The sequence below is a fragment of the Fibrobacter sp. UWB4 genome, from assembly GCF_002210345.1.
Taxonomy (GTDB): domain Bacteria; phylum Fibrobacterota; class Fibrobacteria; order Fibrobacterales; family Fibrobacteraceae; genus Fibrobacter.
Map to the genome: position 1 here is coordinate 575659 of NZ_MWQI01000001.1, position 230686 is coordinate 806344.

At 48.4% G+C, this 230686-nt stretch carries 196 protein-coding genes and 2 tRNA genes (2 of these 198 running past the window's edge); 98 read left to right on the top strand and 100 right to left on the bottom strand.

The genetic code is table 11. The features are described from left to right. The 3 genes from B7990_RS02415 to B7990_RS02425 all read left to right on the top strand — a co-directional run. A protein-coding gene (locus B7990_RS02415; protein WP_254917288.1) for a GGDEF domain-containing protein crosses the window boundary here: on the top strand, positions 1-1012 show its 3' portion. Its footprint begins 674 nt before the window's first position; 1012 of the gene's 1686 nt are visible here — the last part of the coding sequence; the start codon falls outside the window, past its left edge; it ends in the stop codon at positions 1010-1012. Between the two features lie 168 nt (positions 1013-1180). Continuing rightward, positions 1181-2464 (top strand): MgtC/SapB family protein, encoded by a 1284-nt coding sequence (locus tag B7990_RS02420; RefSeq protein ID WP_088639448.1) that lies wholly within the window; start codon positions 1181-1183, stop codon positions 2462-2464. A 92-nt stretch (positions 2465-2556) separates the two neighbouring features. After that, positions 2557-3309, top strand: coding sequence for a hydroxymethylpyrimidine/phosphomethylpyrimidine kinase (locus B7990_RS02425; protein ID WP_088639449.1), 753 nt, complete (start codon positions 2557-2559; stop codon positions 3307-3309). A 54-nt stretch (positions 3310-3363) separates the two neighbouring features. Here the strand turns inward: B7990_RS02425 and B7990_RS02430 are convergent, their stop codons facing one another. Next, positions 3364-3975, bottom strand: coding sequence for an FISUMP domain-containing protein (locus B7990_RS02430; RefSeq protein ID WP_088639450.1), 612 nt, complete (start codon positions 3973-3975; stop codon positions 3364-3366). A gap of 67 nt (positions 3976-4042) precedes the next feature. Between B7990_RS02430 and B7990_RS02435 the strand changes: the two genes are divergently transcribed. Next, on the top strand, positions 4043-5368 hold the full coding sequence (locus B7990_RS02435; protein WP_088639451.1) for a GntR family transcriptional regulator: 1326 nt from the start codon (positions 4043-4045) through the stop codon (positions 5366-5368). A 140-nt stretch (positions 5369-5508) separates the two neighbouring features. Here B7990_RS02435 and B7990_RS02440 read toward each other — a convergent pair whose 3' ends face one another. After that, complete coding sequence (locus B7990_RS02440) at positions 5509-6627, bottom strand: glycosyl hydrolase family 8 (RefSeq protein ID WP_088639452.1); 1119 nt, start codon at positions 6625-6627, stop codon at positions 5509-5511. A 222-nt stretch (positions 6628-6849) separates the two neighbouring features. On the opposite strand from B7990_RS02440, the gene B7990_RS02445 reads away from it, so the two are divergent. After that, complete coding sequence (locus tag B7990_RS02445; RefSeq protein ID WP_088639453.1) at positions 6850-7386, top strand: ORF6N domain-containing protein; 537 nt, start codon at positions 6850-6852, stop codon at positions 7384-7386. Between the two features lie 63 nt (positions 7387-7449). Here the strand turns inward: B7990_RS02445 and rpsD are convergent, their stop codons facing one another. Beyond that, complete coding sequence (gene rpsD / locus B7990_RS02450; protein ID WP_088639454.1) at positions 7450-8055, bottom strand: 30S ribosomal protein S4; 606 nt, start codon at positions 8053-8055, stop codon at positions 7450-7452. Positions 8056-8152: 97 nt separating this feature from the next. Beyond that, complete coding sequence (locus tag B7990_RS02455; RefSeq protein ID WP_088639455.1) at positions 8153-8896, bottom strand: endonuclease; 744 nt, start codon at positions 8894-8896, stop codon at positions 8153-8155. Positions 8897-9242: 346 nt separating this feature from the next. On the opposite strand from B7990_RS02455, the gene B7990_RS02460 reads away from it, so the two are divergent. After that, complete coding sequence (locus tag B7990_RS02460) at positions 9243-10580, top strand: folylpolyglutamate synthase/dihydrofolate synthase family protein (protein ID WP_088639456.1); 1338 nt, start codon at positions 9243-9245, stop codon at positions 10578-10580. A 157-nt stretch (positions 10581-10737) separates the two neighbouring features. On the opposite strand, the gene B7990_RS02465 is transcribed toward B7990_RS02460, so the two are convergent. Continuing rightward, positions 10738-11277: an LPP20 family lipoprotein gene (locus B7990_RS02465; protein WP_088639457.1), complete on the bottom strand. Its 540-nt coding sequence runs from the start codon at positions 11275-11277 to the stop codon at positions 10738-10740. A 188-nt stretch (positions 11278-11465) separates the two neighbouring features. Here B7990_RS02465 and B7990_RS02470 point away from each other — a divergent pair, with 188 nt between their 5' ends. The 6 genes from B7990_RS02470 to B7990_RS02495 all read left to right on the top strand — a co-directional run bounded on the left by B7990_RS02470 (position 11466) and on the right by B7990_RS02495 (position 16368). Next, complete coding sequence (locus tag B7990_RS02470) at positions 11466-12167, top strand: MotA/TolQ/ExbB proton channel family protein (protein ID WP_139260816.1); 702 nt, start codon at positions 11466-11468, stop codon at positions 12165-12167. Continuing rightward, positions 12164-12580: a biopolymer transporter ExbD gene (locus tag B7990_RS02475; protein ID WP_072828243.1), complete on the top strand. Its 417-nt coding sequence runs from the start codon at positions 12164-12166 to the stop codon at positions 12578-12580. The genes B7990_RS02470 and B7990_RS02475 overlap by 4 nt, the downstream gene beginning before the upstream one ends. Then, positions 12567-13499 carry an energy transducer TonB gene (locus B7990_RS02480; protein ID WP_088639458.1) on the top strand — a complete coding sequence of 311 codons (933 nt, stop codon included), beginning with the start codon at positions 12567-12569 and terminating at the stop codon, positions 13497-13499. The genes B7990_RS02475 and B7990_RS02480 overlap by 14 nt, the downstream gene beginning before the upstream one ends. A 125-nt stretch (positions 13500-13624) precedes the next feature. Next, on the top strand, positions 13625-14899 hold the full coding sequence (locus B7990_RS02485) for a PD40 domain-containing protein (protein WP_088639459.1): 1275 nt from the start codon (positions 13625-13627) through the stop codon (positions 14897-14899). 11 nt (positions 14900-14910) lie between these two features. Continuing rightward, on the top strand, positions 14911-15489 hold the full coding sequence (locus tag B7990_RS02490) for an OmpA family protein (protein ID WP_088639460.1): 579 nt from the start codon (positions 14911-14913) through the stop codon (positions 15487-15489). 18 nt (positions 15490-15507) lie between these two features. Next, positions 15508-16368 (top strand): tol-pal system YbgF family protein, encoded by an 861-nt coding sequence (locus B7990_RS02495; RefSeq protein WP_088639461.1) that lies wholly within the window; start codon positions 15508-15510, stop codon positions 16366-16368. Between the two features lie 187 nt (positions 16369-16555). Here B7990_RS02495 and murA read toward each other — a convergent pair whose 3' ends face one another. Beyond that, on the bottom strand, positions 16556-17833 hold the full coding sequence (gene murA / locus B7990_RS02500) for a UDP-N-acetylglucosamine 1-carboxyvinyltransferase (RefSeq protein WP_088639462.1): 1278 nt from the start codon (positions 17831-17833) through the stop codon (positions 16556-16558). Between the two features lie 5 nt (positions 17834-17838). Beyond that, positions 17839-18603 carry an RDD family protein gene (locus B7990_RS02505; protein WP_088639463.1) on the bottom strand — a complete coding sequence of 255 codons (765 nt, stop codon included), beginning with the start codon at positions 18601-18603 and terminating at the stop codon, positions 17839-17841. 66 nt (positions 18604-18669) lie between these two features. Here B7990_RS02505 and rapA point away from each other — a divergent pair, with 66 nt between their 5' ends. The 5 genes from rapA to B7990_RS02530 all read left to right on the top strand — a co-directional run bounded on the left by rapA (position 18670) and on the right by B7990_RS02530 (position 27026). After that, positions 18670-21660, top strand: a complete 2991-nt coding sequence (rapA, locus tag B7990_RS02510; protein WP_088639464.1) for an RNA polymerase-associated protein RapA — start codon at positions 18670-18672, stop codon at positions 21658-21660. A gap of 166 nt (positions 21661-21826) precedes the next feature. Beyond that, the gene (gene proB / locus B7990_RS02515; protein WP_012820033.1) at positions 21827-22966 is read left to right on the top strand and encodes a glutamate 5-kinase; all 1140 of its coding nucleotides are present in this window, start codon (positions 21827-21829) and stop codon (positions 22964-22966) included. 41 nt (positions 22967-23007) lie between these two features. After that, on the top strand, positions 23008-23712 hold the full coding sequence (gene scpB / locus B7990_RS02520; RefSeq protein WP_012820032.1) for an SMC-Scp complex subunit ScpB: 705 nt from the start codon (positions 23008-23010) through the stop codon (positions 23710-23712). Further along, entirely contained in the window at positions 23712-26351 is a 2640-nt protein-coding gene (mutS, locus tag B7990_RS02525) for a DNA mismatch repair protein MutS (protein ID WP_088639465.1), read from the top strand. Before scpB ends, mutS begins: the two co-directional genes overlap by 1 nt. A 192-nt stretch (positions 26352-26543) precedes the next feature. Then, positions 26544-27026 carry a hypothetical protein gene (locus tag B7990_RS02530; protein WP_254917289.1) on the top strand — a complete coding sequence of 161 codons (483 nt, stop codon included), beginning with the start codon at positions 26544-26546 and terminating at the stop codon, positions 27024-27026. A 47-nt stretch (positions 27027-27073) separates the two neighbouring features. On the opposite strand, the gene B7990_RS02535 is transcribed toward B7990_RS02530, so the two are convergent. From B7990_RS02535 to B7990_RS02545, 3 genes are all read right to left on the bottom strand, one after another. Then, the gene (locus tag B7990_RS02535) at positions 27074-27541 is read right to left on the bottom strand and encodes a RidA family protein (protein WP_072828233.1); all 468 of its coding nucleotides are present in this window, start codon (positions 27539-27541) and stop codon (positions 27074-27076) included. 266 nt (positions 27542-27807) lie between these two features. After that, positions 27808-31206, bottom strand: coding sequence for an MFS transporter (locus B7990_RS02540; protein WP_088639467.1), 3399 nt, complete (start codon positions 31204-31206; stop codon positions 27808-27810). A gap of 245 nt (positions 31207-31451) precedes the next feature. Next, positions 31452-33137, bottom strand: coding sequence for a sodium-dependent transporter (locus B7990_RS02545; protein ID WP_088639468.1), 1686 nt, complete (start codon positions 33135-33137; stop codon positions 31452-31454). A 165-nt stretch (positions 33138-33302) separates the two neighbouring features. Here B7990_RS02545 and B7990_RS02550 point away from each other — a divergent pair, with 165 nt between their 5' ends. After that, positions 33303-34049 (top strand): fibrobacter succinogenes major paralogous domain-containing protein, encoded by a 747-nt coding sequence (locus B7990_RS02550; RefSeq protein WP_088639469.1) that lies wholly within the window; start codon positions 33303-33305, stop codon positions 34047-34049. A gap of 140 nt (positions 34050-34189) precedes the next feature. Here B7990_RS02550 and typA read toward each other — a convergent pair whose 3' ends face one another. After that, entirely contained in the window at positions 34190-36025 is a 1836-nt protein-coding gene (typA, locus tag B7990_RS02555) for a translational GTPase TypA (RefSeq protein ID WP_088639470.1), read from the bottom strand. Positions 36026-36117: 92 nt separating this feature from the next. Between typA and ruvX the strand changes: the two genes are divergently transcribed. Together ruvX and B7990_RS02565 are read left to right on the top strand one after the other, a co-directional pair. Further along, positions 36118-36531 (top strand): Holliday junction resolvase RuvX, encoded by a 414-nt coding sequence (ruvX, locus tag B7990_RS02560; protein WP_074208275.1) that lies wholly within the window; start codon positions 36118-36120, stop codon positions 36529-36531. 71 nt (positions 36532-36602) lie between these two features. Beyond that, on the top strand, positions 36603-37061 hold the full coding sequence (locus tag B7990_RS02565) for a hypothetical protein (protein WP_073423950.1): 459 nt from the start codon (positions 36603-36605) through the stop codon (positions 37059-37061). 432 nt (positions 37062-37493) lie between these two features. Here the strand turns inward: B7990_RS02565 and B7990_RS02575 are convergent, their stop codons facing one another. Continuing rightward, a complete protein-coding gene (locus B7990_RS02575; RefSeq protein WP_088639473.1) occupies positions 37494-38741 on the bottom strand; it encodes a hypothetical protein in 1248 nt (415 codons plus the stop codon). A gap of 111 nt (positions 38742-38852) precedes the next feature. Further along, positions 38853-39344, bottom strand: coding sequence for a peptide chain release factor-like protein (locus tag B7990_RS02580; RefSeq protein ID WP_088639474.1), 492 nt, complete (start codon positions 39342-39344; stop codon positions 38853-38855). On the opposite strand from B7990_RS02580, the gene B7990_RS02585 reads away from it, so the two are divergent. From B7990_RS02585 to B7990_RS02600, 4 genes are all read left to right on the top strand, one after another. Beyond that, positions 39339-40058, top strand: a complete 720-nt coding sequence (locus B7990_RS02585) for a hypothetical protein (protein WP_088639475.1) — start codon at positions 39339-39341, stop codon at positions 40056-40058. The genes B7990_RS02580 and B7990_RS02585 overlap by 6 nt on opposite strands. 11 nt (positions 40059-40069) lie before the next feature. Further along, a complete protein-coding gene (locus tag B7990_RS02590; RefSeq protein WP_088639476.1) occupies positions 40070-40954 on the top strand; it encodes a hypothetical protein in 885 nt (294 codons plus the stop codon). Positions 40955-41038: 84 nt separating this feature from the next. Then, positions 41039-45136 carry a C25 family cysteine peptidase gene (locus B7990_RS02595; RefSeq protein ID WP_088639477.1) on the top strand — a complete coding sequence of 1366 codons (4098 nt, stop codon included), beginning with the start codon at positions 41039-41041 and terminating at the stop codon, positions 45134-45136. Positions 45137-45140: 4 nt separating this feature from the next. Then, on the top strand, positions 45141-46010 hold the full coding sequence (locus tag B7990_RS02600; RefSeq protein WP_088639478.1) for a hypothetical protein: 870 nt from the start codon (positions 45141-45143) through the stop codon (positions 46008-46010). Positions 46011-46453: 443 nt separating this feature from the next. On the opposite strand, the gene B7990_RS02605 is transcribed toward B7990_RS02600, so the two are convergent. Next, positions 46454-47335, bottom strand: a complete 882-nt coding sequence (locus tag B7990_RS02605) for a YicC/YloC family endoribonuclease (protein ID WP_088639479.1) — start codon at positions 47333-47335, stop codon at positions 46454-46456. A 1-nt stretch (position 47336) separates the two neighbouring features. Continuing rightward, positions 47337-49163, bottom strand: coding sequence for a homoserine O-acetyltransferase (locus tag B7990_RS02610; RefSeq protein WP_254917290.1), 1827 nt, complete (start codon positions 49161-49163; stop codon positions 47337-47339). A 412-nt stretch (positions 49164-49575) separates the two neighbouring features. Between B7990_RS02610 and B7990_RS02615 the strand changes: the two genes are divergently transcribed. The 3 genes from B7990_RS02615 (at position 49576) to B7990_RS02625 (ending at position 54273) form a co-directional block, all read left to right on the top strand. Continuing rightward, positions 49576-50310, top strand: a complete 735-nt coding sequence (locus tag B7990_RS02615; protein ID WP_088639481.1) for a thioredoxin domain-containing protein — start codon at positions 49576-49578, stop codon at positions 50308-50310. A 98-nt stretch (positions 50311-50408) separates the two neighbouring features. Further along, positions 50409-53570 carry a carbohydrate binding domain-containing protein gene (locus B7990_RS02620; RefSeq protein WP_088639936.1) on the top strand — a complete coding sequence of 1054 codons (3162 nt, stop codon included), beginning with the start codon at positions 50409-50411 and terminating at the stop codon, positions 53568-53570. A gap of 97 nt (positions 53571-53667) precedes the next feature. Then, a complete protein-coding gene (locus tag B7990_RS02625; RefSeq protein WP_088639482.1) occupies positions 53668-54273 on the top strand; it encodes a hypothetical protein in 606 nt (201 codons plus the stop codon). A gap of 85 nt (positions 54274-54358) precedes the next feature. On the opposite strand, the gene glgB is transcribed toward B7990_RS02625, so the two are convergent. Beyond that, positions 54359-56575, bottom strand: a complete 2217-nt coding sequence (glgB, locus tag B7990_RS02630) for a 1,4-alpha-glucan branching protein GlgB (protein WP_088639483.1) — start codon at positions 56573-56575, stop codon at positions 54359-54361. 245 nt (positions 56576-56820) lie between these two features. Here glgB and B7990_RS02635 point away from each other — a divergent pair, with 245 nt between their 5' ends. Next, complete coding sequence (locus tag B7990_RS02635) at positions 56821-57252, top strand: thioesterase family protein (protein ID WP_088639484.1); 432 nt, start codon at positions 56821-56823, stop codon at positions 57250-57252. A 57-nt stretch (positions 57253-57309) separates the two neighbouring features. Here the strand turns inward: B7990_RS02635 and B7990_RS02640 are convergent, their stop codons facing one another. Beyond that, positions 57310-58530, bottom strand: a complete 1221-nt coding sequence (locus B7990_RS02640) for an iron-containing alcohol dehydrogenase (RefSeq protein ID WP_088639485.1) — start codon at positions 58528-58530, stop codon at positions 57310-57312. Positions 58531-58539: 9 nt separating this feature from the next. Continuing rightward, complete coding sequence (locus tag B7990_RS02645) at positions 58540-59991, bottom strand: aldehyde dehydrogenase family protein (protein ID WP_088639486.1); 1452 nt, start codon at positions 59989-59991, stop codon at positions 58540-58542. Between the two features lie 113 nt (positions 59992-60104). On the opposite strand from B7990_RS02645, the gene B7990_RS02650 reads away from it, so the two are divergent. The 9 genes from B7990_RS02650 to B7990_RS02690 all read left to right on the top strand — a co-directional run bounded on the left by B7990_RS02650 (position 60105) and on the right by B7990_RS02690 (position 67295). Beyond that, positions 60105-60620 carry a gamma carbonic anhydrase family protein gene (locus B7990_RS02650; RefSeq protein ID WP_088639487.1) on the top strand — a complete coding sequence of 172 codons (516 nt, stop codon included), beginning with the start codon at positions 60105-60107 and terminating at the stop codon, positions 60618-60620. Beyond that, a complete protein-coding gene (locus B7990_RS02655; protein WP_088639488.1) occupies positions 60613-61578 on the top strand; it encodes a diacylglycerol kinase family protein in 966 nt (321 codons plus the stop codon). The genes B7990_RS02650 and B7990_RS02655 overlap by 8 nt, the downstream gene beginning before the upstream one ends. Next, a complete protein-coding gene (locus tag B7990_RS02660) occupies positions 61578-62597 on the top strand; it encodes a UDP-3-O-(3-hydroxymyristoyl)glucosamine N-acyltransferase (protein ID WP_254917291.1) in 1020 nt (339 codons plus the stop codon). Before B7990_RS02655 ends, B7990_RS02660 begins: the two co-directional genes overlap by 1 nt. Positions 62598-62787: 190 nt before the next feature. Then, the gene (locus tag B7990_RS02665) at positions 62788-63717 is read left to right on the top strand and encodes a UDP-3-O-acyl-N-acetylglucosamine deacetylase (protein WP_088639490.1); all 930 of its coding nucleotides are present in this window, start codon (positions 62788-62790) and stop codon (positions 63715-63717) included. Beyond that, entirely contained in the window at positions 63704-64141 is a 438-nt protein-coding gene (fabZ, locus tag B7990_RS02670; RefSeq protein ID WP_014545193.1) for a 3-hydroxyacyl-ACP dehydratase FabZ, read from the top strand. Before B7990_RS02665 ends, fabZ begins: the two co-directional genes overlap by 14 nt. Positions 64142-64154: 13 nt before the next feature. After that, the gene (locus B7990_RS02675; RefSeq protein WP_088639491.1) at positions 64155-65024 is read left to right on the top strand and encodes a sugar phosphate nucleotidyltransferase; all 870 of its coding nucleotides are present in this window, start codon (positions 64155-64157) and stop codon (positions 65022-65024) included. An 84-nt stretch (positions 65025-65108) separates the two neighbouring features. After that, a complete protein-coding gene (locus tag B7990_RS02680) occupies positions 65109-65393 on the top strand; it encodes a GIY-YIG nuclease family protein (RefSeq protein ID WP_088639492.1) in 285 nt (94 codons plus the stop codon). Between the two features lie 115 nt (positions 65394-65508). Continuing rightward, on the top strand, positions 65509-66318 hold the full coding sequence (locus B7990_RS02685; protein WP_088639493.1) for an RNA methyltransferase: 810 nt from the start codon (positions 65509-65511) through the stop codon (positions 66316-66318). A 20-nt stretch (positions 66319-66338) separates the two neighbouring features. Continuing rightward, a complete protein-coding gene (locus tag B7990_RS02690; protein WP_088639494.1) occupies positions 66339-67295 on the top strand; it encodes a GNAT family N-acetyltransferase in 957 nt (318 codons plus the stop codon). Between the two features lie 97 nt (positions 67296-67392). Here B7990_RS02690 and B7990_RS02695 read toward each other — a convergent pair whose 3' ends face one another. The 3 genes from B7990_RS02695 to B7990_RS02705 all read right to left on the bottom strand — a co-directional run bounded on the left by B7990_RS02695 (position 67393) and on the right by B7990_RS02705 (position 69343). Then, positions 67393-67818 carry an FdtA/QdtA family cupin domain-containing protein gene (locus B7990_RS02695; RefSeq protein WP_088639495.1) on the bottom strand — a complete coding sequence of 142 codons (426 nt, stop codon included), beginning with the start codon at positions 67816-67818 and terminating at the stop codon, positions 67393-67395. A 152-nt stretch (positions 67819-67970) separates the two neighbouring features. Beyond that, complete coding sequence (locus B7990_RS02700; RefSeq protein WP_088639496.1) at positions 67971-68414, bottom strand: zinc ribbon domain-containing protein; 444 nt, start codon at positions 68412-68414, stop codon at positions 67971-67973. Positions 68415-68524: 110 nt separating this feature from the next. Further along, positions 68525-69343 (bottom strand): hypothetical protein, encoded by an 819-nt coding sequence (locus B7990_RS02705; RefSeq protein WP_088639497.1) that lies wholly within the window; start codon positions 69341-69343, stop codon positions 68525-68527. Between the two features lie 38 nt (positions 69344-69381). Between B7990_RS02705 and B7990_RS02710 the strand changes: the two genes are divergently transcribed. From B7990_RS02710 to B7990_RS02720, 3 genes are all read left to right on the top strand, one after another. Beyond that, positions 69382-69816 carry a dUTP diphosphatase gene (locus B7990_RS02710; RefSeq protein ID WP_088639937.1) on the top strand — a complete coding sequence of 145 codons (435 nt, stop codon included), beginning with the start codon at positions 69382-69384 and terminating at the stop codon, positions 69814-69816. 126 nt (positions 69817-69942) lie between these two features. Then, positions 69943-70926 (top strand): diaminopimelate dehydrogenase, encoded by a 984-nt coding sequence (locus tag B7990_RS02715; RefSeq protein ID WP_088639498.1) that lies wholly within the window; start codon positions 69943-69945, stop codon positions 70924-70926. A 281-nt stretch (positions 70927-71207) separates the two neighbouring features. After that, positions 71208-72020 carry a hypothetical protein gene (locus B7990_RS02720; protein WP_088639499.1) on the top strand — a complete coding sequence of 271 codons (813 nt, stop codon included), beginning with the start codon at positions 71208-71210 and terminating at the stop codon, positions 72018-72020. A gap of 108 nt (positions 72021-72128) precedes the next feature. Here B7990_RS02720 and dnaA read toward each other — a convergent pair whose 3' ends face one another. Continuing rightward, positions 72129-73454, bottom strand: a complete 1326-nt coding sequence (gene dnaA / locus B7990_RS02725) for a chromosomal replication initiator protein DnaA (RefSeq protein WP_088639500.1) — start codon at positions 73452-73454, stop codon at positions 72129-72131. Positions 73455-73669: 215 nt separating this feature from the next. On the opposite strand from dnaA, the gene B7990_RS02730 reads away from it, so the two are divergent. The 6 genes from B7990_RS02730 to B7990_RS02755 all read left to right on the top strand — a co-directional run bounded on the left by B7990_RS02730 (position 73670) and on the right by B7990_RS02755 (position 80717). Beyond that, a complete protein-coding gene (locus tag B7990_RS02730) occupies positions 73670-74239 on the top strand; it encodes a hypothetical protein (protein ID WP_254917292.1) in 570 nt (189 codons plus the stop codon). 137 nt (positions 74240-74376) lie between these two features. Next, positions 74377-75465: a squalene/phytoene synthase family protein gene (locus B7990_RS02735; RefSeq protein ID WP_088639502.1), complete on the top strand. Its 1089-nt coding sequence runs from the start codon at positions 74377-74379 to the stop codon at positions 75463-75465. A 106-nt stretch (positions 75466-75571) separates the two neighbouring features. Beyond that, on the top strand, positions 75572-76150 hold the full coding sequence (gene lspA / locus B7990_RS02740) for a signal peptidase II (protein ID WP_088639503.1): 579 nt from the start codon (positions 75572-75574) through the stop codon (positions 76148-76150). 211 nt (positions 76151-76361) lie between these two features. Continuing rightward, complete coding sequence (locus B7990_RS02745) at positions 76362-77642, top strand: RluA family pseudouridine synthase (RefSeq protein WP_088639504.1); 1281 nt, start codon at positions 76362-76364, stop codon at positions 77640-77642. 149 nt (positions 77643-77791) lie between these two features. Beyond that, entirely contained in the window at positions 77792-79219 is a 1428-nt protein-coding gene (gene murC / locus B7990_RS02750) for a UDP-N-acetylmuramate--L-alanine ligase (RefSeq protein ID WP_088639505.1), read from the top strand. Between the two features lie 241 nt (positions 79220-79460). Continuing rightward, positions 79461-80717 (top strand): amidohydrolase, encoded by a 1257-nt coding sequence (locus B7990_RS02755; RefSeq protein WP_088639506.1) that lies wholly within the window; start codon positions 79461-79463, stop codon positions 80715-80717. 115 nt (positions 80718-80832) lie between these two features. Here the strand turns inward: B7990_RS02755 and B7990_RS02760 are convergent, their stop codons facing one another. From B7990_RS02760 to nadB, 3 genes are read right to left on the bottom strand one after another with little or no spacing between them, the layout of a single operon-like run. After that, entirely contained in the window at positions 80833-81567 is a 735-nt protein-coding gene (locus B7990_RS02760; protein WP_088639507.1) for a CvpA family protein, read from the bottom strand. A 12-nt stretch (positions 81568-81579) separates the two neighbouring features. Further along, positions 81580-82629, bottom strand: coding sequence for a serine/threonine-protein kinase (locus B7990_RS02765; RefSeq protein ID WP_088639508.1), 1050 nt, complete (start codon positions 82627-82629; stop codon positions 81580-81582). 22 nt (positions 82630-82651) lie between these two features. Next, positions 82652-84232: an L-aspartate oxidase gene (gene nadB, locus B7990_RS02770; RefSeq protein WP_088639509.1), complete on the bottom strand. Its 1581-nt coding sequence runs from the start codon at positions 84230-84232 to the stop codon at positions 82652-82654. Positions 84233-84707: 475 nt separating this feature from the next. On the opposite strand from nadB, the gene B7990_RS02775 reads away from it, so the two are divergent. Together B7990_RS02775 and B7990_RS02780 are read left to right on the top strand one after the other, a co-directional pair. Then, a complete protein-coding gene (locus B7990_RS02775) occupies positions 84708-86639 on the top strand; it encodes a peptidylprolyl isomerase (protein WP_088639510.1) in 1932 nt (643 codons plus the stop codon). 179 nt (positions 86640-86818) lie between these two features. Next, positions 86819-86891 (top strand) — tRNA-Glu (locus B7990_RS02780). A gap of 321 nt (positions 86892-87212) precedes the next feature. On the opposite strand, the gene B7990_RS02785 is transcribed toward B7990_RS02780, so the two are convergent. Continuing rightward, a complete protein-coding gene (locus B7990_RS02785; RefSeq protein ID WP_088639511.1) occupies positions 87213-88283 on the bottom strand; it encodes a hypothetical protein in 1071 nt (356 codons plus the stop codon). Positions 88284-88414: 131 nt separating this feature from the next. On the opposite strand from B7990_RS02785, the gene B7990_RS02790 reads away from it, so the two are divergent. Next, positions 88415-89113 carry an OmpA family protein gene (locus tag B7990_RS02790; RefSeq protein ID WP_088639512.1) on the top strand — a complete coding sequence of 233 codons (699 nt, stop codon included), beginning with the start codon at positions 88415-88417 and terminating at the stop codon, positions 89111-89113. A 142-nt stretch (positions 89114-89255) separates the two neighbouring features. Here B7990_RS02790 and B7990_RS02795 read toward each other — a convergent pair whose 3' ends face one another. The 3 genes from B7990_RS02795 to B7990_RS02805 form a co-directional block, all read right to left on the bottom strand. Further along, positions 89256-90089, bottom strand: a complete 834-nt coding sequence (locus tag B7990_RS02795) for a S1 RNA-binding domain-containing protein (RefSeq protein WP_088639513.1) — start codon at positions 90087-90089, stop codon at positions 89256-89258. 74 nt (positions 90090-90163) lie between these two features. Further along, a complete protein-coding gene (locus B7990_RS02800; protein ID WP_088639514.1) occupies positions 90164-90700 on the bottom strand; it encodes a DUF5662 family protein in 537 nt (178 codons plus the stop codon). Between the two features lie 5 nt (positions 90701-90705). Continuing rightward, on the bottom strand, positions 90706-92301 hold the full coding sequence (locus B7990_RS02805; RefSeq protein ID WP_088639515.1) for an ABC-F family ATP-binding cassette domain-containing protein: 1596 nt from the start codon (positions 92299-92301) through the stop codon (positions 90706-90708). A gap of 129 nt (positions 92302-92430) precedes the next feature. On the opposite strand from B7990_RS02805, the gene B7990_RS02810 reads away from it, so the two are divergent. The 5 genes from B7990_RS02810 (at position 92431) to B7990_RS02830 (ending at position 98037) form a co-directional block, all read left to right on the top strand. Beyond that, positions 92431-93060, top strand: coding sequence for a CAP domain-containing protein (locus B7990_RS02810; RefSeq protein ID WP_088639516.1), 630 nt, complete (start codon positions 92431-92433; stop codon positions 93058-93060). A gap of 108 nt (positions 93061-93168) precedes the next feature. Next, complete coding sequence (locus B7990_RS02815) at positions 93169-93939, top strand: DUF3575 domain-containing protein (RefSeq protein WP_088639517.1); 771 nt, start codon at positions 93169-93171, stop codon at positions 93937-93939. A 9-nt stretch (positions 93940-93948) separates the two neighbouring features. Then, on the top strand, positions 93949-95742 hold the full coding sequence (locus B7990_RS02820; RefSeq protein WP_088639518.1) for a PCMD domain-containing protein: 1794 nt from the start codon (positions 93949-93951) through the stop codon (positions 95740-95742). A 62-nt stretch (positions 95743-95804) separates the two neighbouring features. Further along, positions 95805-97301, top strand: a complete 1497-nt coding sequence (locus tag B7990_RS02825) for an ABC transporter permease subunit (RefSeq protein WP_088639519.1) — start codon at positions 95805-95807, stop codon at positions 97299-97301. Next, the gene (locus B7990_RS02830; RefSeq protein WP_088639520.1) at positions 97291-98037 is read left to right on the top strand and encodes an amino acid ABC transporter ATP-binding protein; all 747 of its coding nucleotides are present in this window, start codon (positions 97291-97293) and stop codon (positions 98035-98037) included. Before B7990_RS02825 ends, B7990_RS02830 begins: the two co-directional genes overlap by 11 nt. Before the next feature lie 239 nt (positions 98038-98276). Here B7990_RS02830 and B7990_RS02835 read toward each other — a convergent pair whose 3' ends face one another. From B7990_RS02835 to B7990_RS02870, 8 genes are all read right to left on the bottom strand, one after another. Beyond that, on the bottom strand, positions 98277-98654 hold the full coding sequence (locus B7990_RS02835) for a hypothetical protein (protein WP_088639521.1): 378 nt from the start codon (positions 98652-98654) through the stop codon (positions 98277-98279). Between the two features lie 67 nt (positions 98655-98721). Then, on the bottom strand, positions 98722-99948 hold the full coding sequence (locus B7990_RS02840) for an SUMF1/EgtB/PvdO family nonheme iron enzyme (protein ID WP_088639522.1): 1227 nt from the start codon (positions 99946-99948) through the stop codon (positions 98722-98724). A 3-nt stretch (positions 99949-99951) separates the two neighbouring features. Then, entirely contained in the window at positions 99952-100800 is an 849-nt protein-coding gene (gene cdaA / locus B7990_RS02845) for a diadenylate cyclase CdaA (RefSeq protein ID WP_088639523.1), read from the bottom strand. Continuing rightward, positions 100787-101626, bottom strand: coding sequence for a dihydropteroate synthase (folP, locus tag B7990_RS02850; RefSeq protein WP_254917293.1), 840 nt, complete (start codon positions 101624-101626; stop codon positions 100787-100789). The genes cdaA and folP overlap by 14 nt, the downstream gene beginning before the upstream one ends. A gap of 84 nt (positions 101627-101710) precedes the next feature. Then, positions 101711-103801: an ATP-dependent zinc metalloprotease FtsH gene (ftsH, locus tag B7990_RS02855; protein ID WP_088639525.1), complete on the bottom strand. Its 2091-nt coding sequence runs from the start codon at positions 103799-103801 to the stop codon at positions 101711-101713. Further along, positions 103788-105218, bottom strand: a complete 1431-nt coding sequence (locus B7990_RS15060; RefSeq protein ID WP_254917294.1) for an ATP-binding protein — start codon at positions 105216-105218, stop codon at positions 103788-103790. Before B7990_RS15060 ends, ftsH begins: the two co-directional genes overlap by 14 nt. Positions 105219-105254: 36 nt before the next feature. Beyond that, positions 105255-106250, bottom strand: a complete 996-nt coding sequence (locus tag B7990_RS02865) for a hypothetical protein (protein WP_141099203.1) — start codon at positions 106248-106250, stop codon at positions 105255-105257. A gap of 4 nt (positions 106251-106254) precedes the next feature. Further along, positions 106255-107292, bottom strand: a complete 1038-nt coding sequence (locus B7990_RS02870; protein WP_088639527.1) for a hypothetical protein — start codon at positions 107290-107292, stop codon at positions 106255-106257. Positions 107293-107351: 59 nt separating this feature from the next. Between B7990_RS02870 and B7990_RS02875 the strand changes: the two genes are divergently transcribed. Further along, positions 107352-107600: a hypothetical protein gene (locus B7990_RS02875; protein WP_088639528.1), complete on the top strand. Its 249-nt coding sequence runs from the start codon at positions 107352-107354 to the stop codon at positions 107598-107600. An 88-nt stretch (positions 107601-107688) separates the two neighbouring features. Next, the gene (locus B7990_RS02880) at positions 107689-109257 is read left to right on the top strand and encodes a hypothetical protein (RefSeq protein ID WP_176407177.1); all 1569 of its coding nucleotides are present in this window, start codon (positions 107689-107691) and stop codon (positions 109255-109257) included. 3 nt (positions 109258-109260) lie between these two features. Here the strand turns inward: B7990_RS02880 and B7990_RS02885 are convergent, their stop codons facing one another. From B7990_RS02885 to B7990_RS02895, 3 genes are all read right to left on the bottom strand, one after another. Further along, entirely contained in the window at positions 109261-109557 is a 297-nt protein-coding gene (locus B7990_RS02885; RefSeq protein WP_088639530.1) for a type II toxin-antitoxin system YafQ family toxin, read from the bottom strand. Beyond that, positions 109551-109832: a type II toxin-antitoxin system RelB/DinJ family antitoxin gene (locus tag B7990_RS02890; RefSeq protein ID WP_088639531.1), complete on the bottom strand. Its 282-nt coding sequence runs from the start codon at positions 109830-109832 to the stop codon at positions 109551-109553. Before B7990_RS02890 ends, B7990_RS02885 begins: the two co-directional genes overlap by 7 nt. 206 nt (positions 109833-110038) lie before the next feature. Continuing rightward, on the bottom strand, positions 110039-112312 hold the full coding sequence (locus B7990_RS02895) for an aconitate hydratase (protein ID WP_088639532.1): 2274 nt from the start codon (positions 112310-112312) through the stop codon (positions 110039-110041). 112 nt (positions 112313-112424) lie between these two features. Between B7990_RS02895 and B7990_RS02900 the strand changes: the two genes are divergently transcribed. After that, positions 112425-113207, top strand: coding sequence for a fibrobacter succinogenes major paralogous domain-containing protein (locus B7990_RS02900; RefSeq protein WP_088639533.1), 783 nt, complete (start codon positions 112425-112427; stop codon positions 113205-113207). A gap of 31 nt (positions 113208-113238) precedes the next feature. Beyond that, positions 113239-113550, top strand: a complete 312-nt coding sequence (locus B7990_RS02905; protein ID WP_088639534.1) for a YbjQ family protein — start codon at positions 113239-113241, stop codon at positions 113548-113550. 124 nt (positions 113551-113674) lie between these two features. Here B7990_RS02905 and trpA read toward each other — a convergent pair whose 3' ends face one another. The 3 genes from trpA to B7990_RS02920 form a co-directional block, all read right to left on the bottom strand. Beyond that, a complete protein-coding gene (gene trpA, locus B7990_RS02910) occupies positions 113675-114427 on the bottom strand; it encodes a tryptophan synthase subunit alpha (RefSeq protein WP_088639535.1) in 753 nt (250 codons plus the stop codon). A gap of 107 nt (positions 114428-114534) precedes the next feature. After that, positions 114535-115803, bottom strand: a complete 1269-nt coding sequence (gene trpB, locus B7990_RS02915; RefSeq protein ID WP_088639536.1) for a tryptophan synthase subunit beta — start codon at positions 115801-115803, stop codon at positions 114535-114537. A 488-nt stretch (positions 115804-116291) separates the two neighbouring features. Beyond that, positions 116292-117842 carry a bifunctional indole-3-glycerol phosphate synthase/phosphoribosylanthranilate isomerase gene (locus B7990_RS02920; RefSeq protein WP_088639537.1) on the bottom strand — a complete coding sequence of 517 codons (1551 nt, stop codon included), beginning with the start codon at positions 117840-117842 and terminating at the stop codon, positions 116292-116294. A 168-nt stretch (positions 117843-118010) separates the two neighbouring features. Between B7990_RS02920 and B7990_RS02925 the strand changes: the two genes are divergently transcribed. Next, the gene (locus B7990_RS02925; protein ID WP_088639538.1) at positions 118011-119759 is read left to right on the top strand and encodes a polysaccharide lyase family 1 protein; all 1749 of its coding nucleotides are present in this window, start codon (positions 118011-118013) and stop codon (positions 119757-119759) included. 95 nt (positions 119760-119854) lie between these two features. Here the strand turns inward: B7990_RS02925 and epsC are convergent, their stop codons facing one another. The 20 genes from epsC to B7990_RS03025 all read right to left on the bottom strand — a co-directional run bounded on the left by epsC (position 119855) and on the right by B7990_RS03025 (position 140437). Further along, complete coding sequence (epsC, locus tag B7990_RS02930; protein WP_088639539.1) at positions 119855-120817, bottom strand: serine O-acetyltransferase EpsC; 963 nt, start codon at positions 120815-120817, stop codon at positions 119855-119857. A 127-nt stretch (positions 120818-120944) separates the two neighbouring features. Further along, positions 120945-122687, bottom strand: coding sequence for a SufS family cysteine desulfurase (locus B7990_RS02935; protein ID WP_088639540.1), 1743 nt, complete (start codon positions 122685-122687; stop codon positions 120945-120947). Then, positions 122674-123636 (bottom strand): family 2A encapsulin nanocompartment shell protein, encoded by a 963-nt coding sequence (locus tag B7990_RS02940; RefSeq protein WP_012820015.1) that lies wholly within the window; start codon positions 123634-123636, stop codon positions 122674-122676. Before B7990_RS02940 ends, B7990_RS02935 begins: the two co-directional genes overlap by 14 nt. Before the next feature lie 156 nt (positions 123637-123792). Next, positions 123793-125271 carry a thiazole biosynthesis adenylyltransferase ThiF gene (gene thiF, locus B7990_RS02945; RefSeq protein WP_012820014.1) on the bottom strand — a complete coding sequence of 493 codons (1479 nt, stop codon included), beginning with the start codon at positions 125269-125271 and terminating at the stop codon, positions 123793-123795. Positions 125272-125475: 204 nt separating this feature from the next. Next, on the bottom strand, positions 125476-125883 hold the full coding sequence (locus tag B7990_RS02950; RefSeq protein WP_088639541.1) for a Mov34/MPN/PAD-1 family protein: 408 nt from the start codon (positions 125881-125883) through the stop codon (positions 125476-125478). 79 nt (positions 125884-125962) lie between these two features. Beyond that, positions 125963-126373: a M67 family metallopeptidase gene (locus tag B7990_RS02955; RefSeq protein WP_088639542.1), complete on the bottom strand. Its 411-nt coding sequence runs from the start codon at positions 126371-126373 to the stop codon at positions 125963-125965. A gap of 208 nt (positions 126374-126581) precedes the next feature. Further along, positions 126582-127391, bottom strand: coding sequence for a thiazole biosynthesis adenylyltransferase ThiF (gene thiF / locus B7990_RS02960; RefSeq protein ID WP_073424443.1), 810 nt, complete (start codon positions 127389-127391; stop codon positions 126582-126584). Further along, complete coding sequence (thiS, locus tag B7990_RS02965; RefSeq protein ID WP_088639543.1) at positions 127391-127597, bottom strand: sulfur carrier protein ThiS; 207 nt, start codon at positions 127595-127597, stop codon at positions 127391-127393. The genes thiF (B7990_RS02960) and thiS overlap by 1 nt, the downstream gene beginning before the upstream one ends. Before the next feature lie 67 nt (positions 127598-127664). Then, on the bottom strand, positions 127665-127913 hold the full coding sequence (locus B7990_RS02970; RefSeq protein WP_012820007.1) for a sulfurtransferase TusA family protein: 249 nt from the start codon (positions 127911-127913) through the stop codon (positions 127665-127667). A 252-nt stretch (positions 127914-128165) separates the two neighbouring features. Next, positions 128166-129395, bottom strand: coding sequence for an O-acetylhomoserine aminocarboxypropyltransferase/cysteine synthase family protein (locus B7990_RS02975; protein ID WP_088639544.1), 1230 nt, complete (start codon positions 129393-129395; stop codon positions 128166-128168). 118 nt (positions 129396-129513) lie between these two features. Further along, positions 129514-130572 carry a sulfate/molybdate ABC transporter ATP-binding protein gene (locus tag B7990_RS02980; RefSeq protein WP_088639545.1) on the bottom strand — a complete coding sequence of 353 codons (1059 nt, stop codon included), beginning with the start codon at positions 130570-130572 and terminating at the stop codon, positions 129514-129516. 141 nt (positions 130573-130713) lie between these two features. Continuing rightward, entirely contained in the window at positions 130714-131532 is an 819-nt protein-coding gene (cysW, locus tag B7990_RS02985; protein WP_088639546.1) for a sulfate ABC transporter permease subunit CysW, read from the bottom strand. Next, a complete protein-coding gene (gene cysT / locus B7990_RS02990; protein WP_088639547.1) occupies positions 131532-132365 on the bottom strand; it encodes a sulfate ABC transporter permease subunit CysT in 834 nt (277 codons plus the stop codon). Before cysT ends, cysW begins: the two co-directional genes overlap by 1 nt. Before the next feature lie 157 nt (positions 132366-132522). Beyond that, positions 132523-133542, bottom strand: a complete 1020-nt coding sequence (locus tag B7990_RS02995; RefSeq protein ID WP_088639548.1) for a sulfate ABC transporter substrate-binding protein — start codon at positions 133540-133542, stop codon at positions 132523-132525. A 118-nt stretch (positions 133543-133660) separates the two neighbouring features. After that, positions 133661-134680: a hypothetical protein gene (locus B7990_RS03000; RefSeq protein ID WP_088639549.1), complete on the bottom strand. Its 1020-nt coding sequence runs from the start codon at positions 134678-134680 to the stop codon at positions 133661-133663. Positions 134681-134923: 243 nt separating this feature from the next. Beyond that, on the bottom strand, positions 134924-136609 hold the full coding sequence (locus tag B7990_RS03005) for a sulfate adenylyltransferase subunit 1 (protein ID WP_088639550.1): 1686 nt from the start codon (positions 136607-136609) through the stop codon (positions 134924-134926). Next, positions 136609-137508, bottom strand: a complete 900-nt coding sequence (cysD, locus tag B7990_RS03010; protein ID WP_085490195.1) for a sulfate adenylyltransferase subunit CysD — start codon at positions 137506-137508, stop codon at positions 136609-136611. Before cysD ends, B7990_RS03005 begins: the two co-directional genes overlap by 1 nt. A gap of 10 nt (positions 137509-137518) precedes the next feature. Then, positions 137519-137833, bottom strand: coding sequence for a ferredoxin family protein (locus tag B7990_RS03015; RefSeq protein ID WP_073424415.1), 315 nt, complete (start codon positions 137831-137833; stop codon positions 137519-137521). Continuing rightward, complete coding sequence (locus tag B7990_RS03020; RefSeq protein WP_088639551.1) at positions 137817-139577, bottom strand: adenylyl-sulfate reductase subunit alpha; 1761 nt, start codon at positions 139575-139577, stop codon at positions 137817-137819. Before B7990_RS03020 ends, B7990_RS03015 begins: the two co-directional genes overlap by 17 nt. After that, complete coding sequence (locus tag B7990_RS03025) at positions 139577-140437, bottom strand: 4Fe-4S binding protein (protein ID WP_088639552.1); 861 nt, start codon at positions 140435-140437, stop codon at positions 139577-139579. Before B7990_RS03025 ends, B7990_RS03020 begins: the two co-directional genes overlap by 1 nt. 217 nt (positions 140438-140654) lie before the next feature. On the opposite strand from B7990_RS03025, the gene B7990_RS03030 reads away from it, so the two are divergent. Next, entirely contained in the window at positions 140655-141659 is a 1005-nt protein-coding gene (locus B7990_RS03030; protein WP_088639553.1) for a DsrE/DsrF/DrsH-like family protein, read from the top strand. On the opposite strand, the gene B7990_RS03035 is transcribed toward B7990_RS03030, so the two are convergent. After that, positions 141656-142672 (bottom strand): sulfate ABC transporter substrate-binding protein, encoded by a 1017-nt coding sequence (locus B7990_RS03035; protein WP_088639554.1) that lies wholly within the window; start codon positions 142670-142672, stop codon positions 141656-141658. The genes B7990_RS03030 and B7990_RS03035 overlap by 4 nt on opposite strands. 400 nt (positions 142673-143072) lie before the next feature. On the opposite strand from B7990_RS03035, the gene B7990_RS03040 reads away from it, so the two are divergent. Continuing rightward, complete coding sequence (locus tag B7990_RS03040) at positions 143073-144113, top strand: DNA cytosine methyltransferase (protein WP_088639555.1); 1041 nt, start codon at positions 143073-143075, stop codon at positions 144111-144113. Beyond that, positions 144110-145108, top strand: coding sequence for a BsuBI/PstI family type II restriction endonuclease (locus tag B7990_RS03045; protein WP_088639556.1), 999 nt, complete (start codon positions 144110-144112; stop codon positions 145106-145108). The genes B7990_RS03040 and B7990_RS03045 overlap by 4 nt, the downstream gene beginning before the upstream one ends. A 44-nt stretch (positions 145109-145152) precedes the next feature. Here the strand turns inward: B7990_RS03045 and B7990_RS03050 are convergent, their stop codons facing one another. The 6 genes from B7990_RS03050 to B7990_RS03075 all read right to left on the bottom strand — a co-directional run bounded on the left by B7990_RS03050 (position 145153) and on the right by B7990_RS03075 (position 150477). Further along, positions 145153-145749: a LysE family translocator gene (locus B7990_RS03050; RefSeq protein ID WP_088639557.1), complete on the bottom strand. Its 597-nt coding sequence runs from the start codon at positions 145747-145749 to the stop codon at positions 145153-145155. A 19-nt stretch (positions 145750-145768) separates the two neighbouring features. Then, the gene (gene bioB / locus B7990_RS03055) at positions 145769-146758 is read right to left on the bottom strand and encodes a biotin synthase BioB (protein ID WP_088639558.1); all 990 of its coding nucleotides are present in this window, start codon (positions 146756-146758) and stop codon (positions 145769-145771) included. A 119-nt stretch (positions 146759-146877) separates the two neighbouring features. Then, on the bottom strand, positions 146878-147429 hold the full coding sequence (locus B7990_RS03060; protein ID WP_088639559.1) for a DUF6803 family protein: 552 nt from the start codon (positions 147427-147429) through the stop codon (positions 146878-146880). 123 nt (positions 147430-147552) lie between these two features. Next, a complete protein-coding gene (locus B7990_RS03065) occupies positions 147553-148155 on the bottom strand; it encodes a dimethylsulfonioproprionate lyase family protein (RefSeq protein ID WP_088639560.1) in 603 nt (200 codons plus the stop codon). A 7-nt stretch (positions 148156-148162) separates the two neighbouring features. Beyond that, a complete protein-coding gene (locus B7990_RS03070) occupies positions 148163-149122 on the bottom strand; it encodes a 50S ribosomal protein L11 methyltransferase (RefSeq protein WP_088639561.1) in 960 nt (319 codons plus the stop codon). Next, positions 149122-150477 carry an O-acetylhomoserine aminocarboxypropyltransferase/cysteine synthase family protein gene (locus B7990_RS03075; protein WP_088639562.1) on the bottom strand — a complete coding sequence of 452 codons (1356 nt, stop codon included), beginning with the start codon at positions 150475-150477 and terminating at the stop codon, positions 149122-149124. Before B7990_RS03075 ends, B7990_RS03070 begins: the two co-directional genes overlap by 1 nt. A 482-nt stretch (positions 150478-150959) precedes the next feature. Between B7990_RS03075 and B7990_RS03080 the strand changes: the two genes are divergently transcribed. Continuing rightward, positions 150960-151523: a hydrolase gene (locus B7990_RS03080; RefSeq protein WP_085490188.1), complete on the top strand. Its 564-nt coding sequence runs from the start codon at positions 150960-150962 to the stop codon at positions 151521-151523. A 249-nt stretch (positions 151524-151772) separates the two neighbouring features. Here the strand turns inward: B7990_RS03080 and B7990_RS03085 are convergent, their stop codons facing one another. The 4 genes from B7990_RS03085 to B7990_RS03100 all read right to left on the bottom strand — a co-directional run bounded on the left by B7990_RS03085 (position 151773) and on the right by B7990_RS03100 (position 157599). Further along, positions 151773-153368: a bifunctional anthranilate synthase component II/anthranilate phosphoribosyltransferase gene (locus B7990_RS03085; RefSeq protein ID WP_088639563.1), complete on the bottom strand. Its 1596-nt coding sequence runs from the start codon at positions 153366-153368 to the stop codon at positions 151773-151775. 65 nt (positions 153369-153433) lie between these two features. Further along, positions 153434-154879: an anthranilate synthase component I family protein gene (locus tag B7990_RS03090; protein ID WP_088639564.1), complete on the bottom strand. Its 1446-nt coding sequence runs from the start codon at positions 154877-154879 to the stop codon at positions 153434-153436. Between the two features lie 295 nt (positions 154880-155174). Beyond that, positions 155175-156140 (bottom strand): hypothetical protein, encoded by a 966-nt coding sequence (locus B7990_RS03095; protein WP_141099204.1) that lies wholly within the window; start codon positions 156138-156140, stop codon positions 155175-155177. 151 nt (positions 156141-156291) lie between these two features. Beyond that, positions 156292-157599 carry a GTP-binding protein gene (locus tag B7990_RS03100; protein WP_088639566.1) on the bottom strand — a complete coding sequence of 436 codons (1308 nt, stop codon included), beginning with the start codon at positions 157597-157599 and terminating at the stop codon, positions 156292-156294. 346 nt (positions 157600-157945) lie between these two features. On the opposite strand from B7990_RS03100, the gene B7990_RS03105 reads away from it, so the two are divergent. Further along, positions 157946-160078, top strand: coding sequence for an FISUMP domain-containing protein (locus B7990_RS03105; RefSeq protein ID WP_088639567.1), 2133 nt, complete (start codon positions 157946-157948; stop codon positions 160076-160078). Between the two features lie 111 nt (positions 160079-160189). On the opposite strand, the gene ligA is transcribed toward B7990_RS03105, so the two are convergent. Then, positions 160190-162400, bottom strand: coding sequence for an NAD-dependent DNA ligase LigA (ligA, locus tag B7990_RS03110; protein WP_088639568.1), 2211 nt, complete (start codon positions 162398-162400; stop codon positions 160190-160192). A gap of 233 nt (positions 162401-162633) precedes the next feature. Here ligA and B7990_RS03115 point away from each other — a divergent pair, with 233 nt between their 5' ends. From B7990_RS03115 to B7990_RS03205, 17 genes are all read left to right on the top strand, one after another. Further along, complete coding sequence (locus tag B7990_RS03115; RefSeq protein WP_088639569.1) at positions 162634-163812, top strand: GDP-L-fucose synthase; 1179 nt, start codon at positions 162634-162636, stop codon at positions 163810-163812. After that, the gene (gene gmd, locus B7990_RS03120) at positions 163805-164902 is read left to right on the top strand and encodes a GDP-mannose 4,6-dehydratase (RefSeq protein WP_088639570.1); all 1098 of its coding nucleotides are present in this window, start codon (positions 163805-163807) and stop codon (positions 164900-164902) included. The genes B7990_RS03115 and gmd overlap by 8 nt, the downstream gene beginning before the upstream one ends. A 171-nt stretch (positions 164903-165073) precedes the next feature. After that, the gene (locus B7990_RS03125) at positions 165074-165745 is read left to right on the top strand and encodes a hypothetical protein (RefSeq protein ID WP_088639571.1); all 672 of its coding nucleotides are present in this window, start codon (positions 165074-165076) and stop codon (positions 165743-165745) included. 36 nt (positions 165746-165781) lie between these two features. Continuing rightward, positions 165782-167314: a lipopolysaccharide biosynthesis protein gene (locus B7990_RS03130; protein WP_088639572.1), complete on the top strand. Its 1533-nt coding sequence runs from the start codon at positions 165782-165784 to the stop codon at positions 167312-167314. Next, the gene (locus B7990_RS03135) at positions 167311-168489 is read left to right on the top strand and encodes a Coenzyme F420 hydrogenase/dehydrogenase, beta subunit C-terminal domain (RefSeq protein WP_088639573.1); all 1179 of its coding nucleotides are present in this window, start codon (positions 167311-167313) and stop codon (positions 168487-168489) included. The genes B7990_RS03130 and B7990_RS03135 overlap by 4 nt, the downstream gene beginning before the upstream one ends. Further along, positions 168489-169574 carry a polysaccharide pyruvyl transferase family protein gene (locus B7990_RS03140; RefSeq protein WP_088639574.1) on the top strand — a complete coding sequence of 362 codons (1086 nt, stop codon included), beginning with the start codon at positions 168489-168491 and terminating at the stop codon, positions 169572-169574. Before B7990_RS03135 ends, B7990_RS03140 begins: the two co-directional genes overlap by 1 nt. Before the next feature lie 7 nt (positions 169575-169581). Continuing rightward, positions 169582-170559: a hypothetical protein gene (locus B7990_RS03145; protein ID WP_088639575.1), complete on the top strand. Its 978-nt coding sequence runs from the start codon at positions 169582-169584 to the stop codon at positions 170557-170559. 1004 nt (positions 170560-171563) lie between these two features. Continuing rightward, positions 171564-172766: a hypothetical protein gene (locus B7990_RS03155; protein WP_088639577.1), complete on the top strand. Its 1203-nt coding sequence runs from the start codon at positions 171564-171566 to the stop codon at positions 172764-172766. Positions 172767-172773: 7 nt separating this feature from the next. After that, complete coding sequence (locus B7990_RS03160; protein ID WP_088639578.1) at positions 172774-173847, top strand: acyltransferase family protein; 1074 nt, start codon at positions 172774-172776, stop codon at positions 173845-173847. Continuing rightward, positions 173835-174713, top strand: coding sequence for a glycosyltransferase (locus tag B7990_RS03165; protein ID WP_176407179.1), 879 nt, complete (start codon positions 173835-173837; stop codon positions 174711-174713). Before B7990_RS03160 ends, B7990_RS03165 begins: the two co-directional genes overlap by 13 nt. Further along, entirely contained in the window at positions 174710-175852 is a 1143-nt protein-coding gene (locus B7990_RS03170; RefSeq protein ID WP_088639580.1) for a glycosyltransferase, read from the top strand. The genes B7990_RS03165 and B7990_RS03170 overlap by 4 nt, the downstream gene beginning before the upstream one ends. Before the next feature lie 46 nt (positions 175853-175898). Then, complete coding sequence (locus B7990_RS03175; protein WP_141099205.1) at positions 175899-176177, top strand: hypothetical protein; 279 nt, start codon at positions 175899-175901, stop codon at positions 176175-176177. 5 nt (positions 176178-176182) lie between these two features. Then, positions 176183-177298, top strand: coding sequence for a glycosyltransferase family 4 protein (locus B7990_RS03180; RefSeq protein WP_088639582.1), 1116 nt, complete (start codon positions 176183-176185; stop codon positions 177296-177298). Next, a complete protein-coding gene (locus B7990_RS03185; protein ID WP_217897532.1) occupies positions 177295-177927 on the top strand; it encodes a DapH/DapD/GlmU-related protein in 633 nt (210 codons plus the stop codon). Before B7990_RS03180 ends, B7990_RS03185 begins: the two co-directional genes overlap by 4 nt. A 167-nt stretch (positions 177928-178094) precedes the next feature. Beyond that, on the top strand, positions 178095-179351 hold the full coding sequence (locus B7990_RS03190; RefSeq protein WP_217897533.1) for a glycosyltransferase family 4 protein: 1257 nt from the start codon (positions 178095-178097) through the stop codon (positions 179349-179351). Between the two features lie 541 nt (positions 179352-179892). After that, positions 179893-180618, top strand: coding sequence for a WecB/TagA/CpsF family glycosyltransferase (locus B7990_RS03200; RefSeq protein ID WP_088639585.1), 726 nt, complete (start codon positions 179893-179895; stop codon positions 180616-180618). Positions 180619-180687: 69 nt separating this feature from the next. Next, the gene (locus tag B7990_RS03205; protein WP_088639586.1) at positions 180688-182841 is read left to right on the top strand and encodes a polysaccharide biosynthesis tyrosine autokinase; all 2154 of its coding nucleotides are present in this window, start codon (positions 180688-180690) and stop codon (positions 182839-182841) included. Between the two features lies 1 nt (position 182842). Here the strand turns inward: B7990_RS03205 and B7990_RS03210 are convergent, their stop codons facing one another. Then, positions 182843-183391, bottom strand: coding sequence for a manganese efflux pump MntP family protein (locus B7990_RS03210; protein WP_088639587.1), 549 nt, complete (start codon positions 183389-183391; stop codon positions 182843-182845). A gap of 165 nt (positions 183392-183556) precedes the next feature. Here B7990_RS03210 and B7990_RS03215 point away from each other — a divergent pair, with 165 nt between their 5' ends. Both B7990_RS03215 and B7990_RS03220 read left to right on the top strand, forming a co-directional pair. Beyond that, positions 183557-184816: a hypothetical protein gene (locus tag B7990_RS03215; RefSeq protein WP_141099206.1), complete on the top strand. Its 1260-nt coding sequence runs from the start codon at positions 183557-183559 to the stop codon at positions 184814-184816. Further along, positions 184813-185256, top strand: a complete 444-nt coding sequence (locus B7990_RS03220; protein ID WP_088639589.1) for a hypothetical protein — start codon at positions 184813-184815, stop codon at positions 185254-185256. The genes B7990_RS03215 and B7990_RS03220 overlap by 4 nt, the downstream gene beginning before the upstream one ends. Here B7990_RS03220 and B7990_RS03225 read toward each other — a convergent pair. From B7990_RS03225 to B7990_RS03240, 4 genes are all read right to left on the bottom strand, one after another. Continuing rightward, positions 185253-186947: a bifunctional diguanylate cyclase/phosphodiesterase gene (locus B7990_RS03225; RefSeq protein WP_088639590.1), complete on the bottom strand. Its 1695-nt coding sequence runs from the start codon at positions 186945-186947 to the stop codon at positions 185253-185255. The genes B7990_RS03220 and B7990_RS03225 overlap by 4 nt on opposite strands. Positions 186948-187077: 130 nt before the next feature. Continuing rightward, positions 187078-188325 (bottom strand): nucleoside recognition domain-containing protein, encoded by a 1248-nt coding sequence (locus tag B7990_RS03230; RefSeq protein WP_088639591.1) that lies wholly within the window; start codon positions 188323-188325, stop codon positions 187078-187080. A gap of 144 nt (positions 188326-188469) precedes the next feature. After that, complete coding sequence (gene yfcE, locus B7990_RS03235) at positions 188470-189111, bottom strand: phosphodiesterase (RefSeq protein ID WP_088639592.1); 642 nt, start codon at positions 189109-189111, stop codon at positions 188470-188472. Between the two features lie 225 nt (positions 189112-189336). Further along, positions 189337-193080 carry a tetratricopeptide repeat protein gene (locus B7990_RS03240; protein ID WP_254917295.1) on the bottom strand — a complete coding sequence of 1248 codons (3744 nt, stop codon included), beginning with the start codon at positions 193078-193080 and terminating at the stop codon, positions 189337-189339. Positions 193081-193482: 402 nt separating this feature from the next. Here B7990_RS03240 and gap point away from each other — a divergent pair, with 402 nt between their 5' ends. After that, a complete protein-coding gene (gap, locus tag B7990_RS03245; protein ID WP_088639594.1) occupies positions 193483-194511 on the top strand; it encodes a type I glyceraldehyde-3-phosphate dehydrogenase in 1029 nt (342 codons plus the stop codon). A gap of 378 nt (positions 194512-194889) precedes the next feature. On the opposite strand, the gene B7990_RS03250 is transcribed toward gap, so the two are convergent. Both B7990_RS03250 and B7990_RS03255 read right to left on the bottom strand, forming a co-directional pair. Then, on the bottom strand, positions 194890-195672 hold the full coding sequence (locus B7990_RS03250) for a hypothetical protein (RefSeq protein ID WP_088639595.1): 783 nt from the start codon (positions 195670-195672) through the stop codon (positions 194890-194892). 18 nt (positions 195673-195690) lie between these two features. After that, positions 195691-196704 carry a hypothetical protein gene (locus B7990_RS03255; protein WP_088639596.1) on the bottom strand — a complete coding sequence of 338 codons (1014 nt, stop codon included), beginning with the start codon at positions 196702-196704 and terminating at the stop codon, positions 195691-195693. Positions 196705-196831: 127 nt separating this feature from the next. Between B7990_RS03255 and B7990_RS03260 the strand changes: the two genes are divergently transcribed. The 4 genes from B7990_RS03260 (at position 196832) to B7990_RS03275 (ending at position 200312) form a co-directional block, all read left to right on the top strand. Next, positions 196832-196904 (top strand) — tRNA-Lys (locus B7990_RS03260). A 69-nt stretch (positions 196905-196973) separates the two neighbouring features. Further along, positions 196974-198092: a DegT/DnrJ/EryC1/StrS aminotransferase family protein gene (locus B7990_RS03265; protein ID WP_088639597.1), complete on the top strand. Its 1119-nt coding sequence runs from the start codon at positions 196974-196976 to the stop codon at positions 198090-198092. A gap of 52 nt (positions 198093-198144) precedes the next feature. After that, on the top strand, positions 198145-199440 hold the full coding sequence (locus tag B7990_RS03270) for an O-antigen translocase (RefSeq protein WP_254917296.1): 1296 nt from the start codon (positions 198145-198147) through the stop codon (positions 199438-199440). Then, complete coding sequence (locus tag B7990_RS03275) at positions 199437-200312, top strand: glycosyltransferase family 2 protein (protein ID WP_088639598.1); 876 nt, start codon at positions 199437-199439, stop codon at positions 200310-200312. Before B7990_RS03270 ends, B7990_RS03275 begins: the two co-directional genes overlap by 4 nt. On the opposite strand, the gene B7990_RS03280 is transcribed toward B7990_RS03275, so the two are convergent. Genes B7990_RS03280 through B7990_RS03290 form a run of 3 tightly spaced genes read right to left on the bottom strand, consistent with a single transcriptional unit; the run spans position 200309 to position 202805 of the window. Further along, entirely contained in the window at positions 200309-201331 is a 1023-nt protein-coding gene (locus tag B7990_RS03280) for a hypothetical protein (RefSeq protein WP_088639599.1), read from the bottom strand. The two genes, B7990_RS03275 and B7990_RS03280, sit on opposite strands and share 4 nt — an antisense overlap. Further along, a complete protein-coding gene (locus tag B7990_RS03285; RefSeq protein WP_088639600.1) occupies positions 201328-202290 on the bottom strand; it encodes a glycosyltransferase in 963 nt (320 codons plus the stop codon). Before B7990_RS03285 ends, B7990_RS03280 begins: the two co-directional genes overlap by 4 nt. Beyond that, on the bottom strand, positions 202290-202805 hold the full coding sequence (locus B7990_RS03290; RefSeq protein ID WP_088639601.1) for a hypothetical protein: 516 nt from the start codon (positions 202803-202805) through the stop codon (positions 202290-202292). Before B7990_RS03290 ends, B7990_RS03285 begins: the two co-directional genes overlap by 1 nt. Before the next feature lie 117 nt (positions 202806-202922). On the opposite strand from B7990_RS03290, the gene B7990_RS03295 reads away from it, so the two are divergent. From B7990_RS03295 to B7990_RS03305, 3 genes are all read left to right on the top strand, one after another. Next, on the top strand, positions 202923-203483 hold the full coding sequence (locus B7990_RS03295) for a hypothetical protein (RefSeq protein ID WP_088639602.1): 561 nt from the start codon (positions 202923-202925) through the stop codon (positions 203481-203483). Between the two features lie 11 nt (positions 203484-203494). Beyond that, on the top strand, positions 203495-203983 hold the full coding sequence (locus tag B7990_RS03300; RefSeq protein WP_088639603.1) for a hypothetical protein: 489 nt from the start codon (positions 203495-203497) through the stop codon (positions 203981-203983). A 219-nt stretch (positions 203984-204202) separates the two neighbouring features. Further along, a complete protein-coding gene (locus B7990_RS03305; RefSeq protein WP_088639604.1) occupies positions 204203-204802 on the top strand; it encodes a superoxide dismutase in 600 nt (199 codons plus the stop codon). 25 nt (positions 204803-204827) lie between these two features. On the opposite strand, the gene B7990_RS03310 is transcribed toward B7990_RS03305, so the two are convergent. The 6 genes from B7990_RS03310 to B7990_RS15185 all read right to left on the bottom strand — a co-directional run bounded on the left by B7990_RS03310 (position 204828) and on the right by B7990_RS15185 (position 208144). Further along, complete coding sequence (locus B7990_RS03310) at positions 204828-205379, bottom strand: N-acetylmuramoyl-L-alanine amidase (protein ID WP_173467497.1); 552 nt, start codon at positions 205377-205379, stop codon at positions 204828-204830. 129 nt (positions 205380-205508) lie between these two features. Further along, a complete protein-coding gene (locus tag B7990_RS03315; RefSeq protein WP_088639606.1) occupies positions 205509-205946 on the bottom strand; it encodes a GNAT family N-acetyltransferase in 438 nt (145 codons plus the stop codon). An 11-nt stretch (positions 205947-205957) separates the two neighbouring features. After that, positions 205958-206689 (bottom strand): hypothetical protein, encoded by a 732-nt coding sequence (locus B7990_RS15065; RefSeq protein ID WP_254917297.1) that lies wholly within the window; start codon positions 206687-206689, stop codon positions 205958-205960. Positions 206690-206930: 241 nt separating this feature from the next. Further along, positions 206931-207371, bottom strand: coding sequence for a murein L,D-transpeptidase family protein (locus B7990_RS03325; RefSeq protein WP_254917298.1), 441 nt, complete (start codon positions 207369-207371; stop codon positions 206931-206933). A gap of 166 nt (positions 207372-207537) precedes the next feature. Then, positions 207538-207957, bottom strand: coding sequence for a type II toxin-antitoxin system HicB family antitoxin (locus B7990_RS03330; protein WP_088639608.1), 420 nt, complete (start codon positions 207955-207957; stop codon positions 207538-207540). A gap of 13 nt (positions 207958-207970) precedes the next feature. Beyond that, entirely contained in the window at positions 207971-208144 is a 174-nt protein-coding gene (locus tag B7990_RS15185) for a type II toxin-antitoxin system HicA family toxin (protein ID WP_088639609.1), read from the bottom strand. 130 nt (positions 208145-208274) lie between these two features. Here B7990_RS15185 and B7990_RS03340 point away from each other — a divergent pair, with 130 nt between their 5' ends. Both B7990_RS03340 and B7990_RS14915 read left to right on the top strand, forming a co-directional pair. Beyond that, a complete protein-coding gene (locus tag B7990_RS03340) occupies positions 208275-208514 on the top strand; it encodes a hypothetical protein (RefSeq protein ID WP_088639610.1) in 240 nt (79 codons plus the stop codon). Further along, positions 208514-208678: a hypothetical protein gene (locus B7990_RS14915; RefSeq protein WP_159462249.1), complete on the top strand. Its 165-nt coding sequence runs from the start codon at positions 208514-208516 to the stop codon at positions 208676-208678. Before B7990_RS03340 ends, B7990_RS14915 begins: the two co-directional genes overlap by 1 nt. 6 nt (positions 208679-208684) lie before the next feature. Here B7990_RS14915 and B7990_RS03345 read toward each other — a convergent pair whose 3' ends face one another. The 6 genes from B7990_RS03345 to B7990_RS03370 all read right to left on the bottom strand — a co-directional run bounded on the left by B7990_RS03345 (position 208685) and on the right by B7990_RS03370 (position 214267). After that, on the bottom strand, positions 208685-209308 hold the full coding sequence (locus B7990_RS03345; RefSeq protein ID WP_088639611.1) for a hypothetical protein: 624 nt from the start codon (positions 209306-209308) through the stop codon (positions 208685-208687). Positions 209309-209538: 230 nt separating this feature from the next. After that, entirely contained in the window at positions 209539-210141 is a 603-nt protein-coding gene (locus B7990_RS03350; protein WP_088629572.1) for a 3-isopropylmalate dehydratase small subunit 2, read from the bottom strand. A gap of 18 nt (positions 210142-210159) precedes the next feature. Further along, positions 210160-211569 (bottom strand): 3-isopropylmalate dehydratase large subunit, encoded by a 1410-nt coding sequence (leuC, locus tag B7990_RS03355; RefSeq protein WP_088639612.1) that lies wholly within the window; start codon positions 211567-211569, stop codon positions 210160-210162. A gap of 143 nt (positions 211570-211712) precedes the next feature. Then, complete coding sequence (locus B7990_RS03360; protein ID WP_088639613.1) at positions 211713-212165, bottom strand: hypothetical protein; 453 nt, start codon at positions 212163-212165, stop codon at positions 211713-211715. Between the two features lie 167 nt (positions 212166-212332). Then, positions 212333-213856, bottom strand: coding sequence for a M23 family metallopeptidase (locus tag B7990_RS03365; protein WP_088639614.1), 1524 nt, complete (start codon positions 213854-213856; stop codon positions 212333-212335). Positions 213857-213859: 3 nt separating this feature from the next. Continuing rightward, a complete protein-coding gene (locus tag B7990_RS03370) occupies positions 213860-214267 on the bottom strand; it encodes a hypothetical protein (protein ID WP_072828146.1) in 408 nt (135 codons plus the stop codon). A 408-nt stretch (positions 214268-214675) separates the two neighbouring features. Between B7990_RS03370 and B7990_RS03375 the strand changes: the two genes are divergently transcribed. After that, the gene (locus tag B7990_RS03375; RefSeq protein WP_088639615.1) at positions 214676-221089 is read left to right on the top strand and encodes an Ig-like domain-containing protein; all 6414 of its coding nucleotides are present in this window, start codon (positions 214676-214678) and stop codon (positions 221087-221089) included. A gap of 137 nt (positions 221090-221226) precedes the next feature. Here the strand turns inward: B7990_RS03375 and B7990_RS03380 are convergent, their stop codons facing one another. Then, on the bottom strand, positions 221227-221772 hold the full coding sequence (locus B7990_RS03380) for a DNA-deoxyinosine glycosylase (protein WP_088639616.1): 546 nt from the start codon (positions 221770-221772) through the stop codon (positions 221227-221229). Positions 221773-222024: 252 nt separating this feature from the next. On the opposite strand from B7990_RS03380, the gene B7990_RS03385 reads away from it, so the two are divergent. Beyond that, positions 222025-223590 (top strand): peptide chain release factor 3, encoded by a 1566-nt coding sequence (locus B7990_RS03385; RefSeq protein ID WP_088629577.1) that lies wholly within the window; start codon positions 222025-222027, stop codon positions 223588-223590. 178 nt (positions 223591-223768) lie between these two features. On the opposite strand, the gene B7990_RS14810 is transcribed toward B7990_RS03385, so the two are convergent. Together B7990_RS14810 and B7990_RS03400 are read right to left on the bottom strand one after the other, a co-directional pair. Continuing rightward, the gene (locus B7990_RS14810) at positions 223769-224179 is read right to left on the bottom strand and encodes a helix-turn-helix transcriptional regulator (RefSeq protein WP_097019790.1); all 411 of its coding nucleotides are present in this window, start codon (positions 224177-224179) and stop codon (positions 223769-223771) included. A gap of 466 nt (positions 224180-224645) precedes the next feature. Next, positions 224646-227240 (bottom strand): ATP-binding protein, encoded by a 2595-nt coding sequence (locus B7990_RS03400; protein WP_088639618.1) that lies wholly within the window; start codon positions 227238-227240, stop codon positions 224646-224648. Between the two features lie 512 nt (positions 227241-227752). On the opposite strand from B7990_RS03400, the gene lysS reads away from it, so the two are divergent. The 3 genes in view from lysS to B7990_RS03420 are tightly spaced (at most 56 nt apart) and all read left to right on the top strand, a layout consistent with a single transcriptional unit that may run on beyond the window. Next, positions 227753-229258, top strand: coding sequence for a lysine--tRNA ligase (gene lysS / locus B7990_RS03410; protein WP_088639620.1), 1506 nt, complete (start codon positions 227753-227755; stop codon positions 229256-229258). A 56-nt stretch (positions 229259-229314) separates the two neighbouring features. Then, complete coding sequence (locus B7990_RS03415; protein WP_088639621.1) at positions 229315-229686, top strand: four helix bundle protein; 372 nt, start codon at positions 229315-229317, stop codon at positions 229684-229686. 36 nt (positions 229687-229722) lie between these two features. Beyond that, positions 229723-230686: the 5' portion of an FtsX-like permease family protein gene (locus B7990_RS03420; RefSeq protein WP_088639622.1), read on the top strand. It continues 284 nt past the right edge of the window; only the first 964 of its 1248 coding nucleotides appear in the window; it begins with the start codon at positions 229723-229725; its stop codon lies off the right edge, out of view.

The following is a 230686-nucleotide window of genomic DNA, read 5'->3' on the forward strand; positions in this document are numbered from 1 at the left end:
CAACTACGCAAAGGGAATTCAGATATTCTCGATGAATTATGCTCTGGATACGACGCTAGAGTATGTATCGCTTTATCTTGCAGCAATACCGTTTGGGCTTCTCATCATCAATATGCGTTCTGGCAAGATTTCGCCGTGGAAAATGAGAATGCTGAAAGGCATTGTCGGTTTTGGCGGCTTGTTCTTTGTTGTGACGACTATTTTGCATGTGGCTGATATTGCTCATTATCCGTCATTTTTGATTGTCTATCACAGCTATATTTTTGTTTCGTTCTTGTTCATGGTCGTTTTCAAGGTGCTTTACGATCGCGGTGCCGGCCTCCAGGAAAAGATCCTTACGTCTGGTACGGTTGTGTTTGTGCTGTTTGGGATTGCGGATGTATTCCGCTATAATATCCAGAATATGCTGGGCTTGGACAAGCCATTCATGGATTCGACATGCTTGCCTGTGGGGGCACTCCTCTTCATTTTGCTCTTGATGGTGGGTTACCTTGTTTACATGTACGAAGAACTTATGGACAAGACCGAGAAGGAAGTCCTTCGCCAGATTGCCTATAGAGATGCGCTCACTGGCATATATAACCGTGCTAAGTGCGAACACATTTTTGAAGTCCTCAATCGTGATGATAGCGATTATGCTATTGTGAGTATCGATGTGAACGGACTCAAGTACGTCAACGACCATTTTGGACATTCTATGGGCGACAAGCTCCTCTGCGCCTTTGCCGATGTGTTCAAGAATGCTTTTAACGGCATTGGAACGACTATCCGCATGGGTGGCGATGAATTTGTGGCAATTGTCCGTGCGGAACATCTTTCGGATCTGAACACTGCGTTAAAGACGATGGTGCTCCTGGAAAAAGACGCCAAGTTGCCGATCGCCATGAATGTTGCTTACGGTTATTCTATACGCCGTCGAGGTGATGCCGTGACGGCAATGGACGTTTACCGCATGGCCGATGCGAACATGTACGCCATGAAGCTCGCCTCTAAGCAACAGCGAATGGCATAATCAGAGTTTCTAGAATGTCACCCCGGATTTATTCCGGGGTCGACTTTTTATACGAGAAGGCGATGCCGGAACGGAGTCCGGCATGACAAATCCATCATTTATCGAATTGGCTAATGACTAAAAACTAATAACTCATAGCCGTTTTTTTGATTAGATTATTGAACAAGTATGATTGAGTTCAATATCTTTTATAAGCTTGCGGCGGCGCTGGGTATCGGTTTCATTATCGGTATGCAGCGTGAAAACTCGTATTCCCGCAATAATTCTAGGCACCCCGCTGGGCTGTGCTCGTTTTCGATTGTGAGCCTTTGTGGCGCCTTGTCTTGCTACCTGGGCGACCTGATGGGTTCGATTGTCCCCTTTGTCGTTGGCCTTGTGATTGTCGGGCTTTTGCTCGTGGCAAGCCATATTGCGTATGGTCTTTCGAACCGCGATAACGGCGGGCCTGCGGGCGTCACGACGAGTGCTGCTCTTATCATGATTTATTTCTTGGGGGCGCTTTGCTGGTTTAACCGCCTCTTGGAAGCGTGTATCCTCATGATTGTGCTCTTGTGGCTCTTGGCGGTCAAGCGGCAGCTTCACGATTTTGCGAAAAAGATTTCGACTGAGGACATCATTGCGACTGTCAAGTTTGCGGTGATTTCTCTCATGATTTTGCCGTTCTTGCCGAACCGCGCATTTGGCCCGCCGGGCCTCGAAGTTTTGAACCCGCATACGATTTGGCTCTTTGTCGTGTTTATTTGCGGCATCGGCTTTGTGGGCTATGTACTCATTAAGCTTGTCGGCCCTGGCAAGGGTATTTGGCTCACGGGGCTTTTGGGCGGGCTTGCGAGCAGTACGGCACTCACGCTGAACTTGGCGGGGCGTAGCGTTGATAACGAGCAGTATGCGGCGGATTTTACGCTCGGCATTGTGCTGAGCTGGTCGGTGATGTATGCACGACTCTACCTCATTTGCGTGTTCCTGATGCCGTCACTTGCGCTCCCGCTCTTGGCGCCGCTACTTGTGCCTGTGGTGCCTGGGCTTGGTTATGCGGGTTACTTGAAACTTCGTGAATCCAAGGATCATCGACAGAAGACGACTGATTTTAATAATCCGTTCAAGCTGTTGCCGGCGATTAAGTTTGGCCTGGTCTTTACGGTGGTCATGTTCATTGCGAATGCGGCTCATGCTTACTTTGGCTCGGGCGCCTTGATGATTTGTAGCTTCTTGGGCGGTGCTGCCGAAATGGATGCGGTCGCGTTCTCGCTTATCGACATGTGCCGAAAGGCGACTCTTGAACACCACAACTTGATTTTGGCGCTCCTGTTTGCAAGCCTTGCCAATACGCTTACCAAGGGGTGCCTAGTGTATTTCCTTGGAGCAAAGTCCATGCGCCGCCCGATTCTCCCTGCGGTTGTGCTCATTTGTGGTGTTTCGGTCGTGATGATTGGAATTTACTCAGTCGTGTAGTGAAAATGCTGGTATATTTTTTTGTGACAATTTCTCCTCTTGGTTCCCGTTTATATAATTTGGAAATGGGAAAATAAAAAAGTGGGTGTATTATGTCTAATAAGATGAAATTTGCATTGACCATCGCTGGTTTTGATGGTTCTGCGGGGGCCGGAATTTTGGCCGATGTCAAGGCTATGGCTCATTTTGGTGTGTACTGCGAATCTGTATGTACTGCGCTTACTCAGCAAAATGAAGATGAATTTGTGGCGCCTGGCTGGGTCATCTGGGACCGCATCGAAGCTCAGCTAGAAACCTTATTTAAAAAAAGAACTTTCAAGTACGTAAAAATCGGACTTGTCGAAAAAGCCAAAGTTTTGAAGAAAATTGTTGAATATATCCGGACAAAATCTCCAGATGCCTACATTATATGGGATCCGATTGCAAGCGCTTCGGCGGGATTTCATTTTTTGCGAGCTGCCGAACAAGATAAATTCATGCCTGTGATGAATCAGATTGACTTGGTCACGCCGAATCAAGATGAATTTGGATTTCTAGGGCTTGGACTTGCCGCATCTCGCGGGCTGGTTAATCTTGGAAATGATTTTGCGCTTCTCTTGAAAGGGGGGCATTCCAGAGGGAAAGAAGCCGTTGACATTCTCTGGGATCGTGATGGAAAACAGTACAAATTCTCTAGCCCGCGTTTGCCAGGGCATGGAACGCATGGCACAGGCTGCCACCTCTCTTCTGCGATCCTTGCAAATCTTGTGCTGGGGCACACTCTCCCTGAATCGTGCCAGATTGCAAAGAATTACCTCACCGAGCTATTGCAGAGCGGTGAAGGCAGGCTTGCAAAAGATATTTAGTTTAGATAGAATAAGCCTCCCGTTGGGGAGGCTCTTTTAATAAATTATTCTGTTTTACTTTTCAATGCACCTGACGGAAAAGGCGTTGTTTTCTTCGATGGCGCGTTCCGCATAACGTTCATTGTATCCGCCGATGGTCACGAAGTTTGCGATGTAGGTCGTTTCTTCGGTTGCTGTCCAGAAGAAGGCTGATTTTTCCATGTCTTCGTAGGCGAAATGTGTGTTGCTTTTGCCAGACGCGTTAAATGATGCTTTGGTTTCTTCGCAGTACGGACTCCACATTTCGTTGTTGCCGAAGCAGATTCTCTGGCCGGCCTGCTTGACTCTGAAACCGTTCTTCTTGCTTGAACCGAGGTACTTGCTCAAAAAGTTCCAGTCTTTGCGGTCAGGGAGTCTCCAGCCGGTCGGGCATGCCTTCATGGCAGCTTTCCATGTGTAGAGGCGACCGTACTTGTGGCAGTTGGATTTGTCGTCGTTGTAGCAGTAGCTGCCCTTTGTCGTCTTGTAGGTGAGGTTTTCGGCGAGCCAGTTGTGGTTGCCGATTTTCACGATCTTGTAGGTGTGGCCGTCACGCGGGTCCTTGAATTTTTTTGCGGAGGCCTTCTTAGAGGGGGCTGCTGCGGCGATGCAGGCAGCCAGAAGCATAAATACGAAACCAATTCTCATGGACTAAAATTTACAAATTTTCTGTTTTAGAAATTTTGTTATCTTGTAAAATGAAGAGGATTTAAAGTTGTTAATTGAAGATGTAAAAAAATCGATTGCTGATGCCGGTTTTCACGATGGCGAAAAAATGCCTTCCGTGCGTAAGATGGCGGAACGTCTTGGCCTTTCTGTGAATACGGTTCATCGGGCATACAAGATTTTGGCACAAGAAAAACTGGTACAGCTCGTTCATGGCAAGGGTTGCTTTTGGGGTTCGGCTCCGTCGTTTGAGGTGAAGGCCGAGGAAAGTGTCTATTCTGTGGTCGAGCGCCTGTTCCAGAACGATTTGGATAGCGGGTACCTGAATGCTTTTGATGAATTGCCGTCATGCAAGGAGCTTTCGAACCGTTACAATGTTTCGCTTTACATTGTCAAAAAGTTCCTGATGCAAAAATGTGCGCAAGGGATTTTGCGCCATGTGGGACACCGTTTTTTCTTTAGCGAAGAACGCCCTGTCGAAAAGTCGAATTTTATTTTGTTTGTGCACCGCTCGGATGAATTCGGGCGACTGAAAATCGAATCCGAACGTGAATCCGATGTGTTCCGCACATTTGCGCAGATTGCCGCAGAACAGAAAATTGCGGTGAAGTTTATCGGGTATCACGAAGCCTCGAACCAGTTTTATTTATCATCGGGCGAAACTTTTGTTGTAAAGAACGATGCTCATTGCCTGGGCGTATTCCTCTCGACGTGGCTAGTTTATGATGCCGCGAAGTTGTTTGTGCATTTTGCTTCGTTTAAAAATCCGATTTCGGTCTGGTGGGAATACGCTCCGGATGTGATTCCGGTGATTGCCCGCAATAAAAAGAAATGGGCGTTTTACAACGTTGCGTTTGGCAAGGAAGCTGGTGTGATTGTCGGGCGCTATCTCAAGAGCAGGGATATGGGACCTGTTCATTACCTTTCGCCATACCACGCTAGTTTCTGGTCGAAGGCGCGTTTGCAGGGCTTGCTTGAAGCGGGTACGGATGTGATTCCGCTTGTCGATGAGCGCTTTGCATCTCCGTTTGACTTGGCGGATGCTGCAGAACACGAGGGCGTTGAACGTCAGGTGCTTTTGGACAACATTCTTGAATCGCTTTTGAAAAATGCGACTTTGGATAAATTTGTATGTTCAAATGACTGGGTGGCGGCTTCGTTGATTGACTACTTCAAGGCGAAAAAGTTGCCGACGCCGTACGTGGTGGGCTTTGACGATACGATTGAAAGTTACCGCTACGTGTTCGATTCTTTTGCATTCAATGTTGGGACAATGGTGAAAGAGGCAATTTACCACATTGTCGCGCCGACCATATATGCAGAACAGCGGCGCCAAATGCAGACGCCGCTCGGAAGAGTAGTCGAGAAACACTAGTTTTTACAGAATCACCGTCATTCCGAACGAATGCTTCTTCGTCACCCTGAGCGTAGCGAAGGGTCCAGTAAAGTCTTGTAATAAAAAATAACTGGATTCTTCCGCCGTTGGCGTCAGAATGACGCGTTACGCAATAAGAATCAAGCGTTAAACTTGCCAGAGCAGGCGAGGAGCCCGAGCATATACAGGAGTCCGTCGTAGTAGCGCCAGAGCCCAGTCGGAATTTCCATATTCCAGAGGTCTTCTGCAAACGGCTTGATAAGCGGATCGCCTGCGGGGAGCGCGATTGTAGATGCTGCGTTCATGGCGATCAGGCCGCCCGTAGCAGGCCTTGCCTCGCGCGGGAACGCGCTCCCGTCAACACGCATGTCGGCGAGATACGGGCGACGCCCGTGGAGGTAACCGAGAATCTTTCGGACCGCAGAAACTTCCCATTCGCTCACATCGGCGCGTTCGCCCTTGTCTTGCAATTTTGCGGCATCAAGACCGATGTTCCACACGACGCGCCAAGCGTCTCCGCAGAAGCAATCGCTTTCCGGGTGCCACGGCGTTTTCTTTGGCGTTCCGTCAAATTCACTGTAATCGGCGGCAAGTCCCGTGACCGGGTGGCAAGCCTTTTTCAAGTAGGCAACGCTGTTGTCTGCAATCTTGTTCCAAATTTCGTCGCCGCTGGCTTCGCCGTACATTCTGTAGAATGCGACTGTGTTATAGCTCGGGTCGGTGTAATCGTTCCCTTTCATGGGCGAGAATCGCACGAGGCCCGCGTTCACGTCCATCATCGTGTACACATCGCCAGCTTGCGGCTTGTGTGCCATGTCGTTGATGAGTTCGACGGCTTCGCGTTTGTAATTATCGCAATTGAATTTCTTGGCGGCGTAAAGGAGCGCTGCGGCAAAGTATTCTTCGCCATCCGGGGCGGCTCCTGGGTCCATCATTGAAAAATCGGCTGTCGAAACTTGCCAGGAGTAATAACCGGCGAGGTCGCCTTCGGTGTTTTTCATGTGCGTCTTGGCGAATTTCCAAAGTTTGTCGAAAAGGTCTTGCTTGCCGAGGAGTGCGGCAACCGTCATGCCGTAGCTCATGCCTTCGGAGCGGATGTCGTTGTGACCGATATCCACGATGTACGCCATGTCGTTGCCTTTGTCAAAGCAAATGCGTTCGTTTTCGCTGTCGCCTTCGAACAGTTGCGTGAAAGCCTTGTTGAGTTTTGCCTCGATTTCGGCGGGGGTCTTACCAATTTCTTCAAAAATGTTTCTCATGGCATCTAAAATAGAAATGTATTGGGCCGCTGTCCTGTTTTGTAGATGAAATAATTTAAAAGTGTTGTGAGTGTTTCTTGAAACGCTTGGAAAATTGTTGCAATTGTGAAAAAAAACTTGAATAAAATTGGAAATGTCATTATTTGACATTTTACAATTCTATATTCATAAAAAATGATTAATCCCGTTTTTTCAAGCGTGTAGACGGGGAAGGAGAACAAAATGAAGATTATTGAAGAAAAAATATTAACGATCCGAAATGAACGAGTTATTTTGGATTGCGATGTAGCCAGTCTCTATGGAGTGCCTACAAAAGAAATAAATCAGGCTGTTAGGAATAATCCAGAAAAATTTCCCAAGGGGTACATATTCCAAACGACGGATGATGAAAAAAGTGAGGTGGTAAAAAATTTTGACCACCTCGAGAAGCTGAAATATAGTCCTGTTAATCCAACTGCATTTACAGAACGTGGCTTATATATGCTAGCTACGATATTAAAGGGAAAAATTGCTGTTCAGACAACGATAAGTATCATAGATACTTTTGTTGAAATTAGGGAATTGTCTCGTGCTGTAGCTAGTATTCCCCATGTCGTAGATGAATCGGAACGAAAGTCTTTGTTGAAGCGTAGTGGAGAAATAATTTCAAATGTTCTTACGAATGATTTGGAAGAATCCGAAACAGAAACGGAAATAGAATTGAATTTGGCTATGCTTAAGATAAAACATAAAGTTAAAAAGGAACGTCAGCGAAAATAAAAAACGCCCGCATTACTGCGAGCGTCTTTAAAAGCTTGAGTCTTGTTGGCTCTAAGCGGTTTACTACCTGGAGTAGTATTCCACGACGAGCTGTTCTTCGAGCTTGACCGGGATCTGGTCGCGGAGCGGAAGCTTCACGAGAGTACCCTGCATCTTGCCGAGATCGACAGACAAGTATTCCGGAGCGGCAGCTGCAGAAGCGATTGCTTCCTTGATCTGCACGTGTTCCTTAGACTGTTCACGAACGGCAACCACGTCGCCAGCCTTGATGAGGCGGCTCGGAGAGAAGCTACGAACACCGTTCACAGTGAAGTGACCGTGTGCAACGTACTGACGGGCAGCGAAGATCGTACGGGCAAAACCCATGCGGAAGACGACTGCGTCAAGACGAGTTTCGAGCAAGATCATCAGGTTATCACCTGCAGAACCTTCACGACGGTTAGCTTCCTTGTATGCCTTGGCAAGCTGAGCTTCGGAAATGTTGTAGGTGAAACGAAGACGCTGCTTTTCGACCAACTGCTGCTTGTAAACGGAAGCAGACTTCTTGCGGGTCTGACCATGCTGGCCAGGTGCGAAGTTGCGGCGGTCGAGAGCCTTTTGAGTCTTCTGAGAAACGGCAACGCCGAGAGAGCGTGCTACTTTACCTTTAGGTCCGCGGAAGGAGGACATATTTACCTCTTTGAGGAAGCTCTTTGGTTACGCTTGCAAGTTGGCAGAGCTTGGCACGACTTGCAAGATTTGGACTTCAAATTTAGTCAAATGTTCACTACTTGTCAACAGAATCCTGGCATTTCTCGAAGACGAAGGGGTTGTGGTCGCCTTGGACTTTGAAAATGCGGCGGTCGCGCTCGCATTCGCGCTCGGTGACGGGGTACATCTTGTCCCAGGCTTCGAAAAGCTTGCGGTCTTGCTTGGAGAGGCTGATGTTGTAGGTCTTTTCCATGTAGAAATGAACACGGGCAATCAGGCCTCGGACTTCTTTGCGGGGTTGGACCTTCTTTTCCTTGAAATCAACGATGGTTTCGCACTCGCCGTACATGGGGACCGGGTCGTTTGTCCACTGGCTGAACATGAAGTTGCTGCGGTCCCCGTTCACTTCGCCGATGGCGGGGTAGAGGTTGTGGAGGTCGCCTTCCATGATCTTGAACGTGGTGTCGTTGACACTGCAGTTCTTGCGTCCGCCGTCTTGCCAGCAGGGGAGGTGCTTACCCATGTTGTGGGCGGTGACGATGTGTTCCCATTCGATGCGCTTGGTGCGTTCGGTACTTTTGCGGTTCGGATTTTCGCGCGGCTTGTAGTTGCAAGTGCTAAAGTCCACATGCTTTTTGTCGAGGTAGCGGCAACCGCAGTAGATTGTCTCCTGGAGTTCCCCGTAGTAGATGCGTCTCATCTGCTTGCCCGCATCGCGGTAGTTGTAATGGCGGGGGGCGGCCTCGGGATCGACTTTCGCAAACGAAAATGCTGCGAAAACGCAAAGAATCAAAGCGACAGCGCTTGCTGAAACTTTCATATAAACAAAACCTCTTGTTGTGTGTAGTAAAAATGTAATCATTTTTGTTATTGGTCACGCTTCGCTTGGGGCTATGAGTACGCTCGTAAACTCGCTCTGGGGTATGGGCTATTGTAATATGAAAAGCCCAAAGCCTTGCAAAGCAAGGCAACCTCAAAAGCGTACAAAACGAGTGTCGCAAAAATCTGCTTGCATATTTTTATGACCGAGTGCAGCCGCGGACGCCGAAGGCGTCAAAGCGTAGCGACCTCATAGTGCTTTAGCACGACCCCACTTCCTACTGTCTACTTCCTACTTCTAACTTCCTACTGCACCGCAGGTGCCTCAACTTTCTATATTGTTGTCCATGATTCAGAACGGATTGGAATATTTGAATTCCCGCCTCATATTCGGGATGATGCCGGGTCTTGCTTCTACCCGAAAACTTTGCGAAGCTCTCGGAAATCCTCAGAAAAAGTTTAAGACGATTCATGTTGTTGGCACGAACGGCAAGGGTTCGACGAGCTATTACTTGTCGGGTGTTTTGCAGTCGCACGGCCTCAAGACTGGGCTTTATACGAGTCCGCACTTGGTGAGCATGCGTGAACGCATTCGCGTGAACGATTTGCCGATTGACGATGAATCACTTGATCGCCTGATCATGCAGGTCAAGGCGGCAGCCGAAGAAATGCAAGTAGAGCCGACGTTCTTTGAAGTGTTGACGATTGTCGCCTTCCTCTATTACGCCGAACAGAACATCGATGTTGCTGTACTTGAAGCGGGCATGGGCGGTCGTTTGGATAGCACTGCCGTTGCCGATGGCGAACTGATTGTGCTCACGAGCATTGGGCTTGAGCACACGGAAGTTCTCGGTAGTACGGAATCTGCAATCCTCAAGGAAAAAATGGGTGTGGCAGGTTCTGCACAAAGTATTCTTTCGAATGGCCGTAGCAAGACTTTTGTCTTGGGCGGCTTGAATGACTCCTTGATTGCTGAAGCCAAGATTTTTGCAGCTTCGCACAGCTGCTCGTGCGTTGTTCCTGTAATCCGGAATGATATTGAACTTCCGAATTTAGGACAACATTACATCGAGAATGCAAGCCTTTCGCTCAAGGCGGCGGAACTGTTTTTGCAAAGGTCGCGCGACCTTTCTGCTGCGGATGCTGTTGCAAATCAAGAAATGGTGTACGATGATGCGCTTGCACTCAAGACTCTTGCGACGCGCTCCTGGGCGGGCCGTATGCAAAAGCTCATTGATGCAAACGGCGTTACGAAGTTTGTTCTAGATGGCGCTCACAATTCCCATGCGGTTCGTCGTTTGGTCGAGACGCTAGACAAGTATTACCCGAATCAGAAGTTCCACTGTGTGTTTGGAGCGCTCCGAGACAAGGATGTGGGCGAAATGCTCAAGCTTATGGCTCCGCATGTGAGCGCTTGGCATATCACGCGTACACCGTACCCGCGGTTCCGCGAACTTTCGGACTTGCAGGGCGAACTTGAAAAGCTTGGGCTGAATGTCGCGAGTGCGGGCGAGTTTTCCCGCGAATATTTGAACGATGTTTGCGCAAGCGTTACGGACTGTTCGCCGGTTCTTATTACGGGAAGCCTTTATATGATCGGGGCGACCGTGCAGGCGCTCAAGGATGATTTTGATGGACTCGCGTTCTTCCGTGGGATGGAACCATCGACGAACGAACATCGGTAAACATCCCGTCGTCCTGAGCGAAGCGAAGGACCCAGTGAAGTCTTGAGTATGTAGTACAAGAAATGACTGGATCCTTCCGCCTTTGGCGTCAGGATGACGTGTAAAAAAAGACATTGGTTTAACCAATGTCTTTTTGCTTGAAACTTGAGCAGGAAGATTATTCCATTTCGTCGAGTTCGGCGTAAGCTTTTTCAGCAGCGGCGCGAACCTTTTCGGCTTCGTCCTTTCTTTCTTGTTCTTCGAGCATCTTGACATATTCGGAGACAAGGTCGGTGTCGAGCGTCATGACGCCATAGACCTTGAACTTGCCATCGGCTGTCGTTTCAACCTTGACGTCGTTGAGCGTTGCACCGTTGAGGCGCTGGTTCACTGCAGTCTGAGATGTGCTCTGGAAGTGTTCTGCAATTTCGTCGCTCACATCTTCCTTGAAGTTCTTGATGAGTGCCTTTGTCTGAGCGTCGATAGACTTGGCGAGGTCTACACGTGCGTTCTGATCGGCCTTTTCAAGTGCAATCTGTTCATCAGCGGATTCGCCAATACCGATGCCTGCCGGAATATGCTGCTTAATGTAGTTCTTCTTCTGCATCTGCATTTCGATGAGAAGGCCTGCAGACTTTTCTTGCGGGGTCTGCGGAGGATTGCTGGAGCAGCCTACAAAGAGTGCTGCAATAGCGAGGCATGCGAACAGTTTTTTCATTTTTTTTCTCCTTGGATTAGAAATCCTCTTGTTTATGTGCTTTTAATATACAAAAATATTTTCACAAAGATGTAGATTCCTTACATTTGTCGAAAAAGTGATGTTAAATGGTTAGTTGCATTTTTTATAGATGCTTTTTTTGTATTATAATATGTACGTATATTTTTGTAAAATTTTTGGAGGTTGTCTTGAACAATACAGTACCTGTCCTGCAAATGATTACGCAGTCTGATATTGTAACTATGGTTATTCTTGGGATTCTTGCCTTTATGTCGCTTGGCTCCTGGGGAATCATTATCGTGAAGTTCTTTAAGCATAAATCGAATTTGCGCGCCAACGCCAAGTTCTTTAAGGATTTTTGCAAGCTGAAACATTTTTCGGAACTTCAGAAACTTTGCACTGTTTCGAGTGACAGTGCTCTTCGTTTGTTGAGTGTTGAAGTCTTGAATGAAGTATCCAAGTTCAAGGGAAAGGTGACTTACGAATCGATTCAGCATCGTTCCTCCTTGCTTGAAGACGCTATCCAGCGCTCAATTGAAGGCATCCGCATGGGCGAAGACCGCTATTTGACTTTCCTTGCCACTAGTTCAAACCTGGCGCCGTTCTTTGGTTTGCTCGGTACGGTTTGGGGCATCATGATTGCGTTCTTCCAGATAGGTCATCATGGCTCTGCGGACTTGACTGTTGTCGCTCCGGGTATTGCCATGGCTCTTATCACTACGGTGGCGGGCCTTTTGGTGGCTATCCCTGCCTCTGCCGGGTACAATTACTTTACCTCTAAAAATGGAAGTAACGAAACTTCTTATTACAACTTTGGATCGCAAGTTTTGAGCTTGTTCAAGAGAGGTGACATGCTCGCTGTTGAAGGAGTTGCCGAGGAGGAAGCGTGAAACGCAGCCGCCGTAAGGACTTAAAGCAGGAACTCAACCTCACGAACATGATTGACATCGTGTTCGCTATCTTGATTGTGTTTATTTTGTGCGCACCGTTGATGAGTCAAGGCGTGAAGGTCAATCTCCCGCAGGTCAAGGCTCCGACGATGGAACAGCAGAAACTTTTGAAAGTTTCCATCACCAAGAATCTCGAAATTTTCATCGCCGATATGCAGGTGGACATGGAAAGCTTCGAGAGCATTTTCAAGTCGCTGTGGAACGGCGAAATGGCTGTGGTCATCAATTCGGACGAAGCAGTAAGTTACGGCTTTGTGATGAAGGTTGTGACGCAGGTACAAAAGCTCGGTGTAACGAAGCTCGGTTTCTTGACAATGACTCCAAAAGACGAACTGGTAAATGAAAAGAAATAGGGACCATATCCAATATTTCGAGACGGAAAACGATGGATCTTTGTTCAAGATCATCGTGTGTGCTGTCGTGTTTCATTTGGCGGTTGTCGGGACTTTGATCGCTCTCAACAACATTGATTTGAGCAAGCCTGCCGAAGAAATTCCCGTGTTCGAGATGGTGCAAGTCGATGAACCGGTGAAAGCTCCTGCGGCTAAGACCGCTTTGCCGGAGCCTGAACCGCAGCAAGCGCCGAAGGTGGAATCTCCACCTCCGCAACCGCCCGAGCCTGTGCCTGAAACGACTCCGGAACCGGAACCCGCTCCAGAGCCGACTCCTGTGAAAACGCTAGAGCCGGAAGCTCCGCAAGTTCCCGAAGAACCCGCTCCTGAAGTGAAGCCCGATACGCCGGAACCTGTGCCTGTGCCGGAACCCAAGGCTGAAGAAAAGAAGCCGGAAGAGGATGTCGAAAAGCCAAAGCCTGTCGAGAAACCTGTTGAAAAGCCGGTGGAAAAGGTTGCGAAGAAAACGGTTGAAAAAAAGAAGGTCGAGAAGAAGCCTGCGAAAAAGCCGAAGGACGACGACTTTGATATCGATGACTTGAATTTGCAGAAGTCGTTTGAATTGCCGAGTCTTAAGGCGGTAAATCCGATTGATATGGACCCGCTGATGCAGGTGTTCCTGGAACGCGCGAAGGCAAAAATCATGAGCAATTTCAATCCGCCAAACGGACTGACGATTGATCGTGATGCAAAAACGACGGTCCAGTTTACAGTTGAACGCTCGGGTGCGATTACTAGCGTGTTCCTCAAGCGTTCTTCGTCGAACAGTGCATGGGACCACTTGTCGATGCGAGCGGTGAAGATTTCGAAGTTGCCGGAACTCCCGCCGACGTACAAGGGCTCAAGTCTTGTGTTGCAGTTTAACTTTACGCCGAACTAGGAGGTGCCTTCGGCACAGTTATGAGTTCTAAGTTACTAGTTACTAGAGATGTTCTTATAGCAAATTCTAGTAACTAGCCCGAAGGGCGAAGTAACTATTAACTAGTAACTACAATGAGGTTTATGATGAATAAAATAAAATTGCTTTTTGTGTTTGTTGCGATGGCGCTTGCGGCGCCTGCGTTTGCGGCGATTGATACGATTGCTGTGGATGTGGGGATTTCGGTATTCCAGACGATGCCGATAGGTGTTGTGCCTTTTGAAGAAGAAGGTAACATCAAGTGGACAAACGAAGCTCCGCACTTGATTTTGACGCGTGATGCAAACCTCACGGGGCGTTTCGAAGCCGTGAATTCGGACAAGTTTGACTTGGTGCTTTTTAGCAAGAAGCGCGCCCGCCAGTATGTGACCGGCAATGCGACCAAGCTTTCGAACGGGAAAATCAAGCTTGATTGCTATCTGTATGCCGCCGAAACGAAGGACTTACTGCTCGGCGAGAGCTATACCGTGAAGCCCTATGATGTGCGTCAGGCGATACATTCGTTTTTTGACAAGGTTGTTTATCGCTTGTTCGGGGAACGTGGTGTCGCATCTACAAAGCTTGCTTACGTCTCGAAAATCGATGGCGTGAAGCAGGTCGTTATTTCGGATTACGATGGTTTTTCGCGTAGGCAGATTACGCGCGATTCCTCTATCAACATGATGCCAGTTTGGCAGAAGGGCAACAAGGGCCTTGTGTATGTGAACTTCCGCAAGCAGCGCCCGAACCTTTACGCCATCACGTTTGGTGGCAAGGAAACCCCGCTCTTTACGCAGTTCAAGCAGACGTTTAGCCCGGCTGTGAATCCGAAAACTGGCGAACTCCTTTTCTCGGTGACGGATGGCGGCAAGACGGAACTTTATCGCGGTGATATAAAGACGGGTTCTGCGCAGAAGTTCTTGCACTTGAAATCGAATCAGGTGAGCCCTTCCTGGAGTCCGTTTGCAAGCGAAGTGCTCTTTACGAGTGACCGTGGCGGTTCTCCGCAAGTGTATGCGGTAGGGAAGGACGGTACGGACGTGCGCCGCATTACGTACATGGGCCATTATAATGAACGCGCGAGCTGGTCTCCGGAAGGAGATCGCATTGTCTACACGTCGATGGACGATGGTAAGATGAACATTTATACTTGCGCTCTCGATGGTACGGATATTATCCAGCTGACTTCGAACGCGGGGAATAACGAACACCCGACTTGGTCGCCCGATGGCAAGTTGATTGCATTTGCAAGTGACCGCGGTGGCAATTATCAAATTTATATTATGCGTAAAGACGGAAGTGGCGTGACTCGTATTACGAATGGTGTTGAAAATACATCGCCGACTTGGTCCTGGTTCTTTGACGATAAGAAATTTAAATAGAGGAGTGAATTATGGGTAAGGTCATTAAACTTGCATTGATGGGTACGGCTGTTGCACTCTTTGCTTGGGGCTGCAGCAAGGAAAAGCCAGAAACGGATCCGCAACCGCAAACGGCGCCGGAAGCTCCTGCGGATTCTACGCTCAATCTCGATGCGCTTGTGGCAGATACGCTGAGCGCGGATTCTTTGGCCCGCCTGGAAGCGGAACGCCTCGAAGCAGAACGTGCGCGCTTGGAAGAATTGATCAACCGCATCATGCTTGAAGATGTGTACTTTGACTATGACCGCTCCGAATTGACCGAAAATGCAAAGCGTTTGCTCGCGCAAGTGGCTGAGATTTTGGTCAACGAAACTCGCTTTATCGTGACGGTCGAAGGCCATACGGATGCTCGTGGCACTGAAGACTACAACATTTCTCTGGGCGCTCGCCGCTCGACAGTGGTGCGCGAATTCTTGATTGCTTATGGTGTGGATGCCAACAGGCTTGTTTCGGTAAGCTATGGCAAGGAACGCCCGAAGGTTCAGGGTTCTGACGAAATGGCGTATTCCAAGAATCGCAGAGCGCATTTCCGCGTGTCCATTGATCAGTAGTTTGGGGAGAACTTTATCGTGAATTTGAAGACTTTATCTCTTAGCGTTGTTTTGGCGTCTTTTGTGCTTTCGGGATGCAGTAGCATTACGATGTTGCGTACAAAAGAAATGCGCGCGGTCGGTGACGATGTCATTGCTAAAAATGATTCGTCGTATAAGGCCCTTTCTGCTGAAAATGCATCGCTCCGTGCAGAACTCGATAGCGTGAAGGCTCAGCTTGATGCTTCTGCGGTGGCGCAAAAGCGCTTGCAGGCCGAAGTGACTGTGCTTTCGAATCGCATGAGCGAAGAGACGGTCCGCCGCGATACGCGCCAGGAAGAAATCATTTACCGCTTGGATTTGCTCCTCGGCAAGTCTGACAAGATCTTGGCAAAGAAGGTCGTGGTGAACAATGGCGTGGCAAGCGCTGTGATGGAACCGGATGCCAATGCCGAAAAGATGATTGAGGCGGAAACGATGTTTAATGCCGCTCATTCGGATTATCACCGTGGCGAATACAAGCTCGCGTACAATGGCTTTAAGCAGGTTTATGAACTTGTGAAAAAGGGAGAAATGGCTGAAGGTGCTCTCTACTGGATGTCTCTTTGCTTGATTGAAGCGAACCAGGCGGCCAAGGCAAAGACGCTCCTCACGAATCTCGTGGATTCTAATCCGAATGGGATGAAGGCTTGCGCGGGCATGTATAAGCTTGCTTCGATTTACGGCAATGAATGCAATCTGGACCGTAAAAAGCAGTATTTGCAGATGATTCTTTCGAACAATACGTGTGCTTCGACTCCAGAACTGGAGCAGGCGGCGCTTTCGTTGCAGGAAATGCTCGACTTTAAGTCTCCTGACGGGCGCTCGGCAACGGAGATTTGTAGAGAACAAATGCGGTAAAAACATCTCGTCGTTCTGAGGGGCTATGCCCCGAAGGACCCAGTCAAGTCTTGTTTTGCATTGACGAGATATGACTGGACCCTTCACTTCGTTCAGGGTGACGCTGAGGAAAATGTCTTCAGGGTGACGAAGTGCAAAAAAAGCCGGCTGGAAGCCGGCTTTTTTGCGTTTTGGATGACGCAATTTTTTATTCGTCGCGGGCGTCCGGGTTGAAACGCTTAACGGTCGCACCGATCTTAGCCATCTTGGCTTCGAAATCTTCGTAACCGCGATCGAGGTGGTAAATGCGGCTGATGGTCGTTTCACCTTCGGCAATGAGGCCTGCGAGTACGAGGGCTGCACTTGCGCGGAGGTCAGAACCCATGATGTCTGCACCTTCGAGCGGGAGGCCGCCCTTGATGGTGGCCGTGTTGCCGTTCATCTGGATGGACGCGCCCAGGCGTTCGAGTTCGGCGACATGCTTGAAGCGGTCGTTATAGACCGTGTCTTGCACGAGGCTGTTGCCTGGAATGGAAAGAAGCGTTGCCATGAACGGTGCCTGCATATCGGTCGGGAATCCCGGGAACGGGAGCGTCACAAGGCTCATCGGCTTGAGTTCCTGCTGGCGGGCATCGACTTCGGCCCAGTCTGCACCGACGCTTACCTTGCAGCCGATTTCGCGGAAGGCGTCAAGCGTAGAGGCGATATGTTCCGGGATGATGCGCGTGACTTTCACGCGGCCGCGTGTGATGGCGGCGGCGCAGAGGAACGTGCCAGCTTCAATGCGGTCCGGGATGGTGACACCTGTACCCGGGCGGAGGGATTCGACGCCCTGGACGGTGAGGGTGCGCGTACCGCGGCCCTGAATTTTAGCGCCCATGCTGGTGAGGAAGTCGATGAGGTTATCGATTTCGGGTTCGAGGGCGGCATTCTGCAAGACGCTCACGCCCTTGGCAAGAGTTGCTGCCATCAAGACGTTGACCGTTGCGCCGACGCTAGAAATCGGGAAGTTGAAGTTACCGCCGGGGAGGCGGCCTTCGCAAGTGGCTTCGACGTAACCGTGCGTGACGGTAATCTTTGCACCGAGCGCTTCGAGACCCTTGAGGTGAAGGTCCACAGGGCGCGGGCCCCAGGCGCATCCGCCGGGGAGCGAGACGCGGCAGCGGCCGAATCTGGCGACGAGAGGGCCGAGCACGTAGAAGCTTGCGCGCATGGTCTTCACGAGTTCGTACGGAGCTTCGAGATGGTCTACACCGCGAGTGTCGATTTTTAGGACGTGGCTACCGCCATTGATATGGCAACCGATCACGCGGAGCACATCGGACATGGTCTTCATATCTTTCAGGTGCGGAACATTCGTGATTTCAGAAACGCCTTCGGCGAGAAGTGCTGCTGCCATGACGGCAAGAACGGCGTTCTTTGCTCCAGAAATTTCAACTTCACCATTGACAGGTGCTTTAACTTGCGGAACGATAAACTGATCCATATAAATTAAACCTCTTTATTTTCTTTTTGTTCGATGGCATTATGAACGACACGTGTTCTTGCTATAAAGTCGTGTAGCGCTCTCTTTTGCGGATCGATAAGGACGATAAGGTAGCCCAGACCATAAAAAACGAGTGTCGCTTGCGTGACAATGCTTGCGATAAAGCGGAAAATCGAGAACGCCCACGAAAGCTTTTCGCCATTTGCCATTTCAACATGGATGTGCAAAAGCTTTTTGCCCGGTGTGGCGCCCCAGACGGCGTGGAATACGATAAAGTAAACAGCCTGTACAAAGCTCCAAATTGTAAAGAACGCGGACATTCCGGGGAGTTCGAGCGCCTTGGAAACAAGTTCTGTGGAGGTCGGATTTTCGATGTACTGGTTTACGATCTCGGAGACGGCATTCAAGTCCAGCATGCCTGCCAGGCTCATGACGTAAAGGAATAGTGCCCCAAAAATCGAAAGAATTATGTTATCTATAATAAAGGCGTTCGCGCGTACAAAAAAGCCGGCGTAACGCTTGCGATTCATCCTGCTCTGGAGAAGCGTTTCAATCGTCTGCTTGAGGAGCTCTTCTTCGCTTGGCTCTGGGGGTTCGCTTGCTTCGGGAAAATCCTTCCATGCTTTCCAATTAGCTTCGCCGGTGTGCCAGACTAAAGTTTCGTCTTTTATTTTGCCTTCGTTGACAAAATCTCTAATTTCATCGATAGAATAAGGACCTTGACGCCTATCCCCGTCGGTGATTGATGTGTCGATATAAAACCATTTCATGTTGTGGAATAATTTAGTAAAAAGTTCGCAAGCCGAATTTTCGAAAAAATCCTAAATTTACAGGTTATGATGATGTTTAAAATTGGTCAGCGCTACGTTAGCCAAGCCGAACCTACCCTGGGGCTTGGTATTGTATCTGAAGTTCAGGGCCGTACTGTTAAAATTTTGTTCCCGTCTATCGGTCAAGCTCGTATTTACAGGACCGATGAAGCTCCGATTGAACGATTTGTGTTGCAAGTGGGTGAAACCGTCAAGAGTGAAAAGGGTGTCTCCTTCGTGGTGGACTCCGTTCGCGAAGATGCGGGTATTGTGGTTTATGTCGGGCGTAATGGCAAAGAGATGAAGGAATCCGAGCTGAGTTCGAAGATTTCGACCGCTCGACCGGCTGTGCTATTTAAGGCCTTGGCCGATGACGAAGTTTGCTCGTCGCGTGATTTTTTGCGTCATGAAGATGCGATGGAAATGTATTACAAGTGGACGTCTTCGCCGGTTCGCGGCATGATTGGTCCGCGAGTGAACATGATCCCGCACCAGTATTACCTTTGCTACCGCGCATGCTCTAGCTCGACACTCCCAAGGCTCATGCTTTCGGACGAAGTGGGCTTGGGCAAGACGATTGAAGCGGGCATGATTTGGCATGCTCTCAAGTCGAGAGGCCGCATCCAGCGTACGCTCGTGATTGTCCCGGAAACGCTGAAGCACCAGTGGATGATCGAAATGAAGCGACGTTTCAACCAGCTCTTTACGCTGGTGGATGAAGGCTACATCCGCGGGCTTTTCGTGGGCGTCGCTAAAGACGAGACGAAACCCAATCCGTTCTTGCAGAGTAACGACATCATCGTGTCCATTGACTTTTTGATGGCGCAGCCTGCTTTGATTGAAGACCTTTTGAAGACGAACTGGGACATGACCATCATTGATGAAGCTCACCATCTGGTGTGCGAGGATGGTTTCACGAGCCACGAGTACATGCTTGCGAACAGGGTGATTGGACGCTCGAAGGGTGTGCTGCTTTTGACCGGTACTCCCTTGCAGCTCCATCCGGAATCTCAGTTCAACCGTCTCAAGATGCTCGACCCGGTGCGCTTTGCAGACTATAACGATTTTATCAAGGACCAGGAAGCTTACCTCAAGCTTGTGCGAGATTTAAATAAGCTTCCGACCGACCCGAACCACCACATGAGCTGGGACGACTTGTACGAATGCGTCCCGAAGAACTCGCAAATCCGTCCGTGGCTTGAACAGGAAAATTCAAAGTCCATGACCGCAGGCGAATGGATGCGCCGCATTGTCGATGGCATGGGCACGGGTTCTGTGGTGTTCCGCAATACGCGTAAGGGCGTGGGCGGATTCCCGAAGCGTGTGCTCGATGAAATCCCGCTTGAACCGAATCCGGCTTACCGTGAAATGGTGGATGTCGCTGCCGACCGCGACTTGGAAGCTTCGACGGACATTCAGGAAAATGGCCTCCTCTGCACGAGGTTCTCCGACGCATGGGCGATGGATGAACGTTTTGTGTGGCTCAAGGGGTTCCTCAAGGAATACAAGAACGAAAAGGTTTTGCTGATTTGCGAATCTATCCAGGTCGTGCAGGCGCTTGAAACTTTGCTCCTCGAATTCCTGGGCGAAGGTGCGTTTGTGATGTTCCACGAAGACATGAGCATCATGGCTCGTGACAAGGCTGCGGCAAACTTCAGCAAGCCCGATGGTGCAAACTTGCTCATCGCATCAGAAATTGGTTCTGAAGGCCGTAACTTCCAGTTCTCGCATCACTTGGTGCTGTTTGACTTGCCGCTTGATGCGGCGCTTGTGGAACAGCGTATTGGCCGCTTGGACCGCATTGGTCAGGACAAGGACATCATCATCCACGTGCCGTACGTGAAGGGCTCGGGTCAGGAAGTGATGTTCCGCTGGTACAATGAAGGCTTGAACTCGTTTGGCGCTCCGCTCATGAGCGGTGGTGAACTCTTCCTCAAGTACACGGAATCACTGATTGAAGCTTTGGCAACGCCGCGCGCTAGCCTTGAAAACTTTGTGAAGAACGTCATCCCGCAGGTCAAGAAAGACTGCGAGCAGATGCGTAAGCATATTGAAAACGGCCGTGACCGCTTGCTCGAATTCAACTCCCGCAATCCAGAAAAGGCAAAGGAAATCACGGATGAAATTCGTGAACTTGATGCCGAGCCGGAACTCAAGAATCTCGTGTTTGATTCCTTGATGAATCGCGGACTTGATGTGGAAAAGAGTTCTGTGCAGGATTGCTTCCTCATCACGATGGGACCGCAGGTTGAAGCGGGTTCTGTGCCGGGCATGCCTGATTTGGCAATGGCTGCGACGAGTGCTGGCGGTGGCCGCGTGAATAGCCAGACGGATCTCTGTGGCGAAGGTAGTGGAGAAGGTGACGGCGATGGTCGCGTGAGCGGTGGCACTTGCATGACGGTCACGTTCGATCGCGATGTTGCGATGACGCACGACGATATTGAATTTATCAGCTTGGACCATCCGCTGGCTCAAGGCGTGTTCGATTACGAAACGAGCTTTGGCCGTGGAACAGTGTCTTGCGCCATTTGGCCGAACTCCGGTTTGCGTGGGCTCATGATGCAGTACAACTTTGCTGTGGAACTCCCGGTGTCCGAAGAATGGGGCTGTGCCGATATCGCAGGGCCGAAGTATTTCAAGGTGCTCGTGAATGCGAAGGGCGAAAACATGTCCGGGTATTTCGATGCGCTTTCGAATGCGGCGCTTAAGGACGTTGGCGTTCCGCAGGGCAATGCGGCTGTCGATATGACGCTCCGTTACTTTGCTAAGGATGGCCTTGCAAAGGCTCGCTTGATTGTTTCTGAACAGGCTAAGAAGTATGCCGAAGAAGCGGCGAATGCCGTGGAAGCGCGTTCGGAACAGGAATACCAGCGCATGAACCATTTGCTCTCGATGCGTGGCAAGGCGGGTACGAGCGAAGCTTTGAAGCAGCTCCGCAAGAACGTGCAGGAACGCAAGAAGATTGTGGCGAACCCGCAACTCCGCCTCGATGCAATCCGCCTGGTGGTGTGTAAGTAAGGGTTGAAATTGCGTTATAAGATTTTGAGTTCCGAGTTCTGAGTTACTAGTTACTAGATTATCTCATTATGAAATTCTCTAGTAACTAGCCAAAAGGGCAAAGTAATTAGAAACAGTGCCGAAGGGCACCCTAGTAACTAGAAACTATTAACTAGTAACTAAAAATATGAGTGAATTAAGAAAGAACATTTTAGATGAAGCTCGCCGCGTGGTGGTGAAGATTGGATCTCGCATTCTCGTGGATTCCGAGCGAGGTGGCGTTCGTACGCGTTACATCCAGAAGCTCGCGGATTCCGTGGCTCGCTTGATGGATGCCGGCAAGGAAGTCGTCATTGTCACGAGTGGCGCTGTGGGTACTGGCATGGCTGAACTGGGTTACGCTCAAAAGCCGACCGTACTTGCCGAAAAGCAGGCTTGCGCTGCCGTGGGCCAGATTGACCTCATGTATGCTTATCGCGAAATGTTCCGCTGGGTGCAACTCTCCGTCGGTCAGATTCTCTTGTCTGCAGAAGACTTCCGCGACCGTGCACGTTACAAGAATTTACAGAACACCATCAAGGCAATGCTTGCTCGCAAGATTGTTCCGATTATTAACGAGAACGACTCCTTGGCTGTTGCCGAAATCAAGGTGGGCGATAACGACAAGCTTTCGAGCGATGTGGCGCTGTTCTTGGATGCTGACTTGCTCCTCATCTTTACGGATGAAGATGGCTTGTTCGATGACAATCCGAAGAAGAATCCGAACGCCCGCTTGTTGAACTTTGTTCCTGAAATTACGCCTGCCATTTTGGCGCTTGCCGGAAAGCCCGGCGAGGCCGGGTCCGCCGTCAGTACCGGCGGCATGAGGAGCAAGCTCGAAGCCATTCGCAATGTGACGAAGAGTGGCGCGAATGCATTCCTCGCTAGCGGTATGAAGGTCCTCCCGCATCAGGTGTTCTTTGAAAATGCAACAGGTACGTTGTTTGCTGGTTCCAAGAAAAAGCTCAATAGCCGTCAGCGCTGGCTCAGCTTTATCACAACGCCGCGTGGAAGCGTGATTGTCGATGAAGGTGGCGTGAAGGCTTTGCGTGAAAATCATTCGAGTTTGTTGCCGGTTGGCGTGATTGCGGTACAGAAGCATTTCGACAAGGGTGACTTGATTGAAGTCCAGGACGAAAAGAAGAATCCTGTGGCTCGCGGTGTCGCTGGTTTTGATAGCGAAACGCTCAAGCTTGTGCTCCGCAAGAAGACTGCCCAGGTGCATGAAATCTTGGGCAAGAATGTCCCTGATGAACTTATCCACAAGAACGACTTGGTTGTATTCTAACTAGGTGACTTTAGACCGCTTTAGACAAAAGGATCAAACGTATGGCTGAAGATCAGAATGTCGAAGAACTGGCCGAAGAATCGGCGGAACTCCCGAAAGTTGAAAGTAGGGAAGACCTGGCTCGCATTATACAGGCGCTTGTGTTTGCGTCTCCGGATGTCGTGACGCTCAAGAAGCTTCGCGAAATTCTTGGCGATTTTTTGGATGCTCGTTCTGTGGCGGATGCGCTCATCACTGCGAACGATTCTTTGAACAAGATTCAGTCTCCGTTTGAAATTGTGGAACAGGCGGGCGGTTACCGCTTTAGAACACGTGCAAAGTATTATCCGTGGGTGCGCAAGCTCTTCCCGGAAGCAAATGCAAGACGCCTCTCGCAGGCAGCGCTTGAAACGCTTGCCGTGATTGCTTACCAGCAGCCGATTACAAAGGCCGCGATTGAACAGGTTCGTGGCGTTTCTTCTGCGGATGGTCCGATCCGTAACTTGCTTGACAAGGGCTTTATTACTTTGGGCGCAAGAGCAGAAACGGTCGGTAACCCTTACACTTACGTGACCACGCAGGAATTTTTAAAATACTTTGGTATCAATCGCATTCCGGAAGACTTGCCGCGTTTGCGCGAATTCAGTGAACTTTTGGAAGCGGGCGCTTTGGTGCCGCAGTACTCCAAGCCTGATAACGCTCCGGAAGAACCGACTCCGCTCGAAGAATCGACTGACCAGATTGAATTGTCTATGGGAGATGCTTAATGGCCGTTACTCCGTTGATGCAGCAATATTACGAAATCAAGAAAGAAAATCCTGGCTGCATTTTGTTTTTCCGCATGGGCGACTTCTTTGAACTTTTTGAAGATGACGCTGTAATCGCCTCGAAAATTTTAGGTTTAACGCTCACGAGCCGCAATAACGGCGCTTCCGGTGCAACGCCTTTGTGCGGGTTCCCGCACCACGCTGCCGAACGCTATGTGCCCAAGATGGTGGCCGCCGGCTACCGCATCGCCATTTGCGAACAGGTCGAAGACCCGAAACTCGCGAAAGGCATTGTCAAGCGCGACATTGTTGAAATCATCAGCGCCGGCACGGCGATGAACGAAGAAAACCTCAATGCAAAAGAGGCAAATTACCTTTGCGCTTATGTGCCTGCGACAAGCGATGACGGCAAGGGCGGAAACGGCGATGTGGCTGCGTTTGCGATTGCCGATGTGACGACAGGTTACTTGGCCACGTGCCGTAGCAGTGTGCAGGCTTTCGAATGTGAATTCAGCCGCCGCATGCCCAAGGAAATCGTGATTCCCGAAGGAACGACAATCCCTTCGGCGATTATGGACTTGATCAAGGCCGAAAACGTCTTGGTCACTGAACTCCCGGCGATTTTGTTTGCTGAAGACCAGGCGAAGGACGTGCTGTTTACGCACTTCAAGGTTGAAGCGCTTGATGGCCTTGGCTTGGATGGTCGCGTTTTTGAAACGTCCGTGACGGGCGCCTTGCTCCAGTATTTGATCAACCAGAAAAAATCCGAATTGTCGCACTTTACGACGCTCGAGATTTTGAATCTGGACGATTACATGACGCTCGACCCGAGTACGCTCCGCAACTTGGAACTGGTGCGTCCGCTGAATGCTGACGATTATTCCAGTACGCTTTGCTCGGTGCTCGATTTTACGGTGACGGCGATGGGTGGGCGTACGCTCAAGGATTGGGTGAGCCATCCGTTGATTGCTGTGGACCGCATCCGCGAACGTGAAGAAGCGGTGGGCGAGCTTGTCCAGAATCCTGTGGCGCTTGACGAACTCAAGGAATCCTTGACGTCGATTCTCGATATGGAGCGCTTGATGGGCCGTGTCGGTAGCGGTCGTGCAAATGCGCGTGACCTTGCGGGAATGGGTCGTTCCCTTTCGCAGGCATCGAAGGTTGCTGACGTTTTGGAAGGCTTGCATGCGCCACTTTTTGAAGGGCTGCGCGAAACGCTGAATGCGGCAAAGGGCCGTGGCGAAGATTTGCTCAAGTACTTCAATGATGACTTGCCGATGACCGTGCGCGAAGGCGGTATGATCCGCCCGGGTGCAAGTGCTGAACTTGATGCGATGAACGAGGACATCAAGGAACGCCGCGAATGGATTGCTTCGCTGGAAGTTCGCGAACGCGAACGCCTTGGAATCCCGTCATTGAAGGTCGGTTACAACCGCGTGTTCGGTTACTACATCGAAATCACGAAGGCGCAGATGGCAAAGGCCACGCAGCCGATTCCGGACGAGTATATCCGCAAGCAGACAACGGTAAACGGCGAACGCTATATCACGCCGGAAATGAAGGAATGCGAATCCGTCATCAGCAATGCCGAAGTCAACATCCATGCGCTGGAATACAAGATTTTCTGCGAACTTCGCGAACGCGTGAACAGCTGGCGTGCCGAACTCCAAGGCATTGCCGATGCGATTGCTCGCGTGGATAGCTTGTATAGCTTTGCCCGTGCGGCCCGCAAGTACAATTACGTTTGCCCGGAAGTTTTTGAAGGGACGGGTATTGAAATTCGCGGCGGTTTCCATCCGGTGATTGTCGCGGTGAACCCTGATTTGAACTTTGTTCCGAACGATGTGACGCTCTCGCCGGACGGAACGCGACTGATGCTCATTACAGGCCCGAACATGGCCGGTAAATCGACGTACTTGCGCCAGACGGGGCTTATTGTGCTCATGGCGCAGATAGGCTGCTTTGTGCCTGCCGAAAGTGCGCGCATTGGCGTGGTGGACCGCATCTTTACGCGTGTGGGCGCAAGCGACCGCTTGAGCCGTGGTCTCAGTACGTTCATGGTGGAGATGATAGAAACGGCGAACATCTTGCGCAATGCGACGCCGCATAGCCTTGTGCTGCTCGATGAAATCGGTCGTGGTACGAGTACGTTTGACGGACTCTCGATTGCGTGGGCGATTGTCGAGACGCTCCACAGCGAGCCTGCCCGCATGGCGCTCACGCTGTTTGCAACGCACTATCACGAATTGACGGGGCTTGTGGAATCGTTGGAACATGCCGGGAACTTCCAGGTTGCCGTGCAGGAAAAGGGCGACAAGCTCACGTTCTTGCATAAGATTCTCGAAGGCGCTTGCGATTCGAGCTATGGTATTCACGTGGCCGAGATGGCGGGACTCCCACCTAACGTGGTGCGCCGAGCTCGCAAGATTTTGCTCCGTTTGGAAAAGCAGAAGATTGATCCGAGCGACGAGGCGCAAAACAAGAAAATCAAGGCGCAGCCGCAGATGGACTTGTTTGCACCGCCAGACGAAAACACGCTCTTGCTCAAGGATGAAATTCGCAGGCTCAAGCCCGAGGAAATGACCCCGATGCAAGCGCTGCAGCGCCTCATGGACCTGAAGGAAAATTACGGAAAGTAAAGAAGTGGTTAGTAAGCTGTGGTTAGTAAACAGGAATGTAAAAATGCGTGTCATTCCCGACTTGATCGGGTATCACCTTTTCTCCTTTCAAAAGAAGGAGATGCCCGTTCGGTGACGGGCATGACATCACCAAAAACTTCCTACTGCCTACTTCTAACTTCCTACTAACTTATGATCGATTTCGCGGCTTTAATGAACTTTGCTTTTGAGAATCGGCTCTACGAGTCCGAGGTTCATGGCATTGAGCATTGGCATCAGGTGGAGTACAATGGACTCCTCCTGGCGAAAAAGACCGGCGCCGACATTGATGTGGTGCGCTTGTTTGCGATTTTCCATGATTCGCAGCGTTTGGATGATGCTTACGACCGAGAACATGGCGCACGTGGCGCAGAATTTGCACAGCGTTGCCGCGAAGAAAAACGTTTTGAGCTGGACGATGAACGTTTTGGCTGGCTCTATGATGCGTGCCGCCTCCACACGATTCAGCCGCGTACGGGAATTATTACGATTGACACTTGCTTTGATGCGGATCGTCTGGATTTGGGCCGCGTCGGGTTCCCGCTGGATCCCAAGAAAATGGCGACGGAATGGGGTGCAAAAATAGCCCAGAAGTCGCTGACTTCGGGCTATTCCGTATTCCACATGCGCGAGTGGATCCGCAAATTGGTGCTTTAATCCGTCATCCTGGAGCCAAAGGCGATAGGATCCATTATTTCTTGTACTTACTCTGCGATTGCCTGGAACGTGCAGCTGATTTCGACAGCGACGTTCTTCGGAAGCGTCGATACGCCGACTGCCGTACGGGCATGCTTTCCGTTTTCACCGAGAATCTGTACAGCAAGTTCGCTTGCGCCATTCAGCACAATCGGCTGGTCGTGGAAATCGTTTGCGGACTGCACAAAACCCTGGATCTGAACGAGGCGGAGTGTTTCGCCGGCTTTCAACTGCGTGAGGGCGGCGGCAATGTTGTTCAAGAAGCAAATCTGCGCGGCTTCCTTAGCTTTTTCCACAGAAATCTGGTTCGGAACAATACCGGTAAAGGCGGAAAAGTCGCCCTTCACGGACGGCAACTGCCCAGAAACAATAATTGTATCGCCAAAGCGCGTTGCCGGAACATAAGCGGCAACCGGTGCGGGGCAGGCGGGGAGCGTCAGCCCAAGTTCTTGGAATTTAGAGACAATTTGACTCATGTAATCTCCTTGTTTTTGCGCCTTTAATATACAATAATTGAGGTGCGTTTGGGGCGGCGCGATCTTGTTAATTGCTATTCAAAAAATTTTTAGGGAGCCGTTATATTCTAAGGCTATTGGTGGTGCTTATAAAAAAGGTGATGCCCCGTCGGTGCGGGGCATGACACAGATGCGCAGCAGGCATCTCGAATTGTAACTGGATCCTTCGTCCCTTTGGTCCTCAGGATGACATTTAAGATTTGCCTACTGCGGCGCGGCGGTCGCAATTATTTCTTCTCGACGAGTTCCGTGGCGAGCTTCTTCATTCCGTTGAAGTCCCACTTGCCGCTTCCGAGCTTCGGAATGGCTTCGACGCCAAATACAGAACCCGGCTGCATGAGTGGCGGAATGCCCGACTTGCGGAGGCTTCTCGAGATTTCTTCGGTGTCGAGCGTTGCGTCGCCCTTGACGAGGAGCACAATGCGTTCGCCCTTGACTGAATCCGGAACGGCGGTAATGGCGAATTCGTGGTCGCCCAAGATGCCTGTTTCTGCAATGCGGAGTTCCACGGCAGTAAGCGAAATCATTTCGCCGCCGAGCTTTGCGAAGCGGCTGTAGCGACCGAGAATCTTGACGAAGCCGTCTTCGGTGATGGTACACTTGTCTCCGGTCTTGTACCAGCGCCGCCCATCGACTTCAAAAATGACGGCATCAGTTTTAGCTTCATCGCGGAGGTAACCCTTCATCACTTGCGGGCCTGTGATGACGAGCATGCCTTCTTCACCCGGAGCCAAGAATTCGTTTGTCTCGGGGTTAATAATGGCACCTGTAGAACCCGGGACGACCATGCCGATGCTCGATGGGTCACTGCATTTTTCCATCGTCAAGAAGTCATCCAGCAAAACGTTCGGAGCATTGAGCGTGGCAAGCGGCGTGAGTTCCGTGCAACCGTAACCTTCGTAAATGTCCTTGCCGAACTTGAGCTTGAAGGTCTCGCGCATTTCGGGGCGGAGCTTTTCGGCACCGGCAATCACGTAGCGCAAAGAGTCGAGGCACATCGGGTGTACCCAGCGGTTGATGGCGATGGCGCGGAGGAACGTCGGGGTGCCCATGAGGATGGTTGCCTTGTATTCGGCGCATACGCGGGCAAGAGTCTTGATGTCGGTCGGGTCGGGGCAGAGCACCATCGGCACACCGTCCAAAAGCGGCATCATGAATGTCATCGTAAAGCCAAACGAATGGAACAGCGGGAGGAGCGATGTCATCACGTCGGTGCGGCAAAGCCTGATGACGTGATCTCCTTGCTGGGCGTTGGAAATCACGTTCTTGTGCGTGAGTTCTACACCCTTCGGCGTGCCTTCTGAACCGGAGCTGAACAAGATAACAGCATCGTCGCTCAGCTTTGCGGTCGTGAACCAGAGGTCTCTCAAAAGTTTCTTGGGGAACGTTAAGACGATGAACGATTCGAGCAGACGGCAGAATGTGCTGATTTTCTGTTCTTCTTCGTCGATGTAGAACATTTGGCATTTTTCGGCGAGCTGCTTGAAGTCCGGGTTCTTGCCGCAGAGCTTGTCGAAGAAGGCGTGGGACGTGACAATTGTCGAAAGTTCAGCCTTGTCGATGCAACCAATGAGCGTGTCTACAGGCGAGGTGTAGTTCAGGTTGACGGTCGTCTTTCCGCAGCCGAGAATAGACATAATGCCGAGAGCGGCGTCGCGGCTCGTGGGGAGCATGAAGCCTACGTTCTGGTCGTTCTTGGTGAGCGATTTGATCTTTTTGCTGAAGTGGTGGCAGAGGCGGATCATCTCGTAACCATTCACGTGGCGGCCGGCCGGATCAATCAATATTGGGCGGGAACGGCGCTTGCGCATCGCGCGGTACCAGAGCGGGATGATACTTGCGGAATGGTCCATCGCCATGTTCCAGATGTCGGTTCCTAGGTTCTGCAAGTCCTTGCGGATCACGTTTTCGGGCGTGGTGGCGGGGAGAGCCTTGCCGAAACCTACGCTGATGACTCGGTTGAAATACTGCGGGCGGTTCACACATTCGGAGGCGTGGCTGTAGCGGCTGCCCCAAAGACCTTGTATGTAGAACGGGACGATTTGGGCTTCGGTGCCTTCAATAGCCTTTGTGTAATCGAGCGAGAACTTGGATACAAATGGAGTCTTTGATACTTCGCCTTCGGGGAAAATCACGACTGCCTCGCCCTTGAGGAGCGCTTCGTGGATTTTTTCCATCGCTTCACTTGGGTCGCGGCGGTTGATGTCGATGACGGACTTGCCGTGTGCGAACCAGCGCAAATACCAGTCGGCAAAGGTGTTGCGGTTGCTTGCGATGAGAAGCGGGCGCGGGCTTGCCATCTGGAGCACAGCCCAGTCAATAAAGCTGTAGTGCGGACCGACCAAAAGGAGCGGACCAGATTCGGGCATATTCTGGATGCCGTGGACCTTGACCTTATAGCGGAACACGAACGAGAATGCGAAACGCAGTCCAGCGCGCAGGAGCGTCATCGGGGTGCGCTTGAGCGTGAATACGAACGTGAGGGCTAGGATCACGGCGAGGAAGAACAGCTGCTTGTGGAGGCTCAGTTCCGTCATGAGGAAGAGGATGACCTGGAAGCCAAGCAGGATGAACAGGAAGCTCATCTGGATCATGAACGAGACGGCGTGGATGCGGCCCGAGGTGTCGGGGCGCGTGACGTTCTGGATGACCGTGCGGAGGATGACGAATGCGGAACCTGCCCAGAAGGCGATGAACGCATAGAGGAATGCAAGGACGTACTGGTTATTGATGAACGGCGTCACGACCATCGTGATAGAAGATGCAATGGCGGCGAGCGGGATAAGGCCTGTTTCCACGAAGTTCTTGGAGGACTTTGCGGCACTGATCGCGCCAATGATGTAGCCGATTCCCGTAAAGATGAACGTCCACTGGAAAAGAGTCGTGCTCTGTGTACCCGTCATGTTCTGCGAAATCATGATGAGGAACTGCGTCACGCTCCAGAATGCAGCAATGCCGAGCATCGAGAGTTTGAGCATCGGGTTTGACCAGGTCGATGCAAAATTACGTCTGGGCGAGCGGAGTTTGACGAACTTGTTCTGCTTGCAGATGCGGATACAGAACGACGAAATGGCCGCAACGAGGCCCACAGCTGAGAGAATGAAGGGGAGGATCGAGTAGCTGATTGTCGAGCTGTCGTTCGGGCTGTAGTCAAACGTGAGGAAGGATATAATCGTGATGCCGAGCGCCATGAAAATCAGGTGTTTGGCGTTGATTTTCACGAGGTCTTTCCCGTCGGTGATTTCTTTCATGAGGCCGATTTTGGCCGGGTTGAAAATCGAGAGGAAAATGCCGTACAGGAACAAGAGGGCGAATGCGCCAAAGTCAAGTCTTTCGCCGAAGAAGAAGGCGATCAGTAAAACCGAGACCGACATGCCGATGGACGTCCAGCCCATGACTTTGCTTTTGGGGAAGCGGCCGGCAAAGTAACTTGCGACATGCATCATGATGATGCTTGGCGAGAACATGGCGAACTGAAGTAGAAGGCTCAGCCAGAAAAATCTAGTGCCCTCGGAGTTGAAGGTTATCCATCTTTGGAAATGGATGAATAAGCCGAGTTGCATAAATGATGTTAAAAATACAGCAATATAATAGGGAACTTCGCCAGGGCAGGTAGTACGTTTCATATAGGTTGTTTTGTATAAAAATTGTTCAAAATTGCGAGGTAAATATAGTAATGATTGGTTTGGGTATAAAAAGGAGATGCCCGCTCGGAGGCGGGCATGACATTAACGACCAATGGCTAATGACTAACAATTAATGACTACTTCTTAAACACTTTGTAGAAGCAGAATGCGCAGAGACCAATGATGGCGCCCCAAGCGCTCACCATGAAAACGAGTCCGCCCGTAGTGAATTCAGCGTCCATTTTTTAGCCCTCCATGTTTTCGTCAGAGTTACCGATTTCCATCTTCTTGATGCTCTTGCTGCGGCCCTTTTCTGCGGGACCACCCTTGCGCCAGGCATAGGCTATGGCAAGGTTCAAAAGCAAGAACAGCACGAGCAGGAATCCGCGGAATGCCCATGTGAAACCGACTTGCGGGAACGTGTGTCCGAGGAATGTGACCGTTGCGTTCGGGTCTACGTTGCTAAGCGTGATGAACGGGAGGCCGTCCGTGAGTGTGAACGAAACTAAGAGCACAATCAGGTAAATCGGGCAGACGTAAAGGATAATCGGGCGGAGGAAACGCGGGAGCTTGAGAAGCGAGCCATCGTTCATGGTGGCAAAAGCTTCATTTTCGCCCGGTTCCACAACCACTTCGGCTGGGAGGTCGCCATTTTCCTGGGCTTTCTTGGCATTGCGGCGTCCGAGCACGAGGCTAAAGAGAACCGCCTGGATCATGCCTACGAACACGATGAGGTACGTACCGCCCCAGAAGTCGAGTTCATCGACGGTGCCTGCGGCGAGGCCGAAAATAGCGGTGAGGCTACCGATAAAGGTAATCGTGCTGACCGTCGTGACGGACTTTTTACGCGTAAACTTGAGGTCGTCTTCGCAGAAGCTGATGAGCGGCTGGATGATGGAAATGGCGCTTGTGATGCCTGCAAAGAAGAGCATCGTGAACCAAACCGTCTGAAGCACACCGCCGAACGGGAGCGTTCCGAAAACGTAAGGCATCGTCTGGAATCCAAGACCAAACGTGCCGAGCTTCGCGCATTCTTCGATGTTAGCACCTGCGATAAGCACTGCCATCGGGATCACGACCGTACCACCAATAATCACCTCGGCGAAGCCGTTCGTTGCGCTTGCCGTGAGCGAAGAAAGCACGAGGTCTTCTTTCGGTTTGAGGTAGCTTGCGTAGCAGAAAATGATTGCCATACCGAGGCTCATCGTGAAGAACACCTGGCCTGCAGCAGCCATCCAGACTTTCGGGCTTGCAAGTTCCGAGAAATCCGGGTTCCACATGAAGGCAAGACCCTTGCCAATGCCCGGGAGCGTGAGCACGCGGACCACAAGCACAAGGCCCAAAATCAAGAGGATCGGCATGCAAATCTTGTTGGCGCGTTCAATGCCCTTGCGCACACCGAACGAAAGCACAACCATGTTCGCGATGAATGTAATGAGGAAGAAGATGATGGCAACTGGGATGCCTCCGACGCAAGTCTTGAGCATGATGTAGTTGCCGAAGAATTCCGTCATCTTTTCCGGACCCTGCGCGACAACGTCCATCAACGTGCCTGTTGCCGAGTAGAATGCGAATGCCAAAATCCAGGACTGGATAAATCCGTAGTAGAAAATGATGAAAATCGGCGGGAGAAGTCCGAGCGAACCCAGGTACTTTGCCCACTTCTTTTTCTTTTGGAAAATCACGTGGTAGGTACTCGGGGAAGTGCCGTAATTGTGGTAGCCTGCGTAACGGCCGAGCGTCCATTCAATCCAAGCGAGCGGAATCCCGAGGAACACAAACGCAATGAGGTAGGGGATGATGAATGCGCCGCCGCCATTGGTCGCCGCTTGCACAGGGAATCGAAGAAAATTGCCAAGACCGACTGCGGAACCGGCAACTGCGAGGATAACCCCGAGCTTGGAACCCCAGTTTTCACGATTATTTGCCATGTTCTTTTCCTAAAATTTGAGCCGAAACTCAGTGAATATCGTGATAAATTTAGTTATTCCTCGAAAAATGGCAACTTTGAAAAATGTTACGGATGGAGATTTCTTTTTGGGCACAAAAATTCCTATACTTTCAGGTAAAATGAATGAGAGGTCTTATAAAGTATTATGAAAAATGGCGTGTTTTTGCTTGCTTTTTGGTGTGTATTGTTTACTGCTTGTTCCGAAGATTCTCCTACAGAAGTTGTAAATCCTGTGGTTGAATTTACTTTGGGCTCTATGACGGATAGTCGTGATGGTCAAACTTATAAGACTGTGACTATTGGTTCCCAAACGTGGATGGCCGAAAATTTAAATTTTGCCTACACGGGAGTGGCTTTTTATAATGGTGCGTATGCATCTGATTCCACAAGTTGGTGCTATTATAACGCAAAAAGCAATTGCGATATTTATGGCCGCTTATACACTTGGTCTGTAGCAATGGATAGTGCCGGGATTGTTTCTCAGAAAAATGGCGCTGTAGCTTGTGGAGTTGGATCAATGTGTAAGCCAAACAGTCCTCATCGAGGTATTTGCCCCGAAGGGTGGCATGTTCCAACGCAGTCCGAATTTGATGCTTTGTATAAAATGATTGGTGGTAAAAGTACTGCTGGTACAAAGCTAAAATCAATTAGTGGATGGGATGAAGAAAAAAATGGAATAGATGCGTTTGGCTTTGGTCTTTTGCCAGCGGGGTTCCGTTATGATGGTGGACAATATATGGGACTAGGAGAAAATGGTAGTTTATGGTCGGCTTCTGAATATGGAGCTAATGCCGCTATAATCCAGCTTTTTTCTGGTGGAGAATCTTTAGATTCTGGTATGAGTAGTAAATCTGAGGGTTCCAGCCTTCGTTGCGTCAAAGACAACGAATAAGACGAATTTAGCAATGAATCGTTGCTTCAAATGAATTAAAAATCCTGACCTTATGGTCGGGATTTTTTAGTAACTGCGCCGAGGCGAATGCAAAAAAGCACCCCGCAGGGTGCTTCTTTAAGTTTTGCGCGAAACGCGAATTAATCGTCGTCTTCAGCCGGCTTCTTGGACATCTGCTTACGCTTGATCGGGTCGAGCTCGGTCTTGCGGATGCGGAGCACTTCCGGAGTGACTTCGATGCATTCGTCTTCGTTGATGAAGGTCACGCATTCTTCCAAAGTCATGCGGCGGTACGGCGTGAGCTGGATCATGTCGTCAGCGGACTTCGAACGCATGTTGGTGAGGTGCTTGCCCTTCGTGACGTTCACGGTGATATCGACGTCGCGGTTGTGTTCACCCACAATCATGCCCGGATAAACTTCGGCACCCGGACCGATGATGAGGTAGCCACGATCTTCCAAGTTAGAGAGAGCATAGCTTGCAGCTTCGCCCGGTTCCTTGGCGATGAGCACACCGTTGATACGAGACGGAATTTCTCCCTTGTACGGCTGGTATTCCTTGAAGAAGGACTGCGTCACAGCGTAACCCTTGGAAAGGGAGAGGAGCTTCGGACGGATACCGATAAGGCCACGGGAGGGAACGATAAATTCGAGAGAAACGCGGTCGTTTTCGTCGGTGGTCATGTTGACCATTTCGCCCTTGCGCTGCTGGATTTCCTGGATGCAGGCGCCGCTGAATTCGTTCGGAACTTCGACCTTGAAGTCTTCGACCGGTTCCAAAAGCTTGCCGCTTTCGTCTTTCTGGAAAATGACCTGCGGAGAACCGATGGTGAATTCATAAAGTTCACGGCGCATGTTTTCGACGAGAATCGTGAGGTGCAAAATGCCACGGCCAGAAACCTTGAATGTAGATGCGCCTTCTGCCTTTTCGACGAGGAGGGCCGGGTCTGCCATGTGGGCGCGTTCCAAGCGTTCCTGGAGCTGGTTACCCGTCATGAACTTTCCACCGTATTTGCCGGCGAGCGGCGAAGTGTTCACGGTGAAGAGCATGGAGATTGTTGGCGGGTCAATGTGAATACGCGGCAAGTGAACTGGATTGTTCGTAGAAGAAAGCGTATCACCGATATCGAAGTAGTCAAGACCTGCGATGAGGATGATTTCGCCCGGACCAGCTTCTTCGATCGGCTTCGGGGTGAGGCCTTCGTAGCGGAGGAGCTTTTGCGGACGGACGTTCTTGACGGTTCCGTCGGGGAATGCCTGAGCGTAGGTCTGGTTCGGCTTGAATACGCCCTGCTGCACGCGACCCACAGCCAAACGGCCGAGGAAGCTGGAGTATTCGAGGGATGCGATCTGGAGGAGCGGTTCGCCGTTCGGATCGCCCTTCGGAGCCGGGATGCGTTCGATGATCTTGTCCATCAAGATGCTGAAGTCGCCATCCGGGTCTTCAAGTTCGGCGCGGCAAATGCCCTTACGGCCACTGCCAAAAACTCTGTCGAAATCGAGCTGTTCTTCGGTAGCATCGAGTTCGCAGAACAAGTCAAAGACCTTGTCCAAGGCGAGGAGCGGGTTACAACCGTCACGGTCGATCTTGTTCACGACGATGATCGGGGTAAGGCCGAGTTCCAAAGCCTTCTTCGTCACGAAGCGGGTCTGGGCCATGGGGCCTTCGAATGCGTCAACGACCAGAAGAACGCCATCGACTGTACCCAAAACGCGTTCCACCTGGCCACCGAAGTCGGCGTGCCCCGGGGTATCGACGATGTTCACGCGGTATCCCTTGTACATCACGCTCGTGTTTTTGGAGAGGATGGTAATGCCGCGTTCGCGTTCAAGGTTGTCGGAGTCCATCACGCGGTCCACGATTTCTTCACCTTCATGGAAGGTTCCGCACTGTTTGAGGAGCTGGTTCACCAGGGTAGTTTTACCGTGGTCAACGTGGGCGATGATGGCAACGTTTCTGATTTTTGATTGATCCATATTTTACCGTTTGGCTTTAATTTTCGGCGCAAAGATAGAAAAGTAAGTGAATTTTTGCAATATTTGACGTTTCGTATTCTATATTTAGGGGCGTGAATTATTTGGCTTTGGATTACGGAGAGCATCGTGTCGGGGTCGCTTTTGGCGATTCCGAACTCAAGATGGCGTTTTCGCGCGAGACGATTGACCAGAAGACGACGAACCTGTTCGAACGTCTGGACCAACTCGTGCGCCTCAACAAGATTGACGAATTTGTCGTCGGGATGCCTTACCACCCGGATGGCCGCAAGGATGGCAAGAACGTGGTGGTGGAGGCCTTTATCAAGGATTTGGCGTTGCGATTCCCGGGAATGAAAATCCATACGCAGGATGAATCGTACTCCAGCGTTCAGGCGCAGGAGTTCACCTCGTACATGAGCAAAAAGAAAAAGCAGAAGAACAAGGCCATTATCGACCGCACCGCCGCCGCTATAATATTGCAACGATGGTTTGATGAGAACCCCTAACCACTTCGCTTTTTCGTCATTCTGAGCGTAGCGAAGAATCCAGTTAAGTTACTTTTTACTATATTTTAATCATGGCTAAAGAAATCGATAATTTTGATGATGAAGAAATGGACGAAGCCAACGGTGCGATGCTCGATGCATTGAACGCCGAAGAAAACTTTGTTCCGCAAGTCCGTGACTACAGCGACCGCCGCATCCTGATCTGGGAAGAAGACGATGTCCGCCGTGAAGCCTGCCTCGAAGTCCTTTCGGACTTGCTCGTGGGCGCCTACTTCAAGGCTGTGAAGACCGAAGAAGAAGCTCTCCAGCAGCTCGAAGAAGACGACTGGGATACGTTCGTCGTGGACTTCTACACCGAAGGCGTTTCCGTCAGCGATTTCATCAAGCGTGTGAACAACTATCCGGGTTCTATCCTCGTCGCCATCAACATGGGTCCGCTCACGCTCCCGGAAGAACGTGAACCGGCCAAGGCCGAAAACTTGCGCCGCCTGTTCGACATCGAACGCGCCAGCTCCCAGATCCACGCTTAAGCATTGTCATGCCCACCGCTGAGCGGGCACCTCCTTCTTGTCCTGACGCTTCACTCTCGTCATCCTGACGCCGAAGGCGGAAGGACCCGCTAAAGTCTTGTTAATTGCAAAAGGTCGCCCCAAAACGGGACGACCTTGTTATTTGTCATGCCGGACTCTCTCTCGTCATTCTGAGCGTAGCGAAGACAACTCAGAAGGCGAGTATGCCCCAAGGCGAAAATGCCTTAAGGCGAGAGATGCAAGATAGCTTGCTATCTTATATCCGAGCCGATAGCATGATGCGAAGCATCTATGCCGCAGTTGTGCTTGCACAAATATGGCTGAGCCGTTTAGCAAGACGCGAAGCGTCAATGTTGCGACCATGCTTGCATGGTCATAACCGAGCCAAAGAGTTGGGGCTTTGCCCCATCCAGTGACGATCCGTTTTAATCGTTAATTCCCGCAGGCAGAAATCACGCCCGGCGTAGGTGCGTCCGTGCACCAGGAATCCGGCTCATCGCGCTTGTTCCAGAGCCCGATGTTTAACTGCAAACTCTTTGGTGCTGTTGCCGAGGAGCTTCCAACGGGCAAGGGGGCGCTGTGGAGCGTATCGGCCTTGCCGTAGTACAGCGAGTCGAGAATATTCCCGTTGCATTGCAACACAAGTGATCCCGAGGATTTGCCAAATGCCGGCATCTTTTCGGTATGCATGTAGAATCCAGCGATGTCCGCTGATTCATGATCCCCCACGACAAGGACTTCGTTGGGTGGAAGCTCTAGAGTTGCTATTTCTGCGGCGCCGCTTGCGTTTGATGTTTTCCCTAAGGAACATTTGTCCAAAATGAGCGTGTCTGTGCTGCCATTGTAGAGTTCTACAAAATTGTATTGCGAGGAATCCTTTGCGTTTGTCCATACAAAGAATTCACTGACCACGATGTCGTTCTTGCCCGGAACGCGTTTCGTTGCAGGGAGCTTGAGCGATACATGCAAGTTTACTTCTTTTGCAAGTTCGATGGCTAGCGCGATTTTGCTACGCAGCGATTCTATCTGGAAACTTGGAATAGGCGAATTTTCATCGAGCGTGAACTTGTCGTTCAGGCTGAAGATCGGTTTCCCGCTTTCGTCTTGCATCGCTATTGTTATCTGATATTCGCGGTTAAGCTTGAGTTCGTCGCTTGTGAACGAGACGCTATCCGAATCAAATATCATGGGGTAGGTGAAGGTCTCGTCTTTGCTTGTGAGAATCATTTCTCCTTTCTTGATTCCTGCCGGGTTTCCAAAGCCGATCGGAATTTTTACATAGACAAATCCGACGAGCGCATGCATCGGAATCTTTAAATTCACGGTTGCGCCGGCATCAATAGCGGTTGTGATATCGCCTTCCTGCATCAATGCCCCGTTTGCGTAAAGCTTTGCCTTAAAAGTCCAGTTCTCGCTTGGGAAAACATCGAGATTGAACGAATTGGTTTCGGCGGAATTTACGAAATGGAGTGTGTCTGGGCCAAAGCAGTCCAGCACGAGACTGTCGAGCAGCGGCGTTTCGGAGTAATCCAGGTTGAGTGCGACTTTTGCTGTTTCGCCAATCTGGATTGTATCGAGGGGCGATTCTGCACGGGAATCGCCGGAGCAATTCCACAGGGCAAGGGCTGTTAATGCTGTAGCCGCGCAGCGGCAGGCGTGTTTTCTGATCATAGGACTCATATAACCTCCTGATTGTTTGGGTGGTCCTACTTACTTAACACGCACGAGCGGGCGTTTTATTCCCCCTGCTTTTATGTAAAATTAATTTGACAAAAACTTGTGGGAACGCTATTACAAATGCAACTTGCTTTTCCCGTTTTCCACGCGGTTGCCCTGTAATTTCGCGGCGCATGATTTGTCCTGGCGCAGTATTTTCACGAGCGCACTTGGGCTAAGCCCGAATGCAGCCGCTGCGGCTTTCGTGTCGCCGTTCTTTGTAGCCATGATATCAAAAACATGGGCCACAAACAGCGGAAACAGCGGATTGCTCGGTTGAATGTGCCCGTTGCTTCCCGGGAATTTCATCTCGACCTCGGGAGGATCTTCGCGTACGTTCAGCGCAAGCGCCATTTGCATGCGGTGCAGCGCGTGAATCTTGTTCTCTTTTGCGCTCCTGCTTTCGGAAGACTTAATTTCTAAATTATATTGTTGTAACGAAAGATGAACGCCAGTATTGGTCTTGTTCCTGTGCTGACCGCCGGGGCCGCTGCCTTGATAGCCTTTCAGGGAACAGGCGCGTAAAAGTTCATCCAGATTCATTTTGAGGTAGGTATCGCGATGCATGTACTGAAAAATAAAATTGTTCTTGCGCTTTTGGTGGGCGCTTTTGCGTTAATGGCAGGTTGTGCGGGTTCTTCCAGCAACACTTCAAATGAACTGACTGAAACGGCGGCAGTCCGTGATGCCAAGGTGAAGGCGCAAGAGTCCGATAAGCTTACCATGCTTGAAAACACGTTCACGCTTTTCAAGGAGTCGGTCAAGAACCATGCTCCGTCCGATGTCTTGCTTGATTTTTTGACGGATCCTTCGGAATCCTGGCTCGACGAACTTGAAAGCCATGCCAGATCTTACGATGCAGCTTCGATAGACACTTGCCAGTTCTATGAAGCTTATGCCATCGTGCTCTATAGGCTGTTCGAACGCGAACACCTCTGGACGGTACCAGATTACCGTATGCTCTATTTGCTCCTTTACGAAAGCGAATTCCTGGATCTTGTGGACCGTGTAAACATGGGACCGTTTGAAATCAAGAATGATCGAGGAAGCGTCGGGCTTGCGTCTAGTCCGAAGGTCCCGATAATGCTTTTCAACTGGGACGACACCAAGTGGAAGCTGGACCTTATTGAAACTCTTCCATTAATCACTAAGGGTATTGAAGCGACTGCTGCAAAGAAAAACTGGACAGGCGCAAAGCTTGCTCTTTATTGGCTCGACAAGAAATACCACTTGCAGTATTCACGCCTGGATGAATCGTTGTTCGAGCCGATTGGGTTCTAGTGGAGACTGCTATGCGTAAGTTGCTTGCTGTCCTTGTCTTTTTCACGGTATGTGCAACATTCTCCTTTGCGGCCCCGGTGGCTTCCGCGAAAGCGAACGTGAACTCATCAACAAAAATCTACGGTGCTGTAGAAGCTAAGGAGGGCTTTGCTGGAGGGCGCCTTTTTGATGTCCTTGATTCTGTTGGCGGCTCTGGAACGTGGATGGAATGGGACGTGAACGGCGTCCGAGACCCTTCGGTGATGAAGGCTATAGACCCTCTTTTGAACTCTTCGAACAAGCCGAAGATGATCTGGGCCATTACAGAACGCGAAAAGCCTTTGCTTGCTGTGCTTTTGCCGAAGGGCGCAGGCGAGGTTATCGTGTTTTACGAGCTTGGCGCCTTTGATGCGAAACCGGTTCCGCTGAAACTCAACAAGGTCCTTACGCCTGATGTCGTGTTCAGGGATTACAGACAAATTTCTGAAAAAGAATTTGTGCACTTGGATCGTTCGAACTTGAAGATCCTGGTAACGGACAAGTTAATCCGCTTTACCTACGACAATCCGGACAAGACTCCACTTCGTTACGATCCCGATTTTGCAACGAAAACGCTTGTTGACAAGCATGCCGAAGTGAATGATTATTTGGGTTTCTTAAGGTATGAATATTCGATGATGCTCCGCGCTTTTGTCCAGTCCACCCGCGGTATTTTTAACTGGCAACCGTGGCATTGGTATATGGACAAGTGGAACTCGAAATTCATGATTACGCCAAAGGAAATCGAGATGATCCTTTCCAAAGGCGTTCCTCCTGAATATATAACCGTCTTTAAGGCTAAGGCGTCGGGGGGAGAGATGGTCGAAATGCGCACGACGGGCAACGGATTTCTCGAAATGGTCATTACAAGGCCATAATTTTAGCTTTTAACAGTTCTTACCCTTTGCCGTTCTCGCCACCGGCGGGAAATTCTATTTTCTTTTTTTACTATTTTAGAATTTGTGAAATCTATCATTAAAAAATTTCAGATTCTACTGGTTGCCTGTGCAACGGTCTCCAGCATGGCTTCTTCTGTCATAGAAGATTCCAAGAAACATTTTATCTTAGACGACGAGGTCCTTGATACGTCTAAAGAATCTTGTGAAGACGGTTCGGGAATGCGCTTTGCTCCCGAAAATGCTTTTTACATGGATTCTAGCAGGGTGCCGTACCGCTATTACCGAGTGGCACTTCCGTCAGGCGATATGCCTTCGGTCTCGGTAACCAACAATAAGCTTGTTGCGCTTGGAACTTCGTACTGCAAGTCTACTCCCGTAAAGTCCCAGACCGTCTCGGTTTCAAAACCGTACCTTAAGGATAATCTGTGGATGGCCGATGTGCTGGTTCCGCTATATGTAAAGCAGGCCGGCTCCATAGCCCTTCGCAAGGATTTCCGCTTGAATGTCGATTTTGCAAGTGCTTCGGCAAGTGGCCGCAATCCGGGCGCTCGTGCACTTATGCAGGTGGTGAACTCGAAGTCCGCCGCGCAGTTTGGAACGGCCGCACCCCGTACGGCCCTGCGCCGTGAAGCGGCTTCTGAAATCGATGGCGTTGTCAAGCTTGCCAAACTGGTTGTTGGCGACAAGGATATGGCGACATTCCGCGAAGATGGCTTGTATGCTGTTGGTTTCAATTCCCTTCTGAAATTCACAAGCCGTGATGACTTGAGCGGAATTCCCGTAGAAAAAATTTGCGTTTACGGAGCCTCGCCGGATACGCTTCCTGACATGGGGCCAGGAGCCAAGCTCCGTAGCCCGAACCAGCTCTTCGAACTGCCCATAACAGTTGATGACCGCAATTCTAACGGCATCTTTGATGAAGGCGATTCCCTTTATTTCGTGGGATATGGCAATGCGTTTTGGAAAAGGATCGATTCGGAAGAAGAAAATTATCCCAAAACGAACATGAACTATTTCCATTCATATTCTCCGTATTCTTTTTACCAGCATTTTATTCTCGGGTATAAAGAAGTGGGGAAGGGCGAACGCCTTGGAACTCTTGCTCAGCCGAAATCGACGCCGAAAAGTATTGAGTGGCTTAGGTATGTGCGAGCCGAGAAAGATGAACTCTTGATCGATACCTATTACGGCAAATCGCTCGATTGGGAAAAAACAACTGGAAAAGAGTGGTTCTGGAAATGGCATGATAAAAATGAAACTACGGTCGTTACGGACTTGAATGCGGAATCGCAGATCGTGGACCTGCCTGGGCTTGTCAAGGATGGCAAGGGATTTGCGTCTGTTACCTATTTCCCGCTTCGCTCGATAAATTCAAGCAGTGGTGTGGATCAGTCGATTGGCTATATGTCTGATAGTGCTTACTCATCGCGGATGAAGTCGATTCATTTTAAGCTGAGTGTCAATGGCGAACAGCATTCAAAGGATCGTGCAGACACCTTTTACTGGTCCGATGGCGTCTTGTTGCCGGGAGGGAACTTCGCTATGGAGTTCAAATCCCTCAAGGCTTCTGGGAACGAGTATGAATTGACCATGCTTCCGAACGAAAACCAATACGACCGCTTTGATGGCGTTTCCGTAGCCTACCAGTGGGATCCGGCTTCTGTGTCTATCGATTCTGCGGAATGGCTATTGCCTGGGTTTGCGACCGGAATTGTTCGGATCCCTGTCGGTAAAGATTCCGATCTGCGCCTGATGAAGTTTGTGAACTTTAAGCCGGTTGGACTTCTGAAAATTTCGAATGGAACCGCTATCGATAGTATTGGCTTTAATGAAGATGTTCGATACTTGCTTTATAACGAGAAGGACCGCCGTAACTCCACTCTCAGTATTGAAGCTATACCTGCGCCATCCCCAAATGCAGTCCAGAAGCTTGCGCAGATTTCATCTAAGACGGAATACCTGATTATTACGCCAGAAGAATTCCTTGAACCGGCGGAAGATCTTGCTTCGTTCCGTTCCAGTGATTCTGCGATAAGCCCGCTTGTCACAGCCGTTGTTGCTGTAGAAAACATTTACAGGCATTACACCGGTGGATCTCCTTCTCCGATTGCGATTCGAAACTACATCGCCTACGCTCGAAGTGTCTGCCCGGATTTGCGGTTTGTGTTGCTCGCTGGTTCTGGCCATTATGACTATCGAGGCGTTAATCCTAGACTCGGAAAAAATTATATGCCTCCGTTTGAAAAGGAGTCGGCGGTGACCGAAGACTTTTTTGCGGTCCTGGATTCTGGAGAAATGGTTAGAAGTCCCCGCATATATGATGTAGACCTTGCTGTTGGCCGTATTCCTGTATCGTCCGTCGATGAATTTTATACGTACAACGAAAAAGCTCGTGATTACGAAAAAGTGGGCCGTTTTGATCATGGGGAATGGAGGTCTACGATGCTGCTTGGGGCTGATGATGCCCGCAATAGCGGTGCGGTAGATAGGATTGCACATACCGAAGACCAGGAAATGTTGGCCAGGACGATTGATGCGATTTCAGATAAACTTAATTATCGTATGAACATGAAAAAGGTTTATCTCCTGAATTACGAGTATGATGCCGCTGGACAGAAACAGGAAGCAAATAACGATTTCCTGAATATTATGAATCAGGGTGCCTTGATGACCATATATTACGGTCATGGATCCAAGTCCACATTGGCTTCGGAAGGCTTGTTCAGAACATCGGACATTGCAAAGCTTTCTAATGAAAAAAAATACACGATAATAAGTTCGTTTGCATGTACCGTGGGACGCTTTGATGAAGGGGATTCTAGGTCAATGACTGAAGCTATGGTCCTTCAGAAAAGCGCAGGCGCTATTGCTGGAATTGGTGCGGCTCGTGAAACGTATGAATCTTACAATAATCAATTTTCGAAGAACTTGATAAATAACGCTTTGTCCAAAGACGGAAATTATCTTGGTGTCGCCTATATGCTAGCTAAGGATAATGTTGTTCATAACCGTCAGGAATCGGATTCGCATGATAATGTGCATAATACGGAACATTATGTGTTTATGGGCGAACCTGTGATTCAGTTGCCTTTGGCGAAAATGAAGATTACTCTTGATTCGCCGGTGAAGTCCATCAAGGCTCTTGATAAAATGAAACTTTCTGGAAAAGTGTCCGGAATGACTTCGGGAAACATCGCCCTTACGCTTAGGGAAGGCCGTTATACGAAGGCTCTTGACTTGATTTCTATCGAAAAGATTATTGATGTGAATTATGATGGCGCGCTTATTTATTCAGAAGTCGTTCCCGTTGCCGATGGACGTTTTGAAACGGAATTCGTGACTCCGAAGAAGTTGAATATCGGCGATTCGCTTGCGGAATTCCGCGCATGGGCATTCTCGTCGAAAGAACCTGCTGTTGGGCGCTATCTTGAAAAGAATATTAAGATAACTGGTATTTCTAACTATGCAGATTCCTTGAATGATAATACTCCGCCGACGATCAAGATCCAGTCTTGCAATGCCGGGGAATTGACATCGTTTGCCGATAATCAGTATGTGAAATTGAGGACCCCGGCCTGTTTGCAGGTTGTTGTTGAAGATGAAACAGCTTTGGATTACCGTGAACAGGCCGATGAAGGCATTTCTTTTGAAATGGTCGGGCTTGAAAACCCCTATCATCCGGCTCCATTCTTGGAACAGTCCTCGAAACGTGCTGTTGCCCGCAAGTCGTTAACGACGGAAGCGTATCCGGCTGGCGATTACACGTTCAGGGTCCGTGCCCTGGATGTGCTTGGAAACATTGCGATAAAGACCGTCAATGTCCAGATTATAGAAGATTTGCAGACCGGGCTTGCCGATGTATTCAATGTCCCGAATCCGATGGGCAAGAAGGGGACGACGTTCTACTTTAAGAACCTTTCTGTAGACAAGGACCCGGAAGTGACGATTTTCATCTATAACCAGCATGGTAGACTTGTCAAGGTCATTAAGGATGCCAAATCTGGCGTAACGCATTGGAATGGCAAGGACAATTATGGCCGGTTGCTTGCCAATGGGCTGTATCACTATGTTGTCCGAAGCAAGGCGAAAGTTAGCGTTTCGGATTCTAAAACAAAAAATAAAACTTGGACTAAAAAACAAAAACTGTTGATCTCGAGGTAAATAAATGGAATTACGTGAAAAACCGGGCAAAGTGCAAAAGCTTTTGGAACTTTCCCTCCGCTTTCGCCTGATTTTTGTGCTGTTGATGGTTGGCTTTTCGGTGGCGTTTCTCGCTACGGGCTGGCAACAGATGGCATCCCTTCCGCTTGGGGCTTCTGAAGCGCTTGGTATGTGGATTGCTAAGTTCACGAATTTGGCCTCGGCTTGGAATTCTGCGCAGTATTTCTTTGTTGCCGGGCTTTCCCTGATTGTGCTCTACTTTGTCTTTGGCGGTGTGCGTGGCGGCTTTGGCGGCCTGCTTGCGCTTGCGGCTTTTGTGGGGGCGCTGTTTGCGTTGGGCGGCGATGAAGATATGCTTGTGATTTTCTTTGCTGTGTTTGCGGGTGTTGCACTTTTGCTTGTGCTTTTGGCCAAGTGGAGTGTTGCCTGTGCGCTGTTCCCGTTTGCGCTTTCATGGCTTTTGCTTACGGGATTTGTAAGCTGGTTCCCGCTGATGATTGGTAAGGCTTGGCTCATGTGGGCTGTGCTTAGTGCCATTGCGTTCTCGGGCGTTGTTGCCTGTGCGTTGCTTGCAGGGAAGGAACTCGGTGAAGGAACGCCCTCTGCTGGCGCCCTCGTGAAAGCGGGCAAGAAAATGCTTGCTCCGGTCATGATCGCATCGCTCCTTGCTCTTTCGGCACTTGTAATCGACATGAGCGTCGTCGTGGACTGGAGAAGAATCGGCATTGCCGCCATTCTCTGGATTGCTTTTAACGTCTGGTTTTTCGGGTTTACGTTCGGGACGATGTCCTTTGCCCCGTGGGAACGCATCCGCTCCGGCTCCCGCCGCGTCAAGATGAACGACAAGAAAAAGAAATCTTCAAAGAAGAAGTAGACCGTAGGAAGTCGGCGGTAGGAAGTGTCATGCCCGCCGGAGCCTGTGCTGAGCGCAGTCGAAGTAAGCGGGCAACGCCTTCTCGTCACCCATACGTACGCTCGTCACCCTGACGCGAAGCGGAAGGGTCCAGTCAATTCTCGCTATCGCAATACAAGAAATGACTGGATGTTTCAGGGCTTCGCCCCTCAACATGACGAAGACGCAGGTCGCACTCGTCACCCTGAACGAAGTGAAGGGTCCAGTTAAGTCTTGCATTACGAAAAAGCGTCTTGTGCTGTTTGCACGAGACGCTTGTTGTTGGAGTGTGGATGTTTTATTCTTTCTGATTATAAGTTAGATAGTTTTTAAGCAAAAAGCCCTACTTCCGTAGGGCTTTCTATGGATAAAAAATCCATGTTGAGAAATGGTGTTGAGAATTTTCGCGCGTGTTGATTCTCGCCTTAGGCGACGTTCATGGACTGTTCCCTAATGCACTCGATCTCGTTCTTGAGTTCGATGGCGAGTGCTGCGATTTCGGCGTTCTGGCACTTGGTGCCAAGCGTGTTCGCTTCGCGGCCCATTTCCTGGAGGATAAACCCGAGGTTCTTGCCCTGTGCGCCACCCTTGGCGAGCGCGTCGAGGAACAGCTTGTTGTGGCTCCTGAATCTCGTGATTTCTTCGTGGATGTCGAGCTTGTCGGCCATGATGCAGGCTTCTTGCAACAGGCGGACTTCGTCGATTTCGGAATCTTTCATGAGCGTGTTGATGCGTTCGCGGAACTTGACCTTCCACGTTTCAATGCGCTGCGGGTCGAGAACTTCGACCTTGTCGATGACTTCGTTCAGGTGGATCACGCGGCGGGTGAGGTCTACGGCGAGGTTTGCGCCTTCCTTTTCGCGCATGGCGATGACGCCATCCAGAGCCTTGTCGAGTTCGGCCTTCAAATGCTTTTCCCAGACTTCGTTGTCGCCGTTGCCGTCCGTGAACTGCAAAACTTCAGGGATGGCAAGCACGTGTTCGAGCTTGATGTCACCTGCAATGCCGTACTTTTTCTGCATCGCCTTCGTGATTTCCACAAACTTTTCCACGGCGGCTTCGTTGTAGCAAACGGGAATGTTCCCGGCATTGCCTGCGCCAAGCGTAATCGACAAATTCACGGAACCGCGGACGAGCTTGTCCTTGATTTGGGCTTTAAAATCGTTTTCGAGATAAGCGAAGTTCTTCGGAATCTTGCTAGAAATTTCGAGGAAACGGCTGTTCACGCTGCGTACTTCAATAACGCATGTGATTCCTTGCAATGTGGATTCGCTCTTGCCGAACCCGGTCATGGAAATAATAGACATTTTATCCTCTTTCGTCTCTCGTCTCTCGTCTTTCGTCTAATTTACTAATCGTGGCTATCACATGTTCGGCGCCGAAGTTCGCAAGTCCAATGGCCGTCAGGAACTTGCTAATCTTGTGTTCATTCTGGAAGTGCAAGTTTTCGATTTTGAACCCTTCCTTGTTGCACAACGTATAGAAGTCCTTGAGCGTAAGCACACGGATGTTTGGCGTATCGTACCATTCGTAGGGGAGTTCTTTGGAAATTGGCATACGGCCGTGGAGCATCAGGCTTCCGCGGGCTGACCAGTGGCCGAAATTCGGGAACGTCACGATGACCTGCTTTGCTACGCGCAAAAGCTCGTTCAAAAGCGCCACCGGGTCGCGGATTTCCTGAATCGTGCGGTTGATAATGGCGTAGTCGAAACTTCCGTCCTTGATGTCCGTGAGGCCGCTTTCATCCAAGTCACGCTGGATAACTTGTACGTCTTTTTCGAGGCAGTCGAGAATTCCCTTGATGTTCTTTTCGATGCCAAAGCCCGTGACGTTCTTCTTGCGGATAAGGTAATCCAGCAAGTCACCACTGCCGCAACCGAGATCGAGCACATGGCTCCCTTCCTTCACGAGCTTGCTGATGCGCTGGAAGTCGCTCTGGTCATGGAATACAGGCAATGCCTGCGTTCCGTTCTGCGGGATAATTTTGGAATCGAGGAAACGGCCCACGGCTTTTCCGAGTTCGCCAACTTCAATCAAGAATCCGTCATGGCCAAACTGCGTGTCGAGTTCGAGGCTCGTCACGGTCTTGCCTGTGTTGAGGAGTGCGCTTGTAATGCGACGGCTTTCATGTGGCGGGAAAAGCCAGTCGGTCGAAAGGTTCACGTTCAGGACTTCGGCCTTGATGTCCTTGAAGGCGTTTTCGATGCTGCCGTATTCCGTTTCGAGGTCGAATGCGTCAGTTGCATGCGCAATGTGCAAGTAACTGTTCGCGTCGAAGCGGTCAACAAACTTTGTTCCCTGATAACGTAAGTAGCTTTCGATCGGGAGATTCAAGTCGTACGGCGTCGTGTACGATACGGCGTGATTTCTGTTTTCCTGATCCTGGGCGCGCTTGAACTTCTTCTCCATGCCGACGGCGGAGAGGTACGTGATGTGCGCGAGTTTGCGGGCGTTCGCAAGGCCGATGTCCGGTCTTGTCTTACCTTCTTCGTAATAGTCGCCACCGTGGAAGTTTGGGTCCTGCGTGATGACATCGCGGGCCACAACTTCAAAGCCGAGTGCCTGGCTCGAGAATCTGGGCGAGCTTGCGATCACGATGATGCGCTTCACCTGTTCCGGGTAGTAGATGGCCCACTTCATCGCCTGGAATCCACCCATGGAACCACCGATGACGCTGTAGAATTCCTTGATGCCGAGAGCGTTTGCGAGTTCCTTCTGGGCATGCACCATGTCGCCTATCGTGATGGTAGGGAAAGTACTGCCATAAGGTTTGCCCGTGCGCGGGTTGATCGTTGCCGGGCCGGTAGATCCCTTGCATCCGCCGAGGATGTTGCTGCAAACTACAAAGAATCGGTCTGTATCGATAGCCTTGCCAGGTCCGATGAGTTCGTCCCACCAGCCGGGCTTCTTGTCATTTTCGGTGTACCAGCCGGCAGCGTGTGCATCGGCTGTTAACGGCGAGCAAACCCACACGGCGTTGTCGCCGGCGGAGTTCAGTGTGCCATAGGTCTCGTAACGGAGGGTGAGGGCCGGGAGCGTCTTGCCGCTTTCCAACAAAAAGCCTTTTTCACCGTAATCCTTGTTAAAATCCTTTGGGACAACGGGACCAAACGATTTATGCAAATATTCACTCATATGCATAAAAAATAGTAAAGTTTTAGTAGGAAGTAGGCGGTAGACAGTAGGAAGAGATAGTTCTCTCGTTTTTTGTTTTCGACGATAGTTTTTGTTTATTGTTGCTTATAAATTGTACTTCCTACTTCTAACTTCCTACCGTCTACTACATTGTAAATTCTTTTCATGCGATTTTTATCACGTTTTTCACCACTTTTACTTTTGTAACTTATTGAATTGCTTGTAGTTACGGATCCCGATTTGCGGAAAATTGTCAAAAAATCAGATTTTACAATTGTTTTCTATGGATACAGATGAGACGATTGTGTATGCATTTTTGATGTTTTTCTCAAATCAAAGTAAGTTTTCGTTATTATATTTCTCACACATCGTGGGCTGATTGTGCCCTCAAGTTTTAACTCAAAGGACTAAAATGAAACGTCTCTCTCTCTTTGCTATGGCTCTTGTAGTCTCCGGCCTCGTTGCTTGCAACCAAGCTTCCGCTGGCGGTTCGTTCAACCAGCAGGCTCGCCTGGATAACCTTGAAAAGGATTTCAAGCAGGTCAAGGAAGAATTTGAAATCATCAAGTATGCCCTCGACAAGCGTGGCATCTCCCTTGAACAGGCCCGTGCCGAAATGGAAGCCGACAACAAGGTCTGGGACATCCCGGATGATGAAAGCCCGGTCTTTGGCAATACCAAGAACCCGAAGCTCACGATTGTCGAATTCACGGAATTCCAGTGCCCGTACTGCTCTCGTATTGCTCCGACCATGCAGGAACTCAACAAGAAGTACCCGAACGAAATCAAGTTCGTCTACAAGCACTTCCCGCTTAGCTTCCACTCCAATGCCAAGGCTGCAGCCGCTTCTTCTATCGCAGCTCAGAAGCAGGGCAAGTTCTGGGAATACCGCTATGCTCTCGCACCGCACTCCCGTGAACTCTCTGATTCCATCTACATCGCAGTCGCTAAGGAAGTTGGCCTCAACATCGAACAGTTCAAGAAGGACATGGTTCTCGATTCCGCTATGAGCGCTCGCATCGACAAGGACTTCCAGTTGGGCGTCAAGGTCGGCGTTCAGGGTACCCCGAACTTCTACATCAACGGCAAGCGTCAGGACCGCTTCAGCCCGGATCTCGTCGAAAAGATGTTGAAGGAAGCCAAGTAATTACGTTTTCAGGCGTACACGTTAAATCGATTGACGTGTGCGCTTTTTATTTCGCAGGTTTATAATTTTAAATCAAAAACAACAAAAGGATGCACATTATGATTAAGCAATCATTGAAAGTTGCCTCGCTCGCCGTCCTCGGCTTGAGTGTTACAGCTGCAATGGCTCAGCCGAAACGTCCGCATCTGGCTGTGTACAAGTTCTTCGATGAACAGTACCGTCCGGGTGGATACGATTACTCTTACGGCGGCACGAGCAAGGGTGTCACCATCACAAAGTCTGGTGGTTACAAGTCCAAGGCTGCCTTGAACATCAAGTTGGACCCGAAGGAATACTCCGGTGCTTCCATCTGCCTTTACAACGAATTCTTCGACTTGAACAAGTACATGCTTGACTCCAAGGTCGAATTCATGATCAAGGGCAAGAACGGTGGCGAAGCCGTGAAGGTCGGTCTCCTTGATGAAGAAGTTTCTGACGGCAAGAAGACTCAGGTTGTGCTTCCGATGAACAAGTACATCGAAGGCGGCGCCGTGACGACGGACTGGAAGAAGGTTTCCATTCCTCTCGTGGACTTCCCGGACCGTGGTCTCTACTGGGACAACACCCGCAAGTCCGAATTCCCGGCTCGTATCGACTGGGACAAGATTGCTGAAATCCGTTTCTCCATAGACAAGAGCGCTGCAAGCGAATTCGAAGTCTGGATCGACAATATCGAAATCGTGAAGGGCAACAAGAAGGCTGCCCCGAAGAAGCAGATGGTCTACTGGGATGAAAACAACGACGTCATCGACGGTCCGAAGAACCCGGAAAAGCTCGACGGCAAGGCCAAGACGCTCGCTACGTTCTACGACAACCAGGTCAAGGGTTTTGCTTACAGCTACGGTGGCCTCACCGCTCAGCGTGAAGCTCAGTCCAAGACTCCGGGCAACAAGAACGTGCTCGCCATGTACATCGATAACAACGACTGGTCTGGCGTGACCTACTCTCTCGGTGAAGGTAAGTTCATTGACCTCTCCAAGGTTCGCGACAAGGGCGGTCTCTACTTCTGGATCAAGGGTAAGCTCGGCGGCGAAAAGCTCTACGTCGGTATCCTCGACAACCAGGGCAACGACATCAAGAGCCAGACCAAGGTCGGTCTCAACGATTGGATCAAGGTCTCCAAGGATTGGCAGCTCGCCAAGATTCCTCTCAAGCGCTTCACCGACAAGGGCAAGGCTTGGGACGCTAACAAGCAGGCCGAAGTTGCCAAGGACATCAAGTGGGACAAGATTCAGGAAATCCGCTTCTCTGTCGGTAAGGGCGAAAACGCAGGTGAACCGGGCAAGCCGGCTCCTGTGACGGTCTTTGTGGACCAGATCACCTTCACATCTAACATCGACTGGGTGGACCCGGATCTCAAGTGGGATTCCTTCAAGTCCAACGCTCCGGACTACGTGATTTCCGACTTCGAAGGCAAGTTTGCCAAGGACAAGTGGGAACCGTCCACTGGTCCGAAGTCTCAGCTCAAGTTCAAGATTGAAAACTGCGCCGAATTCAAGAGCAACTGCTTGAATATCGAACACTACCTCCTTGCTGACTGGGTTGACGTCGTGCTCGACATGCAGAAGAATGGCCGTCCGGCTGCTGACCGTGACTGGACCAAGCACTGGGGCCTCATGTTCGACGTGTACTCCGACAAGGCTTGGCAGTCCATCACCGTTCAGGTTCAGGATGCTGGCAACGAAATCTTCGTTTCTAACGTCGGTGCTCCGAAGGGCAAGACCACAATCCTCGTTCCGTTCCGTACGTTCGGCAAGTTCCCGTACTATCAACCGCCTAACGCTGTTGAAAACGGTCTCTTCGACCTCAAGGGTGTAACTGCTCTCGACTTCAAGCCGAGTGGTGAAGGTACTGCCGGTGGCTTCAAGGTGGACAACATCCGCCTCACCAACCAGCGCGCTGTCAAGGCTAAGGAACGTCCGGCTGTCATCAAGGTTTTGGTGAAGGGCGAAAAGGAAGTTCTCAACCCGGAAATCTCTGGTGGCCTCTTCGGTATCAACGCAGCCCTTTGGGACGGCGACATGCTCGACAACAAGAACTTCAAGGTTCAGACTCGCGAATTTGCAAAGCGCATCAACCACGGCATTATCCGTTACCCGGGTGGTCTCCGTGCTGATGACGACCACTGGAAGGAAATCCTCGACAACCACGACTGGATGGTCGATACCGACGAATTCCTCGAATGGTTGAAGAAGACTGGCTCTAACGCCATGTTCACTGTGAACTTCGGTTCTGGCACGGAACAGGAAGCCGCTGCTTGGGTCAAGCACACGAACATCGACAAGAAGGCCGGCATCCTCTACTGGGAAATCGGTAACGAAATCTACGGTAACTGGCATCCGTATTACGAAAAGTATGGTAAGGACGGCGGTACCATCTATGGTAAGCGCGCTCGTAAGTTCATCGAAGCCATGAAGAAAGTTGACCCGACCATCAAGGTGGCTGTGCTCGGCGTTCTCGAAGGCGACTGGAACGAAAAGGTCCTTGCTGAAACGGGTGACATTGCTGACGGTCTTATCGTCCACCACTACCCGCAGCACTTCGGTGAAGAAAACGACTTCGCTATGCTCTCTGCTCCGCAGACCCTCACTGCAATCTACGAACGTTTGCACAAGGTCGTGGACAAGTGGACCAAGAAGTACAACAAGGATAAGAAGATTGAACTCTGGCTCACCGAATGGAACTCTGTTGACTTCAACCCGGGTCCGCAGACCTTGTCTGTCGAAAACGGCTTGTTCGTCGCTGACTACCTCGGTATGCTCGCTACTGAAAACGTCGATAACGCTCAGTACTGGGATATCCACAACGACATCACTCCGGAAGGCGGTGACTACGGTTACTTGACCCGTTCTGGTGAAGAATGCATGAACTGCCCGCGCCCGAGCTACTGGGCATTCCAGATGGCTTCTGACGCTCTCCGTGGCAAGCTCATGAAGACCACCATCAAGGGTGACGAAGACGCTCTCCTGACCGCTTACTACACTGTAAACGGCAACAAGAAGCAGCTCCTCCTCGTGAACAAGAGCCCGTACAGCGACTTCGACATCAAGCTCGACATTCCGGGCTTCAAGGGCAAGGCTTCTGTCCAGACTTTGGACAAGACTTCCGAAAAGCTCAAGGAAGGCTGGGCAAACGACCCGTCCAAGAAGGCTAAGACTGTCGATATCTCTAAGGGTATCAAGGTCGGCAAGCGCACCCTTACTCTCATCACTTTGAACTAAGTCGATGAATTAAGGTTCGCAAACTAGATTCTCGAAATCTTGAAAGGACTCCGCCGGAAACGGCGGGGTTCTTTTTTTCTAAATTCAGCCTTAAAGTATGAAACGCCTTCTCATTTTGTTGCAGCTTGTTGCATCGGTTGCCTTTGCCGCACCTTTGTCTGCGCCGTATTCGCATGATGGCTTGTTTGCAAATGCTGCAATGGGGCTTGGTTACGCATCATTTGAAAATACAAATGGCAAGGAATCTATGACTGCTGACGGTCTTGGCGTCATGCTTCACGGAAAGCTGGGCTATTATGCCGTTACGGATTTGGCCCTGCATGCGAACTTGGGATATGTGATGTATTCCAATTTTCGAGAAGCCGTGTATGGAACTTCACAGTATGTAGACCATGATTTTTATGTGCTTAGTTCTGTCTATGTAGGTGCCGGGATCACGTATTATGTGCCCCAATGGAATAATATTTTCTTTAGCGGTTCTCTTGGAGTGACGGGTTATGCAACGAATAACCGAAGGTTTAAAGGAAATACTGGGCTACGTGCTTTTAGCTTTGGACTTGAAGCGGGTAAGGAATGGTGGGTGAGTGAACACGTTGCTTTAGGCGCGTCCGTCGCATTCAATTCCGGCGAATACTGGTCCGATGACGATGGCGTGTTCCGCTCGTCGTCAATTATGCTTTTGTTCTCGATAACATTGAATTAAAAAAATCCCTGAAATGAATTCAGGGACTTTTTAATGAAATTCTAGTAACTAATGACTAGTGACTAAGAACTGCGCGAATGCGCTATTATCTCTCGAGCTTGAAGTAGACTGCGGCAAGAGGCGGAAGCTTGATGTTCAAGCTCCATTCGCGGTTCTGCCACGGAACATCCTGCGTCCAGACTTCACCGAGATTGCCCACGTTAGAGCCGCCGAACATGGCTGCGTCAGTGTTGAAAATTTCTTTCCAAGCACCGCGAGCAGGAGCGCCCAGACGGTAATCGTTACGGACAACCGGCGTGAAGTTGAACACGCAGAGAATCATGTTGCCATGGTCATCCTTGCGGACGAAGCTTACGATGGAGTTGTCGGCGTCATCGCACCAGATCCATTCAAATCCGGTGTAGTAATGGTCGATTTCCCACAGCGGAGAATTTTCTTTGTAGATGTGGTTCAGGACCTTCATCATTTCGAGGAGCTTGCCATGGCTATCCCAGCTGATCAAGTGCCAGTCGAGTGAACGCTTTTCGTTCCATTCGCGGAACTGACCGAATTCGTTGCCCATGAAGTTGAGCTTCTTGCCCGGGTGTGCGTACTGGAATGCGTAGGTGAGGCGGAGGTTTGCAAACTTCTGCCAGTTGTCGCCAGGCATCTTGCCGAGCATGGATCCCTTGCCGTGCACCACTTCGTCATGGCTGAAAACTTGTATGAAGTTTTCAGAATAAGCGTAGACCATGCTGAATGTGAGCTGGTTGTGGTGGTACTTGCGGTGGATCGGTTCGTGCTGGATGTAGGAGAGGAAGTCGTTCATCCAGCCCATGTTCCACTTGTAGTGGAAGCCGAGACCGCCCTGCTCTGGCGGGCGTGTGATGCTCGGGAAGCTTGTCGATTCTTCGGCGATAAGGATGGCATGCGGGGTCAAGCGGCCCATGATGCTGTTCAAGTGCTTCAGGAATTCGAGCGTGTCGTAGTTGATGTTGCCGCCGTCCTTGTTCGGCACCCATTCGCCTGGACCCTTACCGTAGTCGAGGTAAAGCATGGAGGCAACGGCATCGACGCGCAGACCGTCGCAGTGGAATTCCTTGAGCCAGTACATCGCGTTTGCAATGAGGAAGTTCTTGACTTCGTTACGGCCGAGGTTAAAGATGTAGGTGCCCCAGTGCGGGTGTTCGCCCTGACGCGGGTCGGCGTGTTCGTAGCAGGCGGTGCCGTCGAAACGTCCGAGAGCGTGAGCGTCTTTCGGGAAGTGAGCCGGAACCCAGTCCAAAATCACGCCGATTTCGTTCTGGTGGCAGAGGTCCACAAAGTGGCGGAACTGGTCTGGTGTGCCGTAGCGGCTCGTGGGGGAGTAGTAACCGGTGACCTGGTAGCCCCAGGATTCGTCGAGCGGGTGTTCGGCGAGCGGCAAGAATTCCACGTGCGTGTAGCCCATTTCCTTGAGGTACGGGATGAGGCGTTCGGAGAGTTCGTCCCAGTTGAGGAAACGGTCCGGGTTGGCCGGGTCGCGGCGCCAGGAACCGGCGTGGACTTCGTAAATGTTCATCGGAGCGCCAAAGACCTTTGTGGCCCAGTGCGTCTTCATGTAAAGATCGTCGCCCCATTCGTAACCGTCGAGGTGCGTGGTGATGGAGGCTGTTGCCGGGCGGACTTCGGCAAGCTTTGCAAGCGGGTCTACCTTCACATGGAGGTTCCCGTCGGCGCCGTGAATTTCAAAGCGGTAAAGTTCGTTTTCGCCAAGATTCGGAATGAAGATTTCCCAAATGCCCGAGGCTCCGAGCATGCGCATCTGGTGACGGCGGCCGTCCCAGCTGTTGAAATTGCCGACTACAGAAACGGCATGAGCGTTCGGCGCCCAGACGGCGAAGTGAACGCCCTTGAATCCCTGGTGCTCGATGATGTTTGCGCCGAGCTTGCGGTAAAGTTCGTAGTGCGTACCCGTTGCAATCAGGTGGCGGTCAAAGTCGCTGAGGACCGGCAAGAATGCATAAGGATCGACGAGTGTGTATTCGATACCGTCACCTTGCTTGATGATGAGCTTGTAAAAGAACGGCTTGTATTCCAAGTCGAGGATGGCTTCGAAAAATCCAGTGTCGCCAAGCTTCACAAAGTCAAATTCTTCGGTACCGTCGCACGATTCACCGCGGACAAAGCATGCCTGCGGCTGGTAGGTGCGGATGACGGTCTTGATTCCGCGATCGGTCTCGATCGGGTGGATGCCTAAAATTGAAAACGGGTCTTTTGTCTTGAAGTCCCAAATTGCCTGCATGTTTTCTGCGGTCAGGCTCGTGAAATCATTCCATTCCATAGGTTTTCCCACTTAATGTTTTAACGCAAAGAAAAATAACATAAAATGGGAATGTTAAGCGAATAATTGCAATAAAAACTGTAATTTTAGAGCTTGTTGAGGTATGGGGTCGCGCTAAAGCGCTTTGAGCGCGCTTCGCTTTGGGCTATGAACAATTTGTTTTTAGCCCATACCTCAAAGGGCCGAAAGGCCCGACCTCATAGCTAGAATTATTTTGTTACATTTATTTTGAATGGAGGCTTACAATGGCTGTAGTGATGGATGAAAATGAAAACCCGGTGAAGTTTGAAAAGCTTTTTAAGGTGACGCCCGAAATGATTGACGAGAACAAGCACATGAATAATGTGTGGGCGGTGCAGTGGGTTCAGGATATTTCGATTGCTCATTCGGATTCCGTCGGTGCGACCGATGTCATGTACCAGTTCGGTTGCGGCTGGATGATCCATACGCAGTTCGTGGAATACAAGAATCAGGCGTTCTTGGGCGATGAAATCCGTGGAACGACTTGGGTCGCTGGCTACAGCAAGGTCATGAGCGTACGCAAGTGCCGCTTTGAACGCGTTTCTGACGGCAAGGTCGTTTTTGAATCCGAGACGCAGTGGGTCCTTATGGATATGAAAAAGGGACGGCCGTTTGCCATCCCTCAAGAAATTAAAGACCGTTTCCAGGTAAAGTAAGATTGAATGTCATGCCCGTCCCGGAACAAGTCCGGGGTGACAGTTGGGCATCTTCTTTTACAACTTCGTCCCTTTCACAATGCGATAGAGCGTTTCAAGCTCTTTCGCATTTAATATTTTCGGCACGGGGTAAAGCGGGTTTGCTTCCTTGCTTGCAGACTTCGCGAGTCTTGGAATATCTTCGCTTTGGATGAATTCCAGGTGCTCCGGGATTTCCATGGAACGGTTCAGTTCGCGGATCTGCATGATGAAAACCTTGGATGCTTCATGATTATCCAGTTCTGCGGGAACAGCTCCGATTGCCTTTGCAAAGAACCCGAGGCGCTTTTCGCAGGCTTCGCCGTAAAACTCTAGAACGTGCGGTAAAATGACGGCGTTGGCAAGCCCGTGAGGCGTGTGGTACATGCCACCCAGGCTGTGGGCAATGGCATGGACGTAACCGACATAGGCGCGTGTAAAAGCAAATCCTGCAAGGTATGACGCCTTTTGCAGATTTTCTCTTGATTTGATATTGTGCCCGTCGCGGTAAGCGTTCTGGATATTCTCGATGATAAGGCGGCCTGCCAGGATGGCGGCTTCGGCACTTCCGTCAAAGTTGCTATTGCCGATGTAGGCTTCGATGGCGTGTGTGAGTGCATCCATGCCGGTAGTTGCCGTAAGACTTGGGGGCAAGTCGAGCGTAATGTTTGCATCGAGAATCGCAAGGCGCGGAATCAGGACAAAGTCATTGATGGGGTACTTCTCGTGCGTCTGCGGATTCGAAATCACGGCGGCCACAGTCGCTTCGCTTCCTGTCCCCGCCGTTGTCGGGATGGCGACGAGATACGGAATCTTGCGAAGAACGCGGAGCGTCCCTCGCATAAATGAAATCGGAGTCCACGGCCTTGCGATGCGGATTCCAACTCCCTTTGCGCAGTCGATGGCGGATCCTCCGCCAAAAGCAACGAGTCCTTTGCATTTGTTCTTTCGATAAATGCGGGTGGCTTCGTTGATATTGTCGATTGTCGGGTTCGGAATTGTCTTATCGTAAACGGAATACCTGAGTCCCGCTTCTTCCAGGTATTTTTTGATGTTCTGGAAATGCTCTGTCTTGGCGAGGAATTCGTCTGTAACGAGCAGGACATTATCGATGTCGTTTGCCTTGAGGTGCTTGGGGAGTTCTCGTAAGCTCCCAGCTCCGTGAACAATCTGCGGTTCACGCCAGGGCATAAAGTGGATGCCCACGAAGAATGTTTTCTGGAATGCTCGGCAAGCGAATCTGTACAGTAAAGAAGCCATAGAAACCTCCTACATTGATTTTAAAAAGCGCAACGCTTTTTCGGCGAAACTCTGAATTTTGGAATGCAAGTTGCCCGGAACAATTCCGTAAGGCGGATGGAAAAATGTCACCGCGTCAAATCCCTTTTGCTCCATAATATTGCGTTCGTGGCTAAACGTCTTGAATCCGTAAAATCCGTGGTAGTTGCCTGTACCGCTCATGCCCACGCCGCCAAAGGGAACTTCCAGATTCTCGATCTGGATAATGGTATTGTTCACGCAAGTGGATCCTGATGTGGTATGGTTCAAAACATGATTGATGTCGCGTTTGTTTGTACCAAAGATGTACAGGGCGAGTGGCTTTGGCCTACTCTGGATAAATGCAATCGCTTCGTCAAGAGTCTTGTAGGCGATAACCGGCATAATCGGTCCGAAAATTTCGGACTTCATGATTTCCATGTCGGGCGTGACGTTTGTGAGCACGGTGACCGGCGTGTAGCAGTTTTCGATATCGCTTACTCCGCCGACGACTTGGTTCGCCCCTTTGGCAATAGCATCCTTGATAAGGGCCGCGTGACGTTCGGTAGCCCGCTTGTCTACGATGTGTACAAAGTCTTTGCAATCGTGGCGCTTGGCCTCGGTGTCGCCGAATCTGCGTTTGATTTCTTCTGCAAAAGCTTCGGCAAATTCTTGAACTTTGTCTTCTGGGCAAAGAGCGTAATCGGGCGCGATGCAGGTTTGCCCGCCGTTTAGCGTCTTGCCCCAGGCAATTTGCTTGATGTGCTTTTTGACGTTTACGTCGGGGAGTAAAATTGTGGGCGACTTTCCGCCAAGTTCAAGCGTAATGCTGGCGTGGTGCTTGGCTGCCATTTCTGCAATATGGGCGCCGACCTTTGGACTGCCCGTAAAGAACACGTGGTCAAACGGAAGCTCTAGAAGCTTGTCTCCAATTTCGGCCCCTTCGCCTTCGATAAGTGCAATTTCATTTTCTGGGAACAGGTCCTTGAATAGCCGGACTGCAAAAGCACTGACATGAGGTGTCTTGTGCGATGGCTTCGCCATAATGACATTGCCTGCGGCAATTGCCGAAATGATCGGATTTACAAGCAGCAAAAACGGATAGTTCCACGGCACAAAAATGAGGACGCGTCCTTTGGGTTCATAGCGGAGAACGCTTTTGGACGTGGGCAAGAAAAAAACTCGATTTGCTTTTTTATCTCGCATCCATCTTTTTAAATGCTTGATGTTGTAGTCTATTTCTTCAATTGTCGGGAATATTTCGCTAAGCCAAGCTTCGAATCTTGGCTTGTGAAAATCCTGCCAAACAGCTTCGTAAAATTCATTTTGATGCTTTATAACGGCATCGCGGAGCTTTTTCAATTTCTGAATACGCTCTTTTGCTGATGTCTGGGCTATTTCCCAGCGATTTTGCCCTTGCGCTTCGAAAATGCTTTTAAGATTGATCCCATATAATTCATTCATACTCAATAAGATAGAACTTATTGGACAAAATGTTGCATTTTAAGTAATAAAAACAAAGCTTTTTTAATTATATAGGTATATCTTCTTTTGCTTTAATTTTGTAAATTGAAATTATGAGTTCTTTAATCCGTTATAAAGGTAAAACTCCACAGGTTGGTGAAAGAGTATTTTTAGCCGAAGGTGCATGCCTTGTGGGCGATGTTTGCATCGGTGATGATTCGTCGGTGTTCTACAATGCCGTTTTGCGTGGCGATCTGGCTCAAATCAAAGTTGGCAAGAGATCGAATATTCAGGACAATGTGACTGTTCATGTTTCAACGGGTGTTGGCGTGAACATTGGCGACGAAGTGACTGTTGGTCATGGGGCTGTACTCCATGGATGCACGATTGATGACAATGTTCTCGTTGGCATGGGGGCTATTGTCATGGATGGGGCTCATATCAAAAAAAATTGTATTATCGGTGCTGGCGCGCTAGTGACTTCTGCAAAGGAGTTCCCTGAAGGTTCACTTGTGATGGGATCTCCGGCGCATGTCGTTAGGGCGTTGACTACAGATGAAATAAAGAATGTAAAGATTGGCGTAGAACACTACTTGGACGCAAAGGATGAACTTTTAAAAGATGTATAAGTTCTTTTTCCTCATTAATCCGGTGAGTGGAGGTGGACAAGGTAAGGTAATCCATAAGTTTCTTCCTGAAATTATGGAGTCGATGGATTTTAAATCTGACGAGTGGAAGTCGGAATTTACGCGCAAGGATGGCTTGAACGAACAAGTCCTGAAGGCGCTTTCTTCGACGGAAACGCTTGTTGCTGTTGGTGGCGATGGAACGGTTTCTTCGGTGCTTTCCATTATGCTGACCTCGGAAGATGCCGACAGAGTCCAGATTGGGCTTATCCCGCTTGGTACTGGCAACGACCTTGCTCGCGTACTTGGGCTTTACAAGCCTTTTGCGGACAAGGGACTTTTGTATCTGGTGCGCAGGCTCCTGATGGCGAAGGCTAGACCTTTTGATATCTGGACGGTGAATGGCAAGTACGCGCTTGCAAATTATTTCTCGGCGGGTATTGATGCTCGTATTGCTCATGATTTTAACCAAGACCGGGCAATGGGTGTCATTTCTTCGAATTCTGTTATTGCGAACAAGCTGCATTATGTTAAGCGCTTTTTTGCGGATAGGGCATACCATCTGAAAAGTGGATGGCTGTCGATGGTTGAAAATACGCCTGAGCTTGTTGAAAATGTGGATTTGACGGGGCATACGACGGTCATTGTCGGGAACATCCCGAGCTTTGCCAGTGGTGCCAATCCGTTCTTCAAGTCCGACATGGCGGATGGCTATTTGGAAGTCGTCTGTGTGCCGAATATGCTGAATTTCTTGCTTGCAATCGCTGTCGGGAATATTCCTGTTGTTGGCTATATTCTCAAAAAGCACCTGCTCAAGTCGCGCAAGGTTCGTTCGCTGACGCTTGACCTCGCCGATAACGAATACATCCAGCTCGATGGGGAAGATTTGAGTGGCAAGGTGGGGCGTCGCGTTACCATTCAGTTTGCATGTCAAGTTCACATGCTCACGCTAGAGGAATAATGTTTTCAGTTTCTTTATCTGAAGTTTTTGAAACGATGAATCTTAAAATGCCTTCGAATGAGGGCGTTTTAAATTTTAAACTGACTGGATTTTCATCGCTCGATCAGGCGGGGCCGCACGATGTCTCGTTCTGGACGGGCGATGCCAAAACGGAAACAGGACTTGCAGGGAATGCCGGTGGCGTGAGCGCGAGTGCTTTTGCCGGCGTTACGGCGGGCCTCCTTTTTGTGCCGAGTTTATACGAAAAGTATTGCGTGGATGGGCGCTCAGAACTTTTGCCGAATGTGCATTTTGTATGCCCGGTCGAAAATCCATACCATGCAATGGTGACGTTCATGAAGGAATTTGTAGAACGTCGCGAAGTTTTTGAAGAAACGAAAATTGCAGCTTCTGCACAAGTTCATGCTTCGGCGGTTGTTGAAGGCGTGGTGGGCGAGAACGCTATCGTCGGTCCGAATTGCGTGGTGATGAAAGGCGCTACGATTGGCGCTGGCACAATTCTAGAAGCAAATGTGACGGTTTACCCGCGTGTGACGATTGGCGAAGATTGCGTGTTCCAGGCGGGCGTTGTCGTGGGTCCTCGCGGTTTTGGATTTTACGAGTACGAGGGCAAGCGTCGTATGGTGCCGCATTTGGCGGGAGTCCGCATCGGGAACCGCTGTAGCTTTAGCGCAAATGACGTGGTTGCTGCGGGCTTTGTCTCTCCGACGGTGATTGGCGATGATTGCCATTTCGATACGTTCGTACAAGTGGCGCATAATTGCCGCCTTGGAAACAACATCATGATGGCTTCGCAGTCTGGCGTGGCGGGTTCCGTGATTATGGAAGATGACGTGGAATTTGCGGGCGGTGTGCAGTCGGCGGGGCATTTGACGATTGGCAAGGGCGTGAAAGTCGCTGCCAAGGCGGGCGTTACCAAGAGCCTCAAGGCGGGCAAGGTTTACGCTGGCTATCCGGCCGAAGAAATTGACGTCTGGCGCCGTTCCGTCGTGAAACTCCGAATGATGGGAAAGCGGTAGGGTGTGGGGTATGGGGTCGCTAGTAAACTTGCTATGGGGACGCTACGCTTTGGGCTTTAGAAATATTGTTTTATGCCCATAGCCCATAGCTCAAAGGACCGTAAGGTCCGCGCCCATAGCTTAACATGCTCTAAGTTCTAAGTTCTTAACTTTCAAGAGTGCAATATTTTTATAAATTCCCGTTATCTAAATGAAAAAAGATTCTCGTAAAAGCCCGCGTGAGTGGGAATTTAGTTCTGCGTCTTTGTCTTACGGCAAGGCGAACGTTAAAATTGAACTCCAGGAGTACAATCCGCAACTGGAGCCTCGCGTCGAATGGCGCGTGGGCGGTCGTTCTTTTTACAGCACCGATTGCGTGAAGTGCTTCACGGATTTGAAGTTCAGCGTGGCCCGTACTGCAATTTATGAATCGGGCGAAGGCGCTCATGCATTGAAGCTTGCGTCTCCGGAACACCTTGCACCTGTATTCTTGATGTGGCCGTCTCGCCGCTTTGTGGTGGATGTCGCCTGCAACGAAGAAAGTGATAAGGGTTGTGTTGCTGAAGTCCCGCTGATGGATGGCAGTGCGCTCCCGTTCTTTAGCGAATTTCGCAGAAATGTGGGTGCGCCCGAAGAACTCGCTTTTTACGACGTTCCCTTGCACGATGAATGGGACTTGTTCCGCACGGATGTTGATGTTGCACAAGCACAAAAGCCTTACGGTTCCGTGAAAATCACGCCGAGCGAAGCGTTCGAGGTGGAATACATCTTGGAACGAAACGAAAACGGTCGCGTCTTTAAGTCGGCGGCGAATGTTTCCATTTACTCGGCAGAAGACTTGTACAATGTCTTTGTGGCGAGAACTTTTATTTTGAAAAACGAATTTGACGAAGCCCGCAAGGCAGGTTTGCTTGGCGGGGTGGATGAATCCTGTGGGCTCTTGCTCGACAATTCTCCGGAAGCTTCGGCTCCCGCGTTTAGAGTTGCCGATGAACCCGCTCGTCATAAAATCCTCGACCTGTTGGGAGACCTTTGCTTTGCAAAGCCCGCACTCCCGAAAGTTCGTCTGGAAATCATCAACGGTGGTCACTTGAGCCACAGAACAATCTTAGAAAAGGTGTTGCCCTATGCTTTACAATGAAGAACAAGTTCATGCCCTCCTCCCTCAGAAGGCTCCGTTTGCTTTCGTGGACGAAATTCAGGAAATCACCGAAGGTGACCAGCCGTCTATCGTTGCTGTTTGGCACGTGACGGGCAAGGAAAAGTTCTTTGACGGTCACTTCCCGAACAATCCGGTGCTCCCGGGCGTGATCCAGATCGAATCCATGGCTCAGGCCGCAACGCTCTTGACAATGATTGCTAAGAAGGCCGATGTCGAAGGCAAGCGCCCGGCATTCATGGGTGTCGAAAACTGCCGCTTCCGCGCTCCGGTGATTCCGCCGCAGGACTTGACGCTCAAGGCTACGCTCGTGATGGCTCGCCATGGCATCTACAAGTACACTGGCGAAATCTGGCAGGGCGAAACGCTTATCTGCAACGCCTCCTTTAGCGCTGCAATGGTCTAATTAAGGCTGAGTTATGACGCGAGCTGACGATAAATTGAACGTGTTGATTTTAGCGGCTGGGCTTGGCACAAGGCTGAGACCTTTGACGTCGGAAATCCCGAAGCCGTTGGTTCGCATTTATGACAAGAGCATTCTCGAAATCCAAATGGAGCGGGCGAAGTCGCTTGGCGATGTCCGCTTGCACGCGAATGCGCATTACCTGGCTGACCAGATTGTAAGTGAGGGCAAACGCCTTGGCTTTGAAAAAGTTTGGGTCGAAACGCCTGAAATCCTCGGAACTGCTGGCCCCTTGCGCCGGATTTATGCGGCGGGGTATCGCGGTGGTCTCTTGATTATGAATGGCGACGCGTACTGCAATTTTGACTTGGGTGCGTTTGTGCGGAATGCACGAAACCGCTGTGAGGTGGCTCTCCTGGCGGTCGATTTCCCGAAGGTAAACACGTTCCGCGTGGGTGCGGATGGTTGCCTTGCGGGCGTTGCAGGCCGCTTTGGCTCGGAAGAAGGCTTTGCCGCAACGTTCTCTGGAATTTCGTGGTACAGCGATGAAGCTTTGTCTCGGATTCGCGACGGCGAATTCGATATCCGTGAATTCTGGAAGCAAGAGATTGCTGCGGGGTGTGCTCCGTTTGTCGATATGAGTCAACTGCATGCCACGTGGATTGACATGGGTTCGCCCGAAGGTCTTATGGCTGCAGTGGAAGCGCGCTTGGTGGAATGTGGCCGCAACAAGAATGAAGCGGTTGTGGAACCCGGCGTTGTCATTCCTGACGGTGTGAAAATTGCTCATTCTGTGATTTTTAAAGGTGCCGAAATTCAACCTGGCGAGACCATCGAAAACGAAATCCGCGGAAAAGGATTTAAGTGGGTAGTCAGTGGTCAATAGTCATTGGTCAATAGATAGTTTAATTTTAGTGTGTCATCCTGAGCGGAGTGTAACGTAGTCGAAGCATCTAAAGCGAATTGCATTATGCCAAATAGTTATTACACATACATAATGACAAATCAAAGTAATACTACTTTATATATTGGTGTAACGAATAATATTGAACGTCGTGCGTTAGAACATATTGAAGGATTTGGAGCGGCATTTACATCTAAATATAAAATCAATAAACTTGTTTATTTTGAACGATATACAGAAGTTTTGGATGCTATTAAGCGAGAAAAACAATTAAAAGGATGGAAACGAGAAAAAAAGGTAATGCTTATAAATCAGATGAATCCTGAATGGAATAACTTGATGCAGGAATAGAGATCCTTCGACTCCACGCTTAACGCGTTTCGCTCAGGATGACACTGTTGTTTAACCATGCTTTATTGCAATGATGTAGTTCTAACCCCTAAAACCTATAACCTACTACCTAATCATGCGTAAATTTAGAATTGTTTTAGTTGAACCGGAACACCCGCACAATGTGGGGTTTGTCGCACGTGCCATGCATTGCTATGCATTGCCGGAACTTTATATTGTCTATCCGAAGCGCGACAAAGTCTTGGACAAATCTTACCATACGGCGGCCAATAGCCATGACATTCTGGATAACGCAAAGGTTGTCCACAAGTTCGAAGATGCCATTGGCGATTGCTCTTGCGCTGTCGCTTACAGCCGCCGCATTTTTGCAAGTTCCATCAAGCATACGATGGTGCAGAACTTGTCTGACATGCTCCCCGAAGATGGAACGATTGCTCTCGTGTTCGGTCGTGAATCTTGCGGGCTTGCGCTTGAAGAAGTGAACGCTTGCACGTACCAGTGCGAAATTCCGGTGCCGGGACTTATGAGCTTGAATCTTGGACAAGCGGTCTCGATTAGCTTGTACGAACTTTGCCGTTCCGGGGCACTCGCGAACGGCGAGGGCCGCGCGAAGCGCACAACGCGAGGCGTTGCCGAAACGGGTCCTGCAACTATTCAGCAGATTGATGGCTTCAAGAAGTTCCTTGACCGTTATTTGACGGGCCAGTATCACGATCAGGCTTGGCGCGATAGCTTCCTCAACACGCTCTTGCAGCGCTTGCACCCGACGCGTAACGAACTCTCGGCGCTGTTCGGACTTTTGCGCAATTTGGCTGGCAAGCCCGCTCGCTTGGAACATGCCGCCGAAAAGGCTGCAAAGCAGGCATCGCAGAATGCTGAACAGGATGAAACTCAAAAGGCGGACTGCTCGCAGAAATCCGAGTAGCAATACCGCTGGAGATGGACATGTACGAAATATTGCCCTACAGTCACGAACTGGAACAGCGCTGGGATCGCTTTGTCATGGAAAATTCCATGAACGGAACGTTTTTGCAGACGCGCAAGTTCTTGAACTACCATCCAGAAGGTCGGTTCAAGGACGCTTCGTTCTTTGTCGAAAAGAGCGGTATCATCGTGGCTGTCGTTCCTGGCTGTAATGTCGATGGCAAATTCGTATCGCATCAGGGGTCCACTTTCGGTGGCCCCGTTATCTCCAAAGATTTTTATTCGGGCAACAAGATTCTTGAAATCATCAAGACGATTGATGATCACATTGCCCAAAATTTCAAAAGCGTAAAGCTAAAACCGACGTCGCAGATTTTTGCAACGATGCCGACGGATATGCTGGATTACGCTTTGGAACATGCGGGTTACTGCCGCCATACGGAACTCAGCTGCTATACGCCGCTTGCTCAAGATGTTGATCCGCTTGAAGCCTGCAAGCGTGAATGTCGCCATAACTTTAGACAAGCTGAAAAATTGAATTTGACCTACGGCGAGATTCCCGATAGCGAAATGGAAACATTTTACGATTTCCTGGTGCTTTCTAAGGCTCGCCACAACACGACGCCCGTCCATTCCTTAGCTGAACTGCACGACCTTAAACGGAGATTTCCAAAAGAAATTTTATTCCGTGGTGTTTGGCAGAACGGCGAATACCTTTCGGGAATGATGATTTTCTATTTCAAACAGGTAAAGGTTTTCCATTTCCAGTACCTTGCTCCCGATGATTCTAAACGCGAAACGAACGCTACAACGGCGCTGTTTGTGAATGCCATGCGAGAAGCCGCTCAAGCGGGCTGCGAAAAATTCTCTTGGGGAATTTCGACTGAAGATGGCGGCGCGTATTTAAACGAGAATCTCTATCGTTTTAAAGAGTCGTTCGGCGCACTTCCTTGCGTGAACGCGAGATACGAGAAATGAGTTACTAGTTGTTGGTCCTTAGTCAATAGTTTTTAGTTTTGCAAACGTGTAATCGAAAATCTCTAATGACCATTGACCAATAACTATTGACTAAACTCTAATCCCTATTTACTTCTTTAACAAAATCCTCATACTCGTAGATGTAATCGGATTCATCGTAATGCTCGGAGGCGAGCACCATGCAGACGGCGCCCGAAGAGAAGTTTTCGATTTCGCGCCAGTGCATTGTCGGGATGTAAAGCCCGTGGTAGGAACGGTTCAGGGAATATTTGGAACGCGTCTTGCCGTCGTCCAGAATCACGTCAAAGCTACCGCTTGCCGCAATGATCAGCTGACGTAGCTTGCGATGGGCATGGCCACCGCGGGTCGTTCCGCCCGGGACGTCGTACAGGTAGTACACGCGCTTGATATCAAACGGGATGAGTTCGCCGCCTTCGACAACACTCAAGTTGCCTCGCTGGTCGTGAGCGATAGGGATATCAATTAAACGCGGTTCTTTAAGCTGTTCTTCGTTCCATTCCATGCCCTTAATATAACAAAACCTTTTTGAAATGAAATGATTTGCTTGAAAAATATAATGTATGGCGCCCCCGGAACAAATGCGAGTACGAGAAATAATGGATCCCCTCCCTGACGGTCGAGGATGACGGGGCCGGGGTGACAATGTGAGCCAACTTATCTCCAGTGCTTCAGTTGCGAGAGGTGCGAATCAAAGAACTTGCGTCTTTCTGCATCGGGCGTGTTGTCGGGATTTGGCATGTGCGAAAGCAAAAAGTCAAGCAATGTGTCTTTGCTTGTGTAGGCAAACTTGCCACCGTCATAGCACCACTTGCAGTAATCTTCGTTGAAAGAGCCGTCCGTTTCGCGGCTGATCATGGCATCGTCACCGAGCGGCATGCCGCAGCACTGGCAAAAGAGCTGGCGCGGAGCGCCGAGCAGCGTGTTGATGGAAACGTTGAATTCCTTTGAAAGCACTTTGAGCATTTCTGTGTTTGGCTGAGTTTCTCCGGTTTCCCAGCGGCTAATGGCCTGGCGTGTCACGTGAATGCGTTCTGCCATTTGGTCTTGCGTAAGGTTGTGCTTTTCGCGGATGTTCTTCAAAATCTCCTGGGTCTTCATTGAATCTCCTTTGTTCGATTACGGAGTCAAATATACCAACGCTCTAGCGCAAAATCAAGAAACAGGCTGTTGCGTTGTGTAAAATGTAAATGGGTTGTTAGTTGTTTGAATTAGTAATTCGGAATCTGAATCTTGGGCATCTTCAGGTTCAATGGGCGGTACAGTTCGTCGTATAAATCCTGAAGTTCCTTTTTCTTGAAATCGTAAAGGCGGTATGTTCCTATGACGCTTCTCGCTGTGTCTAGGTTGCCGAGATTTCTTCCAACTTGGATGTGCTTGAAACCGGCTGTTTTTATAGCCCGCATAAGGGAACGTAGCTCGTAAAGATAGTCCTTGTTAAAGCCATCTTCCAGTATCAGGACAATCCAGTCCTTGTCTGGAAATTCGAATCGTGTGCGCACTGTGGCGAGGTCCTTGGCGATGACGTTAAAGGCCGATAGAGGCTTTATTCTTGCATTAGGGTAGTCTTTGTCACGGATGGCCTTGATGGAATCAGATGGCTTTGCTCCGCGGCGCCCTTCTCCGGGGAATGCGATGAAGGCCCCGCTGGAATCAGTGATATATTCTTTGTTGGAATCGGAGTAAAGGCCCCAGATTATTTTGCCCGGGTCTTCTTCCGATTCTTTTTGGATGGCGACATAATCTACATTTGGCTTTCTCTTGGGAAAATCATCAGATGATGGATCGACGAGTTCCTTTAGAACGGTGTAGTAGGTGTTCGGCATGAAACCGCCCCTTGCGCCAATGACGAAGAAACTGTCTTTTTTTACGGCGACAGCCAAATGCAGCAGGCTGGAATCGCTTTTTTCAAAGGAAACTTGGACTTTCTCAAATACGGCACCTTTGATGCTGCCTTTTGGCCGTTCTTTCGCGGATGTGTTCGATACGGCAAGTATAGTTATGATTGCAAAAAGAATGAACCTGTTCATACGTTTTACTTAAAGATAAAACTTTGTATATTTACGGCATGACCGCAAAGACTATAAAAATACAATATCTCAATGAATCGATTCCGAAACTCGCTTACATTGGTGGCAAATCGGACTGGATAGACCTTGCCGCCGCAGAAACGGTGACGCTCAAGGCGGGCGAATTCCGCCTGATTCATCTAGGTGTTGCAATGAAGTTGCCTGAAGGCTACGAGGCACATATCGCTCCGCGCAGTTCCACGTTTAAAAACTTTGGAATTTTACAGGTAAATTCTGTAGGCGTGGTCGATTCGAGCTACTGCGGTGCAAACGACTGGTGGAAAATGCCTGTTTACGCCACCCGCGACGTGACCATCGAGAAAGGGAGCCGCATTGCGCAGTTCCGCATCATGGAAATCCAGCCGACGCTCACCTTCGAGGAATGCCCGCTTGACGGCGCCGACCGCGGTGGTTTTGGAAGTACAGGAATTTAGGGACCCCACACATATTCCCCCTTCTCATACCTACAATTTTTACATGAATTTCACTGTCTACTTCCTACTTCCTACATCCTACTTTCCTATATTTTCCACGCAAAAATTTTAAACAAGGACATTGTTATGGCAAAGATTGCTATTCTCGGTTACGGTAACCTCGGTCGCGGTGTGGAATGCGCTGTGAAGCAGGCTCCGGATATGGAACTCGTCGCTGTTTTCACGCGTCGCGATCCGTCGACGGTGAAGATCCAGACGGCTGGTGTTCCGGTGTTGAACGTCTCTGAAATGGAAGCATGGAAGGACAAGGTTGACGTGCTCATCATTTGCGGTGGCTCTGCTACGGATCTGCCGGTGCTCACTCCGAAGTACGCTTCTATGTTCAACGTGATCGACTCCTTCGACACGCACACTAAGATTCCGCAGCACTTCGCTGCTGTTGACGCTGCAGCCAAGGGCGCAAACAAGATTGCTATGATCTCTGTCGGTTGGGACCCGGGTATGTTCAGCTTGAACCGCGTGTATGCTCAGTCCATCCTTCCGGAAGGCAAGGACTACACGTTCTGGGGCAAGGGTGTTTCTCAGGGCCACAGCGATGCTGTTCGCCGCATCAAGGGTGTGAAGAACGCCAAGCAGTACACCTGCCCGGTGGAATCTGCTCTCGAAGCCGTGCGTAGCGGTTCCATGCCGGAACTCACGACTCGCCAGAAGCACACTCGTCTCGTTTACGTTGTTGCAGAAGAAGGTGCAGACAAGGCTTACATCGAAAACGCCATCAAGACGATGCCGAACTACTTCGATGAATACGACACCACGGTCAACTTCATCAGCGAAGAAGAATTCAACAAGAACCACAGCGGCCTCGCTCACGGTGGTTTCGTGATCCGTACCGGCAAGACCGGCATGAACAAGGAACACACGCACGTGATCGAATACAGCCTGAAGCTCGATTCCAACCCGGAATTCACGACGAGCGTTCTCGTGGCTTACGCCCGCGCCGCTCTCCGCATGAAGGCTAACGGCCAGACCGGTTGCAAGACTGTTCTCGACGTTCCGCCTGCATACCTCAGCACCTTGAGCGACGAAGACCTCCGCGCTCATTGCTTGTAATAAGACCGCACGGCTCTATCGTAAGATAGAACCTCCGTCTTCGCCTTGTTCCCACCTTCGACGACTCATTGATACGAGTTGCCTACGGCTCACGGTAAAGAACAAAGATCCCCGCCTGCGCGGGGATGACATTGTGGAAAAAATTGCCTCGGGTTAACCCGAGGCTTTTCTGTATAAAACAAGTCTTTTGTGTGGCTTGTTGGAGAGTCTTTTTGTATAATGGACAGAAGAAATTTTTATTTTGGGGGTGAAAGTTTCTATAGTTGAAACGGGAGAATCCTATGCGTGTGTTTTTGAGAAAGATTTTTTTGCTGACTGCGATTGTTATATGTGGTCTTGTTTTTGATTCTTGTGCTATGATTTTTTCAGTGAGCCGTCCTGATCTTTCGCAAAAAGAATATACTGCCTTGATTATAAATGATAAAAAGGCTGCACAATGCTATGTGGAAGAAACAAGAGTCGGGATGATTATTTTGGATGCTATTTTCTGGCCTGCGCTTCTTGTTGATGGTCTTGGTGGTTATTATACTTATTACTCTTATTCACCTGCCTTTTGCTCCAATAACAGTGTAAATAGTGCTGAACCGGTTTCCGTTGCCGAAAAAAAATGGGATGTCGATAATATTGCCACTAATACACAGAAGAATAAGAAAATCGTTTCTAGTCGTCCTGTTTTTGTTGCTGTCCTTGAATCGGTTTCGGGCGGTATCCTTAAATATCAGGAAAACCAGTTTATAACAAATGTATTGAGAGAAGAAGCTGTTAAGGCTTTGTCTTCGGAAATTAACGCAACTATTATGACTAGGGAGAATATCAGAGAAATGCTCCCTCCTGAAAAATCGCTTGAAGATTGCGAGGGTGCATGTATAGTTGAGACTGGAAAAAATATCAGTGCGGATTATGTCTCTCAGGCAAGAGTTGGAACTTTTGGAAAGAACCTTACGATTTCTGTGGAACTTTACAAGACATCAAACAACAAGCTGGTTTCGAGCTTTAACACCAAGGCGCAGGATATAGATGCTCTTGAAGAAAAAATTCGAGAAAATGCATCGGGGATGTTTGCCGACATTGTTCGCGAGGAATTGAACAGATAAGGAATTGAATCGATAAAGAATGCCTCGGGTTTATCCCGAGGCTTTTTGTATAAAGGAGATGCCCGTTCGGAGACGGGCATGACAATTAAGAACTGCGCCGAAGGCGTATTAGTCGTGAATCGCGTTCTTGAGGCTTTCGATCAAGCGGGCGAAGCTCGGGTCGGTTTCCATCTCTTTCTTGACGCTCTTGATGGCGTGGACAACGGTGGAATGGTCCTTGCCGCCAAAACGGGAACCGATGCTCTGCAAGCTGATGGGGGAGAGTTCACGCATGAGGAACATGGCGACCTGGCGGGCTTTCGAGATTTCCTTGGTGCCGCGGCCCGGTTCGATGAGCTTTGTTTCTGGAACTTCGTAGTGCTGCGATACGGCATGGAGCACGGCGTCAAGGCTTACGCGGCGACGGAGTGTCGGGGCGATTTCGGTGACGACCTTCTGTGCAATGTTCATATCGATGTCGTGGCTCATGAGGCTCGACTGGAGCGTGAGCTTGATAATGGCGCTTTCGAGGCAACGAACGTTGCTTGCAATATTTTCAGCAAGGTAACGGATGACTTCGTCGCTGATTTCGAGATGGCGTTCTTCGGCCTTCTTGTGGAGAATGGCTTCGCGCGTTTCGACGTCAGGCGGCTGGATGTCAACTGTTAAGCCCCAGGAGAAGCGGCTCACGAGGCGGTCGGAGAGGTTCTTCACTTCGGCGGCGGGGGCGTCTGAAGTGAGAACGATCTGCTTGCCTGCCTGGTGCAGCGCATTAAAGATCAAGAAAAATTCGTTTTGCGTTTCGTACTTGCCCGTCCAGTTCTGGATGTCATCGATCAGGAGAATGTCCACTTCGTTGCGGTAGAAGTCGGACATTTCGGTGATGCGCTTTTCTTGCAGGCACTTCATGTACTGCTGCGAGAAGTCTTCGGACGTGAGGTAGATGACGCGCTTGGTCGGATCTTCTTCGAGAATGTAGTTACCGATGGACTGGAGCAAGTGCGTCTTGCCAAGACCTGAAGACCCATAAATAAATAGCGGGTTGTACTGCGTTCCATCCGGGTTTCTCGCGACGGCGAGGGCGGCGTTGAAGGCGAGCTGGGCCTTGTCACCCGGGACGAAGTTTTCAAAACGGAAGCTGCCAGAGAGCGGAACGCTCGGCTTGATAAATTCGCGGAAAGAGTTGTCGGAGGAGCTTGTTTGCGGCTGGTAAACGTCTTGCGGCTGGAATTCGAATTCCACCGGAGCGTCGTCGTGGGAAACGTCTTTCCAGGCGAGGCGGATCAGGTCCTTGTAAGCGGCATAGACTTTGACGTCAAGTCCGGGGGGCACTGCGATGACGGCGTGTCCTGGGGTTTGGCTTACAAGCTTGGTCTGTGCAAAATATGTCTTGAATACCGTATCCGACAGCATTCCATGGAGGTAGTTCAAGCATCTTTCCCATTCAACTTGCATTCTTCAATCCTCATCCGATCTGAGTTCAAAATCTATCAACAACTAGGCGTAATAATTTAGCTAATTCTTTGAAATGTTGATAGATTGGGAGTGAAATAAACCTAAAAATTTTCTTACTTCTTTGTAAATGAAAATTAACGTCCTTGTACGCGCTTTTATCGATTGGCTTTATTCCTCTAAAATTTGCAAATTTTCTAATTTTTTCTACGATGGTAATGAATACGCTTGTGGAATACTGTTTCTGGACGCCCGTCTTGCTTTGGGTCGGTCTCCATTTTTGGTTTAGGAATGTCTCGTACGTCGTTTTTTTGAAAAATCAGCTTGATCGAGGCGAAAAATGGGCTTACGTGCTGAGCGGATTTGTGAAAAATCCGGGTCGAGTGAGCTTTTTGCGCTTTTGCGATTATCTGTTTACGGGGGTGACGTCGGTCGCTACGGCGGCGTTTATAGTGTGGATGCTCCAAAAGATTGGACTTGGTTCCAATGCCTATTATGGATTTGTGTCCGTGTTTGTTTTTGCCTGGGTCGCTCATTTGATGAAGCGCAGGACGGAACTCAAGCTCACGGACTTGTTCCAGTCGGCTTTTTACCTGGAATACCGTTGGGTGAATTATGGGATCCAGCGCAAGGGTATTGCGATGTCGGAAGAAAATGTGCGTGACCGCGCGGGACTCAGCTATGCGCATAAGCTCCGCAATGCCGAAGACCATGGACGTTTTTGGAAGTATGTAAAGTCGATGGCCGCATCTAAAAAAGTCCCGCCGGAAATGTTCGAGGTATACTGATGAGGATTGAGGTTGTCAGGTCGGGCTTCGCCCTTTCGGCACGCTACGCTTTGGGCTGTTGCCCATACCTCAGAGGCGGCGTTAGCTGCCGAACTCAAAACCCCATAGCTGATGACCATTGACCAAGTAGAGCAAGTATGATTGATAAATTGGATTCTTTAGATGTGGGCGAGAAGGTGCTCGAAGGCAAGGCGGCGTGGAAGTACGCCGAGGATATCTTGCAGCTGGTGTCGCGTACGTTTGCGCTGAACATCCAGGTTTTGCGTGGCAAGTTGCACCGCAGTATTTTGCTCGCGTATCTTTATTTGCGCATTGCCGATACGGTTGAAGATGACCCGGACATGAAGGCGACCGAAAAGGACCGCGTACTTGCGCTGTTTGCCGATGTGTTTAAAACGGGCGAACTCGAGACCGAAAAGATTCGCACGTTTGTGGCCGCGCTCCCTGAATCCTGGCATGGCTCCGAAGACCCGAACAAGGATCTTTGCGTAAAGTCCGAAGTCGTGGTGCCGCTTTTGAAGTCGCTCCCCAAGAACTACCAGAAGCCGGTTTGCAATGTCGTGATTGAAATGTGCGGCGGTATGGCGAAGTTTGCGCTCCGTCAGGAAGCGGCGCTTTCGGCGGGTTGGTTCACGCTTGCGAACGTGGGCGAACTGGACGAATACTGCTACTATGTGGCTGGCATTGTCGGGAAGCTCTTGACGAAGCTTTTCTCGGCGGACACGTGCTTTATCAGTGCGGAACGTGAGGCTGAACTTTCGAAGCTGGACGTGAGCTTTGGGCTTGCCTTGCAGGTCGTGAACATCGTGAAGGATTGCGTCGAGGATTCTGGACGCCGCGTGTGCTTTATCCCCGAAGAGATTTGCAAGCGTCATGGCTTTGCGCACCCGAGTGAACTGTTTGCTGTTGGGGCTGACGCTCAAAAATGTGGCGCGGTACTTTCGGAACTTGTCGAAAAGGCTTGGCATCATCTGGACGATGCGATTGCCTACACGAAGCTCATCCCGAACATCAAGATGCGTACGAGGCTATTCTGCCTTTGGCCGCTCTTTATGGCCGCGGAAAACTTGAGCTTGATCGGGGATGGCGTGTCGGTGTTCACTTCGGACAAGAAGGTGAAAATCACGCGCGATACGGTGAAGCGGATCGTGAAGGAAACGTCGATGCACTTCTATTCGGACAAGTGGATTGATCAGGCGTACGCGAGAATTAAGAGGAACATTTAGACGAAAGACGAGAGTCGTGTCATCCTGAGCCCATTCGACAAGCTCAGGGTAAACTCCGGGCGGAGCGCGAAGTCGAAGGATCCAGTGCTTTTTTAAGGAAATCATAATGGAGAATAATACGAAGTTTTATAATAAGTGGCCGTTCCATGTGGCGGTGATTGTTTTTAGCATTGTTGCAGACCAGTTGACGAAGCTGTGGGCGGTATCGCGTTTTACCGACGAAGCTGGGAATTTTACCTACGAGAAAATTCCTGTGATTGGTGAACTTGTGCGTTTCCAGCTTGTGTACAACAAGGGGGCTGCGTTTAGTAGCCGTCCGCAGGACTTGATGCCGTTCTTGCCGCCTTGGCTTTTCTTTTTGCTGATTTCGATTGTCGCCGCTTTTGCGCTCGCATGGTTCTACAAGTCCATCGACAAGCGCGATTACTTGAGCCGCTTGGGCGTCGTGATGATTCTTGGTGGTGCTGTCGGAAACTTCATTGACCGCATGCGCATGCAGATGGTCGTGGACTTTATCGACTGCGATTTCCCGGACTTTATCATGACCCGTTTCCCGACGTTTAACGTGGCGGACTCGTTTGTGACCGTCGGTGTTGCTCTTGTGATTTTGTCTCCCGTGATCTTGCGTAAGTTGCATAAACAGATAAAAGAAGAAAAAGACGCTGCTGAAAAAAATAAGAATTAGCTGTCATTCCCGGCTTAGACCGGGAATCTCCATCGAGCTGAATGTCGCAAAATATACTTGTATATTTTATGACTGAAGCGAGGGGAGATGAGCATTGCTCAATCCCCTTCTTGAAAAAATAGAAGAGGAGATGCCCGCTCGGAGGCGGGCATGACATGAAAAAAGTTAACACAACCCCATACCTCAAAGCGGCGAAGCCGCGACCCGAAAAATGAATTACATCGTAGAAGAAAAGCATAATGGTGAACGTATCGACAAGTTTCTTGTCGGCGTTATGGAAAATGTCTCCCGCACAGACGTGCAGAAGCTGATTGAAGCGGGCGAAGTCAAGGTCGGCGGTGGCAAAGTCTCCAAGAACTTCCGCGTAGAAACGGGGATGGCGGTTGTCGTTGAAAAGATGATCGAGAAGGAATCTTCGACGCTTGAACCCGAAGATATTCCGCTGAACATCGTTTACGAAGATGACGATATCGTGGTCATCAACAAGCCGCGCAATTTGGTGGTGCACCCGGGTAATGGTGTGAGCAAGGGAACGCTTGCTGCAGCTCTCCTGTACCACTTCAAGGAAAATCTTTCGACTGTGAACGGTCCGCTCCGTCCGGGTATTGTTCATCGCTTGGACAAGGATACGCCGGGGCTTATGGTGGTCGCGAAAAACGATGCCGCTCACAGGCATTTGGCGCATCAGCTTGAAACGCGTACGCTCCATCGCACGTACAATGCGCTTGTGTGGGGTTGCCCGCGTGACCTCGAAGGAACGATTGACGCTCCGATTGGCCGTAACCCGAAGAATCGTCTCAAGATGGCTGTGGTGAAGGGCGGTAAGGAAAGCCGTACGCATTACGTTGCGAAGCAGTTCTTTGCGATTGCAACGCTTTTGGAATTGCAACTGGAATCGGGACGTACGCACCAGATTCGCGTACATAGCCGTTACACGGGCCATCCGGTCGTGGGCGATCCGCTCTACGATGGTCGCGATGAAAGCTTGAACCGCGTGCCGCCTCTGATGAAGCCGGTTGCTGAGAAGGTTCTTGAAATTGCTCCGGCGCAGCTTTTGCAGGCCGTGAAAATCGAACTCATTCATCCGCGCACGAACAAGAAGCTCACGTTCAAGGTTCCGATGGAAGAGCCGTTTGCAAATGTGCTCAAGCTCTTGAAGAAGGAATGTCCGGCGTCGGCGCCTGTGTATGACGAAGAAGAAGGCTTCCGCGATTTTGACGCGCAGATTCGCTTTGACGAAGATGATGAAGATTTTGACGAATACGCAGAACCGCTCGAAATCTCGCCGGATGAAGCCGCTCCCGTGAAGGAACGCAAGACTCGTGCCCAGCGCCTCGCCGAGAAAAAGGCGACTGCCGCCAAGCGCCGTGCCGTTGCTGCCGAACGCAAGCTCATCAAGCAGATGAAGGCCGCTCGCCGCAAGGGAATCGCCCCGGAAGATTTCGTGGAACCGGGTTACGAACCCACAATCGATCCTGAGCTGTTGGAATAATCAGGTATGGGGGCGTGCTTCGCACTTTCAGGTCGCTTCGCTTTGGGCTATGGGCGATTCTCATACCCCAAAGGGAACCGAAGGTGACCGACCTCATACCCCATAGCTGATTTACTGTCTACTTCCTACTTCTAACTTCCTACTCAATTATGAACGAATCTTACTTCTTTATCGGTGTTGCGGGCGTGGGCATGAGTGCCATCGCGCAGTATTTGGTGGGCAAGGGCGTTGCCGTGAGCGGTAGCGACCGTCAGTTTGGCGAGTTCCTGAACGGAAATGCCGAAAAGCCGCTTGTCATGAGCCAACTCGAAGATTGCGGAATCAAGTGCTTTGCGCAGGATGGTTCCGGCGTTGTCGAAGGCCTTACCGCAGTTGTGGTGAGCACCGCTATTGAAAATTCGAATCCGGATTTGAAGCGCGCGAAGGAACTTGGCGTTCCGGTGATGCACCGCAGCGAAATGCTCGCGAAGATTTCGAAGGAAGCGCGCACGATTGCTGTTTCGGGCACGAGCGGAAAGTCAACGGTGACCGCGATGATTTACCACATCTTGGAATACGCTGGACTCCAGCCGTCCGTGATGACGGGTGCAGGTCTTGTAAACTTGCAGGCTCAGGGCAAGATTGGCAATGCTGTGAGTGGCAAGGGTGAATGGCTCGTTGCCGAAGTCGATGAAAGCGATGGAACGCTTGTTCGCTATGAACCGGAAATTGGCGTCATTTTGAATATCGACAAAGACCACAAGGAAATCTCTGAACTTGAACAAATTTTCCTCAAGTTCAGCCAGAACGTCTTGAGCGCAGGCCACATCTTGATTGTGAACGATGCGCATCCGCTTGCAAAGAAGTTCAGCGCAGGCCGTGAATTTGACTTTGGCTATGAAAGTTATGTGAGCGTCCAGGGAATTGACTTTAAGTCGGTCGGAACGCATATCCAGTTCCGTGTTCGCCATGGCAATGAACTTGTGAAGTTCGAAATTCCGCTGCCAGGCAAGCACAATATGGAAAATGCCTTGGCTGCGACTGCTGCTGCGCTCCGTGCAGGCGTTTCGCTCCACACATGCGCCGATGCGCTTTCGTCTTTCCCGGGCGTGTTCCGCCGTCACCAGATTCTTGGAACGTTCAACGGTATCACGCTTGTTGATGACTTTGCTCACAATCCGGCAAAGATTGCCGCGAGCATCAAGAGCGCCCAGGACTTTACCGAAGGCCGCGTGATTGCTTGGTTCCAGCCGCATGGCTTTGGTCCGACGCGATTCTTGCGCAAGGACTTGGTGGACTTTATCGCCAAAACGCTCCGCCCGATGGACATGGATTTTGACCGCAAGAACGATGTGATGTTCTTCAGCGAAATCTATTACGCTGGCGGAACGGTCACGCGTGACATTAGCGCAGGCGACCTTGCGGATGACTTGATTCTCAAGGGCTGCGAAGCGATTTACATTGCCGACCGCAACGAGTGCGCGAAGAAAATGCTAGAATATGCAGAGCCTGGCGATACGATTTTGCTGATGGGGGCAAGGGATCCTAGCTTAAAGGAATATGCATGTTACGTCAAACAACTTTTAGAAGATCGATAAGCGCACATCAGGTTGTGAGCCGAAAGCGACTCGTATTAACGAGTCGTGTCGGCGAGAGCACGAGCCTGATTAAGTTTAATGAAGGCGAAAGGCTCGTGCGGTCTTATCAGGGCGCGCGAGACCCGAGTTTGCAGGAATTCGCTCGCTCGGTAAAGCAACTTTTGGAAAATCGTTAAGCGCATCAGGATCGTGCGGTCGTGTTAGAGTCGTGTGGTCCTGTCAAAAATAGGGGAAAATTGCAATGGACAAAAAGACTATTCTAAAATCCGTTTTCTTTGATGGCGCAAAGCGCGACATCTTGATTGTCGGTAATCTCTTTGAAAAGGTCACGCGTCCGCTTGAACATGCCGATTACGAAGGCGCTGAAATTGTTGATTGCTCGCATTTTGCCATTATGCCTGCATTTTACAACGGCCATACGCATGCTGCAATGAGCTTGTTGCGCGGCTTTGCTGATGACATGGAACTCCACAAGTGGCTCAATGAATACATTTGGCCGACTGAAGCAAAACTCACGGCTGACGATATCGCTGTCGGTAGCCGCTTGGCGATTCTCGAAATGATCAAGTCGGGATCGGTTTTCTTTGCGGATATGTACTGGCATCGTGAACAAACTGCACTAGCTGTCGAAGATATGGGAATCCGTGCGGCGATTGGCGTTACGTTTGCAGAACCGCTGATGTCTAGGGATGCTTGGGCGAAGAACGTTGAATTCTTGAAAAATCACACGGGCGAATCGGAACGTGTACAGCTCGTAGTAATGCCTCATGCTGTTTATACAGTGGGCGAGGAAAAAACGGCTGAATTGATTGAGCTTGCTCATGCCGAAAACTACAAGATTCATACTCATTTGTCCGAAACGACAACCGAAGTCAAGAATTGCGAGGAAAAGTTCAAGTGTACTCCGGTGGAATTCTGGAAGCGCTTGGGCGGCTTGAATTCGAATTTCTCTGCAGCGCACTGTACGCATTTCACGGCTTCTGACCGCAAGATTTTTGCGGAATCAGGTGCAACCGCGATTCTGAATCCGTGCTCCAACATGAAGTTGAATAGCGGTATTCCGCAGGTTGCCGAAATGATCAAGGACGGCATGAAGCTTGGCCTTGGCACGGATGGAGATTCGTCGAACAACAATCTCGACATGCAAGAAGAAATGAAGACGATTGCACTCCTCGCGAAGTATCTTGGGACTGCGGAAACGCTCCCGGCCGAAGAGGCTCTCAAGATGGCAACTTACAATGTCGCGCAGTTCTTTGGAATCAATGCTGGCCGCATTGCGGAAGGCTATCATGCGGATTGCTTGCTCATAGACTTGAACAACGAACGCATGGTGCCGTGCTACAACATCTATAGCAACTGGGTTTATTCAGCAAATTCTAGTGCAATTGATTCCGTGATGTGCAATGGCAAGTTCGTGATGCGCGGTCGCCATGTCGATGGGGAAGAAGAAATCCTCCGCAATGCTCGTGAATGCGCCGCCCGCCTCGCTTCCAAATAGCGATGCGGCGTCCTGCCGCCGCTTTGTCATGCCCGACGTGATCGGGCATCTCCTTTTTTGTCATCCTGAGCGAAGTGCGTAGCACGAAGTCGAAGGATCTAGTCAAATCTTGTATTTACTTCTTAGCAGTACTTGAAGAATTTGTCGATGAACTAGACTTGCTTTCTTCAAACGTCTTGACTGCGGCATCCTTAGCAGCGATAGCGGCGTCTTTGGCCTTCTCGGCTGTTTCGCTAACTTTATTTGAGAGGCTGTCCGCTGCGTTTTTGACGGCGGCCTTTGCACTATCGGCGGCTTGTTCCGTTGAACCTTTTGCTTTGTCTGTAATGGTCTTTGTAAGTTCGCTTGCTTTTTCTTTAGCCATCTTGCGGAGATTAACTTCATCAGAGGAGTATCCCATGGCTTCAAGAGAAGACTTGTAAAGGCCGTAGGCTACGGCTTCGTTTCTCAGTGATTTCAGTTTTCCTTCGACGGGAAGCAAGTGTAAAATGGTAAGCAATACAAAGCAGACCACAGTTGCCTTGATGATGCCGAATACCATTCCGAGAATGCGGTTCGTCTTTCCGACGATTGTGTTCTTGATGGAATCGCCGACAACATGGCCGATAAACGAAAATAAAAGGAATGGAATTAGAAAACCGATGCTTGTGCAGATGAGGCGCGCCGCGAAATCTCCAAAGGCAAAGTTGCGCACGAAAAAATCGCCAAAAAGATCTTGGGCAAAGTAGGCGCCTAAAATTGCTGCCACCCAACCGCAAAGCTTAAACACGCTGCTTAATAGTCCACGCCATAAGCCGATGACACTGAACACGAGTAAGCAAGCCGCGCATGCTATATCTATCCAATTCATTGGACAAATCCTCTAGATAGCTAACTGCACACCGATAAATGCGATGGCTGCAACTACCACTCCTAGTAAAAATCCTATTCCATACTTAAATGTAGTTTTTTGCGGCTTCGGAGACATCACAGAATCGACCGGTTGGTCTTCATTTACCGTATCGGCCCATTCGGCGATGTAGGGGGTCATGTCGCGCGGGTATTCCCTCATGAGGTCGGCAAGCTCGTTGGCGGCGTCGCAGGCCGAGGACGGGCGCTTGCTTGCACGTTTATTGAGCAGCTTCAAGACGAACTTGCGGAGCGGCTTGGGAACATCGTTCGGGAAGACTTCTGGCTTGAACTTCATCTTGAGGATGTTTTCGCGCGTTTCTTCGAAGTCCTTGCCTCGGAAAAGGTTCTCGCCGATGAGCATTTCGCAGGCGATGATGCCTACGCTAAAGAGGTCGCTTGCGTAGTTGACCTTTTCGCCCATGATCTGTTCGGGACTCATGTAGGCGGCGGTACCGATGATGCAGCCTGTCTGCGTAAGTTCCTTGCCGATTTCGAGTGGCGTATCCGTGTGGGCGATGCCAAAGTCCAGGAGGCGAACACGACCGTCTTTGTCAATCATCATGTTTGCGGGCTTCAAGTCGCGGTGGGTGACACCGTTTCTATGGGCATGGCTGAGTGCGCTCAGGAGTTCGTATAAAATGGTCTCAACAACCCAGATGGGCGGTCGCTTGTTCCTGAGTAGCAAGTCTTTGAGGCTTGAACCTTGTACATACTCCATCGACATCGTATAATTGCCGTCGCTGTCTTTCCAGAGGGCATACGGCTGGATGATGTTTGGATGATTCAGGTGGGCGAGGATGCTCCCTTCTTGCAGGAATCTCTTGATGTAGATGTCCTGCTGGTTCAGGTTGATGTTGAGCCTTTTCGCTACGACGAGCCTGTCGAGGGACGGGTCCCTGCAAAGCCATAGACTGCCCATGGCTCCGCTATTGAGAGCTTGTATTGGCTTGTATCCGCCTATTTTAGACGGAAGCTGATCTTTGACTTTCTTTCTGGACTGTGTTGCCTTGACCTCTTCCATGCTGCCCTATATAGAAAATGATTTATTTCTTGTCGCTCAGGTAAATGCTCTGGTGCTTCGTCTTCGGATCCTGATTCGGGTAGTCGAGGATGTAGTGAAGCCCGCGAGATTCCTTGCGACGGAGGGCGGCGATGAGGATCATCTTGGAAACCTGGAGTGCGTTCAGGAATTCAAGGAAGTGCAAGTTTTCTGTTTCTTTGTTCTTGATGGCGGTATCGACATCTTTCTGGAGTTCTTCGATGACCTTGAGTCCCTGATTGAGGCCAGCAACGGTACGGACAATGCCGCAGTGCGTCCACATCATGTCCTGGAGCATCTTCTTGCGCTTCTTCCAGTAGGCAGCCTTTGCGAAGCTGACGGTCTCTTTCTTGGACTTGGGTGCGGTGAATTTGTCCTTAGTGATGCCGCTCTTTTCGATATCATCGACGGCGCGGATGGCAAACACGACGCTTTCCAGGAGCGAGTTCGAGGCGAGACGGTTTGCCCCGTGAACGCCGGTTGCTGCTACTTCGCCGCAAGCATAGAGTCCCTTGATTTCGGTGCGGGACCAGGTATCGACGAGAACGCCGCCGCACATGTAGTGCGCTGCCGGAACGACCGGGATCCATTCCTTCGTGATGTCGATGCCTGCATCCATGCATTTAGAATAAATGTGCGGGAAGTGGCTCTTGATGTCCTTTGGCGTACGGCCAGAGAGGTCGATAAACATGTGGTCCTTGCCGAGACGCTGCATTTCGCTGTGGATCGCGCGAGCGACAATGTCACGCGGGGCGAGGGAGTGCAGCGGATGCACTTGGTTCATGAATTCTTCGCCCTTGTCGTTCTTTAGGATGCCGCCGAAACCGCGCACTGCTTCGGAGATGAGGAACGGCTTCTTGAACTTCGGTGCGTACAAGCTAGTGGGGTGGAACTGCATGAACTCGATGTCCTGGAGGGCGGCTCCTGCGCGGGCTGCGATTGCCATGCCGTCGCCACAGCTGTCGGGCGGGCAGACGGTGTACTGCCAAATGCGGCCTGCACCACCTGTCGAAAGAATTGTTGCCTTGGCGTAGATGCTTTCGACTTCTCCAGACTTCTGGTGGATAATCTTTGCACCGACGCAGCGCTTGTTCTTGCCTTCGCCTTCGCAAATCAAGTCCTTGATATAGCAGTTTTCAAGGTAGTTGATGTTCTTCTGTTCGTGAAGCTTGCAGAGGAGGGCGCGCATGATCTCTTTACCGGTGAGGTCAGCGGCGTGCAAAATGCGGTGGTGGCTGTGTCCGCCTTCGAGGTGAAGGTCGAACTGCGACTTGTCTTCGGGCGACGGTGTGAACTGGACGCCCCACTTGACGAGCTGCTTGATGGTCGAAGGACCGCTCTTGGTGAGGATGTTGACGGGTTCCTTTTTGCAGAGGCCGGCTCCCGCTTCGAGAGTGTCTGCGATGTGGAATTCAAACTTGTCTGTCTTTTCGGTAACGGTAGCGATTCCGCCCTGGGCGTAGTTTGATGAACCGTCCGGTTTTGCTCCTTTGGTTAGGATAACTACGTGGAAACCTTTTTCTGCCGCGTGGAGAGCTGCGCTCAATCCAGAAATGCCGGCACCCAGAACCAAAATATCGTACATGAGATACTCCAAAGGAATTGATGTATTTTTTTATGTCCAATAAATAGAAAAAATAGGCTTCACTTGCAAAGTATTTTTATTGAAATTCAAGAAAGAAGTTTATGCGGGCGGGGCCCCAGCTCGGAGTTGACGCCTACGGCGTCAGCGGCTTCACTCGGTTATGCCGGTCTGCAAGCAGCCCGTCGCAACACTCGTTTTGCGCGCTACTGCGAAGAAAATACCTTGGCCGACGCTTTTATTCTAACGATAACAACTTGTTATTTTTATTCGAAAAAAATTACGTTAAAGCGTTTAGTAATAGTTTTTTTTGAAGAAAGATTGCTTGAACATCCATTCTATTGAAATTCATAGTTATAGATGCAAAAAAAATAGGGCTTTTCGGCATTATATTTGGCTTGTAATTTCGATAAAATAAAATGCAAACATTTTTTTTTGCTATTTTTCGGTGCGACAAAATTTTAATGGAGTTGTCTCTATGTTAACCTGGATTAATGAAAAAGCCAAGTGGGTAATTGTGATCTTTGCCGCCGGTATCGCCATCGGTCTTCTCGCCATGGACCGTGTTCCGGATCAGGGACGTAGCTATCCTATCGGCATTGTCAACGACACCAAGATTTCTTACACGGACTTTGATTCTCGCGTGAAGATGATCGTGCAGAATCAGTACCAGAACCAGCACTTGGACGACGAACAGTACTCCCAGCTCCGCGCTCAGGTGTTCTCCAGCTTCGTTCGTCAGGCTCTCTTTGCTGAACAGTACGAAAAGGCCGAACTGAGTGCCTCGGTTGCCGAACTCAAGAACGAGTTCAAGCGCAATTCCGATGCTGTCCGCGCACGTTTGGTCCAGGAAGCTCAGGCTCACCTCTATGCTATCCAGCAGCAGGCTACTTCTCAGGAAGACCTGATCCAGCGCTCTCAGGCTTACCTCAGCTCTTTGCCGAAGTTCCTCACGGACACGACTTTCAACAAGGCTGATTACGATGCTTGGATTGAAACTCCGGCCGCATACCGCTGGAACTCCATGCTCATGCTCGAAGACGAAATGAAGAACAACACTATTCCGGCTCGTCAACTTCAGACGCTGGTCGGCGCTTCTGTCCATCCGACTTCTCTTGAAGCCAAGTGGAGCGTTGAACGTCGCATGACGGATTACGAACTGCAGGTGGCGGTTGCTCCGAGTTCTGCATTTGTTGTGGATTCCAATTCCGTGGATAGCGTGATGGTCGCTGGCTACTTCAATGCTCATATTGATAGCTTCTTTGTTAAGAATGACGCTGCCCAGTTCCAGTATGTTTCCCTCCCGGTCGAAGCTACTGCCGCTGATGACGCTAGCATTCGCGAATACGCTATGACGCTTTACTACCAGCTCACGGACTCCTCTTCCGCTACGACATTCGAAGACATGGCTCGCGTTTCTTCTGAAGATCCGGGCAGTGCTGAAAAGGGCGGTATCTTGAGCGAAGATTTCGTTGGCCGTGGCACTTACGTGAAGCCGTTCGAAGACGCTGCTTTTGCTCTTGATTCCGGCAAGATTTCTGAACCGGTCCGTTCCCAGTTCGGTTACCACATCATCAAGTCTTACGGTAATGTAAAGAATGCCAAGGGTGAAGTTGAAAAGGTCAAGGTTGGCCACATCCTCCTCACTGTTACGGCTTCTTCCAATACAATCGATAGCCTCGAAAAGATCCTCACCAACATCAAGAAGGATGTCGATGCTGGCTCTGACTTGCTCACCGAAGCTCAGGCTCGTGGTCTTGAAGTCAAGACTTCTGAATGGGTTTCTCGTGATGGCAACATTGCTGCATTTGGCTACCTCAAGGGTCTTGCTTCTTTCGCTTGGCCGAACGAAAACCTCCCGAAGGAAGAAAGCGAAATTTCTGGTGTGCTCAGAAACAACAAGTGGGTTGTCATTGCCAAGAAGGTTGGTGCATTTAAGGCTGGCGAACGTAGCCTCGCTCTCTACTACAATGACATCAAGGAAACGCTCCTCAAGCAGAAGGCTGGCAAGGCTGCCGAAGTCTACTTGAACTCTGTCGCCGCCCAGGTCAAGGCTTGGAATCCGGCTGATACGGCTGCCAAGATTGAAAAGATCGAACTTGAAACCAAGAATGCTTCTGTTGACGGCTTTGTTCCGGGCTTTGGCTACGGCAATGCTCAGATCGCACGAGTTGTGGGCAAGGCTAAGGCTGGCGAATGGACTGCTCCGGTTGTCGCCGAAAACGGCGCCGTGATGGTCAAGGTCGTATCCAAGAAGACTCCGTCTGTTGAAGAAGTTGAAGACGCCATCAAGCAGGATGTCGAAAACTCCTACCGCTTTGGCGTGATGACCGCTTTCAACGACTACGTGACGACTCTTGAAGCTTCTACGCCGGTCAAGAGCAATCTCGACCTCTTCTACAGAGACTAGTCTTTAGTTAATGGTTATTGGTCAGTAGTCATTAGAGATGTTTTCTAAAATCATTCAACTAATGACTAACGGCTAATCGCTAAGAACTAGATTCTAGTAAATGCGGCGAAGCTGCTCTGCAACTCTTAACTAAAATCAGTTGACGGAATACGCTTAATTTGCTATAATGTGCCGCACTTGCCCCCATCGTCTAGTGGCCCAGGACTCGGGATTCTCATTCCCGCAACAGCGGTTCGAGTCCGCTTAGGGGTATAAAAACGACCAACCGAAAGGCTGGTCGTTTTTACTTTCCGCCACAGGGGTATAAAAAAGTCTAACCGAAAAGGTTAGGCTTTTTTTGTAATATGAAAGTCTTGCGGGCGGGGTCCCAGCTCGGAGTTGACGCCTACGGCGTCAGCGGCTTCACTCGGTCATGTGCGCCTGCAAGCAGTCGCCCGCGACTCTCGTTTTGCACGCTACTGCGAAGGATTCTGTAAAACTAAAAAAGCCAGGGTTTGTACCCTGGCTTTTCAAATGCTTTAAGCGAGCTTCGCGCAGTTTAGTTAATATGCCCGCGCGTTTTGGCGTTTACGATTACTTGATTGTGCTCGTGAGGCGGAAGGCGAAGCCGACGTCGCTGATTTCATTGCCGCTATAGACGCTGAACTGGAGCTTTGTCTTTGCAATCTTCTTGGCCCATGCTACAGTCCATGCCCAGTCGTCAATCTTTTTGCCGTCATTAAGCTTCTTTCTGTCGCCGATGTGTTCCCATTCCACATAGAGGCTGCTCATAAGGTTGCTCATGAATCCTTCTTCTGGGGCGTATTCTGCGCCGATGTAGAACGGCATGTAAGAATCACCTGGTTTCATGTACTTGCATTCAGGAGCGACGTAATTGTTGGCCGCTTTTTCGACCGCATTGTCCTGCGTGAAAATATAGGCGTATTCGCTGTAAAGACGGAGATCAGCAATCTTGTAGCTCAGGTAAGATGCCATGCGGTGTGTGATGGCTGCTGTATTTTGCAGTGGATCGATGGCGTTGCTGCGGTAGGCGAATTTTGCTTCGAGCGGGAAGTCGAACTTGAGATCTTCTTCAATGCGGATGTAGCCTGTATTGAATTTGTTGTCTCTTGTGGCGATCATGGCGTTGAAGTTGGAGTAACCCGTTTTCCAGCCGAATTCAAGGGCATTATGAGCGTAGTCGCGCATCCAAAGTCCTCGTGCCGTCAAATCCTTGTCGATGTAGGTACCGAAGTGTGTGGACTGGGACCAGTCCGTTTTCCAGTGACCGACCTTGAGGTTGAATGTGTGGCTGTTGTAAATCCATTTGTAGTTTGCCCAGTAGAGATCTGCGAGAATCTTGTCCTGTGCGGACTTGGTCGTCTTGAGATTGTCATTATCCCATGTTGCGTCTGTGACGTTGATATTGCCAAACTGCGGGGCAAAAATGCGAAGCATCACCTGTGCATCGAAGTTTTCGCTTTTATAAAGTCCGCCAATGTTGGCGCGAATCCAGAAGGAACTCAAGTTGTTGTCGCGGTCAGCAATTGTCTTGGTGGCCTGAGTCTGGACGTTACCTTTGAGATTGAATTCACCATCGGCGGCAAAAGCTGCAGAGCACATTCCTGCAACCAAAACAGCACTTGTAATTTTTTTGAAGTTCATGGTTTCTCCGTATAAGTTTTTTACAATAAAAATTTAGAAATTTCAAAAAATATTTAAAGATAATTTGAAACTATGTCTGTCAATTTTTATTTTTGCCTCGCATAATACGCTTCATTTTTAGGAGTACAAGAATGAGAATGATATCCCGCATTGCCCTTTCGGCTATGGTGGCTGTTTCTTTTGCATCTGCCGGCAAGCTCGCGCCGAATAAGACGCACGCTGTGTTGAATGTGACATATACGAACAACGAAGATGTTCCGCATGCAAATAAAAAACTTACGTTTGTAGGTCAAAATAAAGGCAAGAAGGTGGTGGTGACGACGGACGTGTATGGCGAAGCGAGTTTCCATATTCCACGTGAAGATACTTACACGATTTTGTGCGAAAGCCTGACCGGCCCGTTTGAATGCGGCGAGACTCCATATGTTTCCCGTACGGCTAGCACGGGGGGAATTTCCGTTGTCTTTGACGATACTCGTTCGGAACTTACGGGTGTGACGTTCAAGGCTGGAAGCGCAGAGCTTGTTCCTAGTTCTTTGAAAACGCTTGATGCTGCAATTGCTGGGCTGAAACGTAATCCGAAGGCCAAGATCGAGGTGGAAGGCCATACGAGTAGCGATGGCTCCGCAGAACTCAACCAGCAACTTTCCGAAGACCGCGCGAATAGTGTCCGCAGCTACATGATCGAACAGGGAATCGATGCGGAGCGCGTGACTGCTGTGGGTTATGGCCCGAGCCGTCCTAAAGCGAGCAATTCAAGTGAAGCGGGCCGCCGTGCTAACCGCCGCATTGAACTCAAAGTGCTCAACGCCGACGAAGTGAATTTCTAAAAAACGAGATGCGCGGCCGATGAGCCGCGCTTCTTATAATGTACACTTTAAATCCCGCGAATCTTGAAAATGAAGAAAGCCGCAAATCGCGGCTTTTCAGCTGTCATTCCCGCCTCTGAGCGGGAATCTCCTTTTTAGGGGATTAAACTGCGCGAATCCCGTCTTCTTCGATGACGATTTTTTCTTCGCGGAAGAGCGTCCCGATAATCTTCTTGAAGGTCTTCTTGGACATGCCGAATTCGCGACGGATGGTTTCCGGGTCGGTGTGGTCGCCGTAGGGGAGGAATCCGCCTGCTTCTTCGAGCTTTTGCAAGACCGCATTGGGGCTTTCGCTTTTCATCATGCCCTTGTAGCCGATCGGAGTCAAGTTGAGCGTAATCTTTCCGTCGCTTGTAAAACGCTGGATAAATCCGGGCATCGTATCGCCGATGTAGATGCGTTCCATGCCGGGCGTCATCATGAGGCGGCCCGTGTAGCGGTAATCCACGAGGCAATCGACGTAGTCGGGCGTGACTTCGTAAGCGGCGAGTTCTACGCGCTGGCCGATGTGGAGGTCGTTTGTGTCTGGATCGATAAAGCTCTTGATCTTTTCTGTGGCGATGATGCGTCCGCTCTTTTCGTCTTCGAGAACAAAGACAACGCAACGGTCGCCTTTCTGCAATTCACCGAGCTGTTGCTTGAAGGGGAGGAACAAGTCCTTGTTGAGACCCCAGTCCAAGAATGCGCCAACGCGGTTGACTTCCTTGACTGTGAGCACCGCAAATTCGCCTACCTGAGCGAGCGGCTTGTCAAGCGTTGCAATCGGGCGGTCTTCGGAATCCGTGTAAACGAACACGTCAATGATTTCGCCTTCGACAAGCGTGAATTTGTTGCGGTTGCCGGGGAGGAGTACGCTGCCGCCAGTTTCAAGTTCCAGGTAGTAACCTTGCGGGGTGATAGACTCCACGCGTGCGCGGTTAATTCTTCCAAGTTCCATAATTTGCCTTTCCGTTCTGGTATCCCGCAGGGCGGGGTTAATGTCGCGGACATCCGCGATATGACTAAATATAGTTATTCCGTCGGCAGTTCTTTGCAATGCCGCATAAACTTAAGCGTTTCTTTTTCGCCATCCGTCGCAAGCTTCTTGAGCAAGAACAACAATTTCTTGTAAGTCGTCTCCGTCATCTTCTCGTGCGCGGTGCTTTTCGTCAAATACTGGAGCGGAGATTCTTGCGTGTAGCTTTTCTTGTTGTAAGTCTTGGAGGCGGCCACGCGGTCGCAGAACATCTCCTTGATGTAGCGGTCCGGCATGTCCATCGGCACGATTTTTTTTGTCTTCATGTCGTAATCGTACCAGAATTCAAAGTGGTGTTTGTTGCGCCCTTTGTGGTGCATCCAAGCAAGGCTCATGCCCGTGTCGCGGCGTTCGCCGTTGTTTGGCGATTCCTTGCCCGTGTAATATTTTGCACCAGGAATAAATTCGGTGGGACTGTACTTCGATAAATCGTGGAACAGTCCCTGCAACCCGATACCGGCCTTAAAGCAAAGCCGAACGACTTCGTTTCTGTGCTTGGTAATTGTGATGAAGTGCCGGATCGGGTGGAACATGATTTTTACTTCTTCTTGGTCTTCTTGCTTTCAAGCCATTCGTCGAAGGTAATGCTGCGGTCAACAATGCCATTCGGCGTGAGTTCCAAGACGCGGTTTGCGATCGTTTGAACAAATTCATGGTCCTGAGAGCAGAAGATGACCGGACCCTGGAAAGCCTTGAGGCCGTTGTTCAAAGCGGTAATGGCTTCCAAATCGAGGTGAGCGGTCGGTTCGTCGAGCAACAAGCAGTTTGCGTTCGAGAGCATCATCTTCGAAAGCATGCAGCGTACCTTTTCACCACCGGAGAGCACGTTTGCGCTCTTGAGGGCTTCTTCACCGGTAAAGAGCATACGGCCGAGGAATCCGCGGATGAACGTTTCGTCCTGTTCCTTGCTGTACTGGCGCAGCCAATCCACGAGGGAGAAGTCCGTCTTGAAGTAGGCGTCGTTGTTCTTCGGGAAGTAGTTGTAGCTGATGGTGTTGCCCCACTTGAGCACACCTTCCGGAGCCTTGGTTTCTTCGGCAATGAGCTGGAAGAACGCGGTCTTGAGCGTGTCGAATTCACCGACGAGCGCAACCTTGTCCTGGTTGCCGAGCGAGAAGTTCAGACCCTTGCAGATGATGCCGTCGCCGCCGTCGATTGTGGCGTTCTTGACTTCGAGCACGATCTTGCCCGGTTCGCGGTCCATCTTGAAGTTCACCCACGGGAACTTACGGCTCGATGCCGGCATTTCTTCGACGGTCATCTTGTCCAAAAGCTTCTTACGGCTGGTGGCCTGCTTGGCCTTAGCGGCATTCGATGCGAAGCGGCGGATGAATGCCTTCAATTCTTCGATCTTTTCTTCAGCGCGGCGGTTCTGGTCCTTGCGCTGCTTCTGGGCGAGCTGGCTTGCTGCGTACCAGAATTCGTAGTTACCGCCGTAAATGTTGATCTTGCCGTAGTCGATATCGCAAGTGTGCGTACAGACGGCGTTCAAGAAGTGACGGTCATGGCTCACCACGATCACGATGTTTTCGAAGCGTTCGAGGTAGTCTTCGAGCCAGCCGACTGTTTCCAAGTCAAGGTGGTTCGTCGGTTCGTCCAAGAGCAAAATGTCCGGGTTGCCAAACAGAGCTTGGGCGAGGAGTACGCGAATTTTCTGACCGCCGTCGAGGTCCGACATCAAGTTGTAGTGGAATTCTTCGGGAATGCCAAGACCCTTGAGAAGCACGGCTGCGTTGGAGTCGGCTTCGTAACCGCCGATTTCGCCAAAGCGCGTTTCGATTTCCATGGCCTGCATGCCCTGTTCTTCGGTCATTTCAGGGAGCGCGTAAAGTTCGTCGCGCTTCTTGCCAAGTTCGTAGAGTTCCGGGAAACCCATCATCACGGTTTCGAGGACAGTGTTGTTTTCGTAAGCAAAGTGGTCTTGCTTAAGGACGGCGATACGTTCGCCCGGGTCCTTCGTGACTTCACCCGTGTTCGGTTCGAGTTCGCCCGAAAGAATCTTGAGGAATGTGGATTTGCCGGCACCGTTTGCGCCGATGACACCGTAGCAGTTGCCTCTCTTGAAGGAAAGGTTCACTTCCTTGAAGAGGACGCGGCTACCATACTGAAGACTGACATTAGAAACATTAAGCATGGCGCCAAAGATAGTAAATTGTAGGGTCGGATTGTAGGGGGCTTCTTGTGGATTCAATTGAAATAAGGTTGTCATGCCCGACTTGAACGGGCATCTCCTTCTTGAAAAAAGTTATTTTTAAGGTCTACTATGAATTTTAATTTGTTTGATCGTATGGCGAATTACGCCATTTGCGCATCTTTTGCTCTTGCGATGTCTTGTGCTTTGTCGGGTTGTTCCGATGAACGTCATGAGTCGTCCGTTAATGCTGTAGATGTGATTAATGATGAAAGTTCGTCTTCTGTCAAAAGCTTGTCTTCGTCCTCAACAGCAAATTCCTTTTTTAGCGGAACCTGGCGCGAAGATTGCCTTGCTAAAATCAACGAATACCGGGCAACTGAAAATCTTGACCCGCTGACGCTTGCACCCGAAGAAAAGCAGGTTTGTACGGACAAGGAAGCCGCTGATGACCTCGCTGAAAACAAGGCTCACGGTCACTTTGGCAACTGCGGCGAAGGCGCTCAAAACTCGGGTCCGAATTTCAACACTTCATGGCGTAGGACGGCAACTGAAGCAACCGATGCCTACCTTAAGATGATGTGGGAAGATGAAAAGGCTCTCGTGACAAGCGGCGAGCGCGATCCCGACAAAAAAGAGGATTATTCCTACATTGGCCATTACCTCAATATGAAGGGCAATTACAAAACAGTCGCCTGCGGTATCGCACTCTCGAAAGATGGCAAAAAAGGCTGGCTGAATATCAATTTCTTCAGAAAGTAAATACCTAATAAAATTGTAAGAAATTTCCATGTTATTTTGTTGTATGGGAATTTTTTTGTAATATAAATTCTATATAATTGGTTCCTATGATTTTTTAAATTTGACCTTATGAAATCAAGGTCAAAATTTTTCATTTTTATCCTGACTTTTGTCGCGCTTGCATTTTCGGCTTCGTATGCCGATTCTCCGAAGCCTGCTAAAAAAGGAGGGCTTCTTGGAAGTCTTTTCCCTGTTGAAGAAGATGAAGCGATTCATCGCGGGAATTTTCAAACTGGTGCCACGCTTTTTTTGCTTCAGGGTAGCTCTGATGACGATGCCTTAAATATCATTTTTGGCGATATCTACAAGGCTGAAGGCTACACCTTCACCGCAGAAGCGTTTGGCGGGTATTTTGTCCGTGATGCAATGGCCATTGGCACCCGTGTAGGGTATAGCCGTACCTATGCCGATGTTGATTTTTCGATTCTCGAAGATCTTGCGGATATTAAACAGCACCGTAAGTATTTAAGCAATGGATTTTTTGTTCAGCCGTTCCTCAAGAATTATTTGAAAGTCCTTGATTCCAAGACAATTTATTTTTTCAACGAAACATCTCTTACTGTGGAATATTCCTATGGAATTTCTCAGTCGGATGATGGTGAAGATGTCTCGAAAACTAAAAATCACGGCTGGACATTTAAGTTCGGTATTAACCCGGGACTTTCCATAATGGTCTTGGATCGTTTGGCGTTTGAAACATCCGTAGGTCTTTTGGGACTGAACTCTTCGTGGATGACGATTGAAGAAAATGATGAAACCCGTAGTAAGGTTTCGTACAATATTGTGAATTTTAAGATAAACTTGTTGGCACTTGACTTTTCGTTGGTGTATTTCTTCTAGGAGCTTGTGATGTTGTTTGAAAATTTTAATCATACGAAAAATGGATATTGCGCAGGTGTCGCGCTCTCGCTCCTTGGACTTATCGCTATTGTACTTTTGAATGGCTGCTCTGCGGATTACGATACTTTGGGAGTCTCGGATTACCGCAATCTGGAAGAAATTTCATTTGCTGAACAGGATGGATCTTCCATGGTGTATTCTGCAGAACATAGCATGGAATTTGATTTTGTTGCGCCGCCTGAATCACTTGAAACTTGGGACTCTTTAACTGTTGAAAATATTGACTTGAGCCATTTTGCATCGCTTTATTTAGTTGATGATAAAATAAAAGAATTTCCTGAGGATTCGTTGGAATTTGATTCTTTGGCTGAGAAGGTTTCTTATTCAAAGAGTGCTTTAAAACCTGGCGATAAAATCCGAGTACCATCTAGCCATGTTGTTTATGTTGTTGTTGTTTCCGAAAGCGGAAAGAAATCCATTTGGAAGTTGATTTTGAACGTCCCTGAAAGTGAAAAATCTAGCAGTTCTGTGAAAAACGCTACATCTAGTAGTTCTGCGAAAAAAACGTCGAGCAGTTCTGCAAAAAAAGCAACATCTAGCAGCTCGGCAAAATCTGCAACATCCAGCAGCTCGGCAAAGTCGGCGGCTTCTAGTAGCTCGGCTGGCAACAGTTCCGGCAAGTCTAGCAGCAGTTCTTTGGGGTCTAGCAGTTCAAAGGATGGCAAACCTGTTGAATCGTCGTCTAGCGTTGCGAATGAATCGCTCGGTTCTAGCGATTCTGTAAGTGAAAGCCCGGCTCCGCGCATCCTCTCGCTTTCCATCGCAGGCAAATCCGCTGAATTTGACGAGGATCGTAAAACATTCCACGTGGACGATCTGGATTTTCGCACAGACCTCACATCGATTGAACTTTCTGAAATGGAACTTTCAGAAGGCGCTACAGCAAATGTCGAAGTGGGTGAGTCTTATGACTTTGGTGCTGGCATTCAAGTGACCGTCACGAATGCAAACGATGAATCTGAAACGTACACTGTCAAGGCGGGCTATCAGCTGCCGGGTTCAAATTTCAACTCCTGGAAAGGTGATGATGTCACGCCAGATTCCATCTGGGGCAATGCCAATACCATTTTGACGACGACGGAAAAAATCACGTCTGGCTCCATGATTGGTGCAAAAATCCAGACGAGTTCTGCTCTTACAAAAACGGCAAGCGGAAGCCTTTACACGGCGGTCTTTAATCCCAAAGGCGTCGGTACTCTCTCGATGGCGAGTTCTTCGACATGGCCCGATGGCAACGAACTCCTGGACTTTGGCAAGCCTTTTAACGCCCGCCCTGAATTCATGGAAGTCAAGTTCAGCTACGAAGGTAAAGGCGACAGCTGCGACATTTACATCCTTCTTGAAAATCGCACCGGCGACAAGAATGTCAACCGCAAGTCCAGCGACGTGAACAAGCTGGTCGCCTCTGCTTGGTTCCGTTCCACAAAGGCCGATAATTCCGGCCGCGAGAATCCGGATGTCGTGAGCGTCTCGGCACCGGACGAAAATGGCATGCGTACGCTCCGTCTCAAGCTCCAGTACGGCGTGCCGCTCGCTGGTTCACCGATTGAAAATTCTTCGACGTTCAACACGAAACTTGAATCCTCGAACAAGTCCGCCATCAACAACGGCTTGGTGCAGGGGTCAGGCGACGAACCCGTGACGCATATCCGCGTGGTCTTTGCATCGAGTGCCGATGGCAACCATTACAAGGGTACAAAGGGTGCGATACTCGTCATTGACGAAATGAAGCTGATATATTAAATAAAACTCACAAGGGTTCCCAAACTTTCGGCTTTTAACTAACTTTTAATTAAGGTTAGAAAATGATACGAAAGTTATATCTCCCTCTTCTTATTGCTCTGTTCTCGCTCGCACTCACATCGTGCCAAAGCGAGAAACAGACCGTCATCCCCAACAGGGTTCATTCCATCAGCGATCTCGGCCACAAAAAAGTGGGCGTACAGATTGGCAACACCGCCGATATTTATGCGTCGGACTTTGGTGGCGACACGGCTAAAATCGATGTCGAACGCTACACGAAGCTTGCCGATGCCGTGCAAGCGTTGTTGCAGGGGAAGATTGACGCGGTCATGAGTGACGACCAGCCCGCTAAGGCTTTCGTGCTCCAGAATCCGTCGCTCCGCATTCTCGAAGAAGTCTTCGTCGAAGAAATGTACGCAGGCGTTGTCGCGAAGGGCAACGAAGCGCTTTTGGATTCTGTGAACCAGGCGCTTGAAGCAATGAAGAAGGATGGCGTTTACGATTCTCTCTTCAATACGTACATTTATCGTTCGGGCGATTATCACTATCAGAAGAAAGTGACCGAAGGCCCGAAGCTTGTGGTTTCGACCAACGCTCAATTCCCGCCATACGAATATTACGAGAACACGAAAATTGTCGGTCTCGATATCGAAATCGTGAACTACATTGCCGATTACCTCAACCGCACTGTTGAAATTCAAGACATTGAATTCGACGCGATTATCAATGCGGTCGCATCGGGCAAGGCTGATGTCGGTTTCTCGGGATTCACCGTTACCGAAGAACGCAAGAAGTCCATCAACTTCACGACTCCGTACACGCTCTCGAAAGTCGTCGTGATTGTTCGCGGTGACCAAGCTGTAGAAAGTGAAGAAAGCTTTGGCGACCATGTCTACAAGAATTTCGTGAAGGATTCCCGCTGGAAGTTCATTGTCGAAGGTCTCCGCAACACGCTCGTGATTTCGTTCTTTGCGGCTATCCTTGGCATCATGATTGGCTTTGTGATTGCGCAGATTCGCACGAGCAATGAATTTAACGGTCGTTTCAAGGTACTGAATTGGTTTGCGAAGGCATACCTCGCCGTGATTCGCGGTACGCCGATGATGATCCAGCTCCTTATCATTTACTACATCGTCTTCTCGTCGGTGAACATCAACAAGATTCTCGTCGCCATTGTCGCATTCGGCATCAACTCGGGCGCGTACGTTTCCGAAATCATCCGCAGTGGCATCAAGGGCGTTGATCCAGGACAGATCGAAGCGGGCCGTAGCCTTGGCCTCAAGTTCCGCACGGTGCTTTATTACATCGTTTACCCGCAGGCGTTCAAGAACTCGCTCCCGGCTCTCACGAACGAATTTATCTCGCTCATCAAGGAAACTTCCATTTGCGGTTACATCGGCCTTACCGACCTTACTCGCGGTGGCGATATCATCCGCAGTATGACTTACGAAGCCATGCTCCCGCTCCTTGCTGTGGCTGCTATTTACTTTATCATTGTCGCCGGGCTTTCGGCTTGTGTTGCAAAACTTGAAAAGAGGTTGAAGAAAAATGAACGCTAATGCAGAAACTTTAATCCAGGTCAAGAACCTTTGCAAATCTTACGGTGACAAGCAGATTCTTAAGGGAATTTCACTTGATATCCATCGCGGTGACGTGATTGCAATTATTGGTCCGTCTGGTTGTGGTAAGTCGACTTTCTTGCGCCAGCTGAACTTGCTTGAGCTTCCGACGAGCGGCGATATCCTTTTGGATGGCAAGAGCATCTTGGCGAAGGATGTTTCGAAGCCTTCGATTCGCGAACGCGTTGGCATGGTTTTCCAGCAGTTCAACCTGTTCAAGAACATGACGGCTCTCAAGAACATCATGTTTGCGCCGGTGAAACTCGGTCGCCTTTCGAAGGCTGAAGCCGAAACTCGTGCGCGTGAACTTTTGAAGCGCGTGGGACTTTTGGACCGTGCAGACCATTATCCGGCACAGCTTTCGGGCGGTCAGCAGCAGCGTATCGCTATTGCCCGTGCTATGGCAATGCAACCCGAAGCGATTCTCTTTGACGAACCAACGAGTGCTCTGGACCCGGAAATGGTGGGCGAGGTGCTCAAGATCATGAAGGACCTTGCAAAGTCAGGAATGACGATGATCGTTGTGACGCACGAAATGAGCTTTGCCCGCGAAGTGGCGAACCGCGTTCTTTTCTTTGCCGACGGTTACGTCAAGGAAGACGGAACGCCTGAAGAAGTCTTCGACAATCCGAAGGACACTCGCCTCAAGGAATTCCTTTCGGCTTTGAAAAAGTAAGAAGTGCAGCGACGTGTCATCCTGAGCAAGCGCAGCGCGTCGAAGGATCTATACATTTTGCGGCACTCCCGCATTAAGTTGTCTTCCCCGCCTTATTTCTTCGTCATCCTGACGCTGTCATCCCCGCATCCGAGCGGGGACCTCCTTTAAGAAAACGAGAAACCCCGGCTTTAAAACCGGGGTTTCTTGCATTAAAAATCGCGGGCTTCTCGCTCGGCATTTTGCCGGCGTTTCAGCACTTAGTTGTAGTTGTTCTTAGCTTCGGACTGAGCCTTGAAAATCTTGTCGTATTCGTCCTTCGAGATTCTCATGTAACCCGTCACGATCTTGCCAGATTCGTCTTCGCCGAATTCATAGTAGGCGGAGTCGCCTTTCACGCGCATCAAGATGTCCATGTTGAGCGAGTTCTTGCCACGGAGAGCGTTGTCTTCGTATTTGGCCGTGATGTCGCCGTTTACGTTTCTGATGGTGTAATCAACGTTATTTTCGGTGAGAACTTCGAAAATCATGTCGGCTTCGCCTTTCCAGTAACCCGTAAAGTTGGGCTTTTCATTGTTGCAGCCGAAGAACGTAAACGAAGAAAGTAAAAGAGCGGAGAGTAAAAGTTTTGTTTTCATGCTTTTAAATTAGATAATTTTTTCCAGTTGAGTTAGTTAATCTATGTAATGTTGTTTTAACGGTGAGTTATTTACAACACCTGAAACCGACACTCGGGTACTGGTTTTGCGGATAGAAGCTGAATTTGCTCACGGAACAGCTACTTTCGTTGTTCGTGTTCCATGCGCCACCTGCGACCAGGAACTTGTCCGGGTGCTGCTTGCTTGTGGAGGCTGTCCATTCCCAGAGGTTTCCGTTCATGTCGTACATGCCGTACCAGCTGCGGCACTGCGTCTTGCGACCGCTTCTCTTGGCTGCCTTAGTATTGGTGTTGCACTTGCTTTGCTTGTAACTGTTACCGTAGGAGAATTTGAATCCGTCCTTGCCACGGCAGGCGGCTTGCCATTCGTCGATGGTACAGAGGTGCTTGCCTTCGTTTGCGCAAATGCGGGCGGCTTCTTCCTGTGAGACCATGTCTTTCGGTGTGGCATCCGGCTGGTTCGGGTATTCGTAAGCGTCTACGCAGACGGTCTTTGAACCGACCGGAACGGGGTAGGCGTTCTTGCCGCAAATGTTGTCGCTTGCCATGTCGTACTTGGCTTCTTCCCAGGCGGTGCGGTTACCGACGGAGTCGGTTGCGTAGAAGAATACGGAACCGGTCTTGTTGTAATCGATGGGCTTACTTGCGTCTTGCGGGTTGAGCGTATCGCCGATGGAAACAAATGTCTTGCACTTGATTTCGTCGCACTTGACCTTGAGCTTGATCGGATCGTAGTAGCGGCCTGCAGGCGGCGTGATTTCGGCGGTGGGCGGGACTTTGTCCGAGTTGCGGAGGCTATCGGCAAAGCGAGCCTTGTTCAGAGAATCCTGGCGGTCTTTTTCGATACGGGCGAGTGAGTCGTTAACGCGGGCGATGCTATCCCTGCGGAACTTGCGTATGGCGCGGATGCTGTCCTTGTTGACTGCCGGGACTTTGGGCAAATTGGCAAGTGAATCTGCCGTGCGGATGCTGTCGGCAAGGCGCAAACTGTCTGCGATTCTTGCTTCTTCGAGAGCCTTCAAGCTGTCTGCCTTGGCCTGTTCTGCGCGGAGGCTATCAAGAATCTGCTGCTGGCGGAGCGCTAGTTCCGAGAGCTTCTGCTCTTCAAGCGCTTGCTGCTTGACCTTGTTGAGCTGGCACTGTACTATAAAAAGGCAGATGAGCAAAAGGAACATCAAAATCAGGATGACGAGATTGCGTTTCCCTTTTTTCTTCGGTGCATTGCCTTGCGCATGTTGTGCGTTCTGCGTAGAATTCTTTTCGTTGTTTGCCATAAATTACACCTTGTTTTCGACAGCTTCGTTCTCGCCTTCGGTTTGTTCTTCTTCAATCACTTCGTTGAAGAGGTCGTGCCAGTGGCGGAAAATTTCGGCTTTAAGTTCTTTCGGGGTGAGGCCGCGTCTCAGGTTGTTTCTGTAAGCGGTAGAAATTTTACCCGTTTCTTCGGAGACGATGATGATGAGTGCATCACTTTCGGCGGCGAGTGCTTTAGCGGCGCGGTGGCGCATGCCATAGCCTGCGTCGCCTTCGGCGTTACCGGTCGGCATCGGCAAAATGCAGCCTGCGGCGACAATCGACTTGCAGTTGAGAATCACGGCACCGTCGTGCAAAGCGGAGTTCGGGAAGAACAGTGCGCGCAAAAGTCTGGAGCTGATTCGTGCATCGAGGTATTCACCTGTATCTGCGTAGTTCTTGAGGCCCACGCGCTTTTCAAGCACGATGAGCGCACCGGTTTTTGTCTTTGCCAAATCCTGAACGGCCGTGCAAATCTTCTGGGCGATGTCATCGAGACCGCTGGCGTGGAAGAGAATGTTTCTCAAGTCCACCTTACTTACGCTTTGGCCGATTCGCGTGAGTGCGCTTCGGATTTCGGGCTGGAACAAAATTACGATGGCAATAATACCGAGCGTTGCAAGGTTACTGAGCATCCACACGAGCGTATGGAGTTCCCACCATTGTGCGATGAGCCATGCGAGAATGAGCAAAAAGCCACCGAAAATCATCTGGGCCGCACGTGTTCCGCGGAACAGCAAAAAGATATAGTACAGAATGACTGATATGAGGAGGACATCCAGGATGTCAGCCATGCGAACATCGATGATGCCGAATAACTTAAACAGCGTCATGGGACTTCAATGCCTCCAAATATAAAAGTGATTCTTTTGCTTCGCGAACATCGTGAACGCGGATGACGCTTGCACCGCCAAGGGCGGCAATAATGTCTGCGGTCACGGTCGGGATAAGCCTGTCGCTCGTTTCAAGCCCAGGCATCTTTCCGATGTAGGACTTTCTCGACGTGCCAATCAAAACGGGGTAGCCGTCCTTGAGCATCACGTCCACGGACTTCATCAAGTCTATGTTGTCTTGAACCGTCTTTCCAAAACCGATACCCGGGTCAATGCAAATGCGTTCTTTTTCGACGCCGGCATCGAGGAGCTTCTTCACTTGGGCCAAGAGTTCTTCCTGAACTTCCTGGACTACGTTCGTGTACGGTTTGAAGTCCTGCTGCATCGTTCCGAAGTTTCCGCGCATGTGGTTCAGCACCACGCTTGCCTTTGTGCTTGCTACGGTTTCAATCATCTTCGGGTCCATCATGCAGGCGCTGATGTCGTTGATGATGTGCGCACCGAGCTTCATGCATTCTTCGGCGACTTTAGCCTTGACCGTATCGACCGAGATGTAGAACTTGCGGAATCCCGGATTGTCGAGGTCTTCCGAAATGGTTGCTGTCTGTGCGAGCGCTTCTACGACGGGGCATACGCGGTCGAGTTCTTCCTGGACGCTTACGGGAGCGCTTCCCGGGCGGCTGCTTTCACCGCCGATATCGAGAATCGCTGCACCTTGTTCCACCAACGAAATAGCGTGCTCGTAAGCGGCTTCGGGCGTGTTATGCTTGCCTCCATCAAAGAAACTGTCTGGGGTAACATTCACGATACCCATGACAAGCGGCATCCTCGAAGCTGGAATGATGTCGTTTCCAATTTTCCAAGAGATTGCACGATTAGATTCTAATAGAGAGCGGAGCATTGAGCGACCTTATTCGTTTTCCTTCACAGAATTTGTAGCGGTTTCGTTGCCTGATGCAGGGGCGGGCTGCACGTCGGTAATCGGTGCTACCGGCGGTTGGTCACCCGGGTCAGGCGGCGGAGTGTTTTCTTCTTCGCGCTTCTTTGCGAGTTCTTCCATGGCCTTGTACTGGCGGCTCTTCTTTGTACCGGTGAGCTTTTCGCCAGCCATGACCTTGTCGATTTCTTCGCGGTCGAGCACTTCAAATTCAAACAGCGCTTCGGCGAGGTCGGTGAGCTTGTCCTTGTGTTCTTCAAGGAGTTCTCTTGCCTTGTTGTCCATGCGCTTGATCAAGTTGTTGATGGCGTTGTCGATCTTTTCCGCCATCATTTCAGACATTTCCTTCGGCTTCGAAATTTCGCGTCCGAGGAACACTTCGCCATCGGCGCGGCTGTAGCAGACCGGTCCAATTTCTTCGTCGAAGCCCCATTCCGTCACCATCTTACGGGCAAGTTCAGTAGCTCGCTGGATGTCGTTACTTGCACCCGTGCTCTGGTGGTTGAAGAAGATGAGTTCGGCGAGGCGGCCAGACATCATGATCATGATGCGTTCTTCGGCGTATTCGCGGCTGTAGCTCACCTGGTCGCGTTCGGGCAAACTCATGGTCACACCGAGAGCGCGTCCGCGAGGGATGATCGTAATCTTATGGAGTGGGTCAGAGTGCTTGCAGAGAAGCGTCATGAGGGCATGGCCTGCTTCATGGTAAGCGGTGTGGCGCTTTTCTTCGTCGGTCATGAGGAGCGTACGGCGTTCAGCACCCATGCTGAGCTTGTCGCGGGCTTCTTCAAAATCGAGCATCGTCACTTTCTTGTTGTTGAACCTTGCGGCGAGGAGCGCTGCTTCGTTCACCAGGTTTTCGAGGTCGGCACCGGCAAGTCCCGGAGTTCCCTTAGCGACAGCCTTCACATCGACATCATCGCCGAGAGGAACCTTGCGTTTCTTCAAGTGAACCTTCAAAATTTCTTCACGACCCTTGAGGTCGGGGAGGCCCACCACAATCTGGCGGTCAAAGCGGCCCGGGCGGAGGAGTGCCTTGTCGAGCACGTCAGGACGGTTCGTGGCTGCAATCAAGATCACGCCTTCGTTAGCGGTAAAGCCGTCCATTTCCACGAGCAACTGGTTCAAAGTCTGTTCGCGTTCATCGTGACCACCACCGAGACCAGCACCACGCTGGCGACCTACGGCATCGATTTCGTCGATGAACAAAATGCACGGAGCGTTTTTCTTGCCGGTTTCGAACAAGTCACGTACACGGGATGCACCCACGCCAACGAACATCTCCACGAAGTCCGAACCCGACATGCTAAAGAACGGCACTCCTGCTTCACCTGCGACAGCGCGGGCGAGGAGCGTCTTACCCGTGCCCGGAGGGCCAACGAGGAGCGCACCCTTCGGGATGCGGCCACCGAGCTTGTCGTACTTCTTCGGGTCCTTCAAAAATTCAACGAGTTCTTGCAAGTCCTGCTTGGCCTCGTCGCAACCGGCAACGTCATTGAACGTCGTCTTCTTTTGCGAGTTCAGCTGGCGCACCTGGCTCTTGCCGAACGAGAACGGACTCTTACCGCCACCGCCCATCTGACGGCTCATCATGATGTAGAAGAACGCAATCAGCAAAATGGCGGGCAAGAATGCGACGAGCGTATCGATCCAGGTGGTCGATTCGTGAATGACCTTGACCTTCACGCCCTTGAATGCTTCCCAAGTCGAAATCTGCTCGTTCGAAATTTCGAGCATGTGGCTCTTGAAATGCTTGTTCTTCGTGTCGCTATTGTTGCGAGTGAATCTGGCGAGCGCACTTTGGTTCTTCTTGGCCTCGGCGACTTCTTCCGGGGACATCTCGTAAGCGCCTTCGATAATCACGCCATCGGGAGTCTTCTGGAGTGTAAGTTCAGTAATGACCTTGGTTGAATCGCCCATCATGGCTAAAAATTCGGTGCGGGTAATATCCTTGCTGGAATCTTTCCCGGTCATGGGGAACATGACGAAAAGCATGAGGAGCATGATGAGAACAATGATAAAATTCTTGTTCTTAAACGGAGCTGGCTTCTTAGGTTGATTCATTATAATCCTTTTCTTTCTTCTCGCAAGATACAAATTTTGCGGCTGAAAGCGCGTCCTTGAACTCGCAAATCCAGACAGTATGCGCTATTTTGACGATGGAACGCCTGCGGTAAACTGCCCGGACCGGAATTTTCACGTGGGCAGGCTCCTTAGGCCCGTAGAAAAATCCAATCGGGAACCGTAACCCCTTTTCCGAAAGCCACAACCGGAACAACTCGGAAAGGTCCGCGTTCGCGTATTCGCGTAGAATTTTATTGAGTTTTTTCTTGTCTAATGAGACGAAAGACGAGGGACGAGAGACTAGAGAATCTTTGTCATTCCCGCCACCGAGCGGGAATCCCCTTGAGTCATCCTGAGCGAAGTCGAAGGATCTAGAGCATTTAGCGATTACTTTCGCATACGCCTTGTCGGCAAGCCCAGCAATCTTGCAAAGCTGTCTGATTGCCCCCGGACATTCTCGTTCCAGATTCGGCAAAAACTCGTGCCTAATCTTGTTGCGTGCGAACTTCACGTCCGCATTGCTCTCATCTTCGCACCAGCATAAACCATTCTCGCGAGCGTAGGCGAGAAGGTTGCTACGAGTGACGTTCAGGAAAGGACGGAAAATATAGACGAGAGACGAAAGACGAGAGACGAGAGATTTGTCTTTTGGGGTGGGGGAAGTTTCCCCCTGATTGCAGCCCGCTGCGCGGTCTTCCATCACCCCCTCTAGCGGGGCTTCAGACGCCAGCCCCGCAACGCCCTTGCTATTGCTTAAAACGCGAATTTCTTGAATCCCTCGTAACCCTGCAAGCGTTGTCCCGCGCTTGAGTCGCATGAACATCGTTTCCGCTTGATCGTTTGCATGGTGCGCCGTCACGATAGCAATTGGGCTGTAGGAGACGAAAGACGAGAGACGAGAGACGAGAGAAATGTCATCCTGAGCGGAGAACCGTAGGTTCGTAGTCGAAGGATCTTTGTCATGCCCGACTTGATCTCTTTGATCACTTAGTGCTTTAGCACTTATGTGAGCATGATCCGCGTATGGGGAGGGCATCTCCCTTTTGTCATCCTGAGCGGAGTGTAACGGAGTCGAAGGATCCAGAGCAATATCGACCAGTGCTTTGTACCTAGCATCTCTTGCGTTTTCTTCGAGCGATCCTTCGGCGGCCTTGAGCGCTTCTCCATCCAAACGCTTCAGGAAAAACGGAACATTGTGCGACTTTGCAAATTCTTCTACAAATTTTGCATCGCGATCCGCCGTTCCTTCGCGCAACCCGTGATGCACATGCGCAATGCCGATCCATTCAATGCCAAGCGCTTCGCGGTTTTTGATAAAATAATGCGCGAGGCAAATAGAATCCAAACCGCCCGAAACTGCAAGCAACAGGCGCTTAAAACCATGATGGCGAATATTTTCAATTAAGTCGAAAGACAAACGGAGAAAACCTCGAAATAAAATCTAAAAAATAGATTAACGTTTCGTGGCTTTGCGTCGTTCAGGTTTTCTAATTTCTTGCTTTGTTGAATTGTGCGTCGAATCGGTTTTCATTTCTACGAATATTTGAGGCAGACGGTCGTTACATTTTTCCTCTACATCTGCAGAGTCGTTGAATGAAATTAAGGCAAGCCCGAGGTTGACAATTTCTAGTGCATGGGGAACTTCTTCAGATGTGTTCCCGAGTTCCAATGAACGAATCGTCTTCTTTTTGAAGTCTAAAATGTCGATACCAAATGTGTATCCATCCAATGCAAAACTCAGTGTGTGTTCTATGCGATAATTTTCTGCCAATTTTTTTAATTGAAGCAGCGTCGCTTTTTTCTCTTGAGGCAAGGGTTCCCACTGGCAGATATTCTGCGGTGTTGCTTGTACGGCTTGAGTGTCGCGGCTTGACGAATCTTCAAAAATAAACGTTACACCGGCGCACATTCTATATTGTTTGCAATAAACGATTGAATCTTCGTTGGAACCCGCTACGTGCTTCCCGCGCATAGTGACAGTGTAATGGTTATTGCCCCATGCATCGGCGTTATTTATTTTCACCTCGTAGTCATAATTAGCGTTGTAGAGACTGTCTGGCAAGGCTTTGTCATTTATATAGCCGAACGGCTCCCTCAATTCGTAATACTCAAAAGTTGTGAGCAAAGCAAGGGAACAGGGGAGGATTAGAATCGCAACGAGACAAAGGATAACTTTCTTGTTGCTGAAATAGTAACCGACTGCAATTGACGCGCCATACAAAATTGCGAGTGCGCTGCAGATTATGAAAATGTATATAAATGTAAAAGAACAGACAAAAAGTAAATAGCTTAATACGACTGACGGAATTGCCGCTAAAATGATTTTCAGTTTCTTTTTATTATTTCTGAATTTTGCGGTAAAAATCAACGCCAAAAGGCTCGGCAAAAAAATGCAGAGCCCATAAATGTGAGGATCATCTGATATGATTAATTTGAAAATTTCGTACATGTTATTAATTGTTGTGAACCTTAGCAAATGGACTCAGTAAATTCTTCGTTTCTTCTGTGACAAGAGATTTTGTGCATTCGTAATACTCATCTCTGTTGTCGATTTTGAAACCTTCTACAGGACCTTCTTCATAGTAGAATAGCTCTTCGCTTTTGTCGCGGTCGCTCAACAGAAATTCTGCACTTTCTTCTTTGCACATTTTTTCGTTGATATTTCCAAAACGTTCATGTCTTGTGCATGTTTTACCATTACTTGAAAAAGTTTCAAAGTAATTCATGCCTGTTGAATCGAATTTTGCATAGCCGTCAACTTCAAAAATTTGATTACCGATAGAAAAAGAAAACCTTTCAACTGGATTTGGAGCTTGATGTGAAATCTCCTTGATGACTTGAGTTTTGAAAAGAGAGTCTATGTAAAGGTCTCCGATATCAAATCCCAAATTATCATCAAGGATATGATCGTAATTTGCACCAAGCTCAATTGCGTTGTCTATACTCACTCTAGTCGTGATATATAGAGAGTCTGGAGTGATTGTAAATGTACGTGTTATACCGCTCAAGTGAGCGATGAATTTTGAACACTTTATTTCTGTTTCACCGAGAATCCTTTCGCAACCGGTAAGTTCCCAAACACCGTAAATGCCATTGTGGTTATTGCTTAAAGACAATGTTTCAACATTTATGTATGCGTCAAGAAACTGTTGCTCATTTGGATCTTCAGAAACTTGTTTTTCTGTAGGTCCTATCCAAAGGGAATCTCCAACAACCCTAAATGAACTGGGTTCTAGTGATTTTAGATTTTCTTCCCATGCAAAAGTTTTTGTATCGGGGTGGTAATTGCAGGAGTATGTCCCTACGTATGCTTTTTTTGTATCCTCTTCAAATCTGAACGGAGTCACAAACGTATAACCTTCGCCGATATCAACATTTGACTGAGTTGATGGTTTTGTGGTTTGAGTATTGTCGAGACCCGATGTCGGATTGTCATCGCTGCAAGCGACAAATATGAACATGCCACATAAAACTGCGTAAGCCTTTCTCATATTAAAACCCTTTTTTATTTAACGGTAATATATTAAATTTGTCTTTCAAGGAGGCTGTCATGGCTAAAAAGAAAGATAAAGCGTTCAGCAAGGTTGCTGAAACCGCCAAAGAAAGCGATGCGATGCGCATGCTCCGCATAGACGGCTCCCAAAACGGAGCCACGTTACGGACAAGAGTTGTCCGAGACAAGACAAAGTACAAGAGAAATTTGAAACACAAGAAGTCTCTTGGTTTCTGCTATGGATTGAAATCCCTCGCCGATGCGGGGGATTTCCCTTTTTTATGGGGTGCGGTCGTATGTGAATGAATCCGTATAGAATTTCATATTTATATTTGTGATGAAAATTTATATTTGACAAAAAAGGTTTCTTATGCGGTTTGTGCTATTTGGAATTATGAGCATTGCGATGGCGCTCGGTGCTTGTTCTCAATCGGTTTCGTCAACTGAAGATGATGATCCAGCTTCTTTAAATGGCCCCAAGAAAAATAAGGTCAGCTCCAGTAGCAGAATTAATGAAAAAAGTTCATCGAGCCGTTCCACGGATAAATCTGACGAAGAAGATTGTTCTGGCGAGTCGGGTGAACCCTGGGATGGAACGACCGCAAAGGATTTCGCTTGTGGTACGGGAACTAAGCTTAGCCCGTACATCATATTGACGGCTGAACAGCTTGCTCGCTTGTCTTTCTTGGTAAATGCTAGTGAAAAGGCTTATAGCGGCAAGTATTTCAAGCTTGGTGCAGATATCTTGCTCAACAAGGGAAAAGTTATTGATAGCAAGGGCGCTCTTGTGGCAGATTCGACGAAACTTCACAAGTGGACACCTATCGGCAATTCAAGTGTGTCCTTTGACGGCAACTTTGATGGCGATGGTCATACTATAAGCGGCATGTTCATCAACACGACAAGTACGCACAATGGACTGTTTGGAAATAGCCAGGGAACCGTGCAAAATTTGACCGTGGACAATTCTTGGGTGTACGGTGGCAAATATACTGCGGGGGTTGTGGGTGCTAATGTTGGAATGGTTTTGAAAATAACGAATCAGGCTAGTGTATCAGGAAAGGACGAATGTATTGGTGGTGTGATTGGTAGTTCAGGTCAAAAAAATTATAGTGATAATTCAGTTATCAAAAATGCAGTCAATAAAGGAATTATTATTGGCGAAAAAAATGTTGGTGGCGTAGCTGGATGTGCTACTTATGTAACTGTTGATGGTGCTGAAAATTTAGCGCCTATTGAAGGCTATGGTTATGTCGGTGGAGTCTTTGGTGGAATCGGCAGCTCATCAAAGAATGATGTGAAAAATTTAAAGAATAGTGGTGACATTACTGGTAAACATTTTGTAGGAGGGGTTGCTGGACACTGTGGAGGACTTACAACAGTTTATTCAAATAATCAGCCGTCCTCATATTCTTGTTGGAAATCGGAGTCTTGGCCATGCGGTTCTGTTCAGATAGCTTATAATGAAGGGGCTGTTACCGGAATAAGATATGTTGGTGGAATTATTGGAGAAGTTTGTCATGGGTTTATTTCAAGTTTAAGTAATAAAGGTGATGTTGTAGGTGAAGGCGGAACAGGAGGAATAGTTAGTTCCATGTCCTATACAAAAACTACAGCCGTTTATAATATTGGAAATGTTTATGGGAGGAATTACGTCGGTGGAATCATTGGCTATAATCAAGAAGGCGTTACAAACTCCGCATATTCCACAGGTAAAGTTGATGGCGATTCCTTAGTTGGCTTGATGATTGGCTACAACTACAATACCACGATGGCTGATTACTACTACCTAGAACGTGGCAAGCAGGAACCTTTTGGCCTCAATAACGGCGGTGGAGTCGCAACGCCTAAAACTGAAGACGAAATGAAATCAAAAGATTTCGCTAAACTCCTTGGTGATGAATTTGTCTATAACTCTGGCCTAAATGACGGCTATCCAGTACTCAGCTGGGAAAAGGAATAAATATTATTTGTCGAATAAGTCCGCGTGAGTGCCTGTGCGGATTAATTCGAGGATAAGTATGTTTTCTCTTTTTTGGTAAATCAGAAGCCAATCGGGGCGAATATGGAGTTCTCTGTGTCCTGCCCAGTTGCCGTCAAGAGCGTGGTCTCGATAGCGTTCTTCTAAAGGGATGTTATTTGCGAGCTTTAATATGACGGAATATAGTTCATCCATGTCGTAGTTTCTTTTTTTTGCTCGCTTGATGTCCTTTTTATATTGTGATGTCCATTGGATTTTGTAAAGAGGCTCTTTCTCTACCAAGATTTCATCTCCCGAATGGCTTCGTTGACGGTATAGGTTTTAACTTTTGATGGATTTTTCAAAAATTTCTCGTAGATTTTGTCGCCTTCTTTCATTGCTTTGATTGTCTCGCGATTAGGGGTGTTTATGCCAATTTCAAAAGGAATTCTACCTTCGCGTAATACTTGCTTGGTAAATACGTTATAGAGGCCTGAAATAGTCATTCCCACTTGTTCGCAAAATTCCGCGATGCCTTTTTTGTCTTCATCATCGAGTGTAATTGTTAGATTTGCCATTTTGCTTCCTGTGATATTTAATTGTTTTACACATTAAATATATGTAAAAATTACTTAAAAAGCAATGTTTACTATTGAACAAAAAAATCCATCGGTAAAACCGATGGATTTTTAATGCTTTTGATCCTTCGAAACCTTGCGGTCACTCAGGATGACGAACGGCGCACTCGCGATGGCTTATGCTATTGGGGAATGCGCCGGATCGCTTACTTATTGTTCGCGCGGATGAGGTTGAGAGCGGAACCTGCCTTGAACCATGCCCACTGCTGTTCGTTGTAGGTGTGGCTCAGGGCTATGTTATCGACGGAGCCATCCTTGTGGTGGGCGACGAGCGTGAATTCGGAACCCGGAGCGAACTTGGTGAGGCCAACGATATCGAACACGTCCTGTTCCTGGATCTTGTCGTAGTCGGCTGCGTTCTTGAAGGTGAGGGCGAGCATGCCCTGCTTCTTGAGGTTCGTCTCGTGGATGCGGGCGAAGCTCTTCACGATCACGGCCTTCACGCCGAGGAAGCGCGGTTCCATAGCGGCGTGTTCGCGGCTGGAGCCTTCACCGTAGTTTTCGTCACCAATGACGATGGAACCCGTGCCCTTGGCCTTGTAAATCTTGGCAAGTTCAGGGACTTCCTTGTATTCACCGCACTGGCAGAGAACCTTGTTGGTTTCGCCGTTGAAGGCGTTCACGGCGCCGATGAGCATGTTGTTCGAAATGTTTTCGAGATGACCGCGGTAGTTGAGCCACGGACCGGCCATGGAGATGTGGTCGGTGGTGCACTTGCCCTTCGCCTTGATGAGGAGCGGGGCGCCCGCGATGTCCTTGCCGTCCCAAGCCGCGAACGGAGCGAGGGCCTGGAGGCGCTTGCTTTCGGGGTTGATGGAAACGGTGATGTTGGAACCGTCAGCAGCTGGAGCCTGGTAGCCGGCATCCTTGACTTCGAAACCCTTCGGCGGGAGTTCGCACTGTTCCGGCGGGTCGAGCTTCACGGCCTTGCCATCGTTATTCACGAGGGTGTCGGTCATCGGGTTGAAGCGGATATCGCCAGAGAGGGCGGCAATCACAGCCATGAGCGGGGAGGCAACGAAAGCGTGTGTGTTCGGGTTGCCGTCGGCGCGCTTGGCAAAGTTGCGGTTAAAGCTGTGGACGATGGTGTTGAGTTCTTTCTTGTCGGCACCGGCGCGATCCCAGCGGCCAATGCAAGGACCGCAAGCGTTTGTCATGATCGTTGCACCGAACTGCTTGAACAAGTCAATGAGGCCATCGCGTTCAGCAGTGTAGCGAACTTGTTCGGAACCCGGGTTGATGAGAAGCGGGCACTTCGGGGAAAGACCCTTGGCGAGAGCCTGCTTGATCATGTTGGCGGCCATGTAAAGGTCTTCGTAGCTGGAGTTTGTGCAAGAACCGATGAGGGCGGCGCTTACGACCGGCGTAGATTCCGGCTTGGTTTCGGTAGCTTTGAGGGAGTCTGCCATGTCGGTCACAGCGAATGCACGGTCCGGGCTGAACGGGCCGTTGTAATGCGGGATGAGCGTGTTGAGGTCGATTTCCACAACGCGGTCAAAATACTTTTCCGGTTCGGCTTCAACTTCCGGGTCGGCCTTGAGGTCGGCGGCAATCTTGTCGGCGGCATCGGCGACGTCGGCACGGCCTGTTGCGCGGAGGTAGCGGCTCATGGAATCGTCGTAGCTGAAGGTGGAGCAGGTAGCGCCCACTTCGGCACCCATGTTGGCAATCGTTGCCTTGCCGGTAGCGGAGAGGCTGCGTGCGCCTTCGCCAAAGTATTCGATAATAGCGTTCGTGCCACCCTTAACAGTGAGGATGCCGGCGAGCTTAAGGATGATGTCCTTAGCCGTTGCAAAGCCCTGGAGCTTGCCAGTGAGCTTCACGCCGATCATCTTCGGGTACTTGAGTTCCCACGGGAGACCGACCATGGCGTCCACGGCGTCTGCACCGCCCACGCCAATCGCGAGCATACCGAGGCCGCCTGCGTTCACGGTGTGGGAGTCGGTACCGATCATCATTCCGCCCGGGAAGGCGTAGTTTTCGAGCACCACCTGGTGGATGATGCCAGCACCCGGGAGCCAGCAGTCAATGCCGTACTTGGCGGAGACTGACTGCAAGAAGTCGTACACTTCCTTGCTTTCTTCCTTGGCGCGCGGGAGGTCCTTTTCGACACCTTCGCGAGCGATAATCAAGTGGTCGCAATGCACGGAACTCGGCACAGCCACGCGGGACTTGCCTGCAGTCGTGAACTGGAGGAGGGCCATCTGGGCGGTTGCGTCTTGCATGGCAACGCGGTCCGGGTGGAATTCGGCAAAATCAGCGCCGCGCTTGTAGGTTCTGTTTTCTGCGCCATCGATCAGGTGGCTGTAGAGAATCTTCTCGGCGAGAGTGAGCGGGCGGCCAAGCTGCTTGCGGGCAACAGCGACGCGGGCAGGAATGCGAGCGTATGTGGCCTGGATCATGTCGAAATTAAAAAGCATAGTTACCTCATGAATTTTTCGAGCGAAAAGATAGAAATTTTAAAGGCGTGGAAAAGGGAAGAACGTGTAAAAGCACGATGCGTACAATTTTGTATTTTCAATGTAGTCGAATATGGAAAAGTCCAACCTCAAAAAGATATCATCTTTGTTCTTGAATTGGTTTCTTGGTGCCGCAACTTTTGCTTGCGTTGCCTGTGACGGTAATTCTTCGATTCCGTTCATCGATGAAAGCATTTACGATGCCGAGAAAAACACATTGACCGATCTCCGCGACGGGCAAGTTTACCGCACCACGACCATTGCTCCCGAAGGAACGGGCTATTCCAAAGTATGGATGGCGCAAAATCTGAATTACCGCTATAATTTGAAGTCTGTCAATGGTGGCCTTGCCGATACGTCAAGTTATTGCGTCTATAACGACCCGGAGAAATGCAAAACGTTGGGACGGCTTTATACATGGCCTGCCGCCATGGATAGCGCCGCTTTGTTCAGTACCGATGGCAAGGGTTGCGGTTATACGCGGGATTGCAAGGCTAGCGAGGTCGTTCGCGGTGTATGCCCCAAAGGTTGGCACCTCCCTAGCATGGAAGAATTCGAAGCTCTGTTAAAAGCGGTGGGCGGCAGTTCTATCGCTGCGTTAAAGCTGAAAGCGACTAGCGGCTGGACTGAAAACGGCAACGGTGCGGATGCCTTTGGATTTGCGGCATTGCCGGCTGGTTACAGGGATGCCGATGGACATTTCGGTTTTCAGGATAGCTGTGCGTATTTTTGGAGCACGACTGAAGTCTATTTCGCCAATTCTTACTTTATGGACATGTATTTTCGCAACAACTCTGCGGATATCCCTGGTGATAACAAGGATATTGCTTTTTCCGTCCGCTGCGTGAAAAATTGATTTTATATTTAGACCTATAATTGGAGGACGTATGAAACTTTATACAACAGATTATATCACGGGCAAAGAAATCGAAACGCTTCAAATGGTAAGAGGGAGCGTTGTTTTTAGCAAAAATGTTGTGCGTGATATTTTTGCGGGACTCAAGACTCTTGTGGGTGGTGAAATCGCTGGCTATACTGAAATGCTTAACGATGCTCGCAATATCGCTATTGGGCGTATGGTCAGCGAAGCGACTGCTATCGGTGCAGATGCGATTGTCAACGTTCGTTTTGCCACAGCCTCGGTGATGGCTGGATCCGCAGAAATCATTGCTTACGGGACTGCCGTAAAATTCAAATAAAAGAAATGTCGTATGGATAAATTCCATACGACAAATTTTAATCTTAAGAGGAAACGTTCGGTTATTCCGAGGACGGACGTCTTTTGTGAAATGAACTCGGAATGTACGCGAAAATGCGCGGACTTTACTTCCCGGCGATTTCCTTAGCCTTTGCTTCGATTTCTGCGATAGCCTTGGCGCGGCCTTCGGCGGTGTCTGCGTTTGCAAGCACGATATTCACGAACACGGAACCTGCGACAACTGCGTACACATGCTTCGATAGCACTTTGGACTGTTCGCCGTTGCGGATGCCAAAGCCGCCAAGAACCTTGGCACCACCCTTACCGACTGTGTCGATAAAGTCGAGTGTTGCCTGGTCAATCGTTGTTTCGCTGCCGGTAGTCCCTGCGCGGAGTGCGGCGTAGATGTACTTGAAACCTGCGGATGCCATCGTTTCGAGACGTTCCTTGGTCATGCTCGGAGCGGCAACCGGAATGTTTTCGAGACCATGCTTCTTGCAAGCTTCGGTGAGGCCTTCGTCATGGTCGAACGGAAGGTCCGGAATGATGCAAGCAGAAACGCCTGCGTCCTTGCACATCTTGACGAAGTTTTCGACGCCCGGCGTAAAGGCGAGGGAGCCGTAAGTCATGATGTAAATCGGCGTTTCGGGGTGGCGTTCGTGAATCTGCTTCACGATGGCGAGGCCCTGCTTGGTGGAATAGCCTTTTTCGAGTGCGATGGTGGAGGCGGTCTGGATGGCTGGACCGTCGGCGCTCGGGTCGCTAAAGGCAAGCTGGATTTCAAGAATGTTCGCGCCACCCTTCACGAGGGCATCGGCGATGGCAACGGACGTTTCCGCATCAGGGAAACCCGCAATAAGATGAGACATTAAGTTCATAATAAATTCTCGCGGCTTTGCCGCTGTTGAAAATGTTTTAGTAGGAAGTTAGAAGTAGGAAGGATAATTTGGGACATTACTGTCTACCGTCTACTTCCTACTGTCTACTATTTATTCATTATCTCCGCGTCGTGGATGTCTTCGTTGTTTTCAAGGCGCTTGAGTTCGGCTTTGAGGAATTCCTTCCACTTTTCGGGGCGGAACACCGGGCTTGTGATGAAGATGTCCTTGTCACCGCGGCCACTCATGTTGATGACGAGCGCCTTGTCTTTCGGGAGTTCCTTCGCAATCTTCATGGCGGCAGCACCGGCGTGAGCGCTTTCGAGTGCGAACAAAATGCCTTCGTTACGGGCAAAGAACTTGACTGCTTCAAGAGCTTCCTTGTCGAGGATTGCCGTGAATTCCACGCGACCGGATTCACCGAGGGCGGCGAGCTGCGGGCCAATGCCCATGTAGTCGAGACCAGCCGAAATGGAGCGCGTTGGCATGGATTGACCGTCTTCGTCAATGAGGAAGCGGCTCTTGTAACCCTGCACGATGCCTTCGCGGCTTGCGTTACCGGTCATGCGGGCTGCGTTTTCGCCGACGTTCGGACCAATGCCACCAGCCTCTGCACCGATAAGGCGCACATTCTTGTCTTCGATAAACGGCGTGAACACGCCGATGGAGTTGCTGCCGCCACCCACGCAAGCGACAACGGCTGCGATGTCGATGTTACGTTCGGCTGCCTGGCGCTTGACTTCTTCGCCGATGATGGACTGGAACGTGCGAACGATATCCGGGAATGGGGCAGGGCCGAGTGCGGAACCGAGCACATAGTGCGTGTTCTGGAAGTTTGTGGCCCAGTCGCGCATGGCTTCGTTCACGGCATCCTTGAGTGTGCGGCTACCGCTTGTGACCGGCACGACCTTTGCACCGTACATTTCCATCGTTGCCACGTTCGGCTGCTGACGACGGACGTCAACTTCGCCCATGTACACGACGCATTCGAGGCCGAGCTTAGCGCATGCAGCTGCGGTGGCGAGGCCGTGCTGGCCGGCTCCCGTTTCGGCGATGATGCGGGTCTTGCCCATTTTCTTCGCGAGGAGGCATTGACCGATTGCGTTGTTGATCTTGTGGGCGCCCGTGTTGGCGAGACCTTCGAGCTTGATGTAAATCTGCGCACCGCCCAAAAGTTTGGTTGCCGTCGGGGCAAAGTACAACGGAGTTTCGCGGCCAATGTAGTCGCGCTGGATGATGCGGAGTTCTTCAAGGAATTCCGGATCGTGGATGTACTTGTTGAATGCCGCTTCGAGGTCGTCGAGCGGGCGGCGGATGATTTCGGCAACGTACTTGCCGCCGAACTTGTCAAAGAAACCGTTATTAGAAGTAATCATAGTAGGTTCTGGGTTTAGGTTTAAAATTCAAGGCAAAAAATAAAGGCCTTCGGTAAGTCCGAAAGCCTTTTACAAACACTTGATGAAATCAGCAAAACGGACTCTATTTTGTAGAGCCCCACCACCAACGGTTGAAACGGATTGCAGAATTCATCTTCATGTCTTAAAATTTAGGAAGCCTTGGTAAATTTGGCAAGGGAATAGGGAAAAATTGACATAAAAAATAGGCTTCCGATAATGCTCGGAAGCCATCTTAGCAAACACTTGATGAAACCAGTGAATCCGTTCCGTTTTACGGGAACCCCTCCCGCAAGCGGTCTGAGTGGATTACCGATTTCACCTTTACGTATACCAATATATAATGTAAGTTATTGATTGTCAATAGGTTACGATAACTTTTTTGTAAATTTTTGGTATGGTTTTGGGGCGGTATAGAAAATGCCTATCTTGAGAGATAGGCTTTTTGCTTAATTGCGATTTCCTGATTGCTATTTTGCGGCGATTGCTGCAAACAGCGATTTCATCTTGTCGTGATTCTTGATGCCGGGGGCGTCTTCGATGCCGCTTGAAACGTCGATGAGTTCGGGGTGGAACTTTTCGCAGATGGTAACGACGTTTTCGGGATTGATGCCGCCGGCGAGCCAGAGCGGGGTGCCGCTTGCTTTTTCGCGGAGGAGCGATTCGGGGATGGTCTTGCCTGTGCCACCGGGGATGCCTTCGACTTTGGCGTCTAGCAAAATGCGGGGTTCGCCGTTTTTGCGGAGTGCCTCTACTTTGTCAAAATCGGAAGCTTCGCCGACACGGGCTGCGCAGTAGTAGGGGAGCGCGTTGTTGGATGAGACTGCGTCGGAATTGTGCGGGGCGATTCCGTGGAACTGTACGGCGTCGAGCACACCTTCTTGGGCGAGCTTGATGGCGGTTTTGCCTTCGACGGAACTCGGGTCGGTAATCACGCCAACGAGAAGCGGAGTTACGTCATTGCGAGTGGAGCGAAGCGATCTATTGAAACTGCGCACGAATTCTTCGGTGGTAAGTCTCTTGGTGGTGCTGAACACGAATCCGAGCATGTCGGCGCCGAGTTCGGCGGCGAGGAGACCGTCTTCTTCATGGGTGATGCCGCAGATTTTCACGAGCGGGCGGTGCGCGTTTTGCGATGAGACTGCGCGAGTCTCGTTATGAGCAAACTTGCGCTCGGCGAATTTTTTCCAGAACTGCCCGCGAGCGTTTTCGCAGCCGCTTTCGAATGCGCTCACTACGTCTTTTGCGAGCGGCGGATTCTTGGCAACGGCTTCACCGACAAGAATTCCCGTGAAGCCGAGATTGCGGGCGTATGTCGCGTCGGCGGCGCTCAGAATGCCCGATTCAAAAACGGCTTTGGCGGGGAGCTTGCTGCGTACGCTTGCGGGAATCAGCGGATCTGTGTGGAATGTGGCGAGGTCGCGGGAATTGACGCCTGCGACAATCGTCTTGGCGGCTGCATCACCGAGAGCTGCTGTCACAACGGCAAGCTTGCGGAAATCGTCAGCTTCGCGGACTTCAACGAATGCCTGAATGCCGAACTTCTGCGCGCGCTGTGCCATTTTCACGAGCTGTGCATCGTCCAAAATTCTGGCAATCAAAAGTACCGCATCGGCACCGCAGCGGTAAGCGATGTCAATTTCGTCTTCGAATAAAAGGAAGTCTTTGCGGAGAACGGCGCATGTGTGCAATCCCTGCTGACGGCGGCGTTCCATCAAGTCCGCTACAGCAATCAAGTCGCGAAGTGATCCCTTGAAAAAGTTCATTTCAGTCAATACGGAAACAGCTTGGGCGTGTGCTTCGGCATAAGTTGTTGCTAGTTCCACCGGATTCAAGTTCGGCGCAATGTCGCCCTTGGATGGCGATGCTCGCTTGACTTCGAGAATGGCTCCTGCATTACCCAAAAATTCAGTATGACCAACGCGACGCGCCTCGGGAATATCAATGTTGAAATTCAGTCCAAGTCTATCAATGTCTTCGCGGCGCATCCGCACGATTTTTTGCAAAATATCTTCGCTCATAATTCCTCTACGCCAATTGTAGAAAAATTTAAGGCGCGTTCTAATAAAATACTGTTTTAGTAGGAGTTTTGGAGTTGTCTATAGAGGACTCTTTGAGTTGGGAGGTCCTCTTTTTTGATGTTTTCCCTTGTCTTTCGGCATAAATTTAAGGAAAAAAAAGGATGTTTTATGAATTATTTGTTCTCTAAATCGATTGGTGCTGTAGCAACATTTGCGGCTATGGCTGTGACAACGGCTGCGATTCCTGCGTTTGCTGTGACATCGCCTGATTTTCCGATGGCGGGTTTTGCCACGCAGAATGGCGGCACTACGGGCGGCAAGGGGTATTCCGAGGTCACGGTCGACAACGTGAACGACCTCAAAACTCATGCCAAGGCGGGCAATAAGATTATCTACGTGAAGCCGGGGACTTACATGGGCCCGGTGGAAGTCGGTAGCAACGTGACGATTTACGGTTACCAGGGCGCCATTATCGCGCAGCCTACTTCGGGCAGTGCCATGAAGCTGAGCGGCTCGAAGAACGTTATCATCCGTAACTTGAAATTCAAGGGCGTCGGTGCGCACGATGACGATGATGAAGATTGCCTCCAAGTGAATCACGAATCCAAGAACGTGTGGATTGACCATGTCGACGTGTATGACGGTCACGACGGTAACCTGGACATTACCAATGCTTCGGACTACGTGACGATTTCTTGGACCAAGTTCAGTTACACCTCTGCATCGACGGGCCACCAGTTCAGCAACTTGATTGGCAACAGCAAGACAAAGACGAGCGACCGTGGGCACCTAAATGTTACGATTCACCACACGTGGTGGGCGGATGGCGTGGTGGAACGCATGCCGCGTGTGCGTTTTGGCAAGGTGCACGTGGCGAACAACCTCTTCGATAGCAAGAATGCGAGCTATTGTGTGCGTGCAGCAGTCGAGGCTGATATCCGCATTGAAAGGAACGTGTTCATCGGCGTGCAGAAGGCGCTTGACCTTTACACGAGCGATGGTACCATTACGGCGGCGCAAATGATTGAAAATTACGAAGAGAACGTGAAGAAGAAGCAGGACGGTACGGGTACGGCGTTCAAGCCGAGCTATTCCATGAGCCTGACCGATGTGAGTACACAGGCAAAAGCTTACGCTTTGCGCGATTCCATTAAGTTGTACGCAGGAGCGACGCTCCCTGATCCGGGAAAATCTCAAACGGTGACGCCCGCATCTTCTTCTAGCGAAGCAGCGTCTAGTTCGAGTGTTGCGGTGTCTAGCTCCAGCGTCGCAAAGTCCAGCAGCAGTGTCGCACAGTCCAGCTCCTCGCAGGCTGTATCTAGTTCCTCGCAGGGGGAGGTTGTTTCTGGAACGGCGACGCTTACTAAGCACGGCTCGGGTAGCGCCAAGCAAGAAGTCAAGCAAGGTGAATCTATCGAAGAATTTTACTTTACCGTTGCTGGTGCCACGGGTGCGACTGTTACGGGACTCCCCGATGGTATTGTGGGGACAATGAAGGGTAGTGATTTTTACATCTCAGGTACGGTCTCTCAAAATGCTGCTGTGGGGGCGTACAACTTTACCGTAACGACAACTGGGGCTACGACAAATGCAACCAAGAGCGGAACTATTACGGTTATTGGTGCAAATGGAGAGGTTGCAGAGTCTAGCTCTAGTAAAGTCGAATCAAGCTCTAGCTCGGAGCAGGGCACGACTTCGTTGGATGTCGCTACGGTTGCTTCGCATTTCAATGTTTCTGTCAACGGTCGAGTTCTTACCGTACAAGGAACAACGCAGGCGGCGTATCTCCTGGATGCCCAGGGCAGGCTGATTACAAAAGTTCAGTCTTTGGGTCGCGAAAGCTTGATAACCGTTCCTCGTGCGGGCATGTACCTCTTGCGAGCCGGTAACGAAGCGCGTCGCATAACTGTTCGATAATCTTATCTTAAAATAAATTGAAAACCCGTGCTCGTCCGAGTGCGGGTTTTGTCCTTTTTACTTCCTACTAACCACTGTTTACTAACCACTTCCTACTAAATAATATAGTACCACTCGTCGCTTTGCTGGAGTTCTTCGGTCTTGTGCTTGCTATTGGTGGTTGAAACGTAATCCATTTCAAGATTCTTGAGGCTGACGCGAGTGTTGGCCTCGATGGATCGCGTGATGAAGGCGTTGCCGCCGATAATTGCGTTTTCGCCAACAACGGTATCTCCGCCGAGAATGGAGGCTCCCGCGTATATGGTTACGTTATCTAAAATTGTCGGGTGGCGCTTTTTGCCGGAAAGCTTTTGTCCGCCGCGAGTAGAAAGTGCGCCGAGCGTGACGCCTTGGTAAATCTTGACATTCTTGCCGATCACTGCGGTTTCGCCAATCACGATGCCTGTGCCATGATCGATAAAGAAGTATTTGCCGATGGTTGCACCCGGATGAATGTCGATGCCCGTTTTGGAATGGGCATATTCGGTCATGAGTCGCGGGAGAACCGGAACGTGCAAAAGATAAAGTTCGTGGGCGATGCGGTAAATTGTTGTCGCCATGAGGCCGGGGTAGGCGAGGATAATCTCGTCAAGGCAACCGGCAGCGGGGTCGCCGTCAAAAGCGGCGTGTAAATCGGTTTCCAAGAATTCGCGAATTTGCGGAATCTTGGCGAAAAATTCCTTACAAATTCTATAGCTTTCGATTTTGCGCTCGTCCGAGGTCATGGAACCGCGCAATTTGCAGTAATCCAGCGCAATTGCCACCTGTTTGTGGAGGTGGTAGAACGTATCTTCGATAAGAACTGCAAAGCTATTTTTAGGGTTGTAAATCTTATGCGAACGATCTCTGAAGTGTCCGGGGTAAACGACTCGAATCAGATTCTGCAAAATCGTCTGGATCTCGGCCTGGTCGGGTCGATTGTAAATATCGATATTGTCGATATGCTTGCCGCGATTGTAATCGTCGAAAATAATTTGTACGGCTTTTTCAACTTCAGATTCTTGGATAAGTTCGTGCATAGATTTAGTTAGAAGTAGGAAGTTGGAAGTAGACAGTTAGCAGTAGGAAGCTAGACGTGAAAAGAGTTGTTGCGGCTTGGCCGCCATTCTTTCTACTGTCTACTTCCTACTGTCTACTGACCACTAGTTACGCGAATGTCTTCAACGCTCTTACGAGGGCGTCGATGTCATCCGGTGAGTTGTACAATGCGAGAGTGGGTCGCACGGTACTTTCGTAGCCGAAATGGCGGAGAACCGGCTGAGCGCAGTGATGCCCGGTGCGCACGGCAACGCCGTATGCGTCGAGTCTCTTGCCCACTTCTTCGTCGGAATAACCGTCGAGCTTGAAGGCGAGCGCAGAAGCCTTGTTGAGTGCGGTTCCCACAAGGTGGAGACCCTTGACAGTCTTCAATTCCTTGAGGCCGTACTGCAACAGTTCATGTTCCCAGCGGAATACGCACGGCATCCCGATTTCGGAGAGGTACTGGAGAGCTGCACCAAGGCCAACAGCGTCGGCGATGCTTCCGGTACCTGCTTCGAATTTGTTCGGAATTCCGTTGTAAATCGTGCGTTCGAACGTCACGTCCGCAATCATGTTGCCGCCGCCATGGTAAGGTCTTGCCGCTTCAAGCAATTCCTTCTTGCCATAGACAACGCCGATACCGGTCGGGGCGAACACCTTGTGTCCAGAGAACACGAAGAAGTCTGCGTCGAGGGCTGCAACGTTTACCGGGATGTGAGCGATGGACTGAGCGCCGTCAATGAGGATTCTCACGCCGTGTCTATGAGCGATGGCGATGAGTTCTTCAATCGGGGTCACAGTGCCGAGCACGTTTGAAACATGCGTCACGGAAACGAACTTGGTGCGCTTCGTGAACAAAGCTTCGTAATCGTGCAGCTTGAGCTGGCCGGTAGAATCGCACGGAATCACCTTGATAATCGCGCCCGTTTCTTCGGCAATGAGCTGCCAAGGAACGATGTTGGCGTGATGTTCCAGGATGGAGACGATGATTTCGTCACCCGGCTGGAGCGTCGGCTTCACGTAGGCGTTTGCAACCAAGTTAATGGCTTCGGTCGTACCGCGAACGAAAACAACTTCCTGAGAAGACGGAGCGCCGATAAAGTCACGAACGATGTTGCGTGCATTTTCGTAGGCGTCAGTCGATGCGGCCGCGAGCGTGTGAGCGCCACGGTGCACGTTGGAGTTTTCGTTTTCGTAGTAGTACTTGAGGCGGTCAATGACGACCTGCGGGCGCTGCGTCGTTGCACCGTTGTCGAGCCAAACGAGCGGATGACCGTTGATCTGCTTCGAAAGAATCGGGAAGTCAGAACGGATTTGGGCAAGAGTCTTGGAACCGATGCGGATGGAATCGTTGCGAGAATTTGCGCCGCTGTTTGCAGAACCCGTCTTCACGGAATCGCCACCGAGAGAAGTCGGTGCATCGATCTGGCGGCTAGCTTCGGCAGCCTGCGTCTTGGACACGACCTTCGGGGAGTAACCCTGAGCCGGTGCGGGGGCTGTCGGAATATCGCTCAGCTGCGATGCAAACTGCGATTCGGGAACCGCAGGGGCTTCAACCGTGTTGAGCCAGGTGTCTGTAGAACTTCCGCCGTAGGCAAACGGAGCCGAGGATGTCGGCTGGTCGCCATAGGTCGCAAAGGGGTGTTCCCAGTCGAAGGCTGGAGTCTGGCTAATGGCAGCGACACCTTGTGCGGCGCTTACACCCTGAGCGGCAGATGCATTCTGCGCTTCGGGAGCGGCGGGGGTTGCTGCGTATGCGCTATCCGTCAAATCCGGGAAATACGCATTTGCCAATTGCTCCAGTTCAGCCGCATTGGGAACTCCGGCGAGTTCTTCCAGCGATCTGGTTTCTGGATTATTCGTAGTCATAGTATTCGCCAACCTCGACATCTTCTAACACGGCGATAGCGTCGTCTGCGAGAATTGCGGCAGAGCAGTACAGAGACAAGAGGTAAGATGCAACGCCCTTGTTGTCGATACCGCGGAAACGCACAGAGAGGCCACGGGAGTGTTCGTTCTTGAGACCGGCCTGGAAGAGACCGATAACGCCGCGCTTGGCTTCGCCAGTACGGACGAGGAGAATGTTGGTCTTGCCACCCTGAGACTTCGGGTTCTTCACGCCATCGACAAGGAGCTTGTCGGTCGGAACGAGAGGAATGCCGCGCCAGGTGAGGAATCTGCTACCGGCGAGGTCTACAACGACAGGCGGCACGCCACGGCGGGTGCATTCACGGGCGAATGCGGCAATAGCACGCGGGTGGGCGAGGAAGAAGGACGGTTCCTTCCAAACCTTGGAGATGAGTTCGTCGAGATCGTCCGGAGTCGGGCGGCCGTCGGCACGGAGCGGCTGGATGCGCTGAGAGTCAGCGATGTTTTTCAAGAGACCGTAGTCATCGTTGTTGATGAGCTGGCTTTCCTGACGTTCGCGGAGAGATTCGATAGCGAGACCGAGCTGTTCCTGAACCTGATCATACGGGGAGCTGTAAACGTCTTCGATAGCGGTGTTGACGTTGATGATCGTGGAGATGGAGTTGAGCTTGTATTCGCGCGGTTCGGTTTCGTATTCGACGTAGCCTTCCGGGATAATGTCAGACTTCTTGGTAGCGCTGCAAAGAACGTCGAGCGGTGTCTGGCCTTCGACGACCTTGTTCACGCGGAAAAGACCTGTTTCGAGACCCTTGAATTCAAGGAACTTGGTGAGCCACTTGGGCGTGAGCGCGCCAAATTGCGGCTTGGTCTTGGTGACGTTCGCCAGGTTGTAAGCGGCCTTGGCGCCGAGGGCATTAATGCCCGTGTTCTTTTCTGCTTCATTTGCCATAATGGTTTACCTCTTATTGTTAGTTGTGTTTAAAACTATTTTTCCTAGTATTTAAGTGTAAATGTTAGAAAATAATAAGCTTATTTTGTTGTTACGAGAATCTGCCCTTGTCGAAAAATTTTTTTGACATAGCTTTTCCCTATTCAAAGCCCTACGTTATAGCCATGCACCTTCGTGCGAGAACATGATATCTTTCATCGCGTCGATACCGCCTTTTAGGTTGTACAAAGGACCGGTGTAACCCGCTTCGCGCAAGGTGTTGATGGCAAGTTCGCTACGCTTGCCTTGTTTACAAATGAAAATCGTATCCTTATTTGGATCGAGTTCCTTTTGTCTGCGAACGAGCTGTCCGATAGGAATCACGATGGCGTTCGGGAATCGCAAAATCGCACGTTCGTGCGGCTCGCGGACGTCAACAATTGTGATGTCGTCGCCGTTGTCGATGCGCTTGGCGAGTTCTTCGGGCGTGAATCCTTCCACAGGCGTTTCGTTTGTGGTCTTCAATCCGCAAAGGTCTTCGTAGTCGATATCTTCGACGTTTGTGATTGTCGGATTGTTACCGCAAATCGGGCAATGGCAATCGCGTTCGACCTTGAAAATTCTCGAAGATAAGTACAAACTATCCACGTGGAGAATTTTGCCGTTCAGGTGTTCACCGATTCCCAAGATGAGCTTGAGCGCTTCGTTTGCCTGGATGCTGCCGATGATTCCCGGGAGCGGGCTGATGGCGCCGCCTTCTGCGCAGGAGGGGATGAGCCCTGCCGGCGGAGGGGATGGGTATTGGCAACGCAAGCATGGACCGCCATCCAAGTTGAAAATGCCGACTTGGCCTTCGAACTGGTAAATCGCGCCGAACACAAGCGGAATGCCGTGCAGAGCGCAAGCGTCGTTGATCAGGTAGCGAGCCTTGTAGTTGTCCGTGCAGTCAATAACGAGATCGTAGCCTTCAATTTCGGCTTCGATGTTCGATGCGTCGAGCTGTTCCTTGACGGCTTCAAAGACGATATTCTTGTTGATGTTTTTGACTTTGTCCTTTGCTGAGGCGACCTTCGGACGCTTGACGTCGCGTGTGCCGTGCAATACCTGGCTTTGCAAGTTTTCGAGCGAGACTTCGTCGAAGTCGATGGCCTTGATGGTGCCAACGCCTGCGGCGGCGAGATACTGGATCACCGGAGAGCCGAGTGCGCCAACGCCAATGACGACGACTTTTGCGGCCTTGATGCGCTTTTGGCCCTTGACGCCGATGTCTTTGAGCATCAGGTGCTTGCCGAAGCGTTCAATTTCGCTATCGTCAAAAGCGACTTCCTTGCGTCTTTCGTCAGAAATCAAGCTTTCGACGTGTTTGCTTTGCGATTCTTCAATCGGTGCGCCGCCAGCAATCGCGGGCAAGAGCAAAATTTCGGAATCGTCTTCAAGAGTGGCGTCCCAGAGTGTATCGACGTTCAAATTCTTGCCGTTGAGGTAGATCTTGATGAAACTTCTGAGCTTGTTGTTTTCATCAAAAAGGACTTTTTCTCCTTCTGGATAAGTACTTATTAAATTGGCGAGAGCCTTTCTAACCGTGTTTTCGGGGACGCTGACTTGCGCGTTTTTCCCGAAGAAATTCCTAAGGGTTGCTGATATATAAATTCTCACTTTTTTCTCCGTACATTAAAAAGTGGTTGTTCCGTACAAATTTTCCCACAATAGTTGTAGGATTTTTTCGTGCTGAAATATAGAACGCAAATTGTAATTTGTCCAATACTTAATTTTTATGCGGACTTATTGATTTTTTCTATAACAGATGGCTGTTGGTCTGTGGTCAATAGTTTATGGTTATTAGTCATTGGTCAATAGTCATTAGTTATTGCTATTGAGGGGCGGCATCGCCTTCTTGTAGCTTTTCACATCCACGACTTCGCCGTTTTGTACTGACATGATGACGTATTCGAGGCCGGGGAGCATGTATTTTTCGTCTTCTTTGGAGAGAATGGCGGGGCAGTCGGGGTGCGAGTGGTAAACGCCGACAATTTCAAGACCGCGCGGATCAAGTTCTTGTTCCACGTGGTAAAGGTATAGTGGGTCTATTTTGAAGTGTACTGATTTTTGCCCTTGAAACTGGTTCTCGGCTTCGCGAATTTCGGTCACTTCGATTTCGCTCTGTTCGGACTTTTTACCCACCAAAATGCCACAGCATTCGTTCGGATATGCTTTTTTGGCTGCTAAAACCATTTGTTCGTAAATGTTTTTACTATATTTGGCCATCATTAAAATTTCCCCTATAAAAAAGCGCCCCCGGAATCGGAATTTCAGAAGGATCCCAGGGGCGCCGTTTGTACGGAGACCTTTACCCGATTACCAAGCCTTCGTTCGTGGCATTGTCGCCTTCGATATGGAACGAATTGAGCACCGGATTTTCACGATCCATCAGCGAAAGAATCAAGTAGCTAGCCTTGCTGTCGAAAGCGAGGCGCTTGTCTTCTTGCGACGGGCGCGACGGGGACTCGGGGTGGGAATGCCAGTTACCAAGCGGGGATAGGCCGTTTTGGCGCATATCCTTGATGGCGGCTAAGTGTTCCTTGGGGTCAAGCGAAAAGTGCTCATTGGAATGGTCTATGTTCGTGAGCAAATAAACCTTTTCAATGTGCTTGTCGCTCCCCTCAATTTTCCCAGCAATCAGGCCGCAAGCCTCTTCGGGGAGGTTCTTCTGGGCATGCTCCAGGATTTTTTGATAATTATCTTTTGAAATTGTAATCATTGAAATTCCTTTTTTTGTTGCTTGTCATTCCACTTCGTGGCTTGATTTTGCGGCTCAGCTATGCCAAAACTCAAGCGTTTTGGCGCAACATTCGCCTTTTTTGTCATTCCCGGCTCCGACCGTGAATCTCCTTCTTGTGTTGAAAGGGAGATGCCCGATTAAATCGGACATGACACTTCCTACCGTCTACTTCCTACTTCCGACTCGCTTAGTGCTTCATCTCACAGACGGCTTGTTCGTAGTCGATCAGATGGTCAATCGTCGGGTGGTCACCGCAGACTGCGCAATCCTTCGTGTTCGTCGGGAGCTTGATCTTGCGGAATTCCATCGTGAGCGCATTGTAGGTGAGCAAGTAGCCCGTGAGCAAATTGCCGACACCGAGAATGTACTTGACGGCTTCCATAGCCTGCAAACTACCGATAACACCGCCCATAGCGCCGATCACGCCTGCCTGCTTGCAAGTCGGCACGGCATCTTTTGGAGGGGGTTCCTTGAAGACGCAGCGGTAGCACGGACCTTGACCCGGAACGTACGTCATGAGCTGACCCTGGAAGCGGATAATGCCCGCGTGAGAGAACGGCTTCTTGGCCATGACGCATGCGTCGTTGATGAGGAACTTTGCCGGGAAATTGTCGGTTCCATCAATGATAAAATCGTAATCTTTGATGAGGTCCATGATGTTTTCGCTGGTGACGAACGTGTGGTACGTAATCACCTTGACATCTGGGTTCATCGCTTCCATCGTTTCCTTGGCGGACTGCACCTTGGGCTTGCCCACGTCCTTTGTCGCATGGATAATCTGGCGCTGCAAATTGGAAAGGTCAACGACGTCAGCATCGGCAATGCCGATAGTGCCAACGCCTGCGGCGGCGAGGTACATGGCGACAGGAGCACCGAGGCCACCTGCACCAATGACAAGCACCTTAGCATTCAAAAGCTTCTTCTGCCCCTTTGCACCCACTTCCTTGAGGATGATGTGGCGGGAATAGCGTTCGAGTTGTTCGTTAGTAAAAGCCATTACTGACCACCTCCCATGAAGTAGAGGAATTCGACGTTGTCGCCGTCTTTGAGGGCGGTGGTTGCGAAATTGTTGTTTTCAACAAATTCATCGTTTACGGAAACGGTCACGTACTGCGGCGTTTCAACCTTTTCTTGTTCAATGAGTTCTGCGACGGTGAGGCCGTCTTTAACTTCTTTCTTGTTTCCAGCTACGGTAATAATCATGTTTGAAATTCCTTATGGGTTGAAATTTTTTTGATTTTGTCATTCCCGCCTCCGAGCGGGAATCTCCTTAATCGCCTACTTTTTTAACGAACAGCGTAAAGGTCCCGTCCTGATTGTCGTTGAGCTTGAGGATTTCGTGACCTTCTTCCTTGAGGCTGCGCGGCACATTCTGCACCGGTTCGCCGTCGTTCAGGCGGATTGCGAGAATCTGACCTTCGTCAAGTTCTTCGATAGCGACTTTAGCCTTGACAAATGTAGTGGGGCATTTGACGTCGGTGACGTCGACGGTATCGTCTACTTTAATTTCTTCTGACATTTATTTATCTCCGTACTTTAATTTTGATGCTAAATATAGAATGCATTTTTTACTTTGTCCAATACTTAATTTTTATGCTGAGTTATTGAAATTTTCTATATGGTCGTTAGTTATTTGCTTTCTCGTCATTCTGAACGAAGTGAAGAATCCAGTTATTTTTAATCTATGCAATAGAAACTTTACTGGATTGGGCTAAAGAGTTGTCTTCGGGACATGTCCCTCAGAATGACTCTCTTTTTTCGAGCTGTCCTTCTACGAAATCTGCTTTATAGCTTGTTCGAAATCTTCCTTGAGATCGGCAATATCTTCAATACCTACGCTGATGCGGATGGAACCTTCGAACACGCCTGCGTTTTCTTTTTGCAGTTTGGTACTGTGCGTGAAAATTGTGCTATCCGGATGGATGACGAGCGTGCGCAAGTCGCCAATGTTCGTGGCAATCGTAGCGTATTTTAAGTTGTTAATGAGCTTGAAAGCCTTTTCCTTGGAGCCTGCGTCAATGGAAATGATGGCGCCGCCCTTGCCGCCGAACTGCTTTTGAACGAGATCGTAATAGGGATTGCCCTTCAATGCGGGGTAGTTGATTTTGATGATTTCGAAACCCTGCAAAAATTCAGCGAGCTGTAAAGCGTTATCGCAAAGGCGTTCCATGCGAAGCCCGAGCGTTTCTAGCCCGAGAGAATTGAGGAATGCGGTAGCGGGGGCGAGACAACAGCCTATGTTGCGCCAGACGCCGTTGCGGAGCTTCGCGAGGTAAGCGAACTTGCTAAAGCGCTTGTATTCTTCCAAGCCCTTGTATTTAGCGTAATCCCACTTGAACTTGCCGCTATCGACGATGATGCCGCTGATGGCACTGCCGTTTCCGTTGATGTACTTGGAAGAGGAGTGGACAACGATATCTGCGCCAAAATCAAAAGGATGAACAAGGTAAGGCGTTGCTGTCGTGCTATCGACAATCAGCGGGACACCTGCTTCGTGTGCGACATCTGCAACGCTTTGAATATCAACGACATTGAGTTTCGGATTGCCGATAAGTTCAGTAAAAACGGCCTTGGTCTTTTCGCTCAGTTGCGAGCGGACGCTTTCGGCGGTAACTTCTGTAACGTAACGGGTTTTAATGCCGAATGCTTCCAAATCGTGGAACAAGTCAATCGTGCCGCCAAACAATGCTGTACTTGCAATGACTTCGTCGCCGGATTGCAAAATGTTCAAGAGCGACATCGTTACGGCTGCCATGCCCGACGAGCAGGCTATGGCGCCAATGCCCTTTTCAAGAGATGCAATGCGCCTTTCGAAAGAATCTGTCGTGGGGTTTCCAATGCGCGTATATGCAAAACCCGGAGCCCTATTGTTAAAAACAGCTTCGAGTTTCTCTGCAGATTCTTGCGAAAATGCACTGACTTGATAAATAGGGGTAAGTGTAGAGCCGGTACTTCGTTCACTTTCAAAATTATGATGCAATAAAGTAGTATTAAAATCCATTAGTGTTCTCCGTACATAATCCTATAAATTTCGTAGGCAAATATAGAACGCAAATCTGTAATTGTCCAATACTAATTTTATATGGCTTTTTATAGGTGTTTTCTATAGGAAAATGGTTTTAAATCACGACAATTGGCTCGCGGATAGACTTGTTTTGCAACAGGTAAGCGCTTTCGCCAACGGTTGCAAAAATGCGGTAAATGAATACGTCCACCTTTTCGCCAACGCTTACGCTAGCTTCGTCAAAGCCGCGTCTTGCGGTGAGCAATTCTCCGTTCACAAGAACTGTAATCTCAATGCCTGAACCTCGGAATGCGATATCGGTGACGACACCCTCTTCGGCGGAATTCTTGTATTGCTGAACTTCAGTCTTTTTGGTGACCTTGACAAATTCAGGGCGTACAATCGCCTGTTCTACGCCTGCAATTTCATCAAAGCTATGGAACTTGCTGTAATCCTTGAAAATAGAGGGCTGCCCGAAGAATGAGGCAACGAACGCTGTTTTGGGCTTGTTATAGACATCTAGCGGCTTGCCTATTTGATCGATGCGGCCCTTGTTCATGATAATAATCTCGTCGGCGACTTCGATGGCTTCGTCTTGGTCGTGGGTGACGAAAATGCTTGTGACTCCGAGCTTTGCGATCATTTCCTTGAGCCAGTGGCGGAGTTCCTGGCGGACTTTTGCATCGATGGCGGCGAACGGTTCGTCAAGTAAAAGCAATTGTGGGTTGGGGGCAAGTGCGCGGGCGAATGCGACACGTTGACGCTGACCGCCTGAAAGCTGGCTTGGATAGCGGTTCTCAAGACCTTCGAGGCCAATCAGTTTGACTAGTTCTGCAACGCGTTCCTTGATTTCTTTTTCGGATTTCTTTAAAACGCGGAGGCCGAATGCAATATTTTCGAAAACGGTCATGTAGCGAAATAAGGCGTAGCTTTGGAATACGAATCCGATGCCGCGCTTGCTGGCAGGAACATTGTTGATGACCTTTCCGTCAATGATGATGTCACCGTTGTCGGGTGTTTCTAGCCCTGCAATCATGCGGAGAATTGTCGTTTTGCCAGAACCGCTCGGGCCCAAAAGGCCAATGAGTTTACCCTTTTCGATACCGAAGGAAACATCGTCGGAGGCCTTGAAATTTCCAAAATGTTTGTTGATGTGTTTTAGTTCTACGTACATATAATCTCCTGATTTATAATGCCTTCGGCTTTGCTGTCATGCCCAATTTAATTGGGCATCTCCTTTCTTCTTAACCATTTATTTTTGCGGGATAGGAGATTCCCGCTTTCGCGGGAATGACAAAAGACAAGTCCTATTCCTTTATTTTTTTTTACCTCGGTATTCTATTAAACTTCTTGCAATCAAGATGATGATGGCGAGCATCACGAGGATCGACGCTACGGCAAATGCGGGCACATATTGGAATTCGTTAAATAGAATTTCTACATGCAACGGAAGCGTGTTCGTCTTTCCGCGCAAATGACCCGAAATCACCGAAACTGCGCCGAATTCGCCCATCGCACGGGCTGCGCAAAGCACTACGCCGTACAAGAAAGCCCATTTGATGTGCGGAAATGTAATCTTGCTGAAAATCGTCCAGCCCTTTGCGCCCATCAATGCCGCCGCTTCTTCTTCGTCGTTTCCTCGTGCTTCCAAAACGGGAATCAGTTCTCGCGAAATAAAGGGGAATGTCACGAAAATGGTGGCGAGCACGATGCCCGGCACCGCAAATACAATCTTGATGTCCCAACTTTGCAATAGCGGATAAATCGGGCTTTGTCGACCAAATGTGAGCAAAAATATGAGGCCTGCGATAATTGGCGAAACGGTCACAGGCAAGTCAATCAGCGTCGTGAGAATCTTTTTGCCCTTAAACTGAAATTTGGTGATGGACCATGCGGCACTCAATCCAAATACCGTATTGATCAACACGGCGAGTAGCGTTGCTTCGAGCGTGAGCCAAATCGCTTTAACCGTGTAATCGTCGGCAACTGCTTTCGCGTAAACGGCTGCGCCTTGCTTGAATGCTTCGGTGATGACTGTTATGAGAGGGAGCAAAAGCATAAGCACTACGAAAATAATGCTGATGCTAATCAAGAACCATTTGGTAATTTTAGAAGAAGTTGTTTCTTTATTCATCAAGCTCCTCCCTTCAAAATTTTAGTGTTTCTAGTTTGAACTAAATTGACGAGGAAAAGCGTGACGAAAGAGGCGATGAGCATTACGAGTGCAATTGTCGTTGCGCTCGCGTAATCGTATTCCTGCAATTCAGACATGATGATTAGAGGTACAATTTCTGTTTCGAACGGCTTGTTGCCTGCGATAAAGACGACGCTTCCGTATTCACCGAGGCAGCGACCGAACGCAAGTCCAAATCCTGTCAATGCGGCGGGAATGATTTCCGGGAAGATAATCTTCCAGAAAATGCGGCTACGCGAGGCTCCGAGAACGCCTGCAGCTTCTTCGTAAGCGGGGTCTAGTTTTTCGAGCACCGGTTGCACTGCGCGTACGACAAACGGGATGCCGATGAATACGAGCGCAACCGTAATGCCGATTTGCGTAAATGCAATCTTTATGCCGAACTTCGCAAAGAATCCGCCAATGAGCCCTGTATCTGCTGTGAGGGCGGTCAATGCGATGCCTGCCACAGCTGTCGGGAGTGCAAACGGGAGTTCAATCATGCCATCAATCAAACGCTTGAGCGGGAATGTGTATTTTACAAGAACCCATGCAAGGACGATGCCCATGATGGCGTTGATTAATGATGCGACAAATGCTGTCACAAAGCTGACCTTGAAACTTGAAAGTACTCGATCACGCGTAATCGTTGCGATAATCTCGTCAAGACTCATCTGCGCCGAAAATACCACAAGCGATGCAAGCGGTATAAGCACAACTACGCTTAAAATGGCAAGCGTGATGCCTGTTGTAAGGCCAAAACCTGGTATAACACTTCTATTTGTTTTTTTCATATGTGAACTCAAATATAGAACGCGTTTTTGCGCCTGTCCAATACTTAATTTTTATTCAGTATTATCAAAAAATTTTATAATAGATAAAGTAATTTATAGTTGGAAAAATCCTCGCTCGTTAAGAGCGAGGATGGAGCTTTTGTTGTTTGGAGATGTGTTATTTCTTTTCGTAAATCTGGTCGAAGATTCCGCCGTTGGAGAAGTGTGTGCTTTGAGCCTTATCCCAACCGCCGAAGTAGCTGATGTCAATCAGGTTCACGTTCTGGTCAAATTCCTTGTACTGGTCAAGAATGGCCTTGTTGGACGGACGGTAGTGATTCTTTGCGGCAATGTGTTGGCCTTCATCAGAGTAGAGGTAGTTCAAGTATTCGGTAGCGAGTTCGCGGGTGCCGCGCTTGTCAACAACCTTGTCTACAATAGCGACAGACGGTTCAGCCAAAATGCTCACGCTGGGGATGACGATTTCGTAGTCCTTGGGGTAGTCCTTGAGCGAGAGGAATGCTTCGTTTTCCCAAGCGAGCAAAACGTCACCCTGGCCGTTTTCGATGAATGTCGTCGTAGAGCCGCGAGCGCCAGAAGCGAGCACGAGTACGTTCTTGTAGAGTTTCTTCACGAATTCCTTGACCTTGGCTTCGTTGCCGTTGTACTGCTTTTCGGCCCATGCCCAGGCGGCGAGGTAGTTCCAGCGAGCGCCACCAGAAGTTTTCGGGTTCGGAGTGATGACACCGATGCCGTCCTTGACAAGGTCGCCCCAGTCCTTGAGATTCTTCGGGTTGCCCTTGCGAACCAAGAATACGATGGTGGAGGTGTATGGAGAGCTGTTGAGCGGGAATTCCTTGACCCAACCCGGTTCAATGAGACCTGCATCGCGAACGGCATTCACGTCAAATTCGAGGGCGAGCGTGACAACGTCTGCTTCGAGGCCGTTTGCCACTTCCAAAGCCTGCTTGCCAGAACCGCCGTGAGACTGCGTGATTTCTACATCATTGCCGGTCTTCTTTTTCCAGTGTTCGGCAAAAGCCTTGTTGTAGTTGGCGTAGAGTTCACGAGTCGGGTCGTACGACACGTTGGTGAGTGTTTGCTTGCCGTGTTCGTGCTTTTCTTCAGAAGAAGAGCAGGCGGTGAAAGCGATGGAGAGAAGAGCGATGGATGCTATAGTAATTTTTTTGAAATTCATGTTTAGAACCTCTTTTTGTTTAAATGTTTTGATTAATGTTTTGAAAGAAACGCCCTCAGCGGAATGGATCAAAGAAGCTGTTATGCTGTGCTGAGGGCGCTCGGGGATGTGCTAAGTTTTATTTGAGCGATGCCGTGAATCGTGCGGCAAGAGCGACGTTGGATGCCTTCTTTTCGCTATAGACGTTCACCTGGATTTTAGAATAATCGTTGATTTTCTTGATGAAGCTTACTGTCCAAGCGATTCCATCGGCTCCTTCCTGCAACTCGTCGCGATTAGAGATGTATTCCAGTTCAGCGTATAGATTGCTCAAGAAACCTGCGGTCGGAATTTCCAAGCCGACGAAAAACGGAATGTATCGCGAATCCTGTGCATATTCAGATTTGATGGCGTTATTGGCTTTTAGGTTCTCGCCATCGCCGGTAGCGATGAATGCGACTTCACCGTAAAGGCCAAGATCCTTTTGAAAGTAGTAGCTTGCGCGACCTGCGACACGGTGCGTTAGCTGAGCTGTATGCTGGATCGGGTCAAGTGCGTTCACTCGATAGGCTGCACTCACCTTGGCTTCGCCAAATTTAAGCGCTTCTTCAAGGCGGACATAACCTGTGTTGAACTTGGCATCATAAGTGCCAAGCAATGCCTTGAATGTTGAAATTCCTTTTTCGTAACCGAACTCTACTGCATCATGCTGGTAATCGCGGGCGAGGAATCCACGCTTGTTGAGAGCTACATCGACATAAGTACCGAAGTTGCCGCCAACACTCCAGTCGGTACGGAAACGACCAAATTGAATATTGAACTTGCCGTATTCGGTACCCCACTTGTAGTTGGCATAGTAGGTATCTGCAGTAATCTTGTCGTAGTTCTTGTCTTCAATCGTATTGCCGAAAGCAGGACTGAAAATGCGCAAGTTAATTACGGCGCTGAGACGATCAGAGTCGTATTTTGCACCAAAGTTTGCTCGCAAGAAGGAGTTGTCGAGCGTGTTGTCGGCATCGTTGTCGTAAAGCGATTTGATGGCTTGTGCTTGGACGTTTCCTGTCAGCTTAAAAGTTTTTTCGTTAGCAGATTCTGCAGCAGAGCAAATGGATGATACCAGTGCTGTAGTAATCAAGATTTGGGATATTGTCTGGTTCATTCGTAGACTCCTTATTGTTGTTTTTGTTGTTGTATGTTTTATTTTTTTTGTGCGGCAAAATATAGAACGCGTTTTTCTGTTTGTCCAATACTAAATTTTTATGCTGAGTTATCGTTTTTTGTTATTATTGCAAATTAAAATTAATTTATTAGATAAATTTAATATAAAGTGAAAGTTGTGTAAAAAAGAAACGCCATTCCGAGGCGAAACCTGAGAATGGCGCTAGGTGTTGTATGTGAAAAGTTAATGCAATACGACTTTACGATATGTATTAAATGAAGCCCACTTGCGGAAGAATTCTTCACGGCCTGCGATACCTGCTTTTTCGTATTCGTTGAGCAGCTGCTTCACGTCTTCATCGGAATGGACCTTGATTTCAAAGCCGCGCCCGTTGATGACGGGAACGTTGCCGTAGCGGTATTCTTCTGCCGTGGTAATTTCTGCAATGCGCTTGCCGCGAACCTTGACGGCGACACTGTCGCGCAAGATGATGATGTCGAAATCGTCAGGGTAGTGGTAGCTTTCGCCTGAGGTGGGTATTTCGTCGCCTACAGTGTAGTGTTGCTTTACGGGTTGCTGTTTTACGACAGAGAGCGTTGATGTGTCGTAGAAAAATTCTTCAAAAATTTCTCCGCGACCATGGCGCTCGCCTTGCACGAATGCTGCCTTTTCGAGAGTTTGAAGTTGCTTTTCGTAGAGTCCTTCCACAACGCCACAGGCGGCTGTCGCGTGCGTTACGCGGTCAATGAGAATGAGCTCGCCAAGCGTTTTGTGCTTTTCAAAAAGATCAACGACAATGGCTTCGGCAAAAACAATTTCGCAGACGGCGATCCCGTTCTTGGAAATGCTTTCGGCTTCCAAGTGCGCTCCCGAATTTACGTCAATGGCGTAGTCAATTTTCGTGAGTGTTCCGGGAATAATCTTTGTCCCGATTTTGACGAGGTAGTCTTTGCCTAGCGAAAGTGGCTCGTCATCCATCCACAAGAGCGAAGCCTTGATTTTCTTGTAGCTACCGATGCTTGCATCTCTAGCGAGTACGCAACCTCTTGATACGTCAACTTCGCGATCAAGCGTGATCGTTACCGGTTCGCCAGCGTGGGCTTCTTCGACATTCTTGTTTGTGTAGAGAATGCTTTTGACGGATGCTTTTTCGTAACTCGGGAGTGATTTGATGACATCTCCGACTCGAACTGCTCCTGATTCAATCTGCCCCTGGAATCCGCGGAATGTACGGTCGGGACGGCTCACGCGCTGCACGGGCATGTAAAATCCCTTTTCTTGCGCAGAGCTTGATGTATCGACATTTTCAAGGTATTCAAGCAATGCGGGGCCTTGATACCATGCAATATTTTTCGATTTGATGGTGACGTTGTCGCCTTCCGTTGCCGAAAGCGGAATAACTTGGATGTTGCTCAAGGAATGGGTTTGTGCAAGTTCTGCAATTTGCACCTTGATTTTATTGAATACCTCTTCGCTGTAACCCACAAGATCCATCTTGTTCACGGCAAAGACGAAGTGGCGGATGCCCATCAGTCTGCAAATGCGGGCGTGTCTACGCGTCTGCACGAGAACACCCTGCGATGCATCTACGAGAATCACGGCGAGGTCGGCAAATGATGCACCTACCGCCATGTTGCGTGTGTATTCTTCATGCCCCGGTGTATCGGCAACAATAAAACTGCGATGGTCCGTTGTAAAATAGCGGTACGCGACATCTATGGTAATGCCTTGTTCGCGTTCAGCCATGAGACCGTCGAGCAAAAGCGAATAGTCAATCTTTCCGCTGCGGCTACCGACTTTACTATCCAATTCCAATGCTTTTTCTTGGTCGGTGTAAAGCAATTTGGAATCGTAAAGAATATGACCGATAAGGGTTGATTTTCCGTCGTCAACGCTACCGCAAGTAATAAACTTCAATAAACCTTTCATTAGAAATAGCCCTCCCTCTTGCGGCGTTCCATGCTGCCGGCGGCTTCGTTGTCAATCACGCGCGATGTTCTTTCCGAAGATACGGCGCTCAAAGTTTCGTCAATGATTTCGTCAAGCGTTGTAGCTGTTGATTCTATGCCGCCTGTAAGCGGGTAGCAACCGAGCGTACGGAATCGCACTGACTTGATTTCTGGCTTTTCGCCTTCACGCAAAGGGAATCGTTCGTCATCGACCATGATGATGTTGCCATCGCGTACAACGACTGGGCGTGGGGCTGCAAAGTAAAGCGGGACGATGTCAATATTTTCGCGCTTGATGTACTGCCAAATATCTTTTTCGGTCCAGTTCGAAATCGGGAAAACACGGATGCTTTCGCCCTTGTTGATTTTGGTGTTGTAAAGCTTCCACATTTCCGGACGCTGGTTTTTCGGGTCCCAAGCGTGTGCTGAATTGCGGAACGAAAAAATGCGTTCCTTGGCGCGGGACTTTTCTTCGTCGCGGCGACCTCCGCCAAATGCGGCTGTAAAACCGTACTTGTTCAGTGCCTGCTTTAATGCCTGCGTCTTCATGATGTCGGTATAGGCAGCACCGTGGTCAAATGGGTTGATGCCCTGTTTGACGCCATCCTGGTTGATATGCTCCAGCATTTCAATGCCGTATTTTTTTGCAATCCTATCGCGAAATTCAATCATTTCGCGGAATTTCCAGGTCGTATTGACGTGCAAAAACGGGAAAGGAGGCTTTTCGGGGTAGAAAGCCTTGATGGCTAAATGCAGCATGACAGAACTGTCCTTGCCAATGGAATAAAGCATCACCGGCTTTTCGCATTCAGCGGCGACTTCGCGGATGATGTAAATGGCTTCGGCTTCCAGCTCGTCGAGGTGTGAAAATTCGCTCACTGTGAAACTCCTAGTATTTATTTGATTCTTTAGGGTCAATGTCAATGGATTTGACGCTCCCGTCTGGGAATTCCACAATCCAGCGAATTAGACCGTTTACTTTTTCGGTATGTACCTTGCTTCCCTTGCCGCCAATGTCTTCACCGAGGAAAAATTGGATGGCGTGAACAGGGCATTCCTTGATGCACGATGTGCAACCCCAGCAATCTTTGGGGTATTTGATAAATGCTTTTTTGTCTTCATTTATCTTGATTAGCGTACCGGGGCATACGTCGTGGCATCTCCTGCAGCCGATACATTTGCTTTGATCAATGCTGATGCTCATAGTTCTTTTGCCCTTCTGCGGTAAGGTCGCGCAAGATGATTTTGATTTCGCCGTTTTCGAGGCGGGAATTCACGTACTTGCGGAAATGTTCGTTGTCCTTTTCGGGGTAGTCCAGGTTTTCTGCAAAACTATGCCAACGTGTTTCGTGACGTGCCTTGAGGTGGGCTATCACGCTCTTGCAAACTGTTAGACGTTCCTTGAGTTCGTAGATGTACATCACTTCTTGCAAATCGGCTGCGCTAAGCTTGTCTGTAAGGCTTTCAATTTCGTCAATTTTTTCTTTGGCAATATTGAGATGCTTTTCGCTGTAGCCATAGCCCGTCTTGATTCCGCCTGCATATTCGTCCATGGCTATTTGCATGGCTTCTTCAAGTTGTTCTGTAGTGTACAGCGAGTTTTTCTGCGATAAATATGTTTCGATTTCTGCGACATGTCGGGCGATTTCTGCTTCCTTGATGGTTGCTTTGGCGTCTACGTCTTCGCGAGGATCTGCATCTACGTCATTGCGAACCCCCTGTAAGGGGGTGCGGCAATCTACCGCATTGATATATTCCACCGCCGACTTTGCCGCAATTTCGCCTTCGGCAAGTGCGCCCGTCACATACTTTTGCGGACATCCGCCTGCAACATCGCCAGCTGCGTAAAGCCCTTCGATGGTTGTGGCGCGCTTAGTATCGACCCAGTAACCGCTAGCCGTGTGGCCGCCTACAATGTAAGGTTCAGTACCTTCAATTTCGACATTTGCTTTGGAGGGCGTTTCGTTTTCGAGCCAGCGAATTGTTTGCGAAGGAGCCATGTTCAGGTACGCCTTTAAAAGCGATTCTTCTTGTACGGCCGAAATTCCTTTTGTCCTCAAGTAGCAGGGACCTCGACCGGCTAAATTTTCAGCAACGGTTCCGTAAACGCGTTCGGAAGTTGAAATGCCGTATTTCGTTTCGTAAACTTCTCCGAGCGAATTCACCTGCTTTGCTCCAACGCCTTGCGCGAGAGTTCCCGTCGGGGCGATTGTGTCCTTGCAACGGAGCGCAATAAAACGCATCTCGAAAGTTGTCATCTCGGCACCGTGACGGATTCCCATGGCGTAGCCCGCACCCGTGTTGAATGGCGGATACCACATTTTGTGCCTTGAAAATCCTGGATTGTTCGGGCGGTAAAGCCCTGCTGCTCCGCCGGTAGCGATAATGACCGCTTTTGCTTCAATAGCATAAAACGTTCCGTTTTCAATGCCGAAACCGAAAGCTCCGTCAATGCGGTTGTCATGTACCGAAAAGTCGATGACATTCACATGATTTAGCACTTGCACAAATGGCAATTTTGCGACAGCGGCTGCAAGAATCGGCTTGATGTTTTCACCGTTAATCTTGATGTTGCGATTCCCGCGCGTGACGTATTTGCCGTCCTTGTCTTTTAAGATGACAAGTCCGAGCTTTTCCAAATGCGCTGTGACTTCATTGAACTTCTCGGAAATGGAATACAGGAGGTCTTCACGCACGATTCCATCGGCGTCTTTCTTTGCGTATTCCACGTAATCCTTTGGCGTACGGCCTTCGGTGATGTAAGCGTTCAGTGCGTTTACACCGGCTGCAAGGCAACCGCTTCGCTTGATGTTCGCCTTTTCGACGATGAGAATTTTCAAGTCTTGCGATTTGCCCGAATTCCGTGCTGCGGCTGTAATGGCTGCGTAACACCCAGCAGTCCCGCCACCGATGATTAGCAAGTCTGTTTTTATTTTTTCAATATTCATTACTTGTTATAAACTTCTCGTATTTTTTCTGCGAAAACATCATGACCGATACGGTCAATTGTGTACTTGAAACGTTCGCCACTCTTGGCGTTGTCCGCAAAGAACTGGATGGCGGCATCGCAAATATCCAAAAGTTTTTGTTTGTCTTCGATGAACGGAATAATGGTTTCGCCCTTGTTGATGCTGTTGCCGAAAAGTCCGCCAAACGATACGATGTATCCGTGTGTATCGCTCCAGGCGTCGGTGGGGCAGGACTTGTAGCAACGACCGCAGTAATTGCACTTTTCTTTGTCGAAAATGACTTTTTTGTCTTCGATTTTGATAGCGCCCCTGCGACAAACTTTTGCACAGAGCCCACAACCGATACACTTGTCTTGCAACCAATCCACCTTGATGGCGCCCTTGATGCCGACGTCGTTTTCTTCGGCTTTGAGGCAGTTGTTCTGACAACCCGTTACGCCGAATTTAAACTTGTGTGGAAGTTCGCGGGCAAAATAGCGGTCGTCCAGTTCCTTGGCGATGGCGTAGGTGTCAATGCATCCGCTTGGGCAGATGGCTTCGCCTTGGCATGCCGTCACCGTTCTCACGCGTGCGCCGCAAACGCCTGGTTCAACGCCACCTTCAGCGAGTGCGTTTTTTACATCGTCAACTTGATCCAGCTTAATAAATGGAATTTCAACGCTCTGTCTTGAGGTCAAGTGTACGTGACCGTCGCCGTATTTGTCAGCGACTTCCGCAATTTTTGCAAGCTGTGTTGCGGTAAGGTTTCCGCCGACCACGCGCAAACGAAGCGAGAAGTTGTTCTTCTGCTTCTGACGCATGAATCCGCCTTTCTTGAGTGTAGAATAATCTGCTGCCATAGAATGTCTCCCATTTTTTAGGGACAAAGATAGACTGTACTTTTATTTTTGTCCAATACTAAATAAATATAGTGTATGATAAGATTAATTTATTAGTAACATAAAATGAATTTGAATATTAAAAATTTTGATAACTGGTGATTGTATTTTTGTATTGGACACTGCTAAATATCAATTCTATAATTACAGTTGGAAATAGAAACAAAAAGGCTTATCCATGTCTGAAGTGAAGAATTTTTCTGCGAAAGATTTTTACAAGATTGATTTGAAAAACTCAACGTTGCTCGATGTTCGCGAACCAAGCGAAGTCCTTGTACGGCCTGTGAATGGCGCAATCCAGATTCCATTTTTTGAACTTTCAAAAAGAATAGATTCTATCCCCAAAGACAAGCCTGTTTACGTGTTCTGCACAACTGGAGACCGTTCTGAACAGGTTGCCGAAATTCTTGCCGATCGTGATTTTGACGTGTATAATGTCGAAGGCGGGCTTAACGCCGTACCTAAGGCTCATTTTGTAGATGCTAAAAATCTTAGCTGCCCAGGGCCGATCGTAAAGGTTGATGAGGTGGTGCGTGACGCTTTAGTCGGCGATGAAATCCAGGTCGAAGCGACTGAAAAAGCTTTTGCGCTCGATGTCAAAACTTGGTGCGAACGTACCGGAAATGAATTGAAATCGCTCAATGAAAAAGATGGCGTTATTTATGCGACCATCATCAAGCGAAATGCTCCCGTCGCTGAAAAACGGGAATTTGAACATGCGAAGACTTTTGTCGTTTTCAGTGGCGATTTAGATAAGGCGATTGCGTCGTTCATCATGGCAAATGGCGCTGCCGCAATGGGTCGCCCGGTGACAATGTTCTTTACGTTCTGGGGCGTAAGCCTTTTGCGTAGACCTGAAAAGGTTCGCGTCAAAAAATCGTTCATCGGTAAAATGTTCAGTTTGATGCTCCCGCGTGGTTCCAAAAAGCTTGGACTTTCTCGCATGAATTTTGGCGGTCTTGGCGCAAAGATGATTCGTGCGGTGATGAAACAGAACGGAGTCTCTTCACTCGAAGAACTGATTGAAAACGCAAGGCAAAAAGCCGTAAAGTTTGTCGCTTGCCAAATGTCGATGGAACTGATGGGAATCGCTCCCGAAGAACTGATTGACGGCGTAGAACTTGGCGGTGTCGCGACAATGCTTGGCTCCACCGAAAAATCGGACTTGACCTACTTTATTTAGCGAATTTGGTCGAAAATAGCTCCATCGGCAAAGTGCTTGGCTTGCGCCTTGTCCCAACCGCCAAAATGCTCAATCGTAATCAGGTTGACGTTCTGGTCAAATTCCTTGTACTCGTCAAGAATCGCCTTGTTTGTCGGACGGTAATGATGCTTTGCCGCAACAAGCTGCGCTTCATCGGAGTATAGATAATTCAGGTATTCCGTCGCTAGTTTACGTGTGTTGCGTTTGTCTACAATTTTGTCTACAATCGCGACAGAAGGCTCTGCCAAAACGCTCACACTCGGCATCACGATTTCATATTCCTTGGGGTAATCCTTGAGCGAAAGGAAAGCCTCATTTTCCCAAGAAAGCAACACGTCGCCCTTGCGTTCTTCAATGAACGTGTTTGTAGAACCGCGCGCACCCGAAGCGAGGTCAAGAACATTCTTGTAAAGCTTCTTCATGAAACCTTTGACTTGCTCCTCATCTCCGTTAAACTGTTTTTCTGCATAAGCCCAAGCCGCGAGATAATTCCAGCGCGCACCGCCCGAAGTTTTGGGATTTGGCGTGATGATGCCGATGCCGTCCTTGACGAGATCGTTCCAGTCCTTGATTTTCTTGGGATTCCCCTTGCGCACGAGAAACACTATCGTCGAAGTGTAAGGAGCGCTGTTGCGTGGAAATTCCTTGACCCAGCCGTTTTCAATAAGCCCAGCGTCACGGACAATGTTCACATCGTATTCCAGTGCGAGCGTGACCACATCTGCCTCAAGCCCGTTCACCACCTCAAGCGCCTGCTTGCCCGAACCGCCATGAAACTGCGTAATCTTCACATCTTTGCCGGTCGTCTCTTTCCAATGCTTCATGAAAATATGATTGTAATTGGAATAGAATTCACGCGTCGGATCGTAAGACACATTGACAAGCGAGTTGTTCTCAATCTCGGGAGCCTTTTCCGAACTGCAACCGAAAAAACAACCCGCGCCCGCCACCAGCGCCACTGCAAAAACTGTCTTGAAAAAATGCAGATTCATAGTGAAATTCCTTCTTATTGAGAATGATAGTAATATTTTTGCAATGTCACCCCGGACTTGTTCTCTTTGACCACTTATGCTTTAGCATTTATGTGGTCATGATCCGCGAATGGGGACGGGGTCGCCTATTTCAATATGAATTTATTTTATAATAAGGAAGGGGGAGGAATCCCCCTCGCTTCAGCCTTGCCCATTGCGTCATCCTGAGCGTTAGCGAAGGATCCAGTTAAGTTATAACACTGGGCAAGTCTTCCGCTACCTCCTCTGCGGGGCTCAGACGCCGCCCCGCAACGCCTGGCTAGCCCTGCCCAACCCGCCCTTTTTTGCATGATTTTTCTTAGTATGTCATTTTATGCCATTCTAAAAAATCTAAATTTTAAAGAGAAAAGGATGAAATTCTATGACTCCATATTCTCGACATATAGATAAAACTTTAGCAATCAAGATTACAGAAAAACCTGTAGTTTTAGATTTATTTGCTGGATGTGGTGGTCTTTCTCTGGGATTTGAATCTGCTGGGTTTGAGACTATTGGCTATGAAATGGTTGCGGAGGCGGCTGAAACATATAACAAGAATCTTAAAGGACGCTGCTTCTGCGAAAAACTTTCTCCAGGATTTATATATCCCCAAAACAAAAAAATAGATATTGTGATAGGCGGACCTCCGTGCCAACCTTTTAGTGTTTTTGGAAATCAACTTGGAATGAAAGATGTTCGAGATGGTTTTCCTATATTCATAGACGCTGTTAAACGAATAAAACCAAAAGTTTTTATGTTTGAAAACGTGCGAAACCTCGCTTTTTCGCATAAAGATTATTTGGAATTGATTTTGACAGAATTAAGAAATCTTGGATATATAATTTCTTATAAGGTGATGAACGCGTCTAGATTTGGTGTACCGCAGAATCGTGAAAGACTTATTGTTGTTGGACACAAGTCGCAATTTATTTTCCCGAAAGAATTACAGAAATCAGTAACTGTTGGAGATGCTCTTGGAGACATTATGGAAATGGTGACTGATGAAAAGATGATCTTGACACCTCGGCAAGATGAATATATTGCCGCATACGAAAAAAAATCCCATTGTGTTCGTCCTCGGGATTTGCACCCCGAGTTGCCGTCAAGAACCGTTACCTGTCGAAATTTGGCTGGTGCCACAAGCGATATGCTTCGCGTGAAATTGAAAGATGGACGTCGCAAACGGATTTCAGTTCGTGAAGCCGCGAGACTACAGTCGTTCCCGGATTGGTTTGATTTTGCTGGCAATGAAAGTCGGCAGTTTTATCAAATAGGAAATGCAGTTCCTCCAATGTTGGCTCATCATATAGCCTTAGCAATAAAAGAGACTTACTATAAGCCTTGTAAATCGTTGTCGGAAATACAGTCGATTAATGAAGCTGAATGTTATTCTTATGATTTGTTTGCGAGGGTGGGAACATGATAAAAAAGTTTACGGGTGAAAAATCTGATAAGCTGCAAAATCTTTACCAAGATATGCTCGTCATTTTGGAGTGTGTTGGAATTCCTACAGAAGATTTGACGGATAGGGCGAAAGAAAAAATGGTTGGGGCTTGCCTTGCTGTAGGAAATGTCAGAAATGAATTAAGTGAAATTTGTTGCTTGCCGAAAGAAAATGCATTGAAAACGCGTGATATCATTAATTTCGAAAACGAAAATTTTGGAGAACACATTTCTTCTGGTTCTTATGATGATATTCGCCGCAAGGATTTGTTGCGTCTAAAAGAAGCGAATGTAGTTTTGAGTTCTTCATCTTTTGATAAGCAGGCGACGAATGATCCTAGTCGTGGGTATATTTTGAATCCTCATTTTGTTGAGCTTGTTTGTCATTATGGAAAAAAATCTTGGGCTAACGCGTTGTCTGAATATCAGGTTCAAAATGACTCCTTGAAAGAGATGCTTGCTCGCAAGCGAAACCTTGAAAAAATACCCATAAAGTTGCCCAATGGTATAACATTGTCTCTTTCTGCCGGAGAACATAATGATTTGCAAAAAGCGATTGTAGAGCAGTTTTTGCCTTTATATGGTTTTGGTGCTGAAATTCTATATATTGGGGATACATCAGATAAATACCTTTTTGTTGAAAAAGAAAAATTGGAGCAAATTCATTTCTTTGAAATTGGACATGAGGAATTACCCGATGTAATTGCGTATAGTAGTCAAAAAAACTTATTGTATCTTATTGAGGCAGTACATAGTGCTGGTCCAATGAGCGAAATTCGAGTCAATAAGTTAAAAAATGCTTTGAAAGATAGCGGGTGTACTGCACACGTTGTTTTCTTTACGGCATTTCTCAACAAGAAAACGTTCCGCAAATGGTGTGAACAAATCGCTTGGGAAACAGAAGTTTGGATTGCTGAAAATCCAGAGCATTTAATTCATTTCAATGGACACAAATTCTTGGATTTGTATAAGTAAAAACATTAAAACTTTAGTTGCGTAATTGTAGGGATCTTTTCCCCTCACTTCACAATCCCGATGGCGCAATACAATAGCGAGAGTCCCATGAGCGTGTAGAAAATTCTGTGGTGCTTTTTGAAAAGCCCTTGCAGTAAAACGCCTGCGAAAAGCCACGCCAAATTGCAGATGGGGCCTGTAAGCGGCAATAGTATGCTGAACAGCAGCAAGTGCGGAAAATCCTGGTGGTAGGGGAGCATGTAGGTCGTGATTGCCGTGAGGCAGAACACCATGATTTTGACGTTCGTGAGTTGCACGAAAAGACCTGTGCGGAAGCTTCCGGTTGTGCGGCTGTTGCGGATTTCTTCGAGAGGCTTGAACGCTTGAATTAAAAGGCTTATGGCGAGGTATGCGATGTAGGCTGCGCCAACGAATGAAAATACCTTGATGAAATTTTCAAACGCGCTGCTGATAAAATAAACGATAAAAACGGATACTAGTGAGACGATTGTGTATCCGGTGAAAAGTCCGTACCACTGCTTTATGGCGGCGCTTTTCCCGCTGCCCATCGCTACCGAGAGAGAACAGAGGTTCGCGGGTCCCGGGGTAATTCCCGAGACGAATGCATAAAGTAAAAAAGAAAGTGCGATTTCTAGTGACACTAAGCGACCTGTTCGATGCTTATTCGTCTTTGCTTTCTACGGCCCACGTGAAACCCGCATTTTCGATTTGGCGGAATGTGGCTTCTAGGCTTTGACCGCCTTCGGTGAGGTACCCCGAAGCGAAAATGGAATCGGCGACTTTGAAGAGTTCCTTTTCGTGTCCTTTGAAATAGACTTCGCGACCGGCGGCGCAGCGGATGTCCGATTTCGGGAGCAATAGACGGGCTAGGCAAAGGATTTTGATGCCGTATTCGAATGTGAGCCCGGAAATGTCGCGGTTGGCGAGGCGTGTGCCTTTGACCGGCAACAAAAAGTTTATGGGGACGGATTCTGGATTGATGGCGACCAAGTCAAAAAGCATATCGACCACGTCTTCTTTTGATTCGCCCATGCCGATGATGCCGCCACAGCATATTTCAAAGCCGATGTTCTGCAACATGCGAATGTTTTGGATGCGTCGCTCGTATGTGTGGGTGCTGCAAATTTCGGGGTAAAAACGGCGGCTCGTATTCAGGTTGTGATTGATGCGGTCAAGGCCTGCCGCCTTTAAAATGCGGGCTTGGTGTTCGGTCAAGAATCCGATGGAACAGCAAATGTGCGTGCCCGATTTCTTCATGTGCGCAATGCGTTCGGCGAGTTCTTCAATTTCTTTGTCTGTGAAGCCCATGCCCGAAAGCCCGATGCAATGCCTAGACAGGTGGAATTCATCAACAAGATTATTATCGCCGTAGAGCTTGTCGTCCGAAACGCTTTTGTATTTTTCAATGGGCGCTTGGGAATCGCGAGATTGGGCGCAATAGGCGCAATTTTGAGTGCAGTTGCCGCTACGGACATTCGTCAAAAGCTGGATGTTGACACGATTGCCTTTGTATTTCGTGCGTAATTTGAATGCTGCTTCAATTAGCAAGTCAAGTTGATTATCCGGAAAATTTAAAATTTGCAAACATTCTTCGCGAGTAAGGGTTTTGCTTTCGTCCCAGTCTTTTGTCAAATAATCTGTAATTGTCATTCCTAAACTACCGTCATTGAGCTTGTTGAATTTTGGTGACAAATATAAAAGCCAAGTTAATGCTTGGCTAATACAAAAAAGCTATGGCTTGTAGGGGCGTTATTCAAGAAATTGAATGCTCAATGGTGATGGTGGTGACCTTCGAGCATTGAATCCATGTGGTGTGCGGGGGCTTGAACCTCGGAAACTGCCTTCGCCTTGGGCTTGTAGCCTGCAATTCCCGGGTCAACCATCCCGAAGATCATGGCAATGTGAGAAAGCACGAGAAATGCGGCGAGTAGAAGAATAGCGTATGTCGTTCTTTTCTGCTCGACAACTTTGCGGAATAAAAGTTTCAAGTTCAAAAGAGCGAGCAATATCATCGGAATGCCCGCAAGGATGTAAGAGAATATGGCTACGACGTCAATCCATGTTCTGAATTCACCAGCAGATGCTAGCGGAATGATGACGTTTGGAATGAAATAGACTATGATTCCAAAGAATGCGAGTCCCGCAAGAATCCCTGCGACGTGATTTACTTTGGAGAGTGTCGGGTGCGCATTTGGCGATTTGAGCAGGAACAATTCCGTGATGGCGATGGTCTCTGCGAGAATGACGGGGATTGCCATGAAGAGAATCAGGTTCCAGGGAGAATTCTGCATCAGCAGATCCATATAGTGAGTAGAGTACATGTTGTATCCTTTTTGTTATGGGTTTGACTTATTCTCCATCTCGTAAAGCAATGTACAAAAAGAAATTATCAAAAGTGTTATTGAAAATTTTGATATCTAGCGCTAAGAAAAAGTGTAATTTTTTTACACATATTTTGAAAGCGTTTTGACATCTTTACCGCTCCACGTGTAGAGCGCGAGCATGGGCTCGTGTTCGGTTTGCATGGAGTGAATGTGATTGGACGGGTGCAGTACAAACTCTCCAGGACCGCGTACTTTTGAGATTCCGTCTAATGTCCAGATGGCGTGTCCGGACAAAATGACGTACAGTTCTGTGGCGGGGTGCAAGTGGGAGGGGTAAAAGGTATTTTTGCCGAGGAGCGTAAAGCCAAAACAGAAATGCTCGTCGTGATAGGGCGCTTCTGGGCCGAGAATTTCTCCCCATCCCATTTGATCGGCCAAATCAGGCATGTCGGGGCGCGGCTCGTAATTGTATTTCCACGGCAAATAGGGGAGGGCGGGCTCCAAAGCTTTTAACAAATCTGCGGTTTCAGGATTCCCGTGCTTGATGGCTTCTCCAATGTAGCGGATTAGCGGCGAGTCGCTTTTTTCAAATTTTCCAATTGGCTTTGGAATGTCTCGGACGGCGAAATTGGCGGCTTCGAGTCCGATTTTGTCGTCTATTTTGGCTCTCTTGAAAAGGAACTTTTGAGATTCTTCAATTAAGTTGTGGATAACGTTTTTCATGGAACCTCTATTTTAAACTTGATTTTAACACGGCGACGGTATGGCCGATGACTTCGCCTTTTTTGAACGCTTCGTATGCGGCGGTTGCTGTAAGTTTTACAGAGTCTAGAGATTTTTCGATTTCAAAAGCGCGGCTACCAGAATCCTTGATGGAAACGCTTGCAAATGCTTTTTGCAAATCATCTGCGCGATAGAATCTAAATGGCCCGAGGCCTGCTTTTTCTTGTGCGGCGTATCCCGAAATAACATCTTCCGGCTCGGCTTGGACTTTCCAGGAATACGTGAAAATTTCAGAACGGAGTCCGGCGAGTTCGCCAAGCTTGATGAACGCATTGAGCGGAACGCGCCCACCAAGCGTTGAATAGACGGCTCCGTTTTCTGCCAAGTAATCGCGGGCCTGCTTGAGCGCGAGGTAATGCAAGTCGAGCATTTGCTCGTGTACGAATTCGGGAATAGATTCTTCGCGCTTTTCCAAGTAATGCCCGCTATTACGTTTGTCTTCAATCTTTGTGTTGTTTGCAAGCGGCACGTTGGGGAGGTTCTCGTAAATCACGTCGTAATTTCGCTTGCCGTTTTGGAGCGGTTGCAAAAGGTCGCCGTTGCCGAATTCAAATTCGATTTTGGAGGTCTCTTTGATATTGCTTCGAACGTTCTGTGCAGCGGCGGCGACAACGCTTCTTTGCAAATCCGTGAAGCCTACGCGTTTTGCTCCCAAAAGCTCAATGCCGGTCAACACGTCAATGCCGGAACCTGTGCCGATGGAAACGAATGAATCAATGTCGTGACCCAATTTTTCACGAATCAGCTTGAATGCGGGGGCTGCAATGTAGGCAACCCAGTCGCTTTTAATGTCTTCTGTTTTCGGCAGGTAGGCGTGATCGGCAACTTCAATAGAGAGGTAATCTTTGATGCGCTTTGTCGCACCATTTAATGCAAGGTATTTATTGACATCTACAACGATACTCATTACTTACCGCCTTTGGTGCTTGCCGCAATAGCTTGTTCAAAGTCAGCGATGATGTCGCGCGGGTCTTCGATGCCCACGGATACGCGAATCATATCTTCGGGGATGCCTGCGGCGAGTCTGTCCTTCGGTGAAAGCTGCGAATGTGTGCTTGTTGCCGGGTGCAAAACGCTTGTGCGGGCGTCGCCAACGTGAACTACGAGGGCGGCAACTTTCAATGCTTTGACGAAGGAACGGATGGCAGCTCTGCCACCTTTGAGACCGAATGTGAGCACACCGCTACCGCCTTGGTAATCAAAGTATTTGCGGATACGCTTGAAATACGGACTAGATTTGAGTCCCGGATAGCTGACCCAATTCACGGCGGGGTGCTTGGACAAAAATTCAGCTAATGCGAGGGCGTTGTTGCTGTGCTGTGGCATTCGCAAATGGAGCGTTTCAAGGCCCAAATTCAAAAGGAATGCGTTGAACGGACTTAATGCGGCGCCGTAATCGCGCAAGAATTGAGCGCGAGCTTTCGCGATAAATGCGGCACGTCCAAATTTTTGAGTATAGGAGGTGTTTGCGTATTGCGCATCCGGTTCCACGAGGTCTGGGAACTTACCGTTTTCCCAGTTGTAATTGCCGCCGTCAATGACGACACCGCCGAGCGCAACGGCATGGCCGTCGATGTACTTCGTTGCCGAGTGAATGACAACATTTGCTCCGAGTTTCAAAGGCTTTACGAGGAATGGTGTCGCGAGCGTGTTATCGACGAGGAACGGAACGTCAAATTCTTTGGCGAGCTTGGAGAACTTTTCAAAATCCAAAATGCCCAAGGCAGGGTTGCCAATCGTTTCGCCGAAAATGAGCTTGGTGTTCGGGCGGAATGCTTTGCGGAGTTCTGCAATGGAATCTTCCGGGTTGATGAATGTCGTTTCAATGCCGAGCTTGGAAAGTCTCACGCTGAGCAATGTGTAGCTGCCGCCGTAAATGGTTTTGCTTGCTACGATGTGGTCACCTGCTTTCACGAGGTTCGAAATCGCGAGGAGGACTGCGGCTTGTCCCGATGCGGTTGCGACTGCACCCACGCCACCTTCGAGTTCCGTGATTTTGGCTTCGAACGCCGCGACGGTCGGGTTTCCTGTGCGGGTGTATTTATTGCCCGATTGTTTGAGCGAAAAGAGGCGTTCCACTTCGTTAACGTCTTCGTACTTGTACGTCGTGGACTGGAAAATCGGGAGCACTCGCGGTTCGCCAATCTTGGGCTTCCAACCCGCCTGTAAACACTTTGTTGCAAAATTCCATGTGCTCGGATCAGTAACGTTAGCGGTATTTTTTGCAGATTCAATTTTCTTTTTTGATATATTCTTTGTCATTTTAAAAACTCCTCTTTCGCGCCAAAATATAGAACGCAACTATTACCTTGTCCAATACTAAATAAATATCGTGTATTATAGAATTAATTTATTGGTAGTGTTTGACGCTTGATTTTACTGGATCCTTCACGTTGTTCAGGATGACGAATTCGTCTTCTCGTCATTCCCCTAGTGGGGCATGACTTGTTCGATTTGGATATAGAAACATGCAAGCATGTTTCTGCATCACTCGGCTCGTTCGTCATTCCCCTGCGGGGCATGACTGCTGCGGTTATCCAATACGAACGCAAGCGTTCGTGCTGTCTAACCTTGCGCGTCATTCTGAGGCGAAGACGAAGAATCCAGTTATTTCTCGTATATCGAAATAAGCGATTATCAGCAATTAGAAAAACTTATAGCTCTCCGCATTTTGCGTTTCATAGCACAAAAATCCGTGGGAGAATGCTGTCAATCATCCCCATAAAATTCTTATATTTCGAGCTATGGCATTATCAGCAAATATTACACGCGAAGGAGCGCTTGAACTCCTTAAAAAATACAACAAGGATCCGTTCCACCTTGAACATGGCGAAATCGTAGAAAATACGATGCGTTACTTTGCTCGTGAACTCGGTTACGGCGAAGACGAAGAATTCTGGGGAATTGTCGGTCTCCTGCACGACCTTGATTTTGAATTGTGGCCGGAACAGCATTGCATCAAGGAACGCGAATTGATGCAAGAGGCGGGGCTTTCGGAAGAGCTGATTCATGCGACGACGAGCCATGGCTGGTCCATCACGGTGGATGTCAAGCCGGAACACGAAATGGAAAAAGTGCTTTATGCCGTTGATGAACTCACGGGCTTGATTGGTGCGGTTGTTTTGATGCGCCCGTCCAAGAGCGTTCAAGATTTGGAACTGAAATCGGTCTTGAAAAAGTACAAGTCCCCGAAATTTGCGGCGGGCTGTTCCCGCGAAGTCATCGAGCGCGGCGCAAACCTCCTCGGTTGGGAATTGAACGACCTCATCTCCCGAACCATCGCCGCATTAAAAACCTTTAGACCGTAAAAACAAGCATTGTCATGCCCGACTTGATCTCTTTGACTACTTGCAGCTATGCTGCTTAGTAGTCATGATCCGCGTATGGGGAGGGCACCTCCTTTTCATATGAAAAATGCGCTCCGAATTCTCGGAGCGCTTTTGTATGGAGATTCCCGCTTACTTCGACTGCGCTCAGCACAGGCTCCGGCGAGAATGACATCTTGCTGTCATGCCCGGCGCCTGTCCTCGCTTGACGGGGATGACCGGGCATCGCCTTTATGCGTTTGTAGCGACTTTGACTTCTTCGATCTTCTTGAGAACGGAGCCGTCTTCCATAGCCTTAATCGCCTTGTCGAAGCCTTCCTTGATGCTTGCAGCCTTGTTGCTGATGTAAAGCGCTGCACCGGCGTTCAGGGCGCAAGCGTACTTGATGCCCGGGCGGCCCTTGCCGTTCAGCACGTCGAGAGCGAGGTTGAAGTTGTCCACGCCCGTACCGCCTGCGAGGTCTTCCGGGTCCACAGCCGGGACGCCGAATTCCTTCGGGTCAATGCGGTATTCGCGATACTCGCCGTCTTCCAAGATTTCTGCAATCGTTGTCGGGACGCACGGAGAAATTTCATCGTAGCCGTCATCAGAGATAGCGACCATCACGCGCTTTGCACCGAGGGACTTTGCAGCCTTGGTGAACGGTTCGAGAATCGACTTGCTGTAAACGCCGAGCATGAGGTATTTGGCTTCGGCCGGGTTCGTGAGGGGGCCGAGCAAGTTCATGATGGTTTTCACGCCGAGGGCACCGCGAACCGGGCCGGCAAAACGCATAGCGCTGTGGTAGACAGGAGCCATGAGGAACACGAAGTTCGTCTTGTCGATGACAGAGGCTGCCTTTTCGGGAGTCATGTCCAGCTTGAAGCCGGCTGCGGTATAGAAGTCAGCGGCACCGGACTTGCTGGAAACAGCGCGGTTGCCGTGCTTGGCAATCTTGGCGCCACAGCTTGCTGCGATAAGGCCGGAGAGAGAGCTCACGTTGAAGCTACCCTTGCCGTCGCCACCGGTACCCACGATATCGGTGAGTTCGTCACCGCTGTACGGGAACTTGCGCTTCTTGCTGCTCAAAACCTTGGCACAGCCTGCAATTTCTTCGGTCACGGGGCCCTTGCTGGAAAGTGCAGTAAGGATTGCAGCCATCTGGCGTTCGTCCATGATACCGTCCGTCAAGTCTTCCATGAACATTTCGGCGGTTTCGCGAGTCAAATCCTTGCCTGCGGTAAGCGTGTTCAGAATTCCGCGGATATCGAGCGGTTCGCGACGGTAGTTGAGGAATGCCTTGAAGAATTCGTCGGCGCGGCCGCTAGCGATGGATTCCGGGTGGAACTGCACGCCTTCAATCGGGAGCGTCTTGTGGCGAATACCCATGATGTCGCCGTCGGTAGCGCGGGCGGTCACTTCGAAATCGGCCGGGAGCGTAGATTCGTCGATGACCAGGCTGTGGTAACGCGTAAAGATGTTCTTCTTGCCGATGGTGCGGAAAAGGCCCTTGCCATCGAGGTCGATTTCTTCGGCAATGCCGTGCTTGATGAACTTGGCCTGCACAATCTTTGCGCCAAAGGCGTAACCGATAGCCTGGTGGCCGAGGCACACTCCCAAAATCGGGAGCTTGCCTGCAAAGTGCTTGATGGCTTCGACAGAAATGCCTGCATCTTCCGGACGGCCCGGGCCCGGGCTTACAATGAGGCGGCTCGGGTTCAGTTTTTCGATGTCTGCAATGGTGCATTCGCGGCTACGGAGCACGCGGATTTCTTCGGTGGTAATCTTGGCCAAAGCCTGATAAACGTTATAAGTAAAAGAATCGTAGTTGTCGATAATGATAATCATGGTTGTAATCTCTTTTTTAAAGTTTTGGGGTGTTTCGTCATTGCGAGGCTGAAAGCCGAAGCAATCTAGTTGTCACCCTCCAGTACAGCCCTGATCGCTCCGAGCTTTTCATTCGTTTCTTCAAATTCGCGGTCAGCGTTCGATGCTGCCACAATGCCACCGCCTGCCTGGAGGCTGATGGTCTTGCCCTGCTTTAAGCAGCAACGGATAGCGATGCAGAAATCCAAGTCGCCGTCCGATTCTATGTAACCCACGGCGCCAGCGTAGAAGCGACGCTTGATTTTTTCGAGACCAGAAAGAATTTCAATGGCGCTGATTTTCGGAGCGCCGCTCACCGTACCTGCCGGGAAGCTGGAGCGTAGCACTTCAATGGCCTTCTTGTTCTTGGAAACGCGGCCTTGCACGTCAGAGACCAAGTGGATCACGTGGCTGAACTTTTCGCATTCCATGTACTTGGTCGTTTCGACCGTACCGGCATCGCAAACGCGGCCGAGGTCGTTGCGGGCGAGGTCTACGAGCATCAAGTGCTCTGCGCGTTCCTTCGGATCGCCCTTCAAATTCTTCATCAATGCTTCGTCTTCTGCGTCGTCCTTACCGCGGCGGCGGGTACCTGCAATCGGGTGGATGGTGGCGATGCCTTCACGCACGCGGATCAAGCTTTCCGGAGATGCGCCGATGAACTGGTGCGTGCCGTAATCCAAGAAGAACATGTACGGAGACGGGTTCACCGTACGGAGGCGGCGGTAAATGTCGAGGGCTTCGATATCGCTTGCGAACTGGATGCGGCGGGATGGCACAGCCTGAACAATGTTGCCTGCCACGATGTGCTTCTGCAAAGCGGCGACCTTTTCCACGTATTCCTTGCGGGACTGTTCGAGGTCGGTCATCGTGATGCCCTTGCTGTACTGCTTTTCCGGAGCGAGGTAGCTGAAGTCAAGGTCGGCGAGGCGAGCCTTCACCTTTTCAATTGCGGCCTTCAGGTCAATCTGGTGTTCTTCGTAGTTCAGGGCGAACAAGTGAAGCTTTTCGGTGAAGTGGTCAAACACAATGTAAATGTGGCCCACCAAAAATTCAGCTTCGGGAATGTTGAGTTCGTCCACCTGCGGGGCGAGGCGAATTGTGTCGCAACGGGCGCAGAATTCGTAGCCGAGGTAGCCCACGCCCGAAGACGGAATAGGAATCTGGTTAGGCGGCACCGTATTTTCGGCGGAAATCTTGAGCAAGGCGTCGAGAATGTCACCATCACCTTCAGCCAAGAATTCGCTTTCCTTGCCTTCCACGACAATGCTCACGTTCTTGTCGTTCTGGCGCAGGCGGAAACCTTCGTCCACCATCAAGGTCGAATAACGGCTGCGACCGTGGTCGAAGCTTGCCGATTCGAAGATGGCCTTTGCGCCGAGCTTCTTGGCGAGTGAAAACGGGGTGTAACGTTCGCCGGGGAGTGCAACGTAAATGCTGTCAGTACGCGGAGCGTAACCCGGGCGTTCGGTGATGTGAGTAATCTTAGTCATTTTAATCCTCTAGTTTATAAAACTCGTTTGCGTTTGCAAAGGCTTTAAGTCCCGGAGGATTTCGTCAATTTTCGGTAAAAAGGAAGGCCTCCGTGAGTCCGGAAGCCTTTGCCTAAAAATCTTGGGTGATTTGTAACAAATACCGGGCTCTATGTTAGAGTCCGCGCCACCAACGACGGTTCATAGTTGCACTTGTTACGAAATTCATCATATCCCAAAAATATCAATCAAAATTGCACATGGCAAGGGGTAAGTTCAAAAATTTTTCAGAATCCTATAAATTTTCTCTGTAAATCTACTTTTGTGGCATGTCTTGATCCAGGATGCACCATGTAGAGGGGCCTGTGACTGTTTTTGGGCGGCACAAGCTTACCCTGACGCCTTCGGGGGTGCCCATGTTTCGCCTGATGCAGTCGAACGATTCGTTATAACGCTCCGCGCGGGCGTTGCAATTTTCGGCTGATGTTTTTGAAGGATCGTTTTTATAGCCCCATGCCTTGCAGGTCTCGTTTTCGAAAATCCATGTGTATCCATCATCCGTAATTTTCACATTGTACTTTTCAACGATAATTGTATCGACGTAGTAAGAGTTGATTTTGTTTTCGATTATAGTCAACGTGGAGTCGTCTTCGAATGTTTCTTTTGACCATAAAGAAGAAATTTCGATAAGCGAATCCTTGTCTGCGTCTGCGAATGGAACGTACAATCTGCCGTCTGCGTACCAGACGGTGATCGAGGAATCGTTCAGCTGGATTAACTGTTTTTCGGATTCGTTGTAATAAAAATCGTTATTCCCGACTGTAATCTTTCCCGAGTAAAATACAGTGCTGTCGCATGCGCCCCAAGAAAGCGATGGACGACAGTACGTGGACGGAGCAAGCATGAGCGAATCATCACGAACAACAAAAACGCTGGGTTGAACGTAGCGATCTCTACCCGGCTCCATCGTTATAATCCCGTTGTTGTCAATATGTGTATTCTTGCAGTAATCTTTGGAGGCGAATTTTAGAATAATATAATTTGCCCAGAATTCGCCGTATTTTTCCTTGTGTTGGCGCAATCCTTCGGCCGTGAAAATCTCTTCAGGCTTTAAAAAGCTAATTGTCTGAGACTTTATTCCTGTCGTATCGAAGGGGAGTTTGTCCATGACGGAATTTTGTGAAGTCTCGTCTTGCTGTAATGAAGATGGGTTGGACGAAGAATTATCGCAAGCGACAAACAAAAGAGTTGTTGCAACAATCAGCGGAAAAAATTTTAGCACAAATGCCTCCAAACGTTTGAAGTAACGTAATCAATATATATAAAGGTTGAATAGAAAGTAAACTAAATATGAAAAAAATCCCGCGACTAATGTCGCAGGATTTCTTGTCTTACATTCTAATAACTATTGACCAATGACTATTGACCAATAATTAGTCGTCCAAGCAGCTGTCCATGACCTGGATAATCTTCTTCTTGTCCATGTGCTGGCCGATGAACACCAGGCGGATGATGCGGTCGCCGTATTTTTCGTCCCAGATTTTCTGGAGCTGCGGATTTTCGGCGAGCAGGCGAGCCTGTTCTTCCTTGCTTTCGGCTGCAAACCACTGACCGAAGTTTTCGGCGGAGGCCTGCTTGCCAGCCTGTTCAAACAAGAAGCTGTTGTCACGATCGTCGCTGAACCATACAAGACCCTTGGTGCGGATGATGCTGGTCGGATAATCGTCGAGGAACTCTTCGAACTTTTCGCGGTTCAGCGGACGGTGCGTTTCGTACACGAACGTGCTGATGCCGTATTCGTCGCCATGCGGATGGTCCTTGTCGTGGTGGTGGCCGCAGTGGCAAATGCCATGTTCGTGGTCGCAATGGCTGTGGTCTTCGTCATCGTGGTCGTGATGATGTTCATGTTCGTCGTGATCATCATCGTGGTCATGATGGTGTTCGTGTTCCTCATGATCGTGGTGATGTTCATCGTGATCGTCGTCATCGTCATCGTGGTTGTCGTGGTCCATGCCGTTGAGGCGGATGGCCCAGGCGCTAGATTCGGCGACCTTGCCAAAGTCGAACTGCTTCGTGTCGAGAATTTCCTTCATATCGACCTTGCCGTAGTTCGTTTCGATCATCTTGGCGGTCGGCTGCAAAGCCTTCACGACGGCCTTCACGTGTTCCAGATCCTGCTTGTTCAGGCAATCGACCTTGTTCAAAAGAATCGTGTTGCAGAATTCAATTTGCTGGATGAGGAGGTTTGCAATATCGTCTTCCTCGAGGTCTTCCTCGAGGAGCTTCTGGCCACCGGCGAATTCGTCGGCGAGGCGCATCACGTCCACGACGGCGACAATGTTGTCCAAATGGCAGGCGAGACGCTGGCCGTTACGGCCCATCAGCTGGCTTCCGGCAGCGCAAATGGTCTGGGCTATAGGAATCGGTTCGCAAATACCGCTAGCTTCGATAAGAATGTAGTCGAACTTGCCCATTTCCAAAAGTTCGGCAATCTGTTCGAGCAAATCCGTCTTGAGCGAGCAGCAGATGCAGCCGTTCGACAGCGGAACAACCTTGCCCGAGTCTTCCTTGGTGATGTTTCCGCCCTTTTCAATCAAGGTCTGGTCGATGTTCACTTCGCCAATGTCATTGACGATGACGGCGACATGGTAGCCTTGCTGGTTGTTGAGAACGTAGTTGAGGAGAGTTGTTTTGCCGGCTCCCAGGTAACCGGTCAGGAGCGTTATAGGTACAGATTTCATGCGTTAAAATTTACTAAAAATTGCAATTTTAGGCAATGTGACCCGGATTACAGATTGAAAAGCCATTCCAAATTGTACTATTAAACATCTTGCCTTTTTCTTAAATTTTTAATACATTTGTTTTAGGGATTGAAGCGAGGGCTTTTGAGCCGAGTTTTATTCCGAAACGAGCTGCTTTGGTTTAATACCCTTCCTTGAGGGTTGCAGATTGTAGCTTCGCTGTGCTAAATCTTTTAATCAAAACAGTTCTGGGCGTCCTTCGGGGCGCCTTTCTTTTATTTTATCTTGTATTTTCCTTTGAGTTTTTTTATTTTCTGCTGGTTCGTAATAATTTTGGGAATATGCTATGAAGACGTTCCTTCGCAATATTTCTTGCATTCGTTCTGTTCGACTTGTTTCGGCGCTTTTGCTTTGTGGACTTATGTCCATTTTTTGCCTGATGGGCTGTAGCGAAGAAAACTCAAGCTTGGGTATCGATGTCTCGGAAAAGCCCGATCTTTCGGAACAGCAATTGGATTCCGTGTCGTTGTCCGATTACGACCATTTGAAGGGTTATGTTGAGTATGTCGGTCGCGTTTCTGCAGTTACATTGTATGAACTTGATTCGGGACTTGTCTTTACGGGCCGAGAATTTACGGAAGCGGTGGATACGAGTAATGGATTTTTTGATTTTAAAAATTTGAAATTGCAGTCGCCCTATGCTTTGTTAAAATACGAAGCCGTTAGCTATTATCCTCCGCTGTGGGGCTTTGTCGATTTGAGCAAGAATGATTCCATTCACTTGAATACGATGATGAACCTTGAATATCGACGCGTGATGAAGCTAGTTAAAGATGGCTTGCCGACGGACTCTGCGGAAAAGCAGGCCCAGCACGAAATCATGAAGGATTTGTTTCAAAAAGTATATGACATAAAACCTTCAAACCAGATTTCAAATGACGAAGCGGATTCTGTTGCTAGTGCCATTCATCGTATTTATTCAAAATATCTTTTCCGTGATAAAATCGCTTATAAGTACGAATCGGACGGAACATGGGAAGTTGATTCCGTGAAAATGTTTTTTGTGGATCAAGTTTATTTTAAATTGGCTGGACATAATAAGGAAAATTTTGATTTGTTGTTGGCTCGTTTGAGTTCGGACATTTTTGGAAATATTGAAGGCATAGGCGAGTGTTCCGCAAAAAATGATGGCGAAGCAAAGCGAGTTGTCAATGAACTGAGTGATAATTATAGAATGCCATTTGTTTGTAAAAAAGATTCTGGGTGGACTTATCCGGGAGCTTTTTTCCAGGATACTTATGAGTGGGAAAAAGGCTATGATGGCGAAATGCGGAAGGGCGATTTCCATAACCCGTTCTGGTACGCTTACGATTCGCTTCAGGGAAAATGGATTGCTTCTCTAGATGACCCGATTGATGTGGCGTGTGTGTCGTCGAAGTTGGGTGCTGTTCGCAAGAGAGAGGCTACATATGCATTTGCACCCAAGTACCAAAAGTGCATTTTAAATGATGGTGAATATTACTGGACTTCCGCGGATTCAGAAGAAGAATACATCGAGTATGGAACCAAGGGCTTGGAATGTGATTCTTTAGGACGCGTCCAGAAGCTCTCCGTAGATCCGAACTTTTATGTTGTTTGCGAAGAAGGCAAGTTCCGCAAGGCGACCGATGCTGATATAAGGCTTGACTTGATTGAAAGAGAAAAGGCTGCAAATCCGTGTGGCGACGAAGATGATGACTTGCGTCAGGGAAAAGTGGATACGACGATTTATTATTCTTGCTATCATGGAGCATTGAAGATGGCGGGTGAACTGGACAAGTTCCTTGGAAAAGCCTGCAATCATGGCTCGGAAGGATATTACAAGTACCAGAATTCCTTGTTCTATTGCAATGCCGCTCAATGGAAGTATTCCTCGGATTCTCTAGTGACCGAAACCGTGACCGATGAACGGGATGATTCTAAGTACAAGACTGTCGGCATTGGGACGCAAATCTGGATGGCTGAAAATTTGAAGTTGAAGACGGATTCCAGCTGGTGCTATCAGGATCATGATGCAAATTGTGATAAATACGGCCGCCTTTACCAGTGGAATGGCAATGTTGGCGCCAAGGGCGAGAATGTTTGCCCTGAAGGCTTCCATGTTCCCTCAAGCAAGGATTGGGAAACTCTGAAATCTTTTGTCAACGGTGTCTTTGACTGGGATCATTATACACGTATTTTAGGCGCTAAGAAGGGTTGGGAAAAGAGGACCGAATGGTATATCGGAAATGATGACTTTGTCGGTTTCTCGGCGATTGCATCTGGTGTCCGCGATAGCAGTGGCCAGTATGCGGATGAGTTCGATGTGGCTTATTTCTGCACAACGGATCATACGGACTCTACCTATACCGTTTATAAAATGCAGAAATATTTGCCCAATCTCGAAGGGGTTGAATCTCCCCAAAACAGCGCCTGCACAATCCGCTGCATCAAAGACTAAACTCCCGCCCTTGTCATCCCTGCTTGTCATTCCCGCCACCGAGCGGGATTCTCCTTGTGTACTTGTCATCCCGGCCTTGTGCCGGGATCACCTTCTTGTATTACAAAAAATCTAGAGTTCCAGCGACATCTGGTCTTCAGCGGGCTTTGTCGTATTGCTCGCTTCATTCGCTGGTGCGTCGTTTTCATCGGAATCGTCGCCGGATTCATCGGCATTTGCAATTTGCGCCATAAGCCATGCTTCATCGTGCACGGGAATTCCGAGTTCGTTTGCCTTGGTGAGCTTGGAACCGGCCGCTTCGCCTGCCAAAACCCAGCTCGTCTTTTTGCTCACGGAGCCGGAGACTTTGCCGCCGTTCTCTTCGATGAGCTTGCGCGCTTCGTCGCGGTCCATGTTCGGGAGCGTACCCGTGATGACGGCAGTTTGTCCTTGGAATAAAGTCTTGACAACTCCCTTGAATTCCGTCGGGAGTCCGAGTGCTACGAGTTCGTCAATTTCATTGGTATAAAGCGGCGTGTGGAAAAATTCGTAGACGGATTTGCCGATGCGTTCACCAACATCGGTCACGTTCTGTAGTTCCTCGACTGTTGCCGTACGGATTTTTTCGAGTGTGCGGAAATGCTTTGCAATGTTCCTTGCGCTGGTGCGGCCGACAAAGCGGATGCCGAGACCGTGCAACAGATTCTCAAGGCTGCGCTGTTTTGATGCCGCGATGGCATCGAACACGTTCTTTGCGCTCTTCTTTGCCATGCGTTCCTGCGATTCTAAGTCTTCGAGCGTGAGGCGGTAAAGGTCTGGGATGCGCTTGATTTTGCCCGTTGCCAAAAGGCTTGCGATAAGCGCCGGGCCGAGATTTTCGATGTTCATCGCTTCACGGCTCACGAAATGCTCGAACAGGCATTGCACTTGCGCTTGGCAGTGCATGTTTTCGCAGCGTAAAATCACTTCGCCGTCGATGTGCGTCAGAGGCTCGCCGCATACAGGGCATTTTTCGGGAGCCACGACGGGGGAGGCTCCGGCGGGGCGCAGCTCGCGCTTGACGTCGGTGATTTTCGGGATGATCTCGCCACCCTTCTCTACGCCGACTGTGTCGCCGTAGTGCAAGTCAAGCCTTGCCACTTCGTCGAAGTTGTGGAGGGTGGCGCGCTTCACGGTCGTGCCGGCGAGGCGCACGGGTGCGAGATTGGCTACCGGCGTCACGGCACCGGTGCGGCCGACCTGGAATTCTACAGACAAAAGCGGCGTGTAAGCGCGTTCCGCCTTAAACTTGTATGCGATGGCCCAGCGTGGACTCTTGCTCGTGCTGCCGAGTTCTCGCTGCTGCTGCAAATCGTTCAGCTTCACGACCATGCCGTCAATATCGAACGGGAGGCTGTCGCGGCTTGCGCCAATCTTCTCGGAAATCGCCATGATTTCATCGACCGTGTCAGCGGTCCAGTAATCGTTCGTATGGAATCCGAGGCGCTTGAGCTGTTTCAAGTTCTCTTCGTGAGTCTTGTTGTTGCTCTGCGGAATGTGGTACGCAAAAAAGCGCATCGGGCGCGTCTTGCATTCGGCAACGCTTTTGAGTTTGAGTGAACCCGAAACCGTATTGCGGCAGTTCTGGAACGTCTTCTTGTTTTCCAAGATGAACTGCTCGTTCAAGCGTTCAAACGCCTCGCGTTCCATGTAGACTTCACCACGGACTTCGAATGTACCCTGCGGAATCTCGCTCGGGTCAATCTTCAATTTCTTCGCGTCAAAATATTCAGGAATATCCGCAATCGTGAGCGCATTCAATGTCACGTCATCGCCCTGGGCGCCATCGCCACGCGTCGCCGCCTGCTTTAAGCGACCATTCTCATAAACCACCGAAAGCGATACCCCGTCGATTTTTCGTTCGCAAATCCATGTCGCGCGCTTCTCGTCACCTTGAGCGCGGCCATTCTCGTCATCCTGAGCGCGGCCTTTCTCGTCATCCTGAGCGCGAATGCGCGAAGGATCCAGTGAAGTCTCGAGACTAGCAATCCCTTCTTCTGCGGCTTTCACAAACTCGCGCATTTCTTCTTCACTGTACACGTTTGCGATGCTGAGCATCGGCACCGCATGCGTGACCTTCGCAAAATCATTCGTGAGGTCGCTGCCGACCTTCTGCGTGAGCGAACCTTTCCCGCGCAATTCCGGATACTTCGCTTCGAGCGCTTCCATCTCCTTGAGCCCAAAGTCAAAATCCTGGTCGCTCATGGGGGAGACCCCGTCCTTGTAATAAAGGCGGCTAGCTTCTTCCAGTTGTTTCTTTAACTCAAAATAGCGGGTACGGTCGATATCTTTCTGCTCACTCATGGAAACCAATATAGAAAGTGTTTCAAACGGTCCATGTCAATAAAAAACAGAAAATAATCACTTTTTCTCCTATGACACTTGTATCATTCTTTTTCTCTTGTTATATTTTTCTCACTTTTTAGATGTAGTCGTTAATCCAATGAGACCGAAAAAACATTCAAAATTCAGTTGTTGCCTCAAAAAAATCGACGCCTCATTTTGAAAAAACTTCTTTATACCGTGAAAGAATCTTTATGAACGTATTAGATAAAAATTCAAAGATTTATGTCGCTGGCCACCATGGGTTGGTCGGTTCTGCCATCTGGAACAATCTCAAGTCCCGCGGATACAACAACCTTGTCGGTCGCACCCACAAGGAACTTGACCTTACCGACCAGTATGCCGTCAAGAAGTTCTTTGACGAAGAACGTCCCGACGCAGTGGTGCTTGCCGCAGCCTTTGTCGGAGGCATCATGGCCAACTCGCTTTACCGCGCGGACTTCATGATGATGAACATGAAGATCCAGTGCAACGTGTTCAGCGAAGCCTACGCCCACAACGTGAAGAAGTTTTTGTTCCTCGGCTCTACTTGCATCTACCCGAAGAACGCCCCGCAGCCCATGAAGGAAGACGCCCTCCTCACGAGCGAACTCGAATACACCAACGAGGAATACGCCATTGCAAAGATTGCGGGCCTCAAGATGTGTGAAAGCTACAACCTGCAATACGGCACTAACTACCTCGCCGTGATGCCCACGAACCTTTACGGCCCGAACGACAACTTCCATCTGGAAAACAGCCACGTGATGCCCGCCATGATGCGCAAAATCTACCTGGCGAAGCTCATCCACGACAATGACTGGAATAGCATCAAGGTCGATATGGACAAGCGCCCGGTCGAAGGCATCAACGGCAACGCTTCTCAGAATGAAATTCTGAAGGTCCTTGCCAAGTACGGCATCGAGAACAACAAGGTGACCCTCTGGGGCACCGGCAAGCCGCTCCGCGAATTCCTCTGGAGCGAAGACATGGCCGACGCATCCGTTCATGTGCTCTTGAACGTGAACTTCAGCGATATCATCGGCATCGAAAAGTATTCCAGCGTACATTACGGCGCAAGCGTCGATGGCGCAGTAGACCGTAACCACAGTGCAGGCCGTGGCGGCGCCATCCCGAAACTCGGCGAAATCCGCAACTGCCACATCAACGTGGGTACGGGCAAGGAACTCACCATCCGTGAACTCAGCGAACTCGTCGTGAAGGCGGTCGGTTTCGAAGGCGAAGTCGTGTTTGACGCCAGCAAGCCCGATGGCACCCCGCGCAAGCTCATCGACGTGAGCAAGCTCCACAGCCTCGGCTGGACGCACAAGGTCGAAATCGACGAAGGGGTGCAGAAACTCTTCAACTGGTACAAGGAATCCCTCAATGGATAAGCGTAACGTAGCACTCATCACAGGCGTCACCGGTCAGGACGGCTCCTACCTTTCTGAATTTCTCCTCGCCAAGGGCTATGAAGTCCACGGCATCATTCGCCGCTCTTCGGTGGACTACCGTGAACGCATCGCCCACCTCGAAGGCAGGCCGAATTTCCACCTGCACTACGCCGACATGGGCGACTCCATGAGCCTCGTGAAGGTTGTGGGCAAGGTCCAGCCGACTGAAATCTATAACCTCGCGGCCCAGAGCCATGTGCAGGTCTCGTTCGACTCCCCGGAATTCACTGCCGACGTTGATGCTACAGGCGTCCTCCGAGTGCTTGAAGCTGTGCGTACCAACCACCTCGAAAAGACCTGCCGTATTTATCAGGCTTCGACAAGCGAACTCTACGGCAAGGTCGAAGAAGTCCCGCAGAACGAGAATACCCCGTTCCACCCGTACAGCCCGTACGCAGTCGCTAAGCTTTACGGCTTCTGGATCATCAAGGAATACCGCGAAGCCTATAATATGTTCTGCTGCTCCGGCATTCTTTTTAACCACGAATCCGAACGTCGTGGCGAAACCTTCGTGACCCGCAAGATTACGCTCGCCGCAGCCCGCATTGCCCAGGGAAAGCAGGACTGCCTGTACCTCGGCAACCTCGACAGCCTTCGCGACTGGGGCTACGCCAAGGACTACGTGGAATGCATGTGGCTCATTTTGCAGCACGACAAGCCCGAAGACTTCGTTATCGCGACCGGCGTTCAGCACACCGTCCGTGAATTTGCGACGCTCGCGTTCCACCATGCAGGCATTGAACTCCGCTGGGAAGGCGAAGGCGTGAACGAAAAGGGAATCAATATTGCTACCGGCAAGACCGTCGTTGCTGTGTCCGAAGATTTCTACCGCCCGACCGACGTGGTGAACCTCTGGGGCGACCCGACCAAGGCGAGGGCCGAACTCGGCTGGAACCCGCAAAAGACGACGTTCGAAGAACTCGTGAAGCTCATGGTCGAAAGCGACATGCGCAAGGTTGCCGCCGACGATGCCGCAAGCCGCGTCCGCACGAACCTGGCCGAATACCTCGAAAAGGGCCTGGTGAAGTAAGAGGGAATGGTGGTTGCTGTTGAACAGTTCATTCGTGTCAAGGCAACCGCCTTATTTGTCATTCCCGACTTGTTCGGGAATCTCCTTTTTTGGATACCCAACCGTTTGCCAAATGGTGAATATTGCAAACCGTTGGTGACAGAGTATTGGGCGGTGGGATAAAAAATTTGTATGAAAAAAGTTCTTTCTAAAATTTGGGCTAATTTACCGTGGCTTTTTTATTTGCCTTGGACGATTGTCTTTAACTTTAAGCATCTACCTTTTAAACAGGCTTGTAAATTTCCTATTTGGCTCTATAATCCTCATTTTGGAAAATTTTCAGGAAAGGTAGTCATTTCCGGAAATGTTAAGTTTGGAATGATAAGACTTGGCGAAAAAAGAGTTTTTGTTTACCCTGGACGCGGCATTTCGATTGAAAATAGGGGTGTGATAGAGTTTTGTGGTAGATGCATAATTGAAAGTGATTCATATATATCTGTATCAAGTACAGGTTATTTAAAAATTGGTGATAACTTTGTTTCTCATGCTGCGTGTACCTTAATTAGTCATTATAAAATGATTTTGGAGGACGATGTGTTGGTTGGTTGGGAATCTAAAATTATGGATACGGATTTTCATCGAATAAGTGTTGAAAACGGAGAACGACCTAAAGGTTATGGTGAGGTTAGGATTGGAAAGGGATGTTGGCTTGGTTTTGGAGTTATTGTAATGGCGGGGGTATTAATCCCTCCATTTTGTGTTGTTTCTGCAAAAAGCGTTGTAAAAAAAGCTTGCAAACATGTTCACCAAAAACGCTCTTGGCTGGATTTCCTGCAAAGCCTGTTAAACAGGGTGTATGGTTAAATCGTAACGATATGGATATATTATTTGAATAAAATTATGCCTGAAAAAATCGGAAATAACAAGCGCGTTTTGAAAAATACAGTTTTTCTGTATGTCCGTATGTTGATTACGGTGTTTGTTTCGCTTTATACGTCGCGTGTTGTTTTACAGTATTTGGGTGTTGTTGATTTTGGCATTTTGAATGTTGTTGGTGGAGTTGTTTCGATGTTTAGCTTTATTACATCGACAATGACAAATGCATCGACAAGATTTTTTTCTTATGCGCTTGGGAAAGGGGATAAAGAAGACCTCGCTGCAACATTTAAAACAACGATGTCTATTTATGTATTGCTCATTGTGATAATACTCGTAATTGCAGAGACTATAGGACTCTGGTTTGTTTGGAATAAGTTGAATATTCCTCCAGAACGACATTCGGCTGCAATGCTTGTATATCAAATTTCGCTAATGATTTTTTGCTGTGGAATGCTAAGAATCCCGTATAATTCATCAATCATTGCACATGAACGAATGAGCTTTTATGCATATACTAGTATCATTGAGGTCTCTTTGAAATTGGCGATTGTATTCATGCTTATGGTCGCCCCGTTCGATAAGTTGGTCTTCTACAACTTTATGTTCTTTTTGGTGTCTTTAGGAATAACATTCTGGTATGTGTTCTTCTGTAGAAAGTTTGAGGAATGCAAGTTTGGTTTTAATCGGGACAAGGAAAAGTTCAAGTCGATCTTTAGCTTTGCCGGGTGGAATTTTACATCCAATATGGGTGATGTCGCTATAGACCAGGGAATTAATGTCCTAATCAATATTTTCTTTGGTCCTGCGATAAATGCTGCGAGAGGAATTGCGTTCCAAATTAAGGGACAGGTGGCTTCTTTTTGTACGAATTTCCAGATTGCTGCAGGACCGCAGATTACGAAGTATTATGCTGCTGGCGATTTGGATAATATGAATAGACTGGTTCTTCAGTCTTCTAAGATTTCATTTTATTTGATGTTCCTAGTTTCTGTTCCTACTTTTGTTGGAATGGAAATGGTTTTACAATTATGGTTAAAAGAAGTGCCTGATTACGCTCTGATTTTGACTCGATTGGTGTTGGTGAACATTGTTGTAAACTCTCTCGGTGGAACGATGAATATTGCTATCCAGGCTTCCGGAAAAATAAAAAAATATGTTTTGGCATTAACTGCAGGAAAATTCTTTACATTTGCTGTGGCTCTTGTTGCATTTAAATTTTTTGAAGGATCTCCTGAATATTCTGTTTATTGTACCATTCTGTATGCTTGCATAAGTATTTTTATACAATGTGTCAACTATAGATTGGTTTCAAATAATTCAATTTTGCTCTACTTAAGAGAAGTTTTAGGGAAGGCTATAGTTGTTGCATTTTTGTCAATTGCTCTTGTTTATGTGTTGTATGCCAGAATTTATGATGCCGCGAATTATTTGTCGATATTATTGTTGATTGTATATTCGTTTGTTGTATCAACGATTGTTTGTTGTTGCTTTGGATTTAACAAAGACGAACGGCAGAAAGTTTTAACAATCATTCTTGGGAAATTAAAAAAATGATTAACAATGCTAAGAAAGATTGTTGCGGTTGTGGCGCATGCAAAGAGGTGTGTGCTAAAAATGCCATATCCTTAGTTGCTGATAACGAAGGCTTTTGGTATCCTAAAGTAGATTCTAGTTTATGTGTGAACTGTGGCTTGTGTGAAAAAGTTTGTCCTTCGTTAACGCCTCAAGAGAGTAAACTAGATAAAGCTAGTATATTTGGATGTAAAAATTTAAATGAAGATGAACAGATAAATAGTGCTTCGGGAGGAATTTTTCCTGTTATAGCAAAAAATGTCCTAGAAAGAAAAGGGGTAGTTTTTGGTGCCGCTTTTTCGAAAGACTGGATGGTCGAGCATAAGTATATTCAGTTGGAATCTGAATTAGATTTGTTGTGCAGGTCAAAATATGTTCAAAGTAATGCTTCTGTTTCATTTCCTATAGTAAAAGACTTTTTGCAGAAAGGAACCTTGGTTCTTTTTACTGGTACTCCATGCCAGTGTCTGGGCTTAAAAAATTATCTACGCAAGGATTATTCGAATCTTATTCTTGTGGATATTATTTGTCATGGGGTTCCAAGTCCTATGGTTTGGAATCGTTATCTTAATGAAATGTCTACAAAATATGGTAGTTGTGTTGACGATATAGAAGAAATTCGTTTTAAAATGAAGGATGGACATAGATTCCATTGGAAACATCCTGGTTTTTTAATAAAGTGGTCAAATGGTAAAGAGCTTAGAGTTTTTTCAAACGAAACAAGCTATGAGAATGGGTTTTTATCGAATTTGTTTACTCGACCATCTTGTGCGAACTGTAAAATGAAGTCCTTAGCAACAGTTTCGGATTTGACAATTGGAGATTTTTGGGGTGCTGAAATTGTTGCTCCGAAATTTATGGATAAAAATGGATTGTCTGTTGTCTTTGCTAATTCGGCGAGAGGACGTGATTTGTTTGACGAATTAAAAACAAAACTGTCTATTTTGCCATTGCAAAAGGAGTGCGCAGTTCGTCATAACGCTAGAATCGTAAATCCCATAAAGATGCATAGAAATAGAAACCGTTTTTTTGAAATGATTTTGCATCATTCTATTGATGAAAGTGTTAATGAATGCTTGAAAATGTCTTTTATGGAAATGGTAAGAAAAAAAATTAGTACGTTTAAACATATGTTGAAAATGGCTATTTTGAAATAATGAAAATCGGAATAATATCTTCATACGCGTTCATCAAGAACAACAATAATTATGGAGCGTTGTTGCAATACTTCGCGTTGCAAACCTATCTTCAAAAGATGGGGCATGAACCGTATTGGATCCGTACAATCGTTAGCCGCAATACGCCTTTAAATTTATTAAGAAAGCTCTATCACTTTAAATCGTTAAGGTTGTTTGTCAATTGGATCTGCGTCCATCGTGGATTTGTAAAGTTTGTTCAAAAACATCTCAAAGTAACGGATGCTGAATACTCCAGTTTTAATGAAATTCAGCAGAATCCCCCATTTGCAGATGTTTACGTGACTGGTAGTGACCAGGTCTGGGGCAGTGAAAAACTGAAAGAAAACTACTTGCTCTTTGCACCCAAAGGTCGCAAAAAAATGGCCTATGCAGCAAGTTTTGGACGGGATTCGATTTCAGATGATATGGCTCAAACAATTAAGCCTTGGATAGATGACTTTTATGCAATCTCCGTGAGAGAATCCAGTGGTGTTGAAATTTGCAAAAAAATGGGCGTTGCCGCAGAGCATCTGATTGACCCAACGTTCTTGATAGGCTCTCTTGATTATCCGAGTTCTCACAAAAGGCGCTTTAGCAAACCTTATATCTATTGCTATTTTTTGAATGCTGGTTCCAGGGAGACTGTAAGATACGAAGAACTGAAGGCCTTTGCGCAAAGAAAGAATCTTGATCTCCGTATTTGTGCTGTTCAGGGTGCCGAAAAATTGTTCGAAAAAAAATATTTGGTTTTCCCGACTCCCGAAGAATGGCTTACCGACTATCGTCATGCTGAATATATTGTGACAAATACATTCCACGGGACTGTATTTGCTTTGATAAACCATAAGTCCTTTGCGTCTATTTTGCAGAAGGGGGCTACTTCAAAACAAAATTCCCGCTTGGCATCGTTGCTTGAAACTTTTGCTATGCAAAAACACTTGTGCTTGGATTCGGACAATTTGGATGAAGTTTTATTTAGGCCATTTGATTGGCCGATGTTTGAAAATGTGAAAAAAGGAATCGTTTCGAAAACAGATGCTTTTTTTGAACGAAATTTGAGGTGATTTGTTTATGAACAGAATATTTGTCTTTGTTTTGAAGGTCTTGCGAAAGCAGTTTCGAAAGAATCGTAATGATCCTTTTTCTTGGCTCACAGATTCTTATTGCCAATATAAGGACCAGAATGCGAATGACTATATATTGAATCGCTTGAATCGCTATCAAGGTGGAGGCTTGATGCTTGCCAAGTGGGGGACTATTGAACTGAATCAAGTAATTGCCACTTATATGGCGAGACAAGGGTATTCTATAAATGATTATAAAGAAATGATTCAAGGTATTGTTCCAATTCCAGAAAACAAGCCAAATTTTTCGCTTTATAATAATGCAGGTGTTTTCCCGGCAACAGTCGAAATTGCAAACCGTTTCGCAAGAAAAGCTATGGAAGATTGCAAGTCTATTGATATTCTTGCTTCATATATGCATAACGAACATCGCATTGCTGAATTACAAAAAAATGCAACATGCGTAAATCTAGATCCTTACTATGCGCCGTGGCTTTTTGAAAATCCGTGGACCAAGTGGCTTGAAGGGAAACGTGTTCTTGTTGTTCATCCATTTATTGAAAGTATCAAGTATCAGTATGAAAATAACAGGACAAAATTGTTTAAAAATCCTGACGTGTTGCCCTTGTTTTCTAATATTCAGTATATAAAGGCCGTTCAAACTCAAGCTGGGGAACAGTCTCAGTTCAAGGACTGGTTCGAGGCTTTGAACTATATGGAACAAGAAATAGACAAGAAGGAATATGATGTTGCGATTATTGGCTGTGGCGCTTATGGAATGAGTCTTGCTGCTCATGTAAAACGTCGAGGCAAGGTTGCGATTCATTTGGCCGGTTGGACCCAAATGCTTTTTGGTGTTTATGGAGAACGTTGGGTTTCGCAGCAGAGCCAGTACAAAAATGTCATTAATGAATTTTGGATTCGTCCGAATCAGGGTGAAAACTTGAAGAAAGGTAAGCAGATTGAAAACGGATGCTATTGGTAGATTATGTCTAAAAGAGATGTTGCTATTGATTCCGTTGCTGGCTTGATGATCCTTATTATGGTTTTAGGACATATTTTTCAGAATTGTGGAATGACTGATTCTGAAACCTATAAAATATGGTGTGCTTTCAATTTTTTTATGCCCTGGTTCTTTTTTAAATCGGGAATGTTTTGCCGGTATTCGGATAATAGGGCTTTCTTGTTAAATGCAACAAAAAAACTTCTTTACCCTTTTGCGGTTTTTACTTTCTTGGGATGGATTTTTTATTCTTTAAGATTGTTGTTTGTTGTTCATGATTTTAATTGGGTTCACTATTTTTTAACCCCTATAAAGGAGATTGTTTTGGGTGGCACAACTACGGGAAATCAACCTTTGTGGTTTTTGTTGGTTCTTTTCTTTGTTCAGTCTATATATAAATACTTTGTAAATGTAAATGCTATTATAAATCATCTTAATCTATTTCGATTTGCCTTTTTGTCCCTTGCTTTGTTCGGATCTTTTTTGTGTTATAGAATGGATGTGTGTACTCCATCTTATTGCATCGACTGTAGTTGGACTTGTATTTTATTGTTTAGGAGATGTTTTTTCCATTAAACAATTTGAAAAAAATACTTTACAATGAGTTGTTTAATTGTGATTGCTTTCCTAGTAACTAGATTTCCATATGTTGTAATGAGGTCAAATAAATTGATTTACGGAGATTACCTTTTATGGTTCCTGTATTCGTTCTGTGCATGTATTGTTGTTAATAATGTTTTCAAAATGATAAAAAAACAGAATCGAATACTTCTTTATATGGGGAAGAATGCTATGAATATTTACTTAACTCATTGGATTGTTATTACTGTAACGATTGAAATAATTCATCTTGTTTATTCTGAAATAATAAATTCATTATTATTTGTTATAACTGTACTATTTTGTATTTGTATTTCTCCTTTGCTAAATGGATTTTTGAATTCTAATAAAGGTCGGTTTTTTAAGACAATTTGATATTTTTATTTATGGTTGATCAATCCTTTCAAGAAATCGAATTTTATGATAGAACCAAAGTTCTTTATATCTTTGGGTATTTCTTCCTTTTGTTTGGTGGCTGGTCCTTCAAGTTCTTTGATTTTCTTTCTGGTGATGTACTCCTAATTACTCAATATGCGTATCTTTTTTGGGGATATAATCATTGGGCGGATAATCCGTATAGCCTTTTAACAAAAACGAATACATTTTATTTTAAGTGGATTATTGCTGGAATCTTTTTGTCTATGATTCCGGCGGCATTGTATCATAATCAAAGCTTGTTTGTCTCAATTACGGCTTACAGAGCTCAGTATTTATGGTTTTCTTTTCTTGTCTTGCTTCGTATTGCTCCCACGGAACAAGAAATCGTAAAAGCTTGCTTGTTGAACTTGTTTGTTATGTGGACTGCGTATTTATGCAAATTGTTTTATCCGAGTATGTTTCCTGTACCTAAGAATGTTTGGATTCCTAAAAAAGACAATTCGTTTGATGTTGGGTATATTCCAGGAATGGCTATGACTATTTTTGTTTTGTATTACTATTATGATAAAATTAGGGATTGTGCGAATCGTGTTAATGTTTTCTATTTTGCATTAGCTTTTGTTTTTCTTTTGGCGATGTCGAATAGAAGCAATCTGTTTGCTGCCGTCATTACTATTGTTATGTCGGCAATGTTGGTGAAATCTCAAAATAGATCTCGTATTATCGCTATTGTTTTGTTGGGGGCTGTTGTAAGTTTTTTTGTCTTGGATTCTTATTGGTCCTCTTTGCTGGATGAAACTACAAATCAGGTGAATGATGATGATTATAATCGAAATAAAGCTTTATACTATTATTTATATGAAGGCAGTGAAAATTTTTTAACTAAAATTTTGGGTAATGGCTTTTTAAGTTCTAGATCAAGTCGTGTTATGGCTGATTTGATGGATATGGGTATTTACAATTCGGATATGGGATTTGTTGGATTTTGGAACCAATTTGGGATAATTCCTGTAATCATTTTCATTGTGGTTCCGATATTGGCAATAATGAATAAAACAATGCCATTGTATGTGAAAATGATTGGATCTCATATATTGCTGTGTTCTTATTCTATTAGTTATTTTGGTGTTCCATCGTATGCAATGATTTTTATTCTTTTTTACTATCTCTTTGTTTTGCATAAAAGATATACATTAGAGCTTTATAGGTGATTTTGTAATGGCTGTTACGATTTGTGAAAATACGTCTCAGACTCTTTCGAATTCTGTCAATTTTTATGCAGATATATCTATTGCGAAGGGGCTTTGCATTTTATTGATGGTCTTTGCACATGCTGAAAATGGAACATTGCCTTATTTGCATAATTTTATTTATACGTTTCATATGCCGTTGTTCTTTGTTGTTGCTGGTTTTTGTTTTAAGGAAAAATATTTGTTTTCTGCAAACCAGTTCTTTTTAAGGAGAATAAAAGGCTTATGGTGGCCTTATGTGAAATATGGTGCATTGTTTTTATTTCTCCATAATTTTTTTCTTTATTTGCATTTTTATGAGGGAAATCCTTATTCGATAAAGGATATATTATATCGACTTTTCCATTTAGCTACAGGTATGTTTGGACATGAAGATTTGTTAGGTGGTTTTTGGTTTTTAAAAGATCTTTTATTTTCTTCTATTATGGGTTTTTTTATTATTAAGTATTTGAAAAATAAATTTTATATATGGCTCCTTTTGTTAGCTGTAGGCACCCTTTTTATTTTTTATAATTATCATATACCATATATTGATGTTCGTGGAAGAACTTTTATGGGAATGTTTTTTTTTGTTACGGGGTATGCATTGTCCAAACAGAAAAAGGCTTTACTGAATAATTCTATTGTTCTTGTTGCTACAATTTTTCTATTGCTTCTTTGTGCTGTGTTTATGCCTCCTGCACAAATGCTGAAAATTGAATATTGGCAAGTGACTCCTTACTGTTTGTGTGCTTTACTTGGTTCAAATATGGTAATTTATTTGGGTTCTCTGATTGCAAGAAAAAGTAAATTTTTAACTAAAATGCTTTGTTTTGTTGGCGAAAATACAATGCCAATTTTGACATATCATTTTTTGTTGTTTAAAGTAGTTACGGCTTTTAGAGTTTACATAGGAAATGTGGATATCTCGGATCTTTCGGTTTTTCCTGTTGTAAAAGAATCTTTCAATATATGGACTATAGTGTATTTTTTGTTGGGTTCTGTGATTCCCTTATTATGTGTAAAAATTTTTTATTTTTTCAAAAGAGTATGCTCTCAATAATTATAGTTTCTTACAAAAATAATGAACGAACAATCGCTTACGTTCAAGGGGAACTTTCTAAGGTGAAAATTCCTCATAAGGTTGTTGTGGTGAATAATGCTGCCACGTCCGAAAGTAATGCTGAACTTGCAAAAAATCTTAAAGCTGAGATTGTTGAAGTAGGGTGTTCAGTAGCGAATGATTCGAATGTCTATATTGTAAATAATCCCGTAAATTCCGGTTTTGCCAAGGGCAATAATATTGGCGTAAAGTTTGCCATTGATGTTCTTAAGGCTGAATACATCCTCTTTTCTAATAATGACATAAAGTTTATTGATAGCGATGTCGTAGAACGTTTGCAGAAAAAGTTGGAAGCTTTCCCTGATGCCGGTATAATTGGTCCTAAGGTTGTTGGTTTAAAAGGCGAAATGCAAAGTCCTGAACCGTATATGTCATTTTGGGATAGGACTGTTTGGATGTATGCCTCAACATTTTTTCTTTCTAAAGAAGCTAAAGCCAAACGTTTCAAATTCAATTATTCCCAAGACGCAAAAGAAGGCTTTCATTATAAAATTATGGGATCCTTTTTTATGGTTCGATCAAAAGATTTTGTCAACTGCGGCATGATGGATGAAAATACATTTCTATATGCAGAAGAACCTATTCTTACAGAACGAATGAAAACCATTGGGTTGCATCCTTACTATTATCCAGAAGTTGCCGTACTTCATGATCATGGCGCTACGACAAAAAAGCATTTAAAGAAAAATAAAGGCTCTGATATTAAGTTTAAAAGCGAATGCTATTACTATCGAAAGTATATGCATACTCCAATATGGCAAATTTGGATTGGTAAGATCGTTCATTTTATATTGAGGTTGAAGTGAAAATTCTGTTTATAACACATCATTACCTTTCTTCCAATGGCGGTGGAAGCTTTGCTTCTCGTGCTTACATCAATGCTTTCGCTGAAAATGCGGACGAAATGACTTTGCTTTATCCTGTAAAGGACGGCGAGGATTTGTTCCCGGAAATCAATAAAAAAATCAAGACGATTCCCGTGAAGTATAATCTCCCCAAATGGAGAAAACTCGTTGATTTGCTTTGTGGCAGAATACATCGATACTTTTCGATTGCTAGAGAGATGTTGAAAGAGGAAAGGTTTGATGTTGTTGTGTTTGATACGAGTCTTGTTTCTTATCGAATTATAAAAAATTTCAAGGAAAAGGGATCAAGGACGATTGTAATACACCACAATTATCAATATGAATATTTTAAAGACAATGCAAAAGGGGTGCTGTCTTTTCCGACGTTGCTTTGGTGTAAAAGATATGAAAAACAAGCTGTTCGCAGTGCTGATCTGAACTTGACTTTGACGAAACAAGATATTGAATTGCTTGCGAATAACTATAACGGAGGAAATAAAGACTCTTTTTCCCTTTTAGGTGTATTTGAATACAAGCCGAGAGAAAAAATGGCAGCTGCGGAAAAAGAAAATCGAAATCCGAAGAATCGCTTTGTTATTACGGGCAGTTTATGTGATTTTCAAACGAAGCATTCTTTGATATCGTGGTTGCAAGATTATTATCCTGTTCTTAAACAAGTGTTTAGTGATGCTTCTTTGACAATTGCAGGGAGGAATCCAGGAGTTGAAATCCAAAATCTTTGTAGAGAAAACGACATTCATTTAATTCCTTCTCCCAAAAGTATGGATCCAATTATGGAGAACGCGGATTATTACATTTGCCCGACTTTTTTAGGTGGTGGCTTAAAACTTCGTGTAATGGATGGTTTAAAGTGGGGTTTGCCTGTTATTTCCCATTCGGTGTCTGCTAGAGGATATGAGTTATTTGAAGAACACGGATGTTTAATTTCATATCGTGATTTAGATGGCTTTAAGAGAGCCTTAGATACTTTGAAAAAAAATTATCTTGAAAAAGAAATGATTGTTAACATCTATCAAGAGTTCTTTACTTTAGAGTCAGGAATTAAAAGAGTGAAGCTATTTTTAAATCTGTTCCGTTGAAAAAAAATGAAAAAGTGGTAAAACAATTCATATAGGCGAGGATTGCTTGTTTTCTAATCAAATAGAATTTCGTGTTGGGGACTCTCACAGCATTCTTGATGCAACTTCTAGAATGAGAATTAACCCTTCTATGGACATTAATGTGGGTAAACATGTGTGGATTGGTCACGACGTAAAGGTTTTAAAAGGCGCTAATGTTGGAAATAATTCAATCGTTGCGACAGGGGCTATTGTAACAAAAAATGATTATCCGAGTAATGTAATTATCGGTGGTGTAGGTAAAATTTTGAAGGAAAATATAGATTGGTGCCCTCAAAGGATTTAGGTTGTATGAAAAAGAAACTTTTGATATTTCACCCGTATTTAACGACGTATCGAATTGATTTGTATAATCGATTTGTTTGCGATTATGAGGTTCGTGTTGTTCTTACAGGGCATCCGAATGAAATTTCAGGTTTAGGGTTTGATGTTGAGAATGTAAATAATCAAGCCAAATTTGATTATAAGTATTATAATAATGGTCTTTTTTTTGGGCGTCAACAGATAACTTCTGTATATTTTAAAGTGATAAAAGAATTTAAGCCTGATATTGTGCTGTGTCATGAATATGGCTTTAATACACTTGCAGCAATAATGCTTAAATCTCTTTATAAGTATAAGCTTTTTTTGACATGTGATGATAGTTATCAGATGGCTTGTTCTTATGGGATAAAAAGAAAATTATTAAGAAATTTTGTTGTGAAAAATGCTGATGGTATTCTTGTAGTAAGTTCACAAACTAAGAATTTCTTGGAAAAAAATTATTTAAACCCTAAATGTAAATTTATTTATTTTCCGATAATTCAAGATGATGCTCTTTTATCCGATAAAATTATCAATTCAAAGAGTATTGCTAAAAATTATGCAGAAAAATATTATTTAGATGGAAAGAAAATCCTCCTTTATGTTGGACGATTTGCGTTGGAAAAAAATATTTCGTTGCTTTTAGAATCTTATAGTAGAATAAAAACTCCTGACGATATTCTTGTTCTTGTTGGTAATGGAAATCAAAGGGGGGTAATAACAAATCTTATTGAAAATTTGGAACTTGGAAAAAATGTAATTCTAACAGGTTCTCTTTATGCTGAAAATTTGTATGCATGGTATTATTTATGTGATGTTTTTGTACTTCCAAGCAAAAAGGAAGCTTTTGGTGCAGTGGTGAATGAGGCTTTAGTTGCGGGGTGCTTTAGTGTAGTTTCTAATAGTGCTGGGGCTTCTTGTCTTATTAATGATGGACAAAATGGGTATGTTTTTGAAAGTGAAAATATTGTGGATTTGTCCGATAAACTTCAAATGGCTTTGAAAAGAGAAAAAAAGTCTGTCTGCGCAAGTATTATGTCTAGGTGCTTTGATTCTTTTTATAAAGATTTGTTAAATGCTTTTGAGGGTAATCTTTTTGAATGATTGTGGATATCAAGTTTTTGATTCTGTTATTGCAAGGAACAAAAAATATGAAGATCGATTATACAAATAAACCTATTAAATCCTCTAGAGTTGGATTTGTATTAAGGTATCTAATGAATATAGTTAGATCTTGGATATATTTTCATTTGATCTGGCGAAATGTAAAGTATAAAGGCTTCATTCGCGTTATGAAGGGGACTTCGTTTGCTTCTGGATTCAAAGTTGTTTTGGGGCATAATGTTCAATTTGGCGATTATTGTAATGTTGCTACAGATTTGATTGTTGGTGACAATGTTCTTTTGGCGGGGCGAGTTTGTTTTGTTGGGAAAAACGATCATCAGTTTAATGTTCCTTGTAAAACGATATGGAGCAGTGAACGTCTTCAGTCTGGGGCTACAATAGTAGGTGATGATGTGTGGATTGGTCACGGGGCTACTGTTGTTGGTCCTGTACAAATTGGCCGAGGATCAGTTGTTGCCGCTGGTGCTGTAGTAACTAAAGATATTCCTGAGTGTGAAATTTGGGGCGGCGTACCTGCAAAGAAACTTGGTGATAGATTTAAGAATCTAAGTGAAAAACAACAACATTTAAATTATTTAGAGTCTTTAAAAGGTGGAAAGGGCGCGTAGTTTAGATATCCTAAAAGCTTTGTGAATGCTATTTGTGTTTTTTTCATATCGTTCTTGCTGATTATTCCGTTTATTATGGTTTATAATAAGTCATTTCGTCCTTTGTTTCAAAGGTTTTGATTTGTATGCTAAAAATTCTCATCAATTCGTACACATGTTGCCCTGATATGGGTTCTGAACAGGGTATGGGCTGGAACTGGATCACGTCTCTTGCTCGACATTGTGTATTATTTGTGATTACTGAAGGTGAATACCGTCCGCAAATTGAAGCTTGGCTTGCTGATTCTAAAAATGCAGAATTGGCTCGAGATATGCATTTTTATTGGAATCCTATAGGGCTAAATGAATCCGAAAGTCAAAGGATTCGTAAAATGTGCTGGAATCAAGGGGACTGGCGCTTTTATAAGTTCTATAAAAAATGGCAGAAGAAAACCGCGAAAATTGCTGAAGCTATTTGCAAAAAAGAGAAAATTGATATACTGCATCAGCTGAATATGATTGGATTCCGCGAACCTGGTTATTTGTGGCTGGTTTCCAAGAAAACTGGTATCCCATTTGTGTGGGGGCCGATTGGTGGCTTAAAACAGTTCCCTCTTGCTTATGCAAGTGGTGCTGGCTTGAAAATGCGGGTGTTCAACTTCGTAAAAAACAAGATTAACAGTTGGCAGATAGCGTATGATAAGCGAGTTTCTGCTGCGCTGCACCAAGCATCTTTGCTGATTTCGTCTATTCCTGATAGCTATAATGCTATTAAGAAGTATCACAATTTGGAGTCTGTTGTTATTCCTGAAACGGGGTGCTTCTCGAATGAATTTTTGGATAATTTCCAAGGGCGTTTTAAAGGATCGCCTTTGGAAATATTATGGGTTGGAAAGTTTGACTTTAGAAAAAGGTTAGATATAGCCTTAAAATCAATTGCTAAACTTTCATCAGATGTGAACGTCCGTTTAAAGGTTTGTGGCTCGGGAAGCGAAAATCAAATTTTTGCGGCGGAACAGTTGGCTTTGAATTTGAAAATTCAGGATCGTGTTGATTTTAAGGGAGCGTGTTCGCATGATACAATTGTAGATTTAATGAAAAAGTCTGATTTGTTTTTCTTCACTTCTGTAAGTGAGGATACATCTACTGTCGTTCTTGAAGCTATTAGTTGTAGCTTGCCTATATTGTGTTTTGATGCTTGTGGAATGTCTGCTGTTGTTGATGATTCGGTAGGAATGAAAATTCCTTTGACGAATCCTGAACAGTCAATAAATGATTTTGCGCAAGCGATAACCCATCTGTACAACGATAGAGAAAAATTAGCGAAACTCTCTGCTAATTGCCATAAGCGTGCTGTAGAATTGTCGTGGGAAAACAAAGCGTTGCAAGTGCTGGAGCTGTATAAGAGTGCTGTTCTTACTTCAAAAAACGATACACCCGACTAAGTTTGGCATAACGGGCTGATTACTTTGTTTAGTCAAATTCCCGCCTTCAATGCTGTGATTCTTCACAAGCGAAATTATTTTTTGTCAATGCATCTCTGCGCTTTTGAATTTCTTCCAGGGAAATGCCCGAAATGGAGGAAATTTCTTCATCGGTCAATTTCCCATTTGCGAGCATTCCATCGACCATTTCGAGCTTGGCTTCTGCTCCCCTTCTTCTTTGTTTTCGTGAAGGTCAAATTCATAAGTCATATACTTGCTCCTTATGAGAGTGTCATCCTTGTAAAAAGATACTTGGTCGTTGATAGTTTGAGTTTCATGGGTGTCCGCGTTCATGGTCGCGAAATATTTCATGTACGCCCGAACAACCGGATTAGTGAAGTCCTTGTACTTTTGCAAATATATAAAAAAGCGGAATCTTGTAAATTTTGCAACCAACCGTTTGCAAAAAACTTCATTTTGCAAACTAAAGAATTACAACAAAAAGAGTTTACAAAAAGGTTACAGTAAGCTATCTTTGTAATCACGGAATTGGGTTTATTCTATGATTTGCATCAGAAACTTAAATCTCCTCTGTAGTCGAGCTGAACTTGCAAACCTTCCCGAGGGCAAGCTGTTAATCAACACGATTAACGCGTTTTCGTACAACAACGCCCGTCGAGACGTCTTGTTTGAAGAAGCTCTGACCAAAGGCGATGTGTTAATTCCCGATGGTATTAGCATTGTCCGCGTGTGTAAGTTCCTTAATGGCAAATCACGCCCCAAGGAACGCATTGCTGGGTGGGACCTCTTTGTTCACGAAATGCAACGCCTAAATGAAAAGGGGGGCAAGGTGATGTTTCTGGGTTCCAGCGAAAAGGTTCTGAAGCTCATTCGCCAAAAAGCCGCTATCGTGTACCCGAATCTGGAAGTTGTTACTTATTCTCCGCCGTATAAGCCCCAGTTCACGGTCGAGGACGACTTGAACATGGTCAAGGCGATTAACGATGCAAACCCGGATTTGCTATGGATTGGCATGACCGCCCCCAAGCAAGAAAAATGGGCTTATGCCAACTGGGATCGCCTGAATATCCACTGCCATGTCGGGACTGTAGGCGCGGTTTTCGATTTCTTTGCGGGGACGTACAAACGCGCCCCGATGATTTGGCAAAGGCTTGGCTTGGAATGGCTTTACCGTCTTTTAAAGGAACCTCGCCGAATGTGGCGCCGCTACATAATTGGTAATTTGATGTTTTGTGTGCTCGTGTTCCGGGAAAAGCTAGGGTTTTGACGGCTTGTCGTGCTCTCGATTCTTCTTCTTTGTTATATTGCAAGGTATAACTAGTTGGATCAAAATTTTATGACAGTTACACCGAATAATAAACAGCAGAATCCGCAGCAGCCTTTCTTTATGCAAGTTAACACGGGAGATTCTTTCGATTTGCTAGGCAATATTTTGCGTCATTGGAAGCTTGTGGCGGTGTTGTCAATTGTTGGACTTTTGGCAGGTACAGTTGCTTCTCGCTATGTTCGCGATTCCTTCGATAACAAGACGATGCTCCAGCTCGATACGAAGTCCAAGAGCGGCAAGGCTGTTTCTGATTTTGGTGACTTGTTCGATGCTAAGAGTCCGGCGGTTGCCGAGATTCACTTGATAAAGAGCTTGAGCGTTCTGATGCCGGTGGTGGAGCAGCTGCATCTGAACTATATGGCAGAGCCGCAAGGGATTGTGGATAGGCTCATGCGCCGTGAAGGCCGTATGGACCTGGATCTTTTTGAACCGCCTAAAGCGGGCATGCTCGGGATTGATAAAAAAGACGAAAAGTGGATTGCCGTGGTCCGGTCGCAGGATACATACGAACTTTTCTCGCCGATGGGGCAGAGTCTTGTCGTGGGTAAAGTCGGAGAGACGTACCGCATACCGATGGGTGCGGATTCTGTCGCGATTTGCGTCAGGGCTTTTTCTGCTGAACCGGGGCAGTCGTTCCGTTTGTTCAGGTCCTCGGTCCTGAGTGTTGCTGAAGGTTTGCAGGCGGCGATTAACGCTTACGAAAAGGAAAAGAATTCGAATATCCTGGAAATTTCGTATTCCGGTCGCTATCCGGATCGCGTCGCCGATGTGCTTAATGCCGTTGCGCAGGCCTATGTGCGCCAGAATGTCGAGATGCGCAGTGCCGAAGCCGAAAAGTCCCTGGAATTTCTGGAAGAACAGCTTCCTTCTATCAAGGCTAAGCTGGATTCCTCGGAACGTCTGTTGACAAACTATCGCAATAAGATGGGGACTGTCGATCTCGGTGCCGAAGCGAAGGGAACTCTTGAACGTCAGGTCGAACTCAAGACGCAGTTGCTCTCGTTGCAGCAGCAGTACCAGGAAAAGGCTCGCTTGTTTAAAGAAGATCACCCGGCGATGCAGGCTCTTTTGCAGCAGCAGCAACGCTTGAACCGCGAAATCGGTAAAGAAGAAAGCAAGACCAAGAAACTGCCGATCACCCAGCAAGATGTGCTGAAGTTGCAGCAGGATGTGGAGATCAATAACCAGCTTTATACGTCGGTTTTGAACAACATCCAGCAGTTGCGCGTGGTTCGTGCAAGCGAAATCGGTAACGTGCGCGTCGTGGATCCGGCCTATATTCATGAAAAACCGTCCAAGCCCAACCGCAAAAAGATTATGGCTGCGGGCCTTGGCGGAGGTTTTGCGTTCAGCGTTGTCTTGATATATCTCCTGCATCTCATCGGTGGTCGAGGAGTGGGGTCCTCTTCAGAAATCGAGCGCGAGACGGGCGTGAGTGTCTACGCCAAGATTCCCAAGACGCAAATCAGCCGTAAGCTGCCGGGCGTTAACGACAAACGCTTTATTCTGGCTAAGGCCGATGCCGAAGACATTGCGATCGAGAAGGTACGTACGCTCCGCACGGCGCTAGAGTTCTCGTTCCTCGAAGAGGGTGGGCGGGTGCTCATGGTGACGGGTATCGTTCCCGGTGCGGGCAAGTCCTTTGTTTCGCTGAACTTGGCTTATCTGTTTGCTAAACAAAATAAGCGAGTTCTGTTTGTTGATGCCGACCTGCGCAAGTCACGCCTTTCGCACATGCGCGAAAAGGGTGTTTCGGATATCTTGATCAATAACGGCAAGCTGGAAGATCTCGTTGTTGATATGGGTGAGGGCTTTTTCTTCTTGCCTAAGGGGTCCCGTGCGCCGAACCCAGGCGAAATGGTGAGTTCCAGGGCCTTTGCCGAACTCATTGACGAATGCAAGTCTAAGTACGACGTTGTCGTGATAGATACGCCGCCAAATTCGCTCGTTTCTGATGCCCAGTCAATTGCTAAGTTGGCCGATTTTGGACTGATTGTCATCGAATACAAGAAGCATTCCATGGATGAGATCCAGGACGTTATAGACCAGCTCAGCATCGCAAAGCTTGACAAGAAGGCTATCGTTCTGAACCAGTGCTTGCAGGACGGTCTTGGCTATGGGTACGATTACCGTTATCGCTACGACGAAATAAAGAAATCGTAGTCTACACAAACATCTTCACGCCAATGGCAATGAGTATAATCCCGGCAATGAATTCCGGGATTTTTGTTTTGAACCGCTTGGAGGCGTGGCGCCCGATTTCAAAGCCGATAACGCCCATTGCAAAACTAGCGATTGCAATAGCGGATGTTGCAAAAATCATGTTCGCGTTCAGGAATGCAAACGAAATCCCGACCGCAAACGCATCAATGCTTGTTGCAATCGACAATAGCAGGATGTTCATGAGGCTCAGGTGTGCGCAGGAGGTTGTTGCTTCTCCGCCCCGAATTGCGCCCCAGATCATACGGGCGCCCAAAATGCAGAGAATCGCGCATGCAATTGGAGTGCCCACCGCATTGAACCAGCGCTCGGCAAAACAGCCTAGGAAATACCCGAGAAGCGTCATGCCGCCTTGAAAAACGCCAAAAGAAACCGCCTGGAGCACTGCGCGCGAACGCTTGATGCCCGATTTGCAAAGACCGGTCGAAATGGCGACCGCAAAGCAGTCCATCGCTTCGACAATCGCGATAATGATAATCTCTATAGTGCTCATGAAAAGTCGCTTTTAAAAAAATGCGAAAAACGCCATCAAAAATAAAAAAATATATTGTATAATAATTTAGTTCTTAGTCAATGGTCATTAGTCTTTAGTGATTAATTGCGGCAAAGCTGCCAAGTTTTAAACTAATAACTAGTGACTGATAACTAGTGACTATTTATGAACAACAAAGTCGTTACTATAGTTTTTATTGGGTTGTGCTTGTTGCTCCTGCTTTCTGTGGGTGGCTCGTTTTGGGATGGCTCCTTTGACCTTATTTTGCATAATAGCGGTAACTGGAAATCTCCGAAGACGCATTTCATTTTCTGGATCGGCATGTCGCAGGCGGGCGTTTTGCTTTCGGCTTTCTTGCTTATCATGAAGGTTAAAATCCATCGCCGCACGTCGCTTCTGCTCGAACTGAGTTCACTTTGCAGTCTGGTCGTTGCCTTTGTTCTATCGCTTGTTTATTCCCGATCCATCCAAATGAATGGCTATGTCCATAGCGATGTTTATAGCATTGGCATTGTCGGCTTTATGTCGCTCCTTTTTTTCGTGACGCATCTTGTGGCGGCAGACAGTGCCGAGGATGTCGCTCTCTGTAAGGAACTTGCCAAAATCAGGCGGCCTCTCGCATGGATTATTCTCCCGACGGTGTTCTGGGTGGTGTCTGAATTTGCCTTGGATTTCGCGCGTCACGAAAATTCTATTTGGCAGGGTGCGTTCTTCCCGCTGTATGTGGTGGCGATTGTCTTTTACATGGGCCTTGCAAGTTCGATTGCGCTCCTTTCATTCGAAAACTACTACAACCGCATGATCGAGCGTTTCCTCATGCTTTGCAGCTGGTTTGTGTCGCTGTTGTTCCTTTGGCTTATTCTTTTGAAGGGTGAGGGGAGCTTGTCTGCTTTTGTCTTTGCTTGCGCGATTCCGCAACTGATGCTTTTTTTATCCGTGCGTGAAAATCTCTGGGGGCGATTGCTTGTTGTCTCGAGTATTTTATTTGGAGTATTGCTGAAGTGCGACTTCGTTGTGAACCATAATGATTACCATTTCTTTTCAAACGCGACATTTGCTAATGCTAGCCTTATGTTTGCTTGCGGAACGCTTTTTGTCGCCATTTTCTTTGGTGTACGTTTTTTGCTTTCGCGGTTCTTCGAAAACGATGAAATATTGATGGGCGAGGAAAGCGATAGTTCTGATGGCGAGGTCGTTGAAGTCGATGAAAAGAGGTATTACTCGCCGTTCTCGGCTCCTGAATTCAAGGTGGTGCGCCTGCCTGTGCTGTGCGGGGTTCTTGCGGCTGTCGCGTATGGCTTTTTCAGTTCGGACTGGATTGTTCTTGCCGGGCCATTTGGCGCCTATGTCAGTTGCCTGCTTGTTAGCTTACAGCCTTTTGTTCGTTTTGCTTTTTCCAGAAAACGTCAGGGAGGTCGCAAATGAGTACGTTTGCCAATGCCGTCGCTTGCCTCCTCTGCCTTATTTTTGCGGCATTCCTTTGGAAAATGAAGGGTATGCTGCGTGTCACGCTTGTGATGTTCTTCGTTGTCATGATAAGCTGTCTTTATACGGCGTTTGCCGGGGACCTTGCGGTTCCGACGATGGAAAATTATCCGTTCCGCATGGTGGCGCTCACGTTCTGCGTCTTTACGACGGGGCTTAGGGAAAATCGCAGACGTTTTATGGTCTTGGCGCAGACTTTCTGGCTCTGGGTCGAGCTTGTCGGGAATGTGTCGCTTTCTCAAGCGGGGTTAGAGGCTCCGTGGATTCGTCTGGCCGCTATTGCCGGAATCGCGCTTGGGTGTAGCTTTATGGCCCGAATTTCTAGGGAAATCGAGTTCGGGCTCATTGTCCTTTGGATGGCTGTCTGGATGTTCTTCTAGGAAATATGATTGTAAGTGACTTTGTTTGAAAGTCTCTTCTCGAATTCTTCCTTAGATAACGGCTTGTCGAAAATGAACCCTTGGATTATGGGGCATTTTGCGTTTTGCAAAAAGTCAAGCTGCTTGGTGTTTTCAACGCCTTCTGCGACTACTTCAAGATTCAGCTCGTTAATCATATTGACCATGTTTTTGATGACGACTTCATCATGGTGCGATTCGTCACCGATATGGTCGAGGAGCGATTTGTCGAGCTTGATGACATTGACATTCAGGTCCTTTATGGCCGTGAATGTCGAATAGCCTGTACCAAAGTCGTCTATGGAAACGGAAATCCCGTTCTGGCGTAAATCGTCCACAAATTTTTGCATGGCGACCTTGTCTTCGTAATTCGATGATTCGGTAATCTCGATTTCGATGTACCTGCTGTCAATCCTATATTCCTTCATGATTTTCAGAATGTTTTCAGTCAGGTGCGTATTGGCTAGATGGAGCCTCGAAAAGTTGGAGGATACGCGGACCGGTTCAAAGCCTGCATCAATCCAGGAACGAATGTCTTCGCAAACCTTGCGGAATACGTAAAAGTCGAGCTGGCAGATGGACGCTTCTTTTTCAAGAATGGGTAAAAATTCGCTTGGAGGGATTATTTTCCCATTGCGGTTCCAGCGTACAAGGGCTTCGCATCCGCAGAGCTTTTGGTCGTTTACGGAAACTTTTGGCTGATAGTAAACGATAAATTCCTTACGTTCGAGCGCGTCATGGAAAAGCGATGAAATTTCCTTTTCGTGGTAGACTTCATCGAGCATTCTCTTAGCAAAGTAAACGACATCGTTTCCAGGATGAACTCTGGATTCGTTCAGGGCGACTGAGCTGCAGTGCATGATTTCGTTCATGGAATCGCCCTGCTGGATGTCATAGACGCCGATGCGGCTTTGGATGTTGAGCTGGATTGCCGGGGCCTGAGGCATCGGGACATTCACTTTCATCGAAGAAAGTGCTTTAATGAACATGTCCCTGTTTTCTTTTCTGACGAGGACGAAAAAGTTGTCTCCACCCAGTCTTGCGATTATTTCATCGTCGTGGCACATGGCCATGACGGTATGCGTAAAAATGGTTATCCCCTTGTCGCCAACAGCTGGGGATTTGGATTGGTTGATGTATTTGTAGTTCTTGAGGTTAACGAATAGCCCGCTAAAGTTTTGCAGCTTGTTTTTCGCCTTGAGTTCAATACTGTGGTGTATCAGTTTCGCGGTATTGGGGGCGCCCGTCATCGTATCGGTCTGGCTTGCGTAATGGACCGCGCTCATGAGCCTGGAACGACCAAGAATGATGAACATGTCGTCGCAAATGAGCTTTACCGCCTGGAGTTCGGGAGGTGTAAACTTGTGGCTTTTTTTAGCCTTGATTTCGATGGTGACTATGCCGTTTTCACCCGTTCTGTATGTCTGGATGAGTGGCATAGACTCGTAACCATTGGAGTCTTCGTAAATCGTTTTTTCGTCGTTCAGGCCGTCTTTGGCTATGATAGAACTTGGGGCAATAAGTTTGAGCTTGATATAACCTATGTTTAGAATATTGCATATTGGGGGTATAGCAGCACCAATGCGCTTGCTCATTGCCAACATATCAGGTACATTGTCTAAAATTGCATCCCTAAAATCTTTATAAATACTATTGAAAATGACGTAATCCATTTTCACCCCTTAAAAGTCCACATATTATACACCAAAAACGTGTTCTAAAACTAAATAAAAATATTTCAGAAAGGTAAAGAAAAATTAATAAATCTTCCTGTTTTTATTCCGCTTTAGAACAATGATATGGCTAGTGGATTGGTGGGAAGAATATGTAGGCGATAATGATGGCGGCAATGACTCCGACGGCATCTGCAATGAGGGCGCAGGTGACGGCGTGGCGTGTCTTTTTGACGCCTACGGAACCGAAATACACGGCGATAATGTAAAATGTCGTGTCGGCTGCACCCTGGAACATGCAACTGAGGCGGCCTGCAAAGCTATCCGGGCCAAGGTTCTTCATGGCGTCGATCATCATGCCGCGGGCGCCACTACCGCTAAGTGGCTTCATGAGGGCAGTGGGGAGGGCGGGTACAACGTCGTTTCCGACGCCGATAAGTCCGAGCAATGATGAAATGCCGTTCATGACGAGATCCATCGCGCCGCTTGCGCGGAACACGGCGACACCCACGAGAATCGCGACAAGGTTCGGGATGATCATGACGGCGGTGTTAAAACCTTCCTTGGCGCCTTCGACGAATGCTTCGTATGCCTGGACTTTCTTATAGCAGGCGAGTCCGAGGAATGCGACGATGACTCCGAATAGCACAAGACCGCTAATGAAAAGGCTCGTGGTGCCGAGCGCTTCGGCAGTGAGATGGCTAAAGTAGAACATCACGGCGATAACGCAGGCGCTGATGCCGCCAAGCCACATCACGGTTACAGGGTCCTTGAGTTTTATTTTCTGGAAAAAGCTAAGTGCGAAAATGCCTGCGATGGTGCTGAAGAACGTCGAGAGGAGGAGCGGGAGGAACACGTCACTTGGGTTTGCGGCGCCGAGCTGTGCGCGGTACGTCATAATGCTCACCGGGATAAGTGTAAGTCCGCTCGCGTTCAAGACGAGGAACATGATTTGCGAATCGCTTGCGACGGTCTTGTCATCGTTTGGGTTCAGGTCCTGGAGCTGCTTCATGGCCTTGAGGCCCATCGGGGTAGCCGCATTGTCAAGGCCGAGCATGTTTGCACTGATGTTCATGAGCATCGTGCCCACGACCGGGTGCCCCTTCGGGATTTCGGGGAAGAGCCTCGAAAAAAGCGGTTGCACGATTTTTGCCAAAATCTGGACGGCGCCTGCCTTTTCTCCGATTTTCAGGATGCCGAGCCACAGGCTCAAAATGCCCGTGAGGCCGAGTGCGATTTCGAATGCTGTTTTGGACATGTCAAAAGCGCCGAGAATTGCCTTGTTGAAAATGCCGGTATCGCCGAAAGCAAGCCACTGGACGATGCATGCGATAAATGCACCGAAGAAAAACACGAGCCAAATTACATTTAAAACCATGGCTCAAATGTAAGAAAAAAATAGCGATACGGCTGTGGGCTATGGGTACGGACCTACGGTCCTATGGGGTATGGGCTTGTGAAATTGAAAATGCTCAAAGCGAAGCGTGCCGAGAGGGCGACGCCCGACCTCATACCTCATTCCCTATATCGTCATTGTCGCAATTTCCTCGCCATCTTCTAGCGTGTGGATGCTGAATTTGGCGTGGCCGGACTCGCCATCATTGGCGGGTGTGCTTTCGTACAGCCCGAACGTGGGCGGGTTCCCGCCTTTCGGGAGGCTCGTCGAGCCGGGATTCACGAGAAGTACATCGCGGAAGTTCTTTTCGAGCTTCCAGATGTGCGTATGGCCGTACAGATACACATCAATTTGCGGCTTTTTTTGTTCAATGTTGTTTTTTTCAGGTGTAAATCCCGTAGATTCTATGGTTTCGAGAGCGGTTCGTGGAAAACATTCCGGCATAAAGATGTGGCCGTGGCTTAAAAAAAGATGCAGCCCGCAATCTTCAATGACCTTGTATTCGTTTTCGATGGGCATGTCGAGCATCATCAAGTCAACGTCGGCATCGCAATTCCCGCGGACAGCGAAAATGCGTTCTTTGTATGGAGCAAGAGCTTCGACAACTCCCATTGGACCATGCCCTGTCGGGAGCGGGTTTCGCGGACCGTGATAGAGCGTGTCGCCCAGCAAGAAAATCTTGTCGCAGTTGAACTTTTCAAAGAACGAGAGTGCCTGCCTTGCCGCCAAGGCAGAACCATGAATGTCTGATAAAATTAATGCACGCATAGTTAGTCAATGGTTGTTAGTCAATGGTTGTATTAGACGAGAGATCGCTTCGCTGGTAGACGAAAGACGAGAGTGGCGAATGCAGCGAATACGCTTGCGTATACATTGCAGAGCCGACCAGTCTTGGCTCGAAGAGCAAAGACGAGAGAGGAAAAGTCGCAGCTTCGCTGCCAAACTATAATCTTTCGTCTCTCGTCTGTAGCCGCGTAGCGGCGTTCTTTCGTCTTATTTCACTGTAATCATCGGGCTGGTTTCGCTCAAGAGGTAGTTCCATTCTTCGCGGATCTTGTCGTATTCGGTCGGATCGGCGTAGAGAGCAAACGTGGTCCACTTGATGCCACTGGAGGTCTTGGACTTCGGCTGCTTTTCGAAGCTTACGTAATCCGGGGCGCGGTTGAGCGGTTTTGCTTCGGTGAGCGATACCGTGTGGCCGCTAGCAGTCTTGATGTTGAGCTTGAAGCTGAACTGCGTCTCGTGCGGCATGCGGATGGGGTGGTGGCGCTTCGCGACCTTCGGGAGCTTGAAAAGGCTGCGTTCCCAGACGTTCGGGAAACGTCCCTTGAGTTCGGAACCGCCCTGACCAAAGTAACCTTTGGAAAGGTAGGTGTTCACGATGATGAGTGGCTTGTTGAACTGGTCGAGATTCTGGATGCGGATGTTGCCGATGCTCACGTCCGGTACGCCAGCGGCGAGGAACTGTTCCAAGAGCTTTTCCTGATCCTTGACATCGCGGCCGAAGAACTTGTTGCGGATGGCGCTTGCGAACTTGCCCTGGAGCTGCACGGAATCGCGGAATTCGCATTCGCCGTTAGCGCCGATGAACAAGTCGTGCTGAATGGCGATCTGGTGTTCCTGATTGTCTTCGAGAATCGGAGTCGTGACCACGTGGCTCTGGTCTCCGTCAATCACGAGGGCGACTTTGCCTTCCATGTCGAGCGGTACCGGGCGGTCATTGCCCGTCTTGTCGGTGGCGTCAACCCAGCGTTCGCTAATCTTCCCTTGCTTCGGGATGTAGAGGATCATGTGGTTGAACTGCTGGATGGTCGGCAAGTGCGAGAAACCTTCTTCTGTGAGGTGGATGGCCGTGAGGTAGCTCTTCACGCCAATGGCTTCGAGCATGTCCTTGAGCAAAAGAGCCATGTCCTTGCAGTCGCCGCGGTGTTCCTTGAGAGTCACTTCTGCGGTCTGCGGAATCAGGCTGTGGCCGCCGAATCGCACATCGCGGTAGCGGATGTCCTGGCGAACAAAGTTGATGATCGCCTTGACGGCATCGTCGCCAATCTTGTTCCCGCGCACTTCATATGCCTGTTCGCGAACCTTGACGGCCTTCTTGAACTGGTGGCTGATGAGGTTCTGATAATCGTCGCCGACATCGCGCCATTCCTGCTTGCCAGTGAGCATGAGACCAGCACCGAAGTCGCGGTATACTGGCATGTAAAGTTCCTTACGGACAATGACCGGGTTTTCGATTTTCCATTCGATACCGCCCTTGATCGGGGACTTTTCGAGCGGACCGTATTCTTCCGTGACAAAGCGTGTCGTATCGGCGTAAATGCGGAATACGGATTCTCCGACCGGCACGTCGCGGCTACTTTCGTAGTTCGTGTACGGAATCATGCCCTTGTTTTCAAGATTCGTACGGCTGAACTGCATGTAGATAAAGTCACCCGGAGCTAGTTCCGAAAGCGGGAAGTGTGCCGTCTGGCTTTCGTTGCCACCGCCAATTTCAGTTGCGTATGTAATATAGGCGCCGTTGAGTGTCGCTTTCTGCTTGAGTTTCCAGTTGCTGTCGTAAACTTCGAGAGCGTTCAAGAAAATGCGGTCGTAGCCCGGCAAGAAGTCGAACGTAAATTCGCGATAAATGGCGGCACCGCGCTGGTCGAGTACTTCGAGGAGCATTTCTTCGCTACGGACCCAGTTAGCACTCTTTTCTGCCTTGAGGGATTCTTTCTGGTAATGAATCACGGCGGGGAAGTCGCCTTCGACGGCGGTCTGCTTAGCTTGCGGGCGGAGGAGCGTCTTTAAGTCTGCCGTGCGGTCTTCAACAGGCGTAATCGGCTTCTGGAGCGTACGGTTGTCCGCCTTGCCGAGGTAAGCCTTCGTTGCGGAGAGGAAACTCTTGGCGTCTTCGTTGTCTGGGCGGAGGGCGAGGGCCTTGGTGAGCGCCTTTTCTGCATCGCGATAATTGCGGCTATAGAACAAGATCTTGCCGTGCATCGTCCATACTTTATAATCATTCTTGGCCTTGGCGAGTGTTTCATCGCTGATGGCGCGGGCTTCTTCGTAGCGTCCGAGGAACATGAGGGCATCCATGAGGGTTTCGCCAAGTTCCTTGCTCATGCCAAAGCGACCGCGGATGCCGTACAAAATATCGACGGCTTCGGCGTACTGGTCAAGGCCCATGTATGTCTTTGCGAGGTAAACGCCCAGGCGTGAACTCGGCTGCGTATCGAAAAGTCTCTGCACCACAATGAGGGACTGGTGGCGCTGTCCCAAGCCCCAGAGGGCATCGCTCAAGTTGATGACGTATTCCGGATTGTTTGGTGTGTAGCGGAGGGCCGCTTCGGCGCATTCACGGGCATGGCCGTAGTCGAACAAGGCTTCGTACATTTCGCCGAGAATGGAGAGCAACTTGCCGTTTTTACGCACGAGATCCATCTGGCTTGTGAAATAGCTGATGCCGGGGCCGTAAAGTTCCTTCATCTGGTACACAAAGCCGCAGTTGATCAAATAGAGCGGTTCTTCCGGGTCCATCTTGTTTGCGCGTTCAAAGTAGCTGAGGGCCACAAACGGCTGGTCTTCGAGCAAGCGGAGAATCCCGACCTGGCTCATGACGGCGGCGTTGAACTTGTTCTGCTTTTTGCGGGATTCTTCGTCACTTGCGGTCTTGGGCATGGCACCGACCTTGAGGCCGCTAATCGCGTTTTTCATGACGGATGCGTATTTCTTTTTGTTGATGCCCTGTGTCCAAGTGGCAATCAAGATGCCGCGTCCGTTATCGTAGAAATATCTACCTGTATAATAGAAGTCAAATTTATTGACGACGTGGGTGAGCGTGAATTCCTGGGCGTAGCGGTCACCGACCTTGACGCGCTGGACTTCAAAACCAGCTTCGTTCATGGAAAGTCCAAGACGGTTCAGAAGAACCTTAAACATGTCTTGCTGGCTGACTTCGTCGCCCGGGACAATTGCTCCGTATACAAAAAGCGAAATATCTTCTTTCTTGTTGCTGAGCACCAGGTCCGGGTCTTCATTCTGGCGGGCGACACTGGCCCAGGTGTGCCAAAGCGTATCGCTTGTGCTCCAGGAATAGCCGAGATCTGCGCTAGAATGCTGCATGATGCGTTCGGCAGAGAGTTCCGAAACTTCTTCTTTCACGACGTCTTTCAGCTTGAATGTCGCAAAGAAGTCTTTCCATTCTTGCTTGAGGGCGCCTGCGGTGAGCTGCGTGTCCGTTGCGGAAAGTGTGAGCGTGAAAATTCGATTCCCGGCGCCAATCACGAGACCGACTGCTTCGTAAGGCGTGTCGTAGCGCTTGCCGGCCACATCAAAGAATGCGCCTGTGGTGCCAAAAGCTTCTTCCGGGTAAGTTTCGGCGAGGGTCGCCTTCTTGCCGCTCGATTCGAACGACTGCATTTCGATTTGGGCGCGGTCCATGAGACGGAGCGGTTCACCTTCGGGGAGCATCACTTCGACGAGAACGGCTCGGCGCCCTGTCTTCGGGTTGTAAAATTCATAGGGGGCATTGTCTTCGCCGCCGATGATTGTCCATCCGTTGTCAGGTGCGGTAAATGTGCAACCGCTCGTTTCTATTGTACCGCCGGTAGCGATTGTGGTCGGAGCTTCTTCGGTAACATAGTCCGATGCTGAATCGTCGTCGTATGCTTCGGTTGTTTCTGAAACTTCTTGCGTTGGGGTCGGATTCACTTCGGGTGTATTGTTGCCGGCGCAGGAAATAAGGAAAAACAATCCGAAAGCCGCTGTAAGACGGGCGCATAAATTTTCTTTTTTTACAAACGAATAACGCATAATAATCTCGGGAAAAATGTTTAACACTCTAATTTTAGAAAAATAGGGTAGGACAAAGTAGCGCTTTGCGATACAAACGAGAATAATCTTATTATCCTTTCTTAATCTTTACATTGCAAAAAAATGGACTTATGTTAGATTTGGCTAAGAAAAAGGTGGGGGCTAACCTCACATGGCAGTCTTAACCCATTTGGACGGTTTTAGACCCATAAAATAGGATCCCAAATCTCTTTTTTTTCGATTATTACTACACAAAAATCCCGATTTTTTGTATCTTTCCTGCCAGCAAAGCTCCACCGTGTAGGTGGGTAGCAATTTCAACAATAAAAAAAGGATCCAATAATGGCTCTCAAACTCGGTATTAATGGTTTCGGTCGTATCGGCCGTATGGTCTTCCGCGCTGCTGTGGAAAACTTCTCCAAGGACATCACTGTTGTCGGTATCAACGACCTTCTCGACGCTGACTACCTCGCATACATGCTCAAGTATGACTCCGTCCACGGTCAGTTCAACCACGACATCAAGGTCGAAGGCAACTTCCTCATTGTTGACGGCAACAAGATCCAGATCTTCGCTGAAAAGGATCCGACCAACATTACTTGGGGCGCTCTCGATGTAGACGTCGTTGTTGAATCCACTGGTTTCTTCCTCACTGCAGAACTTGCTGAAGCCCACCTCAAGGCTGGTGCTAAGAAGGTCATCATGTCTGCTCCGTCTAAGGACTCCACTCCGATGTTCGTGTACGGCGTGAACGACAAGACCTATGCTGGTCAGAAGATCATCTCCAACGCTTCCTGCACCACTAACTGCCTCGCTCCGATCTCTAAGGTCCTCAACGAAAAGTTCGGCATCGTCCGTGGCCTCATGACCACCGTTCACGCTGCAACTGCTACTCAGAAGACCGTTGACGGCCCGTCCAAGAAGGACTGGCGCGGTGGCCGTGGCATCCTCGAAAACATCATCCCGTCTTCTACGGGTGCTGCTAAGGCTGTGGGTAAGGTTCTTCCGGAACTCAACGGCAAGCTCACTGGTATGTCTCTCCGCGTGCCGACTTCCGACGTTTCCTTCGTTGACCTCACTGCTGAACTCAAGAACGCTCCGGCTGCTGACAAGGACGCAGCATACGCAGCAATTTGCGCTGCTATGAAGGAAGCTTCTGAAGGCGAACTCAAGGGCATCCTCGGCTACACCGAAGACGCTGTTGTTTCTACCGACTTCCGCAACAATCCGTGCACTTCTATCTTCGACGCCAAGGCTGGTATCCAGCTCGACCCGACCTTCGTGAAGGTTTGCTCTTGGTACGATAACGAATGGGGCTACAGCAACAAGGTTTGCGAAATGGCTCGCGTTATCACCAACTACAAGGGCTAATTAAAGTTTAACTAGTGTTAGTGGTGTGGGCGTAACGCTCTAAGCAATTTGATTCCCGCACCTCCGCTAAAAAGCTTTTGGACCTCGCCACTCGGCGGGGTTCTTTTTTTGCGCCGAAGGCGCAGTAGGCAGTAGACGGTAGGCAGTAGGCTGTGGATTCTAAACAGGAATGTTATGAGATTGTTTTTATTTGTCATGCCCGACGCCGATCGGGCATCGCCCTCTCGTTTATGAAAAAAGGAGATTGAGTAAAGCTCGATGCCATCCCGAATCCCAGCTTCTCGTCATCCCGAATCCCGTAGGGATGAGGGATCCAGTTAAGGCTAGATTTTTACTGGATTCTGCTCCTACAAACAACTAATGACTATTGACTAATGACTAGCCACTAACCACTTCTTTCAGAAAATCTGCTTTGAGTTTGGAGAGGAGCGTTGCGGCCTGGCGCTTTTCTTTGCGCTGTTTGCGGTTGCAGAGCAGGGGCGCGATGACGCTTGGGTGGTGGAGTGCAAAAGGGAGTGAGGCTTCGGCGCCGAATGCTTTGGAAAGCACGATTGCCATTGACTTGTAATCGCGCAATCCTGCGAGACCGTGCACATTTTCAGTGTTGATTCTTTCCACTGCGCTTTCGGCTTCGTTGCTTGTCGCTTGAGCTACAAGATACGGCACTGAGAACATTTTGCCTCCGGCGTGCATCATGCGAAGTGTAAAGTCTGCAAGTCTTGCGTATTCAGGGAGCGTTGTGTCGAAACCGCCTGTGCGCTGAATAATGCGTCTCGAATAAATTCCGAGATACGGATGCGGTGCGGCGACGTAGCGCAGTGGGGCGTTCTCGTCGATTTCTACAAAGCCCGATCCTTTAGCGGCTGGCCTTAATAAAAATCCGCCTAAAAAATTTCCTTTGTCTGTACGAATGCGAGGCGCAAATGCATCGACCATCGGGAAGCTGTCTGTGACTTCTGCAACGTTGTTCAAAAAGTCGCGGTCGATCCTGATGCTTGGGTGCGCGAATACGACCCATTCTCCATCGATATCGTCCAGATGTTTGTTCCATTCGTTTGTATAGAACCAAGCTAGTTCTTTATCCGTGAATGGCGGTTGGGGACATTTCCCTAGAGATTCGTCAAAGTTTTCGTCAAAAACAAAAACGTCGAACTGGCGCATGGCTTATCTCAAATGATTCTAGAACTCTATGCGCAGACCAAGTCTGTGCTCATATCCCATGCTTTCGGCGAGGTACGAGAATGCGTAGTCAAAGCCGAACAGGTCTGAAGTGTAGCCAAGGCCGAGGCTGAACACGCGGGCTTCGTTCGATTCGTCGGGCCTGCTGGACGAAGATGCCAGCTCCTTGATGTCGCGGGACAGGTCGAGCCATGTACGTGTGAAACCTGCACGGATGCGGAAAAATTCTCCGAGCGCATATTCGGCGCCGAGGTTCAGGTCGGGTTCTGCATAGCGCGGAAAATCTGTTTCGGCAAACAAGGTCAAACGCGGGACGCTGCGCGGCTTGAGAAATCCGCCAAAGGCGAAAGTCTGTGATAATGGATAGGAGTCGTCGGCGTCTTTTTTCACATAGCCGCGAATCATTGCACCGAAATCTCTTGCCACAAAAGAGATGCCGTAATTTTTTGAATCAGACATCCAGGTCAAGCCCCAGTCGAATGCAGCTGCTAAAGCGGTTTGGTCACCAGACTCGCCAGTCAATTTGTCAGATGCGAACTTGAGCGTAGCACCAACACGGATGTGTTTCATCGGATAAGTTACCGTTGCCGTTGTCAGCTGGCTGAAGGGCTTGTATTCCTTACCTGTTTCTTGCCCGTATTCATCGTAACCTGTGATCGAACCGTAAGAAATCCAGTTGTACGAGAACTGTAGAATAAATTTCTGGTATTGCGTTGTGTACGAGAGCGTTCCCTGATTGCTGGCGAATTCACCTGTCTGCCAGTGGGCTTCGGCAACACGCTTTTTGCCCTCGGCAATGAGTACTGCAGCAGGGTTCAACTGAACAATGGACGGGTCCGTAGTCGGGAGTGCTGACGCCGATTTTTCGAGGGCTGCGTTACGCGGACTGTCGAAAGACGATAGAAATGAAAAAACTTCTTGCCCTGCATCGTGCTTTGAAAAGTAACCAAAATCTGCTGCGGGGCATGCAATTGCAATAGATGCTATCACGGAGAGTTTTTTCAATAAATCCATGATATAAATTTATAAAAAATCAGAAGAAAGTTTTTAAGTTATGAAGCTGTAAGCATATTTTTTTTGTTTATTACAGCTTATAATGCCTTTACAATATGGAAATGTTTTTGTATATTTGCTCCTGCTCGGGCTACTAGCTCAGTTGGTAGAGCAACGCCCTTTTAAGGCGTGGGTCGAAGGTTCGAGCCCTTCGTAGCTCAGTAATCGGTTCTGTTTAACGGAGCCGATTTTTTTATATTAAGACAAAAGTTTGTTTTTGTGAAAATTATATGGCAAGAGTTCCCTTTCTCGATTTGAAGCTTTTAAATGCTCCGTACATGGATGCATTGAAAAATGCCGCCTGTTCTGTTGTGGAATCGGGCTGGTATATCCGTGGGCATTTTTGTGAATGCTTTGAACAGGCATTTGCTGAATATTGCGGTGTGAAGTACGGCGTCGGCGTAGGGAACGGTCTTGATGCCTTAACCCTTATTTTGCGGGCGTCCATGGAATTGGGGCGCTTGCATGAAGGTGATGAAATTTTAGTGCCTTCGAATACGTTTATTGCGACTGTCCTTGCTGTTAGTGCTGTAGGGCTTAAGCCAGTGCTTGTGGAGCCATCTGCAAATACATACGATATGGATCCGAAGCAGCTTGAAAAAGCATGCGGTGCGCGAACCCGCGCCATTCTTGCGGTGCATTTGTACGGGCGCCTTTGTGATATGGATGAAATTTGTGAGTTTGCCAATACGCATGATTTGCTCCTGTTCGAAGACAGCGCCCAGGCGCATGGTGCTCGTATGAGCGATGGTCGCTGTGCGGGTTCGTTTGGATCGGCGGCTGGTTTCAGTTTTTATCCGACAAAGAATCTGGGGGCGCTTGGCGATGCGGGCATGGTCCTCACGAACGATGCCGATATTGCAAACATGGTGCGCGCTCTCGGGAATTACGGTTCTGAACGTAAGTATGTGAATAAATTCAAGGGCGTGAATTCCCGCTTGGACGAGATGCAGGCGGCGCTTTTGCTTGCAAAGCTTCCGCATTTGGACGAATCGAATGAACGCCGCCGAGAAATTGCGGTCCGTTATTGTTCTGAAATCAAGAATCCGAAGGTCATTTTGCCGGAGATTCCTGCGACGCCATCCGAGCATGTGTGGCATGTGTTCGTGATTCGTTTAAAGAGCGAAGAATCCCGCAATGAATTGCAGAAGTTCTTGGGTGCGCGTGGCATCGAGACGCTTATTCATTACCCGATTCCACCGCATCAGCAAGATGCGTATGCACACGAGTTTAATGGCGAGTATCCGATTGCTGAAACCTTGGCAAAGACGGTTCTCAGCATCCCCATGAGTCCTGTGATGACGGATGATGAAGTCTCCGAAGTGATTGGGGCGATTAATGAGTTCTAGGAATAAGATGTACAAAAAGGAGATGCCCGTTCGGTGGCGGGCATGACAACGAGTGGATAAGACTAAATCTGAACAGGTGAATTTTTGGAAAGCGTTTATGGGTTCGGGAATGGTGACTTTCCTGAATGCATTGCGTGTTTTTGTCGTGAACAAGCTTTTGGCTGTATTCCTTCCGCCAGCAGCATTTGCATGTGTCGGGCAGTTCATGAATTTCATGACGATGGGACAGGCGACCTCTTCGCTAGCTCTCCAGAACGGCTGGGTGAGCCTTACCGCGCAGAACAGGGATAACCTGGAACAGCTGCGAGGCGTGTGGCGTGGTGGATTCCGCTTGACGACTTATGCGAGTATCTTTACGTTTGCTGTGGCTTTAGTCCTGTGTTTTACAGTTCCTCTGGAAAGATTTTTTCCGGGCATTCATCCGCGTCTTGTGCAGGCGGCGATCATTTTTGCCTTGCCTGGAGTCTTGGCAACGAATGTTATCACGATTACAGCTTCTGTGATGAACGGACTTGGGCATTACCGCCGCTGGGCGCTGATCAATATGGTCTCGTCCTTGTGGCAGATGCTTTGGGTGGCATTTTTTATTTACACGGGGCGGTTGAGCGTCCTTTCTATTGTGGCGACGCAGTCCATTATCGCTGGCGTTTTTGCGGGGCAGATTGCGGCCCGAGCTGGTTTTAGCTTGAGTGAAATCCGCAAGTCTGCGCTTGATATCCGTGCTCCGTGGGGCTCTTATGCGTTGATGGGAATTGTGCCGATGGTGCTTTCTCCTGTGGTGCTGACGTTCATGCGAATGACCATTGGCGAGAATTTGGGATGGGATGCGGCGGGCATTTGGCAGGGCATCTGGAAAATTTCAGATTTTTTGACGGCGTTTTTCTCGGCGATTCTTGGCGTGATTATCTTGCCGAAGGTTTCTGCGAAAATGGTAAAATCGGAGTTTTGGAATATGTTCCGCCCGCTTTTGTTGAAGTCGATGGCGCTTGCGCTTGTGGCGGTTTTGATCCTCTATTTTGGCCGTTCGCTGCTGGTGGAGGTGATGCTTTCTTCTGCATATGCTGGAGCTGCCGATTATATTTCCGTGCAACTGTTGGGCGATTTTTTCCGTGTTGGAGGCTGGGCTCTTGGACTTGTACTGATTGCCCGCCGTGAAACGAAAAAATTCTTGGTTCTTGAAATTTGCTCTGAACTTGTCCTGGCAAGTGCAACCGTAGCTTTCGTTAAGCTTTATGAATTTAATGGCCCGATGATGGCGTATGCTCTCGAAAACTTTTTGACGCTTGTCGCCTCGCTTATTCTTGTCAGTCGTTTAGAGTGGTCTAAAACGGAAAGGACCGAAGCATGACTCCCAAAGTTTCTGTAATCTTGCCGAGCTATAATCACGAACCGTATGTTGAAGCGGCTGTACGTTCTGTCATGGAACAGACGGGTGTTGATTTTGAGTTGATCGTTATTGATGATGGCAGCAAGGATCGTTCTCCAGAAATTTTAAAACGGCTTTCTGAAGAATTCGGGTTTACGTTTATCCATCGCCCGAATCAAGGTGTTGTTGCGACGCTGAACGAGGCGCTTTCTCTTGCTCGTGGAAAGTATGTGTGTTCGTTTTCTTCGGATGACATTATGCCTCCAGATCGTCTCAAGAAACAGAGCGATTTTCTGGATGCCCATCCAGAAGCGGTTGCGTGTTTTGGACAAGTTGTTCCGCTGTATGAAGGCGATAGGGTCGGGACCGAAATGGACTGCCGCTACCTCCGCAGCGTACCGCAGGTGACTTTTGAGGAATCTTTTCTGGGGCAAAAGGCCTTGCATGGTTGTGCCGAAATGTTCATTCGCGAAAAGATTCTTGAAATTGGAGCTTATGATAAGCATTATTTCTTCGAGGATTATCCGCTTTTTTTGAACATCCTTTACCATTATGGCCCGCAGCCGGTTTCGAAGGATTTTGTGTGCTGCTATTACCGCGAACACGGTGATAATTTACATGTCAATCACGACCGGATCTACAGCGAAATATTGCGTATCCTGGCCGAAAACTACAGTACGCATCCCTTGTATAAAAAGGCCGTCCGCGCATGGAAAGCCAACTGGTTTTCTGCTGTGGCTGCCCAGAATAAACTAAAAGCGCTATGCCTGATTCCAAAGGTGATTTCTATTTCTCCTCGCTTCTGGATGCGCTTGCCTAAGCTGTTTATTCCGCGAAGGTTCCTGAAATTCTAATCTTCTACAATTTCATACGGCACATTGCCTAACAAAGATGCATACTTTGGAAAATTGGATGGATAGGTCTTGAATTTGTGATTATGGTAGAGCTTTGCTTTTGATGCCCTTGAAATGAGAAAAAATTCAGTGAATGCTTTCAGGTAATCGGTCGCGTTCTTTGAACCGTTGAAATCGATGTGGATGCTTTTCCCCTTGACCGTAACAACATTTGGAAGTTTTTCGGCTTCCGCAAGGAATGTCGGACTGTCTGCCGTTACAAGCGTTTTTCTTAATGTTGTATCCGAACTGTCATGCCCCACTGGATGGGGCTTCTCCTTCAAAACATTAATTGCCGCATCCATCAGTTTCCGCTTGCCTTTCTCCGGCAGTTCCTTGAACGTGAATTCCTTGAAATCCCCAAGCTTGTTCTGGAAGCGGAACGAAATTGCAGTGTAGCTTTCGCCTAGCAGTTTGCCGTAATGTGCAAGTTCTTGTTCTAAAATTAGCGATGGTTTGAAAAGTTCGTTAAAATAAATTGGAAATTCTTTGCCGACGGTATCCACGCACGAATAGAGATGGAACTGTTTGTGATTTGAATCGAGCTGGCGCTCTAGCGCAGAATCGTTGTTGAAATCTTCTCGGTAAAGTAAAACTGGCTTGGCGATTTCGCAATTGTGACTGATTTCATTTTCTCCAATAATCCAATTTACTTTGTTTGGCTGCAAAATTTCTTGAAGTCCAAATGGCGATGTATGGAAAATCTTGAAGTCGAGATTGTGCTCTTTGGCGAATTTGTATGCGCTGGTCATTCCGCGGAGCCTGTCGGTGAGTCCGCCGTGCATCCATTTCCCATCAGCCATGAAGATGAGCGTCTGGCGGCTGTCGCCATAGTCGTGATTCTCTCCATAATTCTCGTAGCCATCGCGTAAATGCCTTAACTTTATCCCTCGCTTGATCAAATAGTCGTGGACGCGCTTTTCACCGAAAACGCGCCGCGCTGTGCGGATAAAGACTTCTTTGGGCGTTAAGGGAATCACGAAAGTCCTTTCTTCAAAAGCTTGAAGAATAGTGGGCGAGGGAGGTACGAAAGTAGAATGGCCATGCGGTTTCGCATGCGGATTTTTAGGTCAAAGAAGGTGCCCAAACGGTACTTGCGGATGTGGGCTATCGCTCTTTTGCGGCAATCTGCAAATTCATCCGAATCCTCGGATCGCATCAGAATGCTGAAGCTTGCGCTTACGAGCATGCTGCGGGCGGCCTTGTACAACGGCTTCGAAACGTTCTTCATCTTATCGAAAACGTTTTCTGCAATGTCTAGTAGAACTGCTTTTTCGGGGGTAAAACGGGAGCTGAGAATGCTGTTGCTGCGTTTGCGGTATAGATAAAGTTTTGAATTCGTGATCGCGACTTCGTTTGCTGCCAAAAGAACATCGGGAATGGTCGCTAAGTCTTCGAAGATTACACCGGCAGGGAACAGGCGTTCTTTCCAGAGGCTTGCCCTGTATAGCTTGTTCCAAGCTGAATAGTCCGGCAGGGAATCCTGGTATAAAGCGGTTGCCGTCGCTTTCTCGGGTGTGAGTATTGTAGAGACAGCTGTGCTTGGCGCAATTTTGTTGGCTACGTATGTCTCGTCGATATACTGGCTTGTGCAACAGGCGATATCGGCTTGGTGTAGTTGTGCAATGAAAAAGAGCGTTTCAAGAAAGTTCGGAGCTACGCAGTCATCGCTATCGATAAACGTCACGTATTCGCCGCGCATGATCTTGAGACCCGTATTGCGCGCTTCGGATGGTCCTTTGTTCGGTTGCCCGATGAGCTTGAATCTCGAATCAGACGAGGCGTAACTGGCTGCTATTCTAGCTCCGCCATCGGTTGAGCCGTCGTCGATGATGATGGCTTCAAAATCTGAAAATGTTTGAGCGATAAGACTATCGAGGCAATCCTTGATGAATGCCTCGGTGTTGTACATCGGGATGATGACGCTTACGGCTGGCATTATTTGCCTTCGGTTTCGTCTACGAAACCTTTAAGTGCTTCGACCCAGCCTGCACGGACAAAAGCGCCAGCTTGGACAAGGTCGTTTTGAGCCTTTTCGTATGCCTTGAGGATGTTGTTGTATTCCGAAACATCCCGCATCATCTTCACGTCGTGGTGGAGCTTCTTTTCAAGCATGTCCTGCTTCCACTGGGCGACTGCGGCAAGATGTTTGCAAGATTCGCCAAAGCAGTCCAGATAAGCTGGCACGGTATCGAGGAACGTCTTTTCGTATGGCTTGGCTTTGGATTTGGCTTCTTTAACGAGTGCTTTCTGTGTAGTGACGTTCTTTTGCAGTTCGCCCATGAGCCTCACGATACGGATAAAATCCACTTGCGGCCAAATAAGGCTGAACGGCCACATTTTTTTCCAGTGGAACTTGAATATGGATTCGTGCGCGGTATTCTTGGCGCGCATCATTTCCTTGAGGTTGTTGTAGATAATTTGGGACGGTAATTTGTAAATGTCTTCGCTCATACCTGAAGAATATAAAAAATAGGCGTGTTAGTCCTTGTTTTTTACTTTAAATTTGCTTGTTTTTTTTAAATTAAAGTTTAGATTATTTCTGAAAACTCCTCTTTTTAAAGGAATACTATGGATAAGAAGAAAATGAAGATCCTCGTCGTGGTTGACGTTGTCATCCTCGTCGCTCTCATTGTTGTCCTGAAATCCCTCCAGGGTGGCTATGAGGAACAGGCTAAGAGAACTGTCAACGAACAGGAATCGGCTTATTTGGAAAAGAATACGCAAGTCCTCGTGGAACAGTGGCGCTCCGTCGATCAGTACAGCATGGCTTGGAAGCTTGTGTATTCCATGCTATCCGGTGCAAAGACTGAAGCTGCATTCAAGAGCAATCTTGCTGCGATTGAAAACGACAAGGATGCCCGCTTCAAGCAGATTTCTCACCTTTATACGGGTGCAGGTATTAACGATGCCGTGCAAAACAGCATCTATGAAAAGGCTGGACTTGCCGAAGGTTCTATCCTCGTCAAGAACGAAAAGGGTTCTAAGGAAGTCGCTTGCGGTAAGGACTGCGTCGTGAAGTTCACTTTTGCGAAGGGCAAGCTCAAGAATGTCGATTACAGTGCCCTGGTCCAGTATAACCTTGCAAACAGCCTCAAAATCGAAAAACCGGCTGAATACCATTTTGAATAAGGGAGAACGTCATGAATTTAAAGAATATTGCTATCGCTCTTACCGTTCTCGTCTTTGGCCTTATCGCCATGCTCTTCATGCAGAAGGGCAACTATGTCAACCAGGCTAAGGAACACTACGATGCCACGACGGCCAAGTCCTTCAAGGGCAACTCCATGGTCCTTGAACTTGTCAACAATGGAATCGAAACGAACAAGTCTACATGGGCTATTGCTTGCCAGGCCCTCCAGACGGTGAAAACCTCTCAGGATATGGCAAGGCTCGAAGCCAAGTTCTTCCCGGCAACGAAGGGAACCATGAGCATTACGAACAAGACGCGCCGTTTTGAAGCAAGCTCTGCTAACGTCATCGTCTCCACTTTCGGCAAGGTCGAAGAGGACAAGAAGACGGGCGTAAAGAGCCTCGCTGATCTCCAGTCCGTTGACGTGAGCGTACTCCTCGGCAATGTTGTCGCTGCCGCAGAATCTGACGAAGGTGCAGAAGAAGGCGACGAAGAATAGCACTTTGTCATGTCCGTCTTTGAACGGGCTTGTCCCTTTATACATTCTGGCCTTGTACCAGTTTTGTCATGCCCGCCATTGAGCGGGCATCTCCTGTTTAATAGGCATAATCCTTTTAATATGGAATATTAATTTCTTACTTTTTTGATACGAAATGAAGTGGGCTTAGTATATATTTGATGAGAGCAATGATAAAACTATTAAAAAGGAGGATTCTCCATGTTACAACCTGTCAACGGAAAATTTGATATGCCGACGCTCCCGTACGGAACTGCGGATCTAGCCCCGGCATTGAGCCAAGAGTCTATTCTTTTTCATTTTGGCAAGCATTTGCAGACTTACGTGAACAATCTCAATGCCGCACTTCCAGGGAGTGGTTTTGAAGGCAAGTCGCTTGAGGAAATTGTTAAAAGCGCTGAAGGGGGAATCTTCAATAATGCAGGGCAGATTTTGAATCATACGCTGTATTTCTTGCAGTTCAAACCAGCTTCGTCTAGCAATGTTCCTACGGGCAGAATTGCCGAATTGATCGTTCGTGATTTTGGTACGTTTGAAAAGTTCAAGGATGATTTCCAGACGAAAGGCGCGGGTCTATTCGGTTCCGGTTGGGTCTGGCTTTCGGCTACGGATAACGAGAAACTTGTAATCACGCAGGAAGCCAATGCCCAAAATCCGATAACAAAGGATCTTAAACCGCTCCTTACGTTTGACGTGTGGGAACATGCCTACTATATCGATTACCGCAATCGCCGTCCGGACTATCTCAAGGCGCTGTGGAACATCGTCAATTGGGATGTCGTGAACGAGCGCCTTGGCTAACTTTTCGTAAATACCGTCATCAGTACTAGTGTTGCAGCAAGGCGTTCACCTTTTCTGCAATTTCAGACATGTGTCCTTCGAGAAATTCTCCTGGACAAGCCTTGTTTGCAAACCACTTGTGGAGGGTAAGGTTCTGTAGAAGCTTACCCTCTGCGTCTGTTTTCCCTACCAGCGACTTGTCGTGCTTCCAGCGGAGCTGGGTAATGCCATTTCTACGGCATACGTCGGCGACGAGGGTGATTAACGAATCATATGCTTCGGAGTAGACGGCATAAGGGGATTTGTCATCACTTGATACTTCGATGGTGATGGCTCGATGGTCGTTTTCCGGGTTGCTGCTGCACCAACTGCGGGATGATTCCGGCACAAACATTGCGATTCGCCCGTCTTTACCGATGCCGTAATTTGAAGATGCCATAACGGCTTTGTTCGCAAAATGAGTCCCGAGGCTTTCGACTGACATCTGGCCTGCTGTGCAATGGATGGTAATTGTATCTATCGCGTGTGTCCTTATTGTTGTCTTGTTCGGTGACAGCGCAACATAAGATACGAGTGGACTGTTGGTGTAGTTTGCCATGTGCATTCCCCTTCTTGGTTTGTTTGTACAAATGATTTATATTTTACTGTATTCGTAATATACTTTCATTTGTGTTTTTTACAATTGTGTATGCACAAAATTACAGATGCGATACACGTATGCGGGACGCTAAAGGCTTTTTGTCATGCGTGTACATTCAAAGACGCCCCAGCGGTGCGGTTGATCACCGATGAGCTTGTATCCGAGTTTCTCGTAAAATCCTGTGGCTTCTAGGCGGCTGTCGATGATAATCTGTTTATAGCCGCACTCGGCAATCCATTTTTCGGCTTCGCGGACGGCCATGGCGCCGAGCTTTTGGCCGCGATATTCCGGCATCACGACCACGCGCCCGATTGTTGCCGTTTCTGCGTCAATTTCGTAGAATCTGCACGTCGCTACAGGATATTCATCATCCAGTAAAACGATGAACTTTGTGTCGTCACAGTCGTGCTCGTCGAATTCATCACGGAGTGATATGTGGTACGCCCGATTCATCGCTTGGATGCGTACGCTGTATGCACCTGCGCGTTGCCATTCTTCTGTAGCTCGGAGAACTTTAATATCCATTGAAATGCCCTTTAATCAAGTTTGTCGAAGAAAATCTCGCCGTCTTGCTGGACGATGGTGATGGTGTGCGCGCCTTTGTTGCCCATGTCGTTGTAATGGACAAGGTATTTGCCGTTGCCGAGATGTTCGATTTTTTCGATTTCATGAATGCCTTCGCCATCCTGGGCGTCGCTGCGGAATTTCCAGACGGCGTAGCCGCCACCATCGCTGAACTCGTCGTTGTACGCTTTTGAAAGCTCTTGGGCGAGACTCTTTGTGCAATACTTTGCGATGACAGCATCGGTCGCTTCTTCTGTTCCGAATATGTAATTGCTGTAGAACGACTGGATTTTTTCTATGGCCTTGGAATCTGCGTCGTTGCTAGTGTTCTTTTTTGATTCTTCTGGCAAAAAGCCGTGGTTTTTGAAAATGTTGAAAATTTTGCTGTAGCGCTCGTCGTTATGTTCGCTAGGTCTAATGGAAAATCTATTTAAACGCTTTTCATTTGCGACCTCGATGGATACGTCTGAACATAGATAAGCAATCTGGTATATGTCTAAATAAACACCAAGGGGCTTTGTCTCGATGGAATTTAAATCGAAAATGTTCAATTCGATAAATTCATTGTAAATGGCCTTGGCTTCTTGCGGTTCTGCTGTTTTTACTGTTTTATGAATGGCTTTGCCGTCGTCTTCATAAGTTGTCTTGGTGCATTTAGAAAAATCGGCAGTTTTGCATGTGAACTCCAGAGCGAGACCGCCCATATCGTCATTGGAAAAGGCGTACCGTAGAGAGAAAAAATCACCTGATGAAATTGGCTTTAAGTCGTATTTGCTTAAAAGGTTCTTTAAATTTTGTTCGTCATCTGCGTTGAATTCATGAAACTCGTCAATGCGAAAAATATTTGCACGGTCTAATGTAAAGATGATATCATGATGAAAGTATATCAGTGCGACTACGCATATTGCCACTGCGATCCAAATAAATTTTTTCTTTGACATAATTCTAAGGCTTGATGGTTATAGGTGTACCGTCCTTGACGGCGTCGTAGATTTCTTCGATTTCGTCGTTTGTGACGGCGATGCAGCCGGCGGTCCAATCCTTCCACTTGTGCCAAAATTTAAAGAGAAATGCTGGAATCTTGTTCGGGTAGCCGTGGATCATGATATCGCCACCGGGCTCGTAATTGCCTTCTTTTGCGGCCTTGATTTGTTCCGCGTTCGGGTACGAGATCCTCAGCGATAAATGAAAAATGCTTTTGGGGTTGTGCCTTTCGATGGTATAATTGCCTTCGGGCGTCTTGTTGTCGCCGGATTTGACTTTTGCTCCGACTGGATTCTTACCCAATGAAATTCTGTATGACTTGACAACGACATCGCCGTTGCGCAAGTGCATTTGGCGCTTCGCCTTTTCTACGAGAATGTTATCGATGGGTGAGGTGAGCATGGCTTTGGGGGGGGCCTTTTCCGATGAGCAAGAGAACAAAAGAAATGTTAGTACAAGTAGGAGTATTCGTGATAATTTCATCAGAAGTTTTTGAAATGTTGTATGTTAATACATTTTGCAATATACAAAATGTTTAATAGGTTGTAAGCAGCGAATATGGCAAGCTTTAGGCGAATTTGATTATCAATTTTTTTCCGAGTGCCGCTGCAATTTTGTAGAGAGTTTCTACGGTAGGTGTGCCTTTGGGGGTCTCAAAACGCTGGTACGCTTGCGGTGTGAATCCGGCTGCTTTTGCAACTTCTGCTTTTGTTTTGCCACGGCGGGCTTCAAAAATTTTGTACGCCACTTCAATTCTTGGGGATAGTTGAATGGCGACAAGGTTTTTGTCTGCATCAGGCATCGTCTTTGGATAAACGAACGAATAACCCATATCAAGGTCGCATTCCATTGCTCCATCAAGTGCGTCCTTTGCCTGCTTAATAGCTTCTTCGCGAGTTTCGCCAAATGCGTTTACGTTCGGTAGGTCCGGGAACGAAACCACGTATCCCATGTCTTTATCTTTTTCAATTTTTGCAGCGTAATCCATGATGTCCTCCCGATTAATCAAATTGCTTTAGAATGCGCTTCAAGTATGCTCCCTCGATTTCGTGCTTGTTTCTTTGTATCGGCACTGATCGTCTTCCGGGCTTGGTGTAGATGTAGTGATCGCCAGAAACTCTAGCTTTAACCCATCCATGATCTTCGGCGTATTTGCATATTTCTCTAAATTTCATAATAAAAATACAACCTTTTTGTTGATTTGTCAATATATTTGTTTATCTTTCGTGGCTAAAAAGGTGACAATATTTGCTTTTTTTGAATGTAAATAAAAAGAATGTCGTATTTTGACATTCTGGAAGCTTTTTGAAAAATGCTGGAAGTGTGTACGAAGGAGGAGGGCTTGTTATTGAATTGAAAATAATTTATATCTTAAAGACTATGAAAAATAAATTTGAAGCTAATATAGCCCAATCCAAAATGCAATCTGAGAAAATGCTGAAAACTATGCAGCAACTCTCTGCTGATGCGGTTTATACTGGCGCCTTCGAAATGTCTTTGGATGAAATTAACGCTGAAATTGAAGCTGTGAGGAATGGTCTATAATGCTGTCTTTTAAAAAGCATGCGAAAAAGTTCAATCTAGACGAAGAGGAACAAGAAATCCTTGCCGATTTCGAGGCAAATCATGCAGGAAAAACTCAGATTACCGAGGAACGCAGAAAAGAACTTGCGTCGTTGGCTAACGGTTTTTACAGGCATGAATCCTAAATCCCCTTACATCCCGCATGCCTTTTTCAGATTGTCTTTATCATCTGGGCAAGATTCCATGATTTTGCAGGCTTCTTCTTTCTTGTTATCGCGGTAAAGCTGGTAGGCGTAAATGCAGGCGGCTTTTTCGTTGCCCGCTTCGATTTCGCTCATGAACAGGTTGTCTGCTTCGGCGAGCTTTTCGCTGTTGTTTTCGGCCTTGGCTTGTTCGCGGAGAACGATGGCATATTCGGGGTTCAGAATTTTAGTGTCGCCTCCGTGGTTGAGGGCCTTTTCATAATAATGCTTGGATGTTTCGAAGTTGTTCAGGCGACCTTCGGCGGCGGCAAAGCCCCAGTAAGACTCGTAGCGGGTAGAGTCTATAAGCCACGCCTGGTTGAAGCGCTTGATGGCGGTTCCTATATTGCCTCGTTTGAAAAAGGACCATCCGACAGCCATCATATGGTCAAAAGCTTGTTGTTCTTTGCCTTTGACGGTGTTTAAAAATTGCTGGTCTGCTTGCAACATTTCCGGGTTTTTGGGCTGGTTGCCGTATTCTGGGATTTCGTTGATGCTGCGTTGACGAAGACCGCTTGCGCAGCCGACAAGTGCGAAGATGCTCAATACAGAAATGATAGTCGAAAATTTCATATAAAACCTCCTTAAACGAATAATCCAATTAGTTTGATGCTTGCAACGCGGCCAAATTGAATGGCAGCCATTCTAATATATAGTTTGAAAATGAGTGCATATTTTCAATATAAATTATTTTAAGGCGAAAAAAAAACGCCCAGGCTTTGAACCTGGACGTTTTTGAAAGGGAGGTGCCTGCTCGGAGGCGGGCATGACATTTTTACTGTCTACTTCCTACCGTCTACTGTCTACTTCAGAAAGTTCATGTACGGGAGCTTCTTGGCGAGTTCCTGCACCTTGTCGGCGTTGGCCATGAGGGCGGAGCGTGCGTGCCAGGAGCCGTCGAGGAACTGACCGCGGGGGCCGTCAGCAAGCGTGAGCTCGATGGTTTCGTCACCCATCTTGAGCGTACGGCTTTCGGTGCTGGTGACGAGTTCTTCGCTCGGGTGAGCTTCGATCCAGGCGAGGATCTTGTCTGCGACTTCGTGGCTCACCTTGTAGCAAGGAACGCCAATAGCGACGCAGTTACCGAAGAAGATTTCGGAGTAGCTTTCGGCGATGATGGCGCGGATGCCCCAGCGCTTGAGAGCCTGCGGAGCGTGTTCACGGCTGGAACCGCAACCGAAGTTCTGGTTCGAAACGAGGATGGAGCCGTTCTTGTAGGCCGGATCGCGGAACGGGTGGACCTTGCCCTGAGCGGCGAGGCCAGCGATATCGTCGGCAAAGGCGTTTGCGCCGAGGCCTTCGAACGTGACGCACTTGAGGAAGCGTGCCGGGATGATACGGTCAGTGTCGATGTCGTTGCCGCGTACAGGAACGCCGGAACCTTTAACAATGTCGATAGAATTCATCTTTTAAATCTCCTTGCGTTACTTGATGTACTTACGGACGTCGGTGATCTTGCCTTCGATGGCGGCAGCAGCCACCATGGCGGGGCTCATGAGGATGGTGCGGCCCGTGGGGCTGCCCTGGCGACCCTTGAAGTTACGGTTGCTGGAGCTTGCGCTGACCTGGCGACCCTTGAGCTTATCCGGGTTCATAGCGAGGCAGAGTGAGCAGCCTGCTTCGCGCCATTCGGCACCGGCTTCCTTAAAGATCTTGTCGAGACCGAGCTGTTCGGCTTCCACCTTGATCTTCATGGAACCCGGAACGACCCACATCTTGACGGTCGGGGCGATTTTGTGGCCCTTGATGATTTCGGCGGCGGCCTGCAAGTCGGAGAGGCGGCCGTTGGTGCAGCTACCCACGAAGGCGATGTCGATCGGGCGGCCAATCATCTTGGAACCTTCTTCCCAGCCCATGTATTCGTAGGCTTCGGAAATGACCTTCTTTTCGCTGCCTTCGAATTCGTCGATCTTCGGCATATTGCCGTTGAGCGGAATGGCCTGAGCCGGAGTGATACCCCAGGTAACCATCGGTTCGAGGTTGTCGCAGTTGATTTCGACTTCGTCGTCAAACTGGGCGTCGGCGTCGGTAGCCACAGACTTCCAGTAAGCAACGGCTTCGTCCCACTTGTCAGCCTTCGGGGCGTACGGACGGCCCTTGAGGTATTCAAAAGTCTTTTCGTCGGGGTTGCAGTAACCGACGCGGGCGCCACCTTCGATAGCCATGTTGCAGACCGTCATACGGCCTTCCATGCCCATTTCTTCGATGACCGGGCCTGCAAATTCGTAAGCGTAGCCAACGCCACCGTTCACGCCGAGCTTAGCGATGTAAGCAAGGGCGACGTCCTTGGCGGTCACACCCGGCTTGAGCTTGCCGGTGAACTTGATGCGGCGAGTCTTCAAGGGGCTCATGGCGAGCGTCTGGGTGGCGAGAACGTCTGCCACCTGGCTTGTGCCGATACCGAATGCGATAGCGCCGAATGCGCCGTGGGTTGCCGTGTGGGAGTCACCGCAAGCAACGGTCATGCCCGGCTGCGTAACGCCTTCTTCGGGGCCAACGATGTGGATCACGCCCTGTTCAGCAGTAGCGGGGCCAAAGAACTTGATGCCGTTGTTCTTGGTGTTGTTTTCGATATGGGAGAACATCTCTTCGGAAATGCCGTCCTGGAGCGGGCGGTTGCGTTCCGGGAATGTGGTCGGGATAATGTGGTCGACCGTTGCAAAAGTGCGTTCCGGGAACAGCACCTTCTGGCCTTCTTCGCGGAGCTGGGCGAAGGCCTGCGGACTCGTCACTTCGTGGCAGAGGTGAAGCCCGATAAAGAGCTGGCACTGGCCGCTCGGGAGCTTAGCTACCGTGTGGCTTTCGAAAATTTTCTGATAGAGTGATTTTCCCATAGATTTGTCTCTTTTAGGTTTGTTTTATTGCGGGCGTAAATATAGAATTTTAGACGAAAGACGAAAGACGAAAGACGAAAGAATAAACAAAAAACACGGCCTTGAAAGCCGTGCCAATGTAGTCTTAACAAGAAAAACTTGAATTAGAACTGTTCAATCTGAGTGTTGAACTTGTACTTGTCCTTGTAGTAGGCAAGCATTTCGTTGCTGTTGGAGAACGCGCGGCGCAGCGGATCGCGGAGGGAAGGTTCTCTCTTGACTTTCTTCTGGATTTCAGGAACAACGTCCTTGAAGAAAAGTTCGTTGCTGGCTGCTGCAACATGGTTCTGGTTGAAATCCATGTGGTAACGGCGTTCAACCATCTGGAACAAATCGGACTGGCAGGAATTTTCTGGCGGCAAGTGGCTTGCGACAGGCATATAGCACTGCTTGATGTAGTCTTGCTTCATGCTTACGATGAGGCTATCAATGGCGGGAATGTTGTGTACCGAATCGTGATGATAAGCGAGTTCGGCTTTGGGGGTAACAACGCTGGAGCAACCGGTGAAAAGTGCTACTGCGATGATGAGGGATGCCCCAATGATGGATTTTTTCATGTCCTAATCCTTTTGTTTTGACATTGCTTTTTTTACTACATCAATCCCGTGTACCAAAGTTACTTAATTGTGGATTATTTTGCGATAGTATGGGTGTAAATTTGCTGTTACAAATGCCCGTTTTTTGCATATTTTTACGTTACGTGTGACGTAAAACACCTAAAATTCTATTTCGATGTTGGTTTGAACTTGTAAAACCACTTGATGGGGTCAATGACATCGTAACGGACATTGCCGACGCGTTTTTTCCCTTTCTTGCTGACAAGGCCTGTTACAATGTGCGCGTGGGGGCCTGTGGTGTGGCCTGTGGTGCCGACCGTTGCAATCGGGTCGCCCGGCATGACTTCCTGACCGTTCAAATAAAGGAGCTTGTCGCAGTGCATGAACAGGATAACGTCTTGCTTACGAACGAGCGCTATAATCACGCCACCGCGTTCATCGCGGCTTGTCCAGGCTTTTGCGCCAAACGGGGCCAGAATACGCGCACCTTGGCGGCTTGCGACGTCGATGCCGTTGTGCTTTCTCTGCGTGGCCGTTGCGTATTCGTGGTAAAATTCGGTTATATAGGATATGCTGTCCGAAATGACTGACGTCCAGTATTTCCATGCGGCGCCGATGGTGTCTGCCGAGGCTGGACGCTTTATGTCGTCTGGACGCGAAAAGCGGATTGTTGTTCCTTTGGGCGGAATGTTGAGGTTTCCCTTTTCCCAAGCGGTTACGCCAAAACCGTTATCTTCAAGCGTTTTTGCAACGTAGTTCTTGATCATCTTCTCGTTTGTGATGATGGCGTCAAATCGACCTATTGCGTAACGGGCGATGCGTTGCATGTTTTCAACGCCGTCGAAGGTGTATTCAAATGACGGGGCTACGGATAGCTGGTTTCTTTCCTGGATGCGGTCGCGGAGATTAGAATCGCTCCTGTCGATGTCTGTGACAAAGAGGAATGGTGCGACAATGACGGCTAAAAGCAGTAGCGGGAACAGGTTGCGAACGAGCCTCGGTACGCCGTCAAGCGGATTTTTGACGAGAATGGAAACCTTATGGAGCTTTTTGACGATTTTTGCGAATTCTTCGGGATTTTTTTGGAAATCGGCAGCGAGAGCTTCTTTGGTGGCGCAGGCGTTGCGGCGGATTGCTTTACGGGCTTTCGGGTATTTCCGCCTAGCGGGGAGTTCTTTTGAAAGCCATAGAATCTCGATTCCTTGGGATTCCTTGACATCCTCGATGAACGATGCTGCCGAGTTTGATGATTTCTCGGTGACATGCATGATCAGGATTCGGGCCATCGAGACCAGTGCTCCGACATTTTCAACTTGTTCTGTCGAAATGATTCCGATGACGTGGGGGGCAATCTTCTCGAGGTTCTTGAGATTGTGGTAGAGAGTTCTAAATTCGGTGTCCGATGAGGGAATGGCTTTTTTCCCTGAGAACATTATGTTTCCGTCGGTGGCGGAAATCTGTTCAATATCGTCGTGGGAAAGTCGCTTTTGAGAAAGATCTAAGGCCTGGAACGGCGCGTTTCCTGTGAACGGATGCTTGCCGGAAAAGTCAATTACAATAAAACGCGCACCGGCGTTAAGTGCCAGTGCGAATTTTTGCAAGGCTTCCGTGGGCAGCGCATCTTCGTCAGAGATGGCGAAAAGCGTTAGCCCGCCTTGATTGTAAAGGTTTTCCAGGACCTTTCTTTGCATGCCTTACTTGGCGGCACCGCGCGGATAGGAGTAGCCAGAAGGAGGAGCTGCGACGAACTTGTCGACCTGGAGGTAAAGTTCTTCAGCGGATGCGGCCGGGTTGAAGAAGATTTCCTGGTTTCTGTTCTGGCTGCGGCCCTTGATCGGCTCGTTGCGGCGGCCACGGCTGACGATGCCGAGCGGGAGCACTTCGAGGAGCGGCAAAAGGCCGAAGTAACGGAAAAGGCTGAAGTTCTTCTGCCAGGTGGTGCGTTCTGCCAAGATAGCAAAGGTTCCTTCGATGATAGACTTGCTCTGGAGGAGATCTTCAGAGGTCATCGTCACGAGTTCGTGATTGGTGGGGAAGTTATTCTGGAAGTTTACCATGTCGCCTTTGAGATAGTTGGCGTCGCAGAGAAATACGAATTTCATTGTTTTTCCTGATTTGTATTGGTTTATTTTAAAAAATAGTTTTTTTTGGAATGTTTTGTCACTTTTCGGAGCTGTTTAGAGACGGATAAGGCCGCTTTTTTATCCAATTTTACAAAAAATTTACAATAGATTGGGGCTATAACAGTTTTTTTTCACAGTAGGTGTTTTTTTGAAAGGAGGTCTTTAGGCGACTTTTTTTGCCTGCTTTCGTATAACTCGTTGATAGTCAAGGAATTATGCGATTTATGGAAAATTGTTGGACAAAAATATCTTTTTTTGCTATGAAAAAAGATGATAGACAATTGAAAAGATTTTAAGGAAAAGCGTTATATTTAAATACGTTTTAAGGACGTGTGATAAATTTCATAGGGAAATTTTGATTGCGTGTATGGTATTCGGAGAAATAAAATGAATAAACTGAAAAGGTCCATGACGACCTTGCTTGCTTCTGCTAGTGTGATTGCAACGTCATCGTTTGCGCAAAATCCTGCACCTGCGGCCCCGGCTCCACAAGATGCTCCCGCGCCTGCAGCTGCTCCTGTGAGCGAACCCGCCCCGGCTGTTGAACCTGCTCCGGCGAACGAACCCCCTCAAGTTGGCGGCATTCCAGGCGAATCCATCCTGGAAGGCGGAACTTTTTCGAAGATTAAACTCGACAATTTTGTATCTGACGATTCTGACCAGCCCTCGCAGATCCGTTGGAAGGTGAGCGGCAACAAGAATTTGAAGGTTTCGATTGCTCCCGACCATACTGTTGAAATTGCGACTCCGAATCCGCTTTGGAACGGTTCGGAAGACTTGACCTTTACGGCAACGGACTCCAAGGGCGCTTCTGCTTCTGAAACGGTGAACTTTACGGTTGAATCCGTGAATAACCCGCCAGTGGTTTCGCAGATCCCGAGCCAGGTCATTACGGAAGGCAAACAGTTTGCAAAGATCCGTCTGGACGACTTTGTGAACGACCCGGACCATAAGAAGGACCAGATCTCCTGGGATACGGAAGTTATCCCGGCTGGTGGTCCCCAGGCTGATGGCGACCTGTCCGTGACGATTGACGGAAACCGTGTAGCGACAGTCGTCGTCCCTGATGCTCATTGGTATGGCGCTGCCACAATCAAGTTTATTGCCAATGACCCGGATTACGGTAGCGACAACAAGACGGCCGCATTTACGGTTACTCCGGTGAATGACCCTCCGGCATTCACGAAGAAAATCCCGGACCAGGTTATTGATGAAAAGAACCAGTTCGACATGATATCCCTTGCGGACTATGTTACGGACCCGGATGACGATGTCATGAAGCTCAAGTGGTCGGTGACGGGTAACAAGGACTTGAAGATCGAAATCGATAATTACGGCTCTGCCATCGTGACCATCCCGAATGAATACTGGAACGGTCAGGAACGCGTGACGTTTACCGTGACGGACGCTGCCGGCGCTTCTGCAAAGCAGGACGTGCTCTTCAAGGTGAACTCCATTAACGATGCTCCTGAGTTTGTTCAGAACATTCCTGACCAGACGATTGACGAAAAGCAGGAATTTGCACCGATCCAGCTTGGACAGTACGTGAAGGATCCTGACCACCGCATCGAAATGCTGAAGTGGGCTGTCTCGGGTGCCAAGGACTTGAAAGTCTCTGTTTCTGGCGGCGTTGCTACGATTCGCATTCCGAACAAGCTTTGGAATGGCTCTGAATCCATCAAGTTCAAGGCTACGGACCCGGAAGGCGCTTCTGCAGATTGCGAAGCCATGTTTACGGTCAACTCCGTGAACGACTTGCCGAAGTTTATTCGCCCGATTCCGGCACAGAACATCAACGAAAAGCAGCAGTTCACAAAGATCAAGCTTGATGACTTCGTCAAGGACGAAGACCACAAGAATTCCGAACTTTCCTGGGATGTCGAAGTCAAGCACCAGGGCCCGATGCCGGAAATGGGTACGCTCAATGTGACGATTGATGACCAGCATGTCGCCACTGTTGAAATCCCGGACCCGAGCTGGAATGGCAACACGGTTGCTACATTCACCGTGACGGACCCGGAAGGCGGTTCTGCAAAGCAGGATGTCGCCCTTAACGTGCGCTCTGTGAACGATCCGCCGGTATTCAAGAAAATCCCGGACCAGGCTATCGAAGAAAAGAACGAATTTACTTCGTTTATTCTAGATGACTACCTGAGCGATGCTGACCATGACTTCTCCAAGCTCAAGGTTGAAGTGACGGGCAACAGGGATCTCAAGGTCAATATCGATAACAGATCCCATGAAGTTTCTGTGAAGATCCCGCACGACCAGTGGAATGGCACCGAAACGTTGATGTTTACGGCTACGGACCCGGAAGGCGCTCGTGCATCGACTTCTGCCAAGTTTACGGTCAAGGCGATCAACGACCCGCCGGTCATGAAGGACATTCGCGAACAGACCATCAAGGAAAAGGGCGAATTCCAGCCGATTGAACTTGATAATTTTGTTGAAGACCTTGACCATGCCAAGAATCGCCTCAAGTGGACGATTACGGGCAACAAGGAACTCAAGGTCGCTATGGATGCTGCCCATGTTGCACGTATCACTCCGCCGTCTCCGCAGTGGCACGGTGCCGAAGCTCTGACGTTCAAGGTTTGCGACCCGGATAACGCTTGCGATGAACGCACGGCGAACTTCACGGTGGAATCCGTGAACGACGTTCCGATGTTCGTGAAGCAGGTCATGCCGCAGACGATTCGCGAAAAGGGCCAGTTCCAGCCGATTAAGCTTGCTGATCTTGTGAAGGACTTGGATAACAAGCTTTCTGAACTCACGTTCTCTGTCTCTAGCAAGCCGGCTGCCGGTTCCAAGAAGAGAGATTCTGAACTCAAGGTCGAAATTGATGATCAGAAGGTTGCAAAGATTGTTATTCCGAACAAGTTCTGGAATGGCGCTGAAGAAATTACGTTTACGGTGACGGACCCGGAAGGTGCCAAGGCTTCTTCTTCTGCACTCTTCACTGTGGAATCCGTGAACGACCTCCCGGAAATCAAGCAGGTCGTAGACCAGACCATTCAGGAAAAGGGTGAATTCACTCCGTTCAACGTGTCTGAACTCGTGTCTGACCCGGATGACCGTTTTGAAAGCCTGAAGATTGACTTTACGGGCAATAAGGACCTCAAGGTCGATATGTCCAAGGCGGGCGTCGTGACCGTCAAGACCCCGAACAAGATGTGGAACGGTTCCGAAAAGGTGACGTTCACCGTGACGGACCCGTCTGGTGCTAAGGCCCGCACGACGGCAACATTTACCGTTGTCTCCGTGAACGACCCGCCGGTCATGAAGGAAATTGCAAGTCAGACTGTCAAGGAAAAGGAATCGTTCAAGCCGATTGAACTTGACAATTACGTTGAAGACCTTGACCATGCCAAGAATCGCCTCAAGTGGAAGATCGAAGGCAACAAGGATCTCCGCGTGACGATGGATGCAACGCATAAGGTGACCGTGACTCCGCCGAACGCAAGCTGGAACGGTTCTGAAAAGATCCGCTTCACGGTGACGGACCCGGATGGCGCCTCGGATAGCAAGGAAGTGACATTTACCGTGCTTTCTGTGAACGATGCTCCGGAATTTGTACGTGACCTCCGCGACCAGTCGATTGACGAAAAGAAGCAGTTCCAGCCGATCAAGCTTGCTGACTTCGTGAAGGATGCGGACCACAAGATTAGCGATCTCAAGTGGACGTTCAAGGTAAGCCCGATTAGCCAGGCTTCTTCCAAGAAGAAAGGCAAGAAGGATGACGAAGAACCGGCTGGTGAAATGCTCCGCGTGAACGTGGATGCAAACCAGGTGGCTAACATTGTCATCCCGAACAAGTACTGGCACGGCGCTGCAAACATCACGTTTACGGCAACGGACCCGGAAGGCGCTTCTGCAAGCAAGACGGCTCGCTTTGAAGTGCGCTCCGTGAACGATGCTCCGGTGATTGCTGCTAACGCTCCGACGGGCGAAACGATTCTCGAAGGTGGCCGTTTCAAGACGATCGACCTTTCGACTCTCGCCGAAGACCCGGATCATCCAGCATCTTCCTTGAAGTGGGAAGTTTCTGGCAATCGTGACCTCAAGGTGGATATCCGCAAGGACAACACCGTGATTATCTCTGTCCCGGACAAGCAGTGGAGCGGTAAGGAAAACCTCACGTTCTCCGTGACGGACCCGGAAGGCGCTTACGCTCGCCACAAGATGCTCTTTGAAGTGACACGTGTGAACGATCCTCCTACGTTCGTAAAGAGAATCCCGGACCAGAAGATCAAGGAAAAGGAAACCTTCAAGCAGATCAAGCTTGACGAATTCGTGAAGGACCCGGACAACAAGCCGAATGAACTCCGCTGGAGAATCACGGGTGCCAAGCAGCTCAAGGCTGAAATCTCTGCAAGCCGCGTACTTACGGTGACGGCTCCGAACAAGGATTTCTGGTGCACACCAGAACTGATGATGCTCGAAGTGAGCGACCCGGATGGTGCCAAGACTTCCCAGACGATTTCGTTTGAAATTGTGTCTGTGAACGATCCTCCGGTCTTGAGGGACATTCCGCCGCAGAAAATCCGTGAAAAGGGACAGTTCAAGGATATCGACTTGAGCAAGTTTGTGCGCGACCCGGATAACTCCATGGAACAGCTTTCCTGGGCTGTCAAGGTGCAAAAGCCGGAATCTGAACAGGCCAAGAAGAGCAAAAAGGGCAAGAAGGGTAAGAAGGATGACGACGACGAGGAAGAAGAAGTTGTCAAGGATGCCTTCAGTGTCGTGATCTATAAGGGTGGCCTCGCTCATATAAACATTGCCGACAAGTACTGGCATGGTGAACGCAATGTCGTGTTCACGGTGAAGGATCCGGATGGAGCAACGGACTCCAAGACTGTGAATTTTGCAGTGGAATCTGTGAATGACGCTCCGGTTATCAGACCGATTTTGGCCCAGACCATCAAGGAAAAGGAACACTTTGAACCGATTGACTTGACGAAGTTTGTATCTGACCCGGACCATCCGACAAGTTCCTTGAAATTTGAAATCGCTCCGACTCGCGCTCTCAAGGCGACAATCAATGCAAAGAAGCAGCTCGTGGTGACCACTCCGGACAAGTACTGGAACGGCTCTGAAAAGATCCGTCTCGACGTGACCGACCCGGAAGGCGCTAGGGCTTCTCAGCAGATTGACTTTGAAGTGACTCCTGTGAACGATCCTCCTGTGATTACGAAGGAAATCGGCAATCAGAAGATCAAGGAAAAAGAAAGATTTACTCCGGTTGATCTTGCAAAGATCGTGAATGACCCGGATAACAAGCCGAATGAGCTCAAGTGGACTGTTTCTGGCAACAAGGATCTCGTTGTCGATATCAAGAACGGCCGCGCCAGCGTGACGACTCCGAACCCGAACTGGTTTGGCAAGGAAACGCTTACGTTCACGGTGATGGATCCGGCTGGCGACAAGCAGTCTGCCAAGGCTACATTCGAAGTGATCCCGGTGAACGATCCTCCGAAGTTTAAGCCGATCCCGCCGCAGGTCATCGATGAAAAGAAGACCTTCCCGGCTATTGACTTGACCAAGTTTGTGACGGACCCGGACAACAGCGTCGATGAACTCAAGTGGTCTATCGATGGCGAAAATCCGTTTGCCGCTGCTCCTGCAAAGTCCAAGAAGAAGGACAAGAAAAAGGACAAGAAGAAAAAGAAGCATGTTGAAGAAGAGCCTGCTCCGAAGTTCGGAAAGCATGAACTCAAGTACAACATTAGCGACAAGGGTATCCTCACTGTTGAAATCCCGAACAAGTACTGGAATGGTAGTGAAACGGTGACGATCAACGTGTTTGACCCGAGCAAGGAAAAGGCTTCTACTGAAGTGCGCTTTACGGTGAAGTCCGTGAACGACGTTCCTGTGGTGAAGGAAATTCCGGGACAGACGACTCTCGAAGGCAAGGCGTTCAAGCCGATTAACTTGGATGACTTTGTTAGCGACCCGGACCATAAGAACAGCGAAATTCGTTGGAAGGTTACTGGCGCCAAGAATCTTGACGTGAGAATCAACGCTAATCGCGTTGCGGAAATCAAGCCGAGAAGAGACAACTGGTTCGGTGACGAAACGCTCGTCTTTACGGCTACGGACCCGGCTGGTGGTACGGATAAGTCTGTTGTGAAGTTCGTCGTGAAGCATGTGAATGCGGCTCCGGTGATGCGCGACATTCCTGACTATACCATCAGGGAAAATCAGAATGAAGGCGTGATTGCAACGATTAAGCTTGACCAGTACGCTCGCGATAAGGACCACAACTTCGACGATCTCAAGTGGAAGTTCACGGGTCAGAAGCAGTTGCAGGTGACCTACGACAAGGCCAAGAAGACTGTGATTGTGGCTCAGCCGTACTCTCATTGGAAGGGCAAGCCGGAACGCATCACGTTCACGGTTACAGACCCGGAAGGTGCAACGGCCCATAAGACAGCTACATTCACGGTGATTGCCGTGAACAATGCTCCTGAAACTAAGCCGCTTTCTTACCAGACTCGCGAAGGCGAAACGCTCAAGGTCCCGGCATATACAGGCCTCATGTCTGCCGCTAAGGACCCGGATGGCGATAGGCTCGAATCTGTGAAGACTGTGATGAAGCCGCGCAACGGTCGAATCGTCTTGAATGAAAAGAACGGTTCCTTTGAATACACCCCGAACAAGGGCTTCTCTGGAATTGATGAATTTACGTACAAGGTGTTTGACCCGTCTGGACTCGGTTCCAAGGTGACGAACGTGGAAATCAATGTCCAGTTCAAGCCGAAGGATGTCCGCGGCAATAGCGCGAACAAGAAAAAGAAATAAGTTTTTCCTTGTAAAATGAAGAGCGCCTCGTGGTTAAAACCGCGGGGCGTTTTTTGCATTTAGTAGGAAGTTAGAAGTAGGCGGTAGGAAGTGGTGTGTGGCTTTCTGCGGCGAGAATCGCCCCCCCCCTTGAACGGTCATCCTCGAGCGGAGCGAAGGGGACCCATAATTTCTCGGTATGCTTCCACGAGCTTCTCGAATTTGACGGCGCAGTTGGCGGGGGAGGTGGAGGGTAGTTTTACGGCCTTGATGCCGGTTGCTTTTTCGCAGTACTTTTCGTAGAGCTTGTGGGCGGTGGCGCCTGTGCAAAAGATGCGCTTGATTTTCGTTTGAGCGAGGAGCGAGGCGATGTCGTTGGGAACCACATCTTCAATGCTTGTGTCGCTTGCCCCGATGATGGTGCAACTGTCGAGAACGTCCCAAAGGGCGATGTGGTGCTTCAAAAGCATCGCTTTTTTCTCGTCGATGGTCGCAGGGAGAGGCTCGTTTAAGACGCTTGCGAGAACTTTCCAGAAACGGTTTTGCGGATGGCCGTAATAGAATCCCTGTTCGCGCGATTTGGGCGAGGGGATGGATCCGAGCAAAAGAACTTCCGAATTATCGTCGAAAAGTGCGGGAAACTCATGCGTGACGATCGTCCGCGTGTTCTTGGATGTTTTTGCGAGAGTCTTTTTTGTTGCCATAACTTCTAGAATGTAATTTAATTTTTTTATTTACTGGATTCTTCCACCTACGGTGTCAGAATGACGATGCTCAACGCTCACACCTCACACCTCCCTAACATTGAACTTACCACTTAAAATTGCTATATTTGCCCGCGTAAAATTAACATTCTTATGGATCCTTCGACTTCACTGCGTTTCCGCTCAGGATGACACAATTCTCATACCTCAGAGGGCGCCGAAGGCGAACGACCTCATACCCCATAGCTCAATATGAATCCAGAAATTGAAAAACGCCGCACTTTCGCTATTGTCAGCCACCCTGACGCCGGTAAAACCACCATCACCGAAAAGTTCCTGTGGTACGGGAATGTGATTCGCGAGGCTGGTCACGTGCGCGCGAAGGCCAACAAGAGCTACACTGTTAGTGACTGGATGAAGATTGAACAGCAGCGTGGTATTTCTGTTTCGAGTTCAGTGTTGAACTTCCCGTTCGAAGGTTGCATGTTCAACCTCGTCGATACCCCGGGGCATCAGGACTTCTGCGAAGACACGTACCGTGCGCTCACCGCCGTGGACGCCGCTCTCGTGCTTATCGATAGCGTGAACGGTGTTGAAAAGCAGACGATTCGCTTGATGAATGTCTGCCGTATGCGCCATACGCCGATTATCACGTTCATCAACAAGATGGACTTGGATGGCCGCCATGTGCTCGACTTGCTCGACCAGATTGAAAGCGTTTTGCAGATTAAGACCGCTCCGTTTACGCTCCCGATTGGCGTCGGTAAGCTTTTCAAGGGCGTCTATTCCATCGCCGAAAATACGTTCCACACGTTCAACCCGGATGATGGCAAGCAAGAAATTATCCAGATGGAAGGCCCGGACGATCCGCGTCTCGTTGAACTCTGCGGTGAAAACTGGGTCGCGCAATTCCGCGAAGAGTATGAAATGGTCACAGGCGGTATGGATCCGTTCGACCACGAAAAGTTCCTCAAGGGCGAAATGTGCCCGGTGTTCTTCGGTTCTGCAGTGAACAACTTCGGTGTGCGCCAGCTTTTGAACGCTTTTGCAAAACTCGCTCCGCCGCCGATGATCCGCGACACCGACAAGCGCCCGGTCAAGCCGGACGAAGACGCTTTCAGCGCATTCGTCTTCAAGATTCAGGCCAACATGGACCCGAAACACCGCGACCGCACTGCATTCCTCCGCATTTGCTCGGGTAGCTTTACCCGTGGCGAAAAGGTGTTCCACGTGCGTACGGGCCGCGACATCCGCTTGGCCGCTCCGACCGCTTTCCTCGCAAAGGACAAGGAAGTCATTGACCACGCCTGGGCAGGTGATATCGTGGGTATCAACGATCCGGGACTTTTCCGCATTGGCGATACGCTTACGGACGGCGAAAAGATGAACTTTACGGGTATCCCGGACTTTGCGCCGGAACACTTTGCCCGCGTGACGCTCTTGAATCCGCTCAAGTCTAAGCAGATGGCGAAGGGCCTTGCCGAACTTTCGGAAGAAGGTGCAACGCAGCTCTATGAACCGCTCAAGTCTGCTGTGCCTGTCGTGGGCGTTGTGGGTGAACTCCAGTTCGACGTGCTCAAATTCCGTTTGCAGAGCGAATACGGCGCCGATGTGCAGCTCGACCGTGTGCCCGCCCATTGCATCCGCTGGGTGAAAGGCCCCGAAGCTGACGTGGGCAAGTTCGCCGAAGAATATGCCGGCGACTGCATGATGGATAAGGAACGCAATCTTGTATGCCTCTTCCCGAATGAGTACCGCCTGAATCTTGCGCTCAAGAATTACGAACGCCTGAGCTTCGCCGAAACCTCTCAGGGGTAGTGGGGAAGTAGGAAGTAGACGGTAGGAAGTAGGAAGAGATCGTTTCTTGGTTATGCTTTTGTCATTCCCGCCGGAGCCTGTGCTGAGCGGAGTCGATGTAAGCGGGAATCACCTTTTTTAACGACAACTTTTAGTTAAGTCGTCGTTTTTTATTGGTGTAAAAAAAATTGCGACAGATTTAAGGCGAACGACTTTTATTTTCACGGAAAAACATCAAATAAGATGTCCCGAGCGCATCGGCTAACTTCTTTGACATGAGCATAGAAATGGGCCTGGCTCCTCGTTCAAGCGAATTATAATTTTGTTTTGCGAGACCAACTTTTTGTGCCAACTGCGCTTGCGTAAGTCCTGCGTTTATGCGCATTATTTTCAGCGTCTTGGCTGGATTTATATTTTTTTTCGCCTTCTTGTACCAATCCATTTCTTCCACTGGCTCGAGAACGTCATCGTCGTCTTCGATACGGACGGAATCGGGGAACAGCGCGTCCAAAAAGGCAATGACTGGTTTCGGAATATTCTTGCCCGAAACTTTGAAAGACACCGGTTCATCAGTGTTCTGCATAGGGGGCGCTTCCACGACTGCCTGCATAAGTAACCTCCACAGTTATTCCTTTTTCCGTTTCAACCCAACACGCCACCCATTTGTGGGATAGGTGACAATGATGAGTAGACGTTCCTGCCAATATTCCGTAATTTGGCCAATTTGTTCTGACGGGGCCGTTCATCCGTATGTCGTCAACAAGCAACGCCAGTTTTTCTTGTTGTTTTTGGGGCATTGCTGAAACAGCCCGAGAGACCCTTCTCGACATTAAAATATTGTACATAATAAATATATATTACTTTTTATTACTCGTCAACCTCCGTATTACAAAAATGGAACCGGTCACAATTTGCAACCTGGTTCCATCAACAATCTTATGGGCTTTTCTTCACTTCCTTCATCATCAACTCCTTTGCGTTACAAGTAAAAAAAACGCAAGATTACTACACCATTAAATATACATTCCCATTTTGTTAGAAAATGTCAAAAGTTGTTTGGTAAAGAAGGAAAATATTTAATTGGGCGCTTCTTTCGGTGACTTTGTTATGACATAATCACATGCTTCAATGATTTCTTTTCCAGAAATGGTTCCGACAACTTCCTTAATTGGTTGATCAATGGTGCTTTCTTTCGTTATGAGATTGACGTCTTCTTGCCAAACTTCCGCACATGCTTTTGCTATAATAGTTGATAGAATCATGGTTTCTTTGTAAATCGGAAAATAATCATGTCGATTAAAAGTTCTTAACATCCTAAAATTGCTAGATCTCAGAATATAGGGAATGAAAGAGACACTCCAGAATGTATTGTCACTATAAACAATATTGTGTTCTTCTAAAATGTCAGTCATTGTTTTTTGAAAAATAACATACTTGTTATAAGCTGTGGTATTGATTATTTGTTTTATATCGTTGTAATTGACTGGTTTGCCCTTATAGTATGCTACGTGTAAATTCTTTGTATTGGCACAAAAAGCATGTACTACAGATGCGATCTGGAAATCTGGATCATCTTTTTCCCAAGATAGGTCTTCAGATAATATTTCTACTTGCTCCTCAATCCATTTTTTGAAATCACTTTCAGAAATACATGGGTATGCTCTATATCTATTTGCTTCATGACAGGTTGCCGTTAAAACGCCCATATAACGCCTTGTATTACCGGCGGCTATCCCCCCAACAGTTAAGAATCCATCAACGTTTGCATCAAGACATCCTCTACCAAGGATGTCTCCTTTTTGATTTTTTACTAATCTTACCCTAGAACTGATTTCTTTTAAGTAAGCATCATTGATTTCTTTATCACCAAAGTGATAATATTTTCTTTTATTATTCGCGTGTATCCTTTTAAGAAAATCAAATGGATCCATTGTTTTCCAGTCATTTGCGCTTATAATCTTTTTTTTACTAGTCATGTTTGTTGTTAAGTATATATTACAATCCATGCATGAAAATAAACTTGCTATATAAGAATCTATAGGGACTTTTGTTTCTGCAAGTTCATCGCTTAATTTTGAAGGATCCTTTAGGTGTACGCGTATTTTTGTACCCCCGTTTTTTATATATTCATTTTGTTCAGCCCGTCTTAATAAAGGCCTTGATTTAGATCCTGCTGTAAATTCAAGAACCCTAGTGTCTTCACGATGTTCATCATATCTTCGTGTGGTTACAGTAACCTTGTCTCCTAACATAAAAACAGAGTAAAAGCCTATCCCAAAATGCCCTGTTGATTGAAAACCCGAATTTTCTAATCCAGGGAGTTCATCTCGCATTAAACTTGAATGCCAAAAAGAGGTCCCGAAATCAAGAAAAGGTCCTGCTAACACCTTTTCTGACATGCCAATTCCCGTGTCCTCAACTTCAATAAATGGTTCTTCTGAGCTTGTATCTATGGTAATGTTGATATCACCCCAAGATTCGTCCTCGTTATCCATTTTGCGACGTGCTCGAATTGCATCTGATGCGTTCTGAACCATTTCTCTTAAGGGAACGAGTTGGTTGTCGCCATATAGGGCTACACCACCTAACGATTGAACGAGGCTAGACACGTTTGTCACTTTCATTTGGATGTCAACAGGAGTCCATCCATCGACCTTAATATGTGTTGATAGAGCTTTCGGTGAATCAATATCTTTTACGCAATAGGCTCCTAAAGGTTCAATGTTTAATCTTGAAAATAGCAAGTCGACATCGCGGAGTTCTTGATTTATCATTTTAAGCGTGTCGTGACACAACCACCAACTATCTCGTTCGGATTTTGAGAAAGCTGAATTTGATATGTAAACTAATTGACCTTTTTGAACTGAGGGATTGTGCAATTTAGAATGAAAATTCCAATGAAGACGAGATTGATTGTTTAATTTTTGCGTAAACCATAAAATATAGGGCGTTCTGTCGGCCGTAATGTGAATGGCGTCGGCGATTCTAAGAATGCAAGCCAATTTTAATGGACTCAATTTCCATTGTGACGGAAATCCAGACGGAGAAATCTCTTCATTAAGAGTCTCTTTTTCGATTTCATCCATGGCTAAACCATGGCTTGCTGCAATTTCTCCAATAGTACTTCCAAAAGATTCTCTCAAATCAGGATTTTCAATAAGATACGCGTACTCTTTTTTAAATCCCTTTTCAGCTTCGAAACGGAACAAGGGTAATTCCTTTGCATTTAGGGTGTGCTGTTTCCGAATAGTTTCTTCATCAGCTTTTCGTTGGGCTTCATCTTGTGCGTGTGTTTCCCTAATGAAATATGCGTAGGTATCTTTCCACAAATCGGTCTCCCTTAATGAAGAGTAATCATTATAAATAGCGGGACTCATTCCTAAATCATGAAATAAAAAAGAACAGCCTAGAACATAAGCTTCAACAGGATTTATTTTAATTTCAGAATCTGTTAAAATGATGTCCGTCATTTGCCATAATGCGTCTGAATGCGATATATTATGTACGGTATATCCCGGAAATAAAGATGGTATTTTGCCAAGAAACTCTGCAATTCGCTCTCTTGTTTGGATAAAGGATGCTTGTAGTATATTGATTTTATCTTGGTTTGCATCATTAGTTAAACCAAGAGTTTCATTCCATAATTTTGATGTCTTATAGTCGTAATCCATGTAAGAACCTCTATGCAGGAGGATTTTTTTGATGGTAAAGTACACCGTTAATTTACATTTAAAATATAGCCAAATTATTCATAATTATTTCCATGACAATTTGCAAATGAGTGGTGTTTTATCTATCCGTTGCTGGAGGTGGGGCCTGGTGTTTGTATATATATTCACTTTTGATATCGGATTTGATAATTAGGGGTTGTTTGCTGCTCTTTGATCGACTCAAAATCCCGAAAATGCGAAAAAGTGCTACCAAAAGCTGGAAAAAGTGTTTTTTGACATCATGCTTTCTATATAAATTAATTAGAATGAGGCGTTTTTGAGTCTTTGTAGCGTTGCCTGTGTTACCAAATTGGCCGAGAATGGCGTTTTGGTACCATAAAACCGGCAAAAATGGTCTGTCTGTTCTTTTTTAAGGCCGCGAACTTCCTACTTCCTACTTCCTACTGTCTACTAAAAAGCTATCTTTACCCCGTTCAAATTTAAGACGTGATATATTCACGAGGTAATACAATATGGCAATGCAAGATATGAATGACCAGGTGATGGCTCGCTTGGCTAAGCTCGACAAGTTCAAGGAAATGGGTGTGGATGCTTATCCGCACAAGTTTAACAGGACCCATGATTCCAAGGTTTTGAAGGAAAACAAGGAAGCCTTGATGGTGACCAAGGAACCGGTTGCATTTGCCGGCCGCGTTGTGCGTTTCAATCGCAAGGGTAAAATGTGCTTTATGCACCTCAAGGACCGCTATGGCCGCTTGCAGGTTGTGGTTGCCCGTGACGAAGTGGGCGAAGAAAACTACGAAATCGTGAAGATGACCGACCTCGGTGACTTCATCGGTGTGAACGGTACGATGTTCGAAACGCAGAGCGGTGAATACTCTGTGCGTGCCGAAAAGGTCACGATGCTTTCGAAGGCTGTGCGCCCGCTCCCGGTCGCCAAGGAAAAGGTTGACGAAAACGGCAACAAGGTCGTGTTCAACGAATTTGCCGACGTGGATACCCGCTACCGCCAGCGCTATATCGACATGGCCTTGAACGATGACGTGAAGGAAGTCTTCATCAAGCGTTCCAAGATCATGCAGGCTATCCGTGAATACCTCATCGAAAAGGGATTCATCGAAGTTGAAACCCCGACGCTGCAGCCGATTTACGGTGGTGCAAACGCTCGTCCGTTTACGACGCACCACAACGCTTGCGACATGACGCTTTACTTGCGTGTTGCTCCGGAACTTTACCTCAAGCGCTGCATCATCGGCGGTATGGAAAAGGTTTTCGAGTTCTGCAAGAACTTCCGCAACGAAGGTATGGACCGTACGCATAGCCCGGAATTCACTGGCCTCGAATTTTACGAAGCCTACGCCGACTACAACGACATGATGGTCCACTTCGAAAACATTTACGAACGCGCCTGCATTGCCGCTAACGGTACGACCAAGATCAACTACCAGGGCAAGGAAATCGACTTCAAGGCTCCGTGGCCGCGTTACAGCATGATCGAAGCCATTGAAAAGTTCGGTGGCATTAAGGTCAACGACATGAGCGACGACGAAATCAAGGCCAAGATGGAAGAACTCGGCGGTCACCTCGATGGTGAATTTACTCGTGGCCGTGGCATCTTGGAACTCTTCGATCTCACGGTGGAAGGCAAGCTCATCCAGCCGACGATCATCAAGGATATGCCGACCGAAAGCACGCCGCTCTGCAAGAAGCACCGCACGATTGCAGGCCTCATCGAACAGTTCGAACCGTATGCCAACGGCTGGGAACTCGGTAACGCTTATACCGAACTTAACGACCCGATCCGCCAGCGCGAACTCTTGGAAGACCAGGTGCGTCGTGGCCGTGGTGGTGAAGGTGAAACCCACCCGATGGACGAAAACTTCATGCATGCTGTGGAAAGCGGTCTTCCGCCGACGGGCGGCGTGGGCTTTGGCATCGACCGCATGGTTATGCTCCTCACGAACCAGCAGACCATCCGCGACGTGCAGCTCTTCCCGCTCATGAAGCCGGAAGTTTAGCTTCGCAGTAGACAGTAGACGGTAGGAAGTAGACAGTAAATTGCAGGAGCAAGATTATGACTCAAGGATATCGAGATTTCGTTGTTTGGCAACAAGCAATGGATGTCGCTGTTGAAACCTATCGTCTAACAAGTTCTTTTCCAAAAGAAGAAATGTTTGGTTTGACGTCTCAAATGCGCCGTGCCGCAGTCTCTATTGCTAGTAATATTGCTGAAGGTGAAGGTCGTAAATCAAAAAATGAGTTTTCTCATTTTCTTGGAATTGCTCTTGGTTCAAAATCTGAATTGGAAACGCAACTTATATTAAGTGAACGAGTCAATTTGTTAAAAACAACAGATACGGAACCTATAAAAAAGTCCCTTGATGATATTGGTAAAATGCTAACGGCTCTAAGGAGAAAAATCGGAAGTCAGAAAAATCTGGAGTAGGTCTTCCTACTTCCTACTTCCTACTTCCTACTTCCTATGAACAAACTCGAACTTCTCATTGCTTGGCGTTACTTGGGGGCTCAACGTAAGAGTCTCTTCGTTTCGCTTATTGGTATTTTCAGTATGCTCGGCGTTTCCATTGGCGTGTTTGCGCTGGTGGTGGCGCTTGCGGCGGTCAACGGTTTCGAAGAAGAGGTCACGGCCCAGATGATTGGGAAAGATGCTCACTTTGAACTGATGGCGTACAATGGCAATCCGATTGGTCCGTACGATAGCTTGACTAAAGAGGTTCATGCTCGTGTGCCTGACGTTGTCGCTTCGTCGCCATTTATCGTTTACAAGGTGGGCATCAGCTCCAAGAAGGTGAACGACGGCATTGTCATTTACGGCATTGATCCGGCTACGGCCAAGGGAGTGACGGACATCCACAAGTACATCAAGTGGGGAAGTTACTCTGTCGATAGTTTGGAAGATATGAGCGGCAAGCTCCGTCCGGGAATTATTCTCGGGACTGGACTTGCGGCGCGCTTGCGCGTTGTCGTTGGTGACAAACTCGTGTTGCAGACGTTCCAGAGTCCGGACGAGGCGATGAGTTCGGGCGGCCCGAAGATGATGATGTGTGTGGTGAGTGGCATCTTCGAGACGGGCACTTACGAATATGATGGTAACCTTGCGTATGTCGGCATTTCGGATTTGCAGAAACTGCTTGGCATGGGGAACACCGTGACTGGCATCCAGTTCCGCATCAAGGATCACTGGAAAGCAGGCGAGGCGGTCGATAGCATGGCGACTTGGCTCTCTTATCCGTACTACGGAATGGATTGGAAGTCCAAGAACATCACGCTCCTCAAGTGGATGAATTATGAAAAGTTCATTGTGGCGGCGGTGATTTGCCTGATCATTCTCGTGGCGGCGTTCAACATCATCAGTTCGCTTATCATGGTCGTGATCGACAAGACAAAGGAAATCGGCATCTTGCGCAGTATGGGCTTTAGCAAGG

Excerpts from the sequence above, each read along its gene's own strand:
- B7990_RS02420 (WP_088639448.1), top strand. The coding sequence starts at position 1,181 with ATGATTGAGTTCAATATCTTTTATAAGCTTGCGGCGGCGCTGGGTATC.
- B7990_RS02425 (WP_088639449.1), top strand. The coding sequence starts at position 2,557 with ATGTCTAATAAGATGAAATTTGCATTGACCATCGCTGGTTTTGATGGT.
- B7990_RS02430 (WP_088639450.1), bottom strand. The coding sequence starts at position 3,975 with ATGAGAATTGGTTTCGTATTTATGCTTCTGGCTGCCTGCATCGCCGCA.
- B7990_RS02440 (WP_088639452.1), bottom strand. The coding sequence starts at position 6,627 with ATGAGAAACATTTTTGAAGAAATTGGTAAGACCCCCGCCGAAATCGAG.
- B7990_RS02445 (WP_088639453.1), top strand. The coding sequence starts at position 6,850 with ATGAAGATTATTGAAGAAAAAATATTAACGATCCGAAATGAACGAGTT.
- rpsD (WP_088639454.1), bottom strand. The coding sequence starts at position 8,055 with ATGTCCTCCTTCCGCGGACCTAAAGGTAAAGTAGCACGCTCTCTCGGC.
- B7990_RS02455 (WP_088639455.1), bottom strand. The coding sequence starts at position 8,896 with ATGAAAGTTTCAGCAAGCGCTGTCGCTTTGATTCTTTGCGTTTTCGCA.
- B7990_RS02460 (WP_088639456.1), top strand. The coding sequence starts at position 9,243 with ATGATTCAGAACGGATTGGAATATTTGAATTCCCGCCTCATATTCGGG.
- B7990_RS02465 (WP_088639457.1), bottom strand. The coding sequence starts at position 11,277 with ATGAAAAAACTGTTCGCATGCCTCGCTATTGCAGCACTCTTTGTAGGC.
- B7990_RS02480 (WP_088639458.1), top strand. The coding sequence starts at position 12,567 with ATGAAAAGAAATAGGGACCATATCCAATATTTCGAGACGGAAAACGAT.
- B7990_RS02485 (WP_088639459.1), top strand. The coding sequence starts at position 13,625 with ATGAATAAAATAAAATTGCTTTTTGTGTTTGTTGCGATGGCGCTTGCG.
- B7990_RS02490 (WP_088639460.1), top strand. The coding sequence starts at position 14,911 with ATGGGTAAGGTCATTAAACTTGCATTGATGGGTACGGCTGTTGCACTC.
- murA (WP_088639462.1), bottom strand. The coding sequence starts at position 17,833 with ATGGATCAGTTTATCGTTCCGCAAGTTAAAGCACCTGTCAATGGTGAA.
- B7990_RS02505 (WP_088639463.1), bottom strand. The coding sequence starts at position 18,603 with ATGAAATGGTTTTATATCGACACATCAATCACCGACGGGGATAGGCGT.
- rapA (WP_088639464.1), top strand. The coding sequence starts at position 18,670 with ATGATGATGTTTAAAATTGGTCAGCGCTACGTTAGCCAAGCCGAACCT.
- proB (WP_012820033.1), top strand. The coding sequence starts at position 21,827 with ATGAGTGAATTAAGAAAGAACATTTTAGATGAAGCTCGCCGCGTGGTG.
- scpB (WP_012820032.1), top strand. The coding sequence starts at position 23,008 with ATGGCTGAAGATCAGAATGTCGAAGAACTGGCCGAAGAATCGGCGGAA.
- mutS (WP_088639465.1), top strand. The coding sequence starts at position 23,712 with ATGGCCGTTACTCCGTTGATGCAGCAATATTACGAAATCAAGAAAGAA.
- B7990_RS02530 (WP_254917289.1), top strand. The coding sequence starts at position 26,544 with ATGAACTTTGCTTTTGAGAATCGGCTCTACGAGTCCGAGGTTCATGGC.
- B7990_RS02535 (WP_072828233.1), bottom strand. The coding sequence starts at position 27,541 with ATGAGTCAAATTGTCTCTAAATTCCAAGAACTTGGGCTGACGCTCCCC.
- B7990_RS02540 (WP_088639467.1), bottom strand. The coding sequence starts at position 31,206 with ATGAAACGTACTACCTGCCCTGGCGAAGTTCCCTATTATATTGCTGTA.
- B7990_RS02545 (WP_088639468.1), bottom strand. The coding sequence starts at position 33,137 with ATGGCAAATAATCGTGAAAACTGGGGTTCCAAGCTCGGGGTTATCCTC.
- B7990_RS02550 (WP_088639469.1), top strand. The coding sequence starts at position 33,303 with ATGAAAAATGGCGTGTTTTTGCTTGCTTTTTGGTGTGTATTGTTTACT.
- typA (WP_088639470.1), bottom strand. The coding sequence starts at position 36,025 with ATGGATCAATCAAAAATCAGAAACGTTGCCATCATCGCCCACGTTGAC.
- B7990_RS02565 (WP_073423950.1), top strand. The coding sequence starts at position 36,603 with ATGGCTAAAGAAATCGATAATTTTGATGATGAAGAAATGGACGAAGCC.
- B7990_RS02575 (WP_088639473.1), bottom strand. The coding sequence starts at position 38,741 with ATGAGTCCTATGATCAGAAAACACGCCTGCCGCTGCGCGGCTACAGCA.
- B7990_RS02585 (WP_088639475.1), top strand. The coding sequence starts at position 39,339 with ATGCATGTACTGAAAAATAAAATTGTTCTTGCGCTTTTGGTGGGCGCT.
- B7990_RS02580 (WP_088639474.1), bottom strand. The coding sequence starts at position 39,344 with ATGCATCGCGATACCTACCTCAAAATGAATCTGGATGAACTTTTACGC.
- B7990_RS02590 (WP_088639476.1), top strand. The coding sequence starts at position 40,070 with ATGCGTAAGTTGCTTGCTGTCCTTGTCTTTTTCACGGTATGTGCAACA.
- B7990_RS02600 (WP_088639478.1), top strand. The coding sequence starts at position 45,141 with ATGGAATTACGTGAAAAACCGGGCAAAGTGCAAAAGCTTTTGGAACTT.
- B7990_RS02605 (WP_088639479.1), bottom strand. The coding sequence starts at position 47,335 with ATGTCTATTATTTCCATGACCGGGTTCGGCAAGAGCGAATCCACATTG.
- B7990_RS02610 (WP_254917290.1), bottom strand. The coding sequence starts at position 49,163 with ATGAGTGAATATTTGCATAAATCGTTTGGTCCCGTTGTCCCAAAGGAT.
- B7990_RS02615 (WP_088639481.1), top strand. The coding sequence starts at position 49,576 with ATGAAACGTCTCTCTCTCTTTGCTATGGCTCTTGTAGTCTCCGGCCTC.
- B7990_RS02620 (WP_088639936.1), top strand. The coding sequence starts at position 50,409 with ATGATTAAGCAATCATTGAAAGTTGCCTCGCTCGCCGTCCTCGGCTTG.
- B7990_RS02625 (WP_088639482.1), top strand. The coding sequence starts at position 53,668 with ATGAAACGCCTTCTCATTTTGTTGCAGCTTGTTGCATCGGTTGCCTTT.
- glgB (WP_088639483.1), bottom strand. The coding sequence starts at position 56,575 with ATGGAATGGAATGATTTCACGAGCCTGACCGCAGAAAACATGCAGGCA.
- B7990_RS02635 (WP_088639484.1), top strand. The coding sequence starts at position 56,821 with ATGGCTGTAGTGATGGATGAAAATGAAAACCCGGTGAAGTTTGAAAAG.
- B7990_RS02640 (WP_088639485.1), bottom strand. The coding sequence starts at position 58,530 with ATGGCTTCTTTACTGTACAGATTCGCTTGCCGAGCATTCCAGAAAACA.
- B7990_RS02645 (WP_088639486.1), bottom strand. The coding sequence starts at position 59,991 with ATGAATGAATTATATGGGATCAATCTTAAAAGCATTTTCGAAGCGCAA.
- B7990_RS02650 (WP_088639487.1), top strand. The coding sequence starts at position 60,105 with ATGAGTTCTTTAATCCGTTATAAAGGTAAAACTCCACAGGTTGGTGAA.
- B7990_RS02655 (WP_088639488.1), top strand. The coding sequence starts at position 60,613 with ATGTATAAGTTCTTTTTCCTCATTAATCCGGTGAGTGGAGGTGGACAA.
- B7990_RS02660 (WP_254917291.1), top strand. The coding sequence starts at position 61,578 with ATGTTTTCAGTTTCTTTATCTGAAGTTTTTGAAACGATGAATCTTAAA.
- B7990_RS02665 (WP_088639490.1), top strand. The coding sequence starts at position 62,788 with ATGAAAAAAGATTCTCGTAAAAGCCCGCGTGAGTGGGAATTTAGTTCT.
- fabZ (WP_014545193.1), top strand. The coding sequence starts at position 63,704 with ATGCTTTACAATGAAGAACAAGTTCATGCCCTCCTCCCTCAGAAGGCT.
- B7990_RS02675 (WP_088639491.1), top strand. The coding sequence starts at position 64,155 with ATGACGCGAGCTGACGATAAATTGAACGTGTTGATTTTAGCGGCTGGG.
- B7990_RS02680 (WP_088639492.1), top strand. The coding sequence starts at position 65,109 with ATGCCAAATAGTTATTACACATACATAATGACAAATCAAAGTAATACT.
- B7990_RS02685 (WP_088639493.1), top strand. The coding sequence starts at position 65,509 with ATGCGTAAATTTAGAATTGTTTTAGTTGAACCGGAACACCCGCACAAT.
- B7990_RS02690 (WP_088639494.1), top strand. The coding sequence starts at position 66,339 with ATGTACGAAATATTGCCCTACAGTCACGAACTGGAACAGCGCTGGGAT.
- B7990_RS02695 (WP_088639495.1), bottom strand. The coding sequence starts at position 67,818 with ATGGAATGGAACGAAGAACAGCTTAAAGAACCGCGTTTAATTGATATC.
- B7990_RS02700 (WP_088639496.1), bottom strand. The coding sequence starts at position 68,414 with ATGAAGACCCAGGAGATTTTGAAGAACATCCGCGAAAAGCACAACCTT.
- B7990_RS02705 (WP_088639497.1), bottom strand. The coding sequence starts at position 69,343 with ATGAACAGGTTCATTCTTTTTGCAATCATAACTATACTTGCCGTATCG.
- B7990_RS02710 (WP_088639937.1), top strand. The coding sequence starts at position 69,382 with ATGACCGCAAAGACTATAAAAATACAATATCTCAATGAATCGATTCCG.
- B7990_RS02715 (WP_088639498.1), top strand. The coding sequence starts at position 69,943 with ATGGCAAAGATTGCTATTCTCGGTTACGGTAACCTCGGTCGCGGTGTG.
- B7990_RS02720 (WP_088639499.1), top strand. The coding sequence starts at position 71,208 with ATGCGTGTGTTTTTGAGAAAGATTTTTTTGCTGACTGCGATTGTTATA.
- dnaA (WP_088639500.1), bottom strand. The coding sequence starts at position 73,454 with ATGCAAGTTGAATGGGAAAGATGCTTGAACTACCTCCATGGAATGCTG.
- B7990_RS02730 (WP_254917292.1), top strand. The coding sequence starts at position 73,670 with ATGAATACGCTTGTGGAATACTGTTTCTGGACGCCCGTCTTGCTTTGG.
- B7990_RS02735 (WP_088639502.1), top strand. The coding sequence starts at position 74,377 with ATGATTGATAAATTGGATTCTTTAGATGTGGGCGAGAAGGTGCTCGAA.
- lspA (WP_088639503.1), top strand. The coding sequence starts at position 75,572 with ATGGAGAATAATACGAAGTTTTATAATAAGTGGCCGTTCCATGTGGCG.
- B7990_RS02745 (WP_088639504.1), top strand. The coding sequence starts at position 76,362 with ATGAATTACATCGTAGAAGAAAAGCATAATGGTGAACGTATCGACAAG.
- murC (WP_088639505.1), top strand. The coding sequence starts at position 77,792 with ATGAACGAATCTTACTTCTTTATCGGTGTTGCGGGCGTGGGCATGAGT.
- B7990_RS02755 (WP_088639506.1), top strand. The coding sequence starts at position 79,461 with ATGGACAAAAAGACTATTCTAAAATCCGTTTTCTTTGATGGCGCAAAG.
- B7990_RS02760 (WP_088639507.1), bottom strand. The coding sequence starts at position 81,567 with ATGAATTGGATAGATATAGCATGCGCGGCTTGCTTACTCGTGTTCAGT.
- B7990_RS02765 (WP_088639508.1), bottom strand. The coding sequence starts at position 82,629 with ATGGAAGAGGTCAAGGCAACACAGTCCAGAAAGAAAGTCAAAGATCAG.
- nadB (WP_088639509.1), bottom strand. The coding sequence starts at position 84,232 with ATGTACGATATTTTGGTTCTGGGTGCCGGCATTTCTGGATTGAGCGCA.
- B7990_RS02775 (WP_088639510.1), top strand. The coding sequence starts at position 84,708 with ATGTTAACCTGGATTAATGAAAAAGCCAAGTGGGTAATTGTGATCTTT.
- B7990_RS02785 (WP_088639511.1), bottom strand. The coding sequence starts at position 88,283 with ATGAACTTCAAAAAAATTACAAGTGCTGTTTTGGTTGCAGGAATGTGC.
- B7990_RS02790 (WP_088639512.1), top strand. The coding sequence starts at position 88,415 with ATGAGAATGATATCCCGCATTGCCCTTTCGGCTATGGTGGCTGTTTCT.
- B7990_RS02795 (WP_088639513.1), bottom strand. The coding sequence starts at position 90,089 with ATGGAACTTGGAAGAATTAACCGCGCACGCGTGGAGTCTATCACCCCG.
- B7990_RS02800 (WP_088639514.1), bottom strand. The coding sequence starts at position 90,700 with ATGTTCCACCCGATCCGGCACTTCATCACAATTACCAAGCACAGAAAC.
- B7990_RS02805 (WP_088639515.1), bottom strand. The coding sequence starts at position 92,301 with ATGCTTAATGTTTCTAATGTCAGTCTTCAGTATGGTAGCCGCGTCCTC.
- B7990_RS02810 (WP_088639516.1), top strand. The coding sequence starts at position 92,431 with ATGAATTTTAATTTGTTTGATCGTATGGCGAATTACGCCATTTGCGCA.
- B7990_RS02815 (WP_088639517.1), top strand. The coding sequence starts at position 93,169 with ATGAAATCAAGGTCAAAATTTTTCATTTTTATCCTGACTTTTGTCGCG.
- B7990_RS02820 (WP_088639518.1), top strand. The coding sequence starts at position 93,949 with ATGTTGTTTGAAAATTTTAATCATACGAAAAATGGATATTGCGCAGGT.
- B7990_RS02825 (WP_088639519.1), top strand. The coding sequence starts at position 95,805 with ATGATACGAAAGTTATATCTCCCTCTTCTTATTGCTCTGTTCTCGCTC.
- B7990_RS02830 (WP_088639520.1), top strand. The coding sequence starts at position 97,291 with ATGAACGCTAATGCAGAAACTTTAATCCAGGTCAAGAACCTTTGCAAA.
- B7990_RS02835 (WP_088639521.1), bottom strand. The coding sequence starts at position 98,654 with ATGAAAACAAAACTTTTACTCTCCGCTCTTTTACTTTCTTCGTTTACG.
- B7990_RS02840 (WP_088639522.1), bottom strand. The coding sequence starts at position 99,948 with ATGGCAAACAACGAAAAGAATTCTACGCAGAACGCACAACATGCGCAA.
- cdaA (WP_088639523.1), bottom strand. The coding sequence starts at position 100,800 with ATGACGCTGTTTAAGTTATTCGGCATCATCGATGTTCGCATGGCTGAC.
- folP (WP_254917293.1), bottom strand. The coding sequence starts at position 101,626 with ATGCCGCTTGTCATGGGTATCGTGAATGTTACCCCAGACAGTTTCTTT.
- ftsH (WP_088639525.1), bottom strand. The coding sequence starts at position 103,801 with ATGAATCAACCTAAGAAGCCAGCTCCGTTTAAGAACAAGAATTTTATC.
- B7990_RS02865 (WP_141099203.1), bottom strand. The coding sequence starts at position 106,250 with ATGTACGAAATTTTCAAATTAATCATATCAGATGATCCTCACATTTAT.
- B7990_RS02870 (WP_088639527.1), bottom strand. The coding sequence starts at position 107,292 with ATGAGAAAGGCTTACGCAGTTTTATGTGGCATGTTCATATTTGTCGCT.
- B7990_RS02875 (WP_088639528.1), top strand. The coding sequence starts at position 107,352 with ATGGCTAAAAAGAAAGATAAAGCGTTCAGCAAGGTTGCTGAAACCGCC.
- B7990_RS02880 (WP_176407177.1), top strand. The coding sequence starts at position 107,689 with ATGAGCATTGCGATGGCGCTCGGTGCTTGTTCTCAATCGGTTTCGTCA.
- B7990_RS02890 (WP_088639531.1), bottom strand. The coding sequence starts at position 109,832 with ATGGCAAATCTAACAATTACACTCGATGATGAAGACAAAAAAGGCATC.
- B7990_RS02895 (WP_088639532.1), bottom strand. The coding sequence starts at position 112,312 with ATGCTTTTTAATTTCGACATGATCCAGGCCACATACGCTCGCATTCCT.
- B7990_RS02900 (WP_088639533.1), top strand. The coding sequence starts at position 112,425 with ATGGAAAAGTCCAACCTCAAAAAGATATCATCTTTGTTCTTGAATTGG.
- B7990_RS02905 (WP_088639534.1), top strand. The coding sequence starts at position 113,239 with ATGAAACTTTATACAACAGATTATATCACGGGCAAAGAAATCGAAACG.
- trpA (WP_088639535.1), bottom strand. The coding sequence starts at position 114,427 with ATGAACTTAATGTCTCATCTTATTGCGGGTTTCCCTGATGCGGAAACG.
- trpB (WP_088639536.1), bottom strand. The coding sequence starts at position 115,803 with ATGATTACTTCTAATAACGGTTTCTTTGACAAGTTCGGCGGCAAGTAC.
- B7990_RS02920 (WP_088639537.1), bottom strand. The coding sequence starts at position 117,842 with ATGAGCGAAGATATTTTGCAAAAAATCGTGCGGATGCGCCGCGAAGAC.
- B7990_RS02925 (WP_088639538.1), top strand. The coding sequence starts at position 118,011 with ATGAATTATTTGTTCTCTAAATCGATTGGTGCTGTAGCAACATTTGCG.
- epsC (WP_088639539.1), bottom strand. The coding sequence starts at position 120,817 with ATGCACGAACTTATCCAAGAATCTGAAGTTGAAAAAGCCGTACAAATT.
- B7990_RS02935 (WP_088639540.1), bottom strand. The coding sequence starts at position 122,687 with ATGACTACGAATAATCCAGAAACCAGATCGCTGGAAGAACTCGCCGGA.
- B7990_RS02940 (WP_012820015.1), bottom strand. The coding sequence starts at position 123,636 with ATGGCAAATGAAGCAGAAAAGAACACGGGCATTAATGCCCTCGGCGCC.
- B7990_RS02950 (WP_088639541.1), bottom strand. The coding sequence starts at position 125,883 with ATGATGGCCAAATATAGTAAAAACATTTACGAACAAATGGTTTTAGCA.
- B7990_RS02955 (WP_088639542.1), bottom strand. The coding sequence starts at position 126,373 with ATGATTACAATTTCAAAAGATAATTATCAAAAAATCCTGGAGCATGCC.
- thiF (WP_073424443.1), bottom strand. The coding sequence starts at position 127,391 with ATGGCTTTTACTAACGAACAACTCGAACGCTATTCCCGCCACATCATC.
- thiS (WP_088639543.1), bottom strand. The coding sequence starts at position 127,597 with ATGATTATTACCGTAGCTGGAAACAAGAAAGAAGTTAAAGACGGCCTC.
- B7990_RS02970 (WP_012820007.1), bottom strand. The coding sequence starts at position 127,913 with ATGTCAGAAGAAATTAAAGTAGACGATACCGTCGACGTCACCGACGTC.
- B7990_RS02975 (WP_088639544.1), bottom strand. The coding sequence starts at position 129,395 with ATGGATTTTAATACTACTTTATTGCATCATAATTTTGAAAGTGAACGA.
- B7990_RS02980 (WP_088639545.1), bottom strand. The coding sequence starts at position 130,572 with ATGTACGTAGAACTAAAACACATCAACAAACATTTTGGAAATTTCAAG.
- cysW (WP_088639546.1), bottom strand. The coding sequence starts at position 131,532 with ATGAATAAAGAAACAACTTCTTCTAAAATTACCAAATGGTTCTTGATT.
- cysT (WP_088639547.1), bottom strand. The coding sequence starts at position 132,365 with ATGAAAAAAACAAATAGAAGTGTTATACCAGGTTTTGGCCTTACAACA.
- B7990_RS02995 (WP_088639548.1), bottom strand. The coding sequence starts at position 133,542 with ATGAATTTCAAAAAAATTACTATAGCATCCATCGCTCTTCTCTCCATC.
- B7990_RS03000 (WP_088639549.1), bottom strand. The coding sequence starts at position 134,680 with ATGAACCAGACAATATCCCAAATCTTGATTACTACAGCACTGGTATCA.
- B7990_RS03005 (WP_088639550.1), bottom strand. The coding sequence starts at position 136,609 with ATGAAAGGTTTATTGAAGTTTATTACTTGCGGTAGCGTTGACGACGGA.
- B7990_RS03015 (WP_073424415.1), bottom strand. The coding sequence starts at position 137,833 with ATGAGCATCAGCATTGATCAAAGCAAATGTATCGGCTGCAGGAGATGC.
- B7990_RS03020 (WP_088639551.1), bottom strand. The coding sequence starts at position 139,577 with ATGAATATTGAAAAAATAAAAACAGACTTGCTAATCATCGGTGGCGGG.
- B7990_RS03025 (WP_088639552.1), bottom strand. The coding sequence starts at position 140,437 with ATGGCAGCAGATTATTCTACACTCAAGAAAGGCGGATTCATGCGTCAG.
- B7990_RS03030 (WP_088639553.1), top strand. The coding sequence starts at position 140,655 with ATGTCTGAAGTGAAGAATTTTTCTGCGAAAGATTTTTACAAGATTGAT.
- B7990_RS03035 (WP_088639554.1), bottom strand. The coding sequence starts at position 142,672 with ATGAATCTGCATTTTTTCAAGACAGTTTTTGCAGTGGCGCTGGTGGCG.
- B7990_RS03040 (WP_088639555.1), top strand. The coding sequence starts at position 143,073 with ATGACTCCATATTCTCGACATATAGATAAAACTTTAGCAATCAAGATT.
- B7990_RS03045 (WP_088639556.1), top strand. The coding sequence starts at position 144,110 with ATGATAAAAAAGTTTACGGGTGAAAAATCTGATAAGCTGCAAAATCTT.
- bioB (WP_088639558.1), bottom strand. The coding sequence starts at position 146,758 with ATGACAATTACAGATTATTTGACAAAAGACTGGGACGAAAGCAAAACC.
- B7990_RS03060 (WP_088639559.1), bottom strand. The coding sequence starts at position 147,429 with ATGTACTCTACTCACTATATGGATCTGCTGATGCAGAATTCTCCCTGG.
- B7990_RS03065 (WP_088639560.1), bottom strand. The coding sequence starts at position 148,155 with ATGAAAAACGTTATCCACAACTTAATTGAAGAATCTCAAAAGTTCCTT.
- B7990_RS03070 (WP_088639561.1), bottom strand. The coding sequence starts at position 149,122 with ATGAGTATCGTTGTAGATGTCAATAAATACCTTGCATTAAATGGTGCG.
- B7990_RS03075 (WP_088639562.1), bottom strand. The coding sequence starts at position 150,477 with ATGACAAAGAATATATCAAAAAAGAAAATTGAATCTGCAAAAAATACC.
- B7990_RS03080 (WP_085490188.1), top strand. The coding sequence starts at position 150,960 with ATGGCATTATCAGCAAATATTACACGCGAAGGAGCGCTTGAACTCCTT.
- B7990_RS03085 (WP_088639563.1), bottom strand. The coding sequence starts at position 153,368 with ATGATTATCATTATCGACAACTACGATTCTTTTACTTATAACGTTTAT.
- B7990_RS03090 (WP_088639564.1), bottom strand. The coding sequence starts at position 154,879 with ATGACTAAGATTACTCACATCACCGAACGCCCGGGTTACGCTCCGCGT.
- B7990_RS03100 (WP_088639566.1), bottom strand. The coding sequence starts at position 157,599 with ATGAAATCTGTACCTATAACGCTCCTGACCGGTTACCTGGGAGCCGGC.
- B7990_RS03105 (WP_088639567.1), top strand. The coding sequence starts at position 157,946 with ATGAAGACGTTCCTTCGCAATATTTCTTGCATTCGTTCTGTTCGACTT.
- ligA (WP_088639568.1), bottom strand. The coding sequence starts at position 162,400 with ATGAGTGAGCAGAAAGATATCGACCGTACCCGCTATTTTGAGTTAAAG.
- B7990_RS03115 (WP_088639569.1), top strand. The coding sequence starts at position 162,634 with ATGAACGTATTAGATAAAAATTCAAAGATTTATGTCGCTGGCCACCAT.
- gmd (WP_088639570.1), top strand. The coding sequence starts at position 163,805 with ATGGATAAGCGTAACGTAGCACTCATCACAGGCGTCACCGGTCAGGAC.
- B7990_RS03125 (WP_088639571.1), top strand. The coding sequence starts at position 165,074 with ATGAAAAAAGTTCTTTCTAAAATTTGGGCTAATTTACCGTGGCTTTTT.
- B7990_RS03130 (WP_088639572.1), top strand. The coding sequence starts at position 165,782 with ATGCCTGAAAAAATCGGAAATAACAAGCGCGTTTTGAAAAATACAGTT.
- B7990_RS03135 (WP_088639573.1), top strand. The coding sequence starts at position 167,311 with ATGATTAACAATGCTAAGAAAGATTGTTGCGGTTGTGGCGCATGCAAA.
- B7990_RS03140 (WP_088639574.1), top strand. The coding sequence starts at position 168,489 with ATGAAAATCGGAATAATATCTTCATACGCGTTCATCAAGAACAACAAT.
- B7990_RS03145 (WP_088639575.1), top strand. The coding sequence starts at position 169,582 with ATGAACAGAATATTTGTCTTTGTTTTGAAGGTCTTGCGAAAGCAGTTT.
- B7990_RS03155 (WP_088639577.1), top strand. The coding sequence starts at position 171,564 with ATGGTTGATCAATCCTTTCAAGAAATCGAATTTTATGATAGAACCAAA.
- B7990_RS03160 (WP_088639578.1), top strand. The coding sequence starts at position 172,774 with ATGGCTGTTACGATTTGTGAAAATACGTCTCAGACTCTTTCGAATTCT.
- B7990_RS03165 (WP_176407179.1), top strand. The coding sequence starts at position 173,835 with ATGCTCTCAATAATTATAGTTTCTTACAAAAATAATGAACGAACAATC.
- B7990_RS03180 (WP_088639582.1), top strand. The coding sequence starts at position 176,183 with ATGAAAAAGAAACTTTTGATATTTCACCCGTATTTAACGACGTATCGA.
- B7990_RS03185 (WP_217897532.1), top strand. The coding sequence starts at position 177,295 with ATGATTGTGGATATCAAGTTTTTGATTCTGTTATTGCAAGGAACAAAA.
- B7990_RS03190 (WP_217897533.1), top strand. The coding sequence starts at position 178,095 with ATGGGTTCTGAACAGGGTATGGGCTGGAACTGGATCACGTCTCTTGCT.
- B7990_RS03200 (WP_088639585.1), top strand. The coding sequence starts at position 179,893 with ATGATTTGCATCAGAAACTTAAATCTCCTCTGTAGTCGAGCTGAACTT.
- B7990_RS03205 (WP_088639586.1), top strand. The coding sequence starts at position 180,688 with ATGACAGTTACACCGAATAATAAACAGCAGAATCCGCAGCAGCCTTTC.
- B7990_RS03210 (WP_088639587.1), bottom strand. The coding sequence starts at position 183,391 with ATGAGCACTATAGAGATTATCATTATCGCGATTGTCGAAGCGATGGAC.
- B7990_RS03215 (WP_141099206.1), top strand. The coding sequence starts at position 183,557 with ATGAACAACAAAGTCGTTACTATAGTTTTTATTGGGTTGTGCTTGTTG.
- B7990_RS03220 (WP_088639589.1), top strand. The coding sequence starts at position 184,813 with ATGAGTACGTTTGCCAATGCCGTCGCTTGCCTCCTCTGCCTTATTTTT.
- B7990_RS03225 (WP_088639590.1), bottom strand. The coding sequence starts at position 186,947 with ATGGATTACGTCATTTTCAATAGTATTTATAAAGATTTTAGGGATGCA.
- B7990_RS03230 (WP_088639591.1), bottom strand. The coding sequence starts at position 188,325 with ATGGTTTTAAATGTAATTTGGCTCGTGTTTTTCTTCGGTGCATTTATC.
- yfcE (WP_088639592.1), bottom strand. The coding sequence starts at position 189,111 with ATGCGTGCATTAATTTTATCAGACATTCATGGTTCTGCCTTGGCGGCA.
- gap (WP_088639594.1), top strand. The coding sequence starts at position 193,483 with ATGGCTCTCAAACTCGGTATTAATGGTTTCGGTCGTATCGGCCGTATG.
- B7990_RS03250 (WP_088639595.1), bottom strand. The coding sequence starts at position 195,672 with ATGCGCCAGTTCGACGTTTTTGTTTTTGACGAAAACTTTGACGAATCT.
- B7990_RS03255 (WP_088639596.1), bottom strand. The coding sequence starts at position 196,704 with ATGGATTTATTGAAAAAACTCTCCGTGATAGCATCTATTGCAATTGCA.
- B7990_RS03265 (WP_088639597.1), top strand. The coding sequence starts at position 196,974 with ATGGCAAGAGTTCCCTTTCTCGATTTGAAGCTTTTAAATGCTCCGTAC.
- B7990_RS03275 (WP_088639598.1), top strand. The coding sequence starts at position 199,437 with ATGACTCCCAAAGTTTCTGTAATCTTGCCGAGCTATAATCACGAACCG.
- B7990_RS03285 (WP_088639600.1), bottom strand. The coding sequence starts at position 202,290 with ATGCCAGCCGTAAGCGTCATCATCCCGATGTACAACACCGAGGCATTC.
- B7990_RS03290 (WP_088639601.1), bottom strand. The coding sequence starts at position 202,805 with ATGAGCGAAGACATTTACAAATTACCGTCCCAAATTATCTACAACAAC.
- B7990_RS03295 (WP_088639602.1), top strand. The coding sequence starts at position 202,923 with ATGGATAAGAAGAAAATGAAGATCCTCGTCGTGGTTGACGTTGTCATC.
- B7990_RS03300 (WP_088639603.1), top strand. The coding sequence starts at position 203,495 with ATGAATTTAAAGAATATTGCTATCGCTCTTACCGTTCTCGTCTTTGGC.
- B7990_RS03305 (WP_088639604.1), top strand. The coding sequence starts at position 204,203 with ATGTTACAACCTGTCAACGGAAAATTTGATATGCCGACGCTCCCGTAC.
- B7990_RS03310 (WP_173467497.1), bottom strand. The coding sequence starts at position 205,379 with ATGGCAAACTACACCAACAGTCCACTCGTATCTTATGTTGCGCTGTCA.
- B7990_RS03315 (WP_088639606.1), bottom strand. The coding sequence starts at position 205,946 with ATGGATATTAAAGTTCTCCGAGCTACAGAAGAATGGCAACGCGCAGGT.
- B7990_RS15065 (WP_254917297.1), bottom strand. The coding sequence starts at position 206,689 with ATGGGCGGTCTCGCTCTGGAGTTCACATGCAAAACTGCCGATTTTTCT.
- B7990_RS03325 (WP_254917298.1), bottom strand. The coding sequence starts at position 207,371 with ATGCTCACCTCACCCATCGATAACATTCTCGTAGAAAAGGCGAAGCGC.
- B7990_RS03330 (WP_088639608.1), bottom strand. The coding sequence starts at position 207,957 with ATGGATTACGCTGCAAAAATTGAAAAAGATAAAGACATGGGATACGTG.
- B7990_RS15185 (WP_088639609.1), bottom strand. The coding sequence starts at position 208,144 with ATGAAATTTAGAGAAATATGCAAATACGCCGAAGATCATGGATGGGTT.
- B7990_RS14915 (WP_159462249.1), top strand. The coding sequence starts at position 208,514 with ATGCTGTCTTTTAAAAAGCATGCGAAAAAGTTCAATCTAGACGAAGAG.
- B7990_RS03345 (WP_088639611.1), bottom strand. The coding sequence starts at position 209,308 with ATGAAATTTTCGACTATCATTTCTGTATTGAGCATCTTCGCACTTGTC.
- B7990_RS03350 (WP_088629572.1), bottom strand. The coding sequence starts at position 210,141 with ATGAATTCTATCGACATTGTTAAAGGTTCCGGCGTTCCTGTACGCGGC.
- leuC (WP_088639612.1), bottom strand. The coding sequence starts at position 211,569 with ATGGGAAAATCACTCTATCAGAAAATTTTCGAAAGCCACACGGTAGCT.
- B7990_RS03360 (WP_088639613.1), bottom strand. The coding sequence starts at position 212,165 with ATGAAAAAATCCATCATTGGGGCATCCCTCATCATCGCAGTAGCACTT.
- B7990_RS03365 (WP_088639614.1), bottom strand. The coding sequence starts at position 213,856 with ATGCAAAGAAAGGTCCTGGAAAACCTTTACAATCAAGGCGGGCTAACG.
- B7990_RS03370 (WP_072828146.1), bottom strand. The coding sequence starts at position 214,267 with ATGAAATTCGTATTTCTCTGCGACGCCAACTATCTCAAAGGCGACATG.
- B7990_RS03375 (WP_088639615.1), top strand. The coding sequence starts at position 214,676 with ATGAATAAACTGAAAAGGTCCATGACGACCTTGCTTGCTTCTGCTAGT.
- B7990_RS03380 (WP_088639616.1), bottom strand. The coding sequence starts at position 221,772 with ATGGCAACAAAAAAGACTCTCGCAAAAACATCCAAGAACACGCGGACG.
- B7990_RS03385 (WP_088629577.1), top strand. The coding sequence starts at position 222,025 with ATGAATCCAGAAATTGAAAAACGCCGCACTTTCGCTATTGTCAGCCAC.
- B7990_RS14810 (WP_097019790.1), bottom strand. The coding sequence starts at position 224,179 with ATGCAGGCAGTCGTGGAAGCGCCCCCTATGCAGAACACTGATGAACCG.
- B7990_RS03400 (WP_088639618.1), bottom strand. The coding sequence starts at position 227,240 with ATGGATTACGACTATAAGACATCAAAATTATGGAATGAAACTCTTGGT.
- lysS (WP_088639620.1), top strand. The coding sequence starts at position 227,753 with ATGGCAATGCAAGATATGAATGACCAGGTGATGGCTCGCTTGGCTAAG.
- B7990_RS03415 (WP_088639621.1), top strand. The coding sequence starts at position 229,315 with ATGACTCAAGGATATCGAGATTTCGTTGTTTGGCAACAAGCAATGGAT.